Origin of the sequence: Mycolicibacterium pulveris, assembly GCF_010725725.1 — a bacterium.
GTDB classification, from domain to species: Bacteria; Actinomycetota; Actinomycetes; order Mycobacteriales; family Mycobacteriaceae; genus Mycobacterium; species Mycobacterium pulveris.
On sequence record NZ_AP022599.1, the window covers coordinates 953,902 to 1,184,587 of the forward strand.

At 67.8% G+C, this 230,686-nt stretch carries 220 protein-coding genes and 2 pseudogenes (2 of these 222 running past the window's edge); 58 read left to right on the plus strand and 164 right to left on the minus strand.

All coding sequences use genetic code 11. The annotated features are described in order from the left end of the window. From G6N28_RS04905 to G6N28_RS04935, 7 genes are all read right to left on the minus strand, one after another. Positions 1-802: the 5' portion of a globin domain-containing protein gene (locus G6N28_RS04905; RefSeq protein ID WP_163897562.1), read on the minus strand. 425 nt of this gene lie to the left of the window's left edge; the window shows 802 of its 1,227 coding nt (coding positions 1-802); it begins with the start codon at positions 800-802; its stop codon lies beyond the left edge, outside the window. Further along, the gene (locus G6N28_RS04910; protein ID WP_163897565.1) at positions 799-1,281 is read right to left on the minus strand and encodes an RrF2 family transcriptional regulator; all 483 of its coding nucleotides are present in this window, start codon (positions 1,279-1,281) and stop codon (positions 799-801) included. Before G6N28_RS04910 ends, G6N28_RS04905 begins: the two co-directional genes overlap by 4 nt. Positions 1,282-1,396: 115 nt before the next feature. Further along, positions 1,397-1,960, minus strand: coding sequence for a pentapeptide repeat-containing protein (locus G6N28_RS04915; protein WP_163897568.1), 564 nt, complete (start codon positions 1,958-1,960; stop codon positions 1,397-1,399). Next, complete coding sequence (locus tag G6N28_RS04920) at positions 1,961-2,566, minus strand: GTP-binding protein (RefSeq protein WP_163897571.1); 606 nt, start codon at positions 2,564-2,566, stop codon at positions 1,961-1,963. Continuing rightward, the gene (locus G6N28_RS04925; protein ID WP_163897574.1) at positions 2,547-2,918 is read right to left on the minus strand and encodes a DUF742 domain-containing protein; all 372 of its coding nucleotides are present in this window, start codon (positions 2,916-2,918) and stop codon (positions 2,547-2,549) included. The genes G6N28_RS04920 and G6N28_RS04925 overlap by 20 nt, the downstream gene beginning before the upstream one ends. A 7-nt stretch (positions 2,919-2,925) precedes the next feature. Continuing rightward, positions 2,926-3,348 (minus strand): roadblock/LC7 domain-containing protein, encoded by a 423-nt coding sequence (locus G6N28_RS04930; protein WP_163897577.1) that lies wholly within the window; start codon positions 3,346-3,348, stop codon positions 2,926-2,928. Beyond that, positions 3,345-5,864, minus strand: coding sequence for a HAMP domain-containing sensor histidine kinase (locus tag G6N28_RS04935; RefSeq protein ID WP_163897579.1), 2,520 nt, complete (start codon positions 5,862-5,864; stop codon positions 3,345-3,347). The genes G6N28_RS04930 and G6N28_RS04935 overlap by 4 nt, the downstream gene beginning before the upstream one ends. A 316-nt stretch (positions 5,865-6,180) precedes the next feature. Here G6N28_RS04935 and G6N28_RS04940 point away from each other — a divergent pair, with 316 nt between their 5' ends. Further along, a complete protein-coding gene (locus G6N28_RS04940; RefSeq protein ID WP_163897582.1) occupies positions 6,181-6,645 on the plus strand; it encodes a tRNA (cytidine(34)-2'-O)-methyltransferase in 465 nt (154 codons plus the stop codon). A 16-nt stretch (positions 6,646-6,661) separates the two neighbouring features. On the opposite strand, the gene G6N28_RS04945 is transcribed toward G6N28_RS04940, so the two are convergent. After that, complete coding sequence (locus G6N28_RS04945; protein ID WP_163905838.1) at positions 6,662-7,297, minus strand: nitroreductase family protein; 636 nt, start codon at positions 7,295-7,297, stop codon at positions 6,662-6,664. A 47-nt stretch (positions 7,298-7,344) separates the two neighbouring features. Here G6N28_RS04945 and G6N28_RS04950 point away from each other — a divergent pair, with 47 nt between their 5' ends. Both G6N28_RS04950 and G6N28_RS04955 read left to right on the plus strand, forming a co-directional pair. Beyond that, the gene (locus G6N28_RS04950) at positions 7,345-7,761 is read left to right on the plus strand and encodes a TIGR03667 family PPOX class F420-dependent oxidoreductase (RefSeq protein ID WP_163897585.1); all 417 of its coding nucleotides are present in this window, start codon (positions 7,345-7,347) and stop codon (positions 7,759-7,761) included. A 470-nt stretch (positions 7,762-8,231) separates the two neighbouring features. Continuing rightward, on the plus strand, positions 8,232-10,109 hold the full coding sequence (locus G6N28_RS04955) for a cellulase family glycosylhydrolase (RefSeq protein ID WP_163897588.1): 1,878 nt from the start codon (positions 8,232-8,234) through the stop codon (positions 10,107-10,109). On the opposite strand, the gene G6N28_RS04960 is transcribed toward G6N28_RS04955, so the two are convergent. The 5 genes from G6N28_RS04960 to G6N28_RS04975 all read right to left on the minus strand — a co-directional run bounded on the left by G6N28_RS04960 (position 10,106) and on the right by G6N28_RS04975 (position 16,215). Beyond that, a complete protein-coding gene (locus G6N28_RS04960) occupies positions 10,106-13,402 on the minus strand; it encodes an error-prone DNA polymerase (protein WP_163897591.1) in 3,297 nt (1,098 codons plus the stop codon). The two genes, G6N28_RS04955 and G6N28_RS04960, sit on opposite strands and share 4 nt — an antisense overlap. Before the next feature lie 133 nt (positions 13,403-13,535). After that, positions 13,536-13,742, minus strand: a complete 207-nt coding sequence (locus tag G6N28_RS26955; RefSeq protein WP_235674467.1) for a hypothetical protein — start codon at positions 13,740-13,742, stop codon at positions 13,536-13,538. 27 nt (positions 13,743-13,769) lie between these two features. Then, positions 13,770-14,270 (minus strand): DMT family transporter, encoded by a 501-nt coding sequence (locus G6N28_RS26960; RefSeq protein WP_235674468.1) that lies wholly within the window; start codon positions 14,268-14,270, stop codon positions 13,770-13,772. A gap of 69 nt (positions 14,271-14,339) precedes the next feature. Continuing rightward, a complete protein-coding gene (locus G6N28_RS04970) occupies positions 14,340-15,227 on the minus strand; it encodes a universal stress protein (protein ID WP_163897594.1) in 888 nt (295 codons plus the stop codon). A gap of 118 nt (positions 15,228-15,345) precedes the next feature. Further along, complete coding sequence (locus tag G6N28_RS04975) at positions 15,346-16,215, minus strand: MaoC family dehydratase (protein ID WP_163897597.1); 870 nt, start codon at positions 16,213-16,215, stop codon at positions 15,346-15,348. Between the two features lie 67 nt (positions 16,216-16,282). Between G6N28_RS04975 and G6N28_RS04980 the strand changes: the two genes are divergently transcribed. Continuing rightward, a complete protein-coding gene (locus G6N28_RS04980; RefSeq protein WP_163897600.1) occupies positions 16,283-18,283 on the plus strand; it encodes an SDR family oxidoreductase in 2,001 nt (666 codons plus the stop codon). A 24-nt stretch (positions 18,284-18,307) separates the two neighbouring features. Next, the gene (locus G6N28_RS04985; RefSeq protein ID WP_163897603.1) at positions 18,308-19,345 is read left to right on the plus strand and encodes a nucleoside hydrolase; all 1,038 of its coding nucleotides are present in this window, start codon (positions 18,308-18,310) and stop codon (positions 19,343-19,345) included. A 55-nt stretch (positions 19,346-19,400) separates the two neighbouring features. Here G6N28_RS04985 and G6N28_RS04990 read toward each other — a convergent pair whose 3' ends face one another. The 3 genes from G6N28_RS04990 to guaA all read right to left on the minus strand — a co-directional run bounded on the left by G6N28_RS04990 (position 19,401) and on the right by guaA (position 23,388). Beyond that, entirely contained in the window at positions 19,401-20,966 is a 1,566-nt protein-coding gene (locus G6N28_RS04990) for a DNA polymerase Y family protein (protein WP_163897605.1), read from the minus strand. A 7-nt stretch (positions 20,967-20,973) separates the two neighbouring features. Then, positions 20,974-21,651: a DnaE2-dependent mutagenesis accessory factor ImuA' gene (locus G6N28_RS04995; protein WP_179962018.1), complete on the minus strand. Its 678-nt coding sequence runs from the start codon at positions 21,649-21,651 to the stop codon at positions 20,974-20,976. 177 nt (positions 21,652-21,828) lie between these two features. Further along, positions 21,829-23,388, minus strand: a complete 1,560-nt coding sequence (gene guaA, locus G6N28_RS05000; protein WP_163897608.1) for a glutamine-hydrolyzing GMP synthase — start codon at positions 23,386-23,388, stop codon at positions 21,829-21,831. Between the two features lie 124 nt (positions 23,389-23,512). On the opposite strand from guaA, the gene G6N28_RS05005 reads away from it, so the two are divergent. After that, the gene (locus tag G6N28_RS05005; protein WP_163897611.1) at positions 23,513-24,253 is read left to right on the plus strand and encodes a beta-phosphoglucomutase family hydrolase; all 741 of its coding nucleotides are present in this window, start codon (positions 23,513-23,515) and stop codon (positions 24,251-24,253) included. Then, positions 24,250-26,607 carry a glycoside hydrolase family 65 protein gene (locus tag G6N28_RS05010; RefSeq protein WP_163897614.1) on the plus strand — a complete coding sequence of 786 codons (2,358 nt, stop codon included), beginning with the start codon at positions 24,250-24,252 and terminating at the stop codon, positions 26,605-26,607. Before G6N28_RS05005 ends, G6N28_RS05010 begins: the two co-directional genes overlap by 4 nt. Here the strand turns inward: G6N28_RS05010 and phoU are convergent. The 4 genes from phoU to guaB form a co-directional block, all read right to left on the minus strand. Beyond that, the gene (gene phoU / locus G6N28_RS05015; protein WP_163897617.1) at positions 26,604-27,263 is read right to left on the minus strand and encodes a phosphate signaling complex protein PhoU; all 660 of its coding nucleotides are present in this window, start codon (positions 27,261-27,263) and stop codon (positions 26,604-26,606) included. The two genes, G6N28_RS05010 and phoU, sit on opposite strands and share 4 nt — an antisense overlap. Before the next feature lie 69 nt (positions 27,264-27,332). After that, the gene (locus tag G6N28_RS05020; RefSeq protein WP_163897620.1) at positions 27,333-29,066 is read right to left on the minus strand and encodes a GMC oxidoreductase; all 1,734 of its coding nucleotides are present in this window, start codon (positions 29,064-29,066) and stop codon (positions 27,333-27,335) included. Between the two features lie 90 nt (positions 29,067-29,156). Continuing rightward, entirely contained in the window at positions 29,157-30,284 is a 1,128-nt protein-coding gene (locus G6N28_RS05025; protein WP_179962170.1) for a GuaB3 family IMP dehydrogenase-related protein, read from the minus strand. A 24-nt stretch (positions 30,285-30,308) separates the two neighbouring features. Then, complete coding sequence (guaB, locus tag G6N28_RS05030) at positions 30,309-31,862, minus strand: IMP dehydrogenase (protein WP_163897626.1); 1,554 nt, start codon at positions 31,860-31,862, stop codon at positions 30,309-30,311. Between the two features lie 156 nt (positions 31,863-32,018). Here guaB and G6N28_RS05035 point away from each other — a divergent pair, with 156 nt between their 5' ends. Further along, the gene (locus tag G6N28_RS05035; protein WP_003882245.1) at positions 32,019-32,423 is read left to right on the plus strand and encodes a DUF5319 domain-containing protein; all 405 of its coding nucleotides are present in this window, start codon (positions 32,019-32,021) and stop codon (positions 32,421-32,423) included. Positions 32,424-32,527: 104 nt separating this feature from the next. Here the strand turns inward: G6N28_RS05035 and G6N28_RS05040 are convergent, their stop codons facing one another. The 3 genes from G6N28_RS05040 to G6N28_RS05050 all read right to left on the minus strand — a co-directional run bounded on the left by G6N28_RS05040 (position 32,528) and on the right by G6N28_RS05050 (position 35,150). Further along, the gene (locus G6N28_RS05040; RefSeq protein WP_163897629.1) at positions 32,528-33,688 is read right to left on the minus strand and encodes an anti-sigma-D factor RsdA; all 1,161 of its coding nucleotides are present in this window, start codon (positions 33,686-33,688) and stop codon (positions 32,528-32,530) included. Further along, positions 33,681-34,262 (minus strand): sigma-70 family RNA polymerase sigma factor, encoded by a 582-nt coding sequence (locus G6N28_RS05045; RefSeq protein WP_163897631.1) that lies wholly within the window; start codon positions 34,260-34,262, stop codon positions 33,681-33,683. Before G6N28_RS05045 ends, G6N28_RS05040 begins: the two co-directional genes overlap by 8 nt. 69 nt (positions 34,263-34,331) lie before the next feature. Continuing rightward, positions 34,332-35,150 carry a hypothetical protein gene (locus tag G6N28_RS05050; protein WP_163897634.1) on the minus strand — a complete coding sequence of 273 codons (819 nt, stop codon included), beginning with the start codon at positions 35,148-35,150 and terminating at the stop codon, positions 34,332-34,334. Between the two features lie 389 nt (positions 35,151-35,539). Here G6N28_RS05050 and G6N28_RS05055 point away from each other — a divergent pair, with 389 nt between their 5' ends. After that, on the plus strand, positions 35,540-35,830 hold the full coding sequence (locus G6N28_RS05055) for a WhiB family transcriptional regulator (RefSeq protein ID WP_163897637.1): 291 nt from the start codon (positions 35,540-35,542) through the stop codon (positions 35,828-35,830). A gap of 89 nt (positions 35,831-35,919) precedes the next feature. On the opposite strand, the gene G6N28_RS05060 is transcribed toward G6N28_RS05055, so the two are convergent. Further along, positions 35,920-36,975 carry a 3-deoxy-7-phosphoheptulonate synthase gene (locus tag G6N28_RS05060; protein ID WP_163897640.1) on the minus strand — a complete coding sequence of 352 codons (1,056 nt, stop codon included), beginning with the start codon at positions 36,973-36,975 and terminating at the stop codon, positions 35,920-35,922. A 480-nt stretch (positions 36,976-37,455) separates the two neighbouring features. Here G6N28_RS05060 and G6N28_RS05065 point away from each other — a divergent pair, with 480 nt between their 5' ends. Together G6N28_RS05065 and G6N28_RS05070 are read left to right on the plus strand one after the other, a co-directional pair. Then, a complete protein-coding gene (locus G6N28_RS05065; protein WP_163897643.1) occupies positions 37,456-37,830 on the plus strand; it encodes a hypothetical protein in 375 nt (124 codons plus the stop codon). A gap of 123 nt (positions 37,831-37,953) precedes the next feature. Beyond that, complete coding sequence (locus tag G6N28_RS05070; RefSeq protein ID WP_163897646.1) at positions 37,954-39,579, plus strand: GMC family oxidoreductase; 1,626 nt, start codon at positions 37,954-37,956, stop codon at positions 39,577-39,579. On the opposite strand, the gene G6N28_RS05075 is transcribed toward G6N28_RS05070, so the two are convergent. Further along, on the minus strand, positions 39,572-39,940 hold the full coding sequence (locus G6N28_RS05075; RefSeq protein ID WP_163897649.1) for an Rv1352/Rv1906c domain-containing protein: 369 nt from the start codon (positions 39,938-39,940) through the stop codon (positions 39,572-39,574). The genes G6N28_RS05070 and G6N28_RS05075 overlap by 8 nt on opposite strands. Before the next feature lie 64 nt (positions 39,941-40,004). On the opposite strand from G6N28_RS05075, the gene G6N28_RS05080 reads away from it, so the two are divergent. Continuing rightward, positions 40,005-40,778, plus strand: coding sequence for an enoyl-CoA hydratase (locus G6N28_RS05080; RefSeq protein WP_163897653.1), 774 nt, complete (start codon positions 40,005-40,007; stop codon positions 40,776-40,778). Here the strand turns inward: G6N28_RS05080 and G6N28_RS05085 are convergent. The 14 genes from G6N28_RS05085 to glmS form a co-directional block, all read right to left on the minus strand. Continuing rightward, a complete protein-coding gene (locus tag G6N28_RS05085; protein ID WP_163897656.1) occupies positions 40,750-42,264 on the minus strand; it encodes an adenylate/guanylate cyclase domain-containing protein in 1,515 nt (504 codons plus the stop codon). The genes G6N28_RS05080 and G6N28_RS05085 overlap by 29 nt on opposite strands. 56 nt (positions 42,265-42,320) lie before the next feature. Beyond that, positions 42,321-43,943, minus strand: coding sequence for a chaperonin GroEL (groL, locus tag G6N28_RS05090; protein WP_163897659.1), 1,623 nt, complete (start codon positions 43,941-43,943; stop codon positions 42,321-42,323). Positions 43,944-44,022: 79 nt separating this feature from the next. Next, a complete protein-coding gene (gene groES / locus G6N28_RS05095; RefSeq protein WP_069416845.1) occupies positions 44,023-44,325 on the minus strand; it encodes a co-chaperone GroES in 303 nt (100 codons plus the stop codon). Positions 44,326-44,517: 192 nt separating this feature from the next. After that, positions 44,518-44,982: a nuclear transport factor 2 family protein gene (locus G6N28_RS05100; RefSeq protein ID WP_163897663.1), complete on the minus strand. Its 465-nt coding sequence runs from the start codon at positions 44,980-44,982 to the stop codon at positions 44,518-44,520. Then, positions 44,979-46,004, minus strand: a complete 1,026-nt coding sequence (gene tsaD, locus G6N28_RS05105) for a tRNA (adenosine(37)-N6)-threonylcarbamoyltransferase complex transferase subunit TsaD (protein ID WP_163897666.1) — start codon at positions 46,002-46,004, stop codon at positions 44,979-44,981. Before tsaD ends, G6N28_RS05100 begins: the two co-directional genes overlap by 4 nt. Further along, entirely contained in the window at positions 46,001-46,453 is a 453-nt protein-coding gene (gene rimI, locus G6N28_RS05110) for a ribosomal protein S18-alanine N-acetyltransferase (RefSeq protein ID WP_163897670.1), read from the minus strand. Before rimI ends, tsaD begins: the two co-directional genes overlap by 4 nt. Beyond that, positions 46,450-47,094 carry a tRNA (adenosine(37)-N6)-threonylcarbamoyltransferase complex dimerization subunit type 1 TsaB gene (gene tsaB / locus G6N28_RS05115; protein ID WP_163897673.1) on the minus strand — a complete coding sequence of 215 codons (645 nt, stop codon included), beginning with the start codon at positions 47,092-47,094 and terminating at the stop codon, positions 46,450-46,452. Before tsaB ends, rimI begins: the two co-directional genes overlap by 4 nt. Beyond that, the gene (gene tsaE, locus G6N28_RS05120; protein ID WP_163897676.1) at positions 47,091-47,558 is read right to left on the minus strand and encodes a tRNA (adenosine(37)-N6)-threonylcarbamoyltransferase complex ATPase subunit type 1 TsaE; all 468 of its coding nucleotides are present in this window, start codon (positions 47,556-47,558) and stop codon (positions 47,091-47,093) included. The genes tsaB and tsaE overlap by 4 nt, the downstream gene beginning before the upstream one ends. After that, positions 47,551-48,669: an alpha/beta fold hydrolase gene (locus G6N28_RS05125; RefSeq protein ID WP_235674469.1), complete on the minus strand. Its 1,119-nt coding sequence runs from the start codon at positions 48,667-48,669 to the stop codon at positions 47,551-47,553. The genes tsaE and G6N28_RS05125 overlap by 8 nt, the downstream gene beginning before the upstream one ends. Then, the gene (gene alr / locus G6N28_RS05130) at positions 48,666-49,835 is read right to left on the minus strand and encodes an alanine racemase (RefSeq protein WP_163905844.1); all 1,170 of its coding nucleotides are present in this window, start codon (positions 49,833-49,835) and stop codon (positions 48,666-48,668) included. Before alr ends, G6N28_RS05125 begins: the two co-directional genes overlap by 4 nt. 48 nt (positions 49,836-49,883) lie before the next feature. After that, positions 49,884-51,266 carry a glutamate decarboxylase gene (locus G6N28_RS05135; protein ID WP_163897679.1) on the minus strand — a complete coding sequence of 461 codons (1,383 nt, stop codon included), beginning with the start codon at positions 51,264-51,266 and terminating at the stop codon, positions 49,884-49,886. A 15-nt stretch (positions 51,267-51,281) separates the two neighbouring features. After that, a complete protein-coding gene (locus G6N28_RS05140) occupies positions 51,282-52,703 on the minus strand; it encodes an NAD(P)H-hydrate dehydratase (protein ID WP_163897682.1) in 1,422 nt (473 codons plus the stop codon). Between the two features lie 52 nt (positions 52,704-52,755). Further along, on the minus strand, positions 52,756-53,649 hold the full coding sequence (locus tag G6N28_RS05145; protein ID WP_163897685.1) for an alpha/beta fold hydrolase: 894 nt from the start codon (positions 53,647-53,649) through the stop codon (positions 52,756-52,758). Continuing rightward, complete coding sequence (gene glmS, locus G6N28_RS05150) at positions 53,649-55,517, minus strand: glutamine--fructose-6-phosphate transaminase (isomerizing) (protein ID WP_163897689.1); 1,869 nt, start codon at positions 55,515-55,517, stop codon at positions 53,649-53,651. Before glmS ends, G6N28_RS05145 begins: the two co-directional genes overlap by 1 nt. A 55-nt stretch (positions 55,518-55,572) precedes the next feature. On the opposite strand from glmS, the gene G6N28_RS05155 reads away from it, so the two are divergent. The 4 genes from G6N28_RS05155 (at position 55,573) to G6N28_RS05170 (ending at position 60,637) form a co-directional block, all read left to right on the plus strand. Then, the gene (locus G6N28_RS05155; protein ID WP_163897692.1) at positions 55,573-56,427 is read left to right on the plus strand and encodes a dienelactone hydrolase family protein; all 855 of its coding nucleotides are present in this window, start codon (positions 55,573-55,575) and stop codon (positions 56,425-56,427) included. Between the two features lie 30 nt (positions 56,428-56,457). Beyond that, the gene (locus G6N28_RS05160) at positions 56,458-57,498 is read left to right on the plus strand and encodes an LLM class F420-dependent oxidoreductase (protein ID WP_163897694.1); all 1,041 of its coding nucleotides are present in this window, start codon (positions 56,458-56,460) and stop codon (positions 57,496-57,498) included. A gap of 179 nt (positions 57,499-57,677) precedes the next feature. After that, complete coding sequence (locus tag G6N28_RS05165; RefSeq protein WP_163897696.1) at positions 57,678-58,949, plus strand: DEAD/DEAH box helicase; 1,272 nt, start codon at positions 57,678-57,680, stop codon at positions 58,947-58,949. A gap of 77 nt (positions 58,950-59,026) precedes the next feature. Continuing rightward, positions 59,027-60,637, plus strand: coding sequence for an HNH endonuclease signature motif containing protein (locus tag G6N28_RS05170; protein ID WP_163897698.1), 1,611 nt, complete (start codon positions 59,027-59,029; stop codon positions 60,635-60,637). Here the strand turns inward: G6N28_RS05170 and G6N28_RS05175 are convergent. From G6N28_RS05175 to eccCa, 12 genes are all read right to left on the minus strand, one after another. Beyond that, a complete protein-coding gene (locus G6N28_RS05175) occupies positions 60,625-61,203 on the minus strand; it encodes a diacylglycerol-binding protein (RefSeq protein ID WP_163897701.1) in 579 nt (192 codons plus the stop codon). The two genes, G6N28_RS05170 and G6N28_RS05175, sit on opposite strands and share 13 nt — an antisense overlap. A 113-nt stretch (positions 61,204-61,316) precedes the next feature. Continuing rightward, complete coding sequence (locus G6N28_RS05180) at positions 61,317-62,699, minus strand: hypothetical protein (protein ID WP_163897704.1); 1,383 nt, start codon at positions 62,697-62,699, stop codon at positions 61,317-61,319. A gap of 3 nt (positions 62,700-62,702) precedes the next feature. Next, positions 62,703-63,008, minus strand: a complete 306-nt coding sequence (locus G6N28_RS05185; RefSeq protein ID WP_163897707.1) for a DUF7162 family protein — start codon at positions 63,006-63,008, stop codon at positions 62,703-62,705. Positions 63,009-63,047: 39 nt separating this feature from the next. Beyond that, entirely contained in the window at positions 63,048-64,385 is a 1,338-nt protein-coding gene (gene glmM / locus G6N28_RS05190) for a phosphoglucosamine mutase (protein WP_163897710.1), read from the minus strand. Between the two features lie 144 nt (positions 64,386-64,529). Next, positions 64,530-65,342 carry a hypothetical protein gene (locus G6N28_RS05195; protein ID WP_163896465.1) on the minus strand — a complete coding sequence of 271 codons (813 nt, stop codon included), beginning with the start codon at positions 65,340-65,342 and terminating at the stop codon, positions 64,530-64,532. Between the two features lie 285 nt (positions 65,343-65,627). Then, positions 65,628-66,065: a hypothetical protein gene (locus tag G6N28_RS05200; RefSeq protein WP_235674470.1), complete on the minus strand. Its 438-nt coding sequence runs from the start codon at positions 66,063-66,065 to the stop codon at positions 65,628-65,630. Between the two features lie 237 nt (positions 66,066-66,302). After that, positions 66,303-66,779, minus strand: coding sequence for a 30S ribosomal protein S9 (rpsI, locus tag G6N28_RS05205; RefSeq protein WP_163897713.1), 477 nt, complete (start codon positions 66,777-66,779; stop codon positions 66,303-66,305). Further along, positions 66,776-67,219, minus strand: coding sequence for a 50S ribosomal protein L13 (gene rplM, locus G6N28_RS05210; RefSeq protein ID WP_163897716.1), 444 nt, complete (start codon positions 67,217-67,219; stop codon positions 66,776-66,778). The genes rpsI and rplM overlap by 4 nt, the downstream gene beginning before the upstream one ends. A 217-nt stretch (positions 67,220-67,436) precedes the next feature. Further along, positions 67,437-67,733, minus strand: a complete 297-nt coding sequence (locus G6N28_RS05215) for a WXG100 family type VII secretion target (protein ID WP_163897719.1) — start codon at positions 67,731-67,733, stop codon at positions 67,437-67,439. A gap of 10 nt (positions 67,734-67,743) precedes the next feature. Next, positions 67,744-68,067 carry a WXG100 family type VII secretion target gene (locus G6N28_RS05220; RefSeq protein ID WP_163897721.1) on the minus strand — a complete coding sequence of 108 codons (324 nt, stop codon included), beginning with the start codon at positions 68,065-68,067 and terminating at the stop codon, positions 67,744-67,746. A 77-nt stretch (positions 68,068-68,144) separates the two neighbouring features. Beyond that, positions 68,145-69,314, minus strand: a complete 1,170-nt coding sequence (locus G6N28_RS05225; protein WP_163897724.1) for a type VII secretion-associated protein — start codon at positions 69,312-69,314, stop codon at positions 68,145-68,147. Next, complete coding sequence (gene eccCa / locus G6N28_RS05230; protein WP_163897727.1) at positions 69,311-73,021, minus strand: type VII secretion protein EccCa; 3,711 nt, start codon at positions 73,019-73,021, stop codon at positions 69,311-69,313. Before eccCa ends, G6N28_RS05225 begins: the two co-directional genes overlap by 4 nt. Before the next feature lie 119 nt (positions 73,022-73,140). On the opposite strand from eccCa, the gene eccD reads away from it, so the two are divergent. Both eccD and mycP read left to right on the plus strand, forming a co-directional pair. Next, positions 73,141-74,469, plus strand: coding sequence for a type VII secretion integral membrane protein EccD (gene eccD, locus G6N28_RS05235; RefSeq protein ID WP_163897731.1), 1,329 nt, complete (start codon positions 73,141-73,143; stop codon positions 74,467-74,469). Continuing rightward, positions 74,466-75,800 carry a type VII secretion-associated serine protease mycosin gene (mycP, locus tag G6N28_RS05240; RefSeq protein ID WP_163897734.1) on the plus strand — a complete coding sequence of 445 codons (1,335 nt, stop codon included), beginning with the start codon at positions 74,466-74,468 and terminating at the stop codon, positions 75,798-75,800. Before eccD ends, mycP begins: the two co-directional genes overlap by 4 nt. Here the strand turns inward: mycP and eccB are convergent. From eccB to G6N28_RS05255, 3 genes are all read right to left on the minus strand, one after another. After that, entirely contained in the window at positions 75,765-77,159 is a 1,395-nt protein-coding gene (eccB, locus tag G6N28_RS05245; RefSeq protein WP_163897737.1) for a type VII secretion protein EccB, read from the minus strand. The genes mycP and eccB overlap by 36 nt on opposite strands. A 124-nt stretch (positions 77,160-77,283) precedes the next feature. Then, a complete protein-coding gene (locus G6N28_RS05250; RefSeq protein WP_163897740.1) occupies positions 77,284-77,742 on the minus strand; it encodes a DUF3237 domain-containing protein in 459 nt (152 codons plus the stop codon). Between the two features lie 25 nt (positions 77,743-77,767). Beyond that, positions 77,768-78,334: a CGNR zinc finger domain-containing protein gene (locus G6N28_RS05255; RefSeq protein WP_163905847.1), complete on the minus strand. Its 567-nt coding sequence runs from the start codon at positions 78,332-78,334 to the stop codon at positions 77,768-77,770. Positions 78,335-78,407: 73 nt separating this feature from the next. On the opposite strand from G6N28_RS05255, the gene G6N28_RS05260 reads away from it, so the two are divergent. From G6N28_RS05260 to G6N28_RS05275, 4 genes are read left to right on the plus strand one after another with little or no spacing between them, the layout of a single operon-like run. Beyond that, positions 78,408-79,421 (plus strand): EamA family transporter, encoded by a 1,014-nt coding sequence (locus G6N28_RS05260; protein ID WP_163905849.1) that lies wholly within the window; start codon positions 78,408-78,410, stop codon positions 79,419-79,421. Between the two features lie 15 nt (positions 79,422-79,436). Beyond that, positions 79,437-80,126, plus strand: coding sequence for a cutinase family protein (locus G6N28_RS05265; protein ID WP_163905851.1), 690 nt, complete (start codon positions 79,437-79,439; stop codon positions 80,124-80,126). Positions 80,127-80,160: 34 nt separating this feature from the next. Then, positions 80,161-80,805 carry a cutinase family protein gene (locus G6N28_RS05270; RefSeq protein WP_163905853.1) on the plus strand — a complete coding sequence of 215 codons (645 nt, stop codon included), beginning with the start codon at positions 80,161-80,163 and terminating at the stop codon, positions 80,803-80,805. 59 nt (positions 80,806-80,864) lie between these two features. Beyond that, entirely contained in the window at positions 80,865-81,560 is a 696-nt protein-coding gene (locus G6N28_RS05275) for a cutinase family protein (RefSeq protein ID WP_163897743.1), read from the plus strand. Here the strand turns inward: G6N28_RS05275 and truA are convergent. From truA to infA, 8 genes are all read right to left on the minus strand, one after another. Beyond that, positions 81,557-82,450: a tRNA pseudouridine(38-40) synthase TruA gene (gene truA, locus G6N28_RS05280; protein ID WP_170307884.1), complete on the minus strand. Its 894-nt coding sequence runs from the start codon at positions 82,448-82,450 to the stop codon at positions 81,557-81,559. The genes G6N28_RS05275 and truA overlap by 4 nt on opposite strands. Next, the gene (gene rplQ / locus G6N28_RS05285) at positions 82,434-83,027 is read right to left on the minus strand and encodes a 50S ribosomal protein L17 (protein WP_163897746.1); all 594 of its coding nucleotides are present in this window, start codon (positions 83,025-83,027) and stop codon (positions 82,434-82,436) included. The genes truA and rplQ overlap by 17 nt, the downstream gene beginning before the upstream one ends. Positions 83,028-83,055: 28 nt before the next feature. Beyond that, positions 83,056-84,108 (minus strand): DNA-directed RNA polymerase subunit alpha, encoded by a 1,053-nt coding sequence (locus G6N28_RS05290; RefSeq protein WP_163897748.1) that lies wholly within the window; start codon positions 84,106-84,108, stop codon positions 83,056-83,058. Between the two features lie 80 nt (positions 84,109-84,188). Next, entirely contained in the window at positions 84,189-84,794 is a 606-nt protein-coding gene (gene rpsD, locus G6N28_RS05295) for a 30S ribosomal protein S4 (RefSeq protein WP_163897752.1), read from the minus strand. 15 nt (positions 84,795-84,809) lie between these two features. Further along, complete coding sequence (gene rpsK / locus G6N28_RS05300; RefSeq protein WP_128107799.1) at positions 84,810-85,217, minus strand: 30S ribosomal protein S11; 408 nt, start codon at positions 85,215-85,217, stop codon at positions 84,810-84,812. A 4-nt stretch (positions 85,218-85,221) separates the two neighbouring features. Further along, positions 85,222-85,596: a 30S ribosomal protein S13 gene (rpsM, locus tag G6N28_RS05305; RefSeq protein WP_046751017.1), complete on the minus strand. Its 375-nt coding sequence runs from the start codon at positions 85,594-85,596 to the stop codon at positions 85,222-85,224. Between the two features lie 154 nt (positions 85,597-85,750). Beyond that, a complete protein-coding gene (gene rpmJ, locus G6N28_RS05310; RefSeq protein ID WP_003879483.1) occupies positions 85,751-85,864 on the minus strand; it encodes a 50S ribosomal protein L36 in 114 nt (37 codons plus the stop codon). A gap of 34 nt (positions 85,865-85,898) precedes the next feature. Beyond that, entirely contained in the window at positions 85,899-86,120 is a 222-nt protein-coding gene (infA, locus tag G6N28_RS05315) for a translation initiation factor IF-1 (RefSeq protein ID WP_003418601.1), read from the minus strand. Positions 86,121-86,397: 277 nt separating this feature from the next. Between infA and G6N28_RS05320 the strand changes: the two genes are divergently transcribed. From G6N28_RS05320 to rfbC, 6 genes are read left to right on the plus strand one after another with little or no spacing between them, the layout of a single operon-like run. Continuing rightward, positions 86,398-88,059 (plus strand): NAD(P)/FAD-dependent oxidoreductase, encoded by a 1,662-nt coding sequence (locus G6N28_RS05320; protein WP_163897755.1) that lies wholly within the window; start codon positions 86,398-86,400, stop codon positions 88,057-88,059. 16 nt (positions 88,060-88,075) lie between these two features. After that, the gene (locus tag G6N28_RS05325) at positions 88,076-89,536 is read left to right on the plus strand and encodes an ATP-binding protein (protein WP_163897758.1); all 1,461 of its coding nucleotides are present in this window, start codon (positions 88,076-88,078) and stop codon (positions 89,534-89,536) included. 29 nt (positions 89,537-89,565) lie between these two features. Continuing rightward, complete coding sequence (locus G6N28_RS05330; protein ID WP_163897761.1) at positions 89,566-90,411, plus strand: LLM class F420-dependent oxidoreductase; 846 nt, start codon at positions 89,566-89,568, stop codon at positions 90,409-90,411. A 15-nt stretch (positions 90,412-90,426) separates the two neighbouring features. Then, positions 90,427-91,269: an LLM class F420-dependent oxidoreductase gene (locus tag G6N28_RS05335; protein WP_163897764.1), complete on the plus strand. Its 843-nt coding sequence runs from the start codon at positions 90,427-90,429 to the stop codon at positions 91,267-91,269. Between the two features lie 36 nt (positions 91,270-91,305). Further along, a complete protein-coding gene (rfbB, locus tag G6N28_RS05340) occupies positions 91,306-92,301 on the plus strand; it encodes a dTDP-glucose 4,6-dehydratase (RefSeq protein ID WP_163897767.1) in 996 nt (331 codons plus the stop codon). Further along, a complete protein-coding gene (gene rfbC / locus G6N28_RS05345) occupies positions 92,298-92,906 on the plus strand; it encodes a dTDP-4-dehydrorhamnose 3,5-epimerase (RefSeq protein ID WP_163897770.1) in 609 nt (202 codons plus the stop codon). The genes rfbB and rfbC overlap by 4 nt, the downstream gene beginning before the upstream one ends. An 18-nt stretch (positions 92,907-92,924) precedes the next feature. Here the strand turns inward: rfbC and G6N28_RS05350 are convergent, their stop codons facing one another. The 10 genes from G6N28_RS05350 to G6N28_RS05395 form a co-directional block, all read right to left on the minus strand. Next, positions 92,925-94,298 (minus strand): MCE family protein, encoded by a 1,374-nt coding sequence (locus G6N28_RS05350; protein ID WP_163897773.1) that lies wholly within the window; start codon positions 94,296-94,298, stop codon positions 92,925-92,927. 1 nt (position 94,299) lies between these two features. After that, on the minus strand, positions 94,300-95,424 hold the full coding sequence (locus G6N28_RS05355; protein WP_235674722.1) for a virulence factor Mce family protein: 1,125 nt from the start codon (positions 95,422-95,424) through the stop codon (positions 94,300-94,302). A gap of 29 nt (positions 95,425-95,453) precedes the next feature. Further along, entirely contained in the window at positions 95,454-96,725 is a 1,272-nt protein-coding gene (locus G6N28_RS05360) for a virulence factor Mce family protein (RefSeq protein WP_179962019.1), read from the minus strand. Beyond that, on the minus strand, positions 96,722-97,954 hold the full coding sequence (locus tag G6N28_RS05365) for an MCE family protein (RefSeq protein ID WP_163897780.1): 1,233 nt from the start codon (positions 97,952-97,954) through the stop codon (positions 96,722-96,724). Before G6N28_RS05365 ends, G6N28_RS05360 begins: the two co-directional genes overlap by 4 nt. Continuing rightward, complete coding sequence (locus tag G6N28_RS05370; protein ID WP_163897783.1) at positions 97,951-98,976, minus strand: virulence factor Mce family protein; 1,026 nt, start codon at positions 98,974-98,976, stop codon at positions 97,951-97,953. Before G6N28_RS05370 ends, G6N28_RS05365 begins: the two co-directional genes overlap by 4 nt. Positions 98,977-99,004: 28 nt before the next feature. Then, positions 99,005-100,366, minus strand: a complete 1,362-nt coding sequence (locus G6N28_RS05375) for an MCE family protein (RefSeq protein ID WP_163897786.1) — start codon at positions 100,364-100,366, stop codon at positions 99,005-99,007. A 4-nt stretch (positions 100,367-100,370) separates the two neighbouring features. Beyond that, complete coding sequence (locus G6N28_RS05380; RefSeq protein WP_235674471.1) at positions 100,371-101,225, minus strand: ABC transporter permease; 855 nt, start codon at positions 101,223-101,225, stop codon at positions 100,371-100,373. 7 nt (positions 101,226-101,232) lie between these two features. Continuing rightward, positions 101,233-102,006: an MlaE family ABC transporter permease gene (locus G6N28_RS05385; RefSeq protein ID WP_163897789.1), complete on the minus strand. Its 774-nt coding sequence runs from the start codon at positions 102,004-102,006 to the stop codon at positions 101,233-101,235. Between the two features lie 456 nt (positions 102,007-102,462). Further along, positions 102,463-102,876 carry a nuclear transport factor 2 family protein gene (locus tag G6N28_RS05390; protein WP_179962020.1) on the minus strand — a complete coding sequence of 138 codons (414 nt, stop codon included), beginning with the start codon at positions 102,874-102,876 and terminating at the stop codon, positions 102,463-102,465. Then, positions 102,873-104,108 (minus strand): cytochrome P450, encoded by a 1,236-nt coding sequence (locus G6N28_RS05395; protein WP_163897792.1) that lies wholly within the window; start codon positions 104,106-104,108, stop codon positions 102,873-102,875. The genes G6N28_RS05390 and G6N28_RS05395 overlap by 4 nt, the downstream gene beginning before the upstream one ends. Positions 104,109-104,233: 125 nt before the next feature. Here G6N28_RS05395 and G6N28_RS05400 point away from each other — a divergent pair, with 125 nt between their 5' ends. From G6N28_RS05400 to G6N28_RS05410, 3 genes are all read left to right on the plus strand, one after another. Then, positions 104,234-105,409: a LuxR C-terminal-related transcriptional regulator gene (locus tag G6N28_RS05400; RefSeq protein ID WP_163897795.1), complete on the plus strand. Its 1,176-nt coding sequence runs from the start codon at positions 104,234-104,236 to the stop codon at positions 105,407-105,409. A 174-nt stretch (positions 105,410-105,583) separates the two neighbouring features. Next, positions 105,584-105,976: an SgcJ/EcaC family oxidoreductase gene (locus G6N28_RS05405; RefSeq protein WP_163897798.1), complete on the plus strand. Its 393-nt coding sequence runs from the start codon at positions 105,584-105,586 to the stop codon at positions 105,974-105,976. 84 nt (positions 105,977-106,060) lie between these two features. Continuing rightward, positions 106,061-107,245, plus strand: a complete 1,185-nt coding sequence (locus G6N28_RS05410) for a TetR/AcrR family transcriptional regulator (RefSeq protein WP_163905860.1) — start codon at positions 106,061-106,063, stop codon at positions 107,243-107,245. A 7-nt stretch (positions 107,246-107,252) separates the two neighbouring features. Here the strand turns inward: G6N28_RS05410 and G6N28_RS05415 are convergent, their stop codons facing one another. The 6 genes from G6N28_RS05415 to G6N28_RS05440 are packed head-to-tail and all read right to left on the minus strand — an operon-like array spanning position 107,253 to position 114,385. Beyond that, a complete protein-coding gene (locus tag G6N28_RS05415) occupies positions 107,253-108,023 on the minus strand; it encodes an SDR family oxidoreductase (protein WP_163897801.1) in 771 nt (256 codons plus the stop codon). 27 nt (positions 108,024-108,050) lie between these two features. After that, positions 108,051-109,133 carry a 3,4-dihydroxy-2-butanone-4-phosphate synthase gene (locus G6N28_RS05420; RefSeq protein WP_163897804.1) on the minus strand — a complete coding sequence of 361 codons (1,083 nt, stop codon included), beginning with the start codon at positions 109,131-109,133 and terminating at the stop codon, positions 108,051-108,053. Continuing rightward, positions 109,130-109,642, minus strand: a complete 513-nt coding sequence (locus G6N28_RS05425; protein WP_163897807.1) for a flavin reductase family protein — start codon at positions 109,640-109,642, stop codon at positions 109,130-109,132. Before G6N28_RS05425 ends, G6N28_RS05420 begins: the two co-directional genes overlap by 4 nt. Continuing rightward, positions 109,642-110,697, minus strand: a complete 1,056-nt coding sequence (locus G6N28_RS05430) for an alpha/beta fold hydrolase (RefSeq protein WP_163905862.1) — start codon at positions 110,695-110,697, stop codon at positions 109,642-109,644. Before G6N28_RS05430 ends, G6N28_RS05425 begins: the two co-directional genes overlap by 1 nt. A 21-nt stretch (positions 110,698-110,718) precedes the next feature. Continuing rightward, a complete protein-coding gene (locus G6N28_RS05435) occupies positions 110,719-113,253 on the minus strand; it encodes an FAD-binding oxidoreductase (protein WP_163897810.1) in 2,535 nt (844 codons plus the stop codon). A 22-nt stretch (positions 113,254-113,275) separates the two neighbouring features. Beyond that, positions 113,276-114,385 (minus strand): LLM class flavin-dependent oxidoreductase, encoded by a 1,110-nt coding sequence (locus tag G6N28_RS05440; RefSeq protein WP_163897813.1) that lies wholly within the window; start codon positions 114,383-114,385, stop codon positions 113,276-113,278. 174 nt (positions 114,386-114,559) lie between these two features. Between G6N28_RS05440 and G6N28_RS05445 the strand changes: the two genes are divergently transcribed. The 8 genes and pseudogenes from G6N28_RS05445 (at position 114,560) to mmsB (ending at position 124,743) form a co-directional block, all read left to right on the plus strand. Beyond that, on the plus strand, positions 114,560-115,513 hold the full coding sequence (locus G6N28_RS05445; protein WP_179962174.1) for an enoyl-CoA hydratase: 954 nt from the start codon (positions 114,560-114,562) through the stop codon (positions 115,511-115,513). Continuing rightward, positions 115,513-116,727 (plus strand): acyl-CoA dehydrogenase, encoded by a 1,215-nt coding sequence (locus tag G6N28_RS05450; protein ID WP_163897820.1) that lies wholly within the window; start codon positions 115,513-115,515, stop codon positions 116,725-116,727. The genes G6N28_RS05445 and G6N28_RS05450 overlap by 1 nt, the downstream gene beginning before the upstream one ends. A 1-nt stretch (position 116,728) precedes the next feature. Further along, positions 116,729-117,823, plus strand: coding sequence for an acyl-CoA dehydrogenase family protein (locus tag G6N28_RS05455; RefSeq protein WP_163897823.1), 1,095 nt, complete (start codon positions 116,729-116,731; stop codon positions 117,821-117,823). 24 nt (positions 117,824-117,847) lie between these two features. Beyond that, positions 117,848-119,389, plus strand: a pseudogene (locus tag G6N28_RS26965) (long-chain-fatty-acid--CoA ligase); the annotation flags it as partial. Beyond that, positions 119,381-121,015 (plus strand): AMP-binding protein, encoded by a 1,635-nt coding sequence (locus G6N28_RS26970; RefSeq protein WP_235674723.1) that lies wholly within the window; start codon positions 119,381-119,383, stop codon positions 121,013-121,015. The pseudogene G6N28_RS26965 and the gene G6N28_RS26970, both read left to right, overlap by 9 nt. Positions 121,016-121,156: 141 nt before the next feature. Beyond that, a complete protein-coding gene (locus G6N28_RS05465; RefSeq protein WP_163897829.1) occupies positions 121,157-122,677 on the plus strand; it encodes a CoA-acylating methylmalonate-semialdehyde dehydrogenase in 1,521 nt (506 codons plus the stop codon). A 7-nt stretch (positions 122,678-122,684) separates the two neighbouring features. Continuing rightward, complete coding sequence (locus tag G6N28_RS05470; protein ID WP_163897832.1) at positions 122,685-123,851, plus strand: acyl-CoA dehydrogenase family protein; 1,167 nt, start codon at positions 122,685-122,687, stop codon at positions 123,849-123,851. Continuing rightward, on the plus strand, positions 123,769-124,743 hold the full coding sequence (gene mmsB, locus G6N28_RS05475; RefSeq protein WP_235674724.1) for a 3-hydroxyisobutyrate dehydrogenase: 975 nt from the start codon (positions 123,769-123,771) through the stop codon (positions 124,741-124,743). Before G6N28_RS05470 ends, mmsB begins: the two co-directional genes overlap by 83 nt. A gap of 2 nt (positions 124,744-124,745) precedes the next feature. On the opposite strand, the gene G6N28_RS05480 is transcribed toward mmsB, so the two are convergent. Further along, positions 124,746-125,459, minus strand: coding sequence for a nitroreductase family protein (locus G6N28_RS05480; RefSeq protein ID WP_163897838.1), 714 nt, complete (start codon positions 125,457-125,459; stop codon positions 124,746-124,748). A 32-nt stretch (positions 125,460-125,491) separates the two neighbouring features. Continuing rightward, positions 125,492-126,295, minus strand: a complete 804-nt coding sequence (locus tag G6N28_RS05485; protein ID WP_163897841.1) for an HAD-IA family hydrolase — start codon at positions 126,293-126,295, stop codon at positions 125,492-125,494. Between the two features lie 103 nt (positions 126,296-126,398). On the opposite strand from G6N28_RS05485, the gene G6N28_RS05490 reads away from it, so the two are divergent. Next, positions 126,399-127,064 carry a response regulator gene (locus G6N28_RS05490; protein WP_163897844.1) on the plus strand — a complete coding sequence of 222 codons (666 nt, stop codon included), beginning with the start codon at positions 126,399-126,401 and terminating at the stop codon, positions 127,062-127,064. Next, positions 127,061-128,305 (plus strand): GAF domain-containing sensor histidine kinase, encoded by a 1,245-nt coding sequence (locus G6N28_RS05495; RefSeq protein WP_163897847.1) that lies wholly within the window; start codon positions 127,061-127,063, stop codon positions 128,303-128,305. Before G6N28_RS05490 ends, G6N28_RS05495 begins: the two co-directional genes overlap by 4 nt. A gap of 68 nt (positions 128,306-128,373) precedes the next feature. Here the strand turns inward: G6N28_RS05495 and G6N28_RS05500 are convergent, their stop codons facing one another. The 10 genes from G6N28_RS05500 to secY all read right to left on the minus strand — a co-directional run bounded on the left by G6N28_RS05500 (position 128,374) and on the right by secY (position 137,426). Continuing rightward, positions 128,374-128,886, minus strand: coding sequence for a MarR family winged helix-turn-helix transcriptional regulator (locus G6N28_RS05500; protein WP_163897850.1), 513 nt, complete (start codon positions 128,884-128,886; stop codon positions 128,374-128,376). Between the two features lie 41 nt (positions 128,887-128,927). Further along, positions 128,928-129,950: a pyridoxal phosphate-dependent aminotransferase gene (locus tag G6N28_RS05505; protein ID WP_163897853.1), complete on the minus strand. Its 1,023-nt coding sequence runs from the start codon at positions 129,948-129,950 to the stop codon at positions 128,928-128,930. Beyond that, a complete protein-coding gene (locus G6N28_RS05510) occupies positions 129,950-130,957 on the minus strand; it encodes a 3-oxoacyl-ACP synthase III family protein (RefSeq protein ID WP_163897856.1) in 1,008 nt (335 codons plus the stop codon). Before G6N28_RS05510 ends, G6N28_RS05505 begins: the two co-directional genes overlap by 1 nt. A 4-nt stretch (positions 130,958-130,961) precedes the next feature. Continuing rightward, the gene (locus G6N28_RS05515) at positions 130,962-131,627 is read right to left on the minus strand and encodes an SRPBCC family protein (RefSeq protein ID WP_163897859.1); all 666 of its coding nucleotides are present in this window, start codon (positions 131,625-131,627) and stop codon (positions 130,962-130,964) included. Next, positions 131,608-133,305, minus strand: coding sequence for a thiamine pyrophosphate-binding protein (locus G6N28_RS05520; protein WP_163897862.1), 1,698 nt, complete (start codon positions 133,303-133,305; stop codon positions 131,608-131,610). Before G6N28_RS05520 ends, G6N28_RS05515 begins: the two co-directional genes overlap by 20 nt. 74 nt (positions 133,306-133,379) lie before the next feature. Continuing rightward, positions 133,380-134,099, minus strand: a complete 720-nt coding sequence (locus tag G6N28_RS05525) for an anti-sigma factor family protein (protein WP_163897865.1) — start codon at positions 134,097-134,099, stop codon at positions 133,380-133,382. Then, positions 134,096-134,620 (minus strand): sigma-70 family RNA polymerase sigma factor, encoded by a 525-nt coding sequence (locus tag G6N28_RS05530; protein ID WP_163897867.1) that lies wholly within the window; start codon positions 134,618-134,620, stop codon positions 134,096-134,098. Before G6N28_RS05530 ends, G6N28_RS05525 begins: the two co-directional genes overlap by 4 nt. 122 nt (positions 134,621-134,742) lie before the next feature. Continuing rightward, the gene (gene map / locus G6N28_RS05535; RefSeq protein ID WP_163897870.1) at positions 134,743-135,540 is read right to left on the minus strand and encodes a type I methionyl aminopeptidase; all 798 of its coding nucleotides are present in this window, start codon (positions 135,538-135,540) and stop codon (positions 134,743-134,745) included. A gap of 3 nt (positions 135,541-135,543) precedes the next feature. Beyond that, on the minus strand, positions 135,544-136,092 hold the full coding sequence (locus tag G6N28_RS05540) for an adenylate kinase (RefSeq protein WP_163897873.1): 549 nt from the start codon (positions 136,090-136,092) through the stop codon (positions 135,544-135,546). Next, positions 136,089-137,426 (minus strand): preprotein translocase subunit SecY, encoded by a 1,338-nt coding sequence (gene secY / locus G6N28_RS05545; protein WP_163897876.1) that lies wholly within the window; start codon positions 137,424-137,426, stop codon positions 136,089-136,091. Before secY ends, G6N28_RS05540 begins: the two co-directional genes overlap by 4 nt. Positions 137,427-137,682: 256 nt before the next feature. Here secY and G6N28_RS05550 point away from each other — a divergent pair, with 256 nt between their 5' ends. Beyond that, the gene (locus G6N28_RS05550) at positions 137,683-138,609 is read left to right on the plus strand and encodes a class I SAM-dependent methyltransferase (RefSeq protein WP_163897879.1); all 927 of its coding nucleotides are present in this window, start codon (positions 137,683-137,685) and stop codon (positions 138,607-138,609) included. Then, positions 138,606-139,505 carry a class I SAM-dependent methyltransferase gene (locus tag G6N28_RS05555; RefSeq protein ID WP_163897882.1) on the plus strand — a complete coding sequence of 300 codons (900 nt, stop codon included), beginning with the start codon at positions 138,606-138,608 and terminating at the stop codon, positions 139,503-139,505. The genes G6N28_RS05550 and G6N28_RS05555 overlap by 4 nt, the downstream gene beginning before the upstream one ends. Here G6N28_RS05555 and G6N28_RS05560 read toward each other — a convergent pair. Then, positions 139,495-140,841, minus strand: coding sequence for a xylulokinase (locus G6N28_RS05560; RefSeq protein WP_163905866.1), 1,347 nt, complete (start codon positions 140,839-140,841; stop codon positions 139,495-139,497). The two genes, G6N28_RS05555 and G6N28_RS05560, sit on opposite strands and share 11 nt — an antisense overlap. A gap of 27 nt (positions 140,842-140,868) precedes the next feature. Here G6N28_RS05560 and G6N28_RS05565 point away from each other — a divergent pair, with 27 nt between their 5' ends. Both G6N28_RS05565 and G6N28_RS05570 read left to right on the plus strand, forming a co-directional pair. Next, on the plus strand, positions 140,869-141,849 hold the full coding sequence (locus tag G6N28_RS05565) for an NAD(P)-dependent oxidoreductase (RefSeq protein WP_163905864.1): 981 nt from the start codon (positions 140,869-140,871) through the stop codon (positions 141,847-141,849). Continuing rightward, positions 141,846-142,499 carry an L-fuculose-phosphate aldolase gene (locus G6N28_RS05570; protein ID WP_163897886.1) on the plus strand — a complete coding sequence of 218 codons (654 nt, stop codon included), beginning with the start codon at positions 141,846-141,848 and terminating at the stop codon, positions 142,497-142,499. Before G6N28_RS05565 ends, G6N28_RS05570 begins: the two co-directional genes overlap by 4 nt. Positions 142,500-142,571: 72 nt before the next feature. Here the strand turns inward: G6N28_RS05570 and sppA are convergent, their stop codons facing one another. The 15 genes from sppA to G6N28_RS05645 form a co-directional block, all read right to left on the minus strand. Continuing rightward, positions 142,572-144,368: a signal peptide peptidase SppA gene (gene sppA, locus G6N28_RS05575; protein ID WP_163897889.1), complete on the minus strand. Its 1,797-nt coding sequence runs from the start codon at positions 144,366-144,368 to the stop codon at positions 142,572-142,574. 164 nt (positions 144,369-144,532) lie between these two features. Next, positions 144,533-144,979, minus strand: coding sequence for a 50S ribosomal protein L15 (rplO, locus tag G6N28_RS05580; protein WP_163897891.1), 447 nt, complete (start codon positions 144,977-144,979; stop codon positions 144,533-144,535). Positions 144,980-144,982: 3 nt separating this feature from the next. Then, entirely contained in the window at positions 144,983-145,162 is a 180-nt protein-coding gene (gene rpmD, locus G6N28_RS05585) for a 50S ribosomal protein L30 (RefSeq protein WP_046753710.1), read from the minus strand. A gap of 2 nt (positions 145,163-145,164) precedes the next feature. Next, a complete protein-coding gene (gene rpsE, locus G6N28_RS05590; RefSeq protein WP_179962021.1) occupies positions 145,165-145,824 on the minus strand; it encodes a 30S ribosomal protein S5 in 660 nt (219 codons plus the stop codon). Positions 145,825-145,849: 25 nt separating this feature from the next. Next, the gene (rplR, locus tag G6N28_RS05595; protein WP_163897897.1) at positions 145,850-146,254 is read right to left on the minus strand and encodes a 50S ribosomal protein L18; all 405 of its coding nucleotides are present in this window, start codon (positions 146,252-146,254) and stop codon (positions 145,850-145,852) included. A gap of 2 nt (positions 146,255-146,256) precedes the next feature. Next, positions 146,257-146,796 (minus strand): 50S ribosomal protein L6, encoded by a 540-nt coding sequence (gene rplF / locus G6N28_RS05600; RefSeq protein WP_163897901.1) that lies wholly within the window; start codon positions 146,794-146,796, stop codon positions 146,257-146,259. Positions 146,797-146,809: 13 nt separating this feature from the next. Beyond that, positions 146,810-147,208 (minus strand): 30S ribosomal protein S8, encoded by a 399-nt coding sequence (rpsH, locus tag G6N28_RS05605; protein ID WP_128107845.1) that lies wholly within the window; start codon positions 147,206-147,208, stop codon positions 146,810-146,812. A gap of 128 nt (positions 147,209-147,336) precedes the next feature. After that, positions 147,337-147,522, minus strand: coding sequence for a type Z 30S ribosomal protein S14 (locus G6N28_RS05610; protein WP_163897904.1), 186 nt, complete (start codon positions 147,520-147,522; stop codon positions 147,337-147,339). Between the two features lie 5 nt (positions 147,523-147,527). Next, the gene (gene rplE / locus G6N28_RS05615; protein ID WP_163897907.1) at positions 147,528-148,121 is read right to left on the minus strand and encodes a 50S ribosomal protein L5; all 594 of its coding nucleotides are present in this window, start codon (positions 148,119-148,121) and stop codon (positions 147,528-147,530) included. After that, a complete protein-coding gene (gene rplX / locus G6N28_RS05620; RefSeq protein WP_163897910.1) occupies positions 148,121-148,438 on the minus strand; it encodes a 50S ribosomal protein L24 in 318 nt (105 codons plus the stop codon). Before rplX ends, rplE begins: the two co-directional genes overlap by 1 nt. Further along, the gene (gene rplN, locus G6N28_RS05625) at positions 148,439-148,807 is read right to left on the minus strand and encodes a 50S ribosomal protein L14 (RefSeq protein ID WP_163897914.1); all 369 of its coding nucleotides are present in this window, start codon (positions 148,805-148,807) and stop codon (positions 148,439-148,441) included. Positions 148,808-149,051: 244 nt separating this feature from the next. Then, positions 149,052-149,936 carry a formylglycine-generating enzyme family protein gene (locus G6N28_RS05630; RefSeq protein ID WP_163897917.1) on the minus strand — a complete coding sequence of 295 codons (885 nt, stop codon included), beginning with the start codon at positions 149,934-149,936 and terminating at the stop codon, positions 149,052-149,054. 4 nt (positions 149,937-149,940) lie between these two features. Then, positions 149,941-150,633, minus strand: a complete 693-nt coding sequence (locus G6N28_RS05635) for a hypothetical protein (protein ID WP_163897920.1) — start codon at positions 150,631-150,633, stop codon at positions 149,941-149,943. Between the two features lie 36 nt (positions 150,634-150,669). After that, positions 150,670-153,021, minus strand: coding sequence for an arylsulfatase (locus G6N28_RS05640; protein WP_163897923.1), 2,352 nt, complete (start codon positions 153,019-153,021; stop codon positions 150,670-150,672). Between the two features lie 34 nt (positions 153,022-153,055). Next, entirely contained in the window at positions 153,056-153,718 is a 663-nt protein-coding gene (locus G6N28_RS05645; RefSeq protein WP_163897926.1) for a DUF2306 domain-containing protein, read from the minus strand. A 56-nt stretch (positions 153,719-153,774) separates the two neighbouring features. Here G6N28_RS05645 and G6N28_RS05650 point away from each other — a divergent pair, with 56 nt between their 5' ends. Further along, positions 153,775-154,467, plus strand: coding sequence for a TetR/AcrR family transcriptional regulator (locus G6N28_RS05650; RefSeq protein ID WP_163897929.1), 693 nt, complete (start codon positions 153,775-153,777; stop codon positions 154,465-154,467). 80 nt (positions 154,468-154,547) lie between these two features. Here G6N28_RS05650 and G6N28_RS05655 read toward each other — a convergent pair whose 3' ends face one another. The 24 genes from G6N28_RS05655 to G6N28_RS05770 all read right to left on the minus strand — a co-directional run bounded on the left by G6N28_RS05655 (position 154,548) and on the right by G6N28_RS05770 (position 177,336). Further along, positions 154,548-156,185 (minus strand): glycosyltransferase family protein, encoded by a 1,638-nt coding sequence (locus G6N28_RS05655; protein ID WP_163905868.1) that lies wholly within the window; start codon positions 156,183-156,185, stop codon positions 154,548-154,550. A gap of 44 nt (positions 156,186-156,229) precedes the next feature. Next, entirely contained in the window at positions 156,230-157,708 is a 1,479-nt protein-coding gene (locus G6N28_RS05660; protein ID WP_163897932.1) for a glycosyltransferase, read from the minus strand. Continuing rightward, the gene (locus tag G6N28_RS05665; protein WP_163897936.1) at positions 157,705-159,231 is read right to left on the minus strand and encodes a hypothetical protein; all 1,527 of its coding nucleotides are present in this window, start codon (positions 159,229-159,231) and stop codon (positions 157,705-157,707) included. The genes G6N28_RS05660 and G6N28_RS05665 overlap by 4 nt, the downstream gene beginning before the upstream one ends. Continuing rightward, positions 159,228-161,138 carry a hypothetical protein gene (locus G6N28_RS05670; RefSeq protein ID WP_235674472.1) on the minus strand — a complete coding sequence of 637 codons (1,911 nt, stop codon included), beginning with the start codon at positions 161,136-161,138 and terminating at the stop codon, positions 159,228-159,230. Before G6N28_RS05670 ends, G6N28_RS05665 begins: the two co-directional genes overlap by 4 nt. 141 nt (positions 161,139-161,279) lie before the next feature. Continuing rightward, entirely contained in the window at positions 161,280-162,605 is a 1,326-nt protein-coding gene (locus G6N28_RS05675) for an LLM class flavin-dependent oxidoreductase (protein WP_163897939.1), read from the minus strand. Next, entirely contained in the window at positions 162,602-162,952 is a 351-nt protein-coding gene (locus G6N28_RS05680; protein ID WP_163897942.1) for a hypothetical protein, read from the minus strand. The genes G6N28_RS05675 and G6N28_RS05680 overlap by 4 nt, the downstream gene beginning before the upstream one ends. Positions 162,953-162,974: 22 nt before the next feature. Continuing rightward, a complete protein-coding gene (locus G6N28_RS05685) occupies positions 162,975-164,501 on the minus strand; it encodes a sodium:solute symporter family protein (RefSeq protein ID WP_163897946.1) in 1,527 nt (508 codons plus the stop codon). Between the two features lie 17 nt (positions 164,502-164,518). Then, positions 164,519-165,064, minus strand: a complete 546-nt coding sequence (locus G6N28_RS05690; protein WP_163897951.1) for a methane monooxygenase — start codon at positions 165,062-165,064, stop codon at positions 164,519-164,521. Continuing rightward, positions 165,061-166,080, minus strand: coding sequence for an FAD-binding oxidoreductase (locus tag G6N28_RS05695; RefSeq protein ID WP_163897954.1), 1,020 nt, complete (start codon positions 166,078-166,080; stop codon positions 165,061-165,063). The genes G6N28_RS05690 and G6N28_RS05695 overlap by 4 nt, the downstream gene beginning before the upstream one ends. Further along, positions 166,077-166,493: an MmoB/DmpM family protein gene (locus G6N28_RS05700; protein WP_163897959.1), complete on the minus strand. Its 417-nt coding sequence runs from the start codon at positions 166,491-166,493 to the stop codon at positions 166,077-166,079. The genes G6N28_RS05695 and G6N28_RS05700 overlap by 4 nt, the downstream gene beginning before the upstream one ends. After that, positions 166,490-167,653 (minus strand): ferritin family protein, encoded by a 1,164-nt coding sequence (locus tag G6N28_RS05705; RefSeq protein ID WP_163897963.1) that lies wholly within the window; start codon positions 167,651-167,653, stop codon positions 166,490-166,492. The genes G6N28_RS05700 and G6N28_RS05705 overlap by 4 nt, the downstream gene beginning before the upstream one ends. 6 nt (positions 167,654-167,659) lie before the next feature. Then, positions 167,660-169,258 carry a ferritin family protein gene (locus G6N28_RS05710; RefSeq protein ID WP_163897966.1) on the minus strand — a complete coding sequence of 533 codons (1,599 nt, stop codon included), beginning with the start codon at positions 169,256-169,258 and terminating at the stop codon, positions 167,660-167,662. 229 nt (positions 169,259-169,487) lie between these two features. Continuing rightward, entirely contained in the window at positions 169,488-169,802 is a 315-nt protein-coding gene (gene rpsQ / locus G6N28_RS05715; protein ID WP_163897969.1) for a 30S ribosomal protein S17, read from the minus strand. Continuing rightward, positions 169,802-170,035, minus strand: a complete 234-nt coding sequence (gene rpmC / locus G6N28_RS05720) for a 50S ribosomal protein L29 (protein ID WP_046753690.1) — start codon at positions 170,033-170,035, stop codon at positions 169,802-169,804. The genes rpsQ and rpmC overlap by 1 nt, the downstream gene beginning before the upstream one ends. Continuing rightward, a complete protein-coding gene (gene rplP, locus G6N28_RS05725; RefSeq protein ID WP_046753689.1) occupies positions 170,035-170,451 on the minus strand; it encodes a 50S ribosomal protein L16 in 417 nt (138 codons plus the stop codon). Before rplP ends, rpmC begins: the two co-directional genes overlap by 1 nt. Positions 170,452-170,453: 2 nt before the next feature. After that, the gene (gene rpsC, locus G6N28_RS05730) at positions 170,454-171,320 is read right to left on the minus strand and encodes a 30S ribosomal protein S3 (protein ID WP_163897972.1); all 867 of its coding nucleotides are present in this window, start codon (positions 171,318-171,320) and stop codon (positions 170,454-170,456) included. Continuing rightward, positions 171,320-171,949: a 50S ribosomal protein L22 gene (gene rplV / locus G6N28_RS05735; RefSeq protein ID WP_163897975.1), complete on the minus strand. Its 630-nt coding sequence runs from the start codon at positions 171,947-171,949 to the stop codon at positions 171,320-171,322. The genes rpsC and rplV overlap by 1 nt, the downstream gene beginning before the upstream one ends. After that, positions 171,946-172,227, minus strand: coding sequence for a 30S ribosomal protein S19 (gene rpsS, locus G6N28_RS05740; protein ID WP_007167837.1), 282 nt, complete (start codon positions 172,225-172,227; stop codon positions 171,946-171,948). The genes rplV and rpsS overlap by 4 nt, the downstream gene beginning before the upstream one ends. A gap of 9 nt (positions 172,228-172,236) precedes the next feature. Next, the gene (gene rplB / locus G6N28_RS05745) at positions 172,237-173,079 is read right to left on the minus strand and encodes a 50S ribosomal protein L2 (RefSeq protein WP_163897978.1); all 843 of its coding nucleotides are present in this window, start codon (positions 173,077-173,079) and stop codon (positions 172,237-172,239) included. A 28-nt stretch (positions 173,080-173,107) separates the two neighbouring features. Further along, a complete protein-coding gene (rplW, locus tag G6N28_RS05750; protein ID WP_046750779.1) occupies positions 173,108-173,410 on the minus strand; it encodes a 50S ribosomal protein L23 in 303 nt (100 codons plus the stop codon). Further along, the gene (gene rplD / locus G6N28_RS05755) at positions 173,410-174,066 is read right to left on the minus strand and encodes a 50S ribosomal protein L4 (RefSeq protein WP_163897981.1); all 657 of its coding nucleotides are present in this window, start codon (positions 174,064-174,066) and stop codon (positions 173,410-173,412) included. The genes rplW and rplD overlap by 1 nt, the downstream gene beginning before the upstream one ends. Before the next feature lie 2 nt (positions 174,067-174,068). Beyond that, the gene (gene rplC, locus G6N28_RS05760) at positions 174,069-174,719 is read right to left on the minus strand and encodes a 50S ribosomal protein L3 (protein ID WP_163897984.1); all 651 of its coding nucleotides are present in this window, start codon (positions 174,717-174,719) and stop codon (positions 174,069-174,071) included. A 14-nt stretch (positions 174,720-174,733) separates the two neighbouring features. After that, a complete protein-coding gene (gene rpsJ / locus G6N28_RS05765; protein ID WP_003883485.1) occupies positions 174,734-175,039 on the minus strand; it encodes a 30S ribosomal protein S10 in 306 nt (101 codons plus the stop codon). Between the two features lie 737 nt (positions 175,040-175,776). After that, positions 175,777-177,336 carry a carboxylesterase/lipase family protein gene (locus G6N28_RS05770; RefSeq protein WP_407664939.1) on the minus strand — a complete coding sequence of 520 codons (1,560 nt, stop codon included), beginning with the start codon at positions 177,334-177,336 and terminating at the stop codon, positions 175,777-175,779. 107 nt (positions 177,337-177,443) lie between these two features. On the opposite strand from G6N28_RS05770, the gene G6N28_RS05775 reads away from it, so the two are divergent. Then, complete coding sequence (locus G6N28_RS05775) at positions 177,444-178,694, plus strand: cytochrome P450 (RefSeq protein WP_163897988.1); 1,251 nt, start codon at positions 177,444-177,446, stop codon at positions 178,692-178,694. An 89-nt stretch (positions 178,695-178,783) separates the two neighbouring features. Here the strand turns inward: G6N28_RS05775 and mftG are convergent, their stop codons facing one another. From mftG to mftA, 7 genes are all read right to left on the minus strand, one after another. After that, positions 178,784-180,217: a mycofactocin dehydrogenase MftG gene (gene mftG, locus G6N28_RS05780; RefSeq protein ID WP_163897992.1), complete on the minus strand. Its 1,434-nt coding sequence runs from the start codon at positions 180,215-180,217 to the stop codon at positions 178,784-178,786. A gap of 9 nt (positions 180,218-180,226) precedes the next feature. After that, on the minus strand, positions 180,227-181,639 hold the full coding sequence (gene mftF / locus G6N28_RS05785; protein WP_163897996.1) for a mycofactocin biosynthesis glycosyltransferase MftF: 1,413 nt from the start codon (positions 181,637-181,639) through the stop codon (positions 180,227-180,229). Beyond that, on the minus strand, positions 181,636-182,379 hold the full coding sequence (gene mftE, locus G6N28_RS05790; RefSeq protein ID WP_163897999.1) for a mycofactocin biosynthesis peptidyl-dipeptidase MftE: 744 nt from the start codon (positions 182,377-182,379) through the stop codon (positions 181,636-181,638). The genes mftF and mftE overlap by 4 nt, the downstream gene beginning before the upstream one ends. A gap of 135 nt (positions 182,380-182,514) precedes the next feature. Then, positions 182,515-183,708 (minus strand): pre-mycofactocin synthase MftD, encoded by a 1,194-nt coding sequence (mftD, locus tag G6N28_RS05795; protein WP_163898003.1) that lies wholly within the window; start codon positions 183,706-183,708, stop codon positions 182,515-182,517. A gap of 2 nt (positions 183,709-183,710) precedes the next feature. Continuing rightward, the gene (gene mftC / locus G6N28_RS05800) at positions 183,711-184,916 is read right to left on the minus strand and encodes a mycofactocin radical SAM maturase (protein ID WP_163898006.1); all 1,206 of its coding nucleotides are present in this window, start codon (positions 184,914-184,916) and stop codon (positions 183,711-183,713) included. Further along, entirely contained in the window at positions 184,913-185,230 is a 318-nt protein-coding gene (mftB, locus tag G6N28_RS05805; RefSeq protein WP_163898009.1) for a mycofactocin biosynthesis chaperone MftB, read from the minus strand. Before mftB ends, mftC begins: the two co-directional genes overlap by 4 nt. Then, positions 185,215-185,307, minus strand: coding sequence for a mycofactocin precursor MftA (gene mftA, locus G6N28_RS27405; RefSeq protein WP_064893087.1), 93 nt, complete (start codon positions 185,305-185,307; stop codon positions 185,215-185,217). The genes mftB and mftA overlap by 16 nt, the downstream gene beginning before the upstream one ends. 105 nt (positions 185,308-185,412) lie before the next feature. On the opposite strand from mftA, the gene mftR reads away from it, so the two are divergent. The 4 genes from mftR (at position 185,413) to G6N28_RS05830 (ending at position 189,586) form a co-directional block, all read left to right on the plus strand. Further along, positions 185,413-186,015, plus strand: a complete 603-nt coding sequence (mftR, locus tag G6N28_RS05815; protein ID WP_179962022.1) for a mycofactocin system transcriptional regulator MftR — start codon at positions 185,413-185,415, stop codon at positions 186,013-186,015. A 64-nt stretch (positions 186,016-186,079) separates the two neighbouring features. Continuing rightward, positions 186,080-187,726, plus strand: coding sequence for an NAD-dependent malic enzyme (locus tag G6N28_RS05820; RefSeq protein WP_163898015.1), 1,647 nt, complete (start codon positions 186,080-186,082; stop codon positions 187,724-187,726). A gap of 55 nt (positions 187,727-187,781) precedes the next feature. Then, positions 187,782-188,306 carry an RNA polymerase sigma factor gene (locus G6N28_RS05825; RefSeq protein WP_163898018.1) on the plus strand — a complete coding sequence of 175 codons (525 nt, stop codon included), beginning with the start codon at positions 187,782-187,784 and terminating at the stop codon, positions 188,304-188,306. Further along, complete coding sequence (locus tag G6N28_RS05830; protein ID WP_163898021.1) at positions 188,303-189,586, plus strand: VOC family protein; 1,284 nt, start codon at positions 188,303-188,305, stop codon at positions 189,584-189,586. The genes G6N28_RS05825 and G6N28_RS05830 overlap by 4 nt, the downstream gene beginning before the upstream one ends. A gap of 55 nt (positions 189,587-189,641) precedes the next feature. Here the strand turns inward: G6N28_RS05830 and G6N28_RS05835 are convergent, their stop codons facing one another. The 5 genes and pseudogenes from G6N28_RS05835 to G6N28_RS05855 form a co-directional block, all read right to left on the minus strand. Then, entirely contained in the window at positions 189,642-190,814 is a 1,173-nt protein-coding gene (locus G6N28_RS05835; RefSeq protein WP_163898024.1) for an NAD(P)/FAD-dependent oxidoreductase, read from the minus strand. 65 nt (positions 190,815-190,879) lie between these two features. Next, positions 190,880-191,734, minus strand: a complete 855-nt coding sequence (locus tag G6N28_RS05840; protein ID WP_179962023.1) for a mycofactocin-coupled SDR family oxidoreductase — start codon at positions 191,732-191,734, stop codon at positions 190,880-190,882. A gap of 55 nt (positions 191,735-191,789) precedes the next feature. After that, positions 191,790-191,879, minus strand: a pseudogene (locus G6N28_RS05845) (arginine deiminase family protein); the annotation flags it as partial. Then, complete coding sequence (locus G6N28_RS05850) at positions 191,876-193,030, minus strand: amino acid permease (protein ID WP_235674473.1); 1,155 nt, start codon at positions 193,028-193,030, stop codon at positions 191,876-191,878. The gene G6N28_RS05850 and the pseudogene G6N28_RS05845, both read right to left, overlap by 4 nt. 74 nt (positions 193,031-193,104) lie before the next feature. After that, positions 193,105-193,944: an SHOCT domain-containing protein gene (locus G6N28_RS05855; RefSeq protein ID WP_163898027.1), complete on the minus strand. Its 840-nt coding sequence runs from the start codon at positions 193,942-193,944 to the stop codon at positions 193,105-193,107. A 72-nt stretch (positions 193,945-194,016) separates the two neighbouring features. On the opposite strand from G6N28_RS05855, the gene G6N28_RS26985 reads away from it, so the two are divergent. Together G6N28_RS26985 and G6N28_RS05860 are read left to right on the plus strand one after the other, a co-directional pair. Then, a complete protein-coding gene (locus G6N28_RS26985; RefSeq protein ID WP_235674474.1) occupies positions 194,017-194,523 on the plus strand; it encodes an MFS transporter in 507 nt (168 codons plus the stop codon). Positions 194,524-194,538: 15 nt separating this feature from the next. Next, positions 194,539-195,408: an MFS transporter gene (locus G6N28_RS05860; RefSeq protein WP_235674475.1), complete on the plus strand. Its 870-nt coding sequence runs from the start codon at positions 194,539-194,541 to the stop codon at positions 195,406-195,408. Here G6N28_RS05860 and G6N28_RS05865 read toward each other — a convergent pair. The 8 genes from G6N28_RS05865 to G6N28_RS05900 form a co-directional block, all read right to left on the minus strand. After that, positions 195,374-196,219, minus strand: coding sequence for a cutinase family protein (locus G6N28_RS05865; RefSeq protein ID WP_163905876.1), 846 nt, complete (start codon positions 196,217-196,219; stop codon positions 195,374-195,376). The genes G6N28_RS05860 and G6N28_RS05865 overlap by 35 nt on opposite strands. 147 nt (positions 196,220-196,366) lie before the next feature. Beyond that, complete coding sequence (gene tuf, locus G6N28_RS05870; protein WP_163898030.1) at positions 196,367-197,557, minus strand: elongation factor Tu; 1,191 nt, start codon at positions 197,555-197,557, stop codon at positions 196,367-196,369. An 87-nt stretch (positions 197,558-197,644) separates the two neighbouring features. Further along, positions 197,645-199,750 (minus strand): elongation factor G, encoded by a 2,106-nt coding sequence (gene fusA / locus G6N28_RS05875; protein WP_163898033.1) that lies wholly within the window; start codon positions 199,748-199,750, stop codon positions 197,645-197,647. Between the two features lie 99 nt (positions 199,751-199,849). Next, a complete protein-coding gene (gene rpsG / locus G6N28_RS05880) occupies positions 199,850-200,320 on the minus strand; it encodes a 30S ribosomal protein S7 (RefSeq protein ID WP_046750834.1) in 471 nt (156 codons plus the stop codon). Next, positions 200,320-200,694 (minus strand): 30S ribosomal protein S12, encoded by a 375-nt coding sequence (gene rpsL / locus G6N28_RS05885; protein WP_128109365.1) that lies wholly within the window; start codon positions 200,692-200,694, stop codon positions 200,320-200,322. Before rpsL ends, rpsG begins: the two co-directional genes overlap by 1 nt. 289 nt (positions 200,695-200,983) lie before the next feature. Then, the gene (locus G6N28_RS05890; protein WP_163898036.1) at positions 200,984-201,589 is read right to left on the minus strand and encodes a TetR/AcrR family transcriptional regulator; all 606 of its coding nucleotides are present in this window, start codon (positions 201,587-201,589) and stop codon (positions 200,984-200,986) included. A gap of 86 nt (positions 201,590-201,675) precedes the next feature. Further along, a complete protein-coding gene (locus G6N28_RS05895; protein WP_407664940.1) occupies positions 201,676-202,161 on the minus strand; it encodes a DUF3558 domain-containing protein in 486 nt (161 codons plus the stop codon). 98 nt (positions 202,162-202,259) lie between these two features. After that, positions 202,260-202,793, minus strand: coding sequence for a DUF3558 domain-containing protein (locus G6N28_RS05900; protein ID WP_163898042.1), 534 nt, complete (start codon positions 202,791-202,793; stop codon positions 202,260-202,262). A gap of 88 nt (positions 202,794-202,881) precedes the next feature. Between G6N28_RS05900 and G6N28_RS05905 the strand changes: the two genes are divergently transcribed. Both G6N28_RS05905 and G6N28_RS05910 read left to right on the plus strand, forming a co-directional pair. Continuing rightward, entirely contained in the window at positions 202,882-203,256 is a 375-nt protein-coding gene (locus G6N28_RS05905) for a DUF3060 domain-containing protein (protein WP_163898045.1), read from the plus strand. Continuing rightward, a complete protein-coding gene (locus tag G6N28_RS05910; protein ID WP_163898048.1) occupies positions 203,253-203,651 on the plus strand; it encodes a DUF3060 domain-containing protein in 399 nt (132 codons plus the stop codon). The genes G6N28_RS05905 and G6N28_RS05910 overlap by 4 nt, the downstream gene beginning before the upstream one ends. A gap of 92 nt (positions 203,652-203,743) precedes the next feature. Here G6N28_RS05910 and G6N28_RS05915 read toward each other — a convergent pair whose 3' ends face one another. From G6N28_RS05915 to G6N28_RS05940, 6 genes are all read right to left on the minus strand, one after another. Next, the gene (locus tag G6N28_RS05915) at positions 203,744-204,508 is read right to left on the minus strand and encodes a crotonase/enoyl-CoA hydratase family protein (protein WP_163898051.1); all 765 of its coding nucleotides are present in this window, start codon (positions 204,506-204,508) and stop codon (positions 203,744-203,746) included. Then, positions 204,505-205,218, minus strand: coding sequence for a PaaX family transcriptional regulator C-terminal domain-containing protein (locus tag G6N28_RS05920; protein WP_235674476.1), 714 nt, complete (start codon positions 205,216-205,218; stop codon positions 204,505-204,507). Before G6N28_RS05920 ends, G6N28_RS05915 begins: the two co-directional genes overlap by 4 nt. A gap of 20 nt (positions 205,219-205,238) precedes the next feature. Next, complete coding sequence (locus G6N28_RS05925; protein WP_163898057.1) at positions 205,239-206,177, minus strand: crotonase/enoyl-CoA hydratase family protein; 939 nt, start codon at positions 206,175-206,177, stop codon at positions 205,239-205,241. A 67-nt stretch (positions 206,178-206,244) separates the two neighbouring features. After that, positions 206,245-207,873, minus strand: a complete 1,629-nt coding sequence (locus tag G6N28_RS05930) for an acyl-CoA dehydrogenase family protein (RefSeq protein WP_163898060.1) — start codon at positions 207,871-207,873, stop codon at positions 206,245-206,247. A gap of 51 nt (positions 207,874-207,924) precedes the next feature. Further along, positions 207,925-209,121 (minus strand): phosphatase PAP2 family protein, encoded by a 1,197-nt coding sequence (locus G6N28_RS05935; protein WP_163898063.1) that lies wholly within the window; start codon positions 209,119-209,121, stop codon positions 207,925-207,927. A gap of 73 nt (positions 209,122-209,194) precedes the next feature. Further along, entirely contained in the window at positions 209,195-209,947 is a 753-nt protein-coding gene (locus G6N28_RS05940; RefSeq protein WP_163898066.1) for a deoxyribonuclease IV, read from the minus strand. Positions 209,948-210,128: 181 nt separating this feature from the next. On the opposite strand from G6N28_RS05940, the gene G6N28_RS05945 reads away from it, so the two are divergent. Genes G6N28_RS05945 through G6N28_RS05955 form a run of 3 tightly spaced genes read left to right on the plus strand, consistent with a single transcriptional unit; the run spans position 210,129 to position 213,642 of the window. Further along, positions 210,129-210,764 carry a TetR/AcrR family transcriptional regulator gene (locus G6N28_RS05945; protein WP_163898069.1) on the plus strand — a complete coding sequence of 212 codons (636 nt, stop codon included), beginning with the start codon at positions 210,129-210,131 and terminating at the stop codon, positions 210,762-210,764. After that, a complete protein-coding gene (locus G6N28_RS05950) occupies positions 210,764-212,626 on the plus strand; it encodes an FAD-dependent oxidoreductase (RefSeq protein WP_163898072.1) in 1,863 nt (620 codons plus the stop codon). Before G6N28_RS05945 ends, G6N28_RS05950 begins: the two co-directional genes overlap by 1 nt. A 38-nt stretch (positions 212,627-212,664) precedes the next feature. Beyond that, positions 212,665-213,642 carry a YihY/virulence factor BrkB family protein gene (locus G6N28_RS05955; protein ID WP_163898075.1) on the plus strand — a complete coding sequence of 326 codons (978 nt, stop codon included), beginning with the start codon at positions 212,665-212,667 and terminating at the stop codon, positions 213,640-213,642. Positions 213,643-213,705: 63 nt separating this feature from the next. On the opposite strand, the gene G6N28_RS05960 is transcribed toward G6N28_RS05955, so the two are convergent. From G6N28_RS05960 to G6N28_RS05995, 8 genes are all read right to left on the minus strand, one after another. Further along, on the minus strand, positions 213,706-214,596 hold the full coding sequence (locus G6N28_RS05960; RefSeq protein WP_179962024.1) for a type IV toxin-antitoxin system AbiEi family antitoxin domain-containing protein: 891 nt from the start codon (positions 214,594-214,596) through the stop codon (positions 213,706-213,708). A gap of 148 nt (positions 214,597-214,744) precedes the next feature. Then, a complete protein-coding gene (locus G6N28_RS05965) occupies positions 214,745-218,701 on the minus strand; it encodes a DNA-directed RNA polymerase subunit beta' (RefSeq protein WP_163898081.1) in 3,957 nt (1,318 codons plus the stop codon). Positions 218,702-218,737: 36 nt separating this feature from the next. After that, positions 218,738-222,223, minus strand: a complete 3,486-nt coding sequence (gene rpoB / locus G6N28_RS05970) for a DNA-directed RNA polymerase subunit beta (protein ID WP_407664941.1) — start codon at positions 222,221-222,223, stop codon at positions 218,738-218,740. Between the two features lie 389 nt (positions 222,224-222,612). After that, positions 222,613-224,373 carry an alpha/beta hydrolase family protein gene (locus G6N28_RS05975; protein WP_163898086.1) on the minus strand — a complete coding sequence of 587 codons (1,761 nt, stop codon included), beginning with the start codon at positions 224,371-224,373 and terminating at the stop codon, positions 222,613-222,615. A 198-nt stretch (positions 224,374-224,571) separates the two neighbouring features. Beyond that, on the minus strand, positions 224,572-226,362 hold the full coding sequence (locus G6N28_RS05980; protein ID WP_163898088.1) for an alpha/beta hydrolase family protein: 1,791 nt from the start codon (positions 226,360-226,362) through the stop codon (positions 224,572-224,574). A gap of 120 nt (positions 226,363-226,482) precedes the next feature. Next, entirely contained in the window at positions 226,483-228,675 is a 2,193-nt protein-coding gene (locus G6N28_RS05985; RefSeq protein ID WP_163898090.1) for a molybdopterin-dependent oxidoreductase, read from the minus strand. Between the two features lie 36 nt (positions 228,676-228,711). Further along, positions 228,712-229,737, minus strand: coding sequence for an ABC transporter ATP-binding protein (locus tag G6N28_RS05990; RefSeq protein WP_163898092.1), 1,026 nt, complete (start codon positions 229,735-229,737; stop codon positions 228,712-228,714). 104 nt (positions 229,738-229,841) lie between these two features. Further along, positions 229,842-230,686: the 3' portion of an ABC transporter ATP-binding protein gene (locus G6N28_RS05995; RefSeq protein WP_163898094.1), read on the minus strand. Its footprint extends 235 nt past the window's final position; the window shows 845 of its 1,080 coding nt (coding positions 236-1,080); its start codon lies off the right edge, out of view; its stop codon occupies positions 229,842-229,844.

Genomic DNA, 230,686 nt, shown 5'->3' on the forward strand with positions numbered 1-230,686 from the left:
CGCCGAACGGCACGGTGACGTCGAGGATGTCGCCGACGCACACGTTCGCGGCGATCCAGGTGGAGACCTCGCCGGCCGGCTGGTCGGCGGTGGCGTCCAACGGTTTGACCGCGAACGTCAGCTCCGTCGTTCCCGGCGCGTTGACGAGGCTGTACTGGCGCAGCTGCCGGGCCCCGTCGGGCATCGTGACACCCACCGAAACATACTGTCCCGGCGAGAATCCCGTGAACGGCGCGCCGTCGGCGCGGACCGTCAACAACACCGCGCCGGATGGATCGTCGACCCGGGAGACAACGCGGGCGCGCCGGTACACATCTCCGTCGCACACCCCCGCCGCGGCGTAGAGTTCACGCTCCAGATCGATCAGCGTCTGCGCCATGATCCAGTACACCCGATCCCATGCGGCGGCCACCTCCTCGGTCACCGTCTCGGTTCCCAGCACCGCGACGATCGCGGCGAACAAGTTGTCGTGCACGATCGGGTACTGATCGGCGGTGACGCCCAGCGACGCGTGCTTGTGCCCGATCCGCGACAACAGTTCGGCGGGGTGCGGAAGTTCGGGGTCGACGAGGTGGGCGGCGAACGTGGCGATCGACGCGGCCAACGCCCGCTGCTGTGCGCCCTGGGCCTGGTTGCCCCGGTTGAACAGATTGCGCAGCAGTTCGGGGTGGTTCTCGAACATCAGCCGGTAGAACTCCGCGGTGATCTCATCGATGTGCGCACCGATCAGTGGCAGCGTCGCGGACACGATCTCGGCGTGCTGCGGTTCCAGCTCGAGTGGGGCAGCGGCAATTGCGGTCATCGGGCGGTCCTTTCGCTGAGTTGACGGCCGGGCTGGTGCCCGTTCCGGGACTGCGGCCCAGAGATCACAAGAAGTCCTGTGTCCCTGGTCAAATCACTGACGGTGTACTGGTCCAGCTCGCGATAGAACGCTTCTTTGGCCGCCACCAGAACGCGCCGCATCCGACATGCCGGCACCAATGGGCACGGCTCGGCGCCATCGCATTCGATGACTTCCCTGTCGCCCTCCAGGCGCCGCACGAGCCAGCCCACCGACGCCTGGCGTCCCGCGTCGGTGAGGGTCAGCCCACCGATCCGCCCGCGCCGCGCCTGCACCATGCCGAGCTCGGCCAGCCGGGCCACGGCCTTGGCGACGTGGTGCTCGGAGGCGTTGGCGCCGACGGCGATCGAGCGAGTGGTGATCCGCTGGTCCCCGGCTTCGCCGGCGGCCAGCAGCATCATGGTGCGTAGGCCGAGGTCGGTGAACCGGGTCAGCTGCATACTACGGACCGTAGTAATTCGGCATGTCCGAGGCGACCTTTGCGGATGTGTGCTTGAACACCCCGTCGCGTGCGGTTTTTTGATCAGCGGTTATGGGCTCTTCGGCGCGGCGACGTCAGCCGCCCTGGATGTCCAGGCCGTGTGCGGCGGCGTAGGCCAAGGCCTGGTCGACGTCGATTTTCGCGCCGCGCACGGTGGCGGTGGTCCACAGCGTCGGGTCGATGCGCGCGCCACGCAGATCGACCTCGTCCAGCCGGGCGTTCTGCACCCGCGCCCCGGCCAGGTCGGCCCCGCGCAGCACCGCCTTGCGCAGATCGGCGTCCACCAGCCCGGCTTCCCGCAGCCGACAGCCGGAGAGGTCGACCCCGCGCAGATCGCATCCGCCCAAAACGGCCAGCGTGAAGTCGACGTCGTCCAGCATCAGCGGCCGTAACCGGGCGTGGGTGAACACCGAACCGAGCATGCTGCACTGCCGAAAACTGCTGTGGTGCAGGATTGCTCGCTCAAAGGTGCAGTTACGGAATGCCGAACCGACGTGCACGGATTCGGTCAGGTCCACACCGCGGAAGTCGCACTCGTCGAACACCACGCGATCGGTCCGTAACCGGCTGAGGTCTTCGTCGCGGAAGTCGTGGCCGATGAATTCTCGTTCGGCCCAGACTGTTTCGTCGGTATCCACTCAGCCGGGCGAAGCCGTGAGGCTGTTGAGGGCGTATTCGGTGACGGTGATCAGCGCTGACCGGGCGGAGGTTCGGTCGCGGGCGTCGATATTGATCATCGGGATCCGATCGGACAACGCCAGTGCCTTGCGCACTGCGGCGATGGGATACCTTGGTGCGCCATCGAATTGGTTGATCGCGATGATGAACGGCAGCTTGCGTGCCTCGAAGAAGTCGACCGCGGCGAAGCTGTCGGCGAGGCGGCGGACATCGACCAGGATGACGGCGCCGATCGCACCGGCCACCAGGTCGTCCCACATGAACCAGAACCTGCGCTGCCCCGGGGTCCCGAACAGATACAGCACCAGATCCTCGGCCAGCGTGATCCGACCGAAGTCCATCGCCACGGTGGTGGTGTTCTTGTCCGGGGTGGCATCGAGGCCGTCGACGCCCGCCGAGGCGTTGGTGACCAGCGCTTCGGTCCGCAGCGGCATGATCTCGGAGACCGCCCCGACAAACGTCGTCTTGCCCGCGCCGAACCCGCCGGAGATGACGATCTTGGTGGAAGCGGATGAGCGCCCGCCGCCGGCCGCGGCGTGGCGACCCTCAGAGTGCCCTAAGGCCACGCAGCGTCCTTCCTATCAGTTCGCGCCGTTCGTCCAGGGTCGCCGCACCGTCGAGGGTGGTGTGCACCCGCAGATACCCCTGCGTCACGAGATCACCGATCAACACCCGCGCCACACCAAGCGGCAAGGATAGCCGCGCGGCGATCTCGGCGACCGACGGGTACTCACTGCACAGCCTCAGGATCTGTCCCCGCACATCGTTTCCCGGCCACTGCACGGGCTTCTCGTCGGGCAAGGTCTCGATCGGCGCCTCCAGCGGCAGATGGACCGTCGGATCGGTGCGCCCGGCCGTCAGGATGTAGGGCCGTACCAGACTCGGCTCGGCGTCGGCATCCCGCTCCCAGTAGTCCATACGCCGCTCACGAATGCGTGGGTGCGCGCCGCCGTCCCGACTGCACCACGGAACCCACCCGTTCCACCAATATCGCCATCTCGTAACCGATTTGGCCGATGTCGCAGTTGCGCGTCGCCAGCGTCGCCAGGTTGGAGCCGTCGCCCACCCGCATCAGCAGCAGGTAGCCGTGCTCCATCTCGACCACCGACTGCAACACGTGGCCGCCGTCGAACAGCTGCGCGGCGCCCGTCGACAGGCTGGCCAGCCCCGAGGTCACGGCGGCGAGCTGGTCGGCGCGCTCGGTCGGGATGTGCTCGCTGGCCGCCATCAGCAGGCCGTCCGCGGACACCAGCACCGCGTGCGACACCCCCGACACTTCCCTGGCGAATTTGGAGACCAGCCAATCGAGCGAGTCGCGCTGCGTCGAACGCGGCGGCAGATCGGTCATTCGTCCTCTGTTCCTCTGGTCTCTCGGGCGTGGGACCGGCCGGCGTGCACCCCGCCGAAGTGGCTGCTGATGCTCGCCCGGACAGCCTCCGGATCGCGGCGCGGCGCCGATGCTACCTCGCTGTCGCTGCCGGGCTGCGTGTCGTCGGTGCGGTGCCGGGCGTGGTCGACGGGCTCGTTGGCGTCGGGGGCGTCTGGGGCGTCGGCGCCGCCGGGCACCAGCCTGGCGCCGGGCTCACGTACCGGTAGGCCCTCCTCGGTGCGGCGCAGTACGGGCGCTTCCTCGGCGGCGGCCGCCGCCGACCAGCCGTGGTCCCAGACCGATTCCCAGTCCAGGTCCGTGCTGTTGGCCAGCTCGGTCGGGTCGATCAACCACTCCGAGAGCATCTTCTGATAGATCGCGTCGTCCGAACCCGCGGTGGCCGACGGCTCGGTGGCCGTCGGTTCGGGTTCGGGTTCGGCGGGCGTCGTTTCGAGGGACGGCGGCGACGGCAGGCCGGAGATGTCGCTGGACCCGGGGTCGCGCTGCGGCAGCAGGGCGACGCCGGCCGCGTCGTCCTCGTCGTAATGGTCTTCGTCCAGTGCGAGCGCGGTCGCGATGCCCGCATGCGCGTCGGCGGGCCTGGCGTACTCCAGCGTGCTGAACTGGTCGGTCGCCTCCGCGTCGGCCAGCAGCTCGGCCGGGATGTAAACACCTGCCGTGGTACCCGAATTCGGTTCGCCCGCAACGGTACTGCGCAGCCGGACCACCAGGCCGTGCTGCGCGGCGAGCCGGCCGACGACGAACAGGCCCATGTGCCGCGCGGTGTACGGGGTGACCTCACCGCCCGACTGCAGCCGGGCGTTGGCGACCCGCAGGTCCGATTCGGTCATACCCAACCCGATGTCGCTGACCTCGATGACCAGGCCGCCGTTGGCGGTGTGCACCGCCGAGACGCGCACCTGGGAAACCGGCGGCGAGTAGCGCAGCGCGTTGTCGAGAAGCTCGGCGAGCAGGTGCACGATGTCGCCGGCGACCGCGCCGACGATCTCACTGTCGGGCACGGTCGCGGTGACCACCCTGGTGTAGTCCTCCACCTCGGAGGCCGCGGCGTTGATCACCGCGGAAACGGGCACCGGCTCGGCCTGCTCCCGCGGCACTCGGGCACCGGCGAGGACCAGCAGGTTGGCGCCGTTGCGGCGCATGCGCGCGGCGAGGTGGTCGAGCCGGAAGAGGCTCTCCAGGCGTTCGGGGTCCTCTTCGTTGCGTTCCAGCCGGTCGATCAGCGCCAGCTGCTGATCGACCAGTGAGCGGCTGCGCCGCGAGAGCGTCTCGAACATGTCGCCGACCTGCAGCTGCAGCCGGGACTGTTCGGTGGCCAGCAGGAGCGCCTGCTCGTGCAGCTCGTCGACGGCGTGGGCGACCTGGCCGACCTCCTCGGAGGTGTACACCGGGACCGGCTCGACCGCGGGGGCCTCGCCTCCGGCCCGGACGTGGTCGATCTCGCGGGTGAGGTCTTCGTGGGCCACCTTGAGCGCGCTGTCGCGCAGCCGGCGCAGTGGCCGCACCAGGGAGCGGGCCACCAGGGCGACCACGACCAGCGCCAGCAGGATCACCACCGCGACGATCACCGCGTCGCGGATCAGCGCGGTGCGCGCGGCGGACGCCTTCTCGTTGACGGCCGAGGTCACCGACGCGGTGGTGCGCTCGATGATCTGACGGGCGATGTCGTCGGTGGTGTTCACCGAAGCCAGCAGCTCGGGGTTGTTGACCAGCGGGACGGCCGGATCGGTCATCGCGGCCATCCGTGTGACGAACTCGGCCTGCAGCTTCTGGGCGTCCGGCGACGCCACCCCGAGCACCTGGCTCATCCCGAACAACGTCGACGGCTCGGTTCCGGCGAGCGCGAGCATCGAGGTGCGCAACGCCGGCTCGGGCAGCTCCCCGCCGCGGGTGATGGTGAGCGTCTGCATCATCATCTGACCCCGCGCGCCGATCGCCCTGGACAACCCGGCGGTTTCGGCGCGGATGCGTTCGTCGTCCACGCGGACCGAACCGTTGACGGCGTCCTCGGCGGGCAACAACAACAACGCATAGGACTGGATGATGTCGCGCAGCCCGATGCTGTTGGCGGTGACCTTGTCCATTAGTGCCTGGCCGCCGTCGATCAGGGCCTCCACCCCGTCGCGGACGTCGGGCGCGACGTCCACGGTGGACACCTGGTCCTGCAGTTCCTGGCGACCGGCGTCGAACGCGGTCAACGCCGCCTGGGGGTCGCCGTCGGTGGCCTGCGCAAGCATGGCCTCCTCGAGCGCGGCCATGTAGTTCTCGATGGTGGGCAGCAGCTCGACGCGGTCGGCGGCCAGCCGCATCTGCGACGCCTCGGTCGCACTGCTGTGGATGCGCAGACCGCCGAATGTCGCCGCCACGACAAGCGGCACCACGACGATCGCGAGCACCTTCCAGCGGACCGGCCAGTTGGTCAGCGACCATCGCGGCGGCCGCTTGATCGGCGGCTCCTGTGAGAAGACGCTCATCGACGCCGGCCTGCGCTATCGGCCCCGTGTCCGCAAGTCAGTATTGGCGCGTCGTTCATATGGCTTCCCGTTGACTTCGCCCATGTAAGGGCGGGCGTGTGCTACGCCTGGCAACTGGTCGAGTATGACAGCGATGTGCTGCGGATTCCACAATTCTTACTGAACAGACAGAGTTCACGACCGCCGCCGGGCCGCGGGCCGTGGTATCGGAGCAAAGGCCACCACCGGGTGGTTGGAAACCGAAGGTGTGCAGGGTATTTCGTTGCCTTCACCACAGAAGCCCGGTTTCGGCGCGCCGGTGTTGGATCATTTCCGAATGTTTCGGCTGCTGTTTCTGACCCCTCGCATCGCGCCGAACACCGGTAACGCGATCCGGATGGTGGCCGCCACCGGATGCGAACTGCATCTGGTCGAGCCGCTGGGCTTCGACCTGTCCGAACCCAAACTGCGACGCGCCGGTCTGGACTATCACGACCTGGCGTCGGTGACCGTGCATCGAGACCTTTCCGCGGCGTGGGAAGCGCTGATGCCTGCGCGCGTGTACGCGTTCACCGCGCAGGCCGCCACGTCGTTCGCCGACGTCGCCTACGAGCCGACGGATGTGTTGATGTTCGGGCCTGAGCCCAGTGGCCTGGACAGCGCGACGCTGGCCGATGCGCACATCACCGCCCAGGTGCGTATCCCGATGCTGACCGGGCGGCGCTCGCTGAACCTGTCCAACGCCGCCGCCGTCGCTGCCTACGAGGCATGGCGCCAGCACGGCTTCGCCGGAGCGGACTGAGCCCTGGCGCCGCGCCTCACCAGCCGTCGAAGTGGACGATCTGCTCGACCGGAAGCCGGTTGGCCGGACGGAAATCGGTGCCCTTGGTGTAGGCGATCGGAAACAACCCGCCCTGGCTGTACTCGTTGAACGGAATGCCGAGCAGCTCGGCGGCCTGCTTCTCGCCGTCCCCGACGAGGTGCAACGTGGTGTAGGCCGAGCCCAGCCCCCGCGACCGCAGCGCCAGCATGTAACTCCACACCGCAGGCAGCAGCGACCCCCAGAACCCGGCGCTCACGCCCGCGGGTGCGCCGTCCGGGCGGCCCTCCAGACACGGCACCAACAGCCAAGGCGCCCGGTGCATGTGCTCGGCCAGGTAGCTCGCCGACGACACCACCCGCTCTCGCTGGGCGGCACGGCTGTCACCGTCGGGATATTCCGGCGGCGTCTGGCTGCGATACCACGTGAAATTGTTCCGGTAGATCTCGGCCAGCGCGCTCTTCTTGTGCTCGTCCTCGACGAAGACCCACTGCCAGCCCTGCGCATTGGACCCCGTCGGCGCCTGCACGGCCAGCTCCAAACACTCCAGCAGCACCTCCTTCGGCACCGGCCTGTCGAAGTCGAGCCGCTTGCGCACCGACCGCGTCGTCGTCACGACTTCGTCGAAGGACATGTTCAAACTCTGCTGGGTCGTCACCCCGCCGAGACTACATTCGCTCTATGACAGTCGAATTCCCGCAAGAGGTGTCCAGCAGGCTGCAGTCGGACAACTACGGTTGGTTGACCACCGTGGCCAAATCGGGCCAGCCTGTTCCGCGCCTGGTGTGGTTCTACTTCGACGGCACCGACATCGTCGTCTACAGCGAACCGGATGCGGCCAAGGTCCGCCACATCAGAAACCATCCGCGGGTCAGCCTGCATCTGGACTCCGACGGACGCGGAAGCGGGATCATCGTCGTCGGCGGCCCGGCGACGGTCGACGCGGAGAACACCAACCCCTTGCGCGACGAGCGGTACCAGAAGAAATACCGCGAGCACGCGGCCAGCCTCGGTTTCACCGAAGAGTTCCTCGCCGCCTACAGCACCCGGCTGAAGATCAACATCGACAAGGTGTGGACGACTCCGACCGGCGGATGACGTCGAAATAGCGTTCGCTACAGGCGGCGCTTCACCGCCTTCAGCCTTACGTGAAGGACTTCGCTGAATCGTCCCAATAAAGTTGCTGAGTTCGCCGGTAGTGACGGTCGTGGGGAAATTCTGCTCGCGTTTTCAACAACTCCTCAACCCGCAGGGTGTCATTACCTGCGGCTTCGCCTGCGACCACTGGCAACGGCCCAGCTCGCCACCCTTCCGGCGCCGTTTTGCTAAGGCGTCAATTTTGCGCCGGTTTGGCCGTCCTAGCAAAGTTTTGGCGCCGGTTTGACGCGCTCGATTACGGGTAACTGAGACTCATGAGATATGTTTTCTCGAATTGCATACAAAGTAGCTGGCTAATACGTTAATTTGTGGTTACACGTCCGTGGCTCACCGATCCGGACATCAGGGGGGAACCGATGAGGGGATTGAATTCACGCCTGCGAGGGATTGCTGCTGCGACCGTCGTCGCAATGGTGCCGATGTCGATCATGCTCACCGCGGCGCCAAGCCAGCATCAGCCGCGCATCGACCGGGTTGCGCTGGACTATGTCTTGACCGCGGGCATCGTCGAGTCCGGCACGACGGTCGGGATCGCCGACTCGGACCTGTGGGGCTTGGCGACACCGGACGGCAAGCTCGACACCGCCGCGGTCAACCGGCACCTCGATGAGATGCAGGCGCTCGGCGTCAACACCGTCCGGGTCGTTTTGCCGTGGCGGGGCAACGAACCGTTCCGGCCGGGCACCTTTCCGCCGGGGGTGGAGGAAGCCGCCTGGGCCAGAAGCGATTTCATCATCAACGCCGCGGCCGAGCGAGACATGGCGGTGCTCGCGGTGCTCGCCCACGGACCGGACTGGGCCGGGGTCGACCCCAACATCGACTGGTCGTTGATCGGGTTCGAAGAGCCTCCGCAGCCGGAGCTGTTCGGCGAGTACGCCGGGCGCGTGGCCGCCCGCTACGGCGAGAAGATCGCGGCGTACGAGATCTGGAACGAACCGAACTACGCGCGGGCCTGGGCGCCGACGATCGATCCGGCGGCGTACACGGCGATCCTGCAGGCCGGCTACGACGCGATCAAGAACGCCAACGGCGATGACCCAAACGATCCGTTGGTCGTGGCCGGCGTGCTCGGCGCCGTGATCAGCAGCCCGATCACCCTGGATCCGGCGACGTTCGTCGAGGGGATGTACGCGAGCGGGGCGCAGGGCTACTTCGACGCCCTGTCGTTTCACCCGTACCACTACACGCTGAAGTTCTCGCAAGGTGTCAGAAACGATTTCTGGCGGGCTCCGCTCGAGCAGTTGATCGAGATCAGGCAGCTGATGATCGACAACGGCGATAAGGCGCTGAAGATCTGGGCCACCGAGTACGGTCTGCCCACCTTCGGCGACAACGCGGTGACCGAGGAACATCAGGCCGAGTTCATCGAAGACTTCCTCAACGCGTGGAAGAACCTCAAGGATGCCGACGGCACCTCGTATGCGGGCCCGTCGTTCATCTACACCTTGCGTGATCGCCTGGTCAACGGTGTGCTGACGCCGAACACGTCGTTCGGCATCTTCAATGTCGATTGGACGGCCAAGCTCGCCGCCCAGGTGATCAAGGACTTCATCGAGGAGAACCAGGTTCCCCCGCCGGACGAGCCGGATGTGCCGGGTGTTCCGAACCTGGGCGAGCAGATCGCCCAAGCCCTGCAGGCGTTCTTCCAGCAGATCGCCGCTTCGGTGCAGGGTCTGGTCAACTCGGTCAGCGCATTCGTCAACTCGGTTGCGCAGGCGATAGCCAACATCTTCCGGCCCGCCGGCGCCGCGGCCGCCTCGTTGCCGCCGGACGTGCAGAACGATGTCGCCGCCGGCGCCGACATCGCAGCCATGTCGTGGCGATCGGGTCCAGCCGCAGAAGCCGATGCCGACGAATCGGAAGGTTCGGCTGCGCAGCAGGTTTCGGAGAGTGAAACCGACTCGGTCACGGATTCGCTGCGCGTGACCGGGGAGCCGACGACGGTCGAGGAAACGGCCATCGAGCCCACCGAAGCGGCCGTCGTCGACGAGCAGGTCCCCGCGGAGGAGCCTGCGGCCGTCGACCAGGATGTGGCGACCGACGTCGATGCCTCCGCGACGGAGCTTTCCGAGACGGAGACCGACGACGTCACCGCCGAGGAGGATTCGCGCGAACCGGTGCGGACCGGCCTGGTGGCCCGGCCCGGGCAGGTGGGGCCGGACGGCCCGGACGACACGGACTCCGACGACATGGACTCCGCGGACTCCGACGACACGGGGGAACCCGACGGGACGGATGACGACGGCTCTTCGAGGGGTGGGCCGGAGTCGGGATCGGAGGCGAGCTAGCGGAAGTCGCGGCTTCGCGAGCCGATAGCCATCGTGAGCTGGCCCATTCGGTCGGCGACGACGGTGACTGCGCCGGTGGCATTCTGCACCTGCCCGCGGATCAGCAGAGCGGCCGCCGTCTGGGCCAGCTTGCGATGGCGTGCCCAAACCGCTTGCGAGCACAGGACGTTGACCATCCCGGTCTCGTCCTCGATGTTGATGAAGGTGACCCCTTGCGCGGTCGCGGGCCGCTGGCGATGGGTCACCGCCCCGGCCACCAGCACCCGGGTTCCGTCGGGGACCTCCAGCAGCTTGTCCGCCGGTACGACCCCGAGCGCGTCGAGATCCTCGCGCAGGAACTGCGTGGGAAAGCTGTCCGGGGAGATACCGGTGGCCCACACGTCGGCGGCGGCCAGTTCCAGTTCGGTCATGCCGGGCAACGCGGGGGTCGCCAACGAGGACCCCACCCCGGGCAACCGGTCGGGACGCTCTCTGGCTGCGGCGCCCGCCGCCCACAGCCCTTCGCGCCGCGTGATGCCGAAGCAACCCAGCGCACCTGCGGTGGCCAGCGCCTCGGTCTGGGGAACCGACAGCTGCACCCGCTGGGTCAGATCCAGCAGGGAGACATAGTCCCCGTTGGCTTTTCGCTCGTCGGCAATCCGCTCGGCAAGCTCGTCCCCGATGTGGCGGATGCCGCCGAGGCCGAGCCGCACCTCGGTGCCGTCGTTCTCCAGCGTGGCGTGCGCGAGGCTGGCGTTGACATCGGGACGATGCACGGTGACTCCGTGCCTGCGGGCGTCGGCGACCAGGGACTGCGGTGAGTAGAAACCCATCGGCTGCGCCCGCAACAGGGCCGCGCAGAACGCCGCCGGGTGGTGCAGCTTGAACCACGACGAGTAGAACACCAGCGAGGCAAACGACAGCGAATGGCTTTCCGGGAAACCGAAATTGGCGAATGCCTCCAGCTTCTCGTAGATGCGGTCGGCAACATCTCCGGTGATGCCGTGCCGTTGGCGCATCCCGTCGTAGAACCTGTCGCGCAGCCGACGCATCCGTTGCGTCGAGCGTTTGGATCCCATCGCACGGCGCAACTGATCGGCTTCGGCGGCGGTGAACCCCGCGCAGTCCACTGCCAGCTGCATGAGCTGCTCCTGGAACAACGGGACACCCAATGTCTTTCGCAGCGCGGGCTCCATCGACGGATGGTCGTAGGTGACCGGTTCGACACCGTTGCGTCGCTTGATATACGGATGCACCGAGCCGCCCTGGATGGGGCCGGGGCGGATCAACGCCACCTCGACGACCAGGTCGTAGAACACCCGCGGCTTCAACCGGGGCAGCGTGGCCATCTGCGCCCGTGACTCCACCTGGAACACCCCGACCGAATCCGCGCGTTGCAGCATCTCGTACACCGCCTGTTCGGACAGATCCAGCCGGGCCAGGTCCACCTCGATGCCCTTGTGTTCGCGCACCAGGTCGATGCAGTAGTGCAGCGCCGAGAGCATACCCAGTCCGAGAAGGTCGAATTTCACCAAACCTATTGCCGCGCAGTCATCTTTGCCCCATTGCAGGACGCTGCGGTTCTCCATCCGCGCCCACTCGACCGGGCACACGTCGGCGATGGGCCGGTCACAGATCACCATGCCGCCGGAGTGAATACCCATGTGCCGCGGCAGGTTGTGGATCTGCATCGCCAAGTCGATCACCGGCTCCGGAATGCCCTCGACGTCGGGTGAATCGGCCAGCCCGTTCCACTGGCTGATCTGCTTGCTCCAGGCGTCCTGCTGCCCCTGGGAGAATCCCAGCGCACGCGCCATATCGCGCACCGCGCTGCGGCCGCGATAGGTGATGACGTTGGCCACCTGTGCGGCGTAGTCGCGGCCGTAGCGGTCGTAGACGTATTGGATTGCCTTCTCCCGCAGGTCCGATTCGATGTCGATATCGATGTCGGGCGGGCCGTCGCGCGCCGGGGACAGGAACCGTTCGAACAACAACTCGTTGGCGATGGGGTCGACGTTGGTGACTCCCAGCGCGTAGCAGACAGCCGAGTTGGCCGCCGAACCCCGTCCCTGGGCCAGGATGTTGTTCTTTCGGCAGAACTGGGTGATGTCGTGCACCACCAGGAAATAGCCGGGAAACTTCAGCTGTTCGATGGTTTTCAGTTCATGTTCGATCTGGGCGTACGCGCGCGGCGCCCGCTGCGGCGGGCCGTACCGGTTGCGCGCCCCCGCCATCACCAGATGCCGCAGCCAGCTGTCCTCGGTGTGCCCGGGCGGGACATCAAACGGTGGCAGCTGCGGGGCGATCAGCGCCAGTTCGAACGCGCACTGCTCGCCGAGTTCGGCCGCCGCGGTCACCACGTCAGGGCAGTGGGCGAACAGCCGGGTCATCTCCACCCCCGACCGCAGATGTGAACCGCCAAGCGGCGCAAGGTAACCGGCGACGTCGTCCATCGAGTGGCGGGCCCGGATCGCGCCCATCGCCATGGCCAGCCGGCCGCGTGACGGTTCGGCGAAGTGCGCACCGGTGGTGGCGACGACGCCGACACCGAAGCGCGGCGCCAGCTCGGCCAGCATCGCGTTGCGTTCGTCGTCGAGAGGGCTTCCGTGGTGGGTGAGTTCGACGCTGACCCGCCCGGCGCCGAACCGGTCCACCAGATCGGCAAGCGCCTCGGCGGCCGCCTCGGGACCACCCGTAGAAAGTGCCTGGCGCACATGTCCTTTGCGGCAACCGGTGAGGATGTGCCAGTGCCCGCCGGCCGCGTCGGTCAGCGCGTCGTAGTCGTAGCGCAGCTTGCCCTTCTCGCCACCGGCCAGGTGCGCCTTGGCGAGCTCACGGGACAGCCGCCGGTAGCCTTCCGGGCCGCGGGCCAGCACCAGCAGATGCGGACCCGGCGGATCGGGATCCTCGGTGCGGTCCCCTCCCCCGAGCGAGAGCTCGGCGCCGAACACCGTCGACATGTCCAGTTCCCTGGCGGCCTCCGCGAAGCGCACCACGCCGTAGAGCCCGTCGTGGTCGGTCAGCGCGATCGCGCGCAGATCCAGGCGGACGGCCTCCTCGACGAGTTCCTCCGGTGTGCTGGCGCCGTCGAGAAAGCTGTACGCCGAATGCGCGTGCAGCTCGGCATACGGCGTCGAGGAGCCGGACCGGTCGATGTCGACGGCCTGGTATGCCGCGCGCTTGCGGGACCAGGCGGGGCTGTCACCGCCGTCGCCGACCTGCTGCTGGTCAATGGGCCAGCCGGACCGGCGCGGCTTGCCGTTCAGCACCCGCTGCATTTCGGTCCAGCTCGGCGGCCCGGTGTGCCAACCCATCCGGCCAGTATATCGAACTGATGTTCGACTCAGCCGGCCATCAGCAGCGTCGCCGCTCCGGCCGCCACCAACCCCGCCGTCTGTCGCCGCGTGAGGCGCTCGTGCAGCACCAGGATGCCGAGCAGCACCGGGATCACCGGATACAGCGACGCCAGCGCTCCGCGACGGCCACGATCTGGTGCTGGGTCGCCAGAAAGTAGGAGATCAGGGCGGCCGCGGCCAGCGCTCCGGACGCCAACGCGAGGGCCAGCGGGCCCTTCGGTACGCGCAGCGCCTGCCGCCCGGCCACCACGAGCGCCACGACGAGCACGCCCAGCGCACCGACGCGCCCGGTGGCCACGGGCCAGAAGCCCGACGCCGGCGAAGCCTAGGCGAGCGCGAGATATTGCACGGCGATGCCCACGCCGGCCAGCAGCCCGTCGCCCGCGCCGCCGGAGTGCGCGCCCGCATCTACCTGCCTGCCGCTGGACACCCACCACAGTGCGGGCACCGCGACGGCGATTCCCGTCCACGCGAGCAGGGACGGGCGCTGGTCCCCGAGCACGACGCTGACCACGGCCGACAACGCGATACCGGTGACCGCGCTGGTCGGCACCACCACCGATATCGCGCCGTGGCTCATCCCGCGGAACAGAAAGACCATCCCGGCGGCGGTGCCGAAGCCCGACAGCGCTCCCCACCACAGATCGACCGCCGTCGGTGACGGCGCGATCACCACCAGGGCAGCGATACCCGCGACCACCAACCCCGCGAATTGACCGAGCAATGCGACGACGACATAGTAGGGCCCGCCGAGACGCCAAGCCGCGACGAAGTCCGAGGTGCCGTAGAACAGCGCCGACCCCAGCGCGAAGAGCCAGCCCGTCACCGCGGCGACTGTCTCAGGCTCGGCGCCGCCGACTTATGCATGCGTCATGCATACCCCGATCCCCCCGAATCACGGCAAATCCTCGACGCCGAACTGATCCCGCGGCACCACCACCATCGGCACATCCAGCACCCGCAGCATCTTGGCCGCCGTCGACCCCAGGAACAGCCGCTTGGGCGCGCTGAGCCGGCTCGACCCCACCATGATCAGATCGCCGGCCTGCCAGTCGAGCTTGCCCACCGCGTCCTCGATGGAACGCCCTTCCACGACCATCGATGTCACCGGAAAGCCCTCGGGCAGGCGGAGTTTCGCTGCCTCATGGGTATGTCGCGCATGTGCGAGCGCCCGCTCGCGAACGGCTTCGTCGTCGCCGCGCAACACCCCGAAGACCGGGTCGAGCGCCACCAGCGAAACCAACCGCAACGGAGTGCCTGCAGCGCGGCTGAACCGAACTGCGGTGTCCAGCAACAGATCTGCCCCTTCACGCTGACCGATCGCGCACGTCACCTCACGTACCCGCTCGGCGGACGAGTGCCGGGTGCCGCGCGGCGCGACGGCCACCGGCAGCGGAGCCGAGTGCAGCAGTTCGTTGACCACAGACCCCAGCGAGAAGCTCGCCGCCAGCCCGCCCCCCGAGCCGCCCACGACGATGAGCTCCGCCTCCACCCGCGCCGCCTCCCTGATCAGCGCATCGGCCGACGAATCGTCGAACGCGACCCGGCTGCGCACCACGACGTCGTCGGGCACCGTAGCGCGCGCCGCGGCGAGCCATTCCTCGGCCTGCTCGGTCAGGTGCTCGCGGTAACGGCCGACCGGTGCCACCGACGGCGGCACCCGATCGGCCGGCAGCACCAGGCACAGGTCGAGTTCACCGCCGAGCGTGCGGGCCAGCCGGACCCCGAGCGCCACCGCGTCCGCGCCACCGGGAGTGGCCAGGTATCCAACGACGATCCTCATCGAAACAACCACCGCCCTCTGGCAACGCGGAACGAAGACGCCTCCGCGATCATCCTGTCAATCGGCGGCCGGTGATATCGGTGGATCGACCCGAATGGGTCGAACGTGCACGAGCGTGTCAGTCGCTGTATTCGGCGGCGCCGTCCTCGAGCACCAACCGCGCATCCGAGCCGTCGGGGTTGGCCGCCTCGGTGCGAAACACCGCGTGACCCGGTTCGGTGCGCCAGATCGACGTCGTCAGCGTATCGCCGGGGAACACCGGCGAGGTGAACCTGGCGGCGATCGCGTTGACCTTCCTCGCGTCGTTGCCGCCGAGCTCGGCCACCAGCGCGCGCCCGGCCACACCGTAGGTGCACAGCCCGTGCAGGATCGGCTTGGGAAACCCGGCGAGCTCGCGCGCGAACCAGGGGTCGCTGTGCAGCGGGTTGCGGTCACCGGAGAGCCGATAGATCAGCGCCTGGTCCTCGCGTGTGGGCAGGGCGATCTTCGAATCCGGTTCGCGGTCAGGGATTTCCGGCGCCGGCGGGCGCTGACCTGGCTGTCCGCCGAAACCGCCTTCGCCGCGGATCACCGCCGTGGTCAACGTCTCGGCCACCACCTTGGAGGTGTCGGGATCGGTGCCGGTGGCCTTGAGCATGACGATGGCGTTCTTGCCCTCGCCCTTGTCCTGGATGTCGGCGACCTCGGCGACGACGCTGAGCTTGCCCGCAGGCGGCAGCGGCTCATGGAGCCGGATGGCCTGCGAACCGTGCAGCAGCATGGCGAAGTTGAACGATCCGAGCAGGGCCGCGGCCGCGAACGGCAGGCAGGCGATGACGGCATAGGTCGGCAGCACCTGCTGCTCGATGCCGTGGCTGTTCTCGGTCGTGAACTGCAGATCCGCGGTTCCCGCGCCGACACCCAGCGCATAGAGCAGCGTGTCGCGGTCGGTCCATTCGAACAATTGCGGGTCGGCCTTGGCGCCTATGGAGTTGGGGTCGAGGGGCATAGACGGACGATAGCGGTGCGGCACCGCGCGCATTGACGTTTCCCCCGGCAGGGGTGACGATGCTCGAATGACTTATGTCGTTACCGGCGGTACTGGGTTTATCGGTCGCCGCGTGGTGTCCCGGCTGTTGGCCCGCGACGACGAAACCCAGGTGTGGGTGCTGGTCCGCAGGGGGTCGTTGGCGCGGTTCGAGCGGCTCGCCGCGGACTGGGGTGATCGGGTCAAACCGCTGGTCGGCGACCTGACCGCACCGGCGCTCGGGCTCTCCGACCGCACGGTCGGCGAGCTGGGGGCCGTCGACCACATCGTGCACTGTGGCGCGATCTACGACATCACCGCGCCCGAGGCCGCCCAACGCGCCGCCAACGTGGAGGGCACCCGTGCGGTCATCGAGCTGGCGCTGCGGCTGGACGCCACGCTGCACCACGTGTCCTCGATCGCCGTCGCGGGCCGCCACCGCGGCGAGTTCACCGAGCAGGACTTCGACCTCGGCCAAGACCTGCCGACGCCGTATCACCAGACCAAGTTCGAGGCGGAGCTGTTGGTCCGCTCGGCGCCGGGGTTGCGGTTTCGGGTGTACCGGCCGGGTGTGGTGGTCGGTGATTCGCGCACCGGCGAGATGGACAAGGTCGACGGGCCCTACTACTTCTTCAGCGTGCTGGCCAAACTGGCCCGTCTGCCGTCGTTGACACCGGTGGTGCTGCCCGATGCCGGCCGCAACAACATCGTGCCGGTGGACTTCGTGCTCGACGCGTTGGTGACGCTGATGCACAGCGACGGCCGCGACGGTCAGACGTTTCATCTCACGGCCGCCAAAACCGTTGGCCTCAGGGGTATTTACCGCGCAGTCGCGAAAGAGGCCGGTTTACCGCCCCTGCGGGGATCGTTGCCGTCGGCGACGGCGACGCCGTTCCTGCGCGCCACCGGCCGGGCCAGGGTGTTGCGCAACATGGCGGTCACCCAGCTCGGTATTCCGGGCGAGATCCTCGACGTCGTCGACCTGATACCGACGTTCACCGCGAACCACACCGCAGAAGCGTTGCGCGGCACCGGGATCGCGCCGCCGGAGTTCGCGTCGTACGCACCGCGGCTGTGGCGCTACTGGGCCGAGCACCTCGATCCCGACCGCGCCCGCCGCGACGATCCCGCGGGGCCGCTGGTCGGCAGGCATGTCATCATCACGGGCGCCTCCAGCGGGATCGGCCGGGCGTCCGCGATCGCGGTTGCCGAACGAGGTGCGACGGTGTTCGCGTTGGCGCGCAACGCCGATGCGCTCGACGAGCTGGTGGCCGAGATCCGCGCCACGGGCGGGCAGGCGCACGCGTTCACGTGCGACGTCACCGATTCGACGTCGGTGGAGCACACGGTCAAAGACATCATCGGCCGGTTCGGCCACGTCGACTACCTGGTCAACAACGCGGGCCGGTCGATCCGGCGCTCGGTGCTCGCCTCCACCGACCGGCTGCACGACTACGAGCGGGTGATGGCCGTCAACTATTTCGGTGCGGTCCGAATGGTGTTGGCGCTGCTGCCGCATTGGCGTGAACGCCGGTTCGGTCACGTGGTGAACGTATCGAGCGCCGGTGTGCAGGCACGCAATCCGAAGTACAGCTCATATCTGCCGACCAAGGCCGCGCTGGATGCCTTCGCCGACGTGGTGGCCACCGAGACGCTCTCAGACCACATCACGTTCACCAACATCCACATGCCGCTGGTCCGCACGCCGATGATCGTGCCGTCGCACCGGCTGAACCCGGTGCCGGCGATCAGCCCGGAACACGCGGCGGCCATGGTGGTGCGGGGCCTGGTGGAAAAGCCGGCCCGGATCGACACCCCGCTGGGAACGCTCGCCGATTTCGGCAACTACCTGACCCCGAAGCTGTCGCGACGCCTCCTGCACCAGCTCTATCTCGGATATCCCGACTCCGCGGCGGCCCGCGGGCTGGCGCGCGGACGGTCGTCGACGCCGGCGCGGCACCCGAAGCGCCCGACGAACCCGCAGGCGTCGCTTCGGGTGCCCAAGCCGATCAAGCGCGCGGTGCGCCTGGTACCCGGTGTGCACTGGTAATCGCCCCGACCTATCGTTGGCGGTGTGAGCGCACTGCCGGTCTTCGTCGACGTGGACACCGGCGTCGACGACGCGATGGCACTGGTGTATCTGTTCGCGAGCGAGGAAGCCGAGGTTGTCGGCATCGCTTCGAGCGCGGGAAACGTTGCGGTCCAACAGGTTTGCCAGAACAATTTGGCGCTGCTGGATCTGTGCAGCGTCGACGTACCGGTGTCGAAAGGCTCCGCGAGCCCGCTCACCGCCCCGTTGCGCACCGCCGAGGACACCCACGGTCCCGAGGGCATGGGCTATGCGCAGCTACCCGCGACCGCTCGCGGGCTCACCGAGTACGACGCCGCGCAGGCTTGGGTGCGGGCGGCCCAGGAGCATCCGGGTGAGCTGATCGGGGTGGCCACCGGGCCGTTGACGAACCTGGCGCTGGCGCTGCGCAGTGAGCCGGCGCTGCCGCGGCTGTTGCGTCGGTTGGTGATCATGGGCGGAGCGTTCGACTACCGCGGCAACACCACCCCGGTGGCCGAGTGGAACATCAGCGTCGATCCCGAGGCCGCGGCCGAGGTGTTCGAAGCCTGGGGTTCCGGGACGGCTTCGGGTCTGCCGATCGTGTTGGGGCTGAACCTGACCGAAAACATCGCGATGATGCCGGAGTTGATGGGCCGGCTGGCTGCCGAAGCTGGGTCCTCCACGCGACCGATGAGCGCTCAGGACCCGCGCGGCACCAGATCCTCGGCGTCCAATCCGTTGATCGCGGTGCTCGAAGACGCGATGCGGTTCTACTTCGAATATCACTTCGCGCACAACGAGGGCTATCTCGCGCATCTGCATGACCCGCTGGCCGCCGCGGTGGCGCTCGACCCCGATCTGGTCGAATGTCGGCGTACCACGGTCGATGTCGAACTCACCGGCACGCTGACACGGGGAATGACGATCGCCGACTGGAGCAACCTGTGGGCCAGGGAGCCCAACGCGCTGGTCGGCGTCGACGTCGATCCGGCGGCGTTCTTCGACCGGTTCATCGCGCGCGTCGGCGCGTTCGCCAAGTCTTCTCTCGGCGAGCAGGCGTGAAAACCCCTAAAATGGTGCCCAATTGGGGGTTTTCACGTCTGCTCGCGAAAGAGCGCTACTCGTAGATGCCCTCGAGATACCAGCGCCGCTGCCGGTAACACAGCAGCAGGGCTAGCGCCGGGTCGGTGTCGAGCAGCACCTGCACACGCGCCGTCCGCCCCACCTTGGCCCGCTGGGGATCCCACCACCGTTCGTCGACGGGCCACGGCCCGGCCCACCAGGACAACGTCCCCCCTCTGCCCGCTCCGGTCAGCCGCGCCGGATCCGTGGAGAACAGCCCACGAGCGGTCACCCGCACCGGATTGCCGTCGGCGTCGACCAACTCGACCGGGTCGTCGAGCAGCACGGTCGGTGACGGTTCGGGCAGCTGACCTGGCCACGGCTGGCGGGGATCGGCCCGCGGCACCTGCTCGTCGCCCAGCGGTGTGAACGTGATGCGCTCGGCGGGCCCTCGACCGCCGGACAGCACGGGCATCTGCACCGCCTCGGGGCCGAGCAGCCCCTGGACCCGCACCAGCGCGCGATAGGCACTGTCGGTCATCTTCGCTGGGGGTCCCCACAGCGGCAGCTGCAACGCCTCGGCCGAAACCACCTCGACCGGGCGCAACCGGATCGTCGTGATGGGCGCGGTGGGCCGCTCGTCGGGGTGGCGTCTGTTCAGCCAGCCGTCGAGCTGCCAGCGCACCCGATCGGCGGTGGCGTCCTCGGTCAGCGGCTCCGCGCAGCGCCAAACCCGTTCGAGCTCTCCACCGTTGGCGGTGACGGCGTGGATGGCCAACCGGGTGCATCCCACCCCGGAGGACTCGAGGCTTCGATGCAGGCTGCTGGCCAGCGATCGCCCGGCGAACGCCGCGGCGTCCACCCGGTCGATGGGCGGGTCGCAGTTCATGACCGCGTCGAGTTCGACGGCGGGTTCTGCGCCAGAGGGCCCGCGGGCAGGCTCGCCGCACGCGAACCGGTGCGCCACCACGCCGTCGGCGCCGAACCGCGAGGCGACGTCGCTGCGCGACAGCGCCGCGAACTGCCCGATGCTGCGGATCCCCATGCGCCACAGCAGGTCTGCCAACTCCTGCCGTCCGGGGTCGGCCAGGCTCGGCTCGGCGGCCAGCTGCCTGATCGACAGGGGCGACAGGAACGCCGCGTCCTCCCCCGGCTCGACGATCCGGCCCGCCCGGGCGGCGAACACCGCGGTGGGCAGCTGATCGGCGATGCCGACCTGGCATTCGGCTCCGGCCGCGGCCACCGCGTCGATCAGTCGCTGCGCGGCGGCCTCTTCGGAACCGAAGTAGCGGGCCGCTCCGCGGATCGGCAGCACCAGCAGGCCGGGGCGCAGCACCTCGGCCCGCGGCACCAGGTCGTCCACCGCGGCCGTGACGGCCTCGAAGTGGCGGGCGTCGCGCGCCGGATCGGCGGTGACCACATGCAGTTCCGGGCAGCGCGCCTGCGACTCCCGCCGACGCAGTCCGCGCCGCACACCGGCCGAGCGGGCCGACGCCGAACACGCGACGACGCGGTTGGCCAACGTCACCGCGATCGGGGCCGTCGGCGGTAGGCCCGCCGCGGCGGCCGCGGCGACCGCGGGCCAGTCCATGCACCAGATGGCCAGAACGCGGGACTGCATCGCGCACTCACTGCGCGACCGTGGCCAGCCCGGCCCGGCCCATGGCCCGCATGGTCAGCCGCACCTTGCCGATGCGGCCGAACCCCGGGCGGGCGGGGCCGGCGATCTCATAGCCACAGACCCGGGCCTCCAGCCTGGCGGATGCGCCCTGCCAGTCGCCGTCGGTGACCAGCAGCGTGCAGCCCTTCTGCCGAGCCCGGGCCACCACCGCCCGCGCCCGGGTGGCCGGCACCGTGCGCCCGCCCAGACCGAGCACCACCAGGTCCATCCCGTCCATCAGGACCGCGGCCACCTCGACGGGGTCGGCTCCGGGTTCGGGGATGACGGCGATCCTGCTCAGATCGGCTCCCATCTCCACGGCCGCCAGAAGGCCGACATCGCGCTGCCCGACGATCGCGGCGTGCCCGCCGTCGGCCGTCACCGCCGCCACCAAGCTCAGCGGCAGCGACCGCGCCCCCGACACCACTGCCACCGTCCCGCGCGGCAACGGCTTCGACAGGAGCTCTGCATGGGTTTCGGGTACCGGCAGCAAAGATTCCGAGGTTGGCAACGGGTCCGCCGACGGCGCGGCGCCGCTGCGTCCGAGACCCGCCTTGCCGGAGACCGCCGCTATCTTGCGACGCAGGTGTTCTACCTGTTCAGCGCGGGTAAGCTGGCGCTGATCCAGGTCCATGGCCGCTGTCACAGCAGCACCTCCTGCATCATCTGATTCATCGGGTGTTCGAATGTATGTTCGATATCGTCAGTAAACACTTCCCCACCGACTGCGTCAAGCGCACTTTAAGAGCGCGAGCAGACGCTTACACCCCCGAAAAGTGGCGTTTTTGGGGGTTTTCGCGTCTGCTCGCGGAAAGGAGCTAAATCACTCCCACTCAATGGTGCCGGGCGGCTTGCTGGTGATGTCGAGCACCACGCGGTTGACCTCGGACACCTCGTTGGTGATGCGGGTGGAGATGCGTTCGAGCACCTCGTAGGGCACCCGGGTCCAGTCCGCGGTCATGGCGTCCTCGCTGGACACCGGACGCAACACGATCGGATGGCCATAGGTGCGGCCGTCGCCCTGCACCCCCACCGACCGGATGTCGGCCAGCAGCACCACCGGGCACTGCCAGATCTGGTGGTCCAGGCCGGCCGCGGTCAGTTCCTCGCGGGCGATCGCGTCGGCGCGCCGCAGCGTGTCCAGCCGATCCGCGGTGACCTCACCGATGATCCGGATCGCCAACCCCGGTCCCGGAAATGGTTGGCGTGCAACGATTTCCTCGGGCAATCCGAGTTCACGGCCCACCGCGCGGACCTCGTCCTTGAACAGCAGCCGCAACGGTTCGACCAGCTTGAACTTCAGGTCGGCGGGCAGACCACCGACGTTGTGGTGGCTCTTGATGTTGGCGGTGCCCGATCCACCGCCGGACTCCACCACATCGGGATACAGCGTGCCCTGGACCAGGAATTCCACATCACCGTCGTTGGCGCCCAACGTATCTCGCACCGCACCCTCGAAGGCGCGGATGAACTCGCGGCCGATGATCTTGCGCTTGCCTTCGGGGTTGGTCACCCCGGACAACGCCTCCAGAAACCGCTTCTCGGCGTCGACGGTGACGAGTTTGGCGCCGGTGGCGGCGACGAAATCACGTTGCACCTGGGCGCGTTCCCCGGCCCGCAGCAGACCGTGGTCGACGAACACACACGTCAGCCGGTCCCCGACGGCGCGCTGCACCAGCGCAGCGGCCACCGCCGAATCCACCCCACCGGACAGCCCGCAGATCGCCCGTCCGTTGCCGATCTGGTTACGCACCTCGTTGACGAGCGCGTCGGCGATGCTCGCGGCGGTCCATGTCGCGCTGAGGCCCGCGAACTCGTACAGGAACCGGCTGAGCACCTGCTGACCGTGCGGCGTGTGCATAACCTCTGGGTGGTACTGCACGCCGGCCAGGCGACGCTCACGGTTCTCGAAAGCCGCGACGGGTGAGCCGGGGCTGACCGCCACCACATCGAACCCGTCAGGCGCCTCGGTGACCGCGTCGCCGTGGCTCATCCACACCGGCTGAGTGTCGGGCAGATCGGAATGAAGTTGTCCCCCCGTGACTTTCAGCTCTGTGCGGCCGTACTCGCTGGTGCCGGTCTTGGCCACCGTTCCGCCGAGCGTCTGGGCCATCGCCTGAAAGCCGTAGCAGATGCCGAACACCGGCACCCCCAGGTCGAACACCGCCGGGTTCAGCTGCGGCGCATCTTCGGCGTAGACGCTGGCGGGCCCGCCCGACAGCACGATGGCCTGCGGGTCGCGGGCCATGATCTCCTCGACGCTGGCGGTGTGCGGGATCACCTCGGAGTACACCCGCGCCTCCCGGATCCGGCGCGCGATCAGCTGCGCGTACTGCGCTCCGAAGTCGACCACCAACACGGGTCTGGGTGCTGACGATGTCACCCGGTCAGTCTAGTTGGCGCGAACAAAACGTCGCTCCTCGTTACCTGCGCCACGAAGTGGGAATGGTGACAGACAATGACCGGTAACCGTCCGAGGACCCCAACGCCCTGAAGCGAGGAGCACCGTGCATGGTCTGCCGAACCACATCCGCGCCTGTCTGTTCGACCTGGACGGGGTCCTGACCGACACCGCCGGCGTGCACAAGAAGGCGTGGCAGGCCATGTTCGACGACTTCCTGCGTGCCCGTGCGCAACGCAGCGGCGAGCCGTTCGTGCCGTTCGACGTCGGGGCCGACTACCTGCGCTACGTCGACGGCAAGAAGCGCGAGGACGGAGTGCGCTCCTTTCTGGCCAGCCGCGGCATCGAACTACCGGACGGAGACCCCGACGACGGCACCGCCGCCGAGACGGTGTTCGGCCTCGGTAACCGCAAGAACGAGATGTTTCACCGGGTGCTGCGCGCCGAAGGGGTGACGGTGTTCGACGGCTCCCGCCGCTATCTCGAGGCGGTGGTCGACGCGGGCTTCGGCGTCGCGGTGGTGTCCTCGAGCGCGAACACCCGCGAGGTGCTCGAGGTGACCGGTCTGGACAAGTTCGTCCAGCACCGGGTCGACGGTGTGGTCCTGCGGGAGGAGAACATTCCCGGTAAGCCCGCCCCGGACTCGTTTCTGCGGGCGGCGCAACTGCTCGGCGTCCAACCCGGCGAGTGCGCGGTGTTCGAGGACGCGATCGCCGGAGTGGCCGCGGGGCGGGCTGGTAACTTCGGCTACGTGGTCGGGGTGGACCGCGTCGGGCATGCGGAGGCTCTGCGCCGCAGCGGTGCCGATATCGTCGTGGCCGACCTGATGGAGCTTCTCACGCAATGATGACCGACGAGCTTTACCCGGTAGAGCCGTGGCACATCCGCGAAACCTCGCTTGATCTATCGATTCTGGACGAATCGGAGTCGATCTTCGCCTTGTCCAATGGCCACATCGGCATACGCGCCAACCTCGATGAAGGCGAGCCACACAGCATTCCGGGCACCTACCTGAACTCGTTCTACGAGGTTCGTCCGTTGCCCTATGCCGAGGCGGGCTACGGGTATCCGGAAGCCGGCCAGACGATCGTCAACGTCACCAACGGCAAGCTGCTGCGCCTGCTGGTCGACGACGAACCGTTCGACGTCCGCTACGGCGACCTGCTCGAGCATGAACGCGTGCTGGACATGCGCGCCGGCACGCTGACCCGAAACGTGCGGTGGCGGTCACCGGTGGGCAAGGAGGTCAAGGTCGTCTCCACCCGCCTGGTGTCGCTTGACCAGCGCGGTGTGGCCGCGATCGAGTACATTGTCGAGGCCGTCGAACAGTTCGCCCGCATCACCGTGCAGTCCGAACTGGTGGCCAACGAGGACCTGCCACCCACCTCCGCCGACCCGCGGGTCGCGGCCGTGCTCAACCGCCCGCTGGAGGCGGTGCACCAGGAAAGCACCGTCAACGGCGCGGTCCTCATCCACCGCACGCGCGCGAGCCAGTTGATGATGGCCGCCGCGATGGACCACGAAATCGACGTGCCCGGCCGTGTCGAGGTGAGCACCGACACCTCAGAGGACTGGGCCCGCACCACGATCATCTGCGGGCTGCGGCCCGGGCAGCGGCTGCGCATCCGCAAGTATCTGGGCTACGCATGGTCGAGCCTGCGGTCCCGCCCGGCGTTGCGCGACCAGGTCGCGGGTGCGCTCAGCGGTGCCGAATACACCGGCTGGCAGGGCCTGCTGGACGCCCAGCGCGCCTATCTCGACGACTTCTGGGACTGCGCCGACGTCGAAGTGGAAGGCGATCCCCACATCCAGCAGGCCGTGCGGTTCGCGTTGTTTCACGTGCTGCAGGCAAGCGCGCGCGCCGAGCGGCGCGCGATTCCCAGCAAGGGGTTGACCGGAACCGGCTATGACGGTCACGCGTTCTGGGACACCGAGGGTTTCGTGCTTCCGCTGCTCACCTATACGGCGCCCTATGCCGCCGCCGATGCGCTGCGGTGGCGCGCCTCGACGCTGGATCTGGCCAAAGAGCGCGCCGAGCTGCTCGACCTCCATGGGGCCGCGTTCCCGTGGCGCACGATCCGTGGTGAGGAGTGCTCGGCATACTGGCCGGCGGGCACCGCGGCTTTCCACGTCAACGCGGATATCGCCATGGCGTTCGAGCGGTATCGCGTTGTGACGGGCGATGATTCGCTGGAGCTCGAGTGTGGGCTGAAGGTGTTGGTGGAGACGGCCAGGATGTGGCTGTCGCTCGGCCAGCACGACCGGCACGGGGTATGGCACATCGACGGCGTCACGGGGCCCGACGAGTACACCGCGGTGGTGCGCGACAACGTGTTCACCAACCTGATGGCGGCGCGCAACCTGCGCGCGGCCGCCGACGCCTGCCTTCGTCACCCTGATGCGGCCAACGACATGGACGTCACCGCCGACGAGATCGACGCGTGGCGCCATGCCGCTGCGACCGTTCACATTCCGTTCGACGAGGAGCTGGGCGTCCACCCGCAGTGCGAGGGGTTCACCACGTTGCGGGAGTGGGACTTCACTGCCAACACCGCCTATCCCCTGCTGCTGCACGAGCCGTACGTGCGGTTGTACCCCCAGCAGGTGGTCAAGCAGGCCGATCTGGTGCTGGCAATGCATTGGGAGAGCCACGCTTTCACCCCCGAGCAGATGGCACGCAACGTCGACTACTACGAACGGCGCACCACCCGCGACTCGTCGCTTTCGGCCTGCACGCAAGCGGTGATGTGCGCGGCGGTCGGGCATCTGGAGTTGGCCCACGACTACACCTACGAGGCCGCGATGATCGACCTGCGCAATCTGCACCACAACACTCGCGACGGCCTGCACATGGCCTCGCTCGCCGGCACCTGGTCGGCGCTGGTGGCCGGCTTCGGCGGGCTACGCGACGACGAAGACGTGCTGGCACTCGACCCCCGCCTGCCGGCGACGCTCAAACGCCTGAAATTCCGGTTGCGCTGGAAGAACTTTCGGCTCACCGTCGACGTCAACCACCAAGACGTCACCTACACCCTTCGCGACGGGCCCGACACGTCGCTGACGATCCGCCATGCCGGCGAAAACCTCGAACTCAAGACCCAATATCCGACGACGGTCGCCGTCAGGCCCATCGAACCGTTGCTGCCGCCCCCGCAGCAGCCACCGGGCCGGGCGCCGATGCGCCACAAGACCTCCGGCTAGGCCATCTGCTTGCCGACGGGCAGGCCGCCGGTGGCCTCGAAGATGACCCGGCGCCCGATCTCCACCGCGTGGTCGGCGAACCGCTCGTAGTAGCGCCCGAGCAGCGCCACGTCGACGGCCGAGCAGACACCGTCCTGCCACCTGTGGTCGAGCAACAGCGTGAACAGGTGGCGGTGCTCGTCGTCGACCGCGTCGTCTTCGTGGTGTAGCCGGGCCGCCTTGTCGGGATCCGGCGCGATCAGCACCTCCTGGGCGATTCTGGCCAGTTGCACGGCCCTGCCGCCCATCTCGGCGAAGCTGGCGCGCACCTCGTCGGGCAGCGCGCATTCGGGGTGGCGCAGCCGGGAGATGCTCGCGACGTGCACCGCGAGCGCGCCCATCCGCTCGATGTCGGCGCTGATCCGGATGGAGCCGACGATGGTGCGCAGTTCCCCGGCCACCGGTTGCTGCAGTGCGAGCAGTCGGATCGCGGTCTCCTCGGCCCGCCGATTCAGCATCGCGATGTGCTCGTGGTCGGCGATCACCTGCTCCGCCAAGGTCAGGTCGGCGTCGAGCAGCGCGCGCGTCGCGCGTTCCATCGCGGCGGCGGTCAGTCCACACATCTCGGCCAACTGGGCGCACAGTGCCGACAACTGCTCGTGATATGCGGTTCGCATGGCCGTAACCTTCCCTCATGCCGCGTCCGGCCCCCCGATGGGGCACTGCGTACCCCGATCGGCCGCGGCTCAACCAGTCGAGCTGACCGGCTCGATCGGCAGCCGCAGTGCCGCGGGGGCGTCGGCGGGCACCGCCGGATGCCTCGGCGGAACCGGCGTCAGCCGCTTGTAGGGCTCGCCCTGCGCCGGACGCAGGTCGGCCTCGCCCTTGTTGGGCCACAGCGACGCCGCCCGCTCCGCCTGTGCGGTGATCGAAAGCGACGGGTTCACACCGAGATTCGCCGAGATGGCCGCCCCGTCGTGCACCGACAGCGTCGGATAACCGTAGACCCGCTGATACGGGTCGATGACGCCGGTCCGCGGGCTGTCGCCGATCGCGGCGCCGCCGAGGAAATGCGCGGTCAGCGGGATGTTGAACAGCTCGCCCCAGGTGCCGCCCGCGACGCCGTCGATCTTCTCGGCGATGCGGCGGGTGACCTCGTTGCCCACCGGGATCCACGTCGGGTTGGGCTGGCCGTGGCCCTGCTTGCTGGTCATCCGCCGCAACCCGAACCTGGTGCGCTCGGTGAACGTGGTGATCGAGTTGTCCAGGTGCTGCATGACCAGCGCGATGACGGTGCGTTCGCTCCAGCGCCGGACGTTGAGCATGCGCAGCGTGCCACGCGGGTTGGCGGCGGCATTGCGAATGAACTGCCGCCAGCGCGGCACGTCGGTGCCCTCCGGTCCGTCGCCGTCGGTCATCAGCGTCTGCAACAGGCCCATCGCGTTGGAGCCCTTGCCGTAACGCACCGGCTCGATGTGGGTGTCCGGGGTCGGGTGGATGGACGACGTGATCGCCACCCCGTGCGTGAGGTCGAGATCGGGCGACACCTTGTACTTGCCCGCGCCGACGATCGACTCGGAATTGGTCCGCGTCAGCACTCCCAGGCGATCGGACAGCTGGGGCAGCTTGCCGTTGTCGCGCATCTTGAACAGCAGCTTCTGTGTGCCCCAGGTGCCCGCAGCCAGCACCACGTGCGTGGCGGTAAGCGTGCTCTTCTTCTTGCGCACCCAGGCGCCGGTACGCACGGTTCTGACCTCCCACAAGCCGTCGGCGCGCTGCTGGAAACCGGTGACGGTTCTCATCGGAATCACTTCTGCCCCAGCCTTTTCCGCCAGGTACAGGTAGTTCTTCACCAACGTGTTCTTGGCGTTGTGGCGGCAGCCGGTCATGCACTCGCCGCCCTCGATGCAGCCGGTGCGCGCCGGGCCCGCCCCACCGAAGTACGGGTCGGGCACCGTCTTGCCCGGCGTCTTGGTGCCGTCGGGCCCGAAGAACACGCCGACCGGGGTGGGCACCCAGGTGTGGCCGACGCCCATCTCGTCGGCGACCTCCTTGACGATGCGGTCGGCGTCGGTGAACGTCGGGTTGGTGACCACGCCGAGCATGCGCTGCGCCTGGTCGTAGTGCGGCATCAGCTCCGCGCGCCAGTCGGTGATGTTCTTCCACTGCGGGTCGTTGAAGAACGGGTCCGGCGGCACGTACAGCGTGTTGGCGTAGTTCAGCGATCCGCCGCCGACCCCGGCGCCGGCCAGAATCATCACGTTGCGCAGCAGGTGGATCCGCTGGATGCCGTACATGCCGAGCTTGGGCGCCCACAGGAACTTGCGCAGGTTCCACGAGGTCTTGGCGAAGTCCTCGTCGTTGAAGCGCCGACCCGCCTCGAGCACCCCGACGCGGTAGCCCTTCTCGGTGAGCCGCAGCGCCGTCACGCTTCCGCCGAACCCCGAACCGATGATCAAGACGTCATAGTCAGGTCTCATCAAACCAGTATGGCCCGCGCACGAGCAGACGCGTATACCCCCATTTCAGGGCCGATTTAGGGGTTTTCGCGACTGCTCGCGGCCGAAACGTCAGCTTCCGACCGTCAGCCCGACCTTCTGGAACTCCTTGAGGTCGCAGTAGCCGGCCTTGGCCATCGACCGGCGCAGCCCGCCGACCAGGTTCAGCGAGCCGAACGGGTCGTCGGAGGGCCCGTTGAGCACCTGCTCCAGCGACGGCCGCTCCCCGAGCGCCACCTGCAGCAGCGCACCGCGCGGCAGCGACGGGTGGGCGGCCGCGGCCGGCCAGAACCAGCCCCCGCCCAGCGCCTCGTCCGACACCGCCAGCGGGGTGCCGAGCACGACGGCGTCGGCGCCGCAGGCGATCGCCTTGGCCAGATCGCCCGAGGTGTGGATGTCTCCGTCGGCCAGCACATGCACGTACCGACCGCCGGTCTCGTCGAGGTATTCGCGCCGCGCCGCGGCGGCGTCGGCGATCGCGGTGGCCATCGGCACGCTGATGCCGAGCACCTCGTCGCTGGTGGTGACGCCCTGCGTGGAGCCGTACCCGACGATGACGCCGGCCGCACCGGTCCGCATCAGGTGCAGCGCGGTGCGGTGGTCGAGCACGCCGCCGGCGACCACCGGCACGTCGAGTTCGGAGATGAAGGTCTTGAGGTTCAGCGGCTCACCGTCGGAGGCGACGCGTTCGGCGGACACGATGGTGCCCTGGATGACCAGCAGGTCGATCCCGGCGGCGATCAGGGTCGGGGTCAGCGCCCGCGCGTTCTGCGGGCTGACCCGCACGGCCGTGGTCACCCCGGCGTCGCGGATCTGGGCGACCGCCGCGCCGAGCAGGTCGGGATCCAACGGCGCCGAATGTAGTTGCTGCAGAAGGCGAATCGACGCCGACGGTTCGGGCTCCTTCTCAGCGGCCTGGATGACTTCGGCGATCTTGGCCTCGACGTCGGCGTGCCTGCCGATCAGGCCCTCGCCGTTGAGCACGCCCAGCCCGCCGAGGCGGCCGAGCGCGATCGCGAACTCCGGCGACACCAACGCGTCGGTCGGGTGCGCGACCACCGGGACCTCGAAGCGGTAGGCATCGAGCTGCCACGCCGTCGAGACGTCCTTCGACGACCGCGTGCGCCGCGACGGCACGATGTTGACGTCGTCGAGTTCGTAAGTGCGGCGGGCGGTTCTGCCCATGCCGATTTCAACCATGTCACGCATGACCAATGGATCCCCTTAGCGGGCGTAGTAATTCGGCGCTTCGACGGTCATCGTGATGTCGTGCGGATGGCTTTCCTTCAGCCCCGCCGCGGTGATCTGCACGAACTGCGCCTGCTGCAATTGCTCGATGGTGGCCGATCCGGTGTAGCCCATGGCCGCCCGCAGCCCGCCGGTGAGCTGGTGGATGACGGTGGACAACGGGCCGCGGAACGGCACCCGGCCCTCGATGCCCTCGGGCACCAGCTTGTCCTCGGACAGGGCGTCGTCCTGGAAGTAGCGGTCCTTGGAGTAGGACCTGCCAGTACCCCCGGCGCCGCCGCGACCCTGCATCGCACCAAGGGAGCCCATGCCGCGGTAGCTCTTGAACTGCTTGCCGTTGACGAAGATCAGCTCGCCGGGGGACTCGGCGGTGCCCGCCAGCAGCGAGCCCAGCATCGCCGTCGACGCCCCGGCGGCCAGCGCCTTGGCGATGTCGCCCGAGTACTGCAGGCCGCCGTCGGCGATCACCGGCACTCCATGCGGACGACAGGCCGCCACCGCTTCGAGGATCGCGGTGATCTGGGGTGCGCCGACGCCGGCGACCACCCGGGTGGTGCAGATGGAGCCGGGGCCGACGCCGACCTTCACAGCGTCGGCGCCCGCATCGACGATCGCGGCCGCGGCGGCGCGGGTGGCGACGTTGCCGCCGACCACCTCGACGCGGTCACCCAGCACGGTCTTGATGCGGTGCACCATGTCGAGCACGCCGCGGTTGTGCGCGTGGGCGGTGTCCACCACGAGCACGTCGACGCCGGCGTCGACCAGCGTCATCGCGCGCGTCCAGGCGTCGTCGCCGACCCCGACGGCCGCGCCGACCAGCAGCCGGCCGTCTTCGTCCTTGGTGGCCAGCGGGAACTGTTCGGTCTTGACGAAGTCCTTGACCGTGATCAGGCCCGTCAGCTTGCCGTGCCCGTCGACGATCGGCAGCTTCTCGATCTTGTGGCGGCGCAGCAGCCCCAGCGCGGCCTCCGCGGACACCCCCTCCTGCGCGGTGATCAGCGGCGCCTTGGTCATCACCTCCGAGACCGGCTTGGACTGGTCCACCTCGAAGCGCATGTCGCGGTTGGTGATGATCCCGACGAGCGAACCGGTGTCGTCGACGACCGGCAGCCCGGAGATCCGGAACCGGGCGCACATCGCGTCGACCTCGGCCAGGGTGTTGTCCGGTGAGCAGGTGACCGGGTCGGTGACCATGCCGGCCTCGGAACGCTTGACCGTCTCGACCTGGCCGGCCTGCTCGGCGATCGGAAGGTTGCGGTGCAGTACCCCCATGCCGCCGGCCCGCGCCATCGCGATCGCCATCCGCGACTCGGTCACGGTATCCATCGCCGAGCTGACCAAGGGCACCTTCAGCCGCACCTTCTTGGTGAGCTGGCTGGAAGTGTCGGCGGTGGCGGGGACCACGTCGGATGCCGCAGGCAGCAACAACACGTCGTCGAAGGTGAGCCCGAGCATCGCGACCTTCGTCGGGTCATCACCGCCGGTCGGCACCGGCACGGCGAGCGGAACGCTGCTTTCAGCGATCGACATGGATGGGCCTCCAGTGACGAGGACTGTCGTCGAGCTAGGTCCCCATCCTATCGGCATCGACGTCCGCCGTTCGGTGCCACACGGTGTTCCGGATCGCCCGGCGCCATGCCGCCCCACGGCTGGCGCAAAATGAGTGCGGCTGCGTAGGGTGGAGGCGTGCGTGATCACCTGCCACCGGGTTTGCCACCCGACCCGTTTGCCGACGACCCGTGCGACCCCTCCGCCGCGCTCGACGCCATCGAGCCCGGCCAACCGCTGGACCCGCAGGAGCGGACGGCGGTCGAGGCTGACCTCGCCGACCTGGCGGTATACGAGGCGCTGTTGGCGCACAAGGGCATCCGCGGCTTGGTGGTGTGCTGTGACGAATGCCAGCAGGACCACTATCACGACTGGGACATGCTGCGGGCCAACCTGCTGCAGCTGCTCGTCGACGGGACGGTCCGGCCGCACGAACCGGCCTACGACCCGGAACCCGACGCCTACGTGACCTGGGATTACTGCCGCGGCTACGCCGACGCCTCACTCAACGAGGCGACGTCGGACACCGACGGCTACCGCTGAGCGCTACTCCTTCACGTCCCGCACGCCCAGACCGATCTCGCGCCGAGATCGACGAATGGTGTGATCCACTCGCACTTTCCCGCCCAGAGGGACATCTGGGCGGGCTACTCGTCGGCGTCGTCAGCTTCGGGTACCACGGTGGTGGTGATCACCGTTCTCGGTGCCTGCGTGGTCGGTGCCTGTGTGGTCGCCTGCTGAGTCGTCTGTAGCTGCGTAGTGGCGGTCGCCTGTGTGGTCGCGGGCTGTTGCGTGGTGGGCGCTTCGATCGCCTGCGGTTCCTCCGAGGGTGTCGGCGACGGCTCGGCGACGGTCGACGTCGGCAGCGGGGTCGACGGCGCCGGAGTCGCCGACGGCGTCGGCGTGGGCGTCGGCGTCGGCGTCGGCGAGGGCAGCACCGTAGCCGAGGATGGCGGCGGCTGCTGCGCTGACGTGGTCGGCGCCGGCGTCGGGGACGGGCTCGGCGTCGGTGACGGGCTCGGCAACGTCGACGACGGCACGCTCGTGACATCCGACGGCGACGGCGCGGTGGTGTCCGACGGCGACGGCGTCGGGGTGTCCGACGGCGGAGTTGTGGTGTCGGACGGCGACATCGAGGTCGGCGTCGTGGTGTCGAGCACCGCGACGGGCACCTCCGGGAACACCGGCGGCGGCACATCCGGCGGGATGGTCGCGGCCGCGTCCTGAGCCTGAACCTTCACGGTCAACTCTTGCCACTCGCTGACGAATTCCTGTTTGCGCTGCACATCTTCGACGGTCGCCACGGTGGTGGTCAGCGTCTGCAGCTTGTCCTGAGCGGCTTGCCAGTCGCCCTGTTCGATCAGCTGCTGCACCTCGGCCAGCTGCTGTGATGCCAGCATCACCGGGTCGTCACGGGTGGCCTGCTGCTCGCCGAACAGCATGGTGCGCAGACCGTACAGGGCGTCGCCCGGTCCGGCGCCGGCGACGACGGCGCCGAAGCCGCCGATGCACAACACCGCCGCCGCCACCGATCCGAGGACCGCCAGCGACGTGCGGGTGCGCCGGCGCGCGGCGGTCGCGCGATCCAACGCCAACACCGCGTCACGAGGGGTGACGGTCGCGGTCAGCGGGGCGTCGCGCACCTCGTCGCGCCACCCGGCCAACAGCTGCGCCAATTCGGCCTCGCCGGGATCGGTGGCGTAAACCGGCTGTTCGTACGCCAACGAGTCCAGGAACCGGTCGGTGCGGTTGATCTCGTTGAGGGACGGGTCGCCCCCGTTTGCGTTCCAGCGTCCGAAGTCAGGCATGGTCGTGCCGCCCTGTCGCGATGATCTCCTGCTTCAGCCGCGCCAGCGCGCGATGCTGGGCCACCCGGACAGCCCCCGGAGTACTTCCGACCGCCTCGGCGGTTTCCTCGGCGCTCATGCCGACGACCACACGCAAGATCAGGATTTCGCGCTGCTTCTCGGGCAGCACGGCCAGCAGCTTGTTCATCCGCTCCGACGACTCGGCGTCGAGGGCCATCTGCTCGGGCCCGGCGTCCAGCGAGTACCGCTCCGGCACGACATCCGTCGGGTCGGAACGATTCCTGGCCGCTGCGCGGTGTGCGTCAGCGAGCTTGTGTGCAGCTATGCCGTACACGAAGGCCAGGAACGGTCGTCCCTGATCCTTGTAGCGCGGCAGCGCCGTGATGGCGGCCAAGCACACCTCCTGAGCAATATCGTCTGCTGAAAGCCCACTGCGCTCCGCTGCCCCCACCCTTGCCCGGCAGTACCTGACAACGATGGGACGGATGGTTTCCAGCACCTGTCGGAGTGCGTCTCGGTTGCCCGCCACCGCCTCAGCAACGACAGCATCGAGACGTTCTCTCGAAATTGTCATCGTGGGCGATCTCTCCAGCGTTACGAACCGGTGGCAGTCCGGCGGGACGGCTCAGCTAAACAATAACTTTCAGGATGACGTGCCTTTGTCCACGTGGACGGCCCACACGCCGCCCCGTGACCGGACTGTGTCGGCGGATTCGTCGCGGATGGCGACCATCTGGCCCGAAGAACACGTCGCGCTGCCGATATCGGCCAGCAAGCAGGCCAACGCCCAGCGCAGCGGGATCATTCCGAGCCGCTCGGTTTCGGCCAGCGCGGCGTCCGCGACGCGGCGGGCAGCGTCGAGGTCACCGGCGCTGCACAGCGCGGCCGCGCGCACGACGTCAGACTTCACCGCGTGTCGCGCCGAGCCGAGCGTCGCGGCGGCCTCGACGGCCTGCTCGGCATGGCGCACCGCCTGTACGCCCTCGCCGCGGGCCATCGCCAGCTCCGCGCTCACCCACGCCAGCCGCACCGGAAGCCGTCCGCTCACCGCGTCCGAAAGGCGCTCGGCGGCCCGGTGCAGTGCGCGTTGTGCCGCCGCGAACCGGCCCAGCCCCAGGGCGTCGGCGGCCAGCCCGATCAAGGCGTCGGCCGCGGCCTCGGCGTCGGAATCCGCGAGTGCGGACGCTCGGCCGTCCCAGCCGCGCGCGTCGGCGTGCCGGCCGAGCTGACGCAGAAACGACGCATAAGTGCTGTGCGCCAGCGAAGTCAACGGCCCGTCGCGCTGGGTTCGGCACAGACGTGCGAGGTCTGCGCGTGCGCTGGCGTAGCGCCCCTGACCGCCTGCGGCGACCGCGCGAAGCCACAGCTCGTCCGGCGTCGCGGCGGCCGGCAGCGGCCAGCGGCCGGGATCCTCCCCGAACGCGGCGTCGGCCAACACCGCCGCGGAGGCAGATGTAGTCATCGGATCGCAGACGCTATCAACGACACGCGGGCCCCACGAGTTTGGTTAACAGTTGGTGCTGCCGATGTTAAATCCAAGTAACCCGATTCGCGCGTGTTCGTGTTTGCTGGATTACCTCGCGACGACGCGATCAGGCGAAACGGCGGCCGCCGTGGTTCGGGGCGGGTTCGCCTAGCACGAATCACGGCGCGTAAAAGACCCAAGGATGAACGTGAGGTAAATTCTTGGCCTGCGGTTATGGCCTTCCGCACGCCCCGGAACTATTGACGAGATTTGATGAGCCCACCTACTTTGTGGGCACGAGTAGTCATCGGCGACTTGCGCTCGGATCAGTTCCAGAACTCACGTGTTCACCCGTTTGCCGGGTTCACGTAGAGAGGGGTTCTCCAATGCCTTTGCCGCAGCAACTACCCGGACCCAACGCAGACGTTTGGGATTGGCAGATGGCCGGACTGTGCCGGGGCGTCGATTCCGCTATGTTCTTTCATCCCGACGGCGAGCGCGGCCGCGCCCGCGCCCAGCGCGAGAGGCGCGCCAAGGAGATGTGCAATCAGTGCCCCGTCATCGCGCAGTGCCGCGCGCACGCGCTGGCCGTCGGCGAGAGCTACGGAATCTGGGGCGGCCTCACGGAGTCCGAACGCGAACTGCTGCTGAAGCGGGGCATCCGCCGCGCCTCCTAGCCTCGCGCCGTCCGCCGGGTGTGCGGTTTCATACGCGACACGCCGGTCGCGGCGTATGAGAATGCACAACCGCGGACGTCCCCCGGCAGCTAGCTCCGCTTGGCCAGCTCGCGCAGCACCCGATCGGTGGTCGGCCAATCCATGCACTTGTCGGTGACCGACTGTCCGTAGGTCAGCGGCTGGGCGTCGCAGGACTGAGCACCCCCGACCAGGAAGCTCTCCAGCATCACGCCACTGATCGGCGCTCCGTCGCGGACCAGCTGTGCGACCTCCTCGGCGACAGTGGCCTGACGGACGTGGTCCTTACCGGAGTTGGCGTGGCTGCAGTCGATCACCACCCGGCCGGGCAGGCCCGCCGCGGTGAGCTTGGCCGCCGTCGCGTGCACCGACTCCGCGTCGTAGTTCGGGCCCCCGGTCCCGCCGCGCAGAATCACGTGGCAGTCCTCGTTGCCCGCGGTGCTCACCAGCGCGCCGCGGCCAGTATCGTCCATACCGAAGAAGACGTGTTGGGCCGCAGCGGCTTTCACGCCGTCGACCGCGACCTGGATGTTGCCGTCGGTGCCGTTCTTGAAGCCGACGGGCATCGACAGCCCCGAGGCCAGCTGCCGGTGCACCTGCGATTCGGTGGTGCGGGCGCCGATCGCGCCCCACGCGACCGCATCGGCGATGTACTGCGGGCTGGTGGGCTCGAGGAACTCGCATCCCACCGGAAGGCCGATGTCGATGATGTCCAGCAGCAGTTGACGAGCGATGCGCAACCCGCGGGCCACGTCGAAGGTGCCGTCCATCCCCGGATCGTTGATCAGCCCCTTCCATCCGATCGTCGTGCGCGGCTTCTCGAAGTACACCCGCATCACGATCTTGAGCTGATCGCTGAGTTCACCGGCCACCTTGGCCAGTCGGCTGGCGTAGTCCAGCGCCGCGACGGGATCGTGCACCGAGCACGGACCCACGACCACCAGCAGGCGGTCATCGCGGCCGGCCACGATGTCGGCGATCTCGTCGCGGTCGCGCGCCACCCGCTCCGCGCGCCGGGCACCCAGGGGGAACTCGGTGAGCACGTCGTGTGGGCTGGGGATCTCGCTGAAGCTGCGGACGCGCCGGTCAGACGTGGCGGGCGGGAGGACGGTCTGGGCCGGGTTCATCTGGTTGAGTGCCTTTCTTGCCTGGGCACCTGGGTGATTGTCCGGCGCCCTCTTAATGACGAAAGGCAGCGACCTGGTGGTCACTGCCTGGGCTCCGGGCGGACGCGTGCTTAGTGCTGCGCTTTATCGGCTCCACCCGGAGCCTTGATAAAGCGCCAATAGCTGGCACGCACACCGCTGGTCACGGGCCACAGGTTATACCGACGTCACAGACGCCGCCAAATCGGCCCCGGGGACTGCCCGCACCGAGCGAACTCCTCCTGACCCGCTTCGCCGTACATGCATTTACGCTCCAGTAAATATCTAACTTGCATGTTCAATTTGCTCTGTATTCGAGCATCAGACAGCTATATCCACTCTGCCAGGGATTATCGTCAAATGCCAAACTTGGAACATCTTGATATCTGCTTGCTGAACGCTATCATTAGCAAATGCTTGGTCACCGAGGGTCAGGCATCTCACAGGAGGGCAGGGAGGAACATGGCTAAGAAGAACATGGCGGTGAAGGCGCTCGCAGCGGGGCTGATGGCCGGGGGGATGTTGGTCGGCGGACCTGCAGGCATGGCGTTTGCCGACGGCGGTCTCGGGGGCCTCCTCAGCTCAGTGGTCGACGGCGCGAACGGCGCGGTGCAAAACGTCGTCGACCAGAACAACAAAGGCCTGCAGGGCGTGACGGCGATCAACAACGAGGGCCTGCAGAACGTCACGGACCTCAACAACAAAGGCCTGCAAAACGGTGTCGCCTCGTTGAACGACGCCCTTCAGGCGACGGTGCCCGCCACCCAGTCGACGTTGTCGGCCGCCAACGGGCTGGTGAAGTTCGCGGTTCATGGACTGCTTCGGGGCGGCAACTAGATTCGGACCGATCACAGCGAATACACCCCCGGTTCCCGGTTGGACCGGGGGTGCTTCGTTTCGACAGCTGCGCCGGCAGTCGGCTCTTGACAACCCCGGCGCGTCGGCCCAACGCTGGCGTAGATGGCTTCGAGAAATTCGAGCGCGTTCGACTACATCATCGTCGGGGCCGGATCGGCGGGCTGCGTCCTGGCCAACCGGCTGACCGAAGACCCCAGGATCGACGTCTTGCTCGTCGAAGCCGGCGGCAGAGACCGGAGCCCGATGATCCGAATTCCCAAGGGAGTCGGGAAGATTCTCGGCAACCCGAAGCTCACCTGGCACTTCCCGGTCCGCCCCGTCGGACCGTCCAAGGTCGTCGAACAATGGGTGCGCGGCAAGACCCTCGGCGGATCCAGTTCGGTCAACGGAATGGTCTACAACCGTGGCAGCGCGGCCGACTACGACGCGATGGCGGCGCTGGGTAACCCGGGTTGGGGCTGGAGCCACCTGCTTCCCGCCTTCCGTGCCATCGAGGGCCACGAGTTGAGACCGGATCCGACGCGGGGCTCGCACGGGCCGCTGACGATCTCGGTCGACACCGACCGCCCCAGCATCTGCGACGACGTCATCGCCGCCGGTGAACACCTGGGCTGGTCGCCCACCGACGACGTCAACGCCGGCGACGATGAACGCATCGGCCCTGCGCCCCGAACCATCAAGCGCGGCAAGCGGGTCAGCGCTGCGCATGCGTTCCTTCACCCGGTCACCCACCGCGCGAACCTCACCGTCGCCACCGATACCAGCGTCAACCGGGTGCTCGTTGAGAACGACAAGGCAATCGGGATCGAAACGACCTCGCGCGGCGCCACGGTCGACCACACGGCCCGGCGTGAGGTGATCCTGTCCGCGGGCAGCATCTGCACCCCGAAACTGCTGCAGCTGTCCGGCATCGGGGACCGGTCGCTGCTGCGCCGCCTGGGCATCGACACCGTCGCGGACAGCCCCAACGTCGGCCGACGCCTGCGCGAACACCGCTGCCTCGTCATCCAGTTCCGGCTCAACCGGGATATCGGGTACAACCGGCTGCTGAGCACGCCGCTGCGCCAGGCCGCGACCACCGCAAGGTATTTGGCGACGAGGCGGGGCCCCCTCGCCGGCGCGGCTTTCGACGTCATCGGGTTCTTCAAGACAGCACCCGAACTCGACCGGCCGGACGCCCAGATCCTCATGGCGCCGTTCTCGCTGGCGCCGTACGAACAGGGTGAAGCGGCGGCCGTCGAGCGCGCTCCGGGCGTCCAGGCCATCGGCTACGTCCTGCGCCCCGACAGCGAAGGCTCGGTGGCGATCACATCGTCCGCCCCGGAGGCACCGCTGGACATCGACGCCGGCTTCCTGACCACCGCGCAGGACCGGGCGAAGAGCGTCGCGCTGTTTCACACGATGCGCCGGTTGTTCAGCCAGCCGCCGATCGCGCGATCACTCGCCGCCGAGACCCGCCCGGGTGCGCAAGTCGTTACGGACCAGGCGATCATCGATGCCGGACTCGACGAGGGCTACTGCGGGTACCACGCCGTCGGCACGTGCGCCATGGGCCCCAACGACACTGACGTCGTGGATTCGTCGCTGCGCGTCCGCGGCGTCGACAATCTGCGGGTGATGGATGCCTCGGTCATGCCGACGATGGTGTCGGGCAACCTCAACGGTCCGGTGATGGCGATGGCTTGGCGGGCAGCCGATCTCATCCTCGCCGAGGCTTCGCTCAGGTGACCCGCGTCCAGGGTTGACAGTTGCGCGATTCGAACGCCTTGACCGTCGAGTTGATGTTCGCGTACATCGGGCCCATGGAGATGTTGGTCGCGACGACGTTGTCCTTGTTCGCGTCGGGCGTGCTGTAGGTGAACCACACGCACATCGAATCCTGTGTCGGTATGTCGTTGATCCAGACGCCGAACGCCGACGCCGTTCCGTCCGAATGGTAGAGGCCCGGCGCGATGTCGGGCCCGACCAGAAAGAAGCCGTTTCCCGGGATGGGATCCAGTGGCGCGGCCGCCGCCGGCGGTGCGCTCACGATCGCGGCCGCCGAGACCATCAGCACGGCCGCCGCCTGAGACCAACCCGTCGAGGGCATCGTTTCAACGTATGCCCTCGACGGCTTCGGTGGTGCAGAATTCACACCGAGTGAGGTGATCGCGATGGACGAACCCGTGCTGGTACACGACCGCGACGAGCGCGGGGTCGTCACCCTCACCCTGAACCGCCCGCAGTCCTTCAATGCACTCTCGGAGGGCGTGCTCGCGGCGCTCGACGAGGCGTTCGAGAAGCTCGCGACCGACGAGCCGGTTCGGGTCGTGGTGCTCGCGGCGTCGGGCAAGGCCTTCTGCGCGGGCCACGACCTCAAGGAGATGCGGGCGCAGCCGTCACTCGAGTACTACCAGCGACTGTTCGCGCAGTGTTCGGCCGTGATGATGGCGATCCAGCGCCTGCCCGTACCGGTGATCGCGCGGGTGCAGGGCATCGCGACGGCGGCGGGCTGCCAGCTTGTCGCGATGTGCGACCTGGCGATCGCCAGCAGCGACGCCCGGTTTGGGGTCAACGGCGTCAACGTGGGGTTGTTCTGTTCGACGCCGGCCGTGGCGCTGGCCCGAAATGTGCCGCGCAAGGCGGCCTTCGAGATGCTCGTCACCGGCGACTTCATCTCCGCCGAGGACGCACACGCCATGGGCCTCGTCAACGGTGTCGTTCCTACAGCAGCACTCGACGACGAGGTCGAGAGGCTGGTGGCCCGTATCATCGCCAAACCGCGCGTCGCAATCGCGTTGGGCAAGGCCATGTTCTACCGCCAACTCGAGCAGGACATGGCGTCTGCCTACGAGGACGCCGGCGCGACGATGGCCTGCAACATGATGGATGCGAGCGCCCTCGAGGGCGTGCAGGCCTTCATCGACAAGCGCCCGCCGGAGTGGTGAAAACCCTCAGTTCGGCGGACTTTCCCTTCAGAGGGTGCACTCCCCGGTCGACGAGTCCGGGCGGTCGCTGAGCCAAGGCATCGACGGTCTGCTCGGTGAGAAGGATCGCGTCGCCGGTGGTCTTGGTGAGCTGTTCGACGCGGGCCGCGACGTTGACGGTGTCACCGATCAGCGTGAACTCCAATTTGCCTGCCGCGCCGATGGTTCCGGCGATCACCGGGCCGGTGTTGATCCCGATGCCGATGCGTAGCTCCCCTGCGAATCGCTCAGCGACCCGTTGCTGGATGAACACGGCTGCGTTCAGCGCGGCATCGGCGTGACCGGTCAGGTCATTGGGCGCGCCGAAGACGGCGAGAGCACCGTCACCGAGGAACTTGTTGATGTGCCCACCGGCTTCCACCACGACGGGCACCACGATCTCGAACAGCGTGTTGAGTCGGGTGACCGTGTCCTCGGCGGTGTTGGCCTCAGCGTACGGGGTGAAGTCGCGCACGTCGATGAACATCACGGTCACCTCGCGGCGTTCCCCGGTGAAGACATCATCACCCTGCTCCAGCAGCCGAGCCGCCAGAGCGGGGTCGACGTAGGTTCCGAATGCCACCTGAAGGCGTTGGCGCTCAACCAATCCCGCCTGCATTCGGTTGAACGAGGCCGTCAACGTGCCGAGATCATCGTCGTGGACGACCGGCAGGCGTTGGCTGTAGTCGCCGGCCGCAACCCGTTCGGTCCCTTCGGTGAGATCGCGGATGGGTCGCACGGACGGTGCGAAGTTCATGCCGAGCGTGTACGGCACGCCGAAGACCAGTGTCAGCGCACATCCGATGGCGACGAAGAGGACCGGATTTGCGGGCGCGTTGCCAAACACTGCCGCGAGCATCGCGCCGTAGACGGCGAACGAAAACGTGCCCGCGAGGACCATGACGTTCGACCAAGCGGCGAAAGTCGGACGCGAACGAGGAAGGTCGTCGCCGATCCCCGTGTCACCGGCGATCGCGACCCTGGCCGGCCTGATCGCCGCTTCCGCGAAACCGTGTGCGGCGGTCAACGCGAAGGACGTCCCCGCGAAGGCGCCAAGGACGGCGTACCCGATCAGCCGGTCCGTCGGTGCGCCCGCGACCGCGCCGACGATGACCGACAGCAGGCCCACAGCGATGCAGTTGCTGACCACCATTCGGGGCACCGCGGCGCGGGTCCAGGTATAGGTAGCGCGGAGCGCCTTCGCCCGATCGGTCTCGGAGCCGGCCGCCCACCGCTCCACACACCGACTCGACCCCACGCCGGGCAGCGTGTTGAGGTACCCCAGCACCGGCACGGCGACAATGCCGATCGCCACCGCCTCGACGATGGCCGTCGCGCCCTCGACCCCGACTATGAGCAACGACCAGGTGAGATAGACCGGCACGCTCAACACGACCACGGTGACGTAGCTCGCCCAGGAGTATCTCGCCGCAAACCGATCCCATACCCACTGCCAGACCCGGTCCATGCCAGTACAAAACACCCCCGGCCGCGACGACCGGGGGTGTTTTGCCGAACTACGAACTAGTGCATGTGACCGTGGCCATGCCCGTGGCCGTCGTCCTCCGGCTCCTCCGGCTTGTCCACGACCGCGGTCTCGGTGGTCAGCAGCATGCGGGCCACCGACGCCGCGTTCATCAGCGCCGAGCGGGTCACCTTGACCGGGTCGACGATGCCGTCGGCCGCGAGGTCGCCGTAGGTCAGCGTCGCGGCGTTGAAGCCCTGTCCCTCAGGCAGTTCCAGAACCTTGCTCACCACGACCGAACCGTCCAGCCCGGCGTTGGTGGCGATCCAATGCAGCGGCGCCGACAACGCCGAGGCGAATAGCTCGACGCCGAGCCGCTCGTCGCCCTCGAGGCTGTCCCGCAGCTTGTCGGTGGCCGCCCGGGCGCGCACCAGCGCCGCACCGCCGCCGGCGATGATGCCTTCCTCGACGGCCGCCTTGGCCGCCGCGATCGCATCCTCGACGCTTTCCTTGCGCTCCTTGAGCGCCGTCTCGGTGGCCGCACCGACCTTGATCACCGCGACGCCGCCGGCCAGCTTGGCCAGCCGCTCCTCGAGCTTCTCACGGTCCCAATCGGAGTCGCTGGCCTCGATCTCGGCGCGCAACTGCTGGGCGCGCCCCTCGATGGCCTCCTTGGTGCCGCCGCCGTCGACGATGACCGTGCTGTCCTTGTCGACGACGACGCGCCGCGCGGTGCCCAGCAGCTCGAGGCCCACCTCGCGCAGCACCAGGCCGACGTCGGGGTTGACCACCTGCCCGCCGGTGACGATCGCCAGGTCCTCGAGGAACGCCTTGCGGCGGTCGCCGAAGAACGGCGCCTTGACCGCCACGGCCTTCAGCGTCTTGCGGATGGAGTTGACCACCAGCGTCGAGAGCGCTTCGCCCTCAACGTCTTCAGCGATGATCAGCAGCGGCTTGCCTGCCTCGGCCACCTTCTCCAGCAGCGGCAGCAGGTCGGGCAGCGAGCTGATCTTCTCGCGGTGCAGCAGCACCACCGCGTCTTCGAGGACCGCCTGCTGCGCGTCGAAGTCGGTGATGAAGTATGCCGAGATGAAGCCCTTGTCGAAGCCGATGCCCTCGGTGATCTCGAGTTCGGTGTCCAGCGTCGAGGACTCCTCGACGGTGACGACGCCGTCGTGGCCCACCTTGGTCATCGCCTCGGCGACCATCTCCCCGATCTCTTCGTCGCGCGACGAGACGGTGGCGACCTGGGCAATGCCCTGCTTGTCGGTCACCGGCGTCGCCGAAGCCAGCAGCGCCTCGGACACCGCGTCCGCGGCCTTGGAGATGCCGGCGCCGAGCACCATCGGGTTGGCGCCCGCGGCGACGTTGCGCAGCCCGCCCTTGACCAGTGCCTGCGCCAGCACGGTCGCGGTGGTGGTGCCGTCGCCGGTGACGTCGTTGGTCTTGGTGGCCACCGACTTCAACAGCTGGGCGCCGAGGTTCTCGAACGGATCCTCGAGGTCGATCTCGCGGGCGATCGTCACGCCGTCGTTGGTGACCTGCGGCCCGCCGAACGCCTTGGCGAGCACCACGTGCCTGCCCCGGGGCCCCAGCGTCACGCGCACCGCGTCGGCGAGCTTGTCTACGCCCGCTTCCAATGCGCGACGTGCGGTTTCGTCGTACTCAATCAGCTTGCTCATGGATGTCTTTCCCTAGTTACGCATGCCGCCCCGGAGATCACCCGTACAGACGGGGATTTCCGGGGCGGAACACGGGTGCTTACTTGTTGACGACGGCCAGCACGTCGCGGGCCGACAGGATCAGGTACTCCTCGCCGTTGTACTTGATCTCGGTGCCGCCGTACTTGCTGTAGATGACGGTGTCGCCCTCGGCAACGTCCAGGGGGATGCGCTTCTCGCCCTCGTCGTCCCAGCGGCCGGGGCCAACTGCGACGACGGTGCCTTCCTGCGGCTTCTCCTTGGCGGTGTCGGGGATGACCAGACCGGAAGCGGTCGTGGTCTCGGCCTCGTTGGCCTGAACGAGGATCTTGTCCTCGAGTGGCTTGATGTTCACGCTCGCCACGATGGAGCCCTCCAGTGGTTCGGGTAGTAGATCCGGGGCCAGGCCCCGGATCTAGAGATTCCAGTGTTACCAGGTGTTCGGCATAGCGTCCGTGCCCAAGCGCCGTCGTCGCGGGTGCCGGCACGTGGGTTGGCCGCCTGCCACCTAGCACTCTATACATGAGAGTGCTAGCACTCAAGGCCACCCTACTGCCTAATTGTCGAAGGCCGCCGGGTCGATGCTCAGATGAGCCGACACATCGCCCACCATCTGGACCTCGACCCTGCGTTCGGTGAAGTGCCAGCCGGAATCGTCGCAGGTGAAACGGTCGAAATAACGCCCGACCACGATCGGCTGCAGCGGGACCGTCTCGGTGTCCTGCACGACGCAGAACGTCGAACGTGCCTGGGCGGTGTCGCCGTCCACCTCCACGATCGGGTTGAGCACCAGGTGCCGGGTCCGCGGGGTGTTGCCGTGCTCCGGATAACGACGGGTGGTCGACGCGAACAGCTTGGTGATGTTCTCCGCCCCGGCCACGCCCTGCGGGCCGGACCCGCCGAAGGTCGCCCGCGTGAGCAGCTGCCCGACCCCATCGAAGTCCCCGGCGTCGATCAGCTCGGCATAGCGGTACAGCAGCTCGGTGACGGCCAGCTTGTCCGCCGCGTCGCCGCCGCTCACGCGACCTGCCCCTGCACCACCGGCAGGCCCGGGTCGCTGGCGACATCCAGCGGCGACGGCGTCGCACCCGCGGCGATCAGGTGGGCCGCGAACGACGCGATCATCGCGCCGTTGTCCGTGCACAGCCGCGGCCGCGGGATGCGTAACGTCAGCCCGGCGGCCGCGCAGCGCTCCTCGGCCAGCTCGCGCAACCGCGAATTGGCCGCCACCCCACCGGCGATCAGCAGCGTCTTGACCCCGAGGTCGGTGGCGGCGCGGACGGCCTTGAGGGTCAGCACGTCGGCGACGGCCTCCTGGAAACCCGCCGCCACGTCGGCCCGCGCGGCGTCGGGGTGGCTCTCGACGTAGCGGGCCACCGCGGTCTTGAGCCCGGAGAAACTGAAGCCGTACGGGTCGTCGCGCGGGCCGGTCATGCCGCGGGGGAAGACGATCGCGTCGCGGTCACCGGTGCGGGCCAGGTCATCGAGCACCTTGCCGCCCGGATAGCCGAGGCCGAGCAGCCGCGCCACCTTGTCGTAGGCCTCCCCGGCCGCGTCATCGACCGTGCTGCCGAGTTCGATGATCGGCTCGCCCAGCGACCGCACGTGCAGCAGGTTGGTGTGCCCGCCCGAGACCAGCAGCCCCACGCACTCCGGCAGCGGGCCGTGGTCGTAGACGTCGGCGGCCAGATGCCCACCCAGATGGTTGACCGCGTAGAACGGCACCTGCCAGGCCGCCGAATAAGCCTTGGCCGCAGCGACTCCCACCAGCAACGCCCCCGCCAGCCCGGGGCCGATGGTGGCCGCGACGACGTCGGGTTTGGTGACGCCCGCCGCCTGCAGCGCGCGCCGCATCGTCGGGCCGAGCGCCTCCAGATGGGCCCGCGAGGCGATCTCGGGGACGACGCCGCCGAACCGGGCGTGTTCGTCGACGCTGGAGGCCACCTCGTCGGCGAGCAACGTCACGGTGCCGTCGGCATCGAGTTGAGCGATGCCGACGCCGGTTTCGTCGCAGGAACTTTCGATGGCCAGGATGACGGTCATGATGGATCTCGTCTCATCGTATAGGCGTCGGCGCCGCTGACACGGTAGTAGCGCTTGCGCACCCCCACGATGACGAACCCCAAGCTCTCGTACAGCTTGATGGCCGCCGCGTTGTCCGTACGGACTTCGAGGAAGACCGTTGCTCCCGAGGCGATCTCGAGCAACCTCGTGACCAGCTGCCTGCCGATGCCTTGACCCTGGTATGCCGGGTCGACGCCCACGGTGTGGATCTCGTACTCGTAGGGCCGCTTTCGGCCGAGGCGCGCGATGCCGGCATAGCCGACGAGTTTGTCGTCGGCGCGTGCCGCCACGTAATGGATGTGTTTGGCGGCCAGTTCGGCCAGAAACGCTCGCGCCGGCCAGGGGTCGTCGCCCTCGAACAGCTGCGCCTCCAGCTCGGCACACCGCGCCGCGTCCAGGGGCGTCAGCTTCCCGTAATCGACGCTCATCGGGCGCCCGCAGGCGGTTTGGCGTCGGGGCGGCGCAGGTAGAGCGGGACCAGCGGCGCCGGTTCGGCCGACCAGTCCGCGACGGCCCGCACCAGCCCCGTGGGGGTCGGATACCGCGGGGGCTCGGCCAACGCCTCGGCCGCACCGGACACGTCGGCGGGAGCGTTGACGGCCGGGCCGGCCACCCGCACCCCGTCGCGGTAGCGCGCCCAGTACACCTCGCGGCGCCGGGCGTCGGTGACGACCAGCACCTCGCCGGTGGTCTCGATGCCGATGGCGTCCAGGCTGCACACGCCGTGCACCGGCACCCCAAGGGCATGGCCGAAGGCCGCCGCGGTCGCCATCCCGACCCGCAGCCCGGTGAACGGTCCCGGGCCGCAGCCCACCACGATCGCGTCCAGCTCGTCGAACGTGACCTGCGCGTCGGCCAAGGCGTCGACGACGTTGGGGGTCAGGCGCTCGGCGTGCGCGCGGGCGTCGACGGTCACCCGCTGGCCCAAAATCCGCGCCGAAATAGCATTCCGGGTTGCTGATTCGTGGTCTCGACGACCTGGAATGCTATTTCGCGGGAGCTCGACGCGCAGCACACCAGCGGTGACGGCCGGGGTCGCGGTGTCGATGGCCAGAACCAGCATGCTCACGGTGCGCTCCACTCCCACACCGCCGTTCGCGTCTCGCCCGCCGAGCCGCGTTCCAGCCGCACGTCGAGATGGCTGTCGGAGAGCCGTTCGGCCACCCCTTCACCCCACTCGACCACCACGACGGCGTCTTCGAGGTCGGTGTCGAGGTCCAGCGAGTCCAGTTCAGCGAGCAGGTCCACCGACGGCTGATCCAGCAGCCGGTACAGGTCGACGTGAATCATCGCCGGTGCTCCGGGCTTTCGCGCACGGTGCACCCTGGCGAGCACGAACGTCGGCGAGATGACCGGGCCCTCGACATCCATTGCCTGTGCGATTCCCTTGGCCAGCACCGTTTTCCCGGCGCCCAGTGGTCCCGACAACACCACCACGTCACCTGCCCGCAGCTGCGCGCCCAGCCGCGCCCCCAGCGCGACGGTGTCCTCCGCGGTGGGCAACTGCGCTGTGCCCGGCGTTCGTTCAGTCATTGCGGACCCGTTCGCGCACCCGCCGGCCGAGCGCAACCAGCTTGGACGGCGTCGCCCGCTCGACCAACCGCACCAACGCGTCGTCGATGAGGTCGGGCCGTTCGAGCTGCACCAGATGCCCCGCGCCTGGCACGATCACCAGTTCGGATTTCTGCAGCGCGTCCGCCATGTGTTCGGAGTACTCCTTCGGGGTGAGGAGGTCTCGGTCACCGCAGGCGACCAGCGCGGGAATCTTGGCCAGCGTGGCCAGCCCCGCGGTTTCGTCGTGAACCTCGAGCGCGTGCAGGAACTCCACCACCGTCGCGATCGGCGTGCCGTGCATCATCTGCTCGGAGAACGCCACGACGCTCGGGCTGATCGCCTCGTCACCGTAGGAACCCGCCCGCAGGATCGGCCCGACCACCGACTTGGCGAGGCCGCGGGTGCGGTGCACGGCTTCCGGCGCGTAGCGCACGGCGAAACGCACCGCCTCCAGCGCCGGGTTCTTCAGGATCTCACCGAGCGGCGAGCGCGGAACCCCTTCCGCGGCGGAGGAGATCAGCGCGACGCCCACAATGCGCGTCGGATACCGCTGCGGAAACTGGCGGGCGTGGGACAACACGGTCATCCCACCCATCGAATGACCGACCAGTACCACGGGCCCGCGCGGCGCCATCACCGCAAGGACGGCCTCCAGGTCTCTGCCCAGTTGGGTGACCGTGTAGTCCTCGGGCGAGGATTCCTCGGACCCGCCGTGGCCGCGCTGGTCGTAGAACACCATGCGCACCTGGTCGCCCCATTGCGCGGTGAGCCGGGCGCGCTGAAAGTGGAAGGCGCCCATGCGTAGACAGAAGCCGTGCGCGAAGACGACGGTCAGAAACGCATCTTTGGGTCCGACCTCGCGCACGGCCAGCGACACCCCGTCGGGTGTGGTCACCACGTAGCTGCGGTCGGCGTCGAGCAGGGTGAAGTCCTCGTACGCGTACGGATCGTCGGCGCTGAGCCGCCGGCGCAGTGAACGGGCGACCGAGAAACCGGCAGCCGTGCCCACCGCGCTCAGGCCCGCCGCACCGGCCAGCCAGCGAGCAGCCGCACCACTGTCATGCGGTGGCTCGATTTCGTTGTCCGTCAACGATTCTTGCCTATCTGCCGACCACCGCGATAGGTCCGGACCACACGCCCGCGCGGGCTGGTGACCACCTCGTAGTTGATGGTCCCCAGGAGATCGGCCCAATCCTGGGCGGTGGGTTCGCCCTGGGTGCCCGGCCCGAACAGTATCGCCTCGTCGCCTTCGGACACGTCGGCGTCGGGACCGAGGTCCACCACGAACTGGTCCATGCAGATCCGCCCGACATTGCGCCGCAACCGACCGTTGATCAGCACGTCGATCCGCCCACTCAGCACCCGGAAGACCCCGTCGGCATATCCGATCGGCAGCAGTCCCAGCGTAGTGTCGCGCTCAGCGATCCAGGTGTGACCGTAGGACACTCCGTCACCGGCCTTGATCGAACGAACCATCGCCACAGGGCATTTCAGTGTCATCGCCGGGCGCAGGCCCATGTCGCCGCGTTCGGGGATCGGGGTCTGCCCGTACACGGCGATCCCCGGGCGCACGATGTCGAAGGCCAAATCGGGGCGCGTCAGCGCGGCAGGCGAATTGCTCAGGTGGGCGATCTCGAACGGCACGCCCTGTTCCCGCGCGGAGCGCAGCATCTCGGTCAGACGCTCGCCCTGCTGGCTGTTGAGGGGATGATCCGGATCGTCGCCGTGCACCAGATGCGACATCAGGCCCCGCACCCGCACCGCGCCGTCGACCTGCGCGCGCTTCAACGCGGCAAGCAGCGCGGGATAGCCGCATGCACTGCTGCCGTTGCGGCTCAGCCCGGTGTCGACCTTGACGGTGACAGTCGCGGTGACGCCGGTGCGTCCGACCGCGTCGAGCACCTCGTCGAGCTGGCGCACCGATGACACCCCGATCTCGACATCGGCGCTCAGCGCAGGCGCGAAGTCGGTGCCGGGGGGATGCAGCCAGGCCAGCACGGGCGCGGTGACCCCGTCGCGCCGCAGCGCCAGCGCCTCCCCGACGGTGGCGACGCCGAGTTCGGCGGCCCCGGCGGCCAGGGCGGCCGCGGCGACCTCGGTGGCGCCATGACCGTAGCCGTCGGCCTTGACGATGGCCATCACCTGCGCGGATCCGGCACGCTCGCGCAGCAGCCGAACGTTATGGGCGATGGCGTCGAGATCCACCACCGCCTCGGCGGGCGCCACGGTGGAGGTCGTCGACTCGGTCGTGTGAATGGTCACTACGGCCGATTGTCCCAGACCGGCTCGGTGGGGCGCGAAACCTCAGTGCGCGAAGGGCTGCATGCTGTTGAAGTGCCCGCCCGGCTTGAGCTCGTCGAGACTGCTCAAAACGGTGGTCAGATCGTCGCGCAGCGCACGGGCCAGGTCGGCGGAGAAGCCCTCCCGCACCACGATGCGCAGCACCGCGACGTCGGTCGCGTTCTCCGGCATGGTGTAGGCCGGCACCTGCCAGCCGTAGGCGCGCAGGGTGTGTGAGACGTCGAACTCGGTGTAGCCGAAATCACCCGCCAGCTTGAAGCTGACGACCGGGATCGCCGAACCGTCGGTGATCACCTCGAAGTGCTCGCTCTCGCGAAGCTGGTCACCGAGCCAGCGCGCGGTCTGCGACAGGCTCTGCATGACCTGGCCGTATCCCGCGCGGCCGAGGCGCAGGAAGTTGTAGTACTGACCGACCACCTGGTTGCCGGGCCGGGAGAAGTTCAGCGTGAACGTCGGCATGTCGCCGCCGAGGTAGTTGACCCGGAAGACGAGATCCTCGGGCAGGTGCTCGGCGCTGCGCCACACCACAAAGCCGATGCCCGGGTACGTCAGGCCGTATTTGTGGCCGCTGACGTTGATCGACACCACCCTGGGCAGCCGGAAGTCCCACTCCAGGTCCGGATGCAAGAACGGCACCACGAAGCCGCCGCTGGCCGCGTCCACGTGCACGGGCACGTCCACTCCGCCGTCGGCGGCCAGCTTGTCCAGGGCCGCGCAGATCTCGCCGACCGGTTCGAGTTCACCGGTGTAGGTGGTGCCCAGGATCGCGACCACACCGATGGTGTCCTCGTCGACGTTCTCGAGCACCTGCTCGGGGGTGATGACGTAGCGGCCCTTCTCCATCGGCAGATACCGCGGCTCGACGTCGAAGTAGCGGCAGAACTTCTCCCACACCACCTGCACGTTGGAACCCAGCACCAGGTTCGGGGTGCGCCCCTTCCAGTCCTTGCCGACCCGCTCCCGCCACCGCCATTTCATCGCGAGCCCGGCCAGCATGACGGCCTCGCTGGAGCCGATGGTCGACACGCCGATCGCGCTGGACGGGTCGTCATCGCGCAGGTCTTCGGCATGGAACAGGTCGGCCACCATGCACACGCAGCGCTGCTCGATCGCCGCGGTCGCCGGATACTCGTCCTTGTCGATCATGTTCTTGTCGAACGTCTCGGCCATCAGCCTCTCGGCCTGCGGATCCATCCACGTCGTGACGAACGTCGCGAGGTTCAACCGGGAGCTGCCGTCGAGCATCAGCTCGTCGTGGATGAACCGGTAGGCCGCGTCGGGGTGCATCGACTCATCGGGCATCCGCAGCGACGGAACCGGCGCCATTTCCAGCCGCCCCGTATAGGCGGGCGCGACAATCGGTGCGGAAGTGCGCTTGCGCGGCATGACATACCCTTTCGTCTACAAACTGGCGATGGCACTGCGGATGTGCGCGAGGATTCGCGACGCTGAGGTGGGGGCGGCCTGCGGCCCCGGGTCGAGCGCGGACAGGTTCGCCGCGCGGCTGTGGACGAACGCCGCGGCGGCGGCGGCTTCCCCGGCGGGCAGGCCCGCCGCGAGCAGGGCGCCGATCATGCCCGACAGCACGTCACCGGATCCTGCTGTGGCAGCCCATGATTGATGGGCGGGGCTGAGGCAGACCGGGCCGCCGGGTTCGACGATGACGGTGACGTGGCCCTTGAGCAGCACGGTGGCGCCGAACCGGTCGGCCAGCCTGCGGGTGGCGCCGACGCGGTCCTGGCCCGGCGGTGAACCGGCCAGCCGCGCGAATTCACCTGCGTGCGGGGTCAACACGGTGGGAGCGGCGCGGTCGGCGACGAGCTCGGGATGCGCGGCCAGGATGGTGAGCGCGTCGGCGTCGACGATCACCGGCAGGTCGGTCTGCAAGGCGAACCACACGGCGGAGGCGCCGGCGTCGTCGGTACCCAGCCCGGGGCCGACCACCCACGACTGCACTCGACCGGATGCGCCTGCGCTCGGCGCGGCGATCACTTCCGGCCAGTGCGAAAGCACCTGTTGCACAGCGCTTCCTGCATATCGCACCATGCCCGACGTGGCTGCCACCGCGGCGCCCGCGCAAAGCACCGCGGCACCGGGATACGTCGCCGACCCGGCCAGCACACCGGTGACGCCCTGGGTGTACTTGTCGTCGGTGGGCCGGGGCACCGGCCAGCGCGCCTTGACGTCGGCTGCCTCCACCTCGAACATGTCCGAAGGCGCCAGATCCAGGCCGATGTCGACGAGCTCGACGCGGCCGCAATCGGCCAGCGCATGAACGGGTTTGAGGCCGCCGAAGGTGACGGTCAGCTTGGCGGTGACATGCGCACCCTCGGTGGCTCCGGTGTGGACGTCGATGCCGCTGGGGGTGTCCACGGCGACGACCGGGATGCCCGCGGCGTCGACGGCGGCGAACACCTCCGCGGCCCTGGGGCGCAACGGTCCGGACCCGGAGATGCCCACGATGCCGTCGATCACCAGATCGGTTGTCACCGGAACGCTTTGCACGATCTGCCCGCCCGCGCTGATGAACGCCGCCAGCGCCTTGGCATGGGTGCGATCGGGGTTCATCAGCACCGCGGACACGGTCGCACCGCGGCGGCGCAGGAAGGTCGCGGCCCACAGCGCATCGCCGCCGTTGTCGCCGGAGCCGACGACCGCGCAGATGCTTCGCCCGGCAACGCCTCCGGTGAGCTGGCCGAGCTCGCGCGCGATCGCGACGGACAGGCCGTAGGCGGCGCGGCGCATCAGGGCACCGTCGGGCAGGGACGCCAATAGCGGGGCTTCGGCCGCGCGGATCACATCAGCCGAGTAGTAGTACCGCATCCCCGTTACCCTACGACGGTCCCGGTCACCGAGGCTGACGTTTGCTACAAGTTCAGTTCCTGCGGTCGATGTGAGCCCAGAACGTGCCCGCACGGTCGGCGATCTGGGCCGCGTACTCGCCGTTGATGGCGTGGGAGGCGTCGGGCCACACTTCGACCTGTCCGCGCGGCAACAGGTTTCGCGCCCGCGCCGCCGCGCGGTCGGCGTCGTGCATCACGCTGCGGCCGCCGATGAGCGTCAACACCGGGATGGTGAGCGAGCGCAACTGCTCGTCGGTGATGAGTTTGGGCATCGCCTTGCGTATCACGTAATCGGTGGAGCCGGCGGAGATCAGTGCGGCCTCCGGCAGCGAGCCGTCGACCTCGGCGCCGCCGGAGATCCAGCTGAGCACTCGCCTGCGCAGACGGTCGGGAACCCCGGGCAGGAACAGCGCGGGCGAGGCCAGCACCGCCTTGGCGGCGATCGGGGCGAACGTGAACACCGGATCGAGCACCACCAGCGACGCGGCACGTCCTGGCCGGCGTACCGCATAGTTGACCACGGTCCAGCCGCCGATCGACACGCCCATGAGGTGCACGCGGTCCAGGTTCAGCGCACCGAGCGCGTCGTCAAGCCACTGCGCCTCATCGTCGGGTCCGGTGATCGGCTTGCGCTGCACGGACATTCCGGCCTCGCCGAGCAAGTCGACCCCGAGCACGGGCCGATGCGCCAGCAGCCCGGGGATGTTGGCCCGCCACATCGGCGTCGACGCGTTGCGCCCCGGCAGCACCATGACCGGCGTTCCCTCGGCCGGGCCGTCGAACCGGTAGATCCGCACGGTGCCGAATCGTGTTGGCACGTCGTGGGTTTGGCTGACCGGCGGCAAGTCGGCCATCGCCTTTCGATAAACGTCGTGGAAGTGGGCGCGGGCCCGGTCGTGCTTGAAGTCCCCGACCCGGCCCGGCACTATTCGACGGTGACCGACTTGGCCAGGTTGCGGGGCTTGTCGACGTCGTAGCCGCGGGCCTGCGCGACGCCGGCGGCGAAGACCTGCAGCGGGATGGTCGACAGCAGCGGCTGATACAGCGTCGACACCGTCGGTATCTCGATCAGGTGGTCGGCGTACGGCTGGATCGTGTCGTCGCCTTCCTCGGCGATCACGATGGTGATCGCGCCGCGCGCCTGGATCTCGCGGATGTTGGACAACAGCTTGGCGTGCAGCATCGGCGCGTTCTTCGGCGACGGCATCACCACGATGACCGGTAGGTCGTCTTCGATCAGCGCGATGGGGCCGTGCTTGAGCTCGCCTGCGGCGAAGCCCTCGGCGTGCATGTACGCGAGTTCCTTGAGCTTGAGCGCACCTTCGAGGGCCACGGGATAACCGACGTGGCGGCCGAGGAACAGCACGGTGTGCGACTGTGCGAACTTGTGCGCGAGTTCACGCACCGGCTCCATGACGTCCAGCACCCTGGCCACCAGGTCGGGCATGGCCTCCAGCTCGCGGTACTCGCGCTCCACCTCGTCGGGATACTTGGTGCCGCGGGCCTGCGCAAGTGCCAGGCCGACAAGGTAGTTGGCGGCGATCTGCGCGAGGAACGTCTTGGTGGACGCCACCCCGATCTCCGGTCCGGCACGGGTGTAGAGCACCGCGTCGCATTCCCGGGGGATCTGGCTGCCGTTGGTGTTACAGATGGCCAGCACCTTGGCCTTCTGCTCCTTGGCATGGCGCACCGCCTCGAGCGTGTCGGCGGTCTCACCGGACTGCGAGATCGCCACGACGAGGGTGTGCCGGTCCAAAACCGGGTCGCGGTACCGGAATTCACTGGCCAGCTCGGCCTCGACGGGCAGCCGCGTCCAATGCTCGATCGCGTACTTGGCGAGCAGCCCCGAGTGGAACGCGGTGCCGCAGGCCACCACGAAGACCTTGTCGATCTCGCGGAGCTCCTGATCGGAGAGCCGTTGCTCGTCGAGCACGATACGGCCGTCGGCGAAATGGCCGAGCAACGTGTCGGAGACGGCGGCGGGTTGCTCGGCGATCTCCTTGAGCATGAAGTACTCGTAGCCGCCCTTTTCGGCGGCCGAGATGTCCCAATCGATATGGAAGGACCGGGCACTCGCGCCGTCGTCGGCGCCGTTGAAGTCGGTGATGCGGTATCCGTCCGCGGTGACCACCACCGCCTGGTCCTGGCCCAGCTCGACGGCATCGCGGGTGTGCTCGATGAACGCCGCCACGTCCGAGCCGACGAACATCTCACCGTCGCCAACGCCCACCACCAACGGGGTCGAGCGTCGTGCGGCCACGATCGCGCCCGGGTCGTCGGCGTTGGCGAACACCAGCGTGAAGTGGCCCTCGAGTCGGCGCAGCACCGCCAGCGCGGACGCCGGGAAGTCGCCCGCCGTGGGCCCGTGCCGGTACTGCCAGGACACTAGGTGCACCGCGACCTCGGTGTCGGTGTCGCTGGCGAACTCCACCCCGGTCTGCTCGAGCTCGGCCCGAAGTGTGGCGTAGTTCTCGATGATGCCGTTGTGCACGACGGCGAACTTGCCGGTGCTGTCGCGGTGCGGATGGGCGTTGCGGTCGGTGGGCCGGCCATGGGTGGCCCAGCGGGTGTGGCCGAGCCCGGTGCTGCCCGCCAGGCTAGCCGCGTCGGTGGCGATGAGCTCGGCCTCCAGGTTGGCCAGCCGGCCCGCCCGCCGACGCACGGTGAGACCGCCTCGACCGTCGAGAAGAGCGACCCCCGACGAGTCGTATCCGCGATACTCCATCCGGCGGAGCGAGTCGACGACGATGTCGCAGGCAGGTCGTTGCCCCACGTAGCCGACGATTCCGCACATAGCCATAAAGGGTAGTGCAAGAGCTGGGTCACACCCGCTGCGCTACGGTTCGGTGGTGGCCAGCACGAAGAAGCTCTTCACCGCGTTGACCCGCCGCGGCCCGCACCGTGTTTTACGCGGTGACCTGGCATTTGCCGGTCTTCCCGGCGTGGTGTTCACCCCGGAGTCGGGGAAGAACCTCCCGGGGGTGGCGTTCGGTCACGATTGGGTGGCAAAAGCCGACCGCTATCACGGCACGTTGGAGCATCTGGCGTCGTGGGGCATCGTCGCGGCGGCTCCCGACACGGAGACGGGACTGGCCCCGTCGGTCCTCAACCTGGCCTTCGACCTGGGCACCGCGCTGGACATCATCACCGGCGTACGGCTGGGGCCAGGCAAGATCAGCGTGCACCCGACCAAGCTGGGGGTCGTCGGTCACGGTTTCGGCGGGTCGGCAGCGGTGTTCACGGCGGCGGGGATGCCGGCCGGACCGAACGCCCCGAAGGCCGTCGTCGCGGCGTTTCCCAGCGTGACCAGGCCGGCGGCAGAAGAGCCCGCGGCCACATTGAAAGTGCCCGGCCTGGTGCTGACCGCCCCGGGTGACCCGATGACCCTGCGGTCCAACGCGGTGGAACTGAGCCGGGTGTGGAAGACGGCCACGCTGCGGACGGTGAACAAGGCCAAGGCGGGCGGGCTGATCGAAGGCCGCCGACTGGCCCGTGCGGTGGGGCTGCCCGGCGCCGATCGCAGCACCCAGAAGGTGGTGCGGGCGTTGATGACGGGCTATCTGCTGCACCTACTGACCGGCGACAAGACCTACCGCGACTTCGCCGACCCGGCAGCGGCGCTACCCAAGGCCCCGGCGGTCGACCCGTTCGCCGAGGATCCGGTGGATCTGGAGAACAAGGTCATCGCGCTGTTGAAACCCTAGCCCTTCTGAAACCCTAGGAGCCGTACCGCTGTGCGCACCGGAATCTTTCTGAGTTACGCCGGCGGCTTCCTCGATGCCGTCGACGAGGTCGTGGAGCTGGAGAAAGTCGGCGTCGACATCGCGTTGGTGGCCGAGGCGTACTCCTTTGACGCGATCAGCCAGCTGGGCTTCCTGGCGGCGCGGACTTCCCGGATCGAGTTGGGCACCGGCGTGGTGCCGATCTACATCCGCACGCCCACATTGCTTGCGATGACGGCCGCGGGTCTCGACTACGTCTCCGGTGGCCGGTTCCGGCTGGGCATCGGCACGTCGGGGCCGCAGGTGATGGAGGGTTTCCACGGTGTGCCGTTCGACGCGCCGTTGGGCCGCACCCGCGAGGTCGTGGAGATCTGCAGACAGGTCTGGCGTCGCGAAAACGTGCAGTACGACGGCAAGCATTACCAGATCCCATTGCCTGCGGACCGGGGCACCGGTCTGGGTAAGCCCCTGCACTTGATCAATCATCCTGTGCGCGAACGTATTCCGGTAACCATCGCCGCGCTGGGCCCCAAGAACGTGGAACTGACTGCGGAGATCGCCGAGGGTTGGCAACCGGTGTTCTTCTACCCCGAGAAGGCCGACGAGGTGTGGGGGTCCTCGCTGCGGGCAGGGTTCGCAAAGCGGGACCCGGCGCTGGGGCCGCTGGACGTGATGGTCAGCGCGACGCTGGCGATCGGTGACGACGTCGAGGATCGATTGTCCTGGGCGAAGCCGCAATTGGCGCTGTACATCGGTGGCATGGGTGCGCGGGGACGCAACTTCTATCACAATCTGGCGACCCGTTACGGGTACGGCGACGTGGCCGATCACATCCAGGATCTGTACCTCGCGGGCAAGAAGATGGAAGCGATCAACGCGGTGCCTGACGAGTTGGTCCGCCAGGTGTCGCTGGTCGGGCCGCGGGGGTTCGTGAAGGAGCGGCTGGCGGCGTTCGCGGAGGCCGGCGTCACGACGATGCTGGTGCATCCGCTCACCGGTGACAGGCGCGAATCGGTGCGCTTCGTCGAGGATTTGCAGTCGCTGTTGCCGTAGCCGATTAACCGAATCGGCGGGCGTGCCTGTACAGTGGTCTCCAGCGGCATCTTCTGTTCTGCCTTTTGCCGCTTCTCGATCGTCATACCGAGCGCCGCGGAACGGTCCGCGCCGGGCAGGACGACCACACTTACTTTCGGAGTTCTTTCTTGTCTGTTCAAAACACCTGTGGCACAAGCGTGCCCACCTTCGCCGACCTCGGCCTTCCTAAGGCTGTCGTCAGCGTTCTCGCTGCCAACGGCGCCGAAACCCCGTTTCCGATCCAGGCGGCGACGCTGCCCGATTCGCTGGCCGGCCGCGACGTACTCGGCCGGGGACGCACCGGATCGGGTAAGACGTACGCGTTTCTGTTGCCGATGGTGACGAGGCTCACTGCACACCGCGCCAAGCGGGTGCCAGGTCGGCCGCGGGCGGTCATCCTCGCGCCCACACGCGAACTCGTGGCGCAGATCGCCGCGTCGCTGGCGCCGTTGGCCGCCGCAATGGATCTACGGACTGTGACGGTCTTCGGCGGTGTCGGCCCCCAGCCGCAGATTCAGAAGTTGCGTGCGGGTGTCGACGTCGTGATCGCATGCCCTGGCCGACTGGAAGACCATGTGAGATCGGGCCACGCCGATTTGTCCGGCGTCGAGATCTCGATACTCGACGAGGCGGACCACATGGCAGATCTGGGGTTCCTGCCGCCGGTGAAGCGTCTGCTGGACAAAACTCCGCGCGACGGGCAGCGGATGTTGTTCTCCGCCACCCTGGATGGCGGCGTGGACGTGTTGGTCAAGCGGTACCTGAACAACCCTGTGGTGCACAGCGTGGATTCGGTGGAGGCGCCGGTGACGGCCATGGAGCATCATGTGCTGCATGTCGACAAGGCCGCGCGGATCAATGTTCTGACCGACCTCGCCGCGTCACCGGGTCGCACCATCGTGTTCGCCCGTACCAAGCATGGCGCCAAAGCACTTACCCGACAGTTGAATTCGCGTGGCGTGTCCGCGGTCGAGTTGCACGGCAACCTTTCTCAGAACGCCCGTACGCGCAACCTCGCGGCGTTCTCGGACGGTTCGGCGACCGTGATGGTGGCGACGGACATCGCTGCGCGGGGCATCCACGTCGACAATGTGAACCTTGTCGTACACGCCGATCCCCCGGTCGAGCACAAGGCGTACCTGCATCGATCCGGCCGGACCGCACGCGCCGGGGCCGACGGCACGGTGGTGACGCTGATGCTCGACGACCAGGTGCACGACGTGCGTCGGCTCGTCCGCAAAGCCGGCGTGAAACCGACGATCACGCGGTTCAGCGGCGCGTCGCATCCCGTGCTGCACGAGATTGCACCGGGCGAACGAACATTTTCGAAGGCCCTTGTGGCCAACCGACCGGAGCCCGCGGCGCCTCAGCGGGCGCGTCGGCGCCGGCCGTCACGCCGGAGACGCCCGGCTGGAGCTGTCGCCGGCTAGGGAACTCCTCGGCCTCTTCGATAAGCCGCTGACCTGCGGGGTCTGTCTTGTCGGTGGGCCGTGGCAGTATCGAACGTATGTTCGGTTCGGAGTTTCGGTCGGTCGAGGAGGCCGGGTTGGTGGCCGAGATTCAGGCCTGCACCCGTGCGGAGGCCCAGGCCGCGGCGCGGCGGCTGGCCGCGGTCGGGGAGCTGGCCGCACGCGCCACCGAACCCGACGACGATGAGCGCCAAAAGTGGGTGGTGGATCTGTGGGCGTGCGCGGCTGCTGAGGTGGGCGCGGCCATGGGCATCAGCCACCACCGGGCCAAACAACAACTGGCCATCGGGTTGAGCCTGCGCGAGCGGCTACCCAAGGTCGCTGCCCTGTTTGCGGCCGGGGCGATCAGCGCCAAGCTGATCTCCACGATCACCTGGCGCACCCATCTGGTCCTCAACGCCGAGTTGGCCGCCCGCATCGATGCCGCGATCGCCGAGCACGCCTGCAGCTGGGGGGCGCTGTCACAGCAGCGCCTGGACTTGGCCATCGACGCCATCGTGGAAACCCACGATCCCGATGCGCGGCGACGCTTTCATGAAGCCGCCCGCAACTGTGATGTGCAGATCGGCAAACCCGATGACGCCACCGGCACCGCCTCCGTCTACGGCCGGCTCAGCGCCCCTGACGCCGCGCTGCTCGAGCAACGCATCACCGAGCTGAGCACCAGCGTGTGTGATGGCGATCCGCGTACCTGCGGGCAACGCCGCGCCGCGGCCCTGGGCGCGATCGCCGCCGGCGCTGAACAGCTGGCCTGCCACTGCGGCGCCGCGCAGTGCCCACGCGCCGGGGCCCCCGACCCCCGCGCCACCGCCATCGTCATCCACGCCATCACCGACACCACCCCCACCAAGCCCACCGCCACACCCACCCCCGCCAAGCCCCAATCGCGCAGACCCAATCGGTCCACCGACATCCCGGCACCACCCATGGACGATGAGGTGGCACCGGCGGCCGAACCCACACCGCCAAGCGAGGAACCCACATCCGAGCCACCGACACCCCCGAGTGACCCGGGCGCTGGATCGGTCTATGAGCCGCAGCCGCCGGCGGGTACCCCGGCAGCGATCATCCTCGGGCGCGGCGGCGGGGTGATCCCCCCAGCACTGCTAGCCGAACTGATCGCCAACGGCGCCACCGTCCGCAGCGTGTATCGCCCCGACGACATCGCCGACCCCGGCTACCGGCCCCCACAACCCTGCCAACGCTTCATCCGCATGCGCGATCTGACCTGCCGCTTCCCCGGCTGTGACCGCCCCGCCCAACACTGCGACATCGACCACACCATCCCCCACCCCGCCGGGCGCACCCACCCCTCCAACACCAAATGCCTATGCCGGCTACATCATCTGCTCAAAACATTCTGCGGCTGGCACGACCAACAACTACCCGACGGCACCATCACCTGGACAGCCCCCAGCGGACACACCTACACCACCCACCCGCTCAGCCGCATGCTGTTCCCACACTGGAACACCACCACCGCCGACCTACCCCCACCCGCACACCCACCCCCACCACCTTCAGCCCAACGCCACCTGAAGATGCCCCGCCGACGACGCACCCGCGCCGCCGACACCACCACACGCATCAACACCGAACGCACACTCAACAAGCGTGAGGTCAACCACTACGACCCCTACCGGCGATAGTTGGGGCGACCGCCGCCGGCGGCGATCTCACCCAGCATGGCGACTACGACACCGAATGCGAAATACAACGGTGGCAGCCACGGGCCTACTCCGAACAATCCATCGGAGTCGTCGTGGTAGGCGAACAAGCCAGCTTTGGCGAGTGTTATCTCGACTGCAGGACCGATAACGGCAGCGAGCACACCGCAAACCACCGACGGTCCGTCTCCTAAGACGCACCAGATGATCACCGCCATCGCGACGATCAGCGTCGTGCTCGGTACCGTAGGCGCACCGTGCACCAGCGCCGTCGTGACGTAGGTACCGATCACTGCGGCGACACCGGCGATCCCCTGTCGGACCGTGACGTCGGTGCGCGGATTCGGTAGATGCAGGCGGATCTCGGCCAGCGATGCAGTGGCCGCACCGACCAGAATTGGAAACCAAATCGGACTGCTCCACACGGACGGCACCGCGTCGGTGAAGTATTCGGTTGTTTCCGTGGTGACGTGGCTGTGGTCGCCGACCAGCGACGCCGCCGCACCCAACAGGAAGAAGAATGCCAACTCGCGCACGCGTAACTTCACGATCGCACCGTACGCGGCACTGGCTTACGCTTCGCGAGTTCTACCCCAGGGCTGTGGTGACCGCGTGCGCCACGACCCTCGTGCAGAAATCGACGCTCGACCGTACTCCGGGATTACTCGCCAACCTGCGGCAGTTCGTCAGCGGCAATTTCACAAGGCGTACCCGCATCGCCCACTGGTGCCGGCGGTGCCGACTCGGCCGCCGGTGGCGACGCCACAATAGGCGGCGGCAACGCCTCCGGTGCTGCCGGCGCAGGGTCTACCTCATCCGTGAGCAGCTGATCCTCCTGCGGCACAGGGTCTTCTGGCGGCAGATCACATGCGGTTTCGGCGTCGGCAGCTACGGCTTCATCATCGAGCTCGTCTGCCTCCTCATCGCCAAGCTCGTCATCCTCGGGCTCATCCTCGTCGAGATCCTCGACCTCCGCCGACTCGTCGACCTGGGGCATTTCGATGCCTTCCGGTTCGGTGAGCACGCCGTCTGCACCGCCCAACAAGCCTCCCAACGCCTCACCCATCTGCTGAGCGAATCCCGTTAAACCACTTCCGATATCGGGTAGACCGCCGCCAAGCGGCGGCATTGTCGGCGCAGGTGCGGCCGGTGCAGCAGCCGCCGGGTCGACCGCCGCTGGAGCTGCAGCGAGCGGCGCAACGGGCGACGGCACATCAGCGGGTGGCGCCGAGAAGGCCGGGGGGGCACTCCACGCTGCCGGAGCGACGGGCGCGACGGGCGCAACCGCCCCGACCGGTGCGGTGCTCGGCGCCGTCGCCGAGGCGTCGCGGCCCGCAGGGGTCCACGCCGGGCCGAGATCGCCTGGCACGTCGAACGTCGCAACCGCTTCCGAAGCCAGCTCAGCCGTCAACACGTCGTATGCCGCCCCGATCGCGTCGACGGCAGCGCGCATCGCTGTCAACCATTCGCCGCCGATCACATTGGTGACAAACGGTTTTACCTCCTGGTCGACCAGTTCGCTGGCCGCTGCCCGGTCACCCGCGCCAGTGGTCACGGTGTGCGCCGCGGCCAACCAGTCAGCACGCTGCCCATCGACACGCTCGTCGATGGCCGTCACCGTCGCAACCTTGCCATCGACGCTCTGCCATAACTTGTCGCGCAGCTCGGCCAGTCCGTGCGCCGCGGTGCGCACAGCGGTCGCCACCAGCGCCGACGCTTCGCCGTGGCGACGCAAGAACTCCCGCGACGCCTCGGCGCCACGCCCCTGCCACCCCACCATCAGCGCCACCCGTTGGGCATCCTGACGGGTGAGTGCCTCCTCCGTCGCCGTCGCCGCCGCCTGCAGCGCCGAGCAATCCGCATCCAATGCGACCAGATTGAGTCCGTCCTCACTGGCGTATTGCTCACGCACCTGTGCCGCATTCATGGTCAGATCGGGGTGCTCATAGCCAAGCATGCGGCACGCCCAGACGTAGTTCTGCACAGCATCCACCGACGGCATGCCTTCGGCCAATCGCGATGCGGCATCGAACTTCTCGGCCATCGCTCAACCTACCCGCGAGCCGGCGCGGAAATCGGCATCGGCGTAGCGGTCCGCGGATGCACGCAAAACAGCGGCGATCTCACTGCACGCGCGCGACCACTGCCGCACCTGATACGCCACCTGCTCCACGACGTCGCGCACAGCGTCGCCACGCGCGACATATGCCCGACCTGCGGTCGCTCCATCGAACGTCAGCCCGCTCAGATGCGTGCGCACGGCAGCGTCGAGGATTTCGGCCACCGTCTGGTACTCGTCGGCGACGCTGCGCAGCGTCGCAACGTCAACGCGCGCGACGTCAGGTTCTCCCATACACGTTTGGACGCGCCGAGCAGCCGTTCGGTTCCATCCTCAGCGGACGGCGCTGACCTGCTCGGCCACCCGCACGGCCAACTGCCGTGCAGTGTCCTCGTCGGCCGCTTCCACCATCACCCGGACAACCTGCTCAGTTCCCGAGGGCCGCAGCAGGATTCGACCTGTGTCGCCAAGCGCGGCTTCAGCCTCGGCCACGGCGGTGCGCACCGACGGCGCGTCGGCGACCGTCGCCTTGTCCGCCACCGCGACGTTGATCAGCACCTGGGGCAGGGTCTGCATCGGATCGGCCAGCGCCGCGAGCGGCTTGCGCGTCTGCGCCATCCGCGACATCAACCGCAGCGCCGTGACGATCCCGTCGCCCGTGGTGCCCAACGTCGGCATGACGATGTGGCCGGACTGCTCGCCGCCGAGCGAGAACTCGCCCGCGCGCAGTTCCTCGAGCACGTATCGGTCGCCGACGCTGGTGGTGCGCACGGTAACGCCCGCCGCGCGCATCGCAAGATGCAGCCCGAGATTACTCATCACGGTCGTGACCAGCGTGTTGGACGCCAGCTCGCCGGCTTCTTGCATCGCGAGCGCCAGGATCACCATGATCGCGTCGCCGTCGACGATGCGGCCGCGCGCGTCGACGGCCAGGCACCGGTCGGCGTCGCCGTCGTGAGCGATCCCCAAGTCTGCGCCGTGGGACACCACTGCGGCCTGCAGAGCCTCCATGTGCGTCGAGCCGCAGCGGTCGTTGATGTTGAGGCCGTCGGGTGCGGCGTTGATCGCGATGACGTTGGCGCCGGCGGCCCGGTAGGCCTGCGGTGCGGCCACCGAGGCGGCGCCGTGGGCGCAGTCCACGACGACGGTCAGGCCGTCGAGGCGGGTGGTGACCGCCTTTCCGGCGTGACGCAGGTAGCGGTCGAGGGCGTCATCGGCGTCGACGACTCGCCCGATGCTCGCGCCGACGGGCCGGTCGCCGGGGCCTTGGTGGACCAGTTCTTCGATCCGGTCCTCGGTGGCGTCATCGAGCTTGTGGCCGCCGGGTCCGAAGATCTTGATGCCGTTGTCGGGCATCGGGTTGTGCGACGCGCTGATCATCACGCCGAAGTCGGCGTCGTAGGCGCTGGTGAGATATGCCACAGCCGGCGTCGGGACCACGCCGACCCGCAGCGCATCGACTCCCTCGCTGGTCAGACCGGCGATCACGGCCGCTTCCAGCATCTCGCCGCTGGCCCGCGGGTCGCGGCCCACGACGGCTACCCGGCGGGCGTGGCCGCCGACGCTTCCCAGCCGACGAGCTGCCGCCGAGCTCAGGGCCAGTGCCAGTTCCGCGGTCAGAGCCTGGTTGGCGACCCCACGCACGCCGTCGGTGCCGAACAGTCGAGCCATGCCGACAAACTTCTCACAGATGCCAGCGGAAAAAGAAACCGGTGAGCGTGCCGCCCGTGCCGCCGCCGAATCGGTATCGAACCGCGACTCACCGCCCGCATCTGGACAGACACGGGCGGTGAGCATGGTGTCGTTATTTATTTGTCAGCCCCCGAGGATGGCGAGGATCTGGTTTAACAGGTCGATGATCGGCTGCAACGGATTCGGCGGCACTGGCAATCCACCCGCCAGTGAGCACAGCAGCGACCCGAGTAGGCCGCCCGCCGGATCCGCGGTGATATTCAGCACCACCTGGTTGAGGTCCACGATGAGGCCGAGCAGCTCGAGGTGCAGCGGTCCCAGCACCAGGTTGAGGACGTCGCATACTCCCTGCTGGCTTGCCAGCCGGACCTGTCCGTCGTGGCCATTGCCGGTTGTCGCCGACGACGACTGGGCTTCGCCACCCGGAACGGAAATGTCGTTGACCGGCATCGAGAAGCCCGAGATGTTGACGTCTTGGGCCGCACCCCGGTCACCCGGTTGGTTTCCCTGCTGGGGCTGACCGGGCGAGACGAGCTTGCCGATGAGCTGTCCAGTCAGGGCGATACCGGTGTTCGACGAGGTCGCCCCATTCGCATCGGCCGTGGCGGGTCCGGCCTGCTGGGTTACCTCCTTGGCGGCAGTCGCGACGAATTGACCGTTGAACTTGACTCCGTCCGGCCCGGTCCCCTGCACCTGGACGACGTTCTTCTTGCCCACGCCTGGTGGCTGCGCTGCCGCGGTCCCCCCGCCGGTCACCCCTCCGACTAACACCAACATTGCGGCGCTGACCACGACGGCCAGCAATCGCATCAGGTGAGTTTTCATGATCACTCCATTCTCAATTTCAGGAAGCAGCGGCCCGGCCCCCGACCGCTCCTGAAACGTCGCGCCGGTGGCGGCAATGGACCGCCCTGCGCGCAGCATCCGTGCTTCCACCGGGGATGGTTCCTCTAGAGGCGCGGGCTAAACGACAATTGCCGCAAGAATTTTCGTTTCCGTAAGCACGCCGAGCTGACCTAGTTAGCTCTGGGGACCACAAGTTGCCGAGTCGTCGCACAAGGGGGGGTGATTAGACAGTCACATCACGGTTCACCGAGGCCCGTGAAGAGGCCCGTGAAATTTTTGCGTCGCTGGGGCCGGAGAGCGGCGCGCGGCGGCGACCCCCAGACGACGCACCGCCCGTGTCCGAGGCGACGGACACGGGCGGTGGACGCTATCTGGTTAGTTCTGGCCCTCAGCGGGCTGCTCGGCCGCGGGAGCCTCCGCAGCGGGGACCTCTGCGGCGCCCGGGGCGGACTCAGCCTGGCCCGGGGTGCTCTCGGTCTGTCCCGGCGCGTTCTCGGACTGTCCCGGACCACCACGTTGGATGTTGACCGAGCCGAGGTTGTTCGTGCAGACGACCTGCTCATCGCCATTGGTCACCACCGACTCGACCACCGAGTTCACCTGCGAGACCTCGACGTCACACAGCGCGGCAGCGATCTGCGCCGCGTCGGTCACGCTGACGTCCTCGAGGACACCGGCGGTTCCGATCGCCACGTTGACCCGGTCGGTCTGGGTGGCGTCGGGCTGCGCGGTGGCGACGCCCAACCCGGCAGTGAACAGCAGTGAACCGCCCATCAGGGCGCCAGCAGCAGCGTTCTTCACGACTTTCCTCATTCAATGCTCCTTTTCAGTCAGGAAACGACGATCCGGTCCCCCAACGAGCTGACTGACTCGTACCGGTGGCAGAGCGGCCGCCACGCACGAAGCGCCGTCGCCTCCGACGCCTGTGTATTCACGGTCAACCCACAATTCAAACCAAAATCTAACAATTCATCAGTTTTCGCAGGTCAACGCCATAAAAAACCGCCGGGCACGCAATGCGTACCCGGCGGTTTTCGCCGACGAATTCGGTCAGCGCTTGCTGTACTGAGGCGCCTTGCGGGCCTTCTTGAGCCCGTACTTCTTGCGCTCGATCTCCCGCGGATCACGGGTCAGGAAGCCGGCCTTCTTCAACGCCGGCCGGTCCTCGGGCTGCACCAGGATCAGCGCCCGTGCGATGGCCAGCCGCAGCGCACCGGCCTGACCGGACGGGCCGCCGCCGTCGAGGTGGGCGTAGACGTCGAAGCTCTCCAGCCGATCCACGGTCACCAGCGGAGCCTTGATGAGCTGCTGATGCACCCTGTTCGGGAAGTAGTTCTCGAGGCTGCGCCCGTCGAGGTGGAACTGCCCGGTGCCGGGCACCAGCCGCACTCGCACCACGGCCTCCTTGCGGCGGCCGACGGCTTGCACGGGGCGGTCGAACACCACGGGCTCACGCGGCGCCTCGGTCTCGGCCGCGGCGGTGGTGTCGGAGTCGGTGTCGGGGGTCGTCTCAACTGGCTGGGTCACTGGGCCACCTGCTTGATCTCGTACGGAATCGGCTGCTGGGCGGCGTGCGGATGATCCGGGCCGACGTAGACACGCAGCTTCTTCTTGACCTGGCGGCCCAACTTGGTGTGGGGGATCATGCCGAGGATCGCGTTCTCGACGACGCGATCCGCGTGCCTTTCCATCTCGTCACCGAGCGACCGCTTGCGCAGACCACCGGGATAACCCGAGTGGCGGTAGAAAAACGTGCGGTCGGCCTTGTTGCCGCTGATCGCGATCTTCTCGGCGTTGACGATGATGACGAAGTCGCCACCGTCGACATTCGGCGTGTACGTCGGCTTGTGCTTGCCGCGCAGCAGATTCGCTGCCGCGACGGCGAGCCGGCCGAGCACCACGTCGGTGGCGTCGATGACGTACCACTGCCGCGTGGTGTCACCCGCCTTCGGCGTGTACGTAGGCACAGCGCATACCTCTCTTCTCGGGTTTCCTGGTGCCGGTCAGGGCGGTTGCGGGCGGTGAACCCTCGGCGACCGACATTGACCCGAGGCCCGGCGTTCCGCACGCCAACGAGGCAGCTTACCTGCGTGCGTCCTCGCAGGTCAAAAAGCGCTCCGGGGCGACTGTGCGGCCCCGATCGGCTCCCCTCCGATTCGGGGCCGCACAGAGTCTTGCACGGGCTCAGCCGCCCCAGGCCGCCGCGGCGCGGCGGTCGGTGGCCGCGACGTCGTCCGCGCCGTCGCGGACCGCGTTGCCCAGCCGGTACAGGATGTCGTTGAGTGCTCCCGCCGCCTGCTCCCAACGGGCCTGCTCGACGCGGTAGGCCTGCGCGGCCTCGCGGGTCCAGACCTCCTGCAGCGGGGCGATCTGTGCCCGCAGGTCGTCGAGCGCGGCGTTCAGCCGCGCCGAGGTGGCGTGGATCTGCTGCCGGACGGTGTACTCGATCTCACCGAAGTTGTACGAAAGCGCGTTCGCCATCGCCGCCCCCTCACAGTTCCGTGCCGACGGCGCCGAGCCGCTGCGAATGACTTTCGCCGGCCTCCAACAGCGTCTGGCGGTTCTGCCGGATGGTCTCGGCGATCCGCGCGAGCGCGGTGTGCAGCTTCAGCGATTCCGTGTTCCACCGGTCCACCACCTCCCGGAACCGGGTGGCGGCGACGCCTCCCCACACCGACGGCGGCACGCTGCTCATCTGTCCGATGAACCCCTGCAGAAACGCCCGGATCTCGTCGTTGCGCGCATCGGTCTTGTCGGCGACGGCGGCCATCAGGTCGAAATCGGTGTTGAGCGAGCCGCCTGCGGGTGTCGTCATGGGCTTCCTTTCGTCGTGCGGTTATGAAGTTGGACGCGCGGGCCGCCCGGTTGGTTCCATCGCCGACGCACTTTTGTTCACCGCACCGCGTGCGCCGACCGGATCGCCTGGTCGCAGATCTCACGCACCAGCTGTTCGCCGCCGACCGCGCTCTGGCAGCCGATGGCGATGCGGACGGCACCGTCGACCAACACGGTCCAGGTCACCGTGTGCTGCGACCGCACCTCCCGATAAGTCACCACGTCGCGACCTGCTCGGTGATCGGCAGCGGTGAAATCGACGAACGTGCCGTCGTTTTCACTGTCGAGGGCCGCCCGCAGCGAGTCCGCCACGACCGTCAGGCCGTCGTCGGGGCCGCCGGTCGACTGCGTGAGGTGCAGGGCGACGGCGGCGTGCGACGGCGACGTGAGCTGGACACGGGCTGATCCCGGCCCCGACGTCACGTGCTGCACCGGCCAGTCGGCGGGCACCACCATGCCGACCCGGCCCTCCACCAACAGCGTCGTCGGCGTCGCCTCGCCGGCTGAGCCGCCGTGTACCGCGAATCCGCCGACCGTTATCGCAGCCGCCGATACCGCGCCGACGACAGCCGCCGCCACGGCGGGGTTTCGTCGCCGCGCCTCGACGCACGGGGTACTCTCGTGGCTCCGTCGTGACCGCAACGCCGCCCGCCGCACCGCGGCCTCGTCGGCAATGACTACTTCGATTCCGTTGCCACGCAACCGATCAGCGATCACGGCGGCCGTTTGGTCGGAACCCGCGACACCGGCTGGTGCGTCGATGAGCGCGACGGGTGCGTCGCCGACGCTGGCGACGACTGCTTCTGCGGTCATGGTCGCGTCGCCCTGGCGGGCGATGACGGTCGCGCGGGCGGTGGCGGGTGTGACGACAACGAAGTCGTCTGTCAGCTCGACAACGGTGGTGCGTCGCGGGGCGGCGAGCTGGCAGAGCAGCGCGGTGCGGTGCAGGAGCACGACGGTGTCCGCCACCGCCTGCGCCGCCTCTTGCACGCGGTCCGTGCGCGAGGGCGGCCACCACGTCGGGCAGACCACGACCAGCGTGTCATGTTCGTCCCCGGCGGCAACCTCTATCACGTCCTGCCACAGGTCCTGTACCGATACGGGCCGCTCGCCCAGCAGCGCGATGTTGTCGTCGATGCACTCCAGTGCGGTCGAAACCAACTCGACCGGAAGCTGATTGGCGCCGCTGACGGTGGCGGGACCGACTTCGACAACGGTCTCGGTCACGGCGGGTCGACCCAGGCGACCTGGATGAGCTCATGGGCGTCGCCCCGGGTGACCAGCGTTCCCCTGCCGGGCGGCAGCGGCGCCGGCCGGACCGCGCCCAGCAGCACGCCCTCCTCGGGATCCGCGCTCAGCATCAGCCCGGTGCAGCCCGGCTCTCGCAGCCGGGCCAGCACGGGGTCGAACATCGCCCGGGCGGCACCGCTGGACCGTCGCGCGACAACGACATGGAGGCCGAGATCCTTGGCGTACGGCAGGAAGTCGGCAAGCGGTGTCAACGGGTTACCCGTCGAGGTGGCGACAAGGTCGTAGTCGTCGACGACGACATAGATGCGCGGACCCGACCACCACGACCTGTTGCGCAACTGCTGCTGTGTGACGTTCTCCCCCGGCATCCGGTCCTCCAATCGGGTCAGAAGCGAGCGCAACCGCGATGTCAGCGCGGCCGGCGACGCGGCGTAGCCGGCGAGGTGTTCGGATTCCACGACACCGAGCAGCGCGCGGCGGAAGTCGACGATCTCGATCTGTGCTTGCTCGGGGTCTGCGCCGCTGAGGATCTGGTGGCACAGCAGCCGCAGCACCGACGTCTTACCCGACTCCGCCTCCCCGAGCACCAGCAGATGCGGCTGCGCCGCGAGATCAATTGTCACGGGCTGCAATTCCCGCTCGCCCACGCCGATGATAAGGTGCGGGACGACCGGTGGCACGATGCTGCGCGCGACGACGTCGGACAGCTCGACACGGCCGGGCAGCAGTTCGACCACAGGTGCGCGCGGACCTTCACAGCGGTCCTGCAGGCGGCTGACCTCGGCGGCGACCGCCTCTCCGAGATCGTCGGTCATCGCGCGACCGTCGAACCGGGGCAACGCGACCAGCATCTCCCGGCCGCCCGCGGTGACGCCCCGTCCCGGCCCGGCGGTACCGAGTTGGCGAGCACGCTTGCGGTCCATCTCCGATTCGGCCGGTTCCCCGAGCCGCAATTCGATGCGCGTCGCGATCTGATCCTTCAACGCGGGCCGCAGCTCCGCCCACCGCGAGGCGGTCACGACGACATGCACGCCGTAGGAAAGGCCTTGTGCGGCAAGAGCGGTGATCGGGGCCTCGAGGCCGTCGAACTCCTCACGCAGCGCGGCCCACCCATCCACGACCAAGAACACGTCGCCGTACGGATCGTCCCGAACGGTTGGATCGCCGGCGGTGCGCCGCGCCCGGTAGTCGGCCACCGAATCGATGCCCAACCGGGTGAACCGTTCCTCCCTGGCGCGGACGACGGACTCCATGACCGCGACCGTGCGGCGGCACAGCGCGACGTCTCGTCGGCCCGCCACCGCGCCCACGTGGGGCAGATCGCGCAGTGACGACAGGGAGCCGCCGCCGAAATCCAGACAGTAGAAACCGACTTCAGACGGGTCGTTCGCCTCAGCGAGTGCCAGGATCATCGTGCGCAGGGCCGTCGACTTGCCGGATCGGGGGGCACCGACGATCGCGACATTGCCCGCGGCACCGGACACGTCGACGGTCAACATGTCGTTGCGTTGTTCAAAAGGATTATCCACCAGTCCGATCGGTGCCTTGAGCCGGCAGTCACCGTTGGGCACCAGCATGTCGAGCGTCGGCGAGACGACCAACGGTGGCAGCCACACCTGATGTGCCGCGGTTCCGCGTCCGGCCAGCCGGTCCAGCACCGTCTCGAGCACCGTGCGTCCATGGCGTCGGGTCTCGGCCGTCTTGACGGGGGCGGAGCGGGGCGTGGGCGCGGCGGTGAATACGCTCGGGGCCAATGGTTCCCCATCGTCGACGTCGGCCGCGGACTGCTCGGCGACACCCGACACGAACGCGGTCTGAAACCGGGTCAAATCCCCTGAGGCGGTCTTGAGATACGCCGCGCCGGGTAGGCTCGGCAGGTGGTAGGCGTCGGGAATCCCGAGCACGACGCGAGATTCGGCGGCGGAGAATGTCTTGAGGCAGACCCGATAGGAAAGGTGGGTCTCCAGCCCTCGCAACCTACCCTCGTCGAGGCGCTGGCTGGCCAGCAGCAGGTGCATGCCCAGCGAGCGGCCGAGCCGACCGATCGCCACGAACAGCTCGGCGAAATCCGGGTGCTGGCTTAACAACTCGGAGAACTCGTCGACGACGATGAACAGGGCGGGCAACGCGGGAAGGGGCGCGCCGTCGGCCCGGGCACGCTCGTAGTCGGCGACGTTCGCGAACCCGCCCGCCGCCCGCAGCAACTCCTGCCGACGGTGCATCTCTCCGGCGAGCGCGTCGCTCATTCGGCTGACGAGGTGCGCCTCCTCGGAGAGGTTGGTGATGATCGCGGCGACGTGCCGTACCCGGTGCATTCCGAGAAACGTTGCGCCGCCCTTGAAATCGATCAGCGCGAGGTTCAGCGCCTCGGGCGGGTGGGCCGCGACCATCCCCAGCACCAGGGTGCGCAAGAACTCCGACTTTCCTGACCCGGTCGCACCCACGCACAGCCCGTGTGGGCCCATCCCGTGCTGCGCGGCCTCGTTGATGTCGAGGTGCACCGCCGACCCGTCCTCGGCGATGCCGATGGGAACCGGTTTCAGACGCCTGCCGCGGGTGGAGGCCCATTGCCGTTCGGGGTCGATGCGACTCGGATCGTCGATGCCCATCAGCTCCAGCCAGCCGCGGGCCGGGTCCGAGTGGGGCGCACGGTCGGATGCTGGGCCGAGGCGGTACCGCGTCAGCCGTCGCGCACACACGATCGCCTGGCTACGTGACAGCGCGTCAGGATGCGCGAGGTCGTCGATGTGCAGACACAGCCCATCCACGTTCGCGGCCAGGCCTACGCCGACCTCGATGACGGTGGCCTTGCCGTCGAGTCCTATCTGCTCGGAAGCCGTTGCGCCGTCGACGATCACCACGGACCACGAAGGGCATGGGCGATGCTCGCAGTGCGGCAGCCATTTGAGCCACTCCCACTCGGCGCGGGTGTCGGGGCCGACCGCCGCGGCTATCGCGAGATGGTCGGGAGCATGGGCGACCGCGAGCCCGCAGATCATCGCGCGAATCAGCGCACGAGCGGCGTCGACGTCACCCTCAACGCTCACCACTGGGTGCCCGTTCAGTTCGACGACGACCGGCGCGCCGGTGATTGTCGTGCGCTGACGGATCATTCGGCGCATCGCGTCGACGGTGACGGGATCGTGCTGTTCTGAGGATCCCAGGGCAGGCGCCACCAGCGTGGTGCACAGCGGTTGCTCGCCGACCCCGACCCGGACGAGGCCGAAGTCGGCGTCCTCGGGTCTGCGCTCCCACATCCGCGGGCCGCCGACGAGTGTCCACAGCGTGTCCGGGGCCGGATGACTCCACCACAGCGACCGGTGCTGATCCGCGGCCGCCTGCGCGATCGCGACCTCGAGCGTGTCGAGGTATCGCAGATAGCTTTCCCGATCCCGGGTGATCTCGGCGGAACGGTTCGCGCCGCGCCCACCGTAGGCTACCGTGCCGAGCACCGAAACCAGCATCATCACCGGGAAGAACAAGAACATCGGGCTGCGCCCACCGACGCCGGATTTGAAATAGAAGACCATCATCCCGACAGCGGCCACCAGCAGGGCAAGCGGCATCAGGCGGGCAAGCGGGTTGGGCGGCGCCGCCTTGGGTACCTGCGGCGGCGCGTCGATAACCAGATCGCCGGATGCCACCGGGGGCACCGCAAGCCGCGTTTCGCGAAGAAACTCCATCGAATATTGGACGTCGCGCCCGCCGCCTCGGTTCCATCCCCAACCCGAGAAATTGCCGCGCGGGCGATCCCCTGGCCGGGGTTACGGTGACGGTATGGGTCGGAGCTACGGGGGATGCGATGCGAAATGGGCTGTGCCGACTGACCGTTGAGCATCAACGCGACGACGGCTGTCACGAGGTCGACCTCGCGTTGCCGCGCGACATCCACCTGTGCCAGCTGATGCCGTCGATCGTGGAGCTGACGCACGGCGCGATCGCGCCGGAGGTCGGTGTCCGTTGGCGGCTTGTGCGGATCGGCGGTGTCTCGCTCGACGAGTTTATGACGCTGGAACAGAACGGAATTGACGACGGCGCGATGCTGCTGCTCACGACGGTCGCACCACCGGAGCCGGTGTGGTCTCCGGGTGATTTCGGCCGGCTGACCGCGCAGCTCACCGATACCGACGATGCGTCGGCGCTGCTGCCTGTCACCGGTGCTTTGACCGCGGCAACGGTGGCGGCCGCGGCGCTCGGATGGGCCGAGGCCCCGACGACTGCGCGCTTGGTGACGGCCCTCGGCGTGGCCGCCGTCACGACGGCGGCTGCGGTAGTGAGCGACCGGGCGTACCCCGACGGCCCGATGGCATCGGCATTGAGCGTGGTGGCGGTGATGTTCGTCGCCGCAGCGGGATTCATCGCGGTTCCTGGCGGGCCGGCCACTCCTCACGTCCTGTTGTCCTCGGCGTCAGCGCTGGCGATGACGATGGCGCTACTGCGCCTGACCCGATGTGCGACGGTGTGGTTGACGGCGATCGCATCGGCTGCCGCATTGACCGCCTCGGCGGCGGGGGCCGGGTCGGGGTGGCATCTTCCGCCGGCCACGGTCGGAACCCTGCTCGCCGCCTTATCGCTCGCGGCATTGGCGGTGGCGCCCCGTCTTTCGATGCTGGCGGCCGGCGTCGGGCCTCCGCCGCCGGGCTCCGACGACCTGCCCGTCGGCGACGCCGGGGTGACACATGCTCACCGAGTGTTGACGGGGCTGGTCGTGGGCGCCTCGACGGCCGCGACGCTGGGTTGCGCGACGGTCACGTTCGCCGCGGTGGCCGGTCATACGGCGAAGCTGAACACCGCCCTGTTTGTCGGGATCATGGCCGCCGTGCTCCTACTGCGGACGCGCGTCCACGTCGATCCGGCCCGTCGCACTGCACTCGGAGTCGGGGGAATCGTGTCGGCGGTGGCGTGTTTCGTGATCGCCGCTGCCGCGATGCCCGGTCAGTTGCACTGGTTCAGCCTGCTGGCCACCGCCGCGGGCGCGGCGGGGTTGAGTCGGCTGATCGGGCTGTCCGTCGGTCCCGTGTTGCAGCGGGTTGTCGAGGTCGCCGAGTACGTCGCTGCGGCAGCCGTTGTGCCGCTGGCCTGCTGGGTCGCCGGTGTCTACGGTGTTGTCCGCGCCATTGGCTTGTCATGAGGGCGGCGCGGCTCTTGGTGGCGGCGTTGTTGGTCGCGCTTCCGGTGGGCATGAGCGCGCCTGCGGCGGCGGTGAGCCCACCGGCGGTGGATGACTCGCGGCTGCCCCGGGCGGCATCGCCTGCGCCACCGCGGCCCACCCGCCAACAGGAGCCATGTGTGTCATCGACCGACACCATCGAGCAGGGCAAGCCAGAGCAGCTCAACGCCCTTGGTTTGCCGTCGGTTTGGCAACTGACGCGCGGCGGCGGGCAGACGGTCGCGATCATCGACACCGGCGTGTCGCGGCACCGGCTTCTGCCCCACCTCATCCCCGGCGGCGACTATGTGTCGAGCGGCGACGGCACCGACGACTGCGACGGTCACGGCACGATCGTGGCCGGCATCGTCGGGGCCGCTGGCGACGGCGCGTTCCAAGGCGTCGCACCCGACGCCACGATCATCGGTATCCGCCAGTCCAGCACCAAGTTCCGTGCCGTCGACGACGCCACCGGCTCGGGGTTCGGCGACGTGGACACCCTGGCCATGGCGGTCCGCACCGCCGCCGACATGGGCGCCACGGTGATCAACGTGTCCTCGGTCGCGTGCCTGCCCGCCGAGGACCTCCTCGACGACCGCGCCCTCGGTGCCGCGCTGGCCTACGCCGTCGACGTCAAGAACGCCGTCGTGGTGGCCGCGGCCGGAAACGTCGGCGGCTTAGGACAATGCCCGCAGCAGAACCCGGTCGATCCCACGCAGGCCGGCCGTCCCGACTGGGCGGGCGTGCGCGTGGTCGTCAGCCCGGCCTGGTACGACGACTACGTGCTGACGGTCGGGTCGGTCACCCCGAACGGTACGGCGTCGAAGTTCACCCTGGCGGGTCCGTGGGTGGATGTCGCCGCTCCCGGTGAGGGCATCGTGTCGCTGGATCCCGATGGCGAGGGCCTCGTCGATGAACTGCCCGCCGCCGGCGGCGCGTCGCCGATCGCGGGCACGAGCTACGCCGCTCCTGTGGTGACCGGAGTCGCTGCGCTGCTGCGGGCGCGCTCACCGGAGCTGACGGCGCGACAGGTCATGCAGCGCATCGAAGCCACCGCACGTCCACCTGCCGCCGGCTGGAATCCTGTTGTCGGACATGGGGTTGTCGATCCGGTCGCCGCCGTGACCGGCCGTCCCACACAATCGGATGCCCCTGACACACCACGCCGGGTGTCCGTCCCTGTCGCGGACCCGCCGGACGAACGGCCCACCCGGATCGCCGTGCGCGGTGCGACGGTCTGTGTCGCGGTGTCGGCGGCGCTGATCGCGGTGACGCGGTTACGACGGCGGTCCCAGGCTGTCGCGCACGATTGAAGCGGCCGCGACGCTGAGCCCCGGTCCGCGCGGCAGGCTGGCGAGCACGGGCCACGGCGCCGGCACCGGGGCACCGGACAGTCCGAGGCGGTTGGCGGCGTCGTCGTCGTGCAGGCCGAACACCACCCCGGAGCCGTCGACGTAGTACAACGTCCCGGCGTCCGCGCCGGCACCGGTCACACCGGTCGCCCGCACGTAGGCCGCGCGACCGCGGGGCAGGTAGACCCGGTCGACGCCGACGCCTGCGTCATCCGCGTTCGCCAGCGACGTGACCGCGTCGAGGTCGGCGACAGGTAGCGAATTGCCCATCAGCACCCGATGTTCCACGGATCGGGTCGAAGCCGACCACTTCCACCGCACGCACAACACCGGTTCGTCGGCCACTCCCCCGCGATCGGGGAACCGGCCGACAGGGAGGTCGTCGACCACCGGCACGGACCCGATGACGCCCGGCTCGACGGTGGTGATATCGCGGCGACCCGCGGAGTAGGTGAACCGGATGAGGTCGGCGGCGGCCACGCCGATCCGCTGCACCCCATCGCTGAGCACGACGTAGTACGCGGTCGAGTCCGCCTGTGGCAGCCGCACCACCGTGCCCACCGCAAGGCGGTGCAGCGTGGCCGGCCCCGCCGTTCCCGCGTTCGCGATGACGGGAACGGCGAGTTCGGGAACCTCCGGCACCGCGGCGAGCATCACCCGGGAGACGATGCGCGGCTTCACGCCGTCGAGCCGAAGCGCACGCACCACCGCGGGGTTGCGCAGATCCACCCGCGCCCGCACCCCGTCGTAGAGCAGGTAGGTCGCGGCGGCGCCCTCTCCGCCGGCCACGACGAGCGCGCTGCGGCCGGCATCCAGGTGCTCGACGTCGGCCCCGACGAGCACCGTGGTGGTCGCCGTGGCGTCCTGGCACACGGTCCAGTCGGATTCCGACTCATCGAGCGGCGGCGCCACGGTGTGCGGTGCGCCGGGAATGCCGACCAGCGCACCTGTTTTCGCGTCGGCGACCGCGGATGCGCTGACCAGTTCCGGGGTGTCCGCCGTGCCCGCGATGAGCCGGGCCGAGGCGAGGTTGAAAGTCGGATGCATGGTGTCGTCGATCCGCACGTACAGCGCGCCGGACTCGCGTACGACGGCGATCGGTGCGGCGCCAAGCTCGTTCTTGGGGCCGAGGAACGCCAGGACCGCGCAGGCGGCGATGACGATGACCGCCAGCACGCAACCGGCCACCAGCGAAAGCGACTGTGCGCGTAGCGGATCGTCGAGCATCCGGACATCGCCCCGGACCAGGGCGTGGGTCATCCGCCGCACCAGGAATCGGTGGCCGCTGAGCTGCAGTCTGGTCGTCGGGTCCCGAGCCATTCCCCTCCCCCGCGACCCAGCCTAACGGCCGAACGGGCCTCGGGTTGTCACCGATTTCTGCGCCGCCGGCGTTACCTCCGCGCCCAGCGCCGGTTTCGCTGATTCGCGCGGCGCTCACCGATTTCTAAACGGCCCGAAAGACCTCGTACTCCACCCCGAAACCTTCGCGCAGCTTGCCGCGGGCGACGAACACGCTGTGGGCCATCCAGGTATAGCGTGGGTCGCCCGTCTCGACCCGCGGCGTCGTCCTGAAGTACTGATCCTCGAACGCGGTGGCTCTGCCCGACGCCAGCGCCTGTGCGACGGTTTCGTTCATCTCGAGAAGCCCGAGATACTGCATGTAGACGTGGGCCCCGTCGTCGGTGGCGAACTGCAGCCGAACGTCGATGCGCCCGTAGCCATCTGGCGCGATCAACAGCCAGTCCCCACCGCCGCCGACGGCCTGGGCGTTGAACCGGTCGCCGGTCGCCTCGCCCTCGATCACTTCGGCGAAGATCCGCTGGCCCAGCGGTCCGGCGCCGAAGTCGATCGGCGGTTTGAGCGACGCCCACATCGAGAATTCGTGTTTGAGCTCAAGACCCATGCCGACCCCCTCGCACCGAAGGCCCTCACGTTACGCCGTCGCCGGTATGTGCGCGGCGTTGTCGATAGGCCGCCACGTGCTGGCGGTTGCCGCAGTTGCCGGTGTCACAGAACTTGCCCGACCGGTTGCGCGAGAGGTCGACCAGCACGGCCTCGCAGTCGGGCGCGGCGCAGGTCTTGAGCCGGCGCAACTCACCGGTGCGGATCAGGTCGGCAAGGGCCATCGCCATCTCGGCACCCATCCGCTGCCACAGCGGATCGGAAACGGACGCGAGATGCAGGTGCCATTCGGGCATCTCCGGATGACGCGTCAGCCACGGGGCAGCACGGGTGTCGCTCAGCAACGCGTTCACCTGGCTGACGACCTGCTCCTCGTCGCCGGCGGCCGCCCAGATCTTCCCGAGCCGCTCCCGTAGCCGCCGCACGGCGCGCAGTTCCTCGTCGTCGTGATCGCGGCGACCCGTCCAGCCGAACCTGTCCAGGTAGCGGTTCAGGGCGGCCATGTCGGCGAGCTGGTCGCCTGCCACCCGGTCGCTGTTGACCAGCACACAGATGGCCCGCAACGTGAGGTCGGTGTCATGACTGAAAAGCATTTGACCCATGACCCCCTTCGTCGCTAATGTCATGACCAAAGACAATTTTACTCATTACGCTCGGGGGGTGCTCATGGCCGCGGATCAGCTGCGCACGCGACCGGCCGGCGAGCACTTCCGCCTCGGCTTGCTTCTCGCGCTGACCTCGGCGTTCGCGTTCGGGTGCTCGGGGCCGTTCGCCAGATCGCTGATGGATGCCGGCTGGACGCCGACGGCCGCGGTGGTCGCCCGGCTGGCCGGCGGGGCGCTGGTCATGGCGCTGTTCGCGACGTTGGTGCGGCCGGGCTGGATCCGGGAGGCGGTGACGCACCGCAGGGCGGTGCTGGCCTACGGCGTGATCCCGATCGCCGGGGCGCAGCTGTTCTACTACAACGCGGTCGCACACCTGTCGGTCGGCGTCGCGCTGCTGCTCGAGTACACCGCGCCCATCCTCGTGGTCGCGTGGGTCTGGGCCACCACCCGGCGCAGACCGACCTATCTGACCTTGGCGGGTGTTGCGCTGGCATTTGCGGGAATGATGTTGGTGCTCAACGTCTTCGCGGCGGCACACGTCAGCGTGGTCGGCGTCGGCTGGGGGCTGGCCGCCGCGGTGTGCGCGGCCTGCTACTTCGTGATGTCCGCCAACGTCAACGAGGACGGCGACGACGCCGTGCATCCCGTCACCTTGGCCGCGGGCGGGCTCGTCGTCGGCGCGGTGACCGTCACGCTGCTCGGCGTAACCGGGGTGATGCCGCTGACCTTCACCACCAACGACGCCGTCGTCGCCGGATGGACGACCGCGTGGCTGGTGCCGGTGGTCGCGCTGGGCGTGCTGGCCACCGCGGTCGCCTACACGCTGGGCATCTTCGGCATCGCGCTGTTGCGGCCGCGGTTCGCCTCCCTGGTCGGGCTCTCCGAGGTGATGTTCGCCGTGCTCGCCGCCTGGGTGCTGGTGGGCGAGTCGATCACCGTCACGCAGGCCATCGGCGGTGCGATCGTCCTGTGCGGGCTGGCGCTGGCCCGCCTCGGCGACCGCTCCGAGGAGGTCGCCGAGGCAACCTGGCCGGACGGCCCGGTCGGAAAGATGCCGACCGCCGCTGACCGTTAGACCGTCGACGGCATGATGTGTGAGTATGTCGGCGTGACTTTGCTGCGCGCAATGCGCCTGCCGGCAGCGGCGGCGGCCGTCGTCGCCGCGTTCGTCATCGGCCCGATGCCGTCGGCCGTGCCCCAGCCAGGCCCGCCCCCCGGGCAGTGCCCCGACGTCGAGGTGATCTTCGCCCGCGGCACCGACGACACCCCCGGCCTGGGCACGCCCGGCACGGCGTTCGTCGACGCGCTGCGCCGGCAGGTTACGGGGCGAAGCGTCACCGCCTACGCGGTCGACTATCCCGCCTCCTACGATTTCCTGGCCGCCGCGGACGGAGCGACCGACGCCACCAACCGGGTCACGCTCATGGCGCAGCAGTGCCCGTCGACACGCATCGTGCTCGGCGGCTATTCGCAGGGTGCGGCGGTGATGGACATGCTGGCCGGGGTGCCGCCGCTGGGCAACAAGATCGGATCCATGGGATCGGCGCCTCCGCTGCCCGGCAGCCTGCACCGAAACATCGCCGCGGTCGTGGTGTTCGGCAACCCGGCAGCCAAGTTCAACAACCCGATCACCGGTTCGGTCTTCGCCGGCCGGGCGATCGACCTGTGCAAGGACGGCGATCCGATCTGCTCCCGCGGCCGCAATCCGTTCGCGCACAACGATTATGTGAGCGCCGGACTGATTCAGCAGGGCGCGAACTTCGCCGCGGGCCTGGTCTGACCGCCATCCTCCGTTATCATCTGGATCCGTGGATCTGCGTCGTCTTCGCCGACGGCTCGTCGGCGCCGCCTTTGCCACGCTGACCGCGTCGGCCCTCCTCGTCCCGACCACCGCATCGGCGCAGCCGTGCTCGGATGTGACGGTGGTGTTCGCGCGGGGTACCGGTGAACCGCCGGGCATCGGCCGGGTCGGTCAGGCGTTCGTCGACGCGCTCCGCCCCCAGCTCGGTAACCGGACGTTGTCCAGCTACGGGGTGAACTACCCGGCCAGCTACGACTTCGTCCTCGCCGCAGACGGTGCCGCGGAGGCCTCGGCGTATGTCTCGAACATTGTGGCCACCTGCCCGTCGACGCGGGTCGTGCTCGGCGGGTTCTCTCAGGGTGCGGCGGTGGTCGACATGCTGGCCGGGGTGCCGCCGCTCGGGAACCGCCTCGGGGCGGTGGGCCCGATGCTGCCGCCGACGGCGGTGTCCAAGGTCGCCGCGGTCGCCGTGTTCGGCAATCCAGCGACAAAGTTCGGCAACCCGATCACCAGCTCGGTCTTCGGCGGGCGGGCGATCGACCTCTGCACCGACGGCGACCCGATCTGCTCGCCCGGCCGGAATCCGTTCGCTCACAGCAACTACGTCAGCGCCGGGATGGCACACCAGGCGGCGAACTTCGTGGCCAGCCTGGTGTAGACGGTCGGCCGGCAAATTCGCCGCCGCCGGCGTTGTCGCCATCCGTTATCATCGGCTGGGTGAAAAACGATCTTGTACGTCGTTGCGGGCGTCGGGGGCTGCTGCTTGTGGCGGCAGTGGTGCTCGCGGCGACCGGCCTGATCGCACCGGCAACGCCTGCCTACCAATGGTTTGCGCCCGTGGCTGCCGCGCAGTCCTGCCCGCAGGCCGAGCTGATCTTCGCCCGCGGCCGCACCGAAGCCCCCGGCGCCGGGGTGATCGGCAATGCGCTCATCAGCGCGATCCGCAGCAAGACCGACAAGAGCATCAACCTCTACTCCGTGAACTACCCCGCGGACTATGAGATCGACATCGGCGCCAACGACATGAGCGCGCGCATCCAGGACATGTCGGCCCGCTGCCCCGACACCCGGCTGGTGCTTGGCGGTTATTCGCTGGGCGCCGCGGTAACCGACGTCGTGCTGGCCGCACCCATCGCGGCGTTCGGTTTCAAGAACCCGCTGCCGGCCGGCATGGACCGTCACATCGCCGCCATCGCGCTGTTCGGCAACGGCATCGCCTGGGTGGGGCCGATCACGAACTTCAGCCCGCTCTACGGCGAACGCACCATCGAGCTGTGTCACGGCGCGGACCCGATCTGCAGCCCTGCCGACCCCAAGACATGGGAGGGCAACTGGCCCGACCACCTGGCGCGGGCCTACATCAACGGGGGCATGGTCAATCAAGCCGCGGATTTCATCGTGGCCCGCATCTAGTCGACGACCCGCAGATCCCGGGTCACCCTGGTCCGTGCCTCGAGTTGGTCGTCGGGCGGATAGTCCACGCCGACGAGGGTCAGGCCCTGCGGCGGTGCCGCCGTGAACTCGCTGGAGCGTCGCTCGGCCATCAACAGCATTGCGCACCAATCGGGTTCGTGGCGATGCTCACCCACCGCGAGCAGCGCACCCACCAGGGACCGGACCATCGACCAGCAGAACGCGTCAGCGGTGACGTGGGCGGTGATGCGGTCACCGTCGCGCGACCAGTCCAGCCGCTGCAGGTCCCGGATCGTGGTGGCCCCTTCGCGCTGACGGCAGAACGCGGCGAAGTCGTGCAGCCCCAGCAGGTGCCGGGATCCCGCAGCCATGGCGTCGACGTCCAGCGGGCGCGGCCACGCCGTCACATAGCGGGCATCCTGCGGGTCCACACCGTACGGCGCCGTCGACAACCGGTAGATGTAATGGCGGCGCAGCGCCGAGAACCGTGCGTCGAAACCTGATGGGGCGCGGGCTATGTGGCGAACACGCACGTCGGCGGGCAGGAACCGGCCGAGCCGTCGCACCAGCGGAAGAAACTCACTGTCACCCGGACGTGGCGTGCGCGGGTAGGCGTGCGACAGCGCATCGGCGGGCACGTCGACGTGGGCGACCTGCCCGGTGGCGTGCACACCGGCGTCGGTGCGTCCCGCCGCTCGCAGCTGCACCGGAGTGCGGAACACCGTCGACAACGCCTTGTCGAGGACGCCCGCCACGGTGCGCTGCCCAGCCTGCACGGCCCACCCGGCGAAATCGGTTCCGTCGTAGGCGATATCGAGGCGAAGACGAACATGCCCGCCACCGGAGTCGATGGCGGGCATGTTCACGAAGTCGTCAGGACTTGTCGTCATCCTTGTCGGCTTCAGCCTCAGGGGCCTGGTCGGCGGCGACCTCGGTCGACTCCGCCTTGGCCTCCTCGACCGACTGGTCCTCGGTCGGACCCTCGGCGGCTTCCGGCTCGACCGCGGCCTGCGGCGCCGACGCCGCCGCGACCTTCTGCTCGGCCTTCTCGGCGCGCTTCGCCTGCGAAGCCGCGGCACGCCTAGCGCGCTCGGCCTCCGAAGTCACCGTCTTCTCCCGCACCAGCTCGATGACCGCCATGGGCGCGTTGTCGCCCTTGCGTGCCTCGACCTTGATGATGCGGGTGTAGCCGCCGTTGCGGTCGGCGTAGAACGGGCCGATCTCGGCGAACAGCGTGTGCACCACGTCCTTGTCGCGGATCTTCTTCATCACCTCACGCCGATTGTGCAACGTGCCCTTCTTGGCGTGGGTGATGAGCTTCTCCGCATAGGGCCGCAACGCCCGCGCCTTGGGCTCGGTCGTCTTGATCCGGCCGTGCTCGAAGAGCGATGTGGCCAGGTTGGCCAGGAGCGCCTTCTGGTGTGAGGACGACCCGCCGAGGCGAGGACCCTTGGTGGGCTTGGGCATTGCGAACTCCTATGAGGGATGTGACGTACTAGAGCTGTTCGGTTTCGGCGTAGTCCTGGTTGTCGTCCAGGTCGTAGCCGGCGTCGGTGTTCCAGGTGCCGGTGGCGGCGTCGTAGCCGGCGACCTCGGACGGATCAAACGTGGCCGGGCTGTCCTTGAGCGACAGACCCAGCTGGTGCAGCTTGACCTTCACCTCGTCGATGGACTTCTGGCCGAAGTTGCGGATGTCCAGCAGGTCGGACTCCGTGCGGGCGACCAGCTCGCCCACCGTGTGCACGCCCTCGCGCTTGAGGCAGTTGTACGACCGCACCGTAAGGTCCAGGTCGTCGATCGGCAGCGCGAAGCTGGCGATGTGATCGGCCTCGGCGGGCGACGGCCCGATCTCGATGCCCTCGGCCTCGACGTTGAGTTCCCGTGCCAGACCGAACAATTCGACCAGGGTCTTACCGGCCGACGCCAGCGCGTCACGCGGGCTGATCGAGTTCTTGGTCTCGACGTCGAGGATCAGCTTGTCGAAGTCGGTGCGCTGCTCGACACGGGTGGCCTCCACCTTGTAGGTGACCTTGAGCACCGGGCTGTAGATGGAATCGACCGGGATGCGGCCGATCTCGGCGCCCGAGGCCTTGTTCTGCACGGCGGGGACGTAGCCGCGACCGCGCTCGACGACGAGCTCGACCTCGAGCTTGCCCTTGTCGTTGAGGGTGGCGATGTGCATGTCGGGGTTGTGCACGGTGACCCCGGCCGGGGGCACGATGTCGCCCGCGGTGACCTCACCCGGGCCCTGCTTGCGCAGGTACATGGTGACCGGCTCGTCCTCTTCAGAGGAGACGACCAGACCCTTGAGGTTGAGGATGATGTCGGTGACGTCTTCCTTCACCCCACCGACGGTGGTGAACTCGTGCAGCACGCCGTCGATGCGGATGCTGGTGACTGCCGCGCCGGGGATCGACGACAGCAAGGTTCGCCGAAGCGAATTGCCAAGGGTGTAGCCGAAACCGGGCTCCAACGGCTCGATGACGAACCGCGAGCGGTTCTCGGCGATAACCTCTTCGGACAGTGTGGGTCGCTGAGAGATCAGCATGGTGTTTCTCTATCTCCTTCTCGACACCCGCTATTTGATGCCGGTTGGGGTTCTGCGGTCGGGTGCGCCGCAGAAGTCTTTTACTTCGAGTAGAACTCGACGATGAGCTGCTCGGAGAGCGGCACGTCGATCTGCTCGCGCGTGGGCAGCTGGTGCACCAGGATGCGCGGACGCTCGCCGACCACCTGCAGCCAGCCCGGGACCGGGCGCTCGCCCATGGTTTCCCTGGCGATCTGGAACGGCAGCGTGTTCAGCGACTTGTCCTTGACGTCGATGATGTCGTACTGCGACACCCGGTAGCTGGGGATGTCCACCTTGACGCCGTTGACCAGGAAGTGGCCGTGGCTGACCAGCTGGCGAGCCTGACGGCGGGTACGCGCCAGCCCGGCGCGGTAGACGACGTTGTCGAGCCGGCTCTCCAGAATGCGCAGCAGCTCCTCGCCGGTGACGGCCGAGCGCCGCACCGCCTCCTCGTAGTAGCGGCGGAACTGCTTTTCCATCACGCCGTAGGTGAAACGCGCCTTCTGCTTCTCCTGCAGCTGCAGGCGGTATTCGCTTTCCTTGACCCGCGAGCGGCCGTGCTGGCCGGGCGGGTAGGGGCGCTTCTCGAACGATTGATCCCCGCCGACCAGGTCGACGCCCAGGCGGCGCGACTTGCGGGTCGCGGGTCCGGTGTAACGAGCCATCTCTGAAATCTCCTCCTAGACCCGGCGCCGCTTCGGCGGACGGCAGCCGTTGTGCGGCTGCGGCGTGACATCGGCGATCGCGCCGACCTCGAGGCCGGCGGCCTGCAACGACCGGATGGCGGTCTCCCGGCCCGAGCCCGGGCCCTTGACGAACACGTCGACCTTGCGCACGCCGTGCTCCTGCGCCTTGCGGGCGGCGTTCTCGGCGGCCAGCTGCGCGGCGAACGGCGTCGACTTGCGCGAGCCCTTGAAGCCGACGTGGCCCGACGACGCCCAGGCGATGACGTTGCCCTGCGGGTCGGTGATGGTCACGATCGTGTTGTTGAACGTGCTCTTGATGTGCGCGGCGCCGTGCGGGACGTTCTTCTTCTCCCGGCGACGGGTGCTCTTGCCCTTCGCGGCCGCCTTCTTTGCTGGTGGCATCTGCTTACCTGGCCTTCTTCTTGCCGGCGATGGTGCGCTTGGGGCCCTTGCGGGTGCGCGCGTTGGTCTTGGTCCGCTGGCCGCGCACCGGCAGGCCGCGGCGGTGCCGCAGGCCCTGGTAGCAGCCGATCTCGATCTTGCGGCGGATGTCGGCCTGCACCTCGCGGCGCAGATCGCCCTCCACCTTGAGGTTGCCCTCGATGTAGTCGCGCAGCTGGGTCAGCTGATCGTCGGTCAGATCCTTGGTTCGTAGGTCCTTGGAGATGCCCGTCGCCGCGAGAATCTCGTTGGAACGGGTACGGCCGATGCCGTAGATGTAGGTCAGGGCGACCTCCATGCGCTTATCGCGCGGAAGATCTACGCCCACGAGACGTGCCATCGAAGCAGTGTTCCTTCTTCTATGCGGAGGTCTGGTCCCAGCCCGTTCCCCGTTGGGGTCCGGCCTCCGTACCGGACGCGACGAGCGGCCTGTCCGCTCGGTGGTGCTGGGATTTCGTCATTGAGTTGTGGTGGCGAGCCAGAAAACCCCTGGCTCAGCCTTGGCGTTGCTTGTGACGCGGATCGGAGCAGATCACCATGACCCGCCCATGCCGGCGGATCACCCTGCACTTGTCGCAGATGGGCTTGACGCTCGGGTTCACCTTCACGGCTGTGTTCGATCCTGTTCTTCTCGTTCTTGACTTACTTGTACCGGTAAACGATGCGGCCCCGGGACAGGTCGTAGGGGGACAATTCCACCACGACACGGTCCTCGGGCAGGATGCGGATGTAGTGCTGCCGCATCTTGCCGCTGATGTGGGCGAGGACCTTGTGACCGTTCTCCAGCTCAATGCGGAACATCGCATTGGGCAGAGGTTCGACCACGCGACCCTCGACCTCGATGGCACCGTCTTTCTTTGCCATTATGTTTCGGAGATCCTCCGTGTCCTTCTCGTAGTGCGGCGCCCGGTGTCACCGCGGACGGCGGCACCCTGCACGGCGCGACTGATGCTTCCGACTACAAAACGTGAGCCAGCAGCCAGAAATTCCAGAACAGGGGCACGCAAGAGCCGGCACGGGAGCCGCACCGCCGGTCCATATTACCTGCTGAGGCGCTAGCCCCAAAATCGTTGGACGACGATCCCCGCCCGAGAGATTACAACAGGAAAATCGCTGGCTGGGCAGCGCATACTTGACCTCGATGACAGGCCCCACACCCCGCAAGCCCGTAATCCTCACCGTCGACGACGATCCAGCAGTGTCTCGGGCTGTCGCCCGCGACCTGCGGCGCCACTACGGAGAGGCCTTCCGCATCGTCCGCGCCGAATCGCCGCACGACGCGCTCGAGACGCTCAACGAGCTCAAATTGCGCGGTGAGACCGTCGCGGTGTTCGTCGCCGACTACCGGATGCCGCAGATGAGCGGCATCGAGTTCCTCGAAGAGGCGATGGACATCTTTCCGATGGCGCGCCGGGTGCTGCTGACCGCGTACGCCGACACCACCGCCGCGATCGACGCGATCAACGTCGTCGACCTGGACCACTACCTGCTCAAACCGTGGGACCCGCCCGCCGAGAAGCTCTACCCCGTGATCGACGCTCTCATCGAGGCCTGGCGCGAAACCGGGGACCGGGCGATCCCCCACACCAAGATCATCGGTCACCCCTACAACGCCCGCTCCTCGGAGGTGCGTGAGTTCCTGGCCCGCAACCGGATGTACTACACGTGGCTGCGTGCGGACGAGCCCAAGGGCCGTCGACTGCTCGACGCCGCCGGGCTGGACGATCTGACCCTCCCGGTCGTGATCACCGAACAGGGCCAGACGCTGGTCGCCCCGTCCGACGCCGAGCTCGCCGCCACGCTCGGCCTGTCCACCACCCCGGCCGAGGATTTCTACGATCTCGTCGTCATCGGCGGCGGCCCCGCCGGGCTGGCCGCGGCGGTGTACGGCGCGTCCGAGGGGCTCAAGACGGTGCTGATCGAACGCACCGCCACCGGCGGCCAGGCCGGGCAAAGCTCACGCATCGAGAACTACCTGGGCTTCCCGGACGGGTTGTCGGGCGCTCAGCTCGCCGAACGGGCGCGCAGGCAGGCCGAGAAGTTCGAAGCCGAGTTGATCACCGCCGCCGAGGTCCTCCGCCTCGAGGTCGACGGGTCCGCCCGCACGATTCACCTCTCCGACGGACGGGCGATCGGCACGCGGGCGGTGATCCTGGCCATGGGCGTCGAGTACCGCCAGCTCGACGCCGACGGCTGCGCCGGGTTGACCGGCGCGGGCGTCTATTACGGGGCGGCCACCTCCGTCGCCACCGACTGCGGCGGCGAGGAGATCTTCGTCGTCGGCGGGGCGAACTCCGCCGGGCAGGCCGCAATGTATCTGTCGCGCAGCGCGAAACGGGTGACCATCGTGTGCCGTCGCACGCTCGAGGATTCGATGTCCTACTACCTGATCCAGCAGATCCGCGCGCAGAACAACATCAGGGAACTGCCCTACACCAGGGTGCACGCCGTCAAAGGCGGCGACCATCTGGAACGCATCTGCCTGGAGAACCTCCGCACCGGTGAACAAGAGGAACACAGCTGCGAGCGGATGTTCGTCCTGATCGGCGCCGAACCGCGCACCGACTGGGTCGAACAGGCAGGCATCGCCCGCGACGACCACGGGTTCATCCTGGCCGGACCCGATCTGCGTGACGTCGCCGGTTGGACGCTCGACCGGCCGCCGCACCAGCTGGAAACAAGCGTGCCGGGGGTATTTGTTGCAGGGGACGTGCGCTCTCAGTCCGCCAAACGGGTGGCCGCCGCCGTCGGCGAAGGATCGATGGCCGTGATGTTGGTGCACCGCTACCTCGCGGAAGCGTAGGAGTAGGAGGCAGGCCATGGGCGACGCGGAAATCAGATGCATGCCCGACGAACTGAGGACGTTGTTCCTGTTCGAGGCCCTCGACGACCGGCAGCTGCAGGTGCTGTGCGACAACGGTCACATCGCCGTGTTCGAACCGGGTCCGATCTGCACCGAGGGCGACCCGGCCACCTGTTTCTACGTCCTGCTCGACGGCGAGTTGGTGATGTCGAAGCGGTCCGGGGGCGTCGACATCGAAACCAACCGCACCTCCCAGCGCGGCGTCTACTGCGGCGCCTGGTCGGCATACGTGCCCGGCGAGGAGCACGTCTATGAGGCATCGGTGCGGGTCACCAAACCGTCCCGGTTTTTCGTGCTCGACGCCGACGCGTTCGCCGCGTTCATGCAGAGCGAGTTCCCGATGGCGGTGCATCTGCTCGAAGGCCACCGGGTGGGCGGGCGGCGGCAGCGCGAGATCGTCGGGCAGCGCGAGAAGCTGTTGGCGCTGGGCACCATCACCGCCGGGCTGACCCACCAGCTCAACAACCCGGCCGCGGCCGCCGCACGCGCGGTTGCCGATCTGCGTGAAGGCGTCGGAAAGATGCGCCACAAGTTGGCGATGCTGGCCGACGGCAAGTTCACCCCCGAGGCGCTGCGGGTGCTGGTGAGCATTCAGGAGGAGGTGGCCGAGCAGGTCGCCAAGTCCAAGGCCCAGGAGCTCACCGCGCTGGAGCTTTCCGACCGCGAGGAGCAGGTCGGTGACTGGCTGGAGTCCCGCGGCATCGTCTCGGCCTGGGATTACGCGCCGACGTTCGTCGAGGCCGGGCTCGACATCGACTGGCTGGGCCGGGTCGAGGCCTCGATCGACGACGTGGACTGTTCGGCGACGTTGCAAGGCGCGTTCGGCTGGCTGAAGTACACGATCGACGCCGAGCTGCGGATGAACGAGATCGCCGACGCCAGCAAGCGGATCTCGGCGCTGCTGGCCGGCGCCAAGCAGTACTCGCAGATGGACCGCAGCGAGTACCAGACCGCCAACGTCCACGAGCTGATCCACAGCACGATCAAGACGATCTTCGGCGACAGGATCGGTAAGGACAAACCGGTCAATCTGGTGTGGGAGAAGGACACCGCTCTCCCCGAATTACATTGTTATCCAGGCGATCTGAACGAGATGTGGACCAACCTCATCGACAACGCCATCCAGGCGATGGGCGGGGAGGGCACCCTGACGATCCGCACCGCGCGGCACAACGACGACATGGTGCGCGTCGAGGTCTGCGACGACGGTCCGGGCATCCCCGAAGAACACATCGACAGGATCTTCACCCCGTTCTTCACCACCAAGGCCTTCGGTGAAGGCACCGGGCTGGGCCTGGACCTGGCGCGCCGCGTCGTCGTCGAAAAACACCACGGCGACATCCGGGTGGAGTCCGCGCCCGGCGACATGCGGTTCATCGTCCTGCTTCCGCTGGTGGCGCCCGCACCGCGGGAATAGCGGGCCGACGCGACGAAGTTGGAGCAGCCATGACGAAACCGGAGCTCGGCCGCTACGGGGTATTCGGTCTGTACTGGACGTGGCAGAAGCTCAGCCCGGATCAGCTGCGGGCGATCGAGGACCTCGGCTACGGCGCGATCTGGGCCGGCGGCTCCCCACCGGCGGACCTGTCGTGGGTCGAGCCGCTACTCGAGCCCACCACCAACCTCAAGGTGGCCACCGGCATCGTCAACATCTGGACCGCCGAGGCCGGCCCGGTCAGCGAGTCGTTCCACCGCATCGAGCGGGCCTATCCCGGTCGTTTCCTGCTGGGCATCGGTGTCGGCCATCCCGAGGCGCACGCCGAATACCAGAAGCCGTACGACGCGCTGAACGACTACCTCGACAAGCTCGACGAGCACGGCGTCCCCGAGGATCGCCGGGTCGTCGCCGCGCTGGGTCCGCGGGTACTGAAGCTGTCGGCGCGGCGCGCCGCGGGCCCGCATCCGTATCTGACGACGCCGGAACACACCGCGCGGGCGCGTGCGCTGCTCGGGCCCGACGCGTTCATCGCGCCCGAGCACAAGGCCGTGTTGACCACCGATGCCCACGAGGCACGGGCGACCGGCCGCAAGGCGCTGGACATCTACCTGAACCTGACGAACTACCGCAACAACTGGAAGCGCCTCGGGTTCACCGACGAAGACATCGCCAAGCCGGGCAGCGACCGCCTTGTCGACGCGATGGTGGCGTATGGCACCGTCGATGCCATCGCCAACCGGCTCAAAGAGCACCGCGACGCGGGCGCCGACCACGTGCCCGTGCAGGTACTCACCGGACCGGACAAGCTGGTGGACGCGCTCACCGAACTCGCAGGCCCGCTGGGCCTGCGGTGACCCGAAGGGATCCACATGACTGAGCTCAAGCCCGAACTCGGCCGCTTCGGAGTCTGGACGTTCGGGGTGGTCAAACCCGAACAGGCCGTCGAAATCGAGAAGCTCGGGTACGGCGCCGTGTGGATCGGCGGGTCCCCGGCCGGTGACCTCAACTACGTCGAGCCCATCCTCGAACGCACCGAGAACCTTCAGGTCGCCACCGGCGTCATCAACGTCTGGACGGCGCCCGCCGACGAGGTCGCCGAGGCCTACCACCGCGTCGAAGACGCCTACCCGGGTCGGTTCCTGCTCGGCATCGGCATCGGGCATCCCGAGCACACCGAGGAGTACCGCAAGCCCTACGACGTGATGGTGGAGTACCTCGACCGTCTCGACGCGGCCAAAGTGCCGACCAGCCGGCGCGTGATCGCCGCGCTGGGCCCGCGGATGCTCAAGCTGGCCGCACAACGCAGTGCAGGCGCTCATCCCTACCTGACGACGCCGCAGCACACTGGGGAAGCGCGAAACCTGTTGGGCCCGACGGTGTTCCTGGCCCCCGAACACAAGGTGGTGCTGGCCAGGGACGCTGAGGCGTCGCGCCGGATCGGCCGCGAGGCCGTCGATTTCTATCTGAACCTGTCCAACTACCGCAACAACTGGAAGCGGCTCGGGTTCACCGACGACGACCTGGCCAAGCCTGGCAGCGAGCGGTTCATCGACGCGGTGGTCGCCCACGGCACCCCCGAAGACATCGCCGCACGCTTGACCGAGCATCTGGACGCCGGCGCCGACCACGTGACGATCCAGGTGCTCGGGGGCTGGGACAACCTGCTACCGACGCTTGCCGAACTGGCCGGCCCGCTCGGCCTGAAGGACTGACGCCGAACCGGCAGACCGCTCCGTTAGGGTTTTGCCATGCGTTTGCTGATCACCGGCGGTGCCGGGTTCATCGGTGCCAACTTCGTGCACAGCAGCGTGCGGGTTCATCCCGAGGACTCGCTGACGGTGCTGGACGCGATGACCTACGCGGGCAGCCGCGAGTCGTTGGCGGCCGTCGAGAACGACATCCGGCTGGTACAGGGGGACATCACCGACGCGGAGCTGGCGAACAAGCTCGTCGCCGAGAGCGATGCCGTCGTGCACTTCGCCGCCGAAACGCACGTCGACAACGCGCTGGCCGACCCCGAACCCTTCCTGCGTGCCAACGTCATCGGCACGTTCACGGTGCTGGAGGCGGTCCGTGCGCACGGGGTGCGACTGCATCACGTGTCGACCGACGAGGTATACGGCGACCTGGAGCTGGGCAACGCGCGGCGGTTCACCGAATCGACGCCGTACAACCCGTCCAGCCCGTATTCCTCCACGAAGGCGGCCTCTGACATGCTGGTGCGGGCCTGGGTGCGCTCCTACGGTGTGCGCGCGACGATCTCGAACTGCTCCAACAACTACGGGCCCTATCAGCACGTGGAGAAGTTCATCCCGCGTCAGATCACCAACGTGCTGACCGGGCGCCGGCCCAAGCTGTACGGTTCGGGCACCAACGTGCGGGACTGGATCCACGTCGACGACCACAACAGCGCGGTGCGGCGCATCCTGGCCGACGGCCAGATCGGACGGACCTACCTCATCGGCGCCGAGGAGGAACGGGACAATCTGTCGGTGATGCGGGCGATCCTGCGCCTGATGGATCGAGACCCCGACGACTTCGACCACGTGGCCGACCGCGCCGGTCATGACCTGCGCTACGCCATCGACCCGTCGGCGCTCTACGACGAACTCGGCTGGGCGCCCAAACACACCGACTTCGAGGACGGGTTGCGGGCCACCATCGACTGGTATCGCGACAACGAAACGTGGTGGGGGCCGCTGAAAGACGCCACCGAAGCCAAGTACGAGGGGCGTGGCCAGTGAAGGCGCGTGAGCTCGCCGTGCCGGGTGCCTGGGAGATCACCCCGCGGATACATGCCGACGCGCGCGGCGCGTTCTTCGAATGGTTCACCGACGCCGGATTCCGGGACTTCAGCGGGCACCGACTGGACCTGCGCCAGGCCAACTGCTCGATCTCGTCATCGGGTGTGCTGCGCGGCCTGCACTTCGCGCAGGTTCCGCCGAGCCAGGCCAAGTACGTCACCTGCGTGCGCGGCACGGTCTTCGACGTCGTGGTCGACATCCGGGTCGGCTCACCGACATTCGGGCGTTGGGACGCGGTTCAGCTCGACGACCGTGACCGCCGCACGATCTACCTCTCCGAGGGGCTCGGCCACGCTTTCCTTGCCCTCGAAGACGATTCGACGGTGATGTATCTGTGCTCGGCGCCGTACGATCCGCAGCGCGAGCACACCGTCAACCCGCTGGACCCCGCCTTGGGCATCGAATGGCCGCGCCTCGACGGCGATCCGATCTTGTCCGACCGCGACTGCCAGGCACCCACGCTCGCCGAAGCCGCGGCGGCCGGGCTGCTACCCACCTGGGCGGAGACCGTGGCGTTCGTCGAGGGCCTGCGGCGCGGGCGCTGACCCGCGCGCGACCCGATATCAGGGCGGCAGCAGCATGTCCCGCCACGACTTGTCGACAGCTGCTTCCGCCGCCGGGTCATATTCGACGTCGGCCACTGGGGGTGGCGGGCTCTTGGGCGGCGGCGGCAGCTGCGGCACGGGCTGGCCCGAAAGCGTGGCATTCGGGTCGCCCTTCCAGTTGAACCCGTCGTTGAGCGGCACGTAGTCTTCGTCGCTCTCGCAGAGCGCGACGGTGGCCGCGCGCTTGCCGGGCACGGTCTCACACGGAATGTTGCGGGCGCCACGCACATTGAACTGCGAATCCTGCGGCACCCGGCAGTAGAGATCGCCTGCGGGGCGCTCCGGATAGTCCTCCAGCGCGGCAACCCGCTGCTGTTGGGCGGGCAGGAATCCGGTGGTGCACGGCGGCGGCAGGTTGAGGTTCAGGTTGAAGCTCAGGTACTGACCCTTGTAGTCCTGCTTGGTGTTGAGGTTGCCGAGAATGCCTGCCTGATCGGCTTGGACGGCTTGCGGGAACACCACGAGCAGCTGCTCGATGTCGTTCTGGTAATCGAGCGCGACCTGCCCCACCGAGACGAGGTTGGCCATCAGGGTCGGCAGCGTTGGCGACAGCCGGTCCACGAGTTGGCGTCCCTGGGCGGCCGCCGGTCCGCCTTCGTCTATCACGCCCGCGACCGCCTGGTCGTGGTCACGCAGTTCGTCGGTCACCGCGGCCAACCGGGCCGCCCACGCCGAGATCGCACCGGAGGTGTCTGACTGCGAGTCCAGCACCGGCCGGGATTGATCGATCAGCGTTGTCAGCCCCTCCAGGTTCTCGCGGGCGTCGATCGCTAGGGTGGTCGTTCCCTTCACAAGCCGAGACAGTTCGGGACCGAGCCCGCCGACAGCGGTGTACGACTCGTCGATGACGGTCTTGAGGTTGTCCCGAGGTATCGCGTGCAGGCCCTCGTTCGCGGCGGCGAGCAGTGTGTTGATGTCGGGGGGAACGGACGTGTCGGCCAACGGAATCACGTCGCCGTTCTTCAATGGCGGCGCGGAGCCGTTGCGCGGCAACAGGAGTACGTAGGATTCGCCGACCGCCGACTGGCTGTGCACCTGCGCTTCGAGATCCGACGGGATGTCGATCCCCGAGTTCAGCGACAGCACCGCTTCGACACCGCTGTCGGACAACCGCACCGAGCGCACCTGGCCGACTTTCGTGCCCCGATAGGTGACGTTGGCGGTTTCGTAGAGCCCACCGGATTTCGGTAGTTCGAGCGTCACCGTGTACTGGCCGACACCGAACATGGTGGCGGGCAGCCTCATGAAGTGCAGCGTCATCAACGCGACCGCGCCGACCGCGACCACCGTGAAGATGGCCAACTGGATTTGAACCCGTCGATTCACCCGCATGTCACGGCCCCTGATCCCACCGGTAGGGGATGGCGAGCGGGTTACCTTGGTTGTGGGGTCCGCCCGCCATGCAGGGGCTGGGGAACTGCCCGATGGTTCGACCCCACTGCAACTCCAGTTCGGTCAAGTCGCACTCCCACCGAGTGCCGGTGAACAACGCCTGATCGATCCGGCTCAGCGTGAGGTCGACGATCGCGGTCAGGTTGGCGTAATCGCCGCGTTGGAAGTTCTCGAAGGTCTCGTTCGGAAACGGAAAGGTCGCCAACAAGCTGAGGGACCGGGTGAGGCTGGTGCCGGCGTTGGCCAGCGACTCCAGCACGGGGCCGACGTCGTGTAGCTCCCTGATCAGGTTCTCCTTCGTCTGGTTGACCGAATCGACCGTCAGCGCACTGAATTTGGCCAGACCCTCGGCCGCTGCCACCAGGTTGTCCCGCTCGGTGTTGAGCACCTCGAGCGCATCCGGAACGGTGGCCAGTGCCCGGTCGAGCACCGGCTGCTGTGCAGCGAACCGCCCGACCAGACGGTTCAGGCTGTCGGTGGCGGCGATGATGTCGTCCATCTGGTGGTTGAGGTGGCCGGTGAATTCGTTCAACTGCTCGACCACGCTTCGCACATCCTGCTCGCGGCCCCGGAACGCGGTCGAGAGCGCCTCGGCGATGTCGTGCACCTGCCCGACCCCGCCGCCGTTGAGCACCATCGACAACGCCGCCAACGTCTGCTCGGTGCTCGGATAGCTGCCGCCGCGCGACAGCGGAATCAGCGAGCCGTTGTGCAACCTGCCCGTCGGCGGTTCATCGGTCGGCGGCGCGAGTTCGATGTGCAGCGAACCGAGCAGGCTGGTGGCGCCGATCTTGGCGGTGGCGTTGGCGGGCAGCTCCACGCCGTCGTTGAGCCTCATGGTCACCAGGGCGTGCCAACCCTGGCGTTCGATCCTCGAGACGTGCCCGACGGTGACATCCGCGACGCGGACCCGCGAATTCGGCTGGAGATTGTTGACGTCCGGCAGCTGGGCCTGCACCTCGAACGAGGTCGATCCCTTGCCTTCCACGCCGGGAAGGGGCAGCGAATTCAGCCCCTTCCAGCCGCAGCCGGTCATGGTCACCAACGTCAGGACCGCGAGCAGCATCGTTGCCGCGCCGTGTGCGCGTCGCCGCATCATGACCCACCGCCATGGGTGACCATCATCCCCGGCAGACCGTCGGCGGGGTCGGTGGCGACCGCCTCGGCGGGCGGCTCAGGGACCGGGGTCGGAACGTGATCGGGTCGCATCCATTCCTCGCTGTAGGTGATCTCGTTCGGCCGCGCCTGCGTACCGACGAAGAGGTTCATTCCCAACGGCGGGAAGTTGTACTGGCGGTTCTTCATGATGGGCGCCAGATACTGCGCGCACAGCTTCGCCGACTGCTCGCCACCCAATCGGGAAGCGGATTGAATTGCGCCACAGAGGAAAGACACCGGGTTGGCGAAGTTGTTGACGGCGAGCGCACCGGTCATCGACCCGTTGGCGGGCTCGTACATGTTGTTGAAGTTCTGCATGACGGTCGGGGCGATGTGCAGTGTCTGCTTGATGTCGCCGATGCTGTCGACCAGTGCGTCGGTGATCGACGTCAACCTGTCCGACGCGGTGCCGATCACCTCGGTGTGTTCGGCGGCGAAATCGTGCACGTCGGCGACCACCGCATTCAGTTCCTCGGCGGCCCTGCCGATCTTGTCCGGGTCATCGGCGAGCACCGAGCTCACGGCGGCGAGGTTGTGGTTGAGTTGCTCGAGCAGATCGGCGCTGTCGCGCAACGCGGACACCAACGTCGCAAGGTTCTTGGTCGTGGCGAAGACGTCGTCGCTCTGATCGGCGAGCGTGGTGACCGTGCGGGACAGTTTCATGACCGCGTCGCGGATCGTGGGTCCCTGTCCGCGCACATTGTCCGCGGCGGTGTTGATGAGGGCGCCGAGCGTACTCACGCCGCCCGGCCCGGTCGGCTTCAGCAGTTCGGTCACCCGCTCGAGCTGCACCCTCAGGTCATCCCATTCGACCGGCACCGCCGTGCGGTCGAGGCCGATGACTGCGCCGTCGGCCAGCGTGGGCCCCCCACGGTAGGGCGGTATCAGCTGGATGGCCCTACCGGTCACCAGCTGCGGCGACAGGATGACGGCCTTGGCATCGGCGGGAACCCGGTACTTACTGTCGATCGAGAAGGTGACCTTGGCCTGCTCGGGCTGCGGCTCGATCTTCTCGACCTTGCCGACCGACACGCCCCGGATCCAAACATGATCACCCGCGAACAGCCCTGTGGTGTTCTCGAAGTAGGCAACCACCGTCATTCGCGCGCTCTGACCGGGCAACCGCACGGCCAGAAACACACCCGCACCGAGAATGAGCACCAGCGCGGCCGCCAGCACCACCCGCACATTCCGTGACCGGCGCATCATGGCTGTGCTCCCGGCTGCGGTGCAGGCGGACCCGGCGGGGGGCCGCCGGGAGGCGGAGGCGGCGGTGGTTCGCGGTAGGGATAGCGTGGATCACCGGGTTTACCGGTGATCGCATCGGGCAACGTCAGCCTCGGCTCGCCGCCCTGCCCGGTCCGCGGATACGGTACCGGCAGCGCCGGGGTTCCCGGCTGACCCACCGGCGGATCGGTCAACTCCGACGGCAGCAGCGTGGCCGGATCCAGTCCGAGATCGGAGAACGCGGCGTCGACGAACGGCTGGACGAACTGGCCCGGTAGCAGATTGGCCACATAGGCCTTGAAAAACGGTCCGGACGACAGCGATTCGCCGAGCGACATGACGTAGGTGTTGATCAGCTTGATGGCCTGCTGCAGCCGTTCCTTGCGGTCGTCGACGACCTCGAGCACCCCGTTGAGCTTGTCCAGCGCCGGCTTCAGCTGCGCGCGGTTCTCGGATATGAACGCCTTCAGCTGTTTTGACACCGCCGAGATGTTTCCCCATATCTGATCCAGTGCCGCGCTCTGCGTGCGCAGTTGCGCCAGCAGCGCGTTGGTGTCGCGCACCAGGCCCGCGACCTGGTCGGCGCGGTTGGCGAGCACCGACGTCGCCGCGGCGGCGTTCTTGAGCAGGCTGCGCAGCTGAGCGTCGCGGGAGTCGAGCGTCTGCGCCAGGCGAGACACCCCGGCCACCGCTTCCCGCAGGGAAGGCGGTGTGTCGGAGAAGGTCTGCGCCAACGTCGCCAACGAGTCCGACAACTGGTTGGTGTTCACCCCGCTGATCGTGGTCGCCAGATCACCGAGGGCTTCCGGCAACTGATACGGCGACGTCGTCCGGTCGAGTGGAATGGCGCCTTCGAGCCGGCCGTCCCCGCGCGGCGTCACGTCGACGATCTTGGCGCCCAGCAGGCTCTTGGTCCTGATCGCGGCCTCGGTGCGAGACCCCATCCGGACGTCCTCACCGATCTTGAAGGTGACCAGAACGCCGGCGGGCTCCAGATCGATGCTCATCACGCTGCCCACCGGATAACCAGAGACTTCGACCACGGCACCGTTTCTCAGCCCGCTGGCGTCGGCGAAGTAGGCCGAGTAGACCTCGCCGGTGCTGAGAAAGGGCAGCCGCTGGTACTGAAGCGCCGCCACCACGACCGCGGACACGGCAAGTACACCGATGCCGCCGATCAGTATCGGATTGCGTTCCGCAAACGACCTCACTTGGGCGCGCACCTCCCGGTGCTCTGGCCGACCACCTTCACGTACACAGGCTGTCCCCCTTTACCGTTGAGTTTCAGCACCACGTCGCACAGGTAGAAACTGAAGTAGTCGCCGTACATCCCCTGCCGGACCAGCGCCCGGTACTTGTCCGGCAGGGTGTTGATCAGGTTGTCGAGGTAATCGCGGTCCGCCATCGCGATCTCGGCCACCCGGTCGGTCTCATGCACCACCTTCCGGAACGGCGCCCGCGACTTCGCCAGCAGGTCGGCGAGAGAGCCTGCAACGGCGTTGGTATGGGCCACCGCGTTGGAGACATCGGTTCGGCGCTCCGCCAGCCGATTGATCAGCTCGGAGAGTGAGGCCACCGCGGTGTCGAGTCGATCGCTCTGGCCGCCAAGGGATCCCAGCACGACGTTGAGGTTGTCGATGACCTGCCCGATCAACACATCGCGGTCCGCCAACGCGTTGGTCAGCACCGCTGCTTGGTCGAGGAATGACCCGATGGCCGGGCCCTGTCCTTGAAAAGCCGCGATCAACTCCTCGCTGAGGCTGTTGACCTGATCCGGGTCGAGGGCCCGAAACAGCGGCTTGAACCCGCCTATCACCGCGTCCAGATCCAGCGCCGGCTCGGTGCGGGTCGGCGGGATCGTCTGCCCGGGCTGTAGCGTCCTGGTGCCACCGGCCCCCTCCGTCAACGCGAGGTAGCGGTCACCGATCAGGTTGTCGTACCGGATCACTGCGCGTGATCCCTCGGTGAGAACCACCGACTTGTCTACCGAAAAGCTCACCCGCACAGTCGCATCGGGGTTGATCGAGATGTCGTTGACCTTGCCCACCTCCACCCCGGCGATCCGGACGGTCGTCCCTTTCCGCAGATTCGAGACGTTGGTGAACTCGGCGTAGTAGCCGTTGCCCGAGCCGAAGCGGAACTCTCCGAAGGTCGCCAGCAGCAGGAACCCGATGAGCGAGCAGGCGGTCAGCCAGGTGGCAAACCGCCAGATCACGCCCTTTAGGCTACTCACGTTTTCTCCCTTGCGATTTCAGGTCGTTCTACGGCTGGTTCGCACCCATTGGGGTGGGACTCGGTTTAGGCGGTGGCACTCCCGGCCACAGGGGCGTCCCGTCGGGCCCGTACCACGGCGCGCCGTATGGCGGTGCCCCGGGAGCGGTGATCGGCCCGATCGCCGGACCCGGAATGCATTGCCGGATGCTGGGGGGTTCCGGCACCGCACGGGTCACCGGCAGGTAGTTCGCCCAACAGGGATGTCCGATGCCGGGATTGGGTCGGATGTCCAGGCCTGTGCCCCAACCGGTATTGGTGATCAGTTGGCGCACCGGGAAGTTCTTCGTGGCATCCGGAAGCGAACCGCATCCGGGTTGCCCGCCGGGTCCGCCTTTGGCCGCGACGATCGGCAGGTGTTCCGGATAGGTGTAGGGGTCGTTCCCCAGCAGCAGGGCGACATCCAGTTGCAGGGTGCGGCCGTCACCGCCCCACGCCGCGTAGCCCCCGTTCTCCAGATACCATGTCGCTCCCTGCAGGAAGCAGGTGTACACGGGGTTGTGGTGGAGCAGCAGACCCGTGGTGGGTTGCAGGGTGTTGACGGCGTCCACGAAGTCGTCTTTGCTCGTGGCGAGCAGGTTGGTGCCGGCTTCGGTGAAGCCGACCACGTTCAGCAGCAACGCATCCAGCGCGCGTTCGTGCTCGGTGACGGTGGTGCTCGTCGTGCTGACGGCATCCAGGATGGCGACGATGTCTTCGGCGGCGGCGTCGTAGGTGTCGGTGAAGTTCTTCAACGAGCGCCAGTTTGCGCCGATGGTTTCGCTGCGTTCGTTGAGGGCCAGGAGCACCTGGTTGAGATCGGTGATGGACTGCCCCATCCGTTCACCCTGTCCACGGACCCCCTCGGCCACGGCGGTCAGCACCGCGTTCAGCTTCAGCGGATCGATCATGTTGAGTAGGTCGACCACGTTCTCGAACACGGTGTTGACCTCCGTGCTGACCCGGTCGGCATACAACACCGCACCTGCGGTCAGCCGGGCGGGGCTCGGCTCCGACGGATACACCAGCTCAACGAATTTCGTTCCGAAGGCAGTGGTGGCGCTGATCTGGGCCGTGACGTTCGCCGGGATGTATCGAACCTGGTCGGGGTCGAGCTCCAGCTTCAGGCTCGTCCCGTTCTCGTCGTTGCTCAACCTGCTGACACGGCCGACCCGCACCCCGCGCAGCATCACGTCGGCGTCGGTTTCCATCACCAGCCCCGCGCGTTCTGACGTGAGCGTGACTCCTACGTAGGACCGGAACGTACCGCGGAAGGCCGCGGCGGATCCGAACAGGAAGACCACGATCACCGCAAGCAGGATCAGCGTCCACCACCCGGTGGAGATGCGGTGTGTGCCTGCTCTGCGGTTCATGTCCCTATGCCGCCAGGTGGAAGTTGCCGGACTGGCCGTAAATCGCCAGTGTCATAACCACAATCAGCAGCGACGCGACGACCATCGACGCCCGCACCGCCCGTCCGACGGCCTCCCCCACCCCCGACGGCCCGCCGCTCGCCGTGTAGCCGTAGTAGGTGCACATCAGCATGATCATCAGCGCCACCGCGGCGACTTCCCCGATAGACCACAGCACGTCGGTGGGGTGCAGATAGGTGTAGAAGTAGTGGTCGTAAACGCCGGCCCCCTGCCCGTAGACGGCAGTGGTGCCGAGGCGTGCCGCGAGGTACGCCGTCATCAGGCCGACGCAGAACAGCGGCACCGCCACGATCACCCCGGCCAGCACCCGGGTCGATGCGAGGTAGCTGACGCTGCGGATGCCGATCGCCTCCAGGGCGTCGATCTCCTCGTTGATACGCATGGCCCCCAATTGCGCGGTGCTGCCTGCGCCGACGGTGGCCGCCAACGCGACCATCACGGTGCCCGGCTGGATTTCGCGCGTGTTGAAGAAGGCGGATGCGAACCCCGTGAGGGCCTCCACCCCCACGGATGCCAATTGGTTATAGCCCTGCACCGCGACGATCGCACCGGTGGTGATCGTCAAGAACGCCACAATCACCACCGTGCCGCCGATCACCGCGAGGGCGCCGCTGCCGAGGCCCATCTGCGCGATCACCCGCAGCAGTTCGCTGCGGTAATTGACTACGGCGTCGGGGATTCCGGCCAATGTGGTGGCGTAGAACCGGGTTTGGGCCCCGATGCGGTGCCATTCGCCGACTGCGCGGTTGCCCACTCGTCGCAGCCGCGGATGAAGCGTACTCGGAACACTGACTGTCATGGGCCACTCACCTCACCATGAACGGGACGCCGATGGCGGTGACGATGATGTTGGTCAGGAACAGGACGATGAAGGCGAACACCACCGTTTCGTTCACCGCCCGACCCACACCGGCCGGGCCGCCGCCCACTGAAATGCCCTGATAACAGGCGATCAGGCCCGCCGCCAACCCGAACAATGTCGCCTTGATCATCGAGATGATGACGTCGGCCAGATGCGTCATCGTCGTCAACCCCGCGACCCACGCACCGGCGGAGACGTCCATCAGGTACACCGAACACACGAACGCACCGACCAGGCCGGTCACGATCAGCACCGAGTTCAGCGCCAGCGACACCGTGGTCGCCGCGAGCACCCGGGGAACGACCAGCGCTTGAATCGGATCGATTCCCATCACCCGCAGCGCATCGAGTTCCTCCCTGATCGTGCGCGCGCCCAGATCGGCGCACATCGCGGTGGCGCCGGCACCGGCGACCACCAACACCGTCACGATCGGACCGCTTTGGGACACGGTGAAAATCGCCGCGCCCGTGCCGGAGAAATCGGCGGCACCGATGTCGGACAACAGCACGTTGAACAAAAACCCCGAGATGACAGCCCACGGGACCGTCATCAGCAGCCCCGGGAGGGTCGACACCCGCGCCACGAACCAGCACTGGATCATGTACTCGCGCCATGCCAGCGGCGCCCGGAACATCATCACCAGGGTGTCCATGGACATCGCGAAGAAGCCGCCGACCGCCCGCACCGGCTTGGCCATCGCCTGGGTGTCGATCACCATCGCTCTGCCCACCCCGTGACATCGAGGTTCTGCCGTCGGGCGGTTTTGCTCACGCTGGTCCTCCAGGCAGCTGGAACTCGACGTGTGACGGTGAAGAGCGTACGCGCCCAAAGGCCATGATGTCCATAGCTAATACGCCTCACGTGATCGACACAAATTGTAAATGGCGATGATATCGACGCTTTTTATTCAGTCAAGTATCTTCTTAATATCGTCGATACAGCGCCTGAGCGCCTGTTGGCGAAGGTGATGGCGCCAGACTCGCGCCGACCGGTGCGGTGAGGGCATCATTCGCCGTGCACCACAAGTTTCTTCAGCGCGAGGCACACGATCACGCTATCGGCGCTCGGTGCTCGGGGACTGCTCCAGCAAGGGAGATAAACGTCGCCCGTTCGAGACAACCTCAGGCCGGCGCGGCATTTGCCCGGTCCCGCTGATCACGGTCGGCGGTGGTTCTCATCGGCTGAACGCCTCCTGGGTCAGGGCGGAGTTCATGAAGTCGCGGAAATGCAGCCAGCGGCCCTCACGAAGGGTGATGATGTGCGCGAACTCCGATTGCCACTCGTAGCCGGTCTCGATCCTGCGGAACCGTTGCCGGCCCCAGACGGCGAGGTCGTCACCCTGTGCGATGAACTTCCACGGTTCCATCTCGACGATCTCGATGTTCTGGCCGACCCTGGCGAAGAACGTCATCGCCTCGGTGATGCCGTGGTAGTCACCGGCGTACGGGATCTTCTCGGTGCCGTAATAGGTGATGCGGACCTCCGGGTCCAGGTGCCGTAGCGCGGTGTCGAGGTCACCCGCGGGCACGGCGGCATAGATGGCCTTCGTCGCCTCGATGTTGCGGGCCTGTTCGCTGATGGCGGTCATGACAGGCGAAGGGGTAGACGGACATACGCGTGCGTCAGCAGACTGGCGGTCTGCTTTGTCCCGGGGTCGTCGCTCAGCTCGATCCGCTGATAGCGGTCCAGTACCGCGTTGAGCATCGTGGTGACCTCCAACCGCGCCAGCGAGGAACCGAGGCAGAAATGCAACCCGTGGCCGAACGAGAGCTGCCTTCGGAGATTCGGCCGGTCGATGTCGAGCCGCGCCGGGTTGGGGAACACCGCGGGATCGCGGTTGGCCGAGCCGAAGAACAGCGCCACCCACTCCCCCGCCCGGATCAGCTTGCCCCCCACTTCCACGTCGCGGGTGGCGATGCGGAACAGGCGCTGTGGTGGGCCGTCGCGCCGCATGGTCTCCTCGACGAAGGCCGGAAGCGTCGACCGGTCTGCACGTATCCGCGCAGCGATCTCGGGCTCACTCGCCAAGGCGTGCAACAGGTTGCCGATCAAAAAGGTCGTGGTCTCGCTGCCTGCGACCACCAACGTGACACAGAACCGGACGATCTCCTCCGGCGTCAGGCGTTCACCGTCGACTTCCGCGCGCAACAGCGCCGATATGAGGTCCTCGGCATCCTCGACGTCCTCGCTCGCCCCCTGCTCGGCGATGATCGAGGAGTGCTCGGCAAGCCGGGCGGCGAAAGCCCCGACCATCTCTTGGTTGCTCGCCATCCGTTCTTCGGGCGTCAGCGCCGAACTCAGCATGAACGCGTTGGCCCAGTTCTTGAAACGGACGTGGTCACCTTCCGGCAGACCCAGCAATCGGACCATGGCCCTGGTGGGAATCTCGGCGGCGAACGACATCACGTCCACTTCGCCCTCGCCGAGATCGTCGAGCAAATGCGGAATCAGATCGGTGAGCCAGGGTTCCAGCCGCCGGACCCGGCGCGGAGAAAACGCCTGCGAGACCAGCTTTCGCTCCACCTCGTGCTTTGGCGGGTCCGTGTTGACCAGCATCAGGCTGGGCGCGGAGGAGGCCTCTTGCAGCGGGTCACGCGACGAGAACGTGTCGCTGTCGCGTGCGGCTTCCCAGACCTGGTCGTAGCGGAAGAGCGCCCACGCGGTGACGGGTTCGTCGGCGCCCGGCACGGTCCCCGGCGGCCAGTCGCGGTAGCCCGCGACCGGGGAGGAGGGGCGCAGCTGGTCGTACAGCGGATAAGGGTCGGCGATGCCCTGGGGCGTGGTGAGCACTTCGATCGCCGAAGCGGTGGTAGATGACATGCCCATCAGCCTCGGACAACCCGCGCAGCAAAGCGATCCCCCGTTGGGGCACACTCCTGCCCCCGTAGGAGGGCAATTTGCGGTTCTGCCCGCAACACCGCCGTGGTCGGGAGACAGTAGACGCCATGAAGATCGCCGATGGCATGCCCGGTCCCGACGAGACGTTGGCAGGCCATCCGGGCTGGGCGTCGCGTCCGGCCAAGGAGAGTGATGCCGCCCGCCGCTACCGGGAGACGTTTGCGGATTGGAGTGTCGACCCCACCGACGATCCGATGGCCGTGGTGTCGGAGGCCATCGACACCAAGGCCAACGAGGTGCGCAACGCGTTGGAGGCGCGCGGCGACGACGAAGCGATCGCGGCGCTGGAGTCGGTGCTCGATTATTGTTCGCTCGAGCGGGAGCTGATCGAGGACGGCGCACAACGACGCATGCTCGCGCTGTTGCAGGTCCAGGAGGCCCTGAGCAAGCTGCGGGTCGTCGATGACGTCGCAACGATCGTCGACCGGGCGCCGCGAGAGTTGGTGGAGTCGTGCGGATTTGACCGCGCCGTGCTGTTCCGCGTGCACGAGGGCCGGATGTTCATGGAGTCGGCGTACTTCGGCGAGGACCGCGAGGGCGCCGAGAAGATGGTCGCGTTCGCCCAGTCCGTGGCCCCGCCGCTGGATCACATGCTGTTGGAGACGCAGATGATCCGCCGTCACGCACCGGCGATCGTGCGTGACGCCCGCAACGACCCCCGCGTAAACAGGCCGATCGTCGACTTCTCGATGACCCATTCCTACGTGGCGGCGCCGGTGATGCCGACGGGCAAGGTGATCGGCTTCCTGCATGCCGACCGGCTGTATTCGGGCCGTCTGGTCGACGAGATCGACCGCGACACGGTGTGGGCGTTCGCGGAGGGATTCGGGTATGCCTACGAGCGCACCGTGTTGCTGGAGCGGATGCGCCGACTGCAGGCGGAGGTGCGCAACGCGCTGGCCTCCGCGGACGAGGCGGCCCGCGCGCTGCAGGACGCCGATCTGGACTTGCGCAAGATCGAGCCGCTGGAACGCAGTCCCGCGGCGCGGTCGCTGGCCGACGTGCACACCAGGGTGATGACGATGCTGACCCGCCGCGAGGTCGAGGTGCTGCGGTTGATGGCGGCCGGCCGCACCAACCAGCAGATCGCCGACGAGCTGGTGATCTCGGCAGGCACGGTCAAGTCGCACGTGAAGCGGGTGCTGCGAAAACTCCACGCCACCAACCGCGCCGAGGCGGCGTCGGCCTACGTGCGGCTGGCCAGCGTGCCCGATGGCGCCTGAACCGGGTCACCCCGCGCTCCGCGACCCTGAGCATTATGTCTATCATCGATAGCCCTATGATCGCCCTGTTCTCCAGCGAAATAGCTTGAAATAGCCCGTCTCGTGAATATTTAAGTCTCTGATGAGTACTATGGCTGGTGTACCTGGCTGCGTACATCTCTCAGAGGAGGCTCGATGACCGACACCGCAGAAGCCACCGAGACGCTTGTCCGCGACTTTCTCGATGCCTGGACGACAAGGGATCTCGACGCGATCTGCTCGGCGTTCGCCGATGATGCCGTGTATCACAATGTGCCCGTCGATCCGATCGTCGGGCTCGGCGCGATCCGGGAGATCTTCCAAGCCTTCCTGAACGCGTTCGCCGAGGCCAAGCTGGACGTCGTCACGCTGGCCGCCAAACCGGGGCTGGTGCTCGCCGAACGGGTGGACTACTTCACGCTCAACGACGGTCGCAAGGTCGAACTGCCGGTGACGGGGGTGTTCGAGGTCGAGAACGGCAAGATCAAGCGCTTCAGCGATTACTTCGACCTCGCGGACTTCGAGCGTCAGAGCGGGTTCAAGCTGTAGGAAGTTAGCGCCTATAGACTTTTGGCAGTATTGAGGCAGCTCGTCCAGCGCCGGTTGAAGAACGCGGAAGGGGGCCTGACAGACGTGGAGCCCGTCGTCGGCACGGTCAAGCGCAGGCCGAAGGACCGCAAGAGCCAGATCCTGAAGCAGGCGGTCCGGCTCTTCACCGAACGCGGCTTTCACTCGGTCAAGCTGGAGGACATCGCCGAAGCGGCGGGCATCACGGCTCGCGCCCTGTACCGACACTACGAGAACAAGCAGGCGCTGCTCACCGCGGCCATCATCACCGCGCAGGATGAGTACCAGAGCGTCCTCGGCCGGGATTCGGGGTCACCGCATGAGCCGCTGAGGCACGAACTACCCGACCTGATCGCCGCCGCCATCGCCACCCGAGCGTTGACGGTGTTGTGGCAGCGCGAGGCGCGCTACCTCAACGACGACGACCGCGCCCAGGTGCGCAACCGCATCAACGCCATCGTCGCGGGCATACAGTCCGGTGTCCGCCTCGAGGTGCCCGAGTTGAGCGACCGGCATTCCGAACTGCGCGCCTGGGCGGTGTCGAGCACCCTGACCAGCCTCGGCCGCCACTCCCTTACGCTGCCGCGGGAAGAGCTCAAAGATCTTCTCTACCAAGCATGTATGGCGGCGGCCCGAACGGCGCCCGCCAGCGATCTGACATCGACCAACGCACCGTCTCATTCCGAACGCGCGTTGTACTCCCGGCACGAGACACTGCTGGCGGCCGGTGCCCGGCTCTTCCGCGCCAAGGGCTACCCGGCCGTCAGCACGAGCGAGATCGGCAAGTCTGTCGGCATCGCCGGCCCGGGGTTGTACCGGTCCTTTTCGTCGAAGCAGGCGATCCTGGACACGCTGATCCGCCGGCTCGACGATTGGTGGACCCTGGAATGCGTGCGCGCGTTGCGGGCCGGCGGTGACGAGGCCGCGACGCTGCGCCGGCTGGTCGCCGGACGGGTCCGGGTGTGTCTGGACGATCCGGATCTGGTGTCGGTGTCGATCACCGAACTCGCCCATGCCTCCGAAGAGGTGCGCGACGGGTTCCTGCGGAGCCAGGCGGACCGCGAGGCGGTGTGGACCGAGCTCGTCGGCAAGCTCGTGCCCGAGACCAGCACCGCTCAGGCGCGCCTGCTGGTGGCCGCGGCCGACAGTTTCATCGACGATGTCGCCCGCACATGGCATCTCACGCGCTATGGCGGAGTTGCCGAAGAGATCACCGCGCTCGCACTGTCCATTCTGACCAGCAGGCGCTGAACCCGGTTCACCACAGCGCGGCCGCGGTACCGCCGTCGGCGTACTGTGCGGTGCCGTTGACCATCGACGCGTCGTCGGAGAGCAGGAACGCGACGATGCCGGCCATCTCCTCGGGTCCGGCCATCCGGCCCTGCAAGCGGCTGATCATGGTGTCGGCCCCGCCGTCACCGAGTGCCTCGTCGAACGTCGTCATCGCGGTCCGTTGCATCGGGGTGTCGACGAACGCGGGCAGCACCGCATTGGATCGCACACCGGCCGAACGCAATTCGGCTGCGGTGATGCGGCTGAGATGAATGAGACCAGCCTTCGTCATCCCGTATGCCGCGGTGCCCGCCGCGGCCACCACCCCGGCCAGCGACGACATGTTGACGATGGCGCCGCCGCCTCGTTCGATCATCTTCGGCGCGGCGTGCTTGGTGCACAACCAGGCACCACGAAGGTTCACCCGGACCACCCGGTCGAAATCCTCGACCGTCGTATCGAGCACCGGCGCGAAGTGCACGATGCCGGCGTTGGCGACCAGCTTGTCGACGCCGCCGAACGCGCTCGTGCAGGCATCGACCATGCCGATCACCTGCTGCTCGTCGCTGATGTCGACGCGATGTGGGACGGCGCCACCGCCGACCTTGGTCGCCGCGGCTTCGGCGGCCCCACCGTCGATGTCCGCGCACAACACCCGACACCCCTCGGCGACAAGCCGTTCCGCGACCGCCAGGCCGATACCCGCGCCCGCTCCCGTGACGATCGTCGCCTTGCCCGCCAGGTCTGGATGTGTCATCGAACCACCTTGCTGTCGCTCGTTGTCTCAGCCCGCGACCCGGAGCCCGCGCTCGCGGATGGCCCCGAAGATCACCAGACCGAACCCGGGTGCATCATCGGCCAATCTGATGGTGTAGACACCCAGATCGCGCAGAATCCACGCCACCGTCTGCGACAGCTCTCCCGAGTCGATTTCCTCGGTGTCCGTCAGGCCGCAGGCCCGCATCGGGCCGGGCGGCCGCAGGTAGATGACGACCCCGCCGTCATTCGCCCGCATGTCGCTCAACGCGGCTCGCAGATCGGTACCGCACCGGCAGGCGGTCGAACCGAACACGTCTGACGTCACACACTCGACGTGGACGTGCAGCGGAACCGGAACCCCGGGCCCGACGTCACCGACGATCAGGGCCAGGTGCTCACCGCCGCCGTGCACGTCACGGAACCCGATGGCGCGGAACCCTTCCCCGCGATTGGGCAGCACCGTCTCGGCCATTCGCTCGACCTGCGGCTCCACCCGCCGCCGATAGCTGATGAGTTCGCCGACCGACACGACCGGCAATGCGTGCTCGAGCGCGAACTCGAGCAGCTCACCGCCTCGCGCCATCGCACTGGGCCGGTGGCGGGACACGATGTCGCACAGTCCCGCGGCGTGGCGTCGGCCAGCGAGGCGGGTGAGGTCGAGCGCCGCCTCGGCGGGACCGGGGTGACCCAGCACGCCTGCCGTGGCCACCTCGACCGGAACCACGTGCCCAGGCCGACGAAAATCCGACGGATCAGAGCTTTTCGCCGCCAGCGCCGCGATGGTGGCCGCCCGATCGGTCGCCGAGATCCCCGTACCGGTCCCCCGCCAGTCGACCGTCACCCGGTGAGCAGCCGCATCAAAGCGGTTCTCGCCGCGATGGCAGATCGGCGGGAGGTTCAACCGCTCACACTCGGCGGCGGGCAGCGCGACCCTGACATAGCCCGACGAGTGCCGAATCGTGAAGGCCAGCAATCTGGGCGTGGCTGTCTCGGCGGCGAACGCGAGATATCCCTCGTTGTCGTTCTCCGGGCCAGTCGTGATGACGACCGGCCGACCGCCGCCCACCGCCGTGATCGCGCGGCGCACCCTGGTGTCCGTCGTCTTCATGTCCGCTCCAACACGTCCGCGCCGGTGATCCGGTGAAACCGACTGCCGTGGAACACAAGTGGCGGCATGTCGGCGTTGGCGTCCAAGGCGCACACCTCGAGAACGGCGATCATGTGATCACCCGCGGCCACCTCGCTGCGCAGCAGGCATTCCAACCAGGCGCTGGCCTCGGACACGACCACCGCTCCGGATGCCAGCCTGGTCCAGGGCACCCCGGCGAACCGGTCGCCTTCTTTGCGTGAGAGAGTGCGGCACGCATCGCCGTGGTGTTCGGCCAGCACGCTCAGACCCAGCCGCGCAACCGCTTTCAACCGCGGCCATGTTCTGGAGCCGGTCTGCACGCAGATCGACACGAGTGGCGGTTCCACCGACACGGATGTGAACGAACTCGCGGCCATCCCCACCGGCTCACCGTCGACCATCGCGCACACCGCGGTCACCCCCGAGGGGTGGCAGCCGTACACGCGCCGCAGTTCGACGCTGTCAACGGGAAGAGGCCGCAGTTCCACTACCGCAATCCCGTCAGGAAATCGAGCAGCAGGCGGTTGGTCTCCTTGGGCTCCTCTTGTTGGATCCAATGCCCGACGTCGTCGATCATGTGGGTGCCGCAGTAGTTGGGCATCACCTCGTGCGCGCGTTCGACCGCCTCGGCGCCCCACGTCGTTCCGACGTCGTACTGGCCGCCGATGAACAGCGCGGGCGGTGTCAGCGGGGTGCCCTCCTGCTCGGCGAGGTCGCACCAGTCGTTGTCGATGTTGTGATAGAAGCTCAGCGGCCCACCGAACCCGGAGCGTTCGAATTCTCCTGTGTAGAAGTCGAGATCGGCGTCGGTGAACCAGTCCGGCATGGTCTCGGGGTAGATGAACGCATCCTTGAGGCGCGCCCCTTCCGGTAGGCACAGCGGCCCGGAGCGGATCACCTCGATGGGATCCATCGCCGCCAAGTCCACGCCGGCGGCCACCGCGGCCTCGGTGGCCGCGATCATGCCCTGACCCGACACGGTGTAGGTCAGGCCGAGCAGCCAGCCGCGGAGATCCTCTTCGATTTCGGTGATGATCGCGTCTTGTTCACCGAAATAGTCTTGGTACCAGATCTTTCCGGGACCGGCCAACTCGAGGTGGTAGTCCTTGGGCCTGCGTTCCCCGAACGGGCTGCCGGGCAGACCGATCACCCCGCGGCCCGCGAACGGGACGCTGATGCCCACGACGCCGCGGCAGCGGTCCGGGTGCAGCCAGGCGAACGTCCACGCCACCGGGGCGCCCCAGTCGTGACCGACCACGACCGCCTGCTTTTCGCCGTAGGCGTCGATGACTCCCACGATGTCGCCCACCAACTCCTTGATGCGGTAGGCCTTTTGCACCCGGTACTTCGACGAGCGTCCGTAGCCGCGCTGGTCGATGGCCACCACCCGGTAGCCGGCGTTGGCCAGCGCCGGGATCTGGTGGCGCCATGAGTACCAGGACTCCGGGAAGCCGTGCACCAGGACCACCAGCGGTCCCTCACCCTGCTCGACGGCGTGGATGCGGGTTCCGCGGCAGTCGAGCAACTTATGGGTCTGCGACATCTGCGACATGTGGGCCCCTCTCTAGCGGGTGTGGCTTGCGGCGAAGTCGGCTTTCGGCGCCTCGGATATCTCAAGGTGGTCGGGCGGCGGAACGGTGCGGTTCTGATAGTTGCGGGTGATCAGCGTCTGCTGGCCCGACAGCCTGGTGCGCGCCCACTTGCCGAGGACTTTGGCGGCGACCCGCGGCGACATCAACGCCGCAGGCGGTTTGACCAGATGGACGACCGCCAGGAAGTCGCGGTAGGCGTCGAGATCGTCGTGGATCAGTTCGATGACCCGGTCCATGTACCAGGTCAACACCCCGAAGTAGAACGGCCGCTTCTTGTCGACATCCTTCACCCAGTCGAACCGGAGGTTCTGCTCCCTGATCACGAACCAGGCCGTGTCGGCGAGCTTGGCGATCCGCCGGTAGTAGCGCCGCGGCAGGTCGGCATCGCCGGGACCGCGCTTGGCCAGCAGCGTCTGCATCTCGTGAACTTCCTTGAGCGCGATCGACATCCCGAGCCCGGACACCGGGTCGGCGCTGGTGTAGGCATCGCCGACCGCAAGCAGCCCGCGTGGCAGGTTGCGCTTCTTCTCGTAGCGCAACCTCAGCATGTTGGGATAGCGGAAGTTGTAGATCGGCGACGCCGGCTCCAGGCCGTCGATGTTCTCACCGACCACCGGTGAGGGCATCAGGTCGGCGAATCGGCGGAACTCCTCAGGGGTTCGCGGCGGCGAATAACAGTTGTAGGCAACCAATGTGGTGGACAGGATCGTGCGCGAGCTGTCGGTGTAGTACTGCGCCGCGTAAGTGTCCTCATACGGTCGGTACGCGTAGCAGATCATCATCACCTTGTCGTGCCACTGCCGTTCGTGCGGAACGTGATGGAACATGGTCGAGTAGAAGCAGTTGATGATGTCCTGCTCCACCTCTGGCGCCCCGATCCCGAGCCGCTCGAGAATCTCCGGAATCGGGGTGTTCTTGCCCGAGGCGTCCACCACGAATTCGGCCGGGATGACCTCCGGATGCCCCTGGTTGTCCACCGCGACGCCGAGCACCGTGTTGGTGTCCCTGTCGTAGATCAGATCGCTGACCTCGGACTCGTAGCGGAACGCGATGCGCGGTTCGTCGTCGAGCCGGCGACGTACGCACCACTCGAGCAGCGGGCGTCCGGCACAGACGATCTGGATGTCGCCGGTGCCCGGCTTCTTCCAGGTGCCGCCCAGGCGGATGCGGTACTGCGCGGCCATGTCGACGTCGAAGGCGCCTTCGCGCACCATGTCGTCGATGATGCCGGGGAAGATCCGTTCCAACTCGATGCGGCCGGCGGTGAGCAGGTGGTGCAGATGCCAGCCTTGCGCCGCGCCGGGCCGCCCCTCGCGGCGCCGATGGGGGTCGTCCTTCTCCAGGACGATCACCCGCTCGAAGAACTCGGTGAGCATCTTGGCTGTGGTGATGCCTGCGATGCTGCCGCCGATCACCACCGCGGTGCCGCGAGCGCGGTGCCGTACGTCGGCCATGTCGATGTCGGCGTAGTCCAACCGCAGCGGGGTGCGCCGCCGCGCGGCCCCGCTCGGCACGAACTTCTCGTAGTAGAGGCCGATGCGGTGAATGTCGCGGTTGTCCAACCAGTTCCGGACCGACTCGACCATTCCCGCGGGTCCGCACAGGTAGACGTCGGCGTTGCCGTCGCCGAACATGTCCTCGTCCAGAAGATCGGTCACCAACCCCACCGGTCCCGACCAGCCCGGGTCGGGATGCGCCACGATGGTGTGCACGTGCAGATCCGGAATACGGCGCCGCAGCCGCTCGAGCTCGTCGAGCTTGCACAGATCCGCGATGTCGGTCACCCCGTAGAGCAGGTGGACCGGCCGGCCGGCATCGGGCGCCATGCTCTGGGCCATCGCCAGGATCGCCGACAGCCCGGTGCCACCGGCCACCAGCACCACCGGGCGCTGCACCGGCCGCAGATAGAACGTGCCTTTGCTGCCCCGTAACGCGATTCGGTCACCCGGCTTCGCCCGGTCGCGCAGATAGTCCGACATCACCCCGCTGGGCAACAGCCGGATGATGAACTCGAGCTCATCGCGCCCGTCGGCCGGATGCGCGTACGAGTAGTTGCGCCACACCCCGCTGCCGGGCACCTGCAGCTGCGCGAACTGGCCTGCCTTGAACTTCAGCGGAGGCATATCCGAAACATCCAGCCGCAGAATGGCTGTGGTGGACGAGACCAACTGCACCTCGGTCACCGTGGCATGCCCGGTCACCAGGCTGGCGGCATTGTTGTCGATCGGATACTGCAGTTCGATCAGGCATTCCGAGTTGGCGAACGTCTGGCAGGTCAGTATCTTCCTGGCGTCGCGTTCTACGTCGGAAAGCCCTTCGGTCCGGCCCATCTCGTAATCGCCCGACCGGCAGGTGGCCACACACGTGCCGCAGATCCCGCTCTGGCACTCGTTGACGATCGCGATGCCGTTCTCCTCGGCCGCCTCCAGGATGGTCTGGTCGGCGCTGGCGGTCATCGTCTTGCACGTTCCGTCCGAGTATCGGACGGTGATCTTCTGTGCCTCCATCGGGATACCCTTCGAACGAGCGCTAGGCGATGGCGATTGAGGGCTTCTTGGCGATGCGCGCGTTGAGCCTCGGCATGACCTCTTCGGCCAGCAGCCGCATGGAGTCCTTCCACGGCCCGGGGTTGTCGCTGTAGTCGAAGCCCAGGATCAGCAGGTGGCCGAACCCGCCGACCTGATCGTAGGTCGCTTCCAGCTTGTCGACGACGGTCTCGACCGAGCCCACCACAAACGTGTTCTCCGCCAGGTACTCCGGTGTGACGTCGCCGTCGGGCACCGTCGGGTTGTGCTTGTAGAACTTGGTCATGCCGAACATCCGGAAGGTCGGCAACACATACTCGCGCATGTTCCGGCCGATCATGCCGTCGACGGCGTACCGGAACGCCTGCTCGTCGGTCTCGGCGACGACCACCTCGCGCACCAGCCGCCAGTCCTGCCGGTCGGGCACGCGACCGCTGCGGGCGGCGCCCTCCAGCACCGCGTCCCAGTGTGTCGCGACGTATTCGGTGTTGAGGTCCAGGCTCATCGGCAGGTAACCACGCTCGCCTGCCAGCTTCAGCGTCTCGGATCCCGCGCTGAACCCGGTTACCCCGATGGGCGGGTGCGGTGCCTGCAAGGGCTTGATGTGCCGTTTCATCAGCCCCTCGAACATCGGCGCGATACCGTTGGCGTTCCAGTACTTTCCGCGGAACTCCCACGGCTCGTCCTCGGTCCAGACCTTGATCATGATCTCGAGCGCCTCACGGGTCATCTCACGGTGCTCACCGTTCTGGCCGTCGACGTCGAAAAGCGCCCAGTCGCCGGGAATCCCGCTGGCACCCACCCCGAGCATGAACCGGCCCTGGGCCAGGTGGTCGAAATAGGCGACCCGGTGGGCCAATTCGACCGGGTGGTGGTACGGAAGCAGGTGAGCGCCGGGGGCGAGCTTGATCGACTTGGTCCGCAGTAGCGCCTGGGCCAACAGCAGGTCGGGCGCGCAGATCGGCTCCCACGGCACCGTGAAGTGCTCACCCACCCACGCCTCGACGTAACCCAGCTCATCGGCGAGCTGGATCAATTCGAGATCCCACTGGGTCGCGTCGTACAGGCTGCGCTCCGGCGGATGCGCCGGCATCAGGAAAAGCCCCAGTTCCATCTTCAACCCTCTCGGTAGTGGTCCGCTCGCCCGACGGCTCGCTGCGATGTGCACCACAGTACTAGCAAGATACTTCATTGAGCGCAAGTATGCGAGTAACTTGCTGATTTACTTGAACAAAAGTTTTATGATCGACGTACTGGCTATGGACATGTTGGTTCGGCGTCACGTAGCCTGCAGCTCAGCAGCGTCACCTCGCGCACAGCGGTGACGACCCGAAGGGAGCACTTCGTGCAGCATTTCGACTACATCGATTACGAACTGCTCGATGACGGCCGAATCGCCGTGATCACGCTCGATCGCCCGAAACAGCGCAATGCGCAGAACCGCGGGTTGCTCGTCGAACTCGGAGCGGCATTCGAACTGGCCGAAGAGGACGACGCCGTGCGGGTGGTGATCCTGCGGGGGGCCGGGCCTTGCTTCTCCGCGGGCCACGACCTGGGTTCCGCCGACGACATCCGCGAGCGATCGTCGGGGCCGGGGCAGCACCCGACGTATCACTGCAACGGGGGGACGTTGGGCGGGGTGGAGACGCGCCATCGCCAGGAGTGGCACTACTTCTTCCAGAACACCAAGCGGTGGCGCAACCTGCGCAAGATCACCATCGCCGAGGTGCACGGGCTGGTCCTGTCGGCGGGCCTGATGCTGGCATGGTGCTGCGATCTGATCGTCGCCGCCGAGGACACGGTCTTCGCCGACGTGGTGGGCACCCGACTGGGGATGTGCGGGGTCGAGTACTTCGGCCACCCGTGGGAGTTCGGCCCCCGTAAAGCCAAGGAACTGTTGCTCACCGGAGACGCCCTGACCGCGGACGACGCGCACGCGCTCGGCATGGTCAGCAAGGTCTTCTCCAATGACGAACTGTTCGACTGCACAGTCGAATTCGCTCGCCGGATCGCCAAGCTTCCGTCACTGACCGCGCTGATGATCAAGGAGTCGGTGAACCAGACCGTCGACGCCATGGGGTTCGGCGCCGCCCTCGACGCCTGCTTCTCCCTGCACCAGCTCAACCACGCCCATTGGGCCGACATCACCGGCAACCCGTTGGGCATCGGCACCGTCGAGCACGGCCTCGAAGACTGGCGGCAGGCGCCGGAGATCCTGCCCGCGGCCAAACGGCGGCCCTGATGGACGTCGACTATCCACCCGAGGCCATCGCCTTTCGGGATCAGATCCGGGCGTTTCTCGCAGAGCACCTGCCCAGCGAATGGAGCGGTGCCGGCGCGCTGCCGCCCGAGGAGCGCGAGCAGCTCAGGGCGCGGTGGCGCAAGGTTCTCGCCGATCGGGGACTGATCGCGGTGTCGTGGCCCACGGAGTACGGCGGCGGCGGACTCTCGGTGATCGAGCAACTGGTGTTGGCCGAGGAGTTCGCCCTCGCCGGTGCACCCGACCGCTCGGAGAACGACTTGGCGGGCATCGACCTGTTGGGCAACACGATGATCGCGCTGGGCTCCGAGGAGCAGAAGCGGCACTTTTTGCCCCGAATCCTCTCCGGCGAGGACCGCTGGTGTCAGGGGTTCTCCGAACCCGAGGCGGGCTCGGACCTGGCGTCCGTGCGGACCAGGGCGGTGCTCGACGGCGACGAGTGGGTGATCAACGGCCAGAAGATCTGGACCTCGGCCGGGCCGACGGCGAACTGGATATTCCTGCTTGCCCGCACCGATCCGGACGCGCCCAAGCACAAGGGCCTGTCGATGCTGCTGGCGCCGATCGACCAGCCCGGCGTGGAGGTGCGCCCGATCGTCAACGCCGCGGGGCACGCCTCGTTCAGCGAGGTGTTCTTCACCGACGCACGCGCCCGTGCCGCCGATGTGCTCGGCGGTGTCGGCGGCGGGTGGCGTACCGCGATGACCCTGCTAGGGTTCGAGCGGGGCTCGCAGATCACCACCGCGGCAACCGAATTCGGACCCGACCTCGAGCGTCTGGTGGCGCTGGCCCGGCAGCGCGGACGGCACACCGATCCCCATGTGCGCGACGAACTGGCGTGGTGCTACTCCCGCGTGCAGATCCTGCGGTATCAGGGGTACCGAGGGTTGACGGCGCTGCTGCGTGGGGAGATTCCCGGCGCCGACGCCGCGATCCACAAGGTCATCTGGAGCGAGTACTTCCAGCGCTACACCGAACTCGCCGCCGAGATTCTGGGGCCCGACGCAATCAGCCCACAGGGCCCGGGAAACGGTGCGGTGCTGCTCGCTCCGGCGCCCGGTACGCCGAACTCGGCCGGCTGCTGGATGGACCAGCTGTTGTATGCGCGGGCGGCGACGATCTACGCCGGCAGTTCGCAGATCCAACGCAACGTCATCGGCGAGCAGCTGTTGGGGCTTCCCAAGGAGCCACGCTGAGATGGACTTCCGCTACAGCACAGAACAGCTCGACTTCCGAGAGTCGCTGCGCGGCCTGCTTTCTGAGGCGGCTCCCCCCGCTCGCGTGCGCGAGGTCGCCGCGGCCCAGGGTCTTGACGAACAGCTGTGGCAGCGGCTCTGCAGCGAGGCCGAGCTGCCGGCGCTGCACGTGCCGCCCGAGCACGGCGGAGCCGGCGGCACCCTGGTGGAGGCCGCCATCGTCTTCGAAGAGCTCGGCCGTGCGCTGACGCCGGTTCCGTTGGCGGGCATCGTCTTCACGATCGAGGCCGTGCTGCGGATGGGTGACGACGAACAGCGGCGCCGTCTGCTCCCCGGGTTGCTGACCGGCGAGTTGATCGGAGCATTCGCGGCGACGGCGCCGGACGCCACCGACCCCTCGACGGCCCCGGTGCGGGCCGTCGGCGCCGATGGCCGCGTCGAGCTGTCCGGCGAGTGCTCGCCGGTGCTGCACGGCCGCATCGCGGACGTGTTCGTGGTGCCGGCCGCCCAGCGCGACGGCTCGCTCGGGTGGTACCTGGTGACCGCCGATGCCCCCGGGGTCACGGTCGCGCCGCTGCCGTCGTTCGACAGCACCCGGCCGGTCGCCCGGGTCACGTTGCAGCAGGCGCCCGCCGAAGCGCTGGCGTCGTGCGAGGGCTGGCAGCGGGTGCTCGACGTGGCCCGCGTGCTGTTGGCCGCCGAGTCGCTCGGCGGCGCCGAGGCGTGCCTCGCGCTGTCGGTCGACTACGCCTGCAGCAGACGGCAGTTCGGACGACCGATCGGATCGTTTCAGGCGGTCAAGCACGCCTGCGCCGAGATGATGATCGAGATCGACGCCACCCGGGTCGCGGTCATGTTCGCCGCCATGAGCGCCACGGACCCCGAGGAACTCGCGATCACCGCACCGTTGGTCAAGGCACAGGCCGCCGACACCTTCGCCATGTGCGCGGGCTCTGCGATGCAGGTGCACGGCGGCATCGCGTTCACCTGGGAGCACGACATCCACATGTACTTCCGCCGCGCCAAGACCACCCAGGCCCTGTTCGGCAGCAGCACCCACCACCGGGCGCTGCTCGCCGACCGCGCCGGGTTGTAGCCCACGTCCGGAAGGGAGCCGACGATGACCATCTCACCTCCTGCGGCGCGTCTGTCACCGTCGACGGGTATCTCGCTCAGCGATGTCCTCGCCCGGCACGCACTCGTGCGACCGGACCACGTCGCGTTCGTCGACTCCCGGCGGCGATGCACCTTCGCAGAGCTCGATGAGCGGGTCACCCGGCTGGCAGACGCGCTGTCGGCGCGCGGCGTCGGTCGCGGCGACCGGGTCGCCGTGCTGGGCCTCAACAGACTGGAGGTCGTCGAAACCTGGTTCGCCGCACTGCGTCTAGGCGCGATCGTTGTGCCGGTGAACTTCCGGTTCGTCGCCGACGAGATCGGCTACGTGCTCTCCGACAGCGGTGCCGCCGCGCTGGTGGTGGATGTGGCCCTGGCCGAGGTGGCCGAGCAGGCCCGTGCGGCCGCGCCATCGGTGCACACCGTGCTCACGATCGGCGCGGACTACGAGGACGCCGTCGCGCAAGCCACCGACCACCCGCTCGACGCCGCCGCCGCGGCCGGCGACGAAGACCCCGCATTCATCGTGTACACCTCCGGGACCACGGGCTTCCCCAAGGGCGCGGTGCTCACCCACCGCAACCTCTACCTGCACGCGTTCAGCTCGATCGCCACCCTGGGCCACATCGACGACGACTGCTGGATGGGTGTCGCCCCGCTGTTCCACACCGCGGGGATCTCGGGCATGCTGCCCGCCTACCTGACCGGCGGCCGGGTCGTGATTCCGCCGTCGGGCGGTTTCGACGCCGAAGCGGCGGTCCGCATGATCGTCGACGAGAACGTGTCGTCGTGCTTCATGACGCCCGCGCAGTGGCAGGTCGTCTGCGCGCTGGACAACCTCGCCGACTTCGATCTGTCCCGGCTGCGGCGCGTCTGGTGGGGTGCCGCGCCGGCGTCGACGACGTTGCTGCAGAACATGATCGACGCATTTCCCCAGGCCGAGATCGTCGCGGCGTTCGGTCAGACCGAATGCAGCCCGATCACCTGCCTGCTCCGGGGGCAGGACGCGGTGCGCAAGATCGGCTCGGTGGGCAGGCCGATGCTCAACGTCGAGGTCCGCATCGTCGACGAGGACATGAACGACGTCCCGGCCGGGGCCGTCGGCGAGATCGTGTACCTGGGTCCGCTGGTGATGAAGGAGTACTGGAACAAACCCGTCGAGACCGCCGAAGCCTTCCGCGGCGGGTGGTTTCACTCCGGCGACCTGGTCCGGCAGGACCCGGACGGCTACATTTATGTGGTCGACCGGAAGAAGGACATGATCATCTCGGGCGGAGAGAACATCTACAGCGCCGAGGTGGAAAACGTCCTGGCGGCCGAACCGAAAGTCGCCGAGGTGGCGGTGATCGGCGTGCCCGATCAGGATTGGGGCGAGACACCGATGGCGGTGATCGTGCCGCGCGATCCCGCCGACCCGCCGACCGAGGCCGACATCGAATCGCAATGCCGGGCGCACCTGGCCGCGTACAAACGGCCCAGGCGCATCGCCGTCGTCGAGGAACTGCCGCGCAACGCGGCGGGCAAGGTCTTGAAGAACGTGCTGCGCGACACGTACGCCGCGGCACCGTCCTACGCGGCGGGATCGACCGACGTTCCGCTGCTCGAGGAGACCATCGGGGCCAACTTCGAACGCACGGTCTCGGCTCATCCCGACGTCGAGGCGCTCGTCGACGTCGGCTCCGGCCGCCGCTGGACCTATGCCGAGCTCAACACCGAAATCGACGTCGTGGCAAGGGGTTTGATGGCCAGCGGGGTCGCCGCGGGTGACCGGGTCGGGATCTGGGCGCCCAACTGCGCGGAATGGACGATCCTGCAGTACGCCACCGCGAAGATCGGCGCGATCCTGGTGACGGTCAACCCCGCCTACCGCACCCACGAGCTGTCGTACGTGCTGGGGCACTCCGGCATCCGGATGTTGGTGGCGGCAACGGAGTTCAAGACGTCGAACTACCGGCAGATGGTCGAAGAGGTGCGCCCGCAGGCGCCGGACCTGACCGAGGTGGTGTTCATCGGCACCGACGACTGGCAACGGCTGCGGCAACGGGCCGACGGCGTCCCGGTCGACGACCTGCGGTCACGGATGAGCGCGTTGACACCGTCGGACGCCATCAACATCCAATACACGTCGGGCACAACGGGTGCCCCGAAGGGCGCGGTGCTGTCGCACCGCAACATCCTCAACAACGGGTTCTTCGTCACCGAGCTCATCAACCTGCGGCCGCACGATCGGCTGTGCATCCCGGTGCCGTTCTACCACTGCTTCGGCATGGTGATGGGCAATCTCGGGGTCACCACGCACGGCGCGACCATGGTGATTCCGGCGCCCGGCTTCGATCCCGCGGCGACGTTGGCCGCCATCGAAAGCGAGCGCTGCACCGCCGTTTACGGGGTGCCGACCATGTTCGTGGCGATGCTCGCCCACCCGGATCTGGCCGACCGCGACGTGTCGTCGCTGCGCACCGGAATCATGGCGGGCGCCACCTGCCCGATGGAGCTGATGAAGCGCTGCATCAACGAGCTGAACATGTCGGAGGTGGCGATCGCCTACGGCATGACCGAGACCTCGCCGGTGTCGTGTCAGACCCGCATCGACGACGACCTGGAACGGCGCACCGCCACCGTCGGGCGCGTGCACCCGCACGTCGAGATCAAGGTCGTCGATCCCGACACCGGGGCCACCGTGCGGCGCGGCATGCCGGGCGAGTTCTGCACCCGCGGCTACTCGGTGATGACCGGCTACTGGAATGACGAGGCCAAGACCCGCGAGGCCATCGACGAGGACGGCTGGATGCACACCGGCGATCTCGCCGTGATGCGCGAGGACGGCTACTGCCAGATCGTCGGGCGCATCAAGGACATGGTGATCCGCGGCGGCGAGAACGTCTACCCACGTGAGATCGAGGACTTCCTGCACTCACACCCCGACATCGAGGACGTCCAGGTGATCGGCGTTCCCGACGACGTCTACGGCGAGGAGATCTGCGCCTGGATCAAGATGCGGTCGGGCTGCGAGCCGTTGGACGCCGCCGCGGTGCGCGAGTACGCCACCGGAAAACTCGCGCACTACAAGATCCCGCGCTATGTCCGCGTCGTCGATGAATTCCCGATGACCGTCACCGGCAAGGTCCGCAAGGTGGACATGCGCGCGGAGACGATCCGGATGCTCAACCTCTGACCCCACCGCACCGAAACTGCGCACAGATCGCGATTTCGGCCGCGATCGCGATCTCCCCGCAGTCTCGGCGCGCACCCCCCTTGCGGACGCCTCTCACGCATTACTAGGATATCCAACTATCTAGTAGCGAGGGGCAGGGCCATGACCAAGCAGATTCCACATTTCATCAACGGCAAGCGCACCGCCGGCGAGTCCAAGCGCACCGCCGACGTGTTGAACCCGAGCACCGGCAAGGTGCAGGCCAAGGTGTCGATGGCCTCGGCCGCCGACGTCGACGCCGCGGTCGCCGGCGCCGTCGAGGCGCAGAAGGAGTGGGCGGCGTGGAACCCGCAGCGACGGGCCCGGGTCATGATGAAGTTCATCGACCTGGTCAACCAGAACATCGACGAGCTCGCCGAACTGCTTTCCCTCGAGCACGGTAAGACGCTGGCCGACTCACGCGGAGACGTCCAGCGCGGCATCGAGGTCATCGAGTTCTCGATCGGCATCCCGCACCTGATGAAGGGCGAGTACACCGAGGGCGCGGGCCCGGGCATCGACGTGTTTTCGATGCGCCAGCCGCTCGGCGTGGTCGCGGGCATCACCCCGTTCAACTTCCCGGCGATGATCCCGCTGTGGAAGGCGGGTCCGGCGCTGGCGTGCGGAAACGCGTTCATCCTCAAGCCATCCGAGCGTGACCCTTCGGTGCCGCTGCGGCTGGGCGAACTGTTCATCGAGGCCGGCCTTCCGCCCGGTGTGTTCCAGGTGGTGCACGGCGACAAGGAAGCCGTCGACGCGATCCTCGAGCACCCCACCATCGCCGCCGTCGGGTTCGTCGGCAGCTCCGACATCGCGCAGTACATCTACGCGGGCGCGGCGGCCAACGGGAAGCGCTCGCAGTGCTTCGGCGGCGCCAAGAACCACATGATCGTCATGCCGGACGCGGACCTCGATCAGGCGGTCGACGCCCTGATCGGCGCCGGCTACGGCAGCGCCGGGGAACGTTGCATGGCGATCAGCGTGGCGGTCCCGGTCGGTGAGGAAACCGCCGATCGCCTGCGCGCCAGGCTGGTCGAGCGCATCAACAATCTGCGGGTGGGCCACAGCCTGGACCCCAAGGCCGACTACGGCCCCCTGGTTACCGAGGCCGCCCTGCAGCGGGTGCGCGACTACATCGCCCAGGGCGTGGAGGCCGGCGCCGAGATCGTGGTCGACGGCCGCGAACGCGCCAGCGACGAATTGCAATTCGGTGACGACAGCCTCGAAGAGGGCTTCTTCATCGGACCCACCCTGTTCGACCACGTCACCACCGACATGTCGATCTACACCGACGAAATCTTCGGGCCGGTGCTGTGCATCGTGCGCGCGCACGACTACGACGAGGCGCTGCGGCTGCCCTCCGAGCACGAATACGGCAACGGCGTCGCGATCTTCACCCGCGACGGCGACGCGGCCCGCGACTTCGTGTCCCGCGTGCAGGTCGGCATGGTCGGCGTCAACGTGCCGATCCCGGTGCCGGTGGCCTACCACACCTTCGGCGGCTGGAAACGCTCCGGCTTCGGCGACCTCAACCAGCACGGCCCGCATTCGATCTTGTTCTACACCAAGACCAAGACCGTCACCCAGCGGTGGCCGTCCGGCATCAAGGATGGCGCGGAGTTCGTGCTGCCGACCATGAAGTAGGGGTTTCGTGGATTACTTCGGGCTCGACGACGACGAGCGGGTGATCGCCGAGACGGCGGCCTCGTTCGCCGAGAAGCGCCTCGCGCCACACGCTTTGGAGTGGGATGCCACCAAGCACTTCCCCACCGACGTGTTGCGCGAGGCGGCCGAGCTCGGCATGGCGGCGATCTACTGCCGCGACGACGTCGGCGGCAGCGAGCTGCGCCGGATCGACGCGGTGCGGATCTTCGAGGAACTCGCCAAGGCCGATCCCACCGTCGCGGCGTTCCTGTCGATCCACAACATGTGCGCCTGGATGGTCGACACCTTCGGCACCCACGAACAACGCAAGTCGTGGGTGCCGAGGCTGGCGTCGATGGAGGCCATCGCCAGCTACTGCCTGACCGAACCCGGCGCGGGGTCCGACGCGAGCGCGTTGCGCACCAAGGCCGTCCGCGCCGGCGGTGACTATGTGCTCGACGGCGTCAAACAGTTCATCTCCGGCGCCGGGTCGTCCGACGTTTACGTGGTGATGGCCCGCACCGGCGAGGACGGACCTCGCGGCATCTCGACCTTCCTCGTCGAAAAGGACTCGCCCGGGCTGAGTTTCGGCGCCGACGAGCTGAAGATGGGCTGGAACGCCCAGCCGACCGCGCAGGTGGTCTTCGAAGGCGTCCGGGTGCCCGCCGACGCGATGCTCGGCGGCGCCGACGGTGAAGGCACGGGCTTCGGCATCGCGATGCAGGGCCTCAACGGCGGCCGGATCAACATCGCCGCGTGTTCGCTGGGCGGCGCGCAGGCCGCCCACGACAAGGCGACGCGGTACCTCGCCGATCGCCACGCGTTCGGCGGTGCGCTGCTCGACGAGCCGACCATCCGGTTCACCCTCGCCGACATGGCCACCGCGTTGCAGACCTCGCGAGTGCTGTTGTGGCGCGCGGCCACCGCGCTCGACGAGAACCACCCGCGGAAAGTGGAGTTGTGCGCGATGGCCAAACGCTATGTCACCGACTCCTGCTACGACGTCGCCGACCAGGCGCTGCAGTTGCACGGCGGCTACGGATATCTGCGCGAGTACGGGCTGGAGAAGATCGTCCGCGATCTGCGGGTGCATCGGATCCTGGAGGGAACAAACGAGATCATGCGCGTGGTCATCGGCAGAGCAGAAGCGGCCAAGGCCCGCGCAGCGACATAGGCGACATAGGAGATTAACCATGAGCACGGTCGCGTTTTTGGGGTTGGGCCACATGGGCGGGCCGATGGCGGCGAACCTTGTCGCCGCGGGCCACACCGTGCACGGGTTCGACCCGGTGCCGGACCTGCGGGACGCGGCCGCCGGGGCGGGCGTTCAGCCCTTCGACAGCGGCGCCGCGGCCGTCGATGCCGCCGATGTCGTCATCACCTCGCTTCCCAACGGGGACATCGTCAAATCGTGCTACGCCGAGGCGTTGCCCGCGGCGAAGGACGGCGCCCTGTTCATCGACACCTCGACGATCTCCGTCGACGACGCCCGCGCGGTGCACCAGCAGGCGCTCGACCGCGGTCTCGCCCAACTCGACGCGCCGGTGTCCGGCGGGGTGAAGGGCGCAACGGCGGGCACGTTGGCGTTCATGGTCGGCGGCGAGGACGACGCCGTTGAGCGGGCCCGGCCGGTGCTGGAACCGTTGGCGGGCAAGATCATCCACTGCGGGCCATCCGGCACGGGCCAGGCCGCCAAACTGTGCAACAACATGGTGCTCGCGGTGCAGCAGATCGCCATCGGCGAGGCGTTCGTACTGGCCGAGAAGCTGGGCCTGCCGGCCCAGTCCCTGTTCGACGTCATCACCGGCGCGACCGGCAACTGCTGGGCCGTGCACACCAATTGCCCGGTGCCGGGCCCGGTGCCGACCTCACCTGCCAACAACGACTTCAAGCCGGGGTTCGCCACCGCGTTGATGAACAAGGACCTCGGCCTGGCGATGGCCGCGGTCAAGTCGACGAATGCCAAAGCGCCGCTTGGCAGTCACGCCGCGCAGATCTACGCCGAGTTCAACGCCGACCACGCCGACAAGGATTTCAGCGCGGTGATCGAACTGCTGCGCAGCTGATCTCAGCGGTTGCCCGACGACGCGTCGAGCCAGGCGCGGTTGCCGTACCCGTCGAGGTGGACGACCTCTTGGACCGGCTTGCGGGTCGTGGGTCCGTATCGACCGCGCGGCCAACCGAGCGGCACGACGCACACCGGCGTCACCGTCAGCGGCAGGCCCAGGATTCGTCGCGCAGACGTCACGCTCCACAGCGGCAGGGTGATCAGCGACGCGCCGAGCCCCATCGCCCGTGCGGCCAGCAACAGATTCTGCACGCTGGGATAGATCGAACCGAAGAACGTCGTCTCCCCCACGAACGGGGACGGCGCGTACGGTAACCGCATGCCGCCGCGCAAGCACGGCACGACAAGGACCGGGATCTCGCCGAAATGGTCGACCTGCCATTGCGTGGCCCGCAGCATCTTCTGCATCGATTCGTCCCCTGCGACGACGCGCCGGCCGATCGCGCCGTAGAGCGACCAAGCTTGGCGATACCGCCTGCCGAGTTGCTCCTTGACGCTCCGGTCCTTCACCACGATGAATTCCCAGTTCTGCCCGTTGGACCCGGTCGGGGCCCGCAGCGCCAACTCGATGCACTTGAGCACGACGGCATCGTCGACGGGATCGGGAAGCACGCGGCGCACCGCGCGCTGGGTCATCATCGCCTCGACCAGAGGCATGTTCACGCGGGCGAGCGCTTCTTCGGCGGTCGGAATGGCGGTGGGAATGTCGGCCATTGATCGAAACTACCGCGCCGACCGACTAGACGCTACGCCGCCGACGGCTTGTGGGTCTTCCACCAGTTGGCGTGCAGCCGTTGACATTCGGCGATGCGCAACGGATCGCTGCCATCGAAGTCCGGCCGCACGGCCACCGCCGTCGGGATCTCGGGGGTGCCTTCGCCGGTGATGACGACGGTGGCCAGCCCCGCGGCGTTGGCGGCGCGCAGCCCGGACGCCGAGCCGCTGACGGCCAGCGCGTCCTCGGCGGACAGCCCCAGCTCCCAGAGGGCGTGCCGGTGCGCGTCGGGATCTGGCATCGTCTTCTTCACGTCCTCGGCGGTCACCACGACCTCGACGAGGCCCTCGCCGGCGAGCTGCCGCACCAACGGCTCCGCCCAACTGCGCTGCCCATTGGTCACCACGGCCACCTGCACGCCCGCCGCGAACGCCTCCACCAGCAGGTCCGCCAGCCCGGGACGCGGCGCGAGATCGTGTGCGAGGACCAGCTCGTCGAACATCATCGTCTTGGTTGTGTAGATGTCGTCGGCCAGCAGTGCGGTCAGCACGTCGGACTCGGTGGCCACGCAGCGCTTGCGCAGCTCGGCCGCCACCCGCTGCCGCTCGTCGGTCAGCGCCAGCAGCTGGCGGTAGCGCGGGACCGACCACTCGAAGTTCAGGCCGTGGGCGGCGAAGGCGGCGTTGTAGGCCACGCGGTGCCCGTCGCACTCGATGTCGGTCAACGCGTCGAGGTCGAAGAGGACAGCGCGCAGCTGGCTGACGGCCGCGGCCGGCGCTGCGTTGTCCCACCAGAAGCGTCCGGCGCGCCAGGTCTTCTCCTGCGATGTCGGCATGAATCAAGGGTGTCTCACGTCACAGCTGCCCGCCTCCCCCGCAGGGGGGATAACCAAGGTCAACTTCTGCAGCCGCCGCCCGCACCCGCAATAAGGTGGTGCCATGACCGCGACGGCCGAACCGGTACGAATTGTGCTGGTAGACGACCACGAGATGGTGATCGAAGGGCTCAAGGCGATGCTTGCCGCGTTCTCCGAACGCGTCGTGGTGGTCGGCCAGGCCGTGGGTGCTGAGCGTGCGCTCAGCGTGATCGACGAGCTCGATCCCGACATCGTGCTGTGTGACGTGCGGATGGAGGGTTCCAGCGGCCTGGATCTGTGCCTTGAACTGCGTGAACGCCACCCCGACCGCAAGGTCGTGATGCTGTCGGTCTACGACGACGAGCAGTACCTCTTTCAGGCCTTGCGGGTGGGCGCGTCCGGGTACCTGCTCAAGAGCATCAGCAGCGACGAGCTGGTGCGCCAGCTCGAGTTTGTGCACCGCGGCGAGACCGCGATCGACCCCGGCATGGCCGCCAGGGCCGCCGACACCGCCGCGAGGTTGCAGCGCGACGAGTTCTGGCCCGGCGCGCGCCAAGGCCTGACCCAACGCGAGAGCGAAATCCTGTCGTTCGTCGTCAACGGGCTGTCGAACCGGGCGATCGCCACCAAACTGGTGATCGGCGAGGAAACCGTCAAGAGCCACCTGAGCTCGATCTACCGCAAGCTCGGGGTCAGCGACCGCACCGGCGCGGTGGCCACGGCGCTACGCGAAGGGATCTACCGTTGACCTCCGGCCCACGACCCGGCGACGCGGTCCGCGACCTCAGCGAGTACGCGCTGGCCGCCGACCGCGAGCTGGCGCTGCTGCGCGAACTGATCCAGGCCGCCTCCAAGGGCCCAGGGGTCGAGCCGTTGGCCGCGGCGGCCGCGCGGATGATCACCGCGGCGACCGCCAGCGACGTGTGCTTCGTGCACGTGCTCGACGACACCGACCGCTCGCTGACCCTCGCGGGCGCGACGCCACCGTTCGACGCGGAGGTCGGCAAGATCAGACTGCCCCTGGGGCAAGGGATTTCGGGTTGGGTGGCCAGCCACCGCGAGCCGGTGGTGATCACCGAGGACAAGGAGTCCGATCCGCGGTACATGCCGTTTCAGTCGCTGCGCGGCTCGGACTTCACGTCGATGGTGTCGGTGCCGATGGAGACCGATCCGGGTGGTCTGGTCGGTGTGCTCAACGTGCACACCGTTGAGCGACGCGACTTCACCGACCGCGACGTCGAGCTGCTGCTGGTGATCGGCCGGCTCATCGCCGGCGCGATGCACCAGGCCCGGCTGCACCGCCAACTGGTCGCCCGCGAACGTGCGCACGAGGTGTTCGTCGAGCAGGTGATCGAGGCGCAGGAACTCGAACGCCGCCGGCTGGCCGGCGACATTCACGACGGCATCTCGCAGCGGCTCGTCACGCTGTCCTACCGCCTCGACGCCGCCACCCGCGCCGACGATCCGAATATCGCGGCCGAGCAGCTCGGCATGGCCCGCGAACTGGTGAAGTTGACGCTCGAGGAGGCGCGCGCGGCGATCAGCGGGCTGCGTCCGCCGGTGCTCGACGACCTCGGCCTCGCCGGCGGACTGGCCAGCCTTGCCCGCTCGATTCCGCAGATCGACATCGACGTCGACCTCGAGGAGACCCGGCTGCCCGACCACATCGAGCTCGCGCTGTACCGGATCGCGCAGGAATGCCTGCAGAACGTCGTCAAACACGCCAACGCCTCCGGCGCCCGGCTCACCTTCGCCGTCGATGCGGGCGAGTCCACGCCCGTGGCGCGCCTCGAAATCGTCGACGACGGCGTCGGTTTCGACACTTTCGAGCATCCGCTGGGCAGCGACGAGATGGGCGGCTACGGGCTGCTGTCGATGGCCGAACGCGCCGAGATCGTCGGCGGCCGGCTCAACATCCGGTCCCGACCGGGCGCAGGGACGGCCGTCACCGCGACGATCCCGCTGCCGTCCGCGGCCACCACCCCTTAGCGCCGAAATAGCATTCCAGGCTGGAAATTCGCCCCGGCGACGACCCGGAATGCTATTTCGCGGGGCCGTCAGAAGTCGCCGGAGTTTCGGCGCAGTGTCTCGATGGAATCGGCCAGCGCACGTGATTCGGCTTCGGACATCCCGATGTCGGCGAACACCTCCTTGTTGAGGGTCACCGTCGCGTCCTCCACGGTCGAGCGGCCGAGATCGGTGATCCGCACCAGCGTGGTGCGGCCGTCGGTCGGATGAGGGGTGCGCTCCACCAGGCCGTCGGCCTCCAGGCGCCGGATCGCGTGGGTGACGCTGGTGACGTGCACCTGCAGCCGGTCGGACGCCTTGGTGATCGGCAGTTCCCCGTTGCGGCTGAACGCCAACAGCCGCAGCAGCTCGAATCGCGAAAAGCTCAGGTCATAAGGCCGCAGCGCGGTTTCCACCCGGGCCAGCAGGATCTGGTGCGCACGCATCACCGACGTCACCGCGACCATGCCGTCGGCGACGTCGCCCCATCCGGCGCGCTCCCAGTTGGCGCGGGCCAGCGCGATGGGGTCGCGGTGGTCAGGCTGCCACGATTCGGAGGCCACGCCCCTTCTTACCTCACCCCCGCGGGCGCCTGCTGCTGATTTCAGCGCACGGCGGCCAGCACGGCGCGGGTGGCGCGGCGGTCACCGACGGTGATGCGCACGCCGCCGTTGGCGTAGTGACGCACCCGCAGCCCGGTGCCGTCGAACACCTCCCGCCACGGCCGGTCACGCTGCGGCAGATACACGAAGTTGGCGTGGCTGTCGGTGCTGTACACCCCCATCGAGGCCAACCGCATGCGCAGATACCGGGTTTCGCTGCTGATCATCTGGATACGTTGCTGCAGTTCAGTTTCCGCTTCATAGGAGGCGACGACGGCGGCCAGTCCGGTGGTGGCGATGCCGAAGGGCAGCTGCATGGCCCACAGCCGGCGGGCCAGCGGCGGGGCGCAGAAGCCGTAGCCGATGCGCAGCCCGGCGAGGCCGTAGGCCTTCGAGAACGTCCGAACCACCACGAGATTCGGATACCGCGCGACCAGTTCCGCGGCGTCGAGTCGCGCCTCCGGTGGCAGGAACTCGACGTAGGCCTCGTCGAGCAGCACCACGGTGCCCGGCGGCACGCGGTTGAAGAACTCCTCGATGTCGGCAGCGGGCTCGATCGTTCCGGTCGGGTTGTGCGGTCGGCACAGCACCACCACCCGGGCCGAGGCCGCCGCACGTGCCAACGCGTCCAGGTCGTGGCGGCCGTGGCCGTCGAGTGCCACGGTGGCCGAAGCCAGCCGGGCCATCTGGGCGAACACCGGATACCCATCGAACGTCGGGTACGCCATCGCCAGCGTCTCACCCGGGCGCGTCACGGCCTGCAGCACCTGCATGATCACGCCGGTGGCGCCGACGCCGACGACCACCTGGTCGGCGCGCACGCCGATGTGGGTGGCGATCAGCGCGCGCAACTGCTGCGGCAGGTACTCCGGATAGCGGTTGGCGGTGTCGATCGAGGCGCTCAAGGCCGCCTGCACGGCGGGCAGTGGCGGAAACGGATTCTCGTTGAGCGACAACGCGAACGGGTCCAACCCATCGTGGATTACACCGGCGGCTTCGGTCGTGTCACGGTCCGGTGTTGTCATCAGCGACCGCCCCACCGCACCGCAGCGGCTCCTGCGAAGTCGCCGGCGTGTGCGAACGCCGCCATCATCACCACGCCACCGGCCCGCAACCGGCCCTCACCGATCGCCCGGTCGAAGTTGATCGGAATGCCCGCGGCGAACAGGTTTCCGCACTCATCGAAAGTGTCGACGTGGCGCTCCTTGGGCAGTTCGAGCGCCTCGCGCCAGTTGCGCAGAAACACCCGGTTGGGCTGGTTGGTGACGAGCAGGTCGAGGTCTTTGGGTTTGACGCCGATCCGGTCGCACACCGCATAGGACACCTCGGGAACCTGACGGTTGCCGCGGGCGAGCACCTTGGTGATCTTGCTTTCGGTGAACCCGATGTAGCCCTCGCCCGGACCCGGCTGCCACCATTTACGCGGCGGGTCCACCGCGATGGTCATGTCCCCGGCGAACTCCCCGTAAGTGCGGCACTCGACGTCGAGGATCGGTGAACGCTCCGACACCGCCACCAGGCCCACCGCGGCGCCGTCGCCCGGCACGGCCGCCTGCGCCTTGCGCCGCACGCGCGGTTGGTCGAACACCTGCCCGGCCGCGTTCTGCGCGACGGCGATCAACGCGGTCTGCCCCGCGCCCGAGGCCAGTAGTTGACGCGCCACCTGCATGCCGAGCACGAACGCCGCGCAGCCGCCGTTGTGCAGATCCAGCACCCAATTCGGTTTCATCCCAAGGCGATGCGCCACGGCCCCGCCGCTACCGTAGAACGGCATATCCGGCAACTGGGTGTGGGTGATCAACACGTCGGCGCCGGCGACCACGTCGGCTCCGTGCCGCTCGATCAGCCCGGCGGTCGCGCGCTCGACCATGTCGACCGCGGTCTCGTCCGGCCCGACATGATGGCGAAAGCGCGGCGCGCGGAACATCACGTTGTCCCGCAGGTCATCCGATTCGGCGAACTGCGCATAGTAGCTCGCACCGATCGGTTCACCCGGTAGATAGGTGGCGACGTCGAGAAGGCTGACGGTCATGTGCTCACCTCATCCAATCGGGTGTCACGGGAAGCCCGTTGTGGTGGCGGTATTCGGCGATCGCCTTGAGGTTTTGCAGCTCCAGGAGGTGACCCGCCCCGAACATGTCCCAGAAGTCGCCGACCCAGACGGGGCGCTGCGGCGGCGCGGTCTCCGGATAGGGGTTTCGGTCGTAGAACGGGTGATGGCAGTTGGTCCACAGCACCACCGATCCCGGCTTGTCGAACACCAACTGCGCGTCGACGATCCGCATCAGGTAGATCATCCACAGGTGCGCGCCCTGGTCCCACGCGCAGTGGTAGTCGACGGTCATCGCGTCGCTGTCGGCGCGCGTGCGGGTGAAGATCCGGGTCTCCGAGCCGAGCCGGTCGTAGGCGATCCAGAGCCCGGGTTCCTCGGTGGTGGCGAAGCCGCGCAGGCTGTAGGTCCACTCTTCGAGGCTGCGGGTGTCGGACATGTAGTCGAACAGCTCGCCGGGTGGACAGTCGATATAGCTGTTGACCGTGCAGAATTCGCCGAACACCTGGTCATGCGGATACACCGACCGCATCATCTCCATGATGATCGGCGTGGCCTTCTCCCGCGGCGACGTCTCGATGCGGATGAGCCCGTCGAGCGGATCGGCGGTGCCGCGGTGGGTGGTGATGTCATCAAGTGCGGGCAACGACATGAGATCGGTTCTCCTTTGTGCGGACGCTGTCTGACGTGAGAAACGCGGCGAACGGCGGGATTTCGTCTGCCGAGCATTCGACGCTGATGACCGAGGGACCGTCGTGGCCGAGCGCGGAGTCCACCGCGGCGGGCAGGTGTTCGAGGTCGCCGACGTCGGCGGCGGGCAGCCCGGGGAACATGGCCGCCAGCCCGGCCCCGAGTCGGCTCGGGCCGAAGCGGTTGTAGCTGTAGCGGTCGCCGTAGAAGAGTTGCTCGCGGGTCACGCACATGGCGTGCGCGTGGTTGTCGAACAGCAGAAACGTCACGGGCAGCCGATACTGCAGTGCGGTGTGAATCTCCATGCCGTGCATGAAAAAGGCGCCGTCGCCGGCGATCACCACGGTGCGCCTGCGTCGTGCGAACGCCACGCCGACACCGGCGCCGAAGCTGTAGCCCATGCCGCCCATGCCGAGCGCGACGAGGTATCTGCCGTCGCGGCGCACCGGCAGATGGTGGATCGCCGACGCGCCGATGTTGCCGGCGTCGACGACGATGTCGACGCCGTCGGGCAGCGCGTCGTCCAGCACGGCCATCGCGTCGCGGTACCGGATCCCCGGGCCGTCGTGTGCTGGGGGCTGAAGACAGGTGCGCGGCACCGCATCCGGCACCCGCACGCCGGTGGCGCGGCCGTTGCCCGTCAGCGCGGCGGTCAACAGCGTCAGCGAGCCGCGCAGGTCGTCGGTGTGCACGTGGGTGCACGGCAGGTGCGGTGGGTACGACCCGATCGAGTACACCGGCGTCGCCGCCAGCGCCGCGTCCAGGCCTGCACGTGCGGTCACCGACATGCGGGTGCCCACCAGCAGGCACAGCGCGCTGGCCGCAACGGCGTCCGCGACACCGGGATGCCCCATCACGCCGGTCACACCGAGCGACGACGACGACCCCGAGCCGGGCGTACCCGCCACGTCCTTGGCGTCCGGCACGCAGGCCACCCGGGCCCGGACCAGGGCCCGAAGTTGTTCGAGTTCGGCGCGCGCGTCGTCCCGCGCGACCTGGTCGCCTGCGATGATCGTGACCGGCCCGTCGGCGCGTTGCAGCGCGCGAACGATCGGGTGAGGGTTGCCGAGCTGCGCGACCGGTTCTTGGGACGGTTCGATTCCGCCGTTGACGGGCAATTCGGCTTGCTGAATGTCCTTGGGCAGCAACAAGACCGCGGGCCCGCGCGATGTCTTGGCGGCTGCTATGGCCTCGGGCAGCGCCGAGACGATGCCGGCCGGGGTCAGCACGCGGCGGCAGTACACCGCCACCGCGGAGAACAGCGCCTGCGCGTCGAGCGCGCCGTTGCGGCCGCTGGTGTCCTGGAACGCCCCGCGCCCGTCGAGCGTCGTCGGCGCCTGACCGATGAGCGCCAGCACCGGAACCCGGCTGGCGAACGCCTCCCCCAGCCCGGGCAGCGTGTTCAGGCAGCCGCCGCCCGAGGTGGCGGCCAGCACGCCCAGACCGGCACCGCTGCGGCTGTATCCGTCGGCCATCGTGGCGGCCGAGAACTCGTGCTTGGCCAGCACCGCGGTGATCCCGTCACAGAAGTGCGCGGCGTCGTAGAGGTCCTCGATGTTGGCGCCGTCGACCCCGAAGAGATGCCCGACGCCGATCGCCGCGAGGTATTCGACGATGTGGTCGACCACCCGATGGGTCATGGCTCACCTGCCTTCGCGCGCCTTTCCCTGGTGATACGACGCACTGCGCAGTTGAGTTCAACGAGCGGCGGAATTCACAGCTGCCGTTCGAGCAACACCTCTCCGGAGTCGGCCGAAACCAGTTGCACGGCGGCGATTTCGTCGACCTGCATCGGGGTGTTGGCGCTCGGTAAAGCGGTGGCGCCGGACAGCCCCAACCAGGTGGCGACCTGCTCGTGGCTGCCGTCGCGGCCGATCACCACCATGCCGAGGTTCTGGGGCGGGGCGTCGCGCTGACCCCAGTCGCCGTAGGTGCAGGCCATGTCGATGCGGCTGCCCCAGCCGTAACCGGTGACGGTGATGGTGGCGTTGATCGGCGTCTCGGACACCTTGGTCATTTCGAGCTGTTGACCCGAGGCCTGCGGCGGCGGGGTCTGGGAGCCCAGGCTGTCGGGGCGCAGCACCAGCACGAGCCCGAGTGCCAGCAGCGCGGCGGCCAGCGCGACGGCGGCGGTGGTCATCCAGCGGGCCCGCCTGCGCCGGGCCGCCACCTTGTCCAGCAGGTTGTCGAGCACCTCGCCACGCAGCGGCGGCGGGTCCGGCCGATCCAGCTCGACGATGTCGTCGGCGTCGATCTTGGCCAGCAGCGCGGGAATTCCGCTCAGTTCGGCGACCGCGCCCCGGCACTGTGCGCAGGTCTGCAGGTGTGCCTCGTATTCGCGGCGCTCGTCGCTGGACAGCGAGCCCAGCACGTAGGCGGCGTCCCAGGTGACATAGCGGTCGTCATCGCCTCGGGGGGAACCGAATTCGGTCATCGCGTCACCCCCATCTCCTGCAGCTTGAGCCGCAGCGCGCGCACGCCGTAGTGCAGCCGCGACTTCACCGTGCCCTCGGCGATCTGCAGATCGGCGGCGATCTGTGCGGTGGTCCAGCCCTGGTAATAGGCGCGGCGGATGACCGCCCGATGTTCCTCGGACAGTTCGCGAATGGCCTCACCAAGCAACATCCGGTCCAGTGCCGTCTCCACCTCGTCGGGGCCAGCGCGGTCCGCGGCTTTCTCCATGTCCGGGGTACCGGATTCGCTGCGGAACCGGGCGCTGCGCCGCTCGTCGATAATGAGATTACGCGCCACGGTGAACAACCACGCCCGTGCCGATCGCTCGCTGTCGGCGGTCACCTCGGGATGGCGCCAAGCACGCAATAGCGTTTCCTGCACGACATCCTCCGCCCGGGCCGTATCCCCCGTCAGCCGCACGGCATAGCGCCAGATGGCCGCGGCGTGCTCGTCGTAGAGCATCCGCATGACTTTGGCATCCAGGGCCTCCGGGTCCTCCAAACTGAACCTCCATCAGTGATACGAGGTTGCCGGGCCTCCAGTTCAGTATTCGCCGAACGTGGGTTACCCGCACGCTCCGAGCGCTCGCGGCGTGCGGGTAACCCACGTTCGCGCCAGAAAGGCTATTGCGTGAGGATGCGCGGACCGTCTTCGGTGACCGCGACGGTGTGCTCCCAGTGCGCGGCACGCGAACCGTCGGCGGTGACGACGGTCCACTCGTCCTCGAGCACCACCGTCTTGGTGGTGCCCAGCGTGAGCATGGGCTCGATGGCCAGCACCGACCCCGGCGCCAGATAGGGCCCACGCCCCGGTGCGCCTTCGTTGGGCAGAAACGGGTCCATGTGCATGTGCCTGCCGATGCCGTGACCGCCGTAGCCGGCGACGATGCCGAACCTGCGGCCGTGACGCTTTTCGGCGGCGCGCGCGCCGGTCTCGATCGCGTGCGAGACGTCGGTGAGCCGGTTACCCGGCACCATCGCGGCGATGCCGGCCACCATGGCCTCCTTGGTGGCCTCCGAAAGCGCCTCGTCGACCGGAATCAGCTGCCCGACACCGAACGTGATCGCCGAGTCGCCGTGCCAGCCGTCCAGGATCGCCCCGCAGTCGATGGACACCAGGTCCCCCGCCGCCAGCGTCTCGTCGGCCGACGGAATGCCATGCACCACACGGTCGTTCACCGACGAACAGATGCTGGCCGGAAAGCCCTGGTAGCCGAGGAACGACGGAACCCCGCCGCCGTCGCGGATCACCGACTCGGCGACCTCGTCGAGCTCGAGCGTGGACACCCCCGGCGCGGCGGCCTGCCGCACGGCCGCGAGCGCCTCGGCCACCAACGCGCCCGCGGCGGCCATCGCGTCGAGTTCACCGGGGGTGCGCCGCGCGACGACCCGCCGGTTGCGCAGACCGGGTAGCCCGATCATCTGCTACTTGCCGAGCGCGTGCAGCGCCCGGGCGAACACCTCGTCGAGCCCGCCGACCGCGTCAACGGTCTGCAGGTTGTTGTCGCGGTAGTACTCCAGCAGCGGCTGGGTCTCATCGCGATAGACCTGCATCCGGTTGTGGATGATCTCTTCGGTGTCGTCGGCACGGCCCCGCGCTTTGAGCCGCTTGAACAACTCCTCCTCGGACACGGCGAACTCCAGCACCGCGTCCAGCTTGGTGTTGCGCTGCTTGAGCATCTCGTCGAGCGCCTTGGCCTGCTCGACCGAGCGCGGATAGCCGTCGAGGATGAAACCGTCGGCCGCGTCGGGCTGGGAGATCCGGTCCTCGACCAGCTTGTTGGTCAGTTCCGAAGGCACCAGGTCACCGGCGTCGAGGTACCGCTTGGCCTCCACCCCGAGCGGGGTGTTCTCGCCGATGTTCTTGCGGAAAAGGTCCCCGGTCGAGATCTGCGGGATGCCGAGCTTCTCGGAAAGTTTCTGGGCCTGCGTGCCCTTACCTGCACCAGGTGGCCCGAGTAGCACGACCCTCACTTCAGGAACCCTTCGTAGTTGCGTTGCATGAGCTGGCTTTCGATCTGTTTGACCGTATCCAACCCGACACCGATCATGATCAACACCGCAACGCCGCCGAACGGCAGGTTTTGCACCGGTCCGCTGCCGCCGACCGACAGGAACAGGTTCGGCAGCACGGCGATCCCGCCCAGGTAGATGGAGCCCGGAAGGGTGATCCGGTTGAGCACATAGCGCAGGTAGTCGGCGGTCGGCGCGCCCGGCCGGATGCCGGGGATGAAGCCGCCGAACTTCTTCATCTCGTCGGCGCGTTCGTCGGGGTTGAACGTGATCGACACGTAGAAGTACGTGAAGAACACGATCAGGCCGAAGTAGACCCCGATGTAGACCGGGTCCGACGGGTTGGACAGGTTCTCGGCGACGAACCGCTGCCACCACCCGGTGCCCGGGTTGGAGCTGCCGCTCTGGATCAGCTGCGTGATCAGCTGCGGAATGTAGATCAGCGACGACGCGAAGATGACCGGGATGACGCCGGCCTGGTTGACCTTCAGCGGAAGGTACGTCGAGGTGCCGCCGTACATCCGGCGACCCACCATCCGCTTGGCGTACTGCACCGGGATGCGGCGCTGGCCCTGCTCGACGAACACCACGCCGACGAGGATGGCCAGCGCGCCGGCGCAGACCAGGGCGAACACCAGGCCGCCGCGGCTCTCCAGGATCATCTGGCCCTCGCCGGGCATTGCCGAGACGATGCTGGCGAAAATGATCAGCGACATGCCGTTGCCGATGCCGCGCTCGGTGACCAGCTCGCCCATCCACATCAGCAGCGCCGCGGCCGCCGTCATCACCAGCACGATCACGACGAGGGTGAAGATGTCGATGCCGTCGCTCTGGCCCTGGATGATGTCGAGCGAGCACCCCTGCAGCAGTCCCCCGTTGGCCGCCAGCGCCACGATGCTGGTGGCCTGCAGGATCGCCAACGCGATGGACAGATAACGCGTGTACTGCGTCATCTTGGTCTGGCCGGCCTGGCCTTCCTTGCGCAGCTGTTCGAACCGCGGGATCACCACGGTCAGCAGCTGCACGATGATGCTCGCGGTGATGTAGGGCATGATGCCGACCGCGAACACCGACAGCTGCAGCAGCGCGCCGCCGGAGAACAGGTTGATCAGCGAGTAGACCTGACCGGCGTCGCCGCCGCTGACCTCGGCGATGCACTTCTGGATGTTCGGATAGTTCACCCCGGGCGACGGAATCGAGGCGCCGACCCGGTAGAGGAGGACGATGCCCAGGGTGAAGAGGATCTTTCGCCTGAGGTCGACTGTCCGCAGCGATGAGATGAAAGCCGAGAGCACTCTTCCTCCTGCGCAGCCGACCGTGGTGGCCGCGACGTGCGAACTGGGCTGGTCGGACCAGCGTCATGGTTAAGTCGTGTGCGGACCTCCGCCGAGCGCGCAGCCTGCGAAGTTACCCGTCAAACAGTCTACGAGAGTAACAGTTGGAATCGCCTCGCCGTGCACCCCAGACTCACAGCGGCCTCTCAGGTCGGGAACATACCGTGTCAGACATCTCGTTACCCCCACTAAGTAACGAACGGCTGAGGGGACTCAGATGACGCGGACCGACAATGACACCTGGGATCTGGCTTCCAGCGTCGGGGCGACGGCCACGATGGTCGCCGCCGCCCGAGCGCTGGCCAGCAGCGCTGACCAGCCGCTGATCGACGATCCGTTCGCCGATCCGTTGGTGCGGGCGGTCGGTGTGGACTTCTTCACCCGCCTGGTCACCGGGGAGCTGCGGCCCGAGGATCTCGATGACAGCGAGACGGCCGGAATGCAGCGGATGGCCGACAACATGGCGGTGCGGACCAGGTTCTTCGACGACTTCTTTCGGGACTCGGCGGCCGACGGCGTCCGGCAGGCGGTGATCCTGGCCTCCGGGCTGGACGCGCGGGCCTACCGGTTGGACTGGCCCGCCGGCGTCGTCGTCTATGAGATCGACCAACCCGCCGTCATCGACTTCAAGACCACGACGCTGGCCGACTTGGGTGCCGCACCGACCGCCGAGCGTCGCACGGTTGCCGTCGACCTGCGCCATGACTGGCCGTCGGCGCTGATCGGCGCGGGCTTCGACCCCACCCGACCGTCGGCGTGGAGCGCGGAGGGCCTGCTGGGCTATCTGCCGCCCGACGCCCAGGACCGGCTGCTCGACACGATCACAGAGTTGAGCGCCCCTGGCAGCTGGATCGCGGTGGAGAGCGTGCCCCACGTCGATCCGGACCGCCATGACAAGGCGGTCGAGCGGATGCGCACGGCGTCGCAACGCTGGCAGCAGCACGGTTTCGACCTGGACTTCGCCGAGCTGGTGTACCTCGGTGACCGCAACGAGGCCGCCGCCTACCTACAGGAGCGCGGATGGCGGCTGACCCGCCGGAGCGTCAGGGACCTGCTGGTCGCCAACGGGTTGCCGCCGTTGGACGACGAGGACGCCGCCGACTTCGGTGAGCTGCAGTACGTCAGCGGGAGGCTGTCCGCATGAGCCGCACCGACAACGACACCTGGGACCTGGCGTCGAGCGTGGGCGCGACCGCGACGATGGTGGCCGCCCAGCGTGTGCTGGCCCACCGGGAGGGGCTGATCGACGACCCGTTCGCCGAGCCGTTGGTGCGCGCGGTGGGGCTGGACTTCTTCACCCAGGCGCTCGACGGCTCGATCGATTTGGAGGCCGTCGATCCCGAGTTCAACGTGCGCAGGGCCGCCGAGGGAATGGCGGTGCGCACCCGCCACTTCGACAGGTTGTTCACCGACGCCGCAGCGGCGGGTGTGCGCCAGGCCGTGATCCTGGCGGCGGGGCTGGACGCGCGGGCCTACCGGCTGGGCTGGCCCGCCGGGACGACGGTGTTCGAGGTCGACCAGCCCGACGTCATCGCGTTCAAGACCTCGACGCTGGCCGAGCTGGACGCGCAGCCGACGGCCGACCGGCGCACCGTCGCGATCGACCTTCGTGAGGATTGGCCGAAAGCGCTGTGCAACAACGGGTTCGACCCGTCTCGCCCGACGGCATGGATCGCCGAGGGGCTGCTCATCTATCTGCCGCCCGAGGCGCAGGACCTGCTGTTCGACCGGATCACCGAGTTGTCGGCGCCCGGCAGCAGGGTGGCCACCGAGCACATCCCCGACATCACGATGTTCTCCGACGAGCGCTCGCAGCGCATCGCCGACCGGATGAAGAAGTACGGCTCGTCGATCGAGATGGGTGAGCTGATCTATCACGGCGAGCGCAACGACGTCATCGAATACCTGGCCGGGCACGGCTGGACGGTGTCGGCGCAATCGATGCGAGAAGCCTACGCCGCCAACGGGTTCACCTTCCCCGAGGAGGAGACCATCGGGATGTTCGCCGACATGAGCTACGTCGCCGGGGTCAAGGGCTGAGTTCTCTTCGGCGCTCGGCGAGTTCGAGGAACCTGCCGTAACGCTCCTGCGTCGGCGCCGACCAGCGCGGGTCGGGGTCGACGACGCGTTCGGTGCGCGCCCAGCGGGCCGCGTCGGAGGTCGACGATTCCAGCCCGGCGGCCATCCGCCCGAGGAACGCCGCCCCCAACGCGGCGCCTTCGGGGATGGCCGAGACGTGCACGGGCAGCCCGGTCGCGTCGGCGATGGCCTGCATCCAGGGAGCGACGCGGGTGCCGCCGCCGGTCGCGACGATGCGCGCCGCCGCTGCGCCGCTGCGCTCGACGAGTTGGCGCACGACGAACCCCGAGGCCTCGTAGGCGGCCCGGCGCACCGCGGCGCCGTCGTGGGTGAGGTCCAGACCGTCAAGCGCGGCGCGGCGATCCGGGTCGTGGTACGGGACGCGCTCACCGCGAACGTAGGGCGCCCACACCGGTATCCGTCGCGCGTCGACGGCGGTGTCGGCGGCGGCGGGGGCCAGGAGGCGATCCGCCCAGCTCAGAAACAGCCCGCCGGCGTTGCTGGGCCCGCCGATCTGGTAGCGGCCCGGCGCGCTGTGCGGCAACGTCCACAGCCCGGGCACCTCGCGGTACTCGCCGATCGTCGCCCATACGATCAGCGTCGTGCCGCACAGCACCAGCACGTCGCCGTCGCGGTCGGCGCCGGAGACCATCTGCTCGCACACCGCATCCACCGCGCCGGCGCCCAGCACCGCGTCGCCGTCGCGCACCCGACCGACCGGTGTCCCCGTCGGCGCGACACCCGGCAGCTGTGCGGGCGTGACTTCACAAGCGGCACAGATGTTTTCGTTCCAGCTGTCGCGGTCATACAGCGGGTAGGTGGTTCCCGCGGTGGCGGTGTCGACGGTCGCCTCCCCCGCCAACGCGTGGTTGGCCACCGCGGCGGCGGGCCAGTAGCCGTGCGCGTCGGGTGCCTGCCGCGCGGTCCAGCGCAGGAACTCCACGGCCTCGCCGGTGAGGAACCTGGTGTCGGCGCCGGTTTCGGAGCGGCCGCGGCTGTCGCCGTAGAGCAGGCCCGGGGTGAGCGGACGACCCTCGGCGTCGACGGCGGTCAGCGACGGCACCATGGCCGTGACCGTCACCGCCGCCGCGTCCGGCCTGTCGAGCTCGGCCAGCGCGCGCAGCGGGCCCTGCCGCCACGCTTCGTCGGCGTCGTGCTCGAGCCGGCCCGGGGCGGGCACCCGCAGCCGATGCGGGATCCGTGTCCTGGCCACCACCCGGCCGTCGGCGTCGGCGGCCACGGCTTTGACCGCGGTGGTGCCGATGTCCACGCCGATTGTGAGCTCTTTGGCTGACACGCCGGTCACCGTACGCCACCATGGGCAATCGTGACCCGACTTCGTGCGCTGGTGACCGCACCGCTTCGCGGCCCGGGATTCGACAAGCTCGGCCGGCTGGTCGACGTGGTGTATGACCCGTGGATCGAGCTGCGTCCGCTGCGGATCTACACCGCTGAGCAACTCGCCGAGCAGGCCGCGGCCGAGCGCGCCGATGTGCTTGTGGTGGAGGGTGATTCGGTGGCCGGGCCGGTGTTCGACCTGCCGCTGCGGGCGGTGGCGTCCACCCGCGGCGACCCGAACAACGTCGACGTCGACGCTGCCACCGCGGCGCGAATCCCGGTGCTGCACACCCCGGCCCGCAACGCCGACGCGGTGGCCGAGATGGCGGTGGCGTTGCTTTTCGCGGTGACGCGTCATGTGCTCACCGCGGACGCCGACGTCCGCGCCGGCGAGGTGTTCCGCGACGGCACCATCCCCTATCAGCGCTTCCGTGCGTGGGAGATCGCCGGGTTGACGGCTGGGCTGGTCGGGCTGGGCGCGGTGGCGCGCGCCCTGCGCTGGCGGCTGGAGGGGCTCGGGATGAACGTGATCGCGTACGACCCCTACCACGACGAGGCCCGTCACAGCCTCGACGAGCTGCTGGCCGAGGCCGACGTCGTGTCACTGCATGCGCCCGTCACCGACGAGACGGTCGGCATGATCGGTGCCGAGCAGTTCGCGGCGATGCGCGACGGCGTGGTGTTCCTCAACACCGCGCGTGCCCAGCTGCACGACACCGACGCGCTGGTCGACGCGCTGCGCCGCGGCAAGGTCGCCGCGGCGGGCCTGGACCACTTCGTCGGCGAATGGCTGCCGCCCGATCACCCGCTGACCACGATGGCCAACGTCGTGCTCACCCCCCATATCGGCGGTGCGACGTGGAACACTGAGGCGCGACAGGCGCAGATGGTCGCCGACGACCTCGACGCGCTGCTGTCGGGGCGTCGACCCGCACATATCGTCAACCCGGAGGTGCTCAGCCCATGAGGTTCGTGGACAACCCCGAGGACGCGGTGCTCGCTGCGGCCAAGGACATGCTGCGGCGCGGGCTGGTCGAGGGCACCGCGGGCAACATCTCGGCCCGGCGTGCGGACGCGAACTTGGTCATCACCCCGTCGTCGGTGGACTACCGCGATATGACGCGCGACGACCTCGTGGTGGTCGATGCCGACGGAAACGTGGTGGCGGCCAAGGACGGTCGAGCGCCGTCGTCGGAGATGGCGTTGCATCTGGCGTGCTACCGCGCGTTCGACGACATCGGCAGCGTGATCCACAGCCATCCCGTGTGGGCGACGATGTTCGCCGTTGCGCGCCAGTCGATTCCGGCATGTGTCGACGAGTTCGCGGTGTACTGCGGCGGCGACATCCGCTGCGCGGACTACGCGGCGTCAGGCACTCCCGACGTCGGCCACAATGCCGTGAAGGCGCTGGAGGGGCGCGCGGCCGCGCTGATCGCCAACCACGGCCTGGTCGCGGTCGCCGGGCGCCCGGACAAGGCGCTGCACGTCACCGCGCTGGTGGAGCGTACCGCCCAGATCACCTGGGGTGCCCGAGCTTTGGGTGGGCCGGTGCCGATACCCGAGGAGGTCAACCGCAACTTCGCGGCGGTGTACGGGTATCTGCGCCAGCAGGGGTAAGCACTTCCCCGAGGTCGACGAAATGGCGAGATCTACTCGCACTTTTGCGCCCGCTTGTCCCTTTGGGCGTAATCAAAAGCGGGTGTCGCCCAGCCAGAGCGCGCTCACCCCGGACAGCGAGCGCTCCGCGTTGTCGAGCACGCCGACCAGCGACCGGCCCACCAGCGCGGCGAACGCCTCCGGCAGCGAGGCCGCCGCCGGCTGTGACGACGGCTTGGGCCGCAACAGATCCCTCAGCGACGACCCGGGGTATCCGACGGTGCGCACCTCGGCGTCGGGGTCGAGACCGGCCAGCACCTTCGCGCGGGTGATCGCGGTGCGCAGCCCGCCGAGCTCGTCGACCAGGCCGCGCTCCAGCGCGTCGGCGCCCGTCCAGATCCGGCCCCGAGCGACAGCGTCGACGTCCTCGACGCTCATCTTGCGGCCCTGGGCGACCCGCTCCACGAAGTCGGTGTAGACCAGGTCGGTCTCGGCGACGATGTGCTCGTGCTGCTCCTCGGTGAACGGCTGGTTGATCGACCATGCATCGGCATTTCGGTTGGTGCGCACCGAATCCGAGCTCAGCCCGAGCCGGTCCTTGAGCTCGCGGGCCACCAGCTTGCCGGTGATCACGCCGATGGATCCGGTGATGGTGCCCGGGTTGGCGACGATGGCGTCGGCGCCCATCGACACGTAGTAGCCGCCGGAGGCCGCCACCGCCCCCATCGAGGCGACGACGGGTGTGCCGCCGTCGCGCACCTTCGCCACCTCACGCCAGATGGTCTCCGACCCGGAAACCGACCCGCCGGGACTCTCCACCCGCAGCACGATGGCCACGACGTCGTCGTCGGCGGCGGCCTCGCGCAGCGCTGCGGCGATCGTGTCGCCGCCCGCGCTCGAGTTGCCCAGCGGCAGCAGCGGCGGGCCGCCGCGGCCGCTGACGATCGGGCCGTCCAGCGTGACCACCGCGATCGCCGGTTTGGGCTTGCGGCCGGGAATCGGGGGCATCGACGGCCCGGACCGCGGCGCGGTGGCGCGCGCATACCGCCACAGATACAGCCGCGGCGGCGCGTCCTCGGAGTCGGCGTCCCCGGTTTCCGGTGAGATCCCCGGGGCGCCAACAAGTTCGGCGATGCGTGCGTAGGCCTCGTCACGGAACCCGATGCGGTCGACGAGCCGGCTCGTGACGGCGTCGTCGCGCAGCAGCGGGGCCCTGTCGGCGAGCGCGTCGACCTCGTCGGGGTCCAGATGGCGCGACCCGGCCACCCCCTCGATCACCTGCGCGTGCAGGCTTTCGATCAGCCGGGTGTCGGCCTCGCGGTGGGCTTCGGTGTAGCTGTTCTGTGTGAAACGGTTTGCGGCGGACTTGTATTCGCCGCGGGCGATGAATTGCGCCTCGATGCCGGCCTTGTCCAGCGCGTCACGCAGGAACAGCGCGTTGGTGGCGAACCCGACCAGCCCGACCGATCCCGACGGCTGCATCCACACCTCGCGGAACGCCGACGCCAGGTAGTAGGACATGGTGCCGGGGTAGGTCTCCGCCCACGCCAGCGACGGTTTGGCGTCGCTGAACGCCGCGATCGCCGACCGCAGTTCCTGCACCGGCCCCGCCGGGGCGGCAGGCAGCTGGATCCGCGCGATCAGCCCCGCCACCCGCGGATCCTCGGCGGCGCGGTGGATGGCGTCGACGGCCTGCCGGAGCACCAGCGGCTTGCCGCCGCCCGCGATGAACGCGAACGGGTCGAAGCCGCCGGTCTCGTTCGGCACCGCCGTCAGGTCGAGTTCCAGCACGCAGCCGTCGGGCACTCCGTGGTGCCTGGCGGTGTCGATGCGCTGGGCCAGGGCGCGGATGTCGTCGGCGCCGGGGATGCCGGGCAGGAATGCGAACATGCTTCGAGCCTACCGACGCCGCGGGCGGCCGCTTCGTGCGCGACTGTGCGGTCTCATCCGCCGCTGGCGGCGTGTCGCGTATGACACCGCACAGTCGATGGACGCCCGCACGAAACCCGCACGAAAAAGGCCCCGCACCCGCGGGGCCCCTTCGTGTCGCGCCTCTACAGCTCGGTCGCCGAACCGCCTGCGGCGGTGATCTTTTCGCGTGCGCTGCCGCTGAACTTGTGCGCGGTGACGTTGACCTTCGCGGTCAGCTTGCCGTCGCCGAGCACCTTAACCAGCGTGTTCTTGCGCACCGCGCCCGCGGCCACCAGCTCGTCAACGCCGACGTCGCCGCCGTTGGGGAACAGCTTGTTGATGTCGCCGACGTTGACCACCTCATAGGTGGTGCGGAACCGGTTGCGGAACCCCTTGAGCTTGGGCAGCCGCATGTGGATCGGCATCTGGCCGCCCTCGAACGTCGCGGGCACGTTCTTGCGGGCCTTGGTGCCCTTGGTGCCGCGACCGGCGGTCTTCCCGCGGCCCGAGCCCTCACCGCGACCGACGCGGGTCTTGGCCTTCTTGGAGCCGGGGGCGGGTTTCAGGTCATGAAGCTTGATGGGTGTCATAGGTTAGACCTCCTCCACCTTCACGAGGTGATGCACGGTCTTGATCAGCCCGCGCGTCTGCGGGTTGTCCTCACGGACCACGGACTGCCGGATACGGCGCAGCCCCAGCGTACGTAGGCTCTCGCGCTGCTTCCAGCGCGCACCGATGGTGCTGCGCACCTGGGTGATCTTCAGCTCCGCCATGGCTAGGCCGACCCTTCTCGTGCGGCCGTTGCGGCCAGTGCCTCGGCCTCGCGCCTGGCCCGCAGCATGCCCGCGGGTGCCACGTCCTCGATGGGCAGCCCGCGGCGGGCCGCCACCTCTTCGGGACGCTGCAGCAGCTTGAGTGCGGCAACGGTGGCATGCACCACGTTGATCGCGTTGTCGCTGCCCAGGGACTTGGCCAGGATGTCGCGCACGCCAGCACATTCCAGCACCGCACGAACGGCGCCGCCGGCGATCACGCCGGTACCGGGGCTGGCCGGGCGCAGCATCACCACACCGGCGGCGGCTTCGCCCTGCACCGGGTGGGTGATGGTGCCGCCGATCAGCGGAACCCGGAAGAAGTTCTTGCGTGCCTCGTCGACGCCCTTGGCGATTGCGGCCGGAACTTCCTTGGCCTTGCCGTAGCCGACGCCGACCATGCCGTTGCCGTCGCCGACGATCACCAGCGCGGTGAAGCTGAACCGGCGGCCACCCTTGACCACCTTGGAGACCCGGTTGATCGAGACGACACGCTCGAGGTAGTTGGTCTTGTCACCGTCGCGGCCACGGCCGCCACGGTCGTCGCGACGACCCCGGCCCTCGCGCTCACCGCGCGCTGGGCGGGTGTCTGAGGGGCCGCCGGCGGTTGCCTGCTCGGCCATCATGCAGTCCTTCCGTTATCAGTCATTAGAATTTCAGCCCGCCTTCGCGTGCCGCGTCAGCCAGTGCCGCTATCCGTCCACCGTAGGTGTATCCGCCACGGTCGAACACGACCTGCTCGATCCCGGCGGCCTTGGCGCGCTCGGCGATCAGCTGACCGACGCGCACGCTGTGGGCCTTCTTGTCGCCGTCGACCGCACGCACATCGGGTTCGATCGAGGAGGCGGCGGCCAGCGTGGTGCCGTTGAGGTCGTTGACCAGCTGCACGTGGATGTGCCGCGACGAGCGGTGCACGACCAGGCGGGGCAGCTCGGCGGTGCCCGAGATCTTCTTGCGCAGCCGGGCGTGCCGACGCTTGCGCGCGGTCCGCCGGACCTCGGAGACGTTGCGGCCCACCGCAGCGCGCTTCGCGGACTCTGTCTGAGTAGCCATGTCTACTTACCTGTCTTTCCGACCTTGCGGCGGATCTGCTCGCCCTCGTAGCGAACGCCCTTGCCCTTGTAGGGGTCCGGGCGGCGCAGGCGGCGGATGTTCGCCGAGATCTGACCGACCTTCTGCTTGTCGATACCCGAGATCGAGAACTTGGTGGGCGACTCCACCGCAAAGGTGATGCCCTCCGGCGCCTCGACGGTGACGGGATGGCTGTAGCCGAGCGAGAACTCGAGCGTGTTGCCCTTGAGCTGCACGCGGTAACCGACGCCGTGGATCTCCATCTTCGTGGTGTAACCCTCGGTCACACCGGTGATCAGGTTGGCCACCAGCGTGCGCGACAACCCGTGCAGCGAGCGGTTGTGCCGATCGTCGTCGGGGCGGGTCACCACGATGGCGCCGTCGTCGTCGCGCGACACCTTGATCGGCTCGGCCACCGCCAGTTCGAGGGACCCCTTGGGGCCCTTGACCGACACGTGCTGGCCGTCGATCGTCACGTCGACCCCGGACGGCACCAGGACCGGTTGCTTTCCAATGCGGGACATGTCTAAACCTCCCTCACCACACGTACGCGAGGACTTCGCCGCCCACGCCCTCGCGAGCAGCCTGGCGGTCGGTCTTCAGCCCGGACGACGTCGAGATGATCGCCACGCCAAGGCCGCCGAGCACCCGCGGCAGGTTGGTGGATTTCGCGTACACGCGCAGACCGGGCTTGGACACCCGGCGCAGGCCGGCGATGCTGCGCTCCCGGCTTGGCCCGTACTTCAGTTGCACCACCAGCGATTTGCCGACCCGAGCGTCTTCGGTGCGGTAATCGGAGATGTAGCCCTCGTTCTTGAGGATCTCGGCGATGTTGGCCTTCAATTTCGAATGCGGCAACCGCACCTCGTCGTGATACGCCGAATTGGCGTTGCGCAGACGCGTCAAGAAGTCTGCGATCGGATCCGTCATCGTCATCGGGCACGGCTCCTCATCGGCGCTGCGCTCCGCATCGTCGTCATCGCGGTCATGACAGGAGATTCACCTTCCTCGCGACGGTTCCCGTTCCGGGCCTGCCGCGCACCTGTTCTAGTAGTGGTCTGCTGTTACCAGCTGGCCTTCTGGACGCCGGGCAGTTCGCCGGCATGTGCCATCTCGCGCAGGCAGATTCGGCACAGGCCGAACTTGCGGAACACCGCGCGCGGACGGCCGCACTTGCTGCACCGCGTGTAGCCGCGCACCTTGAATTTCGGCTTCTTGTTGGCCTTGTTGACCAATGCCTTCTTTGCCATTTAGCTCAGTTCTCCTTGAACGGAAAGCCCAGCGCCCGCAACAGCGCTCGTCCTTCGTCGTCGTTGGTCGCCGAGGTGACGACGGTGATGTCCATGCCGCGCGGGCGGTCGATGCTGTCGACGTCGATCTCGTGGAACACCGACTGTTCGGTCAACCCGAACGTGTAGTTGCCGGTGCCGTCGAACTGCTTGGGCGAGAGCCCGCGGAAGTCGCGGATACGCGGCAGCGCGATGGAGATCAGCCGGTCCAGGAACTCCCACATCCGATCGCCGCGCAGCGTGACGCGGGCGCCGATCGGCATGCCCTCGCGCAGCTTGAACTGGGCGATCGATTTGCGGGCCTTGCGGATTTCAGGTTTCTGACCCGTGATCAAAGCCAGATCGTTGACGGCGCCGTTGATCAGCTTGGCGTCGCGGGCGGCGTCGCCGACGCCCATGTTGACGACCACCTTGACCACGCCGGGGATCTGCATGACGTTGGCGTAGCCGAACTCCTTGCGCAACGCGTCGCGGATCTCCTCGCGGTAGCGCTGCTTGAGGCGCGGGAGGGTCTTTTCTTCCTGGGCAAGCGAAGCGCCGGGATGGGTCTCTGTGGTCATCAGATGTCCTTGCCGTTGGTCTTGGCGATGCGGACCTTCTTGCCGGTCTCTTCGTCAATGCGGTACCCGACGCGGGTCGGCTTGCCGTCGGAGTCGACGACCATCACGTTGCTGACGTGGATCGGGGCCTCCTGGGTGACGATGCCGCCGGACTGCGCGCCGCGTTCGTTGCTCGACACCGCGGTGTGCTTCTTGATGCGGTTCACGCCCTCGACGAGAACCTTGTTGCGTGCCGGGTAGGCCACCAGCACCTTGCCCTTGGCGCCTTTGTCCTTGCCGGAGATGACCAGCACGGTGTCGCCCTTGTGGACCTTCATCTACAACACCTCCGGAGCGAGCGAGACGATCTTCATGAAGCGCTTCTCGCGAAGTTCGCGGCCGACCGGACCGAAGATGCGGGTTCCGCGCGGGTCGTTGTCGGCCTTGATGATGACCGCGGCGTTCTCGTCGAACTTGATGTAGCTGCCGTCGGCGCGGCGACGCTCCTTGACGGTGCGCACGATGACGGCCTTCACGATCTCGCCCCGCTTGATGTTGCCGCCGGGGATGGCCTCCTTGACGGTCGCCACGATGACGTCGCCGATGCCGGCGTAGCGCCGCCCGGAGCCGCCGAGCACGCGGATGCACAGGATTTCTCGTGCGCCCGTGTTGTCGGCGACCTTCACCCGCGATTCCTGCTGAATCACTCGATCTCCTCGACCTGGTATTTGTGTGCACGCCAGATACCGACCTGGACATGCGCGGTCTTGCTGTCACCGAAGGGCACGCGGGGCCTATCCAGCTGGATCGGCCGAGGTCTGCCCAAGGCAACCGCTTAATACTAGGTCACGACCAGCGATGAACCAAATCGTCGCAGTTGGGGCCGAACGTGGGTTACCGGCACGCTCTCGCGCTGGTCAGCGTGTGTCGAGCCCACACTCGGCGGCCAGGTCAGATGTCGGCCACGCAGCGGAAGCCGATGTGCGTGGTCGCGCTGTCCTGCGACTGCGGTGAGCGCGCTGTGGGACGGTAGCGGTGGCAGTACTCGGGGGCGCACAGATACGAGCCGCCCTTGAGCGCCTGGTGCACGGTCGGGTCGGCGGGGCCGCCGGGCGTGCAGCAGGGCTTCGGCGGCTCATCGAGGCGGTGGTGGCCCCAGAACCGCGTCGTCGTCCACTCCCAGACGTTGCCGATCATGTCGACCAGGCCGAACGCGTTGGGCGGAAAGGTCCCCACGGGTGAGGTGCCGACCCAGCCGAGCGCGCCGGTGTTGCGGTACGGAAAGTCGCCCTGCCAGGTGTTGGCCATCAACCGCCCGCCCGGGCGCGCCTCCTCGCCCCACGGATAGGTGGTCGTCGTGCCGGCGCGGGCGGCGAACTCCCATTCGGCCTCGGTGGGCAGCCGCCGACCGGCCCAGCGCGCGTAGGCGGCCGCGTCGGGATAGGCCACCTGCACGACGGGATGATCCGGCCGCTCCCGCCACGATGGACCCCCCGGGCCGAGCGGGTCGCGCCAGCACGCCCCCGGCGTCCACATCCACCACTGCCGCCAGTCACGCAGGTCGACGGGCCCAGAGGTGGGCCGAAAGACCAGCCCGCCCGGCACCAGGTCCGCGGCGGCAGCGCCCGGATACAGCGCCGGGTCCAGCGGCTGCTCGGCGACGGTGCGGTAGCCGGTCTCCTCGACGAACTCGGCGAACTGCGCGTTGGTGACCGGATGGCGTTCGACGGCGAACGCGGCCACCTGGACGGTGTGCGACGGCGCCTCTTCCGGATAGAACTGCGTCGAGCCCATCCGAAACGACCCGCCCGGCAGCTCGACGAGCTCGGTGAGCATGGACTCAGGGTAGAACGACGGCGAAGTCGGCCATCAGCGGCGAGGTCATCGGCTCGAAGCCCGGGGTGTCGGCGGGCCCTTCGACGTGCACGGCGACGAGATAGTTGTTGGTGTTGGTCCAGATGTGTGCGATGCGGTCGGCGAACTCCACGGCGTTCTCGCGCGAGTCCGACCGCGTCCCGAGCAGCTTCTGACCGCTGTAGCCGCACAGTTCGGCGGGCAACACGCTCACGCTGCTCACCTCGGACTCCGCCATCGCGTCGTTGACGTACTTCTCGAACGCCTCGGCCGGATCCAGCTGCGTCCGCACGATCGTCACCGTCGCCCAGACCCCGTCCTGGCCCTGCAGCTTCGCACCGATGTCGCCCTCGCCCGCCGACGTCGACCAGCCCTCCGGCAGGGCCACCGTGATCTTCGGCGCCGCCGGATCGGCCACCGTCGCCGTCACCCCTACCGGCGGGGGGTTGGGCGGTTCGCAGGTGACCTCGCCGGCAGGCACCGGTGTGCGCGTGGTGGAGACGATGCCGGGTTCGGTGAGCTCGGTCTGCGGGGTCGGGATGGCCCGCGTCGACGGCGTCGACGTGGCGGGGACGGCCACATCGGCGGCGACGGGATCGCCGACATCGGTTCGTTCGCAGGCCGAAACGGCACCCGCCGCCAAGCCGAGTGCGACGAGTGCCGTCCACCGCGCGGGCATCGGTTCCCTTCAGTCCTTCGCTCTTGTCAAATCGCTTCAGTCCTTCGCGAACGCGCGGGCGAACTCCCGTTCCACATCGACGTACGGCTTGCCCGACACGTCGACGTTCACCTGCGCGATGGTGCCCCCGGTGAACGGGAAAGGCGGCTTGTACGAACGTGATACCGGCGACCCGGTGTTGCGGCCGACGCACAACGCCGCAGCGGCCAGGCCGAACGATCCTGGCAGAATCCGCATTCCGGACATGGTGGCCACCTCGGACCCGTCGATGTAGAGCGCGGTGTCCCCGAGCGGCGTGTGGCTGCCCTCGACCGTGCCGGTCCGGGTGAACGCGACACCGAACGTGTGTCGTCCCACCGGAACGGGGTCCGGCGACGACAGCCACTGCTCTTCCTCACCCAGGAAGTTGTACACGTAGCGCAGCCGGCCTTCCTGCAGGAACAGCGCGTGTCCCCCATGCGCCGCACCGTGTTTGAACACCACACCCTCGGCTTCCTCGGTGTCGATGGTCACCTCCGCGACGAGCACGAACGACCGGCCCGCGATCTCCACGGCGGCGCCCATCCCGACGTCGGCCGTGCGGGGGTAGTACACATAGTTGTCCCGGGCCCCGGCCAGGCTGGGCCGCCACCGGCCGATGGTCTCGAACACATCCATGTCCCCGAGCGGGAGCCCGTTGTACTTCTCGGCCTCGCTGAACCACAACGCCTTGAGCTCTTCGAGCTTCTCGGGGTGCTCCGCGGCCAGATCCCGGGTTTGGCTGCGGTCGACCTCGATGTGGTAGAGCTCCCAGCGGTCTTTGTCGAAGTGCGACCAGCCCGAAGGGGACGCCGGGTGCACCGTGTTGGCGAACCACCCCTTGTGCCAGATCCCGCGGGTGCCAAGCATGGTGTAGAACTGCGTCTCCTTGCCGGTGGGCATGTCCGGATCGGTAAGGGCCGCTTTGAAACTCATACCGTCGAGCGGTCGCTGAGGGATGCCCTTGACGGTGGCAGGTGGCGTGATCTCGAGCAGGTCGTACACCGTCGGGGTGATGTCACATACGTTGATGTAGTTGTCGCGCAGTTCGCCGTGTGCACGGATGCCCTTGGGCCAGGAGATGATTGCCGTGTCGGCGATGCCGCCCTCATGGGAGGCGTAGCGCTTGAACAGCTTGTAGGGCGTGTTGAACGCCATCGCCCAGCCGATCGGATAGTGGTTGAAGGTCTCCGGCCCGCCGAGTTTGTCGATGCACCGCAGGCCGTCCTCGACGGTGTCGATGTAGCCGTTGAAGAACTTGAGTTCGTTCACCGAGCCGTTCGGGCCGCCCTCACCGCTGGCGCCGTTGTCGGAGATGACCACGATGATCGTGTTGTCGAGCTGACCGGACTGCTCCAAATAGTCCAGCACCCGGCCGATTTGAGCATCGGTGTAGGACAGGAAGCCGGCGAACACCTCGGCCATCCGGCAGAACAGCTTCTTCTCGTCGTCGTTGAGCGAGTCCCACGGCCGCACCGTGTCCTGTTCCGGCCACTTCTGCCCCTCCGGGCCGGTGACGTCGACATACGGGTTGATCGGCGAGAGTTCGGTGTCGGCAGGCACGATGCCGAGCCGTTTCTGGTTCTCCAGCACAATCTCGCGGTAGCGCTCGTAGCCCATGTCGAACTTGCCCGCGTAGCGGTCCGCCCACTCCTTGAAGACATGGTGCGGCGCATGCCCGGCGCCCGGACACAGGTAGGTGAACCAGGGCTTGTCTGGTGCGATCACCTTGGCGTCGCGGATGAACTCGATCGTCTTGTCGGCCAGGTCCTTCGACAGGTGATAGCCGTCCTCGGGTCCCCCCGGCGCCGCGACGGGGTGGTTGTCGTAGATGATGTCGGGATACCACTGGTCGGTCTCGCCGCCCAAGAACCCGTAGAACCGCTCGAAGCCCCGCGCCAGCGGCCAATGTCGTTTGGTGGACGCCAGATTCGACTCCTCCAGCGGTGTCATGTGCCATTTGCCGACGGCGTAGGTGTTGTATCCGTTCTCGACGAGCACTTCGGAAAGCAGCGCGGAGTCGGCCGGGATGCGTCCGCTGCAACCCGGGAAGCCCTCGGTGAACTCCTCGATGGTGGCCATGCCGACCGTCGTCGGGTTGCGGCCGGTGAGCAGTGACGCCCGGGTCGGCGAGCACAGCGCGGTGGTGTGAAACTGGGTGAGCCGGACGCCGCGTTCGGCGATGCGGTTCATCGCAGGCATCTCGACCAGCCCGCCGTAGCAGTCCCACGTGGCGATGCCGACGTCGTCCCAGACGAGGTACAAGACGTTGGGCGCCCCCTCGGGCGCCACCGGTGCGGCGTACGGTCCCCAATCCGGTTCGGAATCTCGGATGTCGAGCGCGATTTTGCCGTTGAACTCGGTCGCCATGGCCCGCAGGCTACACGCGCCAAGCGACGGTTTGCTAAGGATTCGGCGACGTTGCCATAACCGGTTTTCTGTCGAGCCACCAGCTGACGACGGCCAACGGAATCAGCCAGCCCAGCCAGCCCGCGGTTCCGGCGACGAACCACAGGTAGTGTTCTTCGCTGCCGCCAAACACGGTGTCCTGCAACGGATGGAACGCAAGAAATATGATCGGCGACCAAATTCGGTTGGTGATGACCGAAAGCGTCAGCGTCGCACTGCGAACCATGTGGCGCCGGTGCTCGGCGAAGCTCCGCCTGCGGGCCGCGGCGAGCCCGTTGAGCGTGAACCACAGCCACAGTGCGCCGAGCACGACATTGCTGGCCGCCAGCACCGGGCCGAATGGCGTGGCGGCACCGATCACGATGGCCGACGCCGCAGCGGGGACCGCGGCACCGACGTAGACGCGCCCGGTGCGCCGGTGCACGGCCGGATACCGGCGGCGCAGTCCGGGCCACAGTTGCGCGACGGCGGCAACCATCGCGATGCCGCCCAAGATCACGTGGCCCACGAGCAACGGGTAGTGCAGCGCGAAGGTCGGCTCAACCCGGGAGCCTCCGGTGAAGTACGGCGGCAGTGAATAGGCTAGGAACGCCGCGACGACGAGCAACAGGGCGGGTGCGAGCCATCGACCACGCGTGGTGGATGATGCGTATGTCATACGCACAAAGCGTACGGCATACGCACGCACCGTGCAATCGGCTATCCTCACCACAAATGAGCGATCCTCCATTGCCCCGCGCGCTGGAGATCTTGTGGAGCGAGCCGGGCGCACCCAGGCGGTCGGCGGGGCTGAGCCGGGAACGTATCGTCGCCGCGGCCATCGAGTTGGCCGACGCCGACGGTCTTGGCGCACTCTCGATGGCCCGGCTGGCCGCGCGGCTCGGCTGCGGGACGATGTCGCTGTACCGGCACGTCGCCAACAAGGACGAGCTGGTGACCTTCATGCTCTCGGAGGCCACAAGCACGCCGCCGATTTTGGACTCCTCCGATTGGCGTGTGGCCCTGGGTAATTGGGCAGAGAGCCTGTGGTCGCTCTACCATCGGCACCCCTGGATTCTGCAGGCCACCGCGGCGGGTCCGCCTGCCGATCCGGGCCAGCTGAGGTGGCTGGAGGCAGGTCTGGCGGCATTGGGCGACACCGGGCTGTCCGAACGCGACAAGTTCGCCGCGGTGATGGTCGTGCTGCACTTCGTGCGCGGCGCGGCGGCGGTCCACATCGTGGCCGACCACGTCGCCGGCCCCGACTATCCGGCCCTGCTTCGACGCGTCATCGACGAGGACCGGTTTCCGGCGTTGAGCGCGGCGCTGGCCGACGGAGTGCTGGACGACGCCGACAGCGACCGGGAGGCCGATTTCCGCTCGGGGCTGCGCCAACTGCTCGACGGCATCGCCACCCGGGTGCGGTAGTCGCCGGCCGTCGGCCCCGGTTGTGCGGTTTCATACGCGCGTCCCGGCGTGTCGCGGATGAATCCGCACAACCGCCGTACTCAACTCGCCGGTGATACGTCGTGGACCCGGTAGAGCCGCCAATCGGGTTGGCTGTCACCGTTGTTGGGGATCTCCAGCTCGAGAGTGGCGAGGTCGGCGCCGGTGTCGTACAGCGTCGGGTAACGCAGGTTCAGCGCGTCGGCGGTGCCGCGGCCGGCGCGGGGCACCGCGAGCAGGTACTTGACGCCGTGCGCGGTGGGTTCGTTCAGCGCCGCGGTGAAGTCCGGATCGGACGGCACGACGAACATTCGCGGGCGCTTGGAGGCCGCCAGTATGGCGAATCCGTACTCGGTGTCGACGATGACCGAGCCGTCCGGAAGGTTCAGCCACTCAAGGTAATCCGCGATCTCCCGTTCGGTCGAGAAGCTGGCCGCGATGCGGTGTTCGATGGCCTTCTGCTCGGTGACGCTGTCGGGCTGGGGTGCCAGCACCGCGCCGAGCGCATACTCCTGCGGCGCGTACTCGGGCTGTCCCATCCCCCACGCGGTGACCGGGACGGCCACCGCGAACGCCGCCGCCACGGGCACATAGGCCGCCAGGCGCCGACGTGGTTCGGTCCGCTCTGGGCGCAACGCCGGCGCGTACTTACCGCGCCGCTTGGCGGGTGCGAGCACGCCGTCGGGCACCGCGAGCATCGCGAGGCACGCCGCCAGCGGGATCGCCACGATGTAGAACCGCAGGAACGGAAACGTCGACCCGGTGGCGTAGCTGACGGCCTGAAACGTCAGCGCCGCACCGAAGATCGCCGTCGGCGCCAGCAGTACATGCCAGTCGGGCGTGCGGCGGCGACGCACCACCACCCACATCGCGAGCGGAATCAACGTCGGGGCCAGCAACATGACACAGACCGCCGAGAACGTGAGCCCTTCGCCGAAACCCGGTGCGGTGTGGCCGGATTGTTCGAGGATCGCGGCGTTGCCGTACTGCGAGGTGAACTGCCCGAACGCTTCTCCGGTGATGAGCCAGCTGACCCCGGCCCAGCCGAGGAACGCCGCCAGGCCGGGACCGCTGACCATGATCAGGTCCAGCAGCGCTCGGCGCATCCGCGGTGCCGGGCGGGCACGCGAATACGTGGTCAGACCGACCAGTATGCCCGCGGCCCCGATACAGGCCACGGCGTCATAGCGGGTCAGGTAGGCCAGGCCCATCGCGACACCGCCCGCCGTCACCAGATGGTGAACGTCGTCGTCCACCATCCACATGATGAGCCGACGCACCGCCCACGACATGAAGAACAGAAACGGGGCCTCGCTCATGCCGTTGGCGCCGTAGAAGACGATCATCGGGTTGAGCGCGAACAACGCCGTGACCGTCAGCACATACCAGCGCGGCAGTCCCCGGTCGGTGCCCATGCTCATGATCTGCACCACCGCGCCGGCCATGAAGACCGCCGACATGATGGTTCCGGAGAACGCCCGCTCGGTCATCTCCGGCCAGAGCGGGCTCAGCGCGATCGCCGGAATCTGCACCACCGCGGTCAGCGGGGTGAAGATGAAACCGATTGCCGCCAAATGCGGGTCACGGCTGAACAGCACCGACTGAGCCGCCGACACCCGCGACAGCGCGTCACCGAGAATGAACCCGTGTCGCACGTGCAGCCAGTATCCGACGGCCAGATAGACCGCCAGCGCGATCATGAAGACCGTCACCCGAAGCCGACGGTTCGACCACCCGGCCCCTGTCACTCCGGTTCCCCGGCCTCATCGGGTTGTTCGGCCAGCCCGTGAAAGGTCTTCTCCCAGTAGGACGGATTGCGGATCAGCTGATAACAGCCCTTGGCGGCGGCGATGCTCATCATCAGCCAGAACGCCGGCACGGTCAGCGCCGCCAGCAGCAGGTCCGAGCGGTCGTCTTCGCGCAGCGCGATCAGGTTCATGTAGAGCGTGGTGGCGTTACCCAGCACCAGCGCGATCAGCGCGGGAAAGTAGACGAACCAGGGGAACACCGCTTCGACGACCGCGGGCTGGCCGAGAAACCAGAGGATGGTGATCAGCCAGAACGCCAGGTTCAAGACGGCGACGATCGGGGTGCCGCCCAACACCAGGTTGAACCTTACGAACCCGCGTAACCCGATGGTGCGGAACAGCTGAACGGGCCGGCGGATGTGTACCAGCCACGTCTGCAGATAGCCCTTGTACCAGCGGGACCGCTGGCGGATCCAGTTGATCGGATCGCTGTTGGCCTCCTCGAGCGTGCTCGAGTCGATGACGGCCGTGTGGTATCCGCTCGCGGCGATGCGCAGTCCGAGATCGGCGTCCTCGGTGACGTTGAACGGATCCCACGCGCCGATCTCGTCCAGCACGCTGCGGCGCAGGTGGTTGGACGTGCCGCCCAACGGGATCGGTGAGGTGCTCATCATCATGCCCGGCAGCAGGTAACCGAACCACAACGCGTACTCGGCGGTGAACCACGCGGTCAGCATGTTCTGATGGCCGTTGTGGTACACCAGCTTCGCCTGCACGCAGGCCGTCTTCCCCGGAAGGCGGCGAAACGCCGCAACCACCCGACGAAGCTGCAACGGCTCGGGCATGTCCTCGGCGTCGTAGATCGTCACGATGTCACCGGTGGCGAAATACAGGCCGTAGTTGCACGCCTTGGGTTTTGTGCGCGGCTCCGCAGGCGGGACCAACAGAATCTCGATCGCATCGGACTGCGCACACGCTTTGGCGGCGTCGATGGTCACCGCGTCGTCGGCCTCCAGCAACAGCAGCACCTGCAGCTTGTCACGCGGATATTCCAGCGCGGCCATCGACGCGATCAGGTCGCCGACGACCTCGGGTTCGTTGTAGGCCGGGACCAGGATGGTGTAGCGCGGCAGCTCATCGTCCGGCAGTGCGCGCGCCTCGTCGTTGGTGACCACGATCGCGCGCGACGCCAGCCCCTCCCGGAAGATCAGCACCCGGTCGAGCATCGTCAACAGGTAGGCCAGCGTGCACGCGGCGACCAGCACCACGGCCGTGGTCATCGGGTGCGACACAACGCCGACGGCGACGGCGACGAGCACACCCCACAGCACCCACCGCTGCCACCGCACGATCGAGGTGGATGCCGAGTGCATGGGGTTGTCGTCCCGCAGGCCGTTGATCGCGCGGTGGAGCGCGTATGCCCGTGTCGCTTCGCTGATTTCGCGGGGTGCGTGGTCGTCGATGTTCGTGGTCATCGCCGCCTCGCGGCGTCGAATTGGGCTGCCACGAGTGCATGTCCGAACTCGCCGAGCAGCTCACCGTCTTTGAACCGCGGTGCGTCCTCGTTGAGCACAGCGTTACCCCGGAACAGCATGGTGAACAGCGTGCGAAGGGTGGACACCATGCTGTCGGAGGGCGTGGGAAACAGGGCATCCGGTTCGTGGTTGTCGACCGCGAAGACCGTGACGTACTGGCCTTGTTGCCTGTCGCCCCAACCGAACGTCAACGCATTCCAGGTGAGCAGGAGCTTGTCGTCGAGGACCGAGTACATGAGCCCGGTCGTGCCGTTTCCGAGGTCGATCGGCTGCGGCGAGCTGATGCGCGCTTCGGCGAGGTCGTAGAGCACCCGCACCGGATACAGTTCGAACGCGAACGGACGCCCGGTCACCATGCTGTCGACGACAACCGTGCGGGGACGGGCGAACTTGTCGAAGCGGGCGTCTCCGCGCAGGGCCGTCATCCGCTGCCGAACGAGCACGGTGCCGCCGCCGTAGAACCGGCGCACCCAGTCGTATTCTTCGTAGCCACTCAAGGTCCAACCCGGTGGCACGACCAACGGCTGACCCGAGATCAGCGGGCCGGGGGCGGTGCGAGACAGCCGTGACGAAGCGGACTGCGGCGGCAACGCGATGAACGCGAGCACGAGCGTCACCGCGATCACCAACGGTACGCCGCCCCAAACCTGCGCGGAGGCAAGCGGTTCCACCTTTCGTTCGAAAACGCGTTTGGGCATGCCCCGCCGAGACTGAAAGTACATCGCGATACCCACACCTGATATCGCGGTGAGCGCCGGTACGAGTTGGTACACCCACACTGGTGCGGAGTTGACGAACAAACCGATCGCGATCAGCGCGGCGAAGCCCACGACCCAGGCCGCCAACGACCCGATGAATCCGCGCCTGAACGTGCGTCCGACGCCGATACCGGTGCCGATGGCCGCGATGATCATCGTGGACGCGCCCGCGGCGAACTTCCCGCCGCCGAGGAACACCACCGACAGGTAGTACGGCAGCGAGAACACCATGAACATCAACGCCCACACCCACCTGAAGCGGATGACGGGGCGCAGACCGAAGAGCACGATGCTGGAACTGAGCACGAACAGCCACGCGGCCACCAGGTCCAGGCGCAGCAGGTGGAAGTAGAGCCCGAACCGCGGGACCAGCACTCCCTGGACGAGCACGGCCAACACCAACCCCATCGTGCCGACGATGATGTCGGTCTGACGGTCGTGAATCGGCAATTCGTTGCGGTTTCGGCGCGCGACGCCGATCGCCACCAGCACAGCCGCCGCGGGTACCACCCACACGTACCCGCCGACGCCCTGGTTGTACGTGGTTCGAAGGACGTTTCGGATGCTCTCGTGAAACGCCACGGCGGTGCAGGCGCCGATGAACGCCCAGCGCACCGCCAGCCGATAGAACGGATGCAGGCCGTACCACCGCGACAGCAGCGAGCGATCCGGCGACGCCGCGGGTTCCGCCGTGGCGGTGCTCATGGCCGACCTCGGGCCCGCCTGTTGCGCAACGTGATCAGCGTGGCACCCACGAGGGCCGCCGCAGCGACGACGCCCAGCAAGACCCACGACCACGGGAATCGGTCCTCGGCGGTCACCACATCCGGTTGCGTCGCCGCGCCGGTGGCCACCACGACGGGGCTTCGGTCGGGCACCGCGACGAGCGCGTCACCGTCGACCCGCGCCCACCGTTTGACGTCGGAGTTGATCCAGTTCAGCAGATCGTCGAGCTGCGCGGGCCCGTGGGTCGAGGTGGCGACCAGCACGGCGCGGTCACCGTCGTAGACCGTCTGCAGCGATCCGAACGGGCGGGCGGGATCCAGCGTGATCGTGGCTTCCTCGGCGGTCCCGTTGACAGTCCCGTCGACGTAAGACACGGTGATCTGCCCGCGCGAAGTTGCGTTGACGGGCAGCGTGATCCGGTCATCCGACCATCCGTCGGCGGTCACCAGCACGGCCGGGTTGGCCGACCCGACCGCATCGCCGACTGACATCACCGTGATGCCGAGGGGCCGCGCGCTGAGACGCTGGAGGGCGACCATGAGCGCCACCGCACGCCTGGTGCCGTCGAAGCCCTCGTCGACGCCGACGTCCACCTGTGGCATCAGCGCTTGGGGCATTGACTGGAACCCGCCGGGCAGCGGCGGGTTGGCCGCGGTGCTCTGCACCGGGCTGTCGCCGTCGATGGTGAGCGTGATCGGCTGGAATTCACCGCAGCGCCCGGTGTTTCCGGCGATTCGCACCGCCACACCGAGATTGAGGTAGCGCTGGAGCAGCTCATCGGGGACGTTGACCCAGCGGTCGATCACCCCGGACTCGTCGGTGGGCCACTGGTCGATCGTCTCGCCGGCGATCGACGCGACGAGGTCACCACCGACCGATGACGGCAACGGCGTGTACGAGCCACGCAGGTGCACCCGGATGTTGTGCGCTGACCGGCCGAGGCGCGTCTGATCCAATCCGATCGTCACCTGCGGGGCCAGCGCCGTCGCGTTCACGCCCGGTTGGCCGAGCTTGCGCAGCGTGGTCACGTCGGCAGGCAGCACCGGGCTCGATTGCAGCGGTCCGGCCACGGCCTTCGAGCTCAGCGCGAGCCGGCCCACGTCGCTGGTCAGCATCCGCACCTGATCGGAGAGCGCGTCGGCGGATCCGGTGATCTGCAGCGCGGGCACACCGGCGTCGCCCTGCAAAGCGACGCCGGCGTCGCGGCTCTCCCTGATGACGACGGTGCGCTCCAGCGGCCCGGGTGAATTCTGGTCTGGACCAAGAGGTTTCACCGTCACCTCGGGATACTGCTCGCCGTAGTGCGCGACGACCGTGGTGGCCAGCCGCATCGCGGCCTCCGACTCCGCGCGGGTGGGTGATTCCGGTAGGTACAGGTTGAGCCGGCGCAACACCGGCGGCAGGAAGTCGGCGACCGTGGTCGGCGCGGCCTCCACCCCGCCGTACCGCACGGCGGTGTTGACGAGCCGCAGCGGATTCGACGGATCCAGGCAGTAGCCCTCGATCGGGACGAGGTAGCTTCGCAACGTCACCGTCGCCGCGTTGTCGTCGATCCTCACCCCGGTCAACGGGATCGCGACCGGCCCGCCGTCGGGAGGCAGCGGCACTCGCGACAGGGTGCGGTCGTCCTGCGTGGCCGTGATGGTGCCGACCCCCACGTTGACCGGCATCTCCACCAGCGCGTCGACGCTTTCGGGAACCAATCCTTGCGGCACCGGCACGGTGATCGACATGACACCGTGATCGCCGTAGAACGCCAACGTCGGCGTCGCGCCGAGGACATCCAGGCCGAGCGTGGGCGCGTCGGCCACCACGCCTCCGTCGCCGGGCTGCGTCCACGCCGGCGGCGCCGCCAGCGCAAGCGCCAGCATCAGGGCGCACGCCACGACCACGCCCTTCGACAAACGATGATCCCCCCGAGTCACTGCAAACCAGTATGCATGCAATCCCGGCGCGCGACCGGAATATGACAATTTCGCGTTTCGGGACGCTACCAGCGGAAAAAGATTCGCGCGCGCCGCGGCGCGTCAATACTCCCGCAGGCTCTCCCGCAACGTCGTTCCCGGATAGCGGGTGCGGTAGCGTCCGCGACGCTGAAGCTCCGGGACGAGCAGTTCGGTGACGTCGTTGAAGCAGCCGGGTGTGTCGGTGGCCAGGAGCATGAACCCGTTGCAGCCGCCGTCGTCGAGGTAGTGCTCCATCTGGTCGGCGACGTCAGCCGGGGTTCCTACCGCGACGGGGGCGCCCATCGACACCCCGTAGATCTGCGCCGCTTCCCGCACGGTCACCGGGGCGCCGTCCTTGGCCTCCAGGATCGCATCGAACAGTCCGCGGATCCCCTGCACGTCGGCGTCGACGACGTTGTCGTCGAGGCCGAGCGTGGAGAAGTCGAAACCGGTGTGGCCGGAAAGGATGCCGAGCGCGCTTTCGATCTGCACCTTCTCCACCAACTCCGCGTACCGGTCGTTGGCGCGGGACTTGTCGCGGTCGATGACGGTTTGCAGACCGTAGATCAGCTTCACCGAGTCGGGGTCGCGGCCGTGATTGTCGGCACGGGTGCGGATGTCGTCGGCGTATGTCCGCATGCTCTTCGGCGTCGGAAAGATTCCGAACACGGATTCGGCGTGTTTGGAGGCGAACTCGCGGCCGTGGTCGGACGATCCGGCCTGCCAGAGTACCGGCCGCTTCTGGGGTGAGGGTGCGACGAAGTGGCGGCCCTTGGAGCGGAAGAACTCGCCCTGAAAGTCGATTTCACGCACCTTGGCCGGGTCGGCGAACACGCCGTTCTCGCGGTCGTAGATGATCGCGTCGTCATCCCATGAGTCCCACAGCTGGTAGCAGAGCTGCATGTACTCCTCGACAACTTCGTAGCGCTTGTCGCGCGGCGTCAGGTTCTCCTTGCCCATCGCCTGAAACTCGCTCTTGGAGTACGACGTGACGATGTTCCAGCCGACGCGGCCGTTGGTGAGATGGTCCAGCGTCGACAGGTGCCGGGCCATCATGTACGGCGGCACAAAGGAAGTCGACAAGGTGATGCCAATGCCCAGGTGTTGGGTGAACGCTCCGACGAGGGGTACCAGCGTGGCCGGCTCATGCACCGGGCACTGGCCCGCGTACTTGACGACGGGATCCGAGCTGCCTTTGTAGGTGGTGTAGGGCGCCAGTTCGTCGGCGATGAACATCGCGTCGAACAGGCCGCGTTCCATGATGCGGCCGAGATCGCGCCAGTACTCCGGGCGTGACCAGTGATAGCCGACCTTGTCACGGGGGTGTGCCCACATGGTCGACGCGTGGTTCATCACGCCGTGCTGCACGAAGCCCAGCAGGTGCGTCTTCTTCTTGCTCTTCGTCATGCCACCAGCCCCCTGGCCCGGTCGCCGCGCAGTTCCAGCACGAACGCGACGATGACCGCCGTCGCGGTGCCGAGCCCACTGAGGGCCAGCACGTACCAGAACAGCCCGCTGTACGACGCGATGACCAACACGATGAACGAGGTGGCAACGGCCACCGACGCTTTCCAGCCGAAGCCGGGAACAATGGACACGTCTTCGGTCGCAGCGGTGCCGTATGCGTCGTCCAGCACCACATGGTTGCTGTCCAGCAGCTCGCGCCGGATCCGGAGGAAGCTTCGCGTCGCGACCGTCAGGTACGTGACAGCGAGCACGATGCCGACGGCGGCGCCGATATAGAAGATGACCACAACTTTGCCTTTCTGATTGTCCTTACGCCTGGCCCGCAGGCTCGCCGACTTCCTCAGGTGCCCCAACGTTTTTCGTGTCCAGCAGCGCGGGTTTGCCCGCCAGGCTGTCGTAGTCGAACACGGTGTTCTCCCGGAGGCTGACCACCACCGAGACCACCGCCGACGCCGCGATCAGGGCGATGATCCCGAACAGGGGTCCATACGTGGGCCCCAGGGTTTCGCGGATCGGGCCGCCGACGACGATGCCCGCGACGACGCCTGCGACGTAACCGGTTCCGGTCATCCGGGACCAGAAGATGCTCAGCGTGACGGGCACCAGCAGGCTGGTCACGTAGAAGTAGACGGTGGTGACCAGGTTGACGTAGTCGATACCGGTCAACACCACCCCGCCGGCGATGGCGGCCGCCACGATCATGCTGCTCTTGGTGATGGTGAGCAGGCGACGCTCCGACACGCCGGGCCAGTACCGGTGCACGATGTCGACGGCCACCAGCGAGGTGACTCCGGACAGCGCGCCGTCGATGGCCGCGAAGCAGGCGTTTACCACCACCAGGGTGTAGAGGGCGATGATGATGACGGGCAGTCCGAGGCTGGCGATCACGTAGGGCCCGATCGCGCCGTTGCCGAGCGGGCCGAGCTGCTCGGGTGCGACGTGGGCGGCGAGGCCGATGAACCCGAGCAGGCCCAACGCGAGCGGAATGGGGTAGAACCACACACCCGCCCACAGGAAACTGCGCCCCAGGTCACGCGGCCGAATGGCCCACACCCGCTGCCAAAACGACTGGTCGGCAATGACATTGGTGAGCAGGCCGAGCGCCAGCGCCAGGCCGAAGCTGGCGGCCGTGACAGGGTTGAGGGGGTTGAGATAGTCGTTTCCCTGTGCCTGCACCTCGTTGAAGACCAGCTCGGCTCCCCCGGCCTTGGCCAGCGCGTACAGCACCACGACCGAGGAACCGACCCCGAGCAGCAGGGTGTTGGCGGTGCCGGTGATGGCCGAGGTGGTCAGCCCACCGAAGTAGGAGTAGACGGTGACGACGACGATGCCGGTGACCACGATGCTGATCGGGGTCAGCCCGAAGATGGTGTGCATCACCAGTACCAGCCCGGCGAGGTTGATCATGATGACGCCGAGCAGGGTGCCGATCAGGAAGACGAGGGTGGCCACACTGCTCAGCCCGGTCTGGAACCGGGCCCGGATGAACTCGGCCAGTGTGTATCCGGACGGCATCTTCTTGCGGACCTTCAAGCCGAACGGCACCATGATGATCACCGCCAGCCCGTTGGGCACGATGAACCAGACCAGCCCCGATGTTCCCCAGGTGTAGGCCTGCGCGGACGACAGCATCACCGCCATCGACCAGGTCCACACCGAGATGAGCGAGGCCACGCCGAATCCGAAGCCCAACAACCGGCCCGAGATGACGTAGTTGTGGGTCGTTTTGACGGCGCCCCGCACGACGAGCGCGATCAGCAGCAGCACGATTCCCGGGCCGAACAGCAGCAGATAGCCCAATGCGCTTGACTGCTGGAGGAATTCGAGGGTTGGCATGAAGGTCTCCTAGGTTGTTACTGGGTGACGTCTGATTCGGTGACAAGGACGGCGTTGCGCCTGCCGCGTAGCTCGCTCAGCGGCTCGTCGTACCAGCCCTTGGTGCGGCGGCGGATGAGCAGTTCGGTGAGCTCGGTTTCGGTGCGCAGAAACGGGACCGACGGCAGCACCGGGGGTTTGTAGCGACGACGGAACGCGGCCACCACCGCCTCCAGCGCCGCGACGTCGTTGGCGGCCCGCGCCTGCGCCAGCGCCGATTCACACACCGCGGCGATGGGTTCCCCGGTGAGGGCGGTGGTGTCGATGTACTCGCCGGAGCGCTCGGCGAACCGGAGCACCGCCACCTTGTCCTCGATGCGGGCTTCGATCCATAAGAAGTCGGCTTCCTCGAGCGGGTTGCCCGCCCGGCCGGCGCGCCAGTCGAGCAGCAGGTCCAGGGCCGCGTCGAGGCGTGTCAGCGCGTTGAGGCGTTCGGTCCATTGCGCGCGCAGCGACTGGTCACCGAAGGGCGGATATTCGGTGCGCGGTGTCGCGCCGGCGGTGGTCTTGACGGGCCGGCTCATGGCTGCTGGTCTCCTGTCTCGAGGAATCGTTCGGTGTGGATGTGGTCGCGGGGCACCCCGGCGGCGAGCAGCCGCAGCTCGGCCGCGGAGATCATCGCGGGCGGACCGCACAGGTAGTACGCCCGTGTCGGGTCGATCGGGTCCAGGTGGTCTGTCACCGGACCGGTTGCACCGGACCAGCTTTCGGTGGGACGTTCGACGGTGACGACCGCGTCCAGATGAGGCAGTGTCTGGCGCAGTGACCGCAGCTCGTCGAGGGCGAACAGCTCGGACTCCTGCGCGGCGCCGAACACCAGGCGGGCCTCGGTGGCGGGCGCCAAGGACCTCAGGATGGCCAGCACCGGAGCCAGACCCGTCCCACCGGCGACGAACACCGGCCGGGGTTCGCCTCGAAAGACGAACTGCCCGTATGGGCCTCGAAGCCGAACGGGCTCCCCCAGGGCTTTGTCGGCGGCGAGGTGCCCGGAGAACCTCCCGTCGGCGAGCAACTTGATCAGAAACTCGAGCTCGCGGCCGCCGTCGGGGGTGTTGGCCATCGAGTAGGCGCGGGTGGCGCCGACCGCGGGCAGGGTGATCTGCAGGTACTGGCCGGGCTCCCACTGGAACGGGTCCTGGGCGGCGTTGGTGCGCACGGTGATCCGCGCGACCGTGTCGGCGACGCGGTCGACGGCGACGATCTGGCCGTTTCGGGTGCCGTCCTCGTAGCGGCCCACCCGGTCGGCGGGGTAGTCGAAATCGATCACGAGGTCGCTGGACGGCCGCAGCCGGCAGGCCAGCACGATCCCGTCTTCCTCCTCGGCATCGGTCAGCGCGTGCGGGCTGTGCGGCAGCAACTGGTCGTAATCGCCGTCGACCAGAAATCCGCGGCATGTCGCGCAACTGCCCTCGCGGCAGTCGCTGAGCAGCAGATGACCTTGGCGCAGCGCCGCGGTGATGACGTCTTCATCTGCGCGGCAAGCGATATCGATGCGATCGGCGCCTTCGAAGGTCAGGGCCACCTTGTACTCGGCGCTCACCGGGGCACCTCGGTTTCCCAGCCGATGAGGTCGGTGGTGATCGCGAAGACGTTGCCGTTGACGTATGCGCGTCCGATCGTGGTCGACACGTTGACCAAGAGGTCGTAGACCGAGAACGGCCGCCCGAGCAGTTCGCCGATCTCGTCGGCGTCGATCTGGAAGCCCTCGAGGCAGTCGATGCGGTAGAACGTGCCGCAGTCCTCGATGGTGAAACTCGGGTCGTCCTCGTGGCGTTCGGCGAGCCACTCCACGGTGGCCTCGATCTCGTCGGCCTTGGTCAGGGCCAGCACCACGCGTCGAGACTCGACCACGCCGTTCTCGCCGTACATGTCGGCGCGGAGCCGCTCGACGTCGACGTTGGCGACGCGCCGACCGACCGACTCGTGATGCGCGTTGCGCGCGGCGTCGGTCATCGGGCCGCTCCGACCTCGGTGTGGTCGTCATAGAGCTCGAGCAGGTGGCGTGCCGTCAGCTCCGACTCCCAGATCGGGGCCAGGTCGCGGGCCCATTCACCGGCCAGCGTGTCGAACACCTGCCGGGCCGACTGCACCCCGGGGCGCTGCGCCGCTTCGGTCGCGTCGAACAGCACCGCGATGTCGGCGACGGCGGCCACCGCACGCGGCAGCCAGCGCCGTGCCCACCACGCCATCAGTCGACGGTTGTAGCCGCCGAACTCGCTGTCGTTGCCCAGGATTCGGTCGAACAGCTCCCTGTTCCAGCTGAGGGCCGCCTCCGCTGAGCGCAGCGACGCCCAGAGCACCTGCGGGGTCAGATGATCGCCGTGCAGCGGCGCCAGCCGGTAGAAGAACTCCTGGCGGACGAATCGGCCGAACAGCGGCTCGTAGATCAGGGCGAGCGCGAACAACACCTCGATGTGGTCGTAGCCGTCGCGCCAGAGATGCTCGACGAACGTGCGCGCGCCCGCGTACGCGGGATGGCTCAGCCACATATGCCGTGCCGGTTCCAGCTCGGTGATCGGTTCGGCGACCGCCTGGCCGAGGTAGACCTTTTCGGCCTGGATCTGTTGGGCGCTGTCGAGGTAGTCCAGCCCCCAGTTCACGATGGCCACCCGCAGGGTGTCGACGAGGCTGTCGCGCATGCCCGACGTCAACGCCATGAACACCCCGTAGTCGTGCAAGACCATGGCGCCGAGCTGTTCGCCGATGACGGCGTCGAGCCACCTCGGATCGACGCCTCGCAGCAGCGATCGGGTGGCCGCGGTGTTGAACAACCTGCTGGCGGTGCGCCACTCGTCGGCCTTCTCGGCGACATAGGGCTTCTGCCATCGGCCTTCTGGATCGCGGAACGCGAACCAGTCGGTGCAGCGCGCTTCGGTGAAGTAGTTCTCCCACGCGCCGCGGCCACCGGGAAATCGGGTGGACCAGCCGCCGACGCCGATACCGCCGCGGATCCAGTCGGGGTTGGGCTGCGCGTACAGGGTGACCTGTTCGTACTCCGAGAGGCGCCGCCGGTATGGGTTGGCGAAATAGACGGCGGTGCGTCGGGTTTCGATCGGCTCGCGTTGCAGGTCGTGCTCGGGGTTGAGCAGACTGCGCCGGTAGGTGTTGGTCACCGCCGCTCAGCCCTTCTCGAAGCTGACGCCGGCGACGTGGGGGTCACGAACGACGATGCGGGTCGCGGCCAGATCGTCGATGGTCCACAGCCAGTCACTCATCAGGTGCGGCTGAGCCACCAGGGTGCGGCCGTCGCTGCGCACCCCACCGGTGGCGCGGATGATCTCCGACAACTCCCAGCCGTCGAAGATCTCCAGGAAGTTCTGCCCTGTGTAGCGTTCGGGCTCCTGCAGGTACATCCGCTCGCACCAGTCCGAGCACAGCGCGTGCTTGCGTCCGCCGTACTCGATGATGCGGCGCTGCACCGACCCGGTGCTCTGGGGGGCCTGCGGGGTCAGCCCGAGCAGCGGTGACTGGCACACCCGGCAGATGTGCAGCACCTTGCCCAGCTCGATGAGGTGCTCGATGGGGCTGGTGCGGTTCGCCGGGTTCTCGACGCCGATTTCGCGCCAGCGGTCGAAGATCCGCCCGATCGAGCTGTACCAGCCCGGGTAGTGGCGCTCGAACCATTCTTTGTCGGTGTCGTTGGGCAGCTCGATGCGGTAACCGATGAACGGCCACAGCGCGTAGGCGACCGCGAACGCGTCGTGGTGCGCCCAGTACGCGTCGCGGCTGGCGTCGGCAAGGTTCTTCGGTGCCTCGAGACCGAACTTGGAGAACCGGCCCATCCAGATGCCGCCCCAGTCCTCGATGACCCAGTTGTTCCAGGTCTGCGCCCACGGCTCGGCGCGATTCACCGCGCCGTATTCGAAGGTCCGCCCGACCATCGAGCTGAAGCCGCGGTGCTGGATCCAGAACGCGTTCTCCAAATCGGTCTGCAGGTACTGCATGTTGTGGTCGTTCTCGATGACCGACACGATCGTCTGATAGCCGTTGGCCATGTGCCGCAACTCATCTGACTGGATCGACAGGAAGACGGTGGGGGTGACCTCGTCGCCGTTGGCCGCCGCCCATTCGGTCATGGCCACCACAAGCGGGTTGGTGAAGCACGCCTCGGCGACCATCTGCAGGTTCAGCGAGATGAGCACCGGGTCGCCGGAGACGAACGTCTCGCACGCCTGCTGGCGATTGCTCCAGAACAACGGGTTGCCGTGCCGGTGCCCGCGCGAACCGGTGAAGCCGGCCGGGTCGTAGTACTGGGACGCGAAGTACTTCTTCAGGTAGCCAAGCTGATTCGTGTGCCGCACCTCGTCCTCGACCTGCGCGACGTAGCCGTTGCGCTGCTCGGGCGAGACCACCGCGTCCAACAGCATGGCCGAACCGCCGATCGACGAGTACTCGCCCAGCTCGAGGAACGTGGTGACGAACTTCATCGCCTCGGCCCACCGCGGCTCGATCCGGCCGCCCGCCTGCAGCCGCGCCAGGCTGTCCAACAGCGAGCCGTACTGCCGGTCGTCCTTTTCGGTCTCCATCCGGCAGTACTCGCCGACGATCAGCTTGAACTGTTCCCGCGTTCCGCCGTCGAACTCGTACTTGGTCGGGTATTTCGACCGGCCGTCGGGGACCTCCCATCCCATGTCCTGAATCCAGCGGTGCACGTCTTGCGCGCCCACCTTGATCTCACGCTGGGTGGGCGCCCGAAATCCACCCGGAATGACAGTCATCAACGCTCCTAGCTCGCGACGGCGAAACAACCAGGGCGACGTTAGGCAGCAAAGGGCGGCGCAGAAATCGTTTGATTCGCCGTGAACCGAACCGCCCGTCCGGGTCGAGCGTCCGGCGCCGATGCGCGACAATGCGCGGCCGCGTTGCGTGGCGGGTCAGTCCTACCCGGGAAACGCAAAATCGCCCAATTTCAAAATTGGGCGATTTTACGTCTGCTCGCGCTGGAGGCTACTTGGCCTTCTCGAGGATCTCGACCAGACGCCAGCGCTTGGTGGCCGACAGCGGCCGGGTCTCCATCAACGAGACACGGTCGCCGACACCGGCGTCGCCGTGTTCGTCGTGCGCCTTGACCTTCTTGGTGGTGCGGATGATCTTGCCGTAGAGCGGGTGGCTCTTACGGTCCTCAAGCTCGACCACGATCGTCTTCTGCATCTTGTCGCTGACCACGTAGCCGATCGCGGTCTTGCGGCGGCCGCGCGGCTTGTCGGCCCGCGGAGTGTGCTTGGGCCCCTTGGGCGTTGCCTGGTCTTGCTTGGAAGCCATCACGAATCCTCACTTACGGGCCCGGACGCCAGGCCCAACTCACGTTCGCGTAGCACGGTGTAGACCCGCGCGATCTCCTGACGCACCGTGCGAAGCCGGCGGTTGTTGCTCAGCTGCCCGGTGGCCATCTGGAAGCGCAGGTTGAACAGCTCTTCCTTGGACTCGCGCAGCCGGTCCTTGAGTTCGTCGTCGGTCAGCTCGCGCAGTTCGCCCGGTGTCACTCCCACTGCCATCAGAAGTGCTCCTCTCGGGTAACGATGCGTGCCTTGATCGGCAACTTGTGGATCGCGCGAGTAAGTGCGGCTCGCGCGGTTTCTTCGTCGGGGTAGCTCAGCTCGAACAGCACCCGGCCCGGCTTGACGTTGGCCACCCACCACTCCGGTGAACCCTTACCCGAACCCATCCGGGTCTCGGCGGGCTTCTTGGTCAGCGGGCGGTCCGGGAAGATGTTGATCCACACCTTGCCGCCACGCTTGATGTGCCGGTTGATGGCGATACGAGCGGACTCGATCTGCCGGTTGGTGATGTAGGCGTGCTCCAGCGCCTGGATGCCGTAGTCACCGAAGCTCACCGTGGTGCCACCGCTGGCGAGGCCGCGTTGGCGTGGGTGATGTTGCTTGCGGTGCTTGACCTTACGAGGGATCAGCATTGTCAGCTCTCCGTGTTCTCAGTCGTCGTCTCCGCGGCGGCACCGGCAGCGGCCGAGGTGCCTGCCGCCGAAGCCGGAGCTTCGGTGACGGCGGGCGCGGCTTCGGCGCCGGAGGCGGCACGGCCGGCTTCGGTGCCCGTGGCGGTGGTGCCCGACGCACCGCTGCGGCGCGGCCGGGTGCCCGACGGGCGCTCACGACGCGGCCGCTCCGACGGCGGGGCCACCGCCAGCTCACGCTTGCCGCCGACGATGTCGCCCTTGTAGATCCACACCTTCACGCCGATGCGGCCGAACGTCGTCCTTGCCTCGTACAGGCCGTAATCGATGTCGGCGCGCAGCGTGTGCAGCGGCACCCGGCCTTCGCGGTAGAACTCCGACCGGCTCATCTCGGCGCCGCCGAGGCGGCCCGAACACTGCACGCGGATGCCCTTGACGTTGGGCTGGCGCATCGCGGACTGGATCGCCTTACGCATGGCGCGACGGAACGCGACACGGTTGCTCAACTGCTCGGCGACGCCCTGGGCCACCAACTGCGCCACCGACTCCGGGCTCTTCACCTCGAGGATGTTCAGCTGCACCTGCTTGCCGGTCAGCTTCTCCAGATCGGCGCGGATGCGGTCGGCCTCGGTGCCGCGGCGGCCGATCACGATGCCCGGCCGTGCGGTGTGGATGTCCACGCGCACCCGGTCGCGGGTCCGCTCGATCTCCACGTCGGCGATACCCGCACGCTCCAAGCCGGTGGCCAACAGCCGACGGATCGCGACGTCTTCCTTGACGTAGTCCTTGTACTGCTTGTCTGCATACCACCGGGACTTCCAGCCGGTGGTGATACCGAGCCGGAAGCCGTGGGGATTGATTTTCTGGCCCACTACTCCGAGCCCTCCTTCGCTTCGGACGCTTCAGCAGTCTTCTTCGCGGCGGCCTTCTTGGCCGGCGCCTTCTCCGCGCTGGCCTTCTTGGCCGGCGCCTTCTCCGCGCTGGCCTTCTTGGCCGGTGCCTTCTCCGCGCTGGCCTTCTTGGCCGGCGCCTTCTCCGCGCTGGCCTTCTTCGCAGGTGCCTTCTTGGCGGCGGCGGCCTTGCTGGCCTGCGCCCGGCGGGCCCGCGACGCGCTGGCCGACCGGCCACCCTCGTCCTCGCGGCTTGCCCGGCTTTCCAGGATCACGGTGATGTGGCTGGTGCGCTTGCGGATCCGGAACGCACGACCCTGTGCGCGCGGCCGGATGCGTTTGGCGGTCGGGCCCTCGTCGGCGTGGATGGTCGCCACCACGAGGGTGGACGGGTCCAGGCCGTCGTTGTTCTGCGCGTTGGCCGCTGCGCTGGCGATCACCTTGGCGACCGGCTCGCTGGCGGCCTGCGGTGCCCACCGCAGGATGTCCAGCGCGTCGGCCACCGGCTTGCCGCGCACCAGGTCGATGACGCGGCGCGCCTTCGTCGCCGACACACGCACGAAACGCGCCTTGGCGACGGCGGTGGGATATTCAGTCGTCGTGGTACTCACCGGCGCTTAGCCTTCCGGTCGTCTTTGATGTGACCCTTGAACGTGCGGGTCGGTGCGAACTCACCCAGCTTGTGGCCGACCATCGCCTCGGTGACGAACACCGGGACGTGCTTGCGGCCGTCGTGCACCGCGAAGGTGTGGCCGATGAAGTCGGGGATGATCGTCGACCGACGCGACCAGGTCTTGATGACCTGCTTGGTGTTCTTCTCGTTCTGTGCGTCGACCTTCTTGAGCAGATGGTCGTCGACGAACGGACCCTTTTTCAGGCTGCGTGGCATCAGCTACTCCTACCGGTGATGCTTCTTGCCGGTGCGACGGCGACGGACGATGAGCTTGTCGCTCGGCTTGTTTGGCTTGCGGGTACGGCCCTCGGGCTTACCCCACGGGCTGACTGGGTGGCGGCCGCCGGAGGTCTTGCCCTCACCGCCGCCGTGCGGATGGTCGACCGGGTTCATCACGACACCGCGGACGCTGGGACGCCTGCCCTTCCACCGCATCCGGCCGGCCTTGCCCCAGCTGATGTTGGCCTGCTCGGCATTGCCGACCTCACCCACGGTGGCGCGGCAGCGCACGTCGACGCGCCGGATCTCACCGGACGGCATACGCAGCGAGGCGTAGGTGCCCTCCTTGCCCAGCAACTGGATGCTCGCCCCCGCGGAGCGGGCCAGCTTGGCGCCGCCGCCGGGACGCAGCTCCACCGCGTGCACGATGGTGCCCGCGGGAATGTTGCGCAGCGGCAGGCAGTTACCCGGCTTGATGTCGGCGTTCGGACCGGACTCCACCACATCGCCCTGCGAAAGACCCTGCGGCGCAATGATGTAGCGCTTCTCGCCGTCAAGGTAGTGCAGCAACGCGATGTGGGCGGTGCGGTTCGGGTCGTACTCGATGTGGGCGACCTTGGCGTTGACGCCGTCCTTGTCGTGGCGGCGGAAGTCGATCACCCGGTAGGCACGCTTGTGCCCGCCGCCCCGGTGCCGGGTGGTGATCCGGCCGTGCGCGTTGCGCCCACCCTTGCTGTGCAGCGGGCGAACCAGCGACTTCTCCGGGTGGTCGCGAGTGATCTCGGTGAACTCGGAGACGCTGGCACCGCGACGACCCGGGGTCGTCGGCTTGTACTTGCGAATTGCCATGATTCTCTAGGTCTCTCTGATCCCCGGGCTAGGCCGGTGCTCCGAACAGGTCGATGGGCTTGCTCCCAGGAGCCAGCGTGACGATGGCCCGCTTGGTGTCCTTGCGCTTGCCGTAGCCGGTGCGGGTGCGCTTGCGCTTGCCCGGCCGGTTGGCGGTGTTCACCGACGCGACCTTGACCTTGAAGATCTTCTCGATCGCGATCTTGATCTGGGTCTTGTTCGAGTCCGGGTGAACGATGAACGTGTACACGTTGTCCTCGATCAGCCCGTAGGACTTCTCCGAGATGACCGGGGACAAGATGATGTCGCGGGGGTCAGTGACGGTCGCCATCAGGCCGACACCTCCTCTTTGCGGTTCGAGCTGATGTACGCGTTGAGAGCCTCGACGCTGAACACCACGTCGTCGGCCTTCAGCACGTCGTAGGTGTTGAGCTGGTCCGGCGAGATCACGTGGACCCCAGGCAGATTGCGCACGCTCTTGGCGCCGGTCTCGTCGGTGCGTCCGATCACGACCAGCACCTGCTTGCGGTCGGTCAGGGTGGCCAGGAACGTCTTGGCGCTCTTGGTCGACGGCGTCTGGCCCGCGACCAACTCGGTGACCGCGTGGATCCGGCCGTTGCGGGCCCGATCCGAGAGCGCGCCGCGCAGGGCGGCCGCGATCATCTTCTTCGGGGTGCGCTGGCTGTAGTCCCGCGGCTTCGGGCCGTGCACGATGCCGCCGCCGGTGAACTGGGGCGCCCGTATCGAGCCCTGGCGGGCGCGGCCGGTGCCCTTCTGCCGGTACGGCTTCTTGCCGCCGCCGCGGACCTCGCCGCGGGTCTTGGTCGAGTGCGTACCCTGGCGCGCCGCGGCCTGCTGCGCGGTCACCACCTGGTGCATCAGTGCGATGTTGGGCTCGACGTCGAACAGGTCAGCGGGCAGCTCGACGGAGCCGTCCATCTTGCCGCCCGGGGTGTGGACGTCGATCTTGAGGGTGTTGGCAGCCATTTCTACTTCTCGCCTCGCTTGATTGCGCTGCGGACCATCACCAGACCGCCGTTGCGGCCGGGGATTGCGCCCTTGATCAACAGCACGCCGTTTTCGGCATCGACCTTGTGCACCAACAGGTTCTGCGTGGTGACACGGTCGTTGCCCATCCGGCCCGCCATGCGGGTGCCCTTGAATACCCGCCCCGGCGTCGCGCAGCCGCCGATGGAACCGGGACGGCGGTGCACCGCCTGGGCGCCGTGGCTGGCGCCCTGGCCGCGGAAGCCGTGGCGCTTCATGGTGCCCGCGAAGCCCTTGCCCTTGCTGGTGCCCGTCACGTCGACGTAGCTGCCGTCGGTGAAGATCTCGGCGGTCAGTTCCTGCCCGACTTCGTATTCGGCGGTGGCGTCGTCGTCGAGGCGCAGCTCGGCGAGGTGGCGGCGCGGGTTGACGCCCGCGGCCTCGTACTGACCCTTCAGCGGCTTGTTCACCTTGCGCGGGTTGATCTCGCCGTAGGCCAGCTGCACCGCGCTGTAGCCGTCGCGCTCGATGGTGCGAATGCGCGTGACGACGTTGGGTCCGGCCTTGACGACCGTCACCGGCACGACCCTGTTGTTCTCGTCGAACACCTGCGTCATGCCCAGCTTGGTGCCCAGAATGCCCTTCCTAGCCATTTCTCTGGAATCTCCTACTGGATGTTGACGTCAACGCTGGCCGGCAGGTCGATGCGCATGAGCGCGTCGACCGTCTTCGGCGTCGGGTCGAGGATGTCGATCAGTCGCTTGTGGGTGCGCATCTCGAAGTGCTCCCGCGAGTCCTTGTACTTGTGCGGAGAGCGGATGACGCAGTACACGTTCTTCTCGGTCGGCAGCGGCACCGGGCCGACCACGCTGGCGCCCGTCCGGGTGACCGTCTCGACGATCTTGCGCGCCGAGGCGTCGATCGCCTCGTGGTCGTAGGCCTTGAGCCTGATGCGGATCTTCTGTCCCGCCACGCTTCTCCTACCTCACTACTAACGGGCCCCTGCTGGGCCTGGTCTGCAAGCCGCACGCCGAGACCAACCCGGTCGCGCGGGCACTGCCGCCGCTGTTTTCCTGTCTATGGTCCACCGGCCCCCGCGCTCGGGTGTGTCGCCCTCGCGCGTACCCGTTCGCGTCGGAATCCGTCGCGATCGAGATTGGGACCGGACGCGCCCACTGGAGGCGCAGGTCGTGTGCCCGTCAGGCGTAAACCCGGCTCAAGGCAACCCGAACAGTATGCCTCACATCCGAGCCTCGGCCAAATTCGCCCAAAGGGACAAACGGGCGACAAAGTGCGAGTAGATCGCACCATTATGTCGATCTCGACCCGGCCCCGGCGGCGGTCGCCCACCCGAGGTCGAACGCCGCGTACCTTACCGCCGAGTAAGGTAGCCGGACATGGCCGCCGTGACCACCACGTATCGCATGTGGAAACGCCTCTCGGCCTGGCCGGGCGGCAGCCGCGTGTTCTCGGCGGCGGCGATGCTGCGGGTGCCGAACTTCGCGTCGATACTGCCGGTCTCCTACCTCTCGAAGGCCACCACGTCCCTGCGCGCTCGGGCCCGGTTGCAGCCGCCGGACTTCGCCTCGATCACCGACGGCGCCGACCTGTATTGGGGGGACGCCGGCTTAGCCGTCGCAGCGGTCGACGAAATGGCGACATCGACTCGCACTTTTCCGCCCGTTTGTCCCTTTGGGCGTCGTGAGGCGCCTAGCGGGGCAGGGTCGCCCAGAACGGGCACCGGTGCTGCTCCTCGAAACCGGTGACGACGCGGTTGCCGTCGGGGCTCAACACCATGCGCTCGTCCGCGGCGGCCTCGCTCAGCTCCGGCCAGCCGGCCCCGGGCGAGCCGGTCGCGACGAACTCACTCCAATAGTCGATCATCTGCTCGGAGAGCCGCTGCTGCTCGACGTTCAGCGGCGGTGCACCGCCGACGTCGAACAGGTAACGCAGTTCCAGCGAGTGCCCGGCCCCGACGGGAAAAGGGGCCGCGCGCAACGGTTCCGGCGCCGGGGCGTTCGGATCGTCGAACTCGTAGAAGTACACGGCCCGATCGTTGCCCAGCGCGTCGGCCATCCGGTCGGCGACGCAGGCGAACACGCCGTCGGTCGTCGCAGCCGAGTAGGCCAGCGGCACACTGTTTTCGAAACGCTCAGGCGGATAGTGCTGCGCGACGACGGCGGCATCCGGGCCGAACGCCTCGGTGAGCAGCTCGAGATAGTGGGGGGCGTCGACGGGTCGGCCGCGCACGAACTGCAGCGCGGTGAACAAGTTGAACTCGTCGGCGGTCGTGCCGATCAACACCGGCACCTCCGCCACGCGGCCCGTGGCCAGACCGGTGAGCGGATCCACCGGTAGCGCCGCCGTGCCCGTGACGGGCCCGCTCAACCGTTCGGTGCCGATGTTGTCGTAGAACACCGGGCGGGTCAGCTGTTCCGGCGGCAGGGCGCGCAGACACTGTGCGGCGGTGACGGGGTCCTCGCAGCCGACGTCGGCGGCGTAGCGCAAGCTCGCCTCTTGGGCGGCCGGCAGGTCGTACTGGGCCTGGCACGGCGCGCTCTGGATGATCGCCGCGCGGAACAAGCCCGCCGACCCGGGAGCGACGAGGTGGTCGCACACCGCCATCCCCCCGGCGGATTCACCGGCGATCGTGACTTTCTCTGGGTCGCCGCCGAATTCGGCGACGTTGTCGCGCACCCACCGCAGCGCCGCCTGCTGGTCGGCCAGCCCGTAGTTGCCCTCCCCCAGCGCGGGATGTGCGAGGAAGCCCAGCGTGCCCAGCCGGTAGTTGACGGTGACGACGACGATCTCGCCGCGGCGCGCCAGCGAACGCGCGTTGTAGATGTCGCCGCTGCCGTTGGTGAAGCCGCCGCCGTGAATCCACACCAGCACCGGGCGGAGTTCGCCCGACGGCGGCGGAGTCCACACGTTCAGCGTCAGACAATCCTCGCTGGTGGGCCGGCCGTCGACGTCGTTGGTGACGTCCTGGATGCACCGTGGGCCGGGCCGGGTGGCGTCGCGCAACCCCTCCCAGCCGGGCGCGGGCTGCGGCGGCTGCCAGCGCAACGGACCGACCGGCGTTGCGGCGTAGGGAATTCCGGCGAAGTAGCGGTGATCGTCGGAGATGGTGCCGCGCACCGCCCCGGCGGCCGTCTGCACCACCGCGGGGTCCGCGGGTACCTCGACGACGGCGGTCCCGGCCTGGCCGCACGCGGACAGCAGCACCGCCGTGACCGCCACCAGGGTCAGACGAAGCGTTGCTGGGCGCACGAGGTCCGAGACTACTGACCCCACCTGAGTGCCAGCGTGTGCTTCGCCACATATACTGGTTACTTGACACGCGTCAAGTTTTCGACGAGTCCGATGAAGGAGCCATTATGAACACGCCGACGATGGATGACGCCGCCAAGGTCCTGGCCGACCCGACGGCCTACGCCGACGACGAACGGCTCCACGCGGCACTCGCCCATCTGCGAGCCAACAACCCGGTGGCTTGGGTCGACCATCCGCCGTACCGGCCGTTCTGGGCGATCACCAAGCACGTCGACATCATGGACATCGAGCGCGACAACGAGCTGTGGCTGTCCGAACCCCGCCCGTTGCTGGCCACCGCGGAGGCCGACGACCTCGCCAAGGCGCAGCTCGAGGCGGGCATGGGATTGCGCACGCTGATCCACATGGACGACCCGCACCACCGCAAGGTGCGCGCGATCGGCGCAGATTGGTTCCGCCCCAAGGCCATGCGGGCGCTGAAGGTTCGCGTCGACGAGCTGGCCAAGGGTTACGTCGACAAGATGCGCGACATCGGACCGGAGTGTGACTTCGTCGACGACATCGGGGTGTACTACCCGCTGTGGGTGATCATGTCGCTGCTGGGTCTGCCCGAGGAGGACTTCCCGCGCATGCTGCGGCTCACCCAGGAGCTGTTCGGCGGCGACGAGGATGAGTACAAGCGCGGCACCACACCCGAGGAACAGATGGAGGTGCTGGTCGACCTCTTCGACTACTTCCGACGGCTCACGGAGTCACGCCGGGCGAACCCCACCGACGACCTGGCGTCGGCGATCGCCAACGGTCGCGTCGACGGGGAACTGCTCTCCGAAGTCGACTGCCTGTCCTACTACGTGATCGTGGCCACCGCAGGGCACGACACCACCAGCCATGCCATCTCCGGCGGGTTGCGGGCGTTGATCGAAAACCCCGATCAGCTCGCCCGGCTCAAGGCCAACCCGGAGTTGATGCCCGCCGCGGTGGAGGAGATGATCCGTTGGAGCACCCCGGTCAAGGAGTTCATGCGCACCGCCGCCGCCGACACCGAGGTGCGTGGCGTGCCGATCAAGAAGGGCGAATCCGCCTACCTCGCATATGTTTCGGCCAACCGTGACGAAGACGTCTTCGACGAGCCGTTCAAATTCGACGTCGGCCGCGACCCCAACAAGCATCTGGCGTTCGGCTACGGCGTGCACTTCTGCCTCGGCGCGGCGCTGGCCCGCATGGAGATCAACAGCTTCTTCACCGAACTGCTGCCGCGGCTGGAATCGATCGAGCTGGCGGGCGAGCCGCAGTTGACGTCGACGGTGTTCGTCGGCGGACTCAAGCACCTGCCGATCCGCTACTCGCTGCGCTGAGCGGGGCGCCCTGCTTTCCGTGAGCAGACGCGAACTCCCCCGGAATCGGTCGCTTTCGGGGGTTTTCGCGTCTGCTGGGCAGGTGAAGGTCAGCCGCTGACGAACTCGGCCGCGCGGTGCCCGATCATCACGATCGTGGCGTGCGGGCCGCGGCTGGTGATCGTCGGGAGCACCGACCCGTCGATCACCCACAGCCCGTCGACGCCACGCACCCGGCACTGAGGGTCGACGACGGCTGTGTCGTCGTCCTCACCACCCATGGGTGCGGTGCCGCAGAGATGCTGGGAGGTGGACCACGACACTGGGCCGACATCGGTTGTGGTCCTTACCAATTCGTGTGCCAGCTCGGTGCCTGCCCGCAGCTGGGCCACGTCGTCGGGTTCGCTGTCGTAGCGGTGCTCGATGACCGGCGCGACGCCCGGGTCCGCCGAGACGACGGTGACGCGCCCGCGCGATCGTGGCCGCATCAGCGTGACGCCGATGTGGGGGCGGTCGGCGGGGTCGTCGCGCCGACCGCTGACCATCGCGCCAAACCCCGCGGTGTACGGCCGCAGCTCGAGCCCGTCGGCGGTGGTGAGGACGGCCTCCAGCGGCGGCACTCCGCTGCTGGCCGACCAGTTCACGGGCAACACCCACTCCGGATGATCGGCGCAGGCCACCCCGACCGGCAGCGCGGCGTGCACCGGAATCCCCGCGGTGCGCAACGCGCCCTCCGGCCCGATGCCCGACAGCATGAGCAGGTGCGCCGATCCGATCGCACCGGCACACACCACAATTCGATCCGCGGTCAGCCGCACGACACCGTTGGGTCCGACGCAGTCCACGCCGATCGCGCGGCCCTTATCGACGAGGATGCGCCCCGCCTGGTGGCTGGTCAGCACGGTGAGGTTGGCCCGGCTCATCGCCGGCTGCAGGAACGCCCCGCCCGGGCCGACCCGGGTGCCCCCGTCGATGTTCAGCGGCACCGCTCCGACACCGTCGGGCAGCGGGTCCTCTGCCGTCGACCCGTTGAGGTCGGGAATCCACGGGTACCCGGCGGCAGTGGCTGCTGTCACGAAAGAAGCTGTGCAGCCGTCAAATTCAGCTACCCGGCGCACCGAAATGGGCCCGTTCGAACCGTGTACCGGGGTGTCGAAATCGAGGTCGGTCTCGATCGCCCGAAAGTGCGGAAGCACGTCGCTCCAGGTCCAGCCCGGTAGCGTCCAACCGTCGAAGTCCGTCGGCAGCCCGCGGCAGAAGTAGCCACCGTTGACCGCGCCCGATCCGCCGACGACGGCGCCCCGCGTCAGCTGTGCGTGGCGCTGCGGAGACATCGTCAGCGTCGTGGGATATCTGCGCACCACCGAACTCGCCGCGCCGATCGGCAGCCGCAGCCCGTCCCTGACCTGGAGGAGCACCTGCGGATCGGCGGGCCCCGGCCCCGCCTCGACAACCGTCACGTGACAGCGGGAATCGGCTGAAAGGCGTTCGGCCAAGACGGATCCGGCACTTCCCGCACCGACAATCAGTACGTCGCTGTGCAAGGCGCTGCTTCAGGTCCTGATCTGCGGCTTGAGCGCGCCGAGATGGCGCTCGCGCACAACACCGGTCCACAGACCCGCTCCGTAGGCGATGTCGTCGATCCGCTTGAGCAGCAGATAGGTGAACAGGCCGATCGGCTTGGCGTCCTCGTCGGCCTTCGCGTTGCGGCTGACCCAGTCCACCACCCCGTCAACGACCGCGGCCACCAACACCACCTGCCGGCACCGCCGCGAGACCAGCGCAGCGGCCAGCGCGACCGGCCAGTAATGCCGACAGATCGCGGAGGCGAGTTGCAGCGCCGCCGACCACAGGCCGTGCGCGGCCACCACCGCCACCTCCTTGGGTTCGGTCTCCACGGTGGACAGCGACTTGGCGATGCGGCGCCCGGTGATGGCCGCGACGACCATCGACGCCACGTATCCGAAGCTCGAACCCATCATCAGCAGCATCCACACCACCAGCGTCCACCCCGAGATCACCAGCGGAGCCGTCTTGCCGGGGTGGCGCACCGCCAGCGGAGCCGCCGCGGAGCCGTAAAACGACTTGCGCGAGAACCATTCTCGCAGTTGCGTGCGATGATCGTGAGCGACGAGCGCGACGGGCTCATAGCGCAGCCGGGCACCCGCCTCGATCAACCTCCAGCACAGGTCGACGTCTTCGCCGGACTTGAGGGTCTCGTCGAATCCGCCGATCTCTTTGAGCACCGATCGACGGCAGATGATCGCGGCGCTGGGTACGTAAGACACCGTGCCGTAGGGCACCACCGGCGCCTCACGCATCCCGAGGTCCAGCGAGGAGCGGACGGCCTCGTAGCGGGCCACGGTGTTCACGGGCTCCCGCAGGCCGACGATGCGCGGCGCGACCAACGCGACCGCCGGGTCGCAGAAGTGGCCCAGCAGCGCCTCCAGCCACCCGCGCCGGGGTACCACGTCGGAGTCGAGGAAGGCCACGAAGTCGGTGTCGCAGGTCGCCATGCCGGTGTTGCGTGCGGCGGCCGGGCCCTTGCTCCGATCGTGGCGCACCACCTTGACGTCGCAGTGCATGTCCGTGAAGTCGGCCTGCTGAACTGGCACGGTCGAGCCGTCGTCCACCACGATGACGCGCAGTCCGCGCAACGATGCGACCAGGCGGTGGAGCCCAGATGCGTTGTTACGCACCGGGATAACGATCGTCACGTCCCGGTGCGACGGCCCGGTGGCGGGACGCGGATGCGCGACGGTCGCGTCGAGCAGGGTGCGCGCGAGCTGGGCGCTGACCGCGTCGTGCACCTCGAGGCGACCGCCGTCGAGCATGGTGCGCGCGGCAGGCGCCAGCCGAAGCAGTCGGGTGGGCGAACCGCCGAGCAGCGCGGAGCCCTCGCCGAGCACCTTCACGCGGCGATCCACCTGGATCGCGAACCCGTCCGGCAGCCGTGGCCCGGTCATACCAGCATCCCGTTCCGGTCCGGCGCCCACCGGATGATCCGCTGCAAGCAGCCGTCGACCATGGTGGCGAACAAGCGCGCGCCGTCTTGCGCTGACGCGGTCGTGGGGTCGCCGAGGACGCCGATCTTGCTGACCGCGGCCACCCCGCCACGACGCAGCTCGGGCATGAGTTCGGCAAGCGGCGCCCGGTTTCCGATGACGCGTTCGTCGAGCCACACGTCCTTCGGCGAAATATGTAGCAATACAGACGTTTCGGTATGTCCGGCGTGCGCGTCGGCGTTCGGCACGCTGCACGAGCACCACGCCGCGTCTCGGCCCTCGGTCCGAAGCAAAGCCGTCGCGGCGGCCAGAGCCTCCACATTTCCGCCGTGGCCATTGACGAAGACGAGGCGCGACGCCCATCGCGACGCCGACCTGGCGAATTCCAGCAGCAAAAGCGATAGCGCCTCGGTTCCGATCGAGACCGTGCCCGTGAAGCCTTCATGCTCGCCGCTGGCGCCGTACCCGATCCCGGGCGCGACCATCCAGGTCAGGTCATCGCGGTCGGCCATTCCTTCGACGACCGAGTTGGCGACCGCGGTCGCGATACGGGTGTCGGTGTCCAGCGGCAGGTGCGGTCCGTGCTGTTCGGTCGAGCCGACGGGAACGATCAACGCTGATGACACGGTGTGTAGCTGCCTCGACGTCAAGTTACCGAGATCGCGGAGAGAAGCCACCCGCCGATGGTAGGCCGAATTCACCTGTCGTGCGCCAATTGTTGGTGCATGCGTAGGAATTGATTTTCCGAAATCGGCGCCGACGGCGGCGGAGCAACCACGTGCGTCCCCTGCGCCACGCCTGTACCAGCCGCTTCGGGTGTGGTGACGGCGACGGCCTCAGTTCGCCGGACCATCGGGTACGCCCAGTGCCCGGGTGAACCCCGGCGGCACGAGCACGTGCTCGGGTCCGAGGTCGTGCACCGAGGCCAACCCCAGGCCCATCAGCGCCGAGTCGATACCGCCGCGCAGAATGTCGAGAACGTTCTCGACCCCGGCTTGTCCGTTGGCCGCCAGCCCCCACAGGTACGCGCGTCCGATCATCACCGCGCGCGCCCCCAGCGCCACCGCCTTGACCACGTCGCTACCGCGCCGCACACCCCCGTCGAGCAGCACCTCGATCTGGTCGCCGACCGCGCCGGCGATCGCGGGCAGCGCCCGGATCGATGCGGGCGTGCCGTCGAGGTTGTTGCCGCCGTGGTTGGACACCGAGATCGCCGAAACCCCCGCGTCCACAGCGCGTTTGGCGTCGTCCACCCGCATCACGCCCTTGAGCATGAACGGTCCGCCCCACAGCTCTCGCAGCCACGCGATGTCCTCCCACGTCGGCGGCGGGGTGGCCATCCACTGTCCGTACGCGGCGAAGAACGGCGGACCCGGTTCGCCGCGCGCCGCCTGGTTGGGCACCTGCAGGTTGGGCGGATGCAGAGTCTTGGCCCACTGCAGGAACCAGCGCGGCCGCGTCAACCCTTCGGGCAGCATCCGCAGGATGGTCGGCAGGTTCATCTGCTCGGGGATCTTCGGGCTCCCCCAGTCCCTGCCGTGCGAGAAGCTCCAGTCGGTGGTGGCGATCAGCCCGACGGCGCCGGCCTGCCGGGCCCGCTCCACCCGGCCCGCGATCTCGTCGCGGCTGCCGAGCCAGTACAGCTGGAAGAAGGTTTTCGGGTTGGCGGCGATCACCTCTTCGATCGGCTTGCTCGCGAACGACGACAGCCCCATCGCGGTACCACGAGCGGCCGCGGCACGGGCGACGGCGACCTCGCCGTCCGGGTGTACCGCCTGCACACCCGTCGGCGAGATCATGATGGGCATTGAAATATCTTGTCCCATCACGGTTGTCGACAGTTCACGCTTCTCGACGGCGCCGATCACGCGCGGCGCGAACCCCAGTTCGGCGAAGGCCTCCACGTTGTCGCTGACCGTCACGCCCTTCTCGCTGGCGGCGATCAGCGCGGCGTACACCGATTTGGGAAGTCGCTTCTTGGCCCGCTGCTGGGCCAGGGCGACCGTTTCGAACCAGGTATCTCGTGCCATCGCTACACCGGGCTTTCGTTGCACAGCCGGGCCGGCGGTCTGGTCTGCAGCTTCAGCATGACCGGCTTGCCACGGGAGTGGTCGACGCTGGATTTGGGTTTGACCCGCTCGCGGGCCAGCGCGGGCGCGCCGTAGCCTTCGACGCACTCAGGGTCGGGACCGTCCATCGGCAGGCCCGTGAAGAACTTGGCGGCCATGCAGCCACCGCGGCAGCTGTCGTAGTGGTTGCAGCTGGCGCACGCTCCCGCGGACTGCGGCTCGCGCAGTTCACGGAACAGCGGTGCGTTCTTCCACACATCCTGGAATTTGGTGCCGAAACCACTATCGCGCACCACGTTCCCGGCCAGGAAGCGGTCGTGGATGGCGAACGGGCACGCGTAGACATCGCCGACCGGGTCGATGAGGCATACCACCCGGCCTGCCCCGCACAGGTTGAGACCGGCGAGCGCGCCGGGTTCCCCCAGCCCCGACAGGTGGAAGAACGAGTCGCCGGTCAGCACGCGGTCACCCTTGGCAACCAGCCAGTCATACAGCTGGACCTGCTGTTCGGCGGTGGGATGCAGGTCGTCCCACACGTCGGCGCCGCGGCCGGAGGGCCGCAGCCGTGTGATGCGCAGCGTCGCACCGTACTGCGCTGCCAGCGCGGCGAATTCGTCGAGCTGATCGACGTTGTGCCGGGTGACGACGACCGAGATCTTGGCGTCCTTGAAGCCGGCGTCGGCGAGGTTCTGCAGCGCACGGGTCGCCATCGCGAACGAGCCAGGGCCGCGCACAGCATCGTTGACCTCTGCGGTGGCCCCGTCGAGGGAGATCTGTACGTCGACGTAGTCGCTGGCGGCCAACCGGGCGGCCACCTCGGGGGTGATGCGCACCCCGTTGGTGGAGAACTTCACGCCCACGTTGTGATCGGTGGCGTAGTCGACGAGTTCCCAGAAGTCCGGGCGCACAGTGGGTTCCCCGCCACCGATGTTGACGTAGAACACCTGCATGCGTTGGAGCTCGTCGATGATGTCCTTGCACTGCTGCGTGCTCAGCTCCCGTGGGTCGCGCTTACCCGACGAGGACAGGCAGTGCACACAGGCGAGGTTGCACGCGTAGGTGAGTTCCCACGTCAGGCAGATCGGGGCATCCAGGCCGCGCTCGAACTGTTCGATGAGACGCGGCACCGGCTGCTGCGCCGGCGCGGGCGGAGATTCCACAGAGGTCATTGCGGCACCAGCATTTTCGATTGGGCAAGCACGCTGAGTGCATGCAGGTACGGAGCCTGCTGCGCGTCGTCGATTCCCGCGGCGCGGCAGGCGGATCGGGCGTCGGGGTGGTCACCCAGGGTGTTCACCACGTCGACGATCGTGCGGTTCTTGAGGAACGACAGCTTGCGCGTCCCGAAGTGGTAAAGCAGCGCCCCGAACGGCTCGGCCCGCACCGCCACCTGGTGGTGCAGCCGCCAGCCGCGGGTGGGGTCGAACGCCGTGTCGCTGCCGGACACCGCCGTCGACGAAGTCACGGTCAGTAGACCCCGCACATCCCGTCGATCGACACCTCTTCGACCAGGGTCTCGGTCACCAGCTCGGCATCCTCGACCTGCTGATTCGGTTCCATGGCGGTCCACCTTTCGTGTCACAGGCTCTCGACATTTGTGAGCGAGATCGCAATAATATGGCATCGAGTGCCGAAATCAAAGTGGCGGCTGCAGAAGGTGGGCTGATGCGACCTGATCCCCCGCCCCGCGTGGGCCGTCGACGCTCCACGACCACCGACCACATCAGCAACGTCGCCATCGACCTGTTCACCGCTCGCGGGTTCGATGCCGTCAGCGTCGACGACGTCGCCGAGGCCGCGGGCATCGCGCGCCGCACGCTGTTCCGCTACTACCCCTCCAAGAACGCCTTGCCCTGGGGCGATTTCGACGCGCATCTGGCGCACCTGCGCGATCTGCTCGCCGACCTCGATCCGGCGGTACCGCTCGGCGCGGCGCTGCGCACCGCCCTGCTGGCGTTCAACACCTTCGACGAAGCCGAAACGGTGCGCCACCGGCAGCGGATGCGGGTGATCCTGGAAACCGCTGAACTGCAAGCGTATTCAATGACAATGTACGCCGGGTGGCGCGGCGTTGTCGCGGACTTCGTGGCGCGCAGGCTCGATGCCAAGCCGGCCGATCTGGCCCCGCAGACCGTGGCGTGGACCATGCTGGGGGTGGCGCTGTCGGCCTACGAACACTGGTTGGCAGACGAGACGGTTCCGCTGGCGCAGGCGCTGGGCGCCGCTTTCGACACCGTCAGCGACGGGTTCTCCGCGCTGGAACGGTGAAACCCTCGGCCCACCGCGCGCAGCGACGCTAGCTTGGGGACAGCCGCAGGAGGGGATTTTCTCGATGCCCGAGAAGAAGACTGGACACGCTCTGCTGTTCGACGCGTTGTGGACCAAGGGCACCGCGTTCACCCGTGCGGAGCGTCGCGAGTTCGGCCTGTTGGGGCTGCTCCCGACCGCCGAGAAGACACTGGCCCAGCAGGCCGAGCACTGCTGGCATGAGTTCTGCCGCCGTCACGATCCGATCGACAAGCACATCTATCTGCGTGCGCTTCAGGACCGCAACGAAACCTTGTTCTACCGGGTGTTGCACGACCACATCGCCGACATGATGCCGATCGTCTACACACCCACCGTCGGGGAGGCCTGCCAGCGTTTCAGCGAGATCTACCAACGACCGCGCGGGCTGTTCGTGTCCTACCCCGACCGCGACTCACTGCGCGAGGTGTTGCGCAACCGTCCGCAGCGCGACGTCGACGTCATCGTGGTCACCGACGGGCAGCGCATCCTCGGACTGGGCGACCAGGGCATCGGCGGGATGGGTATACCGATCGGCAAGCTGTCGCTGTACACCCTGATCGGTGGTATCGATCCCGCCCGCACGCTGCCGATCGTGCTCGATGTCGGCACCGACAACGTCGCGCTGCTCGAGGATCCCCAGTATCTCGGCTGGCGTCATCGCCGGATCGTGGGCGACGAATACCACGATTTCATCGATGAATTCGTCCGCACCGTAACCGACGAACTGCCGAACGTGCTGCTGCAGTGGGAGGACTTCGCCGGCGCGCATGCGCTGCCGATTCTGCAGCGCTACCGCGACCGGTTGCTCACGTTCAACGACGACATTCAGGGCACCGCGGCGGTGACCCTCGGCGCGCTGCATGGCGCGGCCAGGGTCGCGGGCCGCCCGTTGTCCCAACAGCAGGTGGTGATGCTGGGCGCCGGTTCGGCGGGGATCGGGGTGCTGCAGATGGTGCACCGCCAGATGGTCTCCGAGGGGTTGTCGGCACCGCAGGCCGCGGCGCAGATCTGGGCCGTCGACATCAACGGGCTGCTCACCGACGACCGCACCGACTTGTCCCCGAGCCAACGCGAGTTCGCCCAGCCGGCCGCCCGCGTCGCAGGCTGGGGCCTGTCCGGACCGGCCCAGCTGGCCGACATCGTGCAGCACGTCGAGGTGGGTGTGCTGATCGGACTGTCCACTGCGGCAGGGGCTTTCACCGAACCCATCGTCCGTGAGATCGCCGCCAAGACGGCGCGGCCCATCATCTTCCCGCTGTCCAACCCCACCAGCCGTGCCGAGGCCCACCCGTCCGAGGTCGATGAATGGACCCAGGGCCGCGCGCTCATCGCCACCGGCTCCCCGTTCGGGCCGCTGCGCCGCGACGGTGTCGAACGCACGGTCGCCCAGTGCAACAACGCCTACATCTTCCCCGCCATGGGACTGGCCGTCACCGCCGCGCAGGCCACCCGGGTCACCGACGAGATGATGCGGGCCGCGGCGGCGGCACTCGGCGACGCCTCACCCGCGCTCACCGACCCGAACCAGCCGCTGCTGCCCGCGTGGTCGCAGGTTCCCGAGATCGCCGAAGGCATCGCGCATGCCGTCGCCGTCCAGGCCGTCGCCGACGGTGTGGCCCCGCGGCGCAGCCCCACTGAGCTGTCGGCGCGGATCGCGCAGGTGCGTTGGACCCCGGAATACCGCGGTTGAAAAAAGTTTCGCGGTGAGGCGTCGGAGTTCGGGCTCTAATGGCGACGATATGGGTGTGAGCGCCGAATCGGATGGCGACGCCCCTCCACGGGCTCTGTTGGCGCTGTACGACGAAGCACTGCCGGTCGTGTACGGCTACTTCGTTCGGCGCTGCGGGGAGCGGGGCACCGCCGAGGACCTGACGTCGGAGACCTTTCTGGCGGCGATGGACGCCGCCCGTAAGAGCGCTCCGCCGCCGATCAGCGTGCCGTGGCTGCTCGGGGTGGCCCGCCACAAACTGGCCGACCACTACCGCCGCCGTCACGACCGGTTTTCGGTTCCCGTCGCCGAGCTGCCCGAACCGCTCGACGCACCCGACGACTGGGACGCCGAGCTGGACCGCATCGTCGCCGAGAGCGTGCTCGCGAAGCTGCCCGAACAGCATCGCACCGTGCTGGCCCTGCGCTACATGGACGACTGTTCGGTGCCCGAGTGTGCCGAGCTGATCGGCCGCACCGTGCATGCCACCGAGGCGCTGTTGGTGCGGGCCCGCCGCGCCTTCAGAGCGCACTATCCGCGGCCGGAAGGAGGGAAGTCGTGAACAACAGCCACGACCCGTTGTCCGTGCTGCGCGGTGACGACCTTCCGGTCCAACCGGATCCGGCGTTCGCGGCCCGGTTGCGCGCACGACTCGAAGCAGCTGTGTCCCTTCCCCATCGAACTCAAGGAGTTGTCATGAGTGGCACCGACACCGCCATCGCCGAACTGGCCGAACCCACGACCGCCTCGGCCACCGTGCCACGGTCCGCGGCGCTGCCGTATCTCGCGGTGTCGAATGCGCGCGAGGCCATCGCCTGGTACGTCGAGGCGCTGGGAGCCACGCTGGTCGGCGAGCCGATCGTGATGGACGACGGCCGCATCGGCCATGCGGAGCTGGCGCTGGCGGGCGGGGTGTTCTATCTCGCCGACGAGTACCCCGAGATCGGCATGAAATCTCCTGCCCCGCAGGCTGTCTCCGTGATGCTGATGCTGGCCGTCCCGGATGCCGACGCGGCCGTCGAACGCGCCCGTGCCCACGGCGCGACGGTGCAGCAGGAGGTCCGGGAGGCCCACGGCACACGCAGCGCGGCCATCGTCGACCCGTTCGGGCACCGCTGGACGCTCAGCGGCCCGCTGACCGGCGCGGCGACCCCGATCCAACACGGCGACGTCGGCTACGTCTCGCTGTGGACGCCCGACGCCGACCGGGCGGCGGCGTTCTACGGCCACGTCCTGGGCTGGACGTATAACCCCGCCACCCGCCAGGTCACCAACACCGACCAGCCGATCGGGCTCTTCTCGGTGTCGGGCACGCCGACGCTGTTCTGCTGCTACGCGGTCACCGACCTGGCCGGGGCCCGGCAGTCGATCCTCGACGGCGGCGGCAGCGTCGGCGAGGTGCGCGAGTTCGACTTCGGCACCGTGCTGGATGCGACCGACCCGGCGGGCGCGGCGTTCGCGGTGTTCGAGCCGGTCCCCGGCACACCGCGACCGAAGCTCAACGGGGCTGGGCCGGGCGAACTTTCATACATCACGTATGAGGTGGTCGACTCGGCGGCATTCAAGGCGTTCTACAGCCGGATCCTGTTCTGGTCGTTCGAGCCCGGCCGGGTGGACGACGGCTGGGGAATCCAGTACACCCATCCGATGGCCGGTGTCGCCGGCGGCAGCAGCCGATCGGTGACCGTCCCGATGTGGACCGTCGAGGACGTCGACGCCGCGGTCGCCCGGGTGGTCGAGGCAGGCGGCACGGTGGTCGAGCCGCCGTCGCAGCAGTCCTACGGCAAGTCGGCGCTGTGCACCGACGACCAGGGCACCCGCTTCTACCTCGGCCAGTTCTAGTGATTTCGGCGCGTTTTGTCACGCTCACAGTGACAAAACGCGCCGAAATCGCGGTCTAGAGGACGTCGGCGATGGGGGCGCCCGCGGCGATCTTGCTGCGGGTCTTCATCACCTTGCCCGGCATGCCGCCGCCGACCACGCCGGCGACCACGCCGTCGCGCTCGTAGAACGCCAGGAACTTGCGTCCGTCGTCCGCGACGATGTGCACGGTGTCGGTGGCTTCGGGTTCGCCGAGGCACTGGATCTTGACGTCGTACTGGTCGCTCCAGAAGTACGGCACGGTAGTCACCGCGGGCACCTCCTGCCCGAGCAGCGCGGGCACCAGGACCCGGGCCTGGTCGGCGACGTTGCTCCAGTGTTCAACGCGCACTTGGTGTCCGACGGTGTTGCGCCAGGATGCGACGTCGCCGATCGCCCACACGTTGGCCGCGCTGGTCCGGCCGGCCGCGTCGCAGACGACGCCGTTGTCCAGCTCGATGCCGGAGCCCTCCAGCCAGTCGGTGGCCGGATGTGAACCGATCCCGACGACGACGAGGTCGGCGCTGAGTTCGGTGCCGTCGCTCAGCACCACCTTCTCGACGCGGTCGGTCCCGCTGACCTCGGTGACCCCCACGCCGCAGTACACGTCGACGCCCTCGGCGCGGTGCAGCCGGGCGACGAGCTCGCCGATCTGCTCACCGAGCACCGACGCCAGCGGCGTGGGCTGCGGTTCGACCAACGAGACCGCCACGCCCAGCTTGCGCAGGCTGGCCGCGACCTCGCAGCCGATGAAGCCGGCGCCGACGACAACCGCGCGCTGCGCCGAAGCGGCCTCCTTGCGCAGCGCCAGGCTTTCGTCGAAGTTACGCAGTACGTGGATGCCCGCCAGATCCGGGAACGACGGAATCCGTTTGGGCACCAGGCCGGTGGCGATGATCAGCTCGTCGTAGCCCAGCTCGGTGCCGTCGGCCAGTGTCAGCGTCTTGGCGTCGGTGTCCACCGAGCGGGCCCCGTTGGAGAGGAGCACGGTGATGTCGTTCTCCTCGTAGAACTCCGCGGGCTTGAGCGTGACGTCGTCGGTCTCGGCGCGCAGAACTTCCTTGGACAGCGGCGGACGGTCATAGGGCAGGTGGTCCTCGTCGCTGACGATGGTCACCGGGCCGGTGTACTCCGAACGGCGCAGTTGTTCGGCCGTGCGGGCGGCCGCCAGCCCGCCACCGACGATGACGATGCCCCTAGCAGTGGTCATGCGCAGTTTTTACACGATCGGCGCGGGGATGTGTCCCCCACCCCCTTGATGAGGCGCGTGGGCGGTCAGTACTTCATCGTGCCGCGGTCGACGGCGATCTGGCTGCCCGAGATCGTCGCCGACGCGTCGCCGGCCAGCCACGCCACCACGTTCGAAACCTCCTCGGCCGTCAGAAATTCCTGCAGCCCCTTCTTGCCCTGGTGGTTGACCGGCTGGTACGGCATCGGCGCGAAGCTGTGGATGAACGACGGGTGCTTGGCGAACAGCGCCATCATCGCGTCCTTTTCCACCATCGGGGTGTCGATCGAATACGGGTGAATGGAGTTGACCCGGATGCCGAATTCACCCGCCTCCAACGCAAGTGAGTTCGTCAGCGCGGTCAGACCGTGCTTGGACGCCGCATAGTGGGCGTTGCCCGGGGTGGCCTTCAGCCCGGCCGAGGAGCTGACGATGATGATCGAGCCGCCGTTTCCCGCCTCGATCATCGCGGGCACCGCGGCACGCAGGGTGCGCCAGGTGCCGTTGAGGTTGACGTCGATGACGGTGTTCCACTGCTCTTCGGACATCTCCCAGATCCGGCCCCAGCTCAGCACCCCGGCGTTGGCCACCACGATGTCGAGCCGGCCGAACTGCTCGACGCCGTCGGCGACCACCTGTTGCAGTGCGGCCAGGTCGCGAACGTCGACCTGGCGGGCCAGCACCTTGCGGCCGGTGGCCTCCACCGCCCGCACCGTCTCGGCCAGTTCCTCCGGGCTGGCCAGCGGATAGGTGATGGTCTCGGAGATCGGGCCGCAGATATCGATCGCGATGATGTCGGCGCCGTCGTTGGCCAGCCGGATCGCATGCGCGCGGCCCTGACCGCGGGCGGCTCCCGTGATGAATGCCACTCGCCCGGTCAGGGGACCGTCAGATGCCGTCACCGCTGCTCCTTTCGGGATGCTGCGGACCAGGCTAACAGCCGAACTGAAACGTGTTCTAGTCCAGGGGGTCGCGGGCGATCGGGCACGTCATGCAGTGCCTGCCGCCGCGGCCACGGCCGAGTTCGGCCCCCACGATCGTGATCACTGATTTCGAGCGCGCCGGTGGCCAACGACACCACGCCCACCACCGCGCCGACCACGATCACCCCGAACAGCACCGCCTGCCGGGCGGAACACTTGCAGCCCGCGTTCCCGGCGCGCCTTGAAATACAGCGCGGCGGCCGGCGCGTACAGGATGCAGGACAGCAGCAGCTTGTCCATGCCGGCGGCATAGAGCAGAAACAACGTGTACGCCGTGGCGACGGCGGCGGTGATCATGTCGGGGACAAGGGACTTGCCGTCGCCGTAGGTCTCCCGCGTCGCCGTCAACTTCAGCGCATAAGCCGTCGCGAGTAGAAACGGGATCAGCGACAGCGCGGCGGTCAGGTCGAGCATGAAATCCAACGCGTAGGAGGCGGACAACAGCGCCACCAGCAGCAGCGACGTCAGCGCCGCGGCCATGATCAGTGCGGTGACGGGTGCTCCGTGGCGGTTGGTGCGGCGAGGAAGCGGGGCATGTCGTCTGACCTGGCGGGAATGTAGAACACCTCGGCGGCCATGAGCGTCCACGCCAGATAGGCGCCGAGTACCGACACGATCACCCCGACGCGGATCAACACCGAACCCCAGTGCCGACCACGGATTCCAGACCGACGCCATAGATGGCTGGCTGACGTTGGCGAGTTCGTCTTGCGGCATCACACCGTAGGACACCAGTGTCACCAGCGCAAAGACACTCAACACGCTAAGGAACCCGACGACGGTGGCGCGTCCGACGTCTTCGCGCTTGCGGGCCATCCGCGAGTAGACGCTGGCGCCTTCGATACCCAGGAAGACGAACACCGTGATCAGCATGGTGCCGGTGGCCTGATCCCACAGCGCGCCGAACGAGTAACCTTCCGTGCCCCAGAAGTTGTCGGCAAACACGTCGGCCTCGAATGCGATGGCGACGATCACGATAAACATCAGGATCGGCACCACTTTGGCGATCGTGACGATGTAGTTGATCACCGCGGCGTCCTTCACACCGCGCATCACCAGAAAAGCGAACAGCCACACGCCGATCGCCGACACCACCACCGCGAGCACCGTGTCCCCTGCGCCGAACGCGATCGAACTACCGATCAGCACCGCGAGGGCGATCAGAGGGATGAGCGCGTCACTCAGCGACGCAGAGCGAACCTGCTGGTCCGTCATCACCGCGCGCCCTGATTGGCGTGCCACGGCACGGCAGGACGGTATCAGCTCGACAAGCGCTGCGCTGAAAGAGTTTACAGATCGGCCAGAATTTGCTGGCGTTTGGCGGCGTACTCATCCTCGGTGATTGCACCGGTGGCGCGCAGCGTCTCGAGCTCCTGGAGGCGTTGCGCGGTCGACGGCTCCGGCGGGGTCAGCACCGCCCCGGGGGTCTGCGTTTGGGCTACCGGAGCCTGCTGCGCCGGTGTCGGCTTTGCGACCGCACGGCGGACTATATCCTGAACCTGTTGTCGCGCAACAGGATTGGATCGCAGGTCGATCATGCTGTTAAGCGCGATGTTGTGGGTTTTGAGGATCTGCAGGATCTCCATCAACGGACCGACCTGGCCGCTGAGGTCATAGCTGGTGTTGTCCTCGGCGAGGGTGAAGTTGGCGGGCATCATGCCGCTGACCAAACTAGACCGCTCCCAATCGATTTGATACTCGTTGGTCATCGGGTCCACGATCGCGACCAGCTTGCGACTGGTGATCATCGGCAACCGGGAGATCGAGGCGAGCACCCGGTCCTGGCTGGCGAACGGGGCGATGCCCGGCCCGGAGATCTGCAGATCGAGCTTCACCAACGGCTGTTCGTTGATGCGCGTACCGGTTTCGTGGATACCGACGACTTGGGCGAGCGCCAGCACGCCGGTCTGCTCCAGCGCCGCGGTCTTGGCCTGCTTTGTCGCCCCCGCGGCGGTGATCCCCAACGCGATCAACACATCCATCGCGGTGATGAGCAGACCGATCCAGAACATCCACTGCAGCATCGGGTCGGCGCCCATGGCGAAGTAGACGATCAGAAAGATCGGCCCCACGATGCCGCACAGCAGCACGAACGCCTGAATACGGAGGTAGCGCCAGAAGGTGGACATGGCCGGCTCCCGTCGTCGCACGGATGCCTAGATTATCGCCATTGAACGCGATGTGCGCCGTATCGTCGATCAGTGCCGTCGACCGAACCCACGCAAGCGCTGTGGACCTTGGTCGCCGTCTCGGTTGCGCTGTTCTGCGTGCAGATCGACTACTTCGCGATGAACCTCGCGCTACCGCGGATGGCATCCGAGTTCGGCACCACGGCGACCGACCTGCAGTGGATCATCAGCGTGTACATGCTGACGCTGGGGGCCTTCATGGTGCCCGCGGGCCGTATCGGCGACATCTACGGGCGCCGGCGGGCGTTGTTGGCCGGGGTGGCGCTGTTCGGCTTGGCATCGGCCGCATGCGCGCTGGCGCCGTCGGTGACCGTGCTCATCGTCTTTCGCGCGGTACAGGGCCTGGGCGCGGCGCTGATCTTCCCGGTCTCGATCAGTGTGCTGACCAACGCTTTTCCCGCGGCGAAGGCCGGCCACGCCATCGGATTGGCTTACGGCATAGCGGCTTTGGGAAACGCCAGCGGCCCGCTGGTCAGCGGCCTACTCACCGACACCGTCGGCTGGCGGTGGATCTTCTGACTGAACCTTCCACTTGTGCTGGCCTGCCTGGTGGTCGGCGCGTGGAGCATCGCCGAGTCGCACGACCACACGGTGCCCCGACGTCTCGACATCACCGGTCTGGCTCTGATCACGGTCGCAATCGGGTTGTTCACGTTGACGTTTGACCGTGCACCGAGCTGGGGGTGGCTCTCGGGGTCCACGCTGCTGTTGTTCGCCGGTGCCATGGCGGCAATGACCGGGTTCGTCCTCGCGGAGAACAAGATCCGCTGGCCCCTGGTCGACCTGTCCCTGGCCAGAAACCCGAAGTTCGTGATTCTCGTGGTCGTTGGCACCATTTCGAACATCGCGTACGCTGTGACGATTTTTCTGTCCACGCTCTACCTGCAGCAGGGGCGGGGACTCGACCCGCTGACCGCAGGACTGGTGTTTCTCGGCGCGTCGGCCGGCGCGGCGCTCGGCGGGGTGTTGTCGGGCAGGCTCGCCGCCACCCGCCCGCCGGTTCCGGTCATGGGTGCAACAACCGTGATCGCCGCCCTGTGCCTGGCCACGTTGGCCGCCTCCGATGGTTGGCTGCTCTACCTGCCTGCGCTCACGGCGTGCGGCTTCACGCTCGGCCTGGTGTATGCGTTCACCACCGTGGCGACCCAGGCGGCGGTTCGCCCCGAGCGCGCGGGCGAGGCCGCCGGCGTGACGCTGACCGCGATGGTGACGATCGGCGGCGTCGGCGTCGCGGTCTCCGCGACCGTACTGGAGATGCTGCAGCGCAGTGGAATGACGACGGCGGGTGCCGTCGACGTCATCGTCGTCGCGCTGGCGGTGTTGCTGCTGCCGGCCGGGGCAGCGGTCCTGCTGTCGGCCCGCCGACAAGCTACGAAGTCTGCGTCGTCGCGCCCAGCGGGGTGACCGGCTGCGCCTGCGATGCGCCGGGCGCCGGGCCGAGGAGCTCATAAAGCGGCTGTGTCCACCGGTATCCACCTGCGGAGGTGATGTAGCTGGTGTGGATCACCATCGAGACCTTCGACACCTCATCGGCGTCGGGGTCGTAGTCGCAGACCGCGTCGCCGAGTTCGCACACGCTGACGGTGCGGCTGCCGATGGCGGGAGGCAGCGGCGCAGGGGCACCCGCAAGGATGGGCCAGTCCTGCGCGACGCCCTTTCCGGCGCCGGGAACCGACGTGACGGAACCGATGTTGAGCGTGGGGTCGGCGGGCAGGCGATCGCCGTCGGCGATGAGCAACGCGGCCGCCATATTCGGGTTGGCGCCGAGGGTGTGCAGGTTGCGATGCACCACCATCGCGCCCTGCGAGTAACCCGCGAGCACGACCTTGGTGCTGGGGCAGCGCTGGGTGAAGGCCGCGTACTGGGCGCCGAGCGCCTCCGCGCCGGCGTCGACGCTGTCCATGAAGCCGAGCCAGTCACCGATGCCGGCGTCCTCGTCAGGCACGGCGACGGCGGGGTACACGACGGCCTCGGCCGTCATCGTGCGCCCGTCGCGCTGCACCAGCCGCTGCAGATCGAGATAGGACTGGTAGACGTCGTCGCCCATGCCCGCGTTGGCGCTCATGTGCCCGTCGCGCTGGCCGGAGCCCGCGGCACCGAACCAGTGCACGTCGGGGCATCCGGGATCGGCGTGCGCGACGGCTGCGGACAGACCAACGAAAGCGGCGCTCGCGATCGCGGCGGCGCTGGCGAGCGTGGTGATACGGCGGAACAACAAACCCCAACCCTTCCATCCCCCGAATGGGACATTCGGGTGGTTAATCGCCGCGGCGGACCCATGCGTTACGCCTGCACGCTCGAAACGCAACACACGCAAAACGGCGCCCACCCGAAGGTGAGCGCCGCTTCGCGCAGGCCGAACCTACTTGATGATCTTCGTGACCCGGCCGGCGCCGACGGTACGGCCACCCTCGCGGATGGCGAACCGCAGACCCTCGTCCATGGCGACGGGCTGGATCAGCTTGACGGAGATGTCGGTGTTGTCACCGGGCATCACCATCTCGGTGCCCTCCGGCAGCGTCACCACACCGGTCACGTCGGTGGTGCGGAAGTAGAACTGCGGACGGTAGTTGTTGAAGAACGGCGTGTGCCGGCCGCCCTCGTCCTTGGACAGGATGTAGACCTGACCCTCAAACTCGGTGTGCGGCGTGGTGGTGCCGGGCTTGGTCACAACCTGCCCGCGCTCGACGTCCTCACGCTTGATGCCGCGCAGCAGCAGACCGACGTTGTCACCGGCCTGGCCCTGGTCGAGCAGCTTGCGGAACATCTCGACACCGGTGACCGTGGTCTTGGTGGTCTCCGGGCGGATGCCGACGATCTCGACTTCCTCGTTCACGTTGATCACGCCGCGCTCGACACGACCGGTGACCACGGTGCCGCGGCCGGTGATCGTGAAGACGTCCTCGACGGGCATCAGGAACGGCTTGTCGGTCTCGCGAACCGGGTCCGGGATCGACTCGTCGACGGCGTCCATCAGCTCCTCGATGGACTTGACCCACTTCTCGTCGCCCTCGAGCGCCTTCAGAGCCGACACGCGGATGACCGGGGCCTCCTCGTCGAAGTCCTGGGCGGCCAGCAGCTCGCGGACCTCCATCTCGACGAGCTCGATGAGCTCCTCGTCGTCGACCGCGTCCGACTTGTTCAGCGCCACCAGGATGTAGGGGACGCCGACCTGGCGGGCCAGCAGCACGTGCTCGCGGGTCTGCGGCATCGGGCCGTCGGTCGCGGCGACCACCAGGATCGCGCCGTCCATCTGGGCGGCGCCGGTGATCATGTTCTTGATGTAGTCGGCGTGACCGGGGGCGTCGACGTGCGCGTAGTGACGCTTCTCGGTCTGGTACTCCACGTGGGAGATGTTGATCGTGATACCGCGCTGCCGCTCCTCAGGCGCATTGTCGATCTGTTCGAACGCGCGCGACTCATTCAACTCGGGCCACTTGTCGTGCAGAACCTTGGTGATTGCTGCGGTGAGCGTGGTCTTGCCGTGGTCAACGTGACCAATGGTCCCGATGTTGACGTGCGGCTTCGTCCGCTCGAACTTCGCCTTCGCCACTGTGGTGTCCTCCTGGACTGTGTTGGTGCTTGGTAAGCAGTTTGATCTTTACAGTTATGCGGTCCCGCCAAGTCGGCAGGTCAGAATTTACTGACCTGTCGCCTTCGCGATGATCTCCTTCGACACGTTCGCCGGAACCTCGGCATACGAATCGAACACCATGGAGTAGTTCGCCCGGCCCTGGGTCTTCGACCGAAGGTCTCCGACATAGCCGAACATCTCCGACAACGGCACCAGCGCCTTGACGACGCGAGCACCGCTCCGCTCCTCCATGGCCTGGATCTGACCACGGCGGGAGTTCAGGTCGCCGATCACGTCACCCATGTAGTCCTCGGGTGTGGTCACTTCGACCGCCATGATCGGCTCGAGGATCACCGGCTGAGCAGCCTGTGCGGCCTTCTTCAGCGCCTGTGAACCTGCGACTTTGAACGCCATCTCCGACGAGTCCACCTCGTGGTAGGCACCGTCGAGCAGGGTGAGTTTCAAGTTCACCAGCGGATAGCCGGCCAGCACGCCGTACTGCATGGCGTCCTGGGCGCCGGCGTCCACCGACGGGATGTACTCCCGCGGGATGCGGCCGCCGGTGACCTTGTTCTCGAACTCGTAGGTCGCCCCGTCCTCGCCGGTGAACGGCTCGATGGTGATGATGACCTTCGCGAACTGACCGGAGCCACCCGTCTGCTTCTTGTGGGTGTACTCGACGTTCTCGACCTTGCGCTTGATCGTCTCGCGGTAGGCCACCTGCGGCTTGCCGACGTTGGCCTCGACCTTGAATTCGCGCTTCATCCGGTCGACCAGGATGTCGAGGTGCAGCTCGCCCATGCCGCCGATGACGGTCTGGCCGGTCTCCTGATCCAGGTGCACCTTGAAGGTCGGGTCCTCTTCGGCGAGTTTCTGGATCGCCGTGCCGAGCTTTTCCTGGTCGCTCTTGGTCTTGGGCTCGATGGCCACCTCGATCACCGGATCGGGGAACGTCATCGACTCCAGCACGATCTGCTCGTTCGGATCGCACAGGGTGTCGCCGGTGGTGGTGTCCTTCAGGCCGATCACCGCATAGATATGCCCAGCGGAGGCCCGGTCAACCGGGTTCTCCTTGTTGGCATGCATCTGGAACAGCTTGCCGAGCCGCTCCTTCTTGCCCTTGGTGGCGTTGATGACCTGGGATCCGGATTCCACCGTGCCGGAGTACACCCGCACGTAGGTCAGCTTGCCGAAGAACGGGTGCACCGCGATCTTGAACGCCAACGCCGAGAACGGCTCGTCCACCGACGGCTTGCGCGAGAGCTCCTCGTCCTCCTTGCCGGGCACGTGACCGCGCACCGACTCGACGTCCAGCGGCGACGGCAGATAGTCGATGACGGCGTCGAGCATCGGCTGCACGCCCTTGTTCTTGAACGCGCTGCCGCACAGCACCGGGTAGACCTCGCTGGACACCGTCAGCTTGCGGATCGCGGCCTTGATCTCGGCGACGGTCAGCTCCTCGCCGCCGAGGTACTTCTCGAGCAGCTCCTCGTCGGTCTCGGCGACCGCCTCGAGCAGCTCGCCACGGTACTGCTCGGCCTTGTCGGCCAGCTCGGCCGGGATGTCGACGGTCTCGTAGGTCTCGCCGAGCTTGGTCTCGCCGCGCCAGATCTTGGCGTTCATCTCAACCAGGTCGACGACGCCTTCGAAGTCGGCCTCCGCGCCGATCGGCAGCTGGATCACCAGTGGCTTGGCGCCCAGGCGGTCCTTGATGGTCTGCACGGTGAAGTAGAAGTCCGCGCCGATCTTGTCCATCTTGTTGACGAAGCAGATGCGCGGCACGTCATACTTGTCGGCCTGGCGCCACACCTGCTCGGACTGCGGCTCGACACCTTCCTTACCGTCGAACACCGCGACGGCGCCGTCGAGCACGCGCAGGCTGCGCTCCACCTCGACGGTGAAGTCGACGTGGCCGGGGGTGTCGATGATGTTGATCTGGTGGTCGTTCCAGAAGCACGTCACCGCGGCGGACGTGATCGTGATGCCGCGTTCCTGCTCCTGCTCCATCCAGTCGGTGGTCGACGCGCCATCGTGCGTCTCACCGATCTTGTAGTTGACACCGGTGTAGTACAGGATGCGCTCGGTGGTCGTGGTCTTACCGGCATCGATGTGCGCCATGATGCCGATATTGCGGACCTTGTTGAGGTCGGTCAGCACGTCCTTCTGTGCCACAGAAGTCTTCTCTTTCGCTTAGTTCGCTTGCTTGCTGTCAGTACCCGACCGCGGGGCCGGATGAGGCCGCCGCAGCGGCTCCCGCGCGCCGGCCCACATCTACCAGCGGTAGTGCGCGAAGGCGCGGTTCGCCTCGGCCATCTTGTGGGTGTCCTCGCGCCGCTTGACGGAGGCGCCGAGACCATTGCTGGCGTCGAGGATCTCGTTCGCCAGACGCTCGACCATGGTCTTCTCCCGGCGCTGCCGCGAGAAGTTCACCAGCCAGCGCAGGGCCAATGTGGTGGAGCGGTCAGGACGCACCTCGACGGGCACCTGATAGGTCGCACCGCCGACGCGGCGGCTGCGGACCTCGAGGGAGGGTTTGACGTTGTCGAGGGCGCGTTTGAGGGTGATGACCGGATCCGTTCCGGTTTTGTCCCTGGCCTGTTCGAGCGCACCATAGACAATGCGCTCGGCCAGCGATTTCTTCCCGCGCACGAGAACTTTGTTCACCAGTTGGGTGACCAGCTGCGACCCGTAGACCGGGTCGTTCACCAACGGACGCTTAGGCGCGGGTCCCTTCCGCGGCATCAGCTCTTCTCCTTCTTGGCGCCGTAGCGACTGCGTGCCTGCTTGCGGTTCTTCACACCCTGCGTGTCGAGCGAACCGCGGATGATCTTGTAGCGCACACCCGGCAGGTCCTTCACACGACCGCCGCGCACCAGCACCATGGAGTGCTCCTGCAGGTTGTGGCCCTCACCCGGGATGTAGGCGGTGACCTCGACCTGGCTGGTCAGCTTCACGCGCGCGACCTTGCGAAGCGCCGAGTTCGGCTTCTTCGGGGTGGTGGTGTACACGCGGGTGCACACGCCGCGGCGCTGCGGGCTGCCCTTGAGGGCGGCGACGCGCACCTTGCCCGGCTTGTCACGGCGCCCTTTGCGGACCAGCTGCTGGATGGTTGGCATCTACCGGCTTTCTGTGATTCTCTGCTGTTGTCTAAGTCTCTGTACTGCAGTTATGTCCCGTTCACGTACCCCGCGATCGGGTGTGTCGCGCACGCCCGCCTGACAATCCGAAGGCATTGCCGAATTCTCAGGGCTGGCGACGCGCGAATTTGCCCAGCATGCAGGCTGCTACGGAATTGCGTTCCGCCGCAGGCGCCTTATCTGCCAGGCACGATCGTCCACAATACCAGGGCAGCCCGCGCCGAACCAAACTCGTCGGACAGGCCCTTCCCGCAGGTCAGACCATAGCTCAGCGACGCTCCATACCGGAAGCCAACCGCATCACCATGTCGGTGAACACCGCATCAGTGTCGATGCCGTCCATCGCCCCGGTCATTTCCAGTAGCACGAAGCCGTGCATCGCCGACCAGAACTCCAGCGCCGCGTAGAACGCGTCCTCGCCGTCCAGCCCGTAGGAGGCCAGCACGTCGATCACGGGTGCGGCGGCCTCCCGGGTGGCCGCGGTGAACTCGGGGTCGTCACCGCCCAGCGGCATCCGGGTGAACGCCGAGTACCGGCCCGGATGGTGGTGGGCGTAGCTGCGGTAGACGCTGGCCATCACCATCACGGCGTCGTCGCGGGTGCGGCCCTGCCCGGCGGTGTTGAGCATCCCGATGATGTCGCCGACGACCCGCATCCGCACCGTGCGCCGCAGGTCGTCGAGGCTGTGCACGTGGTTGTAGAGCGACGGGCCCTTGGTGCCGAGTTGGTGGGCCAGGGCGTTGATCGTCAACGCGTCCCAGCCCTCCCGGTCCAGGAAGGTCAGCGCGGCGTTGACGATGGCTTCGCGGCTGAGCCTCGCAGGTCGGCGCCCCGTGCGGGCCGGTGGAGACTGCGACTCCGGCTGGACTGCCATGCGCTTCTCCTCAGTCGGCGCGAAACCCCGGAAAAGGGGCAGCGCAAAATTAACACCTCTAGTTTTACCTGGTCGCAGTGGCTCAGTCAGTTCACCCGCTGCTGGCTGAGCTCGGCGAGTCGTTCGGTGATCGAGCACAGATCGGGCAGCATCGCCGGGTTCATGGTCTGGATCGACCAGGTGATGACGTCGTCGCCCTTGGCCACGTAGATGCTGCAGGCATTGCCGTCGTAGGCCTTGAAGCCCTTGTTGCCGTCGACCGACAGTTCCTTCAGCGTGCGCCCGGCCTGCTGCTCCAGCGACCGCTCGGTGTCCATGTCGCTGCCGCGGTACCACCACGTCGAGATGCCCATCCCGGCGCCGATCGTGCCGAGCACCGAGTTCTCCTGCCAGAAACAGCCGGTGTGGCTGACGACGGTCTTGGTGAACATCGCCGGGCCGGCGGCCTCGGCGATGTCGGCGTCGGTGACCCCGTTGCAGTCGACGCTGTGGAAGCCGGTCTCGGAACCGGTCGCCGTGTGCGTCGGCGCCGACGGCGACTCGGCCGCGCAACCGGCCAGCAGCAGCGCCACCGCCGCCACCGTGTAGACAACTTTCCGGCGAGCAGCCGTGAAAACCCCCTGAAATGGGCTTTTTTGGGGGTTTTCGCGTCTGCTCGCGCGAACGGCGGTCACATTTCCGCCTGCAGGGTGGCCGCCAGCAGCTTCTCGGCGTCGACGCACGGGTCGCCGCCTGCCGGCTCGCGCAGCTGGACCCACCAGCTCAACACCCCGGGGCCGGCCGCCGCGGTGGCCGAACAGGCCGCGCCGGTGACGTCGCGGCGGGCCAGAAACGCCGGGTGCCGTTCGACGACGGTGTCGGTGATCCGGGCGCCGCGCTCGTCGGCCAGGTCCCGCTCCCGGTCCAGGCTGCCGGTTTCGAACCAGGAGAACGTGACGTCGACCGGACCGTCACCGCGCGTCAGCACGTATTGGCAGACCGCGCCGCTGTAGGGCCGCACGATGTGATCGGCGTCCATGGTCTGTTGCACGGTGTCGTCGGCGAGAAGCCCACAGCGGTCGTGGTTGTAGCCGTAGCTGCGGTCGGGATCGGGGACATCGGGCTGGGCCCGCTGCGCGGTCCCGCTAACGGTCTGAGAACAGCTCGCAACGGTCATAGCCGCCGTGACCGCTACGACAGCAACCTGATTGACACGCCAACGCATCGCACCTCACGCTACCCAGCGCCGTGGCCCCTGGCGACTCGTGCGATCCTCCGTCGTCGCTACGCGGTGCCACGTACGCTTGGCTCCCATGATGTCGACTGTTGTGGCCAGGACGCTGACGGCGGCGCTGCTCACCGCGCCGGCGCTGACCGTCGCGACACCCGCGGCGAACGCGGAGTTCGGCGACACCCACGTGACGGGTTTGGGCGTCACCACGACCATCGACTGCCAGAACGCCACCCTGTTCGTCAACGGCGCCAACAACCGGATCACCGCGCTGGGCAGCTGCTGGGCGGTCACGGTTCAGGGCAGCTCGAACTTCGTCGTGGCCGACAACATCGTCAACGACGTCACGGTGTACGGCTGGGATCAGACCGTGCTGTACAAGAACGGCGCTCCGGTGGTGTGGGACCGCGGACGAGAACTCGGAATGACCAACCACGTCGATCGGCTAGTCGCATGAGCATCCGGTTATTGGCCGCCGTAGCAGCCGTCTCGGCCGTCGTCCTCGCGGGCTGCGGTTCGGAGAGCGGCGACACGAACACCCCCACCGCGACCGCGGGCACGTCGGGCGCTCAAGTCGAGATCGGCAACACGATCAACTACGGCTCGTTCGGCACCACCGCCGACATCGACTGTGCCGACGGGAAATCGCTGAACATCGGCGGCTCGAACAACACGCTGACCGTCAAGGGCACCTGCGCGAACGTCAACATCGGCGGGGCCGACAACAAGATCACCTTCGAGCGGATCGACAAGGAGCTCAACGTCGTCGGGCTGAACAACACCGTCACCTACACCGATGGCGACCCGAAGATCAACGACACCGGCCGCGACAACCGCATCAACAAGCCCTAGCTTCTTCTTTCCCTTTTTGCGCGAGCGTGCGTGTCTGAGGGCGACACGCCGTGCTCCAGCCCGACTTTGCGCACGTTCGCGCAGCCCTCGCGCTAGGCGTTGGCGCCGTGCCGTCCGGCGCCGGCCGCGAACCGCGCGGCGCCTTCCAGCGACTCCGCGGCGACGCGTGACAAGCTGCCGAACTCGAAGTCCATCGCCTCGGCCTCCGGTCTGCCCCACTGGTTCAGCACGGACAGCCGGTCGGCGCGCATGCACTGCTGCGGCAGCTTGGCCAGCTCGGCCGCGAGTTCCTCTGCGCGCTGGCGGGATTCGCCTTTGGGCACCACCCGATTGGCCAGCCCGATCGCCAACGCCTCGGACGCGTCGACGCCACGACCGGTGAGGATCAGATCCATCGCGCGGCTCTGGCCGATCAGCCGCGGCAACCGCACGGTGCCGCCGTCGATCAGCGGCACTCCCCAACGCCGGCAGAACACGCCCATGATCGCGTCCTCCTCGACCACCCGAAGGTCGCACCACAGCGCCAACTCGAGCCCACCCGCGACCGCGTACCCGCTGATCGCGGCGATCACCGGTTTCGACAGCACCATCCGGCTCGGCCCCATCGGACCGGGCCCGGTGCGGTGCACGGGGTTGGCGTCGGGGGTGCCAAAGGCCTTGAGATCGGCTCCGGCACAGAATGTTCCGTTGTCCCCCCACAGCACGGCCACGGCCGCCGAGTCGTCGCTATCGAACGCGTCGAACGCCTCGTACAGCTCCGCGGCGGCGGGGCCGTTGACGGCGTTGCGCGCCTCGGGCCGGTTCATGATGACCGTCGTCACCGCGCCGTCGCGCTCGACCCGCACTCCACCGGTCATGTCGCCTCCATCAGTTGTTCGGTGTCGCGCCGCGAACTCAGCTCCGCGGCGAAGCTCGTGTAAGCCTCGCGCAGCGCCGCGCCTGGCCAGTCCTCGGGTAGCAACTCGGCGGGCAGTACGGGATCGGTGAGCAGGTGCCGGACGATGCCGGCCGCGGCGACGAACCGTCCAGGAACGTCCGGGGCCGAACCGATTTCGTCCAGAAGCTCATGACCCGTCGCCGCCCAGCTCGACAGGTCCCACAGCTGCGCGGCGAGGCCCGCCGGGTCGTCATCGCGTGCGCGCATCACCCGCACGTGGGCCAGCACGTCGGCGGGCGAGACCATGTCGAGGTTGTCGGGACGCAGCCATACCCCTTCGCGCAGCTCGGCGAACCGGTTGTGCTGCAACGCGGTCCGCAGCCCGGAGCGGGTGCGGGCGTCGGTGCCGATGCTGGTGATCACCAGCACCGTCCAGTCGCCGTTCCACTCGCGCAGACGCGGGTTCAGCGCGTCGTCCTGGCGGCGCTGACGCGCCAGGAGCCGGTCCGACAGCCGGTAGCCGTCCTGGGAGCGCACCAGGTCGCCCGCGCTGACCATCCTGGTCAACGCCACCCGCACGGTCGACTCTTTGATGCCGAAATCCGCTGTGAGCCTGACGAGTTCACTTGCGGTGGCGCACGCGGGATGCGCGCCGAGCAGTACGCTCAGCACGACGGAGCGCGCCGTCATTCGCGAGAGCTTCGGCATCGCTAGACGTCCGAGGCTTTGCGGCCGTGATCGCCGAACGGCTCGTCACGCTGACGGACCGCCTCGCGGAAGCCGTGTTCGCGGGACCGCGCGACGAACGCGTGCCCCTCCGGGGTGTGGCGGGCGATGCCGTCGAACACCGTCGAGATCATGGCGCTGTTCGCGGTGCCCTGGTTGTACAACGCGGAGTTCATCGCCAGCTTGACCATGATGAGCTGGTTGACCGGCACGGCGGCGATCCGTTCGACCAGCCGCTCGGTGCGCTCGTCGAGTTCCTCTGCCGGCGGCGCCTCGACCGCGAGGCCCCATTCGGCCGCCTGCGCACCGGTGATCGAATCTCCGGTCAGCAGAAGCCGTTTCGCCCGCTGATCGCCGAGCCGATGAGCCCACATCCCCGCCGCCGGGATACCCCACACCCTGGTGGGCGGGTAGCCGATCTTGGCGTCGGCCGCGGCGATCACCTGGTCGGCGTGCAGCGCGATGTCGGTGCCGCCAGCCACGCAATAGCCGTGGATCTTGACCACCGTCGGCTTGTCGGCGTGCATGAGGCTGGCGAAGCCGCGCACGAACCGGCTCATCATCTGGTAGTCGATCATCGGGTCCCACGGCTGATCGGGCAGGTGGTTGATCGCCTGGGTCTTACCGGACAGCACGGTGTCGCGGTACGGGCTGCCGCCGCCCGCCGACGACGACCCCTCGGCGTAGGCCGACAGGTCGAACCCCGCGCAAAACCCCTCGCCCCGACCGGAAACCAGGATCACGTGCACGTTGGGGTCGAGGTCGGCCCGCTCGACCAGTGCCGACAGTTCTAGCGGTGTGTCGGCGACGATCGCGTTGCCCTTCTCCGGTCTGTTGAACGTGATGCGGGCAACCCGGCCCGTCACCTCGTACGTCATCGTCTTCAGGTTGTCGAAGTCGACGGGTCGAATCGCGTGCGTCATGCGCGAGTCACCCTTGTCGGCGAGCTGGGCCCACGCGTCTGCTCGCGGGATATGCGGAATAGAGGGGTCATCCCTTGACCAGTGCCCGCTCGAGGATCGGGCCGAGATCCAGCCCGGTGGGCAGGGTTCCGAACGCACCGCCCCACGCGCCGCCCGTGCGTGTCGCGAGGAACGCCTCGGCGACGGCGGGATGCCCGTGGCGCACCAGCAGCGAACCCTGCAGTGCCAGGCAGATGTCCTCGGCGACCTTGCGCGCCCGGTACTGAATGGTCTCGCCGTCGGACAGCGCCGGACGCAGCGCCTGCACGTGCTGATCCAGCCGCGGATCGGCGCCCGCCGTCGTGCCGAGCTCGTCGAACAGCACGTCGATGCATTCCGGGCGGGTTGCCATGGCGCGCAACGTATCCAAGGCGCTGACGTTCCCGGAACCTTCCCAGATGCCCATCAGCGGCGCTTCCCGGTACAGCCGCGGCATGCCGGAGTCCTCGACATAGCCGTTGCCGCCCAGGCACTCCATCGCCTCGGCGGCGTGCGGGGTGGAGCGCTTGCACACCCAGTACTTGCTGGCGGCAAGGCCGATGCGGCGCAGCAGCGTCTCGCGTTCGTCGCCGCGCACCGCGGCGTCGGTGGCGCCCGCCATGCGCATCGCGACGATCGTCGCGGCCTCGGCCTCGACGGCCAAGTCGGCCAGCACGTTACGCATCAACGGCTGATCGATCAGGTACTCGCCGAACGCTTTTCGATGCTGGGCGTGGTGGATCGCGCGAGCCAGGCCGTTGCGCATGGAAGTCGCGCTGCCAAGGGTGCAGTCCAGCCGGGTGAGGTTCACCATCTCGATGATGGTCTTCACGCCGTTGCCCTCCTCGCCGACCAACCAGGCGATCGCGCCGTCGTATTCGACCTCGCTGGACGCGTTCGCGTGGTTGCCCAGCTTGTCCTTGAGCCGCTGCAGGTACATCCGGTTACGGCTGCCGTCGGGCAGCACGCGGGGCAGCAGGAAACAGCTCAGCCCGCCCGGCGCCTGCGCGAGCACGAGGAAGATATCGCTCATCGGCGCGGAGGTGAACCACTTGTGCCCGGTCAGGCTGTAGCTGCCGAAGCCGTTGGGGGTGGCCTGGGTGGTGCCGACGCGCACGTCGGAGCCGCCCTGCTTCTCGGTCATCGACATGCCCGCGGTGATGCCGGCCTTCTGGGCGGGCACCTTGAGTTCGGGATCGTATTCACGGCTGGCCAGCAGCGGTTCGTAGACCGCGGCGAGCTCGGGATTGTGGCGCAGCGCCGGGACGACGGCGTACGTCATCGAGATCGGGCAGATGTGGCCGGGCTCGGGCGTCCACACCGACGTCTTGGCGGCACGCACGACGTGCGAACCGGGCCGGTCGTCGGCCCATGGCGCGGCGTGCAGGCCGTGGCCGATCGCGACCTTCATGAGTTCGTGGTAGGCGGGGTCGTACTCCACCTCGTCGATGCGGTGCCCGTAGCGGTCGTGGGTGTGCAGGATCGGCCGGTTGCGGTCGGCCAGCTCACCCCAGCGCTGCGCCTGCTGCGAACCCGAGAGCGCGCCGAGTTCGGTGACCTCCTCGAGCCCCCATTCGCCGCCCTCGCGGATCAGCGCCTCGGTGAGCACCGGTGAGGTGGCGGGGTTGTAGTTCTCCAGGGGCGGGACCTGGTTGGTGACGACGTGCGTGTCTGACATAGCGCCACTATTACACTTTTCCGACAACTGCACAATGCACGTAACAACGGGTTAGGCCGGCCGGCCGCAGGTATCCGCGTCGAACTCGGGGGCGTCGTCGAACCCGTCGTTCCCAGGCTCGGCGCTCGGCACCTCGACGCTCGGCACCTCGGGTTCGCTCGCCCGGCGGGCGGTGGGCCGCCATCGGATGTTGACGGCACCGGCGAAACGCCGCGCCTCGAACCGGTTGAGGCCCGTGACGACGACGATGGCCAGCACCCAGCCCAGCAGGATGTCGACGACGTAGTGCTCGGCGGTGTACACCAGCGTGAACGCCATCACCAGCACGTACGTGACCAGCACCGGCCGCCAGCGTCGTTGCACCCGGTTCCACAGGAACATCGCCAACGCCAGCGACAGTCCGGCGTGCAACGACGGGATCGCCGCCACCAGGTTGACGCTGGCCTGCCCCTGGTCGATCAACGCGCTGGCGGAGTGCAGGTTGAGCTTGCCCCACCCGCGCCCGACGATCCGCTCGATCCACGCGTTGGCACCGTCGTGCGCGGTCTGCATCGCGCCGAGCAGGCCGCCGTCGGGCGCGTCGCGCGCGGACCTGAACATGCAGCGGGGACCGGCCGGCCCGCCCTCGACGTCGGCGGCGGTGCAGCGCGCGGCCGCCCAGGGCGGAGCGGCGGGCAGCAGCGCGTAGATGACCAGCGCCGCAAAGGACAGGCCGACGAACAGCCGCACAAACGACTTCCATTCGTCGCGGTTACGCAGCCACAGCACCGCCGCGATCGCGTACGGCAGGATGAAGAACGACATGTAGACCGAGCTGATGAAGATCTCCCACCACGGCGGATGGGGCAGTTTGAGCCGCTCCTGCAGCCATACCGTCGGCACGGTGCCGAAGAACAGCCACCGGTCGGCGTCGATCTGCCAGTGCCACAGCGTCGGTCGCCCGACCAGGTCTGCCGCTCCCCTGCTCAGGTCGTAGGCGACGAGGACCAACGCGAACGGCAGCCAGTCGCGGATGACATAGAGCATCCGGCGGGCCTGACCGATACTGGCGGCCAGCAATCCGGTCGCGATGTAGAGCAGCAACAGCTCGCGGTTGAATGCGAACCCGTCTGTCGCGGTCCGATACACGATGACGACGGCCCAGATCGCGACCGCGATCCGGCGCACGTACTTGAGTCGGCGTTCCCGCGTCTGTTGCGCCTCCAGGGCGTGCTGCGACGCAATTGACGCCTCGTCAACCGCAGACACTCCGTTGAATCTAGTTCACCGGACCGTTATCGCGAGTTCGACTGAGGTTCGGTTAGCAATTCGTAATCAGGCGCTAGCCGACGTGTTCGCGCAGGAAGGCGATGTCGTCCTTGCGCCCTTCGTCCGCGGTTTCGCAGATGACCGGGGCCTCGGCGGCCTTGACCACGGCGACCAGCAACTGCGGGTCGATCTGGCCGGTGCCGAAGTTCGCGTGCCGGTCGGCGCCGGATCCGGCGGCATCGCGCGAGTCGTTGCAGTGCACCAGGTCGATGCGCCCGGTGATGGCCTTGATCCGGTCGACGGCGTCGATCAGCTTTTCGCCGGCCGCCCACGCGTGGCAGGTGTCCAGGCAGAAGCCGATGCCCTTGTCACCGATGTGGTCCCACAGCCGGGCGATGGTGTCGAAATGGCGGGCCATGGCGTGGTCGCCGCCTGCGGTGTTCTCCAGGTAGACGGGAACGTCGGTCTCGAGGTAGTCCAGCGCCTTGACCCAGCGCTCGAAGCCGGCCTCCCAGTCCTTGTCGTCGGCGTGGCCGCCGTGCACGATGACCGCGGTCGCGTTGATGTCCGCGGCCGCGTCGCAGGTGTCCTGCAGGATCTTGCGCGACGGGATGCGCACCCGGTTGTTGGCCGACGCGACGTTGATGAGGTAGGGCGCGTGGACATAGATCGGCATGCCCGACGCCTTGAGCACCTCGGCGTCCTCGCGCGGCTTGGGTTTCTTCCAGCTCTGCGGGTTGCCTAGGAAGATCTGCACCACGTCGGCGCCGTCAGCCTCCGCGGCGGCCAGGGGGTCGTCCGAGCGGACGTGCGAACCGATGAGCACGAGGCCAGTCTAGGCAAGCCGTCCGACAGCACGCCGAGGGTCGCGAACGTGGGTTACCCGCACGCGGCACGCAATGTTCGCGCGACACGACCCCACACTCGGCGGGGCGACGGTTGCGCCCCGCCCCGCCGCCCGCTACAGTCGAACCGTACCGTTCGGTTCGGCTACGAAACGGAGCGAGATGGCGGCAAACCCGCGCGGCGACGTCAAGGTCCAGCAGATCCGCCGGGCCGCGCACACCCTGTTCCTGCGCCACGGCTTCGCAGGCGTGAGCACCGCGGCCCTGGCCAAAGAGGCCGGCGTCTCGAAGGAGACCTTGTACTCGCGCTTCCCCAACAAGGACGCCGTGCTCGCCGACGTGCTCGAGCACCTCATCGCCTTGGGTGAGACCGGCGACGACGCCGGCGTTCCTGCGCCCACGACGACCGCGGACCTGCGCGACGCGTTTCGGTCGCTTGCGCGTGATCTCGGCGGCCAGCTCGTTCAGCGCGACTACATCGAGTTGGTGCGCATCGTGGTCGCCGAAACCCCGCGGCTCCCCCACCTCGGCGAGATCTTCCGGCGTTCGGTGCCCCAGCGCGCATTCCAGCGCACCGGCGAACTTCTCGCCGCCGGCAAGCAGGCCGGTCTCGTCGGCGACGTCGACGTGCCGACGGCGGCGCGGATGTTTTTGGGCCCGCTGGTCTTGCATGCCCTGCTCCACCTGCTGCTGGTCGCACCCAGCGACGACGAAGCCCCCGTGGCGCCCATCGACGTCGACGCGCACGTCGACCTTTTCCTTGCTGCCATCACCGCGCCGAATACCAAGGAGGACTGATGAATTCCGACGTACTGGTGGTCGGCGCCGGGCCGACCGGCCTGACGATGGCCGTCGAGCTGGCACGCCGCGGCGTCGACGTGCGCATCATCGACGCGGCGCCCGCGCCCACGACCGAAACCCGAGCCCTCGGCGTGCAACCCAGGACGCTCGAACTCTTCGAGCGGCTCGACCTCGCCGAGGCCGCGGTCGCAGAGGGCATGAAGGTCACCGACTTCAAGGTGTTCAGTGAAGGCAAGCAGTTCCTGCACCTCGACTTGGAGGGCCTGGACAGCCCGTATCCGTATCTGCTGATGTTGCAGCAGCCGCGGGTCGAGGCGCTGCTGAACGCGCGCCTCGAGAGTTTCGGCGTCACGGTGGAGCGCGCGATCGAATTGGCCACGCTGAGACACGATTCCGATGGCGTTGCGGTCGAGCTGCGACACGGTGACGGCACGGTGGAGCACACGCGGACGTCCTGGCTGATCGGTTGCGACGGCGCGCACAGCACCGTCCGCCATCAGCTGGGGGTGCCGTTCGTCGGTGCCGCGTTCGAAGAGAACTTCGCGGTCGCCGATGTCGAAATGGACTGGCCACTGCCGCACAACGTCTTTCACGCGTTTCTCAACCGCGGCAACTTCGCAGCCTACTTCCCGATGCCGGGTGGGCTGCACCGGCTCACCATCGCCTACCGCCCCGGCCAGACCCCCACCGGCGACGTCACCGACCAGGAACTACAGGCCGCCGTCGACCGCGGCGCACCACCGGGCGCCCGCATCACAGCGGTCCACTACGCCGGGCGGTTTCAGATTAACCAACGCAAGGTCGCCCGCCACTCCGTCGGCCGGGTGTTCCTCGCAGGCGACGCGGCGCACGTGCACTCCGTGGTGGGTGGACAGGGAATGAACACCGGCATCCAGGACGCGTTCAACCTGGGGTGGAAACTCGCCGCGGTGGTCAACGGGCACGCGGAACCACCTCTTCTGGATTCCTACGCCGAAGAACGTGCGCCCGTCACGCACCGGCTCGTGAAAGGCACGCGTCGTGCGACGCGAACGACGTTGTTGCGCAATCCGATCGCGACAGCCATGCGACGCCACATCGCACCACACATCACGCCGCGGCCACGGTTCCAGCGCGTGCTGAGGCGCGCACTGACCCAGCTTGACGTCTCGTACCGTGACGGCACCGGCGGCAGCAACGACGACCGCCTCGCCGTCGGCGACCGGTACCCCGACATCGGACTGCTGCACCCGACCAAGTACACGTGGCTGACGCCCGCCACCGAGGCTGCACGCCACCCCGACCTGGTCGCCGTGCGTCACGTCGACGACGGCGCCGCGCCGACCCTGGTCCGGCCCGACGGCTACATCGCCGCCCTTGGGAACGACACCGCCTTGGCGAGTACCTCGAAAAGACCTTCGGGCAAAGGAATTTCGTGTGGACCGTCGTCCCTGATCAGGCTTCTACGAAGGAGGTTCACCATGCCCGCACCACGATGGGTTGCCCGCGCCAACAAGAAAGTGCTCAACCGGGTGACCAAGTTCATCGCGCCGTGGGCGCCGGGATGGGCGGTCGTGATTCATCGCGGCCGCAAATCGCAGCGCGTCTACCGGACACCGCTGTGGGCGTTTCGGCGTCAGGACGGCTTTGTCATCGCGTTGACGTATGGCTCGCAGGCCGACTGGGTGCGCAACGTCCTCGCCGCCGACGGCTGTGAACTCGAGACCCGACGCCGGCGCTACCAGGTCGGGTCCCCGCGCGTCTACTACGACGAGGACGCCGCGGACATGCCGGCGTTCATTCGGTTCATGCTGCGCAACGTGATCAAGGCACCGGAGTTCCTGCGCGTGGACGTGGTGCGCGAACTGTCGGCCGTCTAGCCCCGCGCCGAGTGTGGGTCGCGGCCTACCCTCAATGCGTGCCATCTGGAAGCGACCGGCCGCCGTTCTCGTCGTGGTCCGATACCGTCGCCTCCACCCTCACGACGCTGCGACGACGCCCGCTTATCGCGCTGAACCGTGCGCCCCGGCCCGTGCGGCAGGGCGGGCGGCTGATCGTCCGCACCGTCGATGACACCCTGCGCGACCGCGTGCCCGGGCTGGCCGCCGAGGTGGCGCTGTTCTCGCTGATCTCGCTGCCGTCGCTGCTGATTGCCATCCTCGGCTCGCTCGGGTTCATCGCCGAGGCGCTGGGCCCCGACGGCAGCGCGGAACTGCGCCGCCTGCTGCTCGAGGCGCCCAGCTCGCTTCTGTCCGAACGCACCTTTCAGTCCTACAGTCGCGTCGTCGAGGCCGGGCTGGCGCAAAGCCGCGGCAGCGTGATCTCCATCGGCATCGTGCTGAGCCTGTGGACCGGGTCGCGGGCGGTGAACCGCTATTTGGAAACCATCACGATCGCCTACGGCGTCGAGCCCAGGCCCGCGTGGCGACGACGGCTGCTGGCATTGGGGCTGACCGTCGGAGGGCTCGTCGGCGCGGCCGCGATCCTGCCGCCGCTGGTGTTCGGGCCCGACCTGGTGGCCTGGCTGACCCCAGAGCCGTTGACGGCCAGCACGTTGCGGGCCCTGGACCTGTTGTTCTGGCCGGTGATGGCGCTGCTGATCCTGATCGGGCTGGTCACGCTGTACCACTTCGGCGTGCCGTGGCGGACACCCTGGCGCCGCGACATCCCCGGGGCGGTGCTGGCGATGGCGCTGTGGTTGATCGCGTCGGCGGGTCTGCGGACATATCTGTCGCTCAGCGCGCGCGACGACGCGGTGTACAGCCAGCTCGCAGTGCCGATCGCGGTGGTGCTCTGGCTCTACATCACGGCTTTCGCGGTGCTGCTTGGCGCGGAACTCAACGCCGAGATCGAAAAGATGTGGCCGCACGACAAGTACCCCTGGCGGCTGCGGTGAATTTCCCGCGAGCAGACGCGTACACCCCCATTTTGGGCGGAAATTGGGGGTGTACGCGTCTGCTCACCCGGCGAGTCGAGCCCGCTCAAGATGTCCGGAGATGCGTCGCACCAACTCGTACGGGTGTTTGCGGACGTCGTCGACGACCATCGGCACGACGGTCCATCCGCATTCGGCCAACCTGGCGGCCTTCATGCGGTCGCGCTTCCACCCTTCCGGGCTGGCGTGCCACTCCACGCTGTCGTACTCGGCGACGACTTTCGCGTCGAGCCAGGCAAAGTCAACCCGCCACAGGTTGCCCTGCAGGTCGATGATCTCGTACTGCAGCTCCGGCAGCGGCAGACCCCCGTCGATGAAGACAAGCCGCGCCTCACTCTCCATCGGCGACTCGCTTCGCCCGTCCGCAAACTGCACGAGTTCGCGGACTTGAACGATGCCGCGTCGCCCCTTCTGTTCGTTGATTGCCGCTACCAGTTCCGACTGCGTGCAGCATCCGGAACGCAGTGCGGCGTCGAGAACGGCCAGCGCCCGCGGCCGTCGCAATGTTCGCGCGATCTCGACGGCCGTCCAGGCCGGCGCCGTTGCGATCCGCCCGCCAACGACGCTCAGCGGGGCGCCAAGGCGTTGGTGCACCATGACCTCGGGTGACGGCCGCATCCGGATTCCAGGGTCGAGAACATGAATCCGTTCCTCGGGTTCGGTGTCAAAGCCGTACATCTCGGCGGCCGTCTGCATGCAAGCGACAACGCGCTTACCGCACGCCAAGTCCAGTGCGGCGAGCCTGCCGGCCACACCGGGCGGCGTCATCGCGTACACACCACGCCGGACGCGGATCAGCCTGCCGGCGCGGACGGCGCACTCGAGCGTCTTGGGCGAGACCACGGCCAGCAGCTGTCCCCTGGTGGCCACGCCCCCGTTGGCGGCGAGCACCGCTTCCACAGCGTCCAGCGACATGCCATGCATATTCGCGGGCAACCGCCCGCGACGGAAGGCCGCATGCCGAAAGCCTGTGGATAACCCTCCGCCAGCCTGGCGAACAGACGCAAAAACCCCCAAAACCATGGGATTTTGGGGGTTTTCGCGTCTGTTCGCGCAGAACGGGTCAGCCGCGGTAGTCGCTGTAGCCGTAGTCGTCCAGCGGCACCGCAGCACCGGTGGCCTGGCCGAAGTCCGGGCTGTAGTACTGATCCTCGTAGGACGGGATCGTGTACGCCGCAGCGCGGGCCTCTTCGGTGGGCTGCACCTGGATGTTGCGGTACCGATGAATACCCGTGCCGGCCGGGATCAACTTGCCGATGATCACGTTCTCCTTCAGACCATTCAGCTTGTCGCTGCGGCAGTTGATCGCCGCATCGGTCAGCACGCGAGTGGTCTCCTGGAACGACGCCGCCGACAGCCACGAATCGGTGGCCAGCGACGCCTTGGTGATACCCATCAGCACCGGGCGACCGGCCGCGGGCTCGCCGCCCTCGGCGACCACCCGGCGGTTCTCGGCCTCGAACTCCGCACGCTCGGTCAGCGAGCCGGGCAGGAACTCCGTCGAGCCCGAGTCGATGATCGTGACGCGCCGCAGCATCTGCCGGACGATCACCTCGATGTGCTTGTCGTGGATCGACACGCCCTGCGCACGGTAGACCTCCTGGACCTCCTTGACGAGGTGGATCTGCACCTCGCGCGGGCCCTGGACGCGCAGCACCTCGTGCGGGTCCGCGGAGCCCTCCATCAGCTGCTGGCCCACCTCGACGTGGTCGCCGTCGGCGAGCAGCCGCTCGGTGCCGTCCTCGTGCTTGAACACCTTCAGGCGCTGACGACGAGACAGCTTGTCGTACACCACTTCCTCGCCACCATCGTCGGGGATGATGGTGATCTTGTAGAAGCGGTCGCCCTCTTCGAGCCGCACCCGGCCGGAGACGTCGGCGATCGGCGCCTTGTCCCGCGGCACGCGCGCCTCGAACAGCTCCTGCACGCGAGGCAGACCACCGGTGATGTCGCTGCCGCCGGTGACGCCGCCCTGGTGGAACGTGCGCATGGTCAGCTGCGTACCGGGCTCGCCGATGGACTGCGCGGCGACGATGCCGACGGCCTCGCCGATGTCGACGAGCTTGCCCGTGGCCATCGAACGGCCGTAGCACATCGCGCACACACCGGTGCCGGTGGCGCAGGTCAGCACGGAGCGGACCTTGACCTCGGTGATGCCTGCCGCCAGCAGCGCCTCGATCGCCGGGTCGCCCAGGTCGTGACCGCGCTCGACGACGACGTTGCCGTCAGCGTCGACGGCGTCGGTCGCCAACGTCCGGGCGTACGCCGAGGTCTCGATGTGCTGGTCGCGCATCCACGTGCCGTCGGGCTGCTTCTCGGCGAGCGTGACGGTGATGCCGCGCTCGGTCTCGCAGTCGTGCTCGCGCACGATGACGTCCTGGCTGACGTCGACCAGACGACGGGTCAGGTAACCCGAGTCGGCGGTACGAAGAGCGGTGTCCGCCAGACCCTTTCGGGCGCCGTGGGTGTTGATGAAGTACTCCAGCACGGTCAGGCCCTCGCGGAACGAGGACTTGATCGGACGCGGGATGAACTCACCCTTCGGGTTGGTCACCAGACCCTTCATGCCGGCCAGCGTCCGGGTCTGCGTGAAGTTACCGGTGGCGCCGGAGTCCACGATCGTGATGATCGGGTTGTCCGACGGGTAGTGCTTCCGCAGCGCCTCGCCGACCTCTTCGGTCGCCGTCTGCCAGATCTTGACCAGCTCGCCGTTGCGCTCCTCGTGGTTGAGCTTGCCGCGCTGGTACTGCTTTTCGATCGCGTCGGCTTCCTTCTCGTAGCGCTCCAGGATCTCCTGCTTCTCCGGCGGCACCAGCACGTCGGCCATCGACACGGTGACACCCGAGCGGGTGGCCCAGTAGAAGCCGGCGTCCTTGAGCTTGTCGACGGTCTGCGCCACCACGATCATCGGGTACCGCTCGGCCAGATCGTTGACGATGCGGGCCTGCACCTTCTTGTGCATCTGCTCGTTGACGAACGGATACTGAACCGGCAGAAGCTCGTTGAACATCACCCGGCCCAGCGTCGTCTCGGTCGTCCACGCGTCGCCGGGCTTCCAGCCGTCCGGGAACAGCTCGGCCTCGACGTCGGCGGGCGGACGCAGGTCCGTCAACCGCACCCGGATCTTGGCGCGCACCGACAGCGCGCCGCGGTCCATCGCCATGATGGCCTCGGCGGGCGAGCTGTACACGCCGCGCTCCGGCGAATCCTTGGTAGCAGGCTGATATTCGCCTGCCTCGCCCTCGATCATGGTGGTCAGGTAGTACAACCCGGTCACCATGTCCAGACGCGGCATGGCCAGCGGACGGCCCGACGCCGGCGACAGGATGTTGTTCGACGACAGCATCAGGATGCGCGCCTCGGCCTGCGCCTCCGCCGACAGCGGCAGGTGCACGGCCATCTGGTCGCCGTCGAAGTCGGCGTTGAACGCCTCGCACACCAGCGGGTGCAGCTGAATCGCCTTGCCCTCCACCAGCATCGGCTCGAAGGCCTGGATACCCAGGCGGTGCAGCGTCGGTGCGCGGTTCAGCAGCACCGGGTGCTCGGCGATGACCTCTTCGAGCACGTCCCACACCTGCGGACGCTGGCGCTCCACCATCCGCTTGGCGCTCTTGATGTTCTGCGCGTGGTTCAGGTCGACCAGACGCTTCATCACGAACGGCTTGAACAGCTCCAGCGCCATCAGCTTGGGCAGACCGCACTGGTGCAGCTTGAGCTGCGGGCCGACCACGATGACCGAACGGCCCGAGTAGTCGACGCGCTTACCGAGCAGGTTCTGGCGGAACCGGCCCTGCTTGCCCTTGAGCAGATCCGACAGCGACTTCAGCGGGCGGTTGCCCGGCCCGGTGACCGGACGGCCGCGACGGCCGTTGTCGAACAGCGCGTCCACCGACTCCTGAAGCATGCGCTTCTCGTTGTTGACGATGATCTCGGGCGCGCCCAGATCGATCAGCCTCTTGAGCCGGTTGTTGCGGTTGATGACGCGGCGGTACAGGTCGTTCAGGTCGGAGGTGGCGAACCGGCCACCGTCGAGCTGCACCATCGGCCGCAGCTCCGGCGGGATCACCGGAACGGCGTCGAGCACCATGCCCATCGGCGAGTTCGACGACTGCTGGAACGCCGCCACCACCTTGAGCCGCTTGAGCGCACGAAGCTTCTTCTGCCCCTTGCCACTACGGATGGTCTCGCGCAGCGACTCGGCCTCGGCGTCGATGTCGAAGTTCTCGATCAGCCGCTTGATGGCCTCCGCGCCCATGGCGCCGGTGAAGTACTCGCCGTAGCGGTCCTGCAGCTCGCGGTAGAGCACCTCGTCGACGATCAGCTGCTTGGGCGCCAGCTTGGTGAAGGTGTTCCAGATCTCCTCGAGCCGGTCCAGCTCACGCTGGGCGCGGTCACGCAGCTGGCGCATCTCACGCTCGCCGCCGTCGCGCACCTTGCGGCGCACATCGGACTTGGCACCCTCGGCCTCCAGCTCGGCCAGGTCGGCCTCGAGCTTCTGCGCGCGGGCCTCCAGGTCGGCATCGCGCTGGTCCTCAACGGCTTTGCGCTCGACGGCCATCTCGGCTTCCAGCGTCGACAGCTCGTTGTGGCGCATCTCCTCGTCGACCTCGGTGATGACGTAGGCGGCGAAGTAGATGATCTTCTCGAGATCCTTGGGCGCCAGGTCGAGCAGGTACCCGAGCCGGCTCGGCACACCCTTGAAGTACCAGATGTGCGTGACGGGCGCGGCCAGCTCGATGTGGCCCATCCGCTCACGACGCACCTTGGCGCGGGTCACCTCGACGCCGCAGCGCTCACAGATGATGCCCTTGAAGCGGACGCGCTTGTACTTGCCGCAGTAGCACTCCCAGTCGCGAGTCGGTCCGAAGATCTTCTCGCAGAACAGGCCGTCCTTCTCCGGCTTCAGCGTGCGGTAGTTGATGGTCTCCGGCTTCTTGACCTCACCGAAGGACCAGTTCCGGATGTCCTCCGCAGTGGCGAGGCCAATCCGGAGCTCATCGAAGAAGTTGACGTCTAGCACGTAACTCCCTTTCCCCTTGCGGGACTAGAAAACTAATTAGGCCAAATCCTCTACGGACGCAGATTCGTTGCGCGACAAGTTGATTCCCAGGTTCGCCGCGGCGCGCTCCAGGTCCTCGTCGTCGCCGTCTCGCATCTCGATCGCGGCGCCGTCGGAAGACAGCACCTCGACGTTGAGGCACAGCGACTGCAGTTCCTTGAGCAACACCTTGAACGACTCCGGAATGCCGGGCTCGGGGATGTTCTCGCCCTTGACGATCGCCTCGTACACCTTGACCCGGCCGACCGTGTCGTCGGACTTGATGGTCAACAGCTCCTGCAGCGTGTACGCCGCGCCGTAGGCCTGCATGGCCCAACATTCCATCTCGCCGAACCGCTGGCCACCGAACTGCGCCTTACCGCCCAGCGGCTGCTGGGTGATCATCGAGTACGGGCCGGTGGAGCGGGCGTGGATCTTGTCGTCCACCAGGTGGTGCAGCTTGAGGATGTACATGTAGCCGACCGTCACCGGGTACGGGAACGGTTCGCCGCTGCGCCCGTCGTACAGCATCGCCTTGCCATCGCTGTCGACCAGCTTCTCGCCGTCGCGGTTGGGCAACGTCGAGGCCAGCAGCCCCTGCAACTCCTCGCCGGAGGCGCCGTCGAACACCGGGGTCGAGACGATGGTGTTCGGCTCGGCCTCCAACAGGTCGTCGGGCAACTGGTTGGCCCAGTCCGGCTTGCCCTCGACCTTCCAGCCGCTGTGCGCGGCCCAGCCCAGGTGCGTCTCGAGGATCTGGCCGATGTTCATCCGCCGCGGCACCCCGTGGGTGTTCAGGATGATGTCGACCGGCGTGCCGTCCGGCAGGAACGGCATGTCCTCGACGGGCAGGATCTTGCCGATGACGCCCTTGTTGCCGTGGCGTCCGGCCAGCTTGTCGCCGTCGGAGATCTTGCGCTTCTGCGCGACGTAGACGCGGACCAACTCGTTGACGCCGGCGGGCAGCTCGTCGTCGTCCTCGCGGGAGAACACGCGGATGCCGATCACCTTGCCGGACTCACCGTGCGGCACCTTCAGCGACGTGTCGCGGACCTCGCGGGCCTTCTCACCGAAGATCGCGCGCAACAGCCGCTCCTCGGGGGTCAGCTCGGTTTCACCCTTCGGGGTGACCTTGCCGACCAGGATGTCGCCGTCGCGGACCTCGGCGCCGATGCGGACGATGCCGCGCTCGTCGAGGTCGGCCAGCACCTCATCGGAGACGTTCGGGATGTCCCGGGTGATCTCCTCGGCGCCCAGCTTGGTGTCGCGGGCGTCGATCTCGTGCTCCTCGATGTGGATCGAGGTGAGCACGTCCTCTTCGACCAGGCGGTTGGAGAGGATGATCGCGTCCTCGTAGTTGTGGCCCTCCCACGGCATGACCGCGACGAGCAGGTTCTTGCCCAGCGCCATCTCGCCGTTCTCGGTGCACGGCCCGTCGGCGATGACCTGGCCGGCCTCCACCCGGTCGCCGGCGTCGACGATCGGGCGCTGGTTGGCGCAGGTGCCGTGGTTGGACCGGGCGAACTTGCGCATCCGGTAGGTGAACCGGGTGCCGTCGTCGGCCATCACGGTGATGTAGTCGGCGGAGACCTCTTCGATCACCCCGGCCTTGTCGGCGACGACGACGTCACCGGCGTCGATCGCGGCACGCAGTTCCATGCCGGTACCGACCAACGGGGCCTCGCTGCGCACCAACGGAACCGCCTGGCGCTGCATGTTGGCACCCATCAGGGCGCGGTTGGCGTCGTCGTGCTCGAGGAACGGGATCATCGCCGTCGCGACCGACACCATCTGGCGCGGCGAGACGTCCATGTAGTCGACCTCGCTCGACGAGATCTGCTCGACCTCGCCGCCCTTGCGGCGCACCAGCACGCGGTCCTGCAGGAAGCGGCCGTCGTCGCCGATCGGCGAGTTGGCCTGCGCCACGACGTAGCGGTCCTCCTCGTCGGCGGTCAGGTACACGATCTCATCCGTGACCACCCCGTCGACGACCTTGCGGTACGGCGTCTCGATGAAGCCGAACGGGTTGACCCGCGCGTACACCGACAGCGAGCCGATCAGACCGATGTTGGGGCCTTCCGGCGTCTCGATCGGGCACATCCGGCCGTAGTGGCTGGCGTGCACGTCGCGCACCTCGAGGCCGGCGCGCTCACGGGACAGACCGCCCGGGCCCAGCGCCGAGAGGCGACGCTTGTGGGTCAGGCCCGACAACGGGTTGTTCTGGTCCATGAACTGCGACAGCTGGCTGGTGCCGAAGAACTCCTTGATCGCCGCCACGACGGGACGGATGTTGATCAGGGTCTGCGGCGTGATCGCCTCCACGTCCTGGGTGGTCATGCGCTCGCGCACGACGCGCTCCATGCGCGACAGGCCGACCCGGATCTGGTTCTGGATCAGCTCGCCGACCGTGCGCAGGCGCCGGTTGCCGAAGTGGTCGATGTCATCCACTTCAACAGGGACCTCGGCGCCGCCGGGCACCGTCATCGTCGCGTCGCCCTGATGCAGCCGCACCAGGTACTCGATGGTGGCGACGATGTCCTCTTCGGTGAGCGTGGTCGTCTCGATCGGCTCACCGGGATGCATGCCCAGCTTCTTGTTGACCTTGTAGCGGCCGACGCGGGCCAGGTCGTAGCGCTTCTCCTTGAAGAACAGGTTCTCCAGCAGGGTCTGCGCGGACTCCTTGGTCGGCGGCTCGCCCGGGCGCAGCTTGCGGTAGATGTCCAGCAGCGCCTCGTCGGTGCCCGCGGTGTTGTCCTTCTCCAGCGTGCTCATCATGATCTCGCTGAAGCCGAACCGCTCGGTGATCTGCTCGTTGGTCCAGCCCAGCGCCTTCAGCAGCACGGTGACGGGCTGGCGCCGCTTGCGGTCGATACGCACCCCGACGGTGTCGCGCTTGTCGACGTCGAATTCCAGCCACGCGCCGCGGCCGGGGATCACCTTGACGCTGTGCAGCGTCTTGTCGGTGGACTTGTCGATGGTCTCGTCGAAGTACACGCCGGGCGAGCGGACCAGCTGAGACACCACGACACGCTCGGTGCCGTTGATGATGAAGGTGCCCTTCTCGGTCATCATCGGGAAGTCGCCCATGAAGACCGTCTGGCTCTTGATCTCGCCGCTCTCGGCGTTCATGAACTCGGCCGTGACGAACAGCGGCGCCGCGAACGTCATGTCCTTGTCTTTGCACTCGTCGACGGAGGCCTTGACGTCGTCGAAGCGCGGATCGGAGAACGTCAGCGACAGGTTGCCTGCGAAGTCCTCGATCGGGGAGAGCTCGGTGAGCACCTCTTCGAGCCCGCCGATCGGGTTGACGTCGCCGCGGGCCTTGGCCTTTTCTTTCCACTCATCCGAGCCGATCAGCCACTGGAACGACTCGGTTTGTACGTCAAGAAGCCCCGGAACCTCGAGCGGTTCACGGAGCTTGGCAAAAGAAACTCGGTTGGGTGCTCCTGGGACGGAGTTATTGGGATTAGCTACGGCTGTCTTGTTTGGGCGGGACCCTGCCAAGATGCATCCTTCCAGCACCTCATGCGACTATCTGGAATACCGGGTGCGCCGGTTTTCCGAAACGGCCGCGATATCTGCATCGGTTCGGCTGGCCTCTCCACGACCACAGCCTCCCGACCACGCGGCACGCGACTAGATCACTGAGCTGGGCTCAGGCTAGAGACATCGGTGTCAAGTGCGGGTTTAGGTGGGCAGGATGCAGCCAGCGCAACGTCCAACAATAGCGCAGAACGGCGCATTCATCAACCACCGTGTGCGGAGTCACAGGGGCGCTGGCTGGCGTCTTCAACCCTTGCACACATGCTGACCAACAGACTGGCGTGTCGCGGCCCTTCCGTCAAGAGATAACGCCGGGTTGGTGTGGAGTTTTGTCCCGAAACCCCGGCGAATCACACGGCGGCCGCGCCCGCGCACGACCCCGTCGCGGCCGGTTCGGTCGAGCACGCCGCGAAGTCGTTGGAGTTGATCGAATGCAGCAGCCCGGCAAAGAACCACTCGATCGGCGACAGTGACGCCGGCGGGCCGGGCAGCACGTACCCGCGGGCCGGCCCGGCGTCGGTCGGGATGTCGATCACGGTCTGGCCGGGCTGCCCCGGATCGCCGTAGATGCCGGTGCGCGTAGCCGGGTCATACACCCGACCGGCGTACATGTCGGTCAGCCAGCCCTGCGAGAGCACCTGAACGGCTTCGACGTTGTTCGGCGTCGACCAGCCGAACACCAGCCCGACGAACGCCTGGACCAGGCCGAAGTAGGCGTCGCTGCGGAACGCATCCGAATGCGCGCCCCCGATCAGCTGCACCCCGTTGAACTGGCCGGGGCGCTTCTCGGTGAGCACGTTGTTCGCGCCGCCGCCGTAGTTGATCACCGACGGCGCCGCGGCGACCTGCAGCACCGGCACCGACGACGGCAACTTGTCCAGAGCCCGGCCCAGCGCGCCGTTGGCCGCCGAGCCGTCGTAGAGCAGGACGCCGGCCAAGTCGGCCTTCTGCTCCGCCGCCGCCCCGTCGTAGAAGTAGCCGGCGGCGCCCGCGGCCAGCATGCTGCCCGCGGACTGGCCGGCGAAGACGAACTTGTCGGGCAGCGTCCCTTCGAAACCGGCGGCCCGGGCGCTGGCGAGCAGGGCGTCGCGGTCATCCTCGAACAGGCCGGCCACCGCGGCGTGCATCGGATCGGCGGTGAGGCTGCATCCGTCGCAGGCGAAATAGTTCGACGTGATCGTCGGCGCCACCACGATCGCGTTGTTGCGCTCGGCGAGCTCGGCCAGCGTGAGGTTGTAGATGCCCGCGTGCGCCATGAACCCGTGCTGGAAGTAGATGAACTTGTCGGGTTGTCCTTCCTTCGGGTAGTACCAGTCGGCGTCGGCGGTGTAGCCGTCGCCGCAGTCGATCTGCAGCGTGGAGCGGCCGGCGCTCACCGTGCTGCCCGGCGGCACGGCGGGCGGGCCCACGATTAGCTTCACCATGAAGTCGATGACGCTCCACGCCAGCGTGCCGATGATGTTGATCAGCGACGGGCGGGCCGGGGCCTGCTGTTGAGCCGCCGGGGCGACCATCGCGATCTGCGTGACCGCGGATTTCTGTTCCGGTTCGAAGGCTCGGACGGCTTGGTCGACGGCGCCCGTCGTGGCGGACGGCTTGCTGTCGGCGGTCGCGGTTTCGACGGTCGGCTCGGTCGGCTCGGTCGGCTCGGTCAGCTGCGTCGGCTCTTCGGACTGCTCCGGCGCCTCGACCTCGTTGACGACCGCCGCCAGGGCGCTCGTCGGCTCGGTGTCGGCGTCGGTGTCCGTGGTTGCGTGGTGACCGGAGCCCGACAGGGTCTCGTCATCGGTCGTCTCGGCGGCGACCGCGTCGTCCTCGGTGGCGACCTCCTCGGTGACGTCCTCGGTCTCGGTGTCGTCGACGACGTCCTCGTCCTCGGTGACGTCCGTGTTCTCGGGGTCGACGCCCCCGGCGGCCTCCTCAGCGGCGTCGTCGGCCGAAGCGCCGGTGTCACCGGCCGCCTCGGGCTCCGACTGCGACGACGCCGACGGCCCGGGGCTGGTGCCCGAACTGGGTTCGGCGATCGCGATGCCCGCGCCGACCAGCACGACGCACGACATTCCCGCGGTGAGCACCCCCGCGCTCACCCAGCGCAGCAACCGGTCATTCATCGCCGTTGCCCTACCGCACAACCGCTGTCAGCGACGTCAATTCCGGACTCCACGACAACCCCGCCCCCGGATCTGCAGCGCACACACCTGCGCTTACCCGCGTCGAGAACCGGTCGACCATGCCTCCTCCTGCCAGTCCCAGCAAACGCTACCGGGTCGCCGCGGCCGCGGAGGCGATTAATCGAAGCGCTTACGAAATCATGCGGCGATCGAATCCGAGCACGACTCCCCCGCCGCGGCACCCACCGACGCGGCGACACACGCCGGGTCGAACCGGAAGATTCCGCTACCCAGTTGGACCAGCGGTTGCAGCAGGTTGAGCAGGAACGGCTTGGTCAGCGTGTTCGGCAACGCGACCAGCATGGCCACCCCGCCGGGAGTGGTGAGCTCCAGAGCCTCGCCGGGTTCCAGGTCGTAGACGCCGGTCGCCTGATCGCCTGCGAACATGTCGTTCGCCCAGGTCACCATCAGATGCTGCGCCGCGGCCACGTTGCGTGCCTGAGAGAATCCGGACACCAGCTGCTGCGAGAACTGGATGACCGGGTTGCCGCCGCGCATCGCGTCGACGTGGGCGCCGCCGACCAGGGTGACGCCGACGAACTGGTCCGGCCGCGCCTCCATCAGCGCGTCGCTGCCGACACCGAACTGGTTCCAGAAGTAGCGCGGCGCGGCGATCTGGTAGATCGGGATGTCGAGCGGCACCTTGCTCAAGGCGCCGGCCATCGAGTCGTCGAGACCGACGCCGTCGAGCAACACCACACCGGCCAGCCGGTCAGCGCTGCCGTTGTCGATCATGTAGCCGGCCGCCCCCGACACCGCGCCGCCGCCCAGCGAGTGGCCCATCAGCACCACCCGGTCGGGGATCGGGCCGTCGTAGCCGGCCATCGCCGCGCTTTCGGCGAGCGCGGTGTTGTCCTCGTCGAACAGGCCGGCGATGGCCTGGTGCATCGGCGGGGCCCCGAGCCAGCAGGCGTTGGCGGCCAGGAAGTTCGAGGTGATCGACGGTGCGACGACGATGCTGTTGGTTTCGGCGGCCAGCGCCGCTGCGGTGTGGCTGTACCACGGAGCGGCAGCCAGGAAGCCGTGCTGCAGGTAGATCATCCGGTCGGGCGGGTTGTCCTCGGCGCCCTCGGGGATGTACCAGTCCGCGGGCACGCCGAACCCCTCGCCGGGCGCGCATCCGCAGTCGATGCGCAGTGAGGAACTGCGCACCGTCACCGTGCTGCCCGGCGGAAGCAGCGGCGGCCCGCCAAGCAGTCGGGTCAACGCGTGGTACACGCCGAAGATCACCGTGCCGACGAAGTCGAGGACGGTGGTCAGCGGATCCGTGAACAGGGCGGAGATGGGTGCCGCGGGTGCCGCGGCCGCGAACGTGATCGCCTCGACCGTTCCGGCGTCCTTGACCTTGGCGGCGACGTCGTCGACGACGCCGACGGTGGCGCGCTGCTGGGTCACGGCCGCGGCGACCGGTTCGGCGGATTCCTCGCCGTCGTCCTCGGCGACGACGGTGTCGACGGGATCGGAGTCGGCGGCGACGTCCCTGACGGGCGCGGTCGCGGGCTGCTTGACCTGCGCGGTGGACGCGGTGGTGTCGACGAGATCGCTGTCCGAACGGTCCTCGGCGGTGTCTTCGGCGCTCGGCTCCTCCTCGGCGGCGAGCTCTTCCTCGGCGGCGGGCTCTTCTTCGCCGGCGGGCTCTTCCTCGTCGGTGGGCTCTTCCTCGGCGGCGGGCTCTTCCTCGTCGGCGGGCTCGGTGAGCTCGGTGTCGTCGACCTCCTCGGAACCCGTCGTCTCGGGCTCGCCGGTGGCCGAATCGGTTGAATCCTCGGCGCCCTCAGCGGGATTCGCGGTCTGCGAGGTGCTCTTGGTGTCCGACGAGGAACCTGAACCCTCGTCGGCGATCGCGACCCCCGCCCCGACGAACATGGCCGCCGTCACCCCGGCGGCGACCACGCTCGCGCTGAACCATTTCAAGATCTCCTCACCCATGACGGCTGAATCTATTGCCCCAACCACCGCCCAAAGGGACAAACGGGCGGAAAAGTGCGAGTGGATTTCGCCGTTTCGTCGATCTCGCGGCGGGTAGGCCGGGCGCTCGACGACCGGGACCTAGCTCGCGGGCTCGGCACGGACCACCCGCACCGGCACGCCGGTCAGCCGCGCCATCCCGGCAAGGCGCTCGATGTCGTCGGGGTGACTCGACATCAGCTTGTTGACGTTGGCACCGCCGGCGCGGTTGGCCAGCCGCCACCCCGCGGTGCCCTTGTGCCCCCAGCCGTGCGGAACGGCGACCACCCCGGCGACGATGTCCTTGGTGACGATCACGGGCAGTTCGATCTCGCCGCTGACCGACGCGATCCGCACGACGTCACCGTCGGCGATGTCGGCCGCGGCCGCGTCGTCGACGTGCATGCGGGCGTGCTGGGTGCGCTCGCCGCGCATCAGCAGCGGCGAGTTGTGCATCCACGAGTTCTCCGAGCGCGCCTCGCGCATGCCGATCAACCGCATCGGATAGCCGTCGGGCACGCTGCGCCGGGCCAGCTTGTCGACCTCGCCACTGATCTCGTCGTGGCGCAACCGGACTCGCCGCCCGCGATAGACCACGACATCACGCAGCACCCCAGCGCGCAGGTTGGCCGCCAGCACCTTGCCGTGCGGATACGAGCCCGTCAACCGCGCGAAACTCAACCCGCCGCGCCGCAGACCGAACCGGTCGCCGCCCTCCCCCAGCCGGATCAGTGCATCGACAAGCAGCCGCGGGGACAACCGAACACCGAACACCCCCAACATCTTTCGCATAAACGCCTGCATCGCCAGCCCCGGCGTCAGCCGCCACAGCCGCTGGGCGAGGTCGTCGATGATCTCCCACTCCGCGCGCGCCTGCCCCACCGGCGCGATCACCGCCTCGGTGGCCTGACGGAACGGCGTGGGCTGCAACGTCTGGAACGGAAGCGGAAAGTCGTCGCGTTCGTACATGCTGGTTACCGGCAGCACGTAATCGCAGTGCGCCAGCGTCTCGTTGACGTAGAGGTCGATGCCGACCATCAAATCCAGTTGGGCCAAGGCGGATTCGAGTTCATCACCGTTGGGCACCGACAGCACCGGGTTGCCCGCGCTGACGAACAGCGCCTTGACCTGGCCGCGTCCTGGGGTGGTGATCTCCTTGGCCATCACCCCGGCGGGTTCGGACCCGAGCACCGAGGGGAACCCGCCGATCCGCGAGCGCCTGCGGAAGTACACCCCCCGCAGCAGCGCCGCGCCTGCCTTGTTCAGCCACCGCTCCCCGGGCAGCCCGTACCGGCCGAACATGGCACCGCCGGGGGCGTCCAGGTTGCCGGCCACCAGGTTCACCGCGTCGAGCAGATACGTTGTGAGCGTGCCATTTTCACCGGTGCTGGTGCCGACGCGGCCGTACACCGCGGCGCGGGGGGTGCGCACCAGGTCGCGGGCCAGGTTGCGGACGGTGTCCGGGTCGATCCCGGTGCGCGCCGCGGTGGCCTCGGGGGAAAACGGCCGGGCGAGCTGCGAGAGCCAGTCGACGCCGTCGGCCTGGCGGGACAGCGACGCCCGGTCGGCGAGGTTCTCGGCGAACATTACCTGCAGCAGCGACAGCAGCAGATACGCGTCGCCGTCGGGAACGATGCCCAGCCATTCGAACTGCGCGGCGGTCTCGGTCTTGCGCGGATCGATGACCAGCACCCGGCCGCCGCGCTTGACGATGTCGTGCATGCGGTCCTTGATCCGCGGCTGGGTGAGCACACTGCCATGCGACACAACAGGATTGGCACCGATGACGACCAGCAGGTCGGTGCGCAGCACATCGGGAACCGGCAGCGCCAACGGCGTTCCGTACAGCAGCTGGCTGGCCACGAAGCGGTTGTTGACGTCTTGGCTGCCCGCGGTGAACAGATGCATGCGCGGCCCGACGCCGGCCATGAACATGTTGAGGCTCAACGTGTGCGAGTAGCTGAATGCCCCGGGATTGCCGAAGTACCAGCCGACGGCGCCCGGCCCGTGCGCACGGTGAATCGCCGCCAGCCGCCGTGCGATATCGGTCATCGCCTCATCCCACGACACCGGCGAAAAGTGGCCGTCGGCGCCCCGGCGCAACGGGGTCGTCACACGGTCGGGGTCGTTGACTACCTCGGCGAACGCGATGCCCTTCTGACAGGCGAACCCCGCAGAGACCGGATGGTCCCTATCCGGGCGCAATTCGATCAGCCGGCCGGCCTCGACGGTGGCGATCATGCCGCACAGCGGCTCGCAGATCCGGCAGAACGTCGGCTTGTGCTCGCGCGTCATCACCAACAGCATGCGCCTTCGGCGCGGCCGAGTCGACTACTGTCCGGCCGTGCGAACAGGCCCCGTCGACGGCTCGTAACCGTCGCTGCGTTCGAGATCCTCGCGGATCGCGGCCTGCGCGGCCGGCGGCAGGGTGTGCAGGATCTCGCGCACCCGGGCCTGGCGGCGGGCCACCGCCTTGCGCTCCGGCATGCCCGGCGTCGGGGTGATCTGCCGCGGCACCCCCTGGATCTCCTCGACCCCGCCGTCGTGATGACCGGCTTCGACCATCGCCTGCTCCTCGGCCATCGTCGACTCGTCCTTCTCCTCCGACATGCCGATCGGGCCGACCCGCCGTCCGTTGAGGAACTGCTTGACCACCGGCTCATCGCTGGTCAACAACACCTCGCGGGGCCCGAACATCACCAGCTGCCTGCGGAACAACATGCCGATGTTGTCGGGCACGGTGCGCGCGATGTTGATGTTGTGCGTGACGATCAGGATCGTGGCGTCGATCTGGGCGTTGATGTCGATCAGCAGCTGCGACAGATACGCGGTACGGACCGGGTCCAGACCGGAGTCGGGCTCGTCGCAGAGGATGATCTCCGGATCCAGCACCAGCGAGCGGGCCAGCCCGGCGCGCTTGCGCATACCGCCGGAGATCTCACCGGGGAACTTGTTCTCGTCCCCCGCGAGCCCGACCAGCTCGAGCTTCTCCATGACGATGTTGCGGATCTCGCTTTCCTTCTTCTTGGTGTGCTCACGCAAGGGGAAAGCGGTGTTGTCGTAGATGCTCATCGAGCCGAACAGCGCGCCGTCCTGGAACATCACACCGAACAGCGTGCGGATCTCGTAGAGCTCCTTGGCCGTGCATTCGACGATGTTGGTGCCGTCGACGATGATCTTGCCGCGATCGGGGCGCAACAAGCCGATCAGACATTTCAGGAAGACCGACTTACCGGTACCCGACGGACCCAGCAGCACGCTGACCTCACCCGGGGGGATGTCCAGCGTGACGTCTTCCCAGATGCGCTGGGGCCCGAAGGACTTGGTCAGCCCTTCAACCTGAATGCCGATGCCCATACGACCTCACCTCTACTGCTGACGCGGTCCGCACCTGATCAAATCAGGTGCTCCTAACCAGCATGCGCTATTCGCGCAGGTAAGTCGATCGAAACGGGCGGCGGTTACCTCTCGGCTGTGGGGATGGCACCGGTCGGGGCGTCGTCCTCGACGGCGTGGTGCCGCGCGGTCGGGGTGTCGCCGAACTCGTTGGCCGGGTACTGCCGCGTGCCTTCGAGGTCCTCGCGGATCGCGGCCTGCGCGGCCGGCGGCAGGGTGTGCAGGATCTCGCGCACCCGGGCCTGGCGGCGGGCCACGGCCTGGCGCTCCGGCATGCCCGGCGTCGCCTGGATCTGCGGGGGCACCCCCTGGATCTCCTCGACCCCGCCGTCGTGGTGGCCGGCGTCGAACATGGCCTGCTCCTCGGCCATCGTCGACTCGTCCTTTTCCTCCGACATGCCGATCGGGCCGATCCGGCGCCCGTTGAGGAACTGCTTGACGACGGGCTCGTCGCTGGTCAGCAGCACTTCGCGGGGCCCGAACATGACCAGGTGCTTGCGGAAGAGCATGCCCATGTTGTCCGGCACGGTGCGCGCGATGTTGATGTTGTGCGTGACGATCAGGATCGTGGCGTCGATCTGGGCGTTGATGTCGATCAGCAGCTGCGACAGATACGCGGTACGGACCGGGTCCAGACCGGAGTCGGGCTCGTCGCAGAGGATGATCTGCGGGTCCAGCACCAGCGAGCGGGCCAGCCCGGCGCGCTTGCGCATACCGCCGGAGATCTCGCCGGGGAACTTGTTCTCGTCGCCGGCCAGACCCACCAGCTCGAGCTTCTCCATGACGATGTTGCGGATCTCGCTTTCCTTCTTCTTGGTGTGCTCACGCAAGGGGAAAGCGGTGTTGTCGTAGATGCTCATCGAGCCGAACAGCGCGCCGTCCTGGAACATCACACCGAACAGCGTGCGGA

Bases quoted from the DNA above. Each gene is read 5' to 3' on its own strand.
- G6N28_RS04910 (WP_163897565.1), bottom strand. From the start codon at position 1,281: ATGCAGCTGACCCGGTTCACCGACCTCGGCCTACGCACCATGATGCTG.
- G6N28_RS04925 (WP_163897574.1), bottom strand. From the start codon at position 2,918: ATGGACTACTGGGAGCGGGATGCCGACGCCGAGCCGAGTCTGGTACGG.
- G6N28_RS04930 (WP_163897577.1), bottom strand. From the start codon at position 3,348: ATGACCGATCTGCCGCCGCGTTCGACGCAGCGCGACTCGCTCGATTGG.
- G6N28_RS04935 (WP_163897579.1), bottom strand. From the start codon at position 5,864: ATGAGCGTCTTCTCACAGGAGCCGCCGATCAAGCGGCCGCCGCGATGG.
- G6N28_RS04940 (WP_163897582.1), top strand. From the start codon at position 6,181: ATGTTTCGGCTGCTGTTTCTGACCCCTCGCATCGCGCCGAACACCGGT.
- G6N28_RS04945 (WP_163905838.1), bottom strand. From the start codon at position 7,297: ATGTCCTTCGACGAAGTCGTGACGACGACGCGGTCGGTGCGCAAGCGG.
- G6N28_RS04950 (WP_163897585.1), top strand. From the start codon at position 7,345: ATGACAGTCGAATTCCCGCAAGAGGTGTCCAGCAGGCTGCAGTCGGAC.
- G6N28_RS04955 (WP_163897588.1), top strand. From the start codon at position 8,232: ATGGTGCCGATGTCGATCATGCTCACCGCGGCGCCAAGCCAGCATCAG.
- G6N28_RS04960 (WP_163897591.1), bottom strand. From the start codon at position 13,402: ATGGGTTGGCACACCGGGCCGCCGAGCTGGACCGAAATGCAGCGGGTG.
- G6N28_RS04970 (WP_163897594.1), bottom strand. From the start codon at position 15,227: ATGAGGATCGTCGTTGGATACCTGGCCACTCCCGGTGGCGCGGACGCG.
- G6N28_RS04975 (WP_163897597.1), bottom strand. From the start codon at position 16,215: ATGCCCCTCGACCCCAACTCCATAGGCGCCAAGGCCGACCCGCAATTG.
- G6N28_RS04980 (WP_163897600.1), top strand. From the start codon at position 16,283: ATGACTTATGTCGTTACCGGCGGTACTGGGTTTATCGGTCGCCGCGTG.
- G6N28_RS04990 (WP_163897605.1), bottom strand. From the start codon at position 20,966: ATGCAGTCCCGCGTTCTGGCCATCTGGTGCATGGACTGGCCCGCGGTC.
- G6N28_RS05010 (WP_163897614.1), top strand. From the start codon at position 24,250: ATGATGACCGACGAGCTTTACCCGGTAGAGCCGTGGCACATCCGCGAA.
- phoU (WP_163897617.1), bottom strand. From the start codon at position 27,263: ATGCGAACCGCATATCACGAGCAGTTGTCGGCACTGTGCGCCCAGTTG.
- G6N28_RS05020 (WP_163897620.1), bottom strand. From the start codon at position 29,066: ATGAGACCTGACTATGACGTCTTGATCATCGGTTCGGGGTTCGGCGGA.
- G6N28_RS05025 (WP_179962170.1), bottom strand. From the start codon at position 30,284: ATGGTTGAAATCGGCATGGGCAGAACCGCCCGCCGCACTTACGAACTC.
- guaB (WP_163897626.1), bottom strand. From the start codon at position 31,862: ATGTCGATCGCTGAAAGCAGCGTTCCGCTCGCCGTGCCGGTGCCGACC.
- G6N28_RS05040 (WP_163897629.1), bottom strand. From the start codon at position 33,688: ATGCCTGACTTCGGACGCTGGAACGCAAACGGGGGCGACCCGTCCCTC.
- G6N28_RS05045 (WP_163897631.1), bottom strand. From the start codon at position 34,262: ATGACAATTTCGAGAGAACGTCTCGATGCTGTCGTTGCTGAGGCGGTG.
- G6N28_RS05050 (WP_163897634.1), bottom strand. From the start codon at position 35,150: ATGACTACATCTGCCTCCGCGGCGGTGTTGGCCGACGCCGCGTTCGGG.
- G6N28_RS05055 (WP_163897637.1), top strand. From the start codon at position 35,540: ATGCCTTTGCCGCAGCAACTACCCGGACCCAACGCAGACGTTTGGGAT.
- G6N28_RS05060 (WP_163897640.1), bottom strand. From the start codon at position 36,975: ATGAACCCGGCCCAGACCGTCCTCCCGCCCGCCACGTCTGACCGGCGC.
- G6N28_RS05065 (WP_163897643.1), top strand. From the start codon at position 37,456: ATGGCTAAGAAGAACATGGCGGTGAAGGCGCTCGCAGCGGGGCTGATG.
- G6N28_RS05070 (WP_163897646.1), top strand. From the start codon at position 37,954: ATGGCTTCGAGAAATTCGAGCGCGTTCGACTACATCATCGTCGGGGCC.
- G6N28_RS05075 (WP_163897649.1), bottom strand. From the start codon at position 39,940: ATGCCCTCGACGGGTTGGTCTCAGGCGGCGGCCGTGCTGATGGTCTCG.
- G6N28_RS05080 (WP_163897653.1), top strand. From the start codon at position 40,005: ATGGACGAACCCGTGCTGGTACACGACCGCGACGAGCGCGGGGTCGTC.
- G6N28_RS05085 (WP_163897656.1), bottom strand. From the start codon at position 42,264: ATGGACCGGGTCTGGCAGTGGGTATGGGATCGGTTTGCGGCGAGATAC.
- groL (WP_163897659.1), bottom strand. From the start codon at position 43,943: ATGAGCAAGCTGATTGAGTACGACGAAACCGCACGTCGCGCATTGGAA.
- tsaD (WP_163897666.1), bottom strand. From the start codon at position 46,004: ATGACCGTCATCCTGGCCATCGAAAGTTCCTGCGACGAAACCGGCGTC.
- rimI (WP_163897670.1), bottom strand. From the start codon at position 46,453: ATGAGCGTCGATTACGGGAAGCTGACGCCCCTGGACGCGGCGCGGTGT.
- tsaE (WP_163897676.1), bottom strand. From the start codon at position 47,558: ATGACTGAACGAACGCCGGGCACAGCGCAGTTGCCCACCGCGGAGGAC.
- G6N28_RS05135 (WP_163897679.1), bottom strand. From the start codon at position 51,266: ATGCCGCGCAAGCGCACTTCCGCACCGATTGTCGCGCCCGCCTATACG.
- G6N28_RS05140 (WP_163897682.1), bottom strand. From the start codon at position 52,703: ATGCGGTACTACTACTCGGCTGATGTGATCCGCGCGGCCGAAGCCCCG.
- glmS (WP_163897689.1), bottom strand. From the start codon at position 55,517: ATGTGCGGAATCGTCGGCTACGTGGGGCAACGACCTGCCTGCGACATC.
- G6N28_RS05170 (WP_163897698.1), top strand. From the start codon at position 59,027: ATGTTCGGTTCGGAGTTTCGGTCGGTCGAGGAGGCCGGGTTGGTGGCC.
- G6N28_RS05180 (WP_163897704.1), bottom strand. From the start codon at position 62,699: ATGGCCGAGAAGTTCGATGCCGCATCGCGATTGGCCGAAGGCATGCCG.
- G6N28_RS05185 (WP_163897707.1), bottom strand. From the start codon at position 63,008: ATGGGAGAACCTGACGTCGCGCGCGTTGACGTTGCGACGCTGCGCAGC.
- glmM (WP_163897710.1), bottom strand. From the start codon at position 64,385: ATGGCTCGACTGTTCGGCACCGACGGCGTGCGTGGGGTCGCCAACCAG.
- G6N28_RS05200 (WP_235674470.1), bottom strand. From the start codon at position 66,065: ATGAGGAAAGTCGTGAAGAACGCTGCTGCTGGCGCCCTGATGGGCGGT.
- G6N28_RS05215 (WP_163897719.1), bottom strand. From the start codon at position 67,733: ATGGCGAACGCGCTTTCGTACAACTTCGGTGAGATCGAGTACACCGTC.
- G6N28_RS05220 (WP_163897721.1), bottom strand. From the start codon at position 68,067: ATGACGACACCCGCAGGCGGCTCGCTCAACACCGATTTCGACCTGATG.
- eccCa (WP_163897727.1), bottom strand. From the start codon at position 73,021: ATGGAGTTTCTTCGCGAAACGCGGCTTGCGGTGCCCCCGGTGGCATCC.
- eccD (WP_163897731.1), top strand. From the start codon at position 73,141: ATGCGAAATGGGCTGTGCCGACTGACCGTTGAGCATCAACGCGACGAC.
- mycP (WP_163897734.1), top strand. From the start codon at position 74,466: ATGAGGGCGGCGCGGCTCTTGGTGGCGGCGTTGTTGGTCGCGCTTCCG.
- eccB (WP_163897737.1), bottom strand. From the start codon at position 77,159: ATGGCTCGGGACCCGACGACCAGACTGCAGCTCAGCGGCCACCGATTC.
- G6N28_RS05250 (WP_163897740.1), bottom strand. From the start codon at position 77,742: ATGGGTCTTGAGCTCAAACACGAATTCTCGATGTGGGCGTCGCTCAAA.
- G6N28_RS05255 (WP_163905847.1), bottom strand. From the start codon at position 78,334: ATGCTTTTCAGTCATGACACCGACCTCACGTTGCGGGCCATCTGTGTG.
- G6N28_RS05260 (WP_163905849.1), top strand. From the start codon at position 78,408: ATGGCCGCGGATCAGCTGCGCACGCGACCGGCCGGCGAGCACTTCCGC.
- G6N28_RS05265 (WP_163905851.1), top strand. From the start codon at position 79,437: ATGTGTGAGTATGTCGGCGTGACTTTGCTGCGCGCAATGCGCCTGCCG.
- truA (WP_170307884.1), bottom strand. From the start codon at position 82,450: ATGACGACAAGTCCTGACGACTTCGTGAACATGCCCGCCATCGACTCC.
- rplQ (WP_163897746.1), bottom strand. From the start codon at position 83,027: ATGCCCAAGCCCACCAAGGGTCCTCGCCTCGGCGGGTCGTCCTCACAC.
- G6N28_RS05290 (WP_163897748.1), bottom strand. From the start codon at position 84,108: ATGCTGATCTCTCAGCGACCCACACTGTCCGAAGAGGTTATCGCCGAG.
- rpsD (WP_163897752.1), bottom strand. From the start codon at position 84,794: ATGGCTCGTTACACCGGACCCGCGACCCGCAAGTCGCGCCGCCTGGGC.
- rpsK (WP_128107799.1), bottom strand. From the start codon at position 85,217: ATGCCACCAGCAAAGAAGGCGGCCGCGAAGGGCAAGAGCACCCGTCGC.
- rpsM (WP_046751017.1), bottom strand. From the start codon at position 85,596: ATGGCACGTCTCGTGGGCGTAGATCTTCCGCGCGATAAGCGCATGGAG.
- infA (WP_003418601.1), bottom strand. From the start codon at position 86,120: ATGGCAAAGAAAGACGGTGCCATCGAGGTCGAGGGTCGCGTGGTCGAA.
- G6N28_RS05320 (WP_163897755.1), top strand. From the start codon at position 86,398: ATGACAGGCCCCACACCCCGCAAGCCCGTAATCCTCACCGTCGACGAC.
- G6N28_RS05325 (WP_163897758.1), top strand. From the start codon at position 88,076: ATGGGCGACGCGGAAATCAGATGCATGCCCGACGAACTGAGGACGTTG.
- G6N28_RS05330 (WP_163897761.1), top strand. From the start codon at position 89,566: ATGACGAAACCGGAGCTCGGCCGCTACGGGGTATTCGGTCTGTACTGG.
- G6N28_RS05335 (WP_163897764.1), top strand. From the start codon at position 90,427: ATGACTGAGCTCAAGCCCGAACTCGGCCGCTTCGGAGTCTGGACGTTC.
- rfbB (WP_163897767.1), top strand. From the start codon at position 91,306: ATGCGTTTGCTGATCACCGGCGGTGCCGGGTTCATCGGTGCCAACTTC.
- G6N28_RS05350 (WP_163897773.1), bottom strand. From the start codon at position 94,298: ATGCGGGTGAATCGACGGGTTCAAATCCAGTTGGCCATCTTCACGGTG.
- G6N28_RS05355 (WP_235674722.1), bottom strand. From the start codon at position 95,424: ATGCTGCTCGCGGTCCTGACGTTGGTGACCATGACCGGCTGCGGCTGG.
- G6N28_RS05360 (WP_179962019.1), bottom strand. From the start codon at position 96,725: ATGATGCGCCGGTCACGGAATGTGCGGGTGGTGCTGGCGGCCGCGCTG.
- G6N28_RS05375 (WP_163897786.1), bottom strand. From the start codon at position 100,366: ATGAACCGCAGAGCAGGCACACACCGCATCTCCACCGGGTGGTGGACG.
- G6N28_RS05380 (WP_235674471.1), bottom strand. From the start codon at position 101,225: ATGACAGTCAGTGTTCCGAGTACGCTTCATCCGCGGCTGCGACGAGTG.
- G6N28_RS05385 (WP_163897789.1), bottom strand. From the start codon at position 102,006: ATGGTGATCGACACCCAGGCGATGGCCAAGCCGGTGCGGGCGGTCGGC.
- G6N28_RS05390 (WP_179962020.1), bottom strand. From the start codon at position 102,876: ATGACCGCCATCAGCGAACAGGCCCGCAACATCGAGGCGACGAAGGCC.
- G6N28_RS05395 (WP_163897792.1), bottom strand. From the start codon at position 104,108: ATGTCATCTACCACCGCTTCGGCGATCGAAGTGCTCACCACGCCCCAG.
- G6N28_RS05400 (WP_163897795.1), top strand. From the start codon at position 104,234: ATGAAGATCGCCGATGGCATGCCCGGTCCCGACGAGACGTTGGCAGGC.
- G6N28_RS05405 (WP_163897798.1), top strand. From the start codon at position 105,584: ATGACCGACACCGCAGAAGCCACCGAGACGCTTGTCCGCGACTTTCTC.
- G6N28_RS05415 (WP_163897801.1), bottom strand. From the start codon at position 108,023: ATGACACATCCAGACCTGGCGGGCAAGGCGACGATCGTCACGGGAGCG.
- G6N28_RS05420 (WP_163897804.1), bottom strand. From the start codon at position 109,133: ATGAAGACGACGGACACCAGGGTGCGCCGCGCGATCACGGCGGTGGGC.
- G6N28_RS05430 (WP_163905862.1), bottom strand. From the start codon at position 110,697: ATGTCGCAGACCCATAAGTTGCTCGACTGCCGCGGAACCCGCATCCAC.
- G6N28_RS05435 (WP_163897810.1), bottom strand. From the start codon at position 113,253: ATGGAGGCACAGAAGATCACCGTCCGATACTCGGACGGAACGTGCAAG.
- G6N28_RS05440 (WP_163897813.1), bottom strand. From the start codon at position 114,385: ATGGAACTGGGGCTTTTCCTGATGCCGGCGCATCCGCCGGAGCGCAGC.
- G6N28_RS05450 (WP_163897820.1), top strand. From the start codon at position 115,513: ATGGACGTCGACTATCCACCCGAGGCCATCGCCTTTCGGGATCAGATC.
- G6N28_RS05455 (WP_163897823.1), top strand. From the start codon at position 116,729: ATGGACTTCCGCTACAGCACAGAACAGCTCGACTTCCGAGAGTCGCTG.
- G6N28_RS05465 (WP_163897829.1), top strand. From the start codon at position 121,157: ATGACCAAGCAGATTCCACATTTCATCAACGGCAAGCGCACCGCCGGC.
- G6N28_RS05480 (WP_163897838.1), bottom strand. From the start codon at position 125,459: ATGGCCGACATTCCCACCGCCATTCCGACCGCCGAAGAAGCGCTCGCC.
- G6N28_RS05485 (WP_163897841.1), bottom strand. From the start codon at position 126,295: ATGCCGACATCGCAGGAGAAGACCTGGCGCGCCGGACGCTTCTGGTGG.
- G6N28_RS05490 (WP_163897844.1), top strand. From the start codon at position 126,399: ATGACCGCGACGGCCGAACCGGTACGAATTGTGCTGGTAGACGACCAC.
- G6N28_RS05505 (WP_163897853.1), bottom strand. From the start codon at position 129,950: ATGACAACACCGGACCGTGACACGACCGAAGCCGCCGGTGTAATCCAC.
- G6N28_RS05510 (WP_163897856.1), bottom strand. From the start codon at position 130,957: ATGACCGTCAGCCTTCTCGACGTCGCCACCTATCTACCGGGTGAACCG.
- G6N28_RS05515 (WP_163897859.1), bottom strand. From the start codon at position 131,627: ATGTCGTTGCCCGCACTTGATGACATCACCACCCACCGCGGCACCGCC.
- G6N28_RS05520 (WP_163897862.1), bottom strand. From the start codon at position 133,305: ATGACCCATCGGGTGGTCGACCACATCGTCGAATACCTCGCGGCGATC.
- G6N28_RS05525 (WP_163897865.1), bottom strand. From the start codon at position 134,099: ATGACCGAATTCGGTTCCCCCCGAGGCGATGACGACCGCTATGTCACC.
- map (WP_163897870.1), bottom strand. From the start codon at position 135,540: ATGATCGGGCTACCCGGTCTGCGCAACCGGCGGGTCGTCGCGCGGCGC.
- G6N28_RS05550 (WP_163897879.1), top strand. From the start codon at position 137,683: ATGACGCGGACCGACAATGACACCTGGGATCTGGCTTCCAGCGTCGGG.
- G6N28_RS05555 (WP_163897882.1), top strand. From the start codon at position 138,606: ATGAGCCGCACCGACAACGACACCTGGGACCTGGCGTCGAGCGTGGGC.
- G6N28_RS05570 (WP_163897886.1), top strand. From the start codon at position 141,846: ATGAGGTTCGTGGACAACCCCGAGGACGCGGTGCTCGCTGCGGCCAAG.
- sppA (WP_163897889.1), bottom strand. From the start codon at position 144,368: ATGTTCGCATTCCTGCCCGGCATCCCCGGCGCCGACGACATCCGCGCC.
- rplO (WP_163897891.1), bottom strand. From the start codon at position 144,979: ATGACACCCATCAAGCTTCATGACCTGAAACCCGCCCCCGGCTCCAAG.
- rpmD (WP_046753710.1), bottom strand. From the start codon at position 145,162: ATGGCGGAGCTGAAGATCACCCAGGTGCGCAGCACCATCGGTGCGCGC.
- rpsE (WP_179962021.1), bottom strand. From the start codon at position 145,824: ATGGCCGAGCAGGCAACCGCCGGCGGCCCCTCAGACACCCGCCCAGCG.
- rplR (WP_163897897.1), bottom strand. From the start codon at position 146,254: ATGGCTACTCAGACAGAGTCCGCGAAGCGCGCTGCGGTGGGCCGCAAC.
- rplF (WP_163897901.1), bottom strand. From the start codon at position 146,796: ATGTCCCGCATTGGAAAGCAACCGGTCCTGGTGCCGTCCGGGGTCGAC.
- rpsH (WP_128107845.1), bottom strand. From the start codon at position 147,208: ATGACGATGACGGATCCGATCGCAGACTTCTTGACGCGTCTGCGCAAC.
- G6N28_RS05610 (WP_163897904.1), bottom strand. From the start codon at position 147,522: ATGGCAAAGAAGGCATTGGTCAACAAGGCCAACAAGAAGCCGAAATTC.
- rplE (WP_163897907.1), bottom strand. From the start codon at position 148,121: ATGACCACAGAGACCCATCCCGGCGCTTCGCTTGCCCAGGAAGAAAAG.
- rplX (WP_163897910.1), bottom strand. From the start codon at position 148,438: ATGAAGGTCCACAAGGGCGACACCGTGCTGGTCATCTCCGGCAAGGAC.
- G6N28_RS05630 (WP_163897917.1), bottom strand. From the start codon at position 149,936: ATGCTCACCGAGCTCGTCGAGCTGCCGGGCGGGTCGTTTCGGATGGGC.
- G6N28_RS05635 (WP_163897920.1), bottom strand. From the start codon at position 150,633: ATGCCCGCGCGGTGGACGGCACTCGTCGCACTCGGCTTGGCGGCGGGT.
- G6N28_RS05640 (WP_163897923.1), bottom strand. From the start codon at position 153,021: ATGGCGACCGAGTTCAACGGCAAAATCGCGCTCGACATCCGAGATTCC.
- G6N28_RS05645 (WP_163897926.1), bottom strand. From the start codon at position 153,718: ATGACATACGCATCATCCACCACGCGTGGTCGATGGCTCGCACCCGCC.
- G6N28_RS05650 (WP_163897929.1), top strand. From the start codon at position 153,775: ATGAGCGATCCTCCATTGCCCCGCGCGCTGGAGATCTTGTGGAGCGAG.
- G6N28_RS05655 (WP_163905868.1), bottom strand. From the start codon at position 156,185: ATGATCGCGCTGGCGGTCTATCTGGCCGTCGGATACTGGCTGCACGTG.
- G6N28_RS05660 (WP_163897932.1), bottom strand. From the start codon at position 157,708: ATGACCACGAACATCGACGACCACGCACCCCGCGAAATCAGCGAAGCG.
- G6N28_RS05665 (WP_163897936.1), bottom strand. From the start codon at position 159,231: ATGAGCACCGCCACGGCGGAACCCGCGGCGTCGCCGGATCGCTCGCTG.
- G6N28_RS05675 (WP_163897939.1), bottom strand. From the start codon at position 162,605: ATGACGAAGAGCAAGAAGAAGACGCACCTGCTGGGCTTCGTGCAGCAC.
- G6N28_RS05685 (WP_163897946.1), bottom strand. From the start codon at position 164,501: ATGCCAACCCTCGAATTCCTCCAGCAGTCAAGCGCATTGGGCTATCTG.
- G6N28_RS05690 (WP_163897951.1), bottom strand. From the start codon at position 165,064: ATGAGCCGGCCCGTCAAGACCACCGCCGGCGCGACACCGCGCACCGAA.
- G6N28_RS05700 (WP_163897959.1), bottom strand. From the start codon at position 166,493: ATGACCGACGCCGCGCGCAACGCGCATCACGAGTCGGTCGGTCGGCGC.
- G6N28_RS05710 (WP_163897966.1), bottom strand. From the start codon at position 169,258: ATGACTGTCATTCCGGGTGGATTTCGGGCGCCCACCCAGCGTGAGATC.
- rpsQ (WP_163897969.1), bottom strand. From the start codon at position 169,802: ATGGCTTCCAAGCAAGACCAGGCAACGCCCAAGGGGCCCAAGCACACT.
- rpmC (WP_046753690.1), bottom strand. From the start codon at position 170,035: ATGGCAGTGGGAGTGACACCGGGCGAACTGCGCGAGCTGACCGACGAC.
- rplP (WP_046753689.1), bottom strand. From the start codon at position 170,451: ATGCTGATCCCTCGTAAGGTCAAGCACCGCAAGCAACATCACCCACGC.
- rpsS (WP_007167837.1), bottom strand. From the start codon at position 172,227: ATGCCACGCAGCCTGAAAAAGGGTCCGTTCGTCGACGACCATCTGCTC.
- rplB (WP_163897978.1), bottom strand. From the start codon at position 173,079: ATGGCAATTCGCAAGTACAAGCCGACGACCCCGGGTCGTCGCGGTGCC.
- rplW (WP_046750779.1), bottom strand. From the start codon at position 173,410: ATGGCGACCGTCACTGACCCCCGCGACATCATCTTGTCCCCGGTCATC.
- rplD (WP_163897981.1), bottom strand. From the start codon at position 174,066: ATGGCTGCCAACACCCTCAAGATCGACGTCCACACCCCGGGCGGCAAG.
- rplC (WP_163897984.1), bottom strand. From the start codon at position 174,719: ATGGCTAGGAAGGGCATTCTGGGCACCAAGCTGGGCATGACGCAGGTG.
- G6N28_RS05775 (WP_163897988.1), top strand. From the start codon at position 177,444: ATGAACACGCCGACGATGGATGACGCCGCCAAGGTCCTGGCCGACCCG.
- mftF (WP_163897996.1), bottom strand. From the start codon at position 181,639: ATGACCGGGCCACGGCTGCCGGACGGGTTCGCGATCCAGGTGGATCGC.
- mftD (WP_163898003.1), bottom strand. From the start codon at position 183,708: ATGGCACGAGATACCTGGTTCGAAACGGTCGCCCTGGCCCAGCAGCGG.
- mftC (WP_163898006.1), bottom strand. From the start codon at position 184,916: ATGACCTCTGTGGAATCTCCGCCCGCGCCGGCGCAGCAGCCGGTGCCG.
- mftA (WP_064893087.1), bottom strand. From the start codon at position 185,307: ATGGAACCGAATCAGCAGGTCGAGGATGCCGAGCTGGTGACCGAGACC.
- mftR (WP_179962022.1), top strand. From the start codon at position 185,413: ATGCGACCTGATCCCCCGCCCCGCGTGGGCCGTCGACGCTCCACGACC.
- G6N28_RS05820 (WP_163898015.1), top strand. From the start codon at position 186,080: ATGCCCGAGAAGAAGACTGGACACGCTCTGCTGTTCGACGCGTTGTGG.
- G6N28_RS05835 (WP_163898024.1), bottom strand. From the start codon at position 190,814: ATGACCACTGCTAGGGGCATCGTCATCGTCGGTGGCGGGCTGGCGGCC.
- G6N28_RS05850 (WP_235674473.1), bottom strand. From the start codon at position 193,030: ATGACGGACCAGCAGGTTCGCTCTGCGTCGCTGAGTGACGCGCTCATC.
- G6N28_RS05855 (WP_163898027.1), bottom strand. From the start codon at position 193,944: ATGTCCACCTTCTGGCGCTACCTCCGTATTCAGGCGTTCGTGCTGCTG.
- rpsG (WP_046750834.1), bottom strand. From the start codon at position 200,320: ATGCCGCGGAAGGGACCCGCGCCTAAGCGTCCGTTGGTGAACGACCCG.
- rpsL (WP_128109365.1), bottom strand. From the start codon at position 200,694: ATGCCAACCATCCAGCAGCTGGTCCGCAAAGGGCGCCGTGACAAGCCG.
- G6N28_RS05890 (WP_163898036.1), bottom strand. From the start codon at position 201,589: ATGGCAGTCCAGCCGGAGTCGCAGTCTCCACCGGCCCGCACGGGGCGC.
- G6N28_RS05900 (WP_163898042.1), bottom strand. From the start codon at position 202,793: ATGCGTTGGCGTGTCAATCAGGTTGCTGTCGTAGCGGTCACGGCGGCT.
- G6N28_RS05905 (WP_163898045.1), top strand. From the start codon at position 202,882: ATGATGTCGACTGTTGTGGCCAGGACGCTGACGGCGGCGCTGCTCACC.
- G6N28_RS05910 (WP_163898048.1), top strand. From the start codon at position 203,253: ATGAGCATCCGGTTATTGGCCGCCGTAGCAGCCGTCTCGGCCGTCGTC.
- G6N28_RS05915 (WP_163898051.1), bottom strand. From the start codon at position 204,508: ATGACCGGTGGAGTGCGGGTCGAGCGCGACGGCGCGGTGACGACGGTC.
- G6N28_RS05920 (WP_235674476.1), bottom strand. From the start codon at position 205,218: ATGACGGCGCGCTCCGTCGTGCTGAGCGTACTGCTCGGCGCGCATCCC.
- G6N28_RS05925 (WP_163898057.1), bottom strand. From the start codon at position 206,177: ATGACGCACGCGATTCGACCCGTCGACTTCGACAACCTGAAGACGATG.
- G6N28_RS05930 (WP_163898060.1), bottom strand. From the start codon at position 207,873: ATGTCAGACACGCACGTCGTCACCAACCAGGTCCCGCCCCTGGAGAAC.
- G6N28_RS05945 (WP_163898069.1), top strand. From the start codon at position 210,129: ATGGCGGCAAACCCGCGCGGCGACGTCAAGGTCCAGCAGATCCGCCGG.
- G6N28_RS05950 (WP_163898072.1), top strand. From the start codon at position 210,764: ATGAATTCCGACGTACTGGTGGTCGGCGCCGGGCCGACCGGCCTGACG.
- G6N28_RS05960 (WP_179962024.1), bottom strand. From the start codon at position 214,596: ATGTCGCTGGACGCTGTGGAAGCGGTGCTCGCCGCCAACGGGGGCGTG.
- G6N28_RS05975 (WP_163898086.1), bottom strand. From the start codon at position 224,373: ATGAATGACCGGTTGCTGCGCTGGGTGAGCGCGGGGGTGCTCACCGCG.
- G6N28_RS05980 (WP_163898088.1), bottom strand. From the start codon at position 226,362: ATGGGTGAGGAGATCTTGAAATGGTTCAGCGCGAGCGTGGTCGCCGCC.
- G6N28_RS05985 (WP_163898090.1), bottom strand. From the start codon at position 228,675: ATGACGCGCGAGCACAAGCCGACGTTCTGCCGGATCTGCGAGCCGCTG.
- G6N28_RS05990 (WP_163898092.1), bottom strand. From the start codon at position 229,737: ATGGGCATCGGCATTCAGGTTGAAGGGCTGACCAAGTCCTTCGGGCCC.